Source organism: Mesorhizobium zhangyense, assembly GCF_011045115.1.
Taxonomy (GTDB): domain Bacteria; phylum Pseudomonadota; class Alphaproteobacteria; order Rhizobiales; family Rhizobiaceae; genus Mesorhizobium_M; species Mesorhizobium_M zhangyense.
Genome location: NZ_JAAKZG010000004.1, coordinates 115,344 through 346,029 on the forward strand (window position 1 = coordinate 115,344; position 230,686 = coordinate 346,029).

General features: G+C 61.2%; 193 protein-coding genes and 3 pseudogenes (1 of these 196 running past the window's edge). 93 read left to right on the forward strand and 103 right to left on the reverse strand.

Annotated elements, in window-relative coordinates:
• Window positions 1-288, reverse strand: partial view of an aspartate/glutamate racemase family protein gene (locus G6N74_RS10495; RefSeq protein WP_165117026.1) — the 5' portion only. Its footprint begins 468 nt before the window's first position; only the first 288 of its 756 coding nucleotides appear in the window; the start codon lies at window positions 286-288; its stop codon lies beyond the left edge, outside the window.
• Between the two features lie 124 nt (window positions 289-412).
• On the opposite strand from G6N74_RS10495, the gene G6N74_RS10500 reads away from it, so the two are divergent.
• Both G6N74_RS10500 and G6N74_RS10505 read left to right on the forward strand, forming a co-directional pair.
• A complete protein-coding gene (locus G6N74_RS10500) occupies window positions 413-1,216 on the forward strand; it encodes an IclR family transcriptional regulator (RefSeq protein WP_165117028.1) in 804 nt (267 codons plus the stop codon).
• A gap of 252 nt (window positions 1,217-1,468) precedes the next feature.
• Window positions 1,469-3,196, forward strand: a complete 1,728-nt coding sequence (locus G6N74_RS10505; protein ID WP_165117030.1) for a M28 family peptidase — start codon at window positions 1,469-1,471, stop codon at window positions 3,194-3,196.
• Window positions 3,197-3,257: 61 nt separating this feature from the next.
• Here G6N74_RS10505 and paaG read toward each other — a convergent pair whose 3' ends face one another.
• The 10 genes from paaG to G6N74_RS10555 all read right to left on the reverse strand — a co-directional run bounded on the left by paaG (window position 3,258) and on the right by G6N74_RS10555 (window position 13,829).
• Window positions 3,258-4,055 (reverse strand): 2-(1,2-epoxy-1,2-dihydrophenyl)acetyl-CoA isomerase PaaG, encoded by a 798-nt coding sequence (gene paaG, locus G6N74_RS10510; RefSeq protein WP_165117032.1) that lies wholly within the window; start codon window positions 4,053-4,055, stop codon window positions 3,258-3,260.
• A 37-nt stretch (window positions 4,056-4,092) separates the two neighbouring features.
• Window positions 4,093-4,392: a hypothetical protein gene (locus G6N74_RS10515; RefSeq protein ID WP_165117034.1), complete on the reverse strand. Its 300-nt coding sequence runs from the start codon at window positions 4,390-4,392 to the stop codon at window positions 4,093-4,095.
• Window positions 4,389-5,993 carry an SDR family oxidoreductase gene (locus tag G6N74_RS10520; protein WP_165117036.1) on the reverse strand — a complete coding sequence of 535 codons (1,605 nt, stop codon included), beginning with the start codon at window positions 5,991-5,993 and terminating at the stop codon, window positions 4,389-4,391. The genes G6N74_RS10515 and G6N74_RS10520 overlap by 4 nt, the downstream gene beginning before the upstream one ends.
• Before the next feature lie 59 nt (window positions 5,994-6,052).
• Window positions 6,053-6,649 carry a flavin reductase family protein gene (locus tag G6N74_RS10525; RefSeq protein WP_205826625.1) on the reverse strand — a complete coding sequence of 199 codons (597 nt, stop codon included), beginning with the start codon at window positions 6,647-6,649 and terminating at the stop codon, window positions 6,053-6,055.
• Between the two features lie 113 nt (window positions 6,650-6,762).
• Complete coding sequence (locus G6N74_RS10530; protein ID WP_165117038.1) at window positions 6,763-7,302, reverse strand: nuclear transport factor 2 family protein; 540 nt, start codon at window positions 7,300-7,302, stop codon at window positions 6,763-6,765.
• A 9-nt stretch (window positions 7,303-7,311) separates the two neighbouring features.
• Window positions 7,312-9,423 (reverse strand): acetate--CoA ligase family protein, encoded by a 2,112-nt coding sequence (locus tag G6N74_RS10535; RefSeq protein WP_205826626.1) that lies wholly within the window; start codon window positions 9,421-9,423, stop codon window positions 7,312-7,314.
• Entirely contained in the window at window positions 9,420-10,325 is a 906-nt protein-coding gene (locus tag G6N74_RS10540; RefSeq protein ID WP_165117040.1) for an SMP-30/gluconolactonase/LRE family protein, read from the reverse strand. Before G6N74_RS10540 ends, G6N74_RS10535 begins: the two co-directional genes overlap by 4 nt.
• 85 nt (window positions 10,326-10,410) lie before the next feature.
• Window positions 10,411-11,643 (reverse strand): ABC transporter substrate-binding protein, encoded by a 1,233-nt coding sequence (locus G6N74_RS10545; protein ID WP_246245712.1) that lies wholly within the window; start codon window positions 11,641-11,643, stop codon window positions 10,411-10,413.
• Between the two features lie 92 nt (window positions 11,644-11,735).
• Window positions 11,736-12,491: an SDR family NAD(P)-dependent oxidoreductase gene (locus tag G6N74_RS10550; protein ID WP_165117042.1), complete on the reverse strand. Its 756-nt coding sequence runs from the start codon at window positions 12,489-12,491 to the stop codon at window positions 11,736-11,738.
• Window positions 12,492-12,515: 24 nt separating this feature from the next.
• The gene (locus G6N74_RS10555) at window positions 12,516-13,829 is read right to left on the reverse strand and encodes an LLM class flavin-dependent oxidoreductase (RefSeq protein WP_165117044.1); all 1,314 of its coding nucleotides are present in this window, start codon (window positions 13,827-13,829) and stop codon (window positions 12,516-12,518) included.
• A 184-nt stretch (window positions 13,830-14,013) separates the two neighbouring features.
• On the opposite strand from G6N74_RS10555, the gene G6N74_RS10560 reads away from it, so the two are divergent.
• Window positions 14,014-14,793: an IclR family transcriptional regulator gene (locus G6N74_RS10560; protein WP_165117046.1), complete on the forward strand. Its 780-nt coding sequence runs from the start codon at window positions 14,014-14,016 to the stop codon at window positions 14,791-14,793.
• A gap of 132 nt (window positions 14,794-14,925) precedes the next feature.
• Here G6N74_RS10560 and G6N74_RS10565 read toward each other — a convergent pair whose 3' ends face one another.
• The 9 genes from G6N74_RS10565 to G6N74_RS10605 all read right to left on the reverse strand — a co-directional run bounded on the left by G6N74_RS10565 (window position 14,926) and on the right by G6N74_RS10605 (window position 24,413).
• On the reverse strand, window positions 14,926-15,909 hold the full coding sequence (locus tag G6N74_RS10565; protein WP_165117048.1) for a branched-chain amino acid ABC transporter permease: 984 nt from the start codon (window positions 15,907-15,909) through the stop codon (window positions 14,926-14,928).
• Window positions 15,906-16,793 (reverse strand): branched-chain amino acid ABC transporter permease, encoded by an 888-nt coding sequence (locus G6N74_RS10570; RefSeq protein WP_165117050.1) that lies wholly within the window; start codon window positions 16,791-16,793, stop codon window positions 15,906-15,908. The genes G6N74_RS10565 and G6N74_RS10570 overlap by 4 nt, the downstream gene beginning before the upstream one ends.
• 6 nt (window positions 16,794-16,799) lie before the next feature.
• Window positions 16,800-17,540 (reverse strand): ABC transporter ATP-binding protein, encoded by a 741-nt coding sequence (locus G6N74_RS10575; protein ID WP_165117052.1) that lies wholly within the window; start codon window positions 17,538-17,540, stop codon window positions 16,800-16,802.
• Complete coding sequence (locus G6N74_RS10580; protein WP_165117054.1) at window positions 17,533-18,336, reverse strand: ABC transporter ATP-binding protein; 804 nt, start codon at window positions 18,334-18,336, stop codon at window positions 17,533-17,535. Before G6N74_RS10580 ends, G6N74_RS10575 begins: the two co-directional genes overlap by 8 nt.
• Before the next feature lie 66 nt (window positions 18,337-18,402).
• On the reverse strand, window positions 18,403-19,557 hold the full coding sequence (locus tag G6N74_RS10585; protein WP_165117056.1) for an acyl-CoA dehydrogenase family protein: 1,155 nt from the start codon (window positions 19,555-19,557) through the stop codon (window positions 18,403-18,405).
• Entirely contained in the window at window positions 19,557-20,333 is a 777-nt protein-coding gene (locus G6N74_RS10590; protein WP_165117058.1) for an enoyl-CoA hydratase/isomerase family protein, read from the reverse strand. The genes G6N74_RS10585 and G6N74_RS10590 overlap by 1 nt, the downstream gene beginning before the upstream one ends.
• 17 nt (window positions 20,334-20,350) lie before the next feature.
• Entirely contained in the window at window positions 20,351-21,481 is a 1,131-nt protein-coding gene (locus G6N74_RS10595) for an acyl-CoA dehydrogenase family protein (RefSeq protein ID WP_165117060.1), read from the reverse strand.
• A 101-nt stretch (window positions 21,482-21,582) separates the two neighbouring features.
• Entirely contained in the window at window positions 21,583-23,214 is a 1,632-nt protein-coding gene (locus G6N74_RS10600; protein ID WP_165117062.1) for a 3-(methylthio)propionyl-CoA ligase, read from the reverse strand.
• Between the two features lie 170 nt (window positions 23,215-23,384).
• Window positions 23,385-24,413, reverse strand: a complete 1,029-nt coding sequence (locus G6N74_RS10605) for an NADP-dependent oxidoreductase (RefSeq protein WP_205826627.1) — start codon at window positions 24,411-24,413, stop codon at window positions 23,385-23,387.
• Window positions 24,414-24,679: 266 nt separating this feature from the next.
• On the opposite strand from G6N74_RS10605, the gene G6N74_RS10610 reads away from it, so the two are divergent.
• On the forward strand, window positions 24,680-25,864 hold the full coding sequence (locus G6N74_RS10610; protein ID WP_165117064.1) for an NADH:flavin oxidoreductase/NADH oxidase: 1,185 nt from the start codon (window positions 24,680-24,682) through the stop codon (window positions 25,862-25,864).
• Window positions 25,865-25,934: 70 nt separating this feature from the next.
• On the opposite strand, the gene G6N74_RS10615 is transcribed toward G6N74_RS10610, so the two are convergent.
• Complete coding sequence (locus G6N74_RS10615; RefSeq protein WP_165117066.1) at window positions 25,935-28,952, reverse strand: calcium-binding protein; 3,018 nt, start codon at window positions 28,950-28,952, stop codon at window positions 25,935-25,937.
• A 761-nt stretch (window positions 28,953-29,713) separates the two neighbouring features.
• Between G6N74_RS10615 and G6N74_RS10620 the strand changes: the two genes are divergently transcribed.
• Window positions 29,714-30,691, forward strand: coding sequence for a LysR family transcriptional regulator (locus tag G6N74_RS10620; RefSeq protein WP_165117068.1), 978 nt, complete (start codon window positions 29,714-29,716; stop codon window positions 30,689-30,691).
• A gap of 38 nt (window positions 30,692-30,729) precedes the next feature.
• Here G6N74_RS10620 and G6N74_RS10625 read toward each other — a convergent pair whose 3' ends face one another.
• The 7 genes from G6N74_RS10625 to G6N74_RS10655 form a co-directional block, all read right to left on the reverse strand.
• On the reverse strand, window positions 30,730-31,032 hold the full coding sequence (locus G6N74_RS10625) for a DUF982 domain-containing protein (RefSeq protein ID WP_165117070.1): 303 nt from the start codon (window positions 31,030-31,032) through the stop codon (window positions 30,730-30,732).
• A 21-nt stretch (window positions 31,033-31,053) separates the two neighbouring features.
• Window positions 31,054-31,287 (reverse strand): hypothetical protein, encoded by a 234-nt coding sequence (locus G6N74_RS10630; protein WP_165117072.1) that lies wholly within the window; start codon window positions 31,285-31,287, stop codon window positions 31,054-31,056.
• 144 nt (window positions 31,288-31,431) lie between these two features.
• Window positions 31,432-31,695: a hypothetical protein gene (locus tag G6N74_RS10635; protein ID WP_119921184.1), complete on the reverse strand. Its 264-nt coding sequence runs from the start codon at window positions 31,693-31,695 to the stop codon at window positions 31,432-31,434.
• 66 nt (window positions 31,696-31,761) lie between these two features.
• Window positions 31,762-32,100 (reverse strand): hypothetical protein, encoded by a 339-nt coding sequence (locus G6N74_RS10640; RefSeq protein WP_165117074.1) that lies wholly within the window; start codon window positions 32,098-32,100, stop codon window positions 31,762-31,764.
• A complete protein-coding gene (locus tag G6N74_RS10645; protein WP_165117076.1) occupies window positions 32,097-33,980 on the reverse strand; it encodes a TRAP transporter large permease in 1,884 nt (627 codons plus the stop codon). The genes G6N74_RS10640 and G6N74_RS10645 overlap by 4 nt, the downstream gene beginning before the upstream one ends.
• A gap of 26 nt (window positions 33,981-34,006) precedes the next feature.
• Window positions 34,007-35,044, reverse strand: coding sequence for a TRAP transporter substrate-binding protein (locus tag G6N74_RS10650; protein WP_165117078.1), 1,038 nt, complete (start codon window positions 35,042-35,044; stop codon window positions 34,007-34,009).
• A gap of 44 nt (window positions 35,045-35,088) precedes the next feature.
• A complete protein-coding gene (locus tag G6N74_RS10655; protein WP_165117080.1) occupies window positions 35,089-36,525 on the reverse strand; it encodes an FAD-binding oxidoreductase in 1,437 nt (478 codons plus the stop codon).
• Window positions 36,526-36,767: 242 nt separating this feature from the next.
• On the opposite strand from G6N74_RS10655, the gene G6N74_RS10660 reads away from it, so the two are divergent.
• Window positions 36,768-37,451 (forward strand): GntR family transcriptional regulator, encoded by a 684-nt coding sequence (locus G6N74_RS10660; protein WP_165117081.1) that lies wholly within the window; start codon window positions 36,768-36,770, stop codon window positions 37,449-37,451.
• 21 nt (window positions 37,452-37,472) lie between these two features.
• On the opposite strand, the gene G6N74_RS10665 is transcribed toward G6N74_RS10660, so the two are convergent.
• Both G6N74_RS10665 and G6N74_RS10670 read right to left on the reverse strand, forming a co-directional pair.
• A complete protein-coding gene (locus G6N74_RS10665) occupies window positions 37,473-38,198 on the reverse strand; it encodes a GntR family transcriptional regulator (RefSeq protein ID WP_165117082.1) in 726 nt (241 codons plus the stop codon).
• 74 nt (window positions 38,199-38,272) lie between these two features.
• Window positions 38,273-39,583, reverse strand: coding sequence for an MFS transporter (locus G6N74_RS10670; protein ID WP_165117083.1), 1,311 nt, complete (start codon window positions 39,581-39,583; stop codon window positions 38,273-38,275).
• A 184-nt stretch (window positions 39,584-39,767) separates the two neighbouring features.
• Between G6N74_RS10670 and G6N74_RS10675 the strand changes: the two genes are divergently transcribed.
• Both G6N74_RS10675 and G6N74_RS10680 read left to right on the forward strand, forming a co-directional pair.
• Entirely contained in the window at window positions 39,768-40,535 is a 768-nt protein-coding gene (locus tag G6N74_RS10675; RefSeq protein WP_165117084.1) for an SDR family NAD(P)-dependent oxidoreductase, read from the forward strand.
• A gap of 26 nt (window positions 40,536-40,561) precedes the next feature.
• On the forward strand, window positions 40,562-41,437 hold the full coding sequence (locus G6N74_RS10680; RefSeq protein WP_165117085.1) for an isocitrate lyase/PEP mutase family protein: 876 nt from the start codon (window positions 40,562-40,564) through the stop codon (window positions 41,435-41,437).
• Between the two features lie 66 nt (window positions 41,438-41,503).
• Here G6N74_RS10680 and G6N74_RS10685 read toward each other — a convergent pair whose 3' ends face one another.
• From G6N74_RS10685 to G6N74_RS10700, 4 genes are all read right to left on the reverse strand, one after another.
• Window positions 41,504-42,259 (reverse strand): IclR family transcriptional regulator, encoded by a 756-nt coding sequence (locus tag G6N74_RS10685; protein WP_165117086.1) that lies wholly within the window; start codon window positions 42,257-42,259, stop codon window positions 41,504-41,506.
• A 109-nt stretch (window positions 42,260-42,368) separates the two neighbouring features.
• On the reverse strand, window positions 42,369-43,460 hold the full coding sequence (locus tag G6N74_RS10690; RefSeq protein ID WP_165117087.1) for an extracellular solute-binding protein: 1,092 nt from the start codon (window positions 43,458-43,460) through the stop codon (window positions 42,369-42,371).
• 32 nt (window positions 43,461-43,492) lie between these two features.
• Window positions 43,493-45,286 (reverse strand): ABC transporter permease subunit, encoded by a 1,794-nt coding sequence (locus G6N74_RS10695; RefSeq protein ID WP_246245714.1) that lies wholly within the window; start codon window positions 45,284-45,286, stop codon window positions 43,493-43,495.
• Window positions 45,283-46,434, reverse strand: a complete 1,152-nt coding sequence (locus tag G6N74_RS10700) for an ABC transporter ATP-binding protein (RefSeq protein WP_165117089.1) — start codon at window positions 46,432-46,434, stop codon at window positions 45,283-45,285. Before G6N74_RS10700 ends, G6N74_RS10695 begins: the two co-directional genes overlap by 4 nt.
• 298 nt (window positions 46,435-46,732) lie before the next feature.
• Here G6N74_RS10700 and G6N74_RS10705 point away from each other — a divergent pair, with 298 nt between their 5' ends.
• Genes G6N74_RS10705 through G6N74_RS10755 form a run of 11 tightly spaced genes read left to right on the forward strand, consistent with a single transcriptional unit; the run spans window position 46,733 to window position 59,149 of the window.
• Window positions 46,733-47,542, forward strand: coding sequence for a CoA transferase subunit A (locus tag G6N74_RS10705; protein WP_165117091.1), 810 nt, complete (start codon window positions 46,733-46,735; stop codon window positions 47,540-47,542).
• On the forward strand, window positions 47,539-48,306 hold the full coding sequence (locus tag G6N74_RS10710; RefSeq protein ID WP_165117093.1) for a CoA transferase: 768 nt from the start codon (window positions 47,539-47,541) through the stop codon (window positions 48,304-48,306). Before G6N74_RS10705 ends, G6N74_RS10710 begins: the two co-directional genes overlap by 4 nt.
• A gap of 18 nt (window positions 48,307-48,324) precedes the next feature.
• A complete protein-coding gene (locus G6N74_RS10715) occupies window positions 48,325-49,530 on the forward strand; it encodes a CaiB/BaiF CoA transferase family protein (protein ID WP_165117095.1) in 1,206 nt (401 codons plus the stop codon).
• 9 nt (window positions 49,531-49,539) lie between these two features.
• A complete protein-coding gene (locus tag G6N74_RS10720; protein ID WP_165117097.1) occupies window positions 49,540-50,589 on the forward strand; it encodes a 2-hydroxyacid dehydrogenase in 1,050 nt (349 codons plus the stop codon).
• 8 nt (window positions 50,590-50,597) lie between these two features.
• On the forward strand, window positions 50,598-51,272 hold the full coding sequence (locus G6N74_RS10725; RefSeq protein ID WP_091910685.1) for an L-fuculose-phosphate aldolase: 675 nt from the start codon (window positions 50,598-50,600) through the stop codon (window positions 51,270-51,272).
• Between the two features lie 33 nt (window positions 51,273-51,305).
• Window positions 51,306-52,811, forward strand: a complete 1,506-nt coding sequence (locus G6N74_RS10730; RefSeq protein ID WP_312857859.1) for an FGGY family carbohydrate kinase — start codon at window positions 51,306-51,308, stop codon at window positions 52,809-52,811.
• Window positions 52,811-54,364, forward strand: a complete 1,554-nt coding sequence (locus G6N74_RS10735; RefSeq protein ID WP_165117099.1) for an acetolactate synthase large subunit — start codon at window positions 52,811-52,813, stop codon at window positions 54,362-54,364. Before G6N74_RS10730 ends, G6N74_RS10735 begins: the two co-directional genes overlap by 1 nt.
• Before the next feature lie 28 nt (window positions 54,365-54,392).
• The gene (locus tag G6N74_RS10740; RefSeq protein ID WP_165117101.1) at window positions 54,393-56,702 is read left to right on the forward strand and encodes a molybdopterin-dependent oxidoreductase; all 2,310 of its coding nucleotides are present in this window, start codon (window positions 54,393-54,395) and stop codon (window positions 56,700-56,702) included.
• A 20-nt stretch (window positions 56,703-56,722) separates the two neighbouring features.
• The gene (locus G6N74_RS10745) at window positions 56,723-57,292 is read left to right on the forward strand and encodes a peroxidase-related enzyme (RefSeq protein ID WP_165117103.1); all 570 of its coding nucleotides are present in this window, start codon (window positions 56,723-56,725) and stop codon (window positions 57,290-57,292) included.
• Window positions 57,293-57,296: 4 nt separating this feature from the next.
• On the forward strand, window positions 57,297-57,698 hold the full coding sequence (locus G6N74_RS10750; protein ID WP_165117105.1) for a rhodanese-like domain-containing protein: 402 nt from the start codon (window positions 57,297-57,299) through the stop codon (window positions 57,696-57,698).
• A gap of 29 nt (window positions 57,699-57,727) precedes the next feature.
• Window positions 57,728-59,149: an FAD-binding oxidoreductase gene (locus G6N74_RS10755; RefSeq protein WP_165117107.1), complete on the forward strand. Its 1,422-nt coding sequence runs from the start codon at window positions 57,728-57,730 to the stop codon at window positions 59,147-59,149.
• Window positions 59,150-59,211: 62 nt separating this feature from the next.
• Here G6N74_RS10755 and araD read toward each other — a convergent pair whose 3' ends face one another.
• The 10 genes from araD to G6N74_RS10800 all read right to left on the reverse strand — a co-directional run bounded on the left by araD (window position 59,212) and on the right by G6N74_RS10800 (window position 69,975).
• A complete protein-coding gene (gene araD, locus G6N74_RS10760; protein WP_165117109.1) occupies window positions 59,212-60,954 on the reverse strand; it encodes an L-arabinonate dehydratase in 1,743 nt (580 codons plus the stop codon).
• A 75-nt stretch (window positions 60,955-61,029) separates the two neighbouring features.
• Window positions 61,030-61,773, reverse strand: a complete 744-nt coding sequence (locus G6N74_RS10765) for a FadR/GntR family transcriptional regulator (protein ID WP_246245715.1) — start codon at window positions 61,771-61,773, stop codon at window positions 61,030-61,032.
• 30 nt (window positions 61,774-61,803) lie between these two features.
• Window positions 61,804-62,778 (reverse strand): galactofuranose ABC transporter, permease protein YjfF, encoded by a 975-nt coding sequence (yjfF, locus tag G6N74_RS10770; protein ID WP_165117113.1) that lies wholly within the window; start codon window positions 62,776-62,778, stop codon window positions 61,804-61,806.
• A complete protein-coding gene (locus G6N74_RS10775) occupies window positions 62,775-63,794 on the reverse strand; it encodes an ABC transporter permease (RefSeq protein ID WP_165117115.1) in 1,020 nt (339 codons plus the stop codon). Before G6N74_RS10775 ends, yjfF begins: the two co-directional genes overlap by 4 nt.
• Complete coding sequence (locus G6N74_RS10780; RefSeq protein ID WP_165117117.1) at window positions 63,791-65,305, reverse strand: sugar ABC transporter ATP-binding protein; 1,515 nt, start codon at window positions 65,303-65,305, stop codon at window positions 63,791-63,793. The genes G6N74_RS10775 and G6N74_RS10780 overlap by 4 nt, the downstream gene beginning before the upstream one ends.
• A gap of 118 nt (window positions 65,306-65,423) precedes the next feature.
• Window positions 65,424-66,386, reverse strand: a complete 963-nt coding sequence (gene ytfQ, locus G6N74_RS10785) for a galactofuranose ABC transporter, galactofuranose-binding protein YtfQ (RefSeq protein ID WP_165117119.1) — start codon at window positions 66,384-66,386, stop codon at window positions 65,424-65,426.
• Window positions 66,387-66,558: 172 nt separating this feature from the next.
• A complete protein-coding gene (locus tag G6N74_RS30715; protein WP_246245716.1) occupies window positions 66,559-66,891 on the reverse strand; it encodes a hypothetical protein in 333 nt (110 codons plus the stop codon).
• Window positions 66,885-68,204: a hydantoinase/carbamoylase family amidase gene (locus tag G6N74_RS10790; protein WP_246245717.1), complete on the reverse strand. Its 1,320-nt coding sequence runs from the start codon at window positions 68,202-68,204 to the stop codon at window positions 66,885-66,887. Before G6N74_RS10790 ends, G6N74_RS30715 begins: the two co-directional genes overlap by 7 nt.
• Window positions 68,201-69,139, reverse strand: a complete 939-nt coding sequence (locus tag G6N74_RS10795; RefSeq protein WP_165117121.1) for a dihydroorotate dehydrogenase — start codon at window positions 69,137-69,139, stop codon at window positions 68,201-68,203. The genes G6N74_RS10790 and G6N74_RS10795 overlap by 4 nt, the downstream gene beginning before the upstream one ends.
• Entirely contained in the window at window positions 69,139-69,975 is an 837-nt protein-coding gene (locus G6N74_RS10800; RefSeq protein WP_165117123.1) for a dihydroorotate dehydrogenase electron transfer subunit, read from the reverse strand. The genes G6N74_RS10795 and G6N74_RS10800 overlap by 1 nt, the downstream gene beginning before the upstream one ends.
• A 350-nt stretch (window positions 69,976-70,325) precedes the next feature.
• Between G6N74_RS10800 and G6N74_RS10805 the strand changes: the two genes are divergently transcribed.
• The 17 genes from G6N74_RS10805 to G6N74_RS10885 all read left to right on the forward strand — a co-directional run bounded on the left by G6N74_RS10805 (window position 70,326) and on the right by G6N74_RS10885 (window position 88,711).
• The gene (locus tag G6N74_RS10805) at window positions 70,326-71,213 is read left to right on the forward strand and encodes a helix-turn-helix domain-containing protein (protein WP_246245718.1); all 888 of its coding nucleotides are present in this window, start codon (window positions 70,326-70,328) and stop codon (window positions 71,211-71,213) included.
• A gap of 187 nt (window positions 71,214-71,400) precedes the next feature.
• Complete coding sequence (locus tag G6N74_RS10810) at window positions 71,401-72,174, forward strand: ABC transporter ATP-binding protein (RefSeq protein ID WP_312857860.1); 774 nt, start codon at window positions 71,401-71,403, stop codon at window positions 72,172-72,174.
• Window positions 72,174-72,941: an ABC transporter permease gene (locus tag G6N74_RS10815; protein WP_165117129.1), complete on the forward strand. Its 768-nt coding sequence runs from the start codon at window positions 72,174-72,176 to the stop codon at window positions 72,939-72,941. Before G6N74_RS10810 ends, G6N74_RS10815 begins: the two co-directional genes overlap by 1 nt.
• Window positions 72,934-73,731: a nucleoside phosphorylase gene (locus G6N74_RS10820; protein WP_165117131.1), complete on the forward strand. Its 798-nt coding sequence runs from the start codon at window positions 72,934-72,936 to the stop codon at window positions 73,729-73,731. Before G6N74_RS10815 ends, G6N74_RS10820 begins: the two co-directional genes overlap by 8 nt.
• The gene (locus G6N74_RS10825; protein ID WP_165117133.1) at window positions 73,728-74,732 is read left to right on the forward strand and encodes an ABC transporter substrate-binding protein; all 1,005 of its coding nucleotides are present in this window, start codon (window positions 73,728-73,730) and stop codon (window positions 74,730-74,732) included. The genes G6N74_RS10820 and G6N74_RS10825 overlap by 4 nt, the downstream gene beginning before the upstream one ends.
• A 3-nt stretch (window positions 74,733-74,735) precedes the next feature.
• The gene (locus G6N74_RS10830) at window positions 74,736-75,479 is read left to right on the forward strand and encodes an ABC transporter permease (RefSeq protein ID WP_165117135.1); all 744 of its coding nucleotides are present in this window, start codon (window positions 74,736-74,738) and stop codon (window positions 75,477-75,479) included.
• Window positions 75,480-75,489: 10 nt separating this feature from the next.
• Window positions 75,490-76,671, forward strand: coding sequence for a phosphopentomutase (locus G6N74_RS10835; protein WP_165117137.1), 1,182 nt, complete (start codon window positions 75,490-75,492; stop codon window positions 76,669-76,671).
• 120 nt (window positions 76,672-76,791) lie between these two features.
• The gene (locus G6N74_RS10840) at window positions 76,792-77,055 is read left to right on the forward strand and encodes a WGR domain-containing protein (RefSeq protein WP_165117139.1); all 264 of its coding nucleotides are present in this window, start codon (window positions 76,792-76,794) and stop codon (window positions 77,053-77,055) included.
• Window positions 77,056-77,328: 273 nt separating this feature from the next.
• Window positions 77,329-78,360 (forward strand): substrate-binding domain-containing protein, encoded by a 1,032-nt coding sequence (locus tag G6N74_RS10845; protein WP_165117141.1) that lies wholly within the window; start codon window positions 77,329-77,331, stop codon window positions 78,358-78,360.
• Between the two features lie 89 nt (window positions 78,361-78,449).
• The gene (locus G6N74_RS10850) at window positions 78,450-79,988 is read left to right on the forward strand and encodes a sugar ABC transporter ATP-binding protein (RefSeq protein ID WP_165117143.1); all 1,539 of its coding nucleotides are present in this window, start codon (window positions 78,450-78,452) and stop codon (window positions 79,986-79,988) included.
• A gap of 19 nt (window positions 79,989-80,007) precedes the next feature.
• On the forward strand, window positions 80,008-80,994 hold the full coding sequence (locus G6N74_RS10855) for an ABC transporter permease (protein WP_165117145.1): 987 nt from the start codon (window positions 80,008-80,010) through the stop codon (window positions 80,992-80,994).
• Window positions 80,995-81,021: 27 nt separating this feature from the next.
• A complete protein-coding gene (locus G6N74_RS10860; protein WP_165117147.1) occupies window positions 81,022-82,002 on the forward strand; it encodes a sugar-binding transcriptional regulator in 981 nt (326 codons plus the stop codon).
• On the forward strand, window positions 81,999-82,994 hold the full coding sequence (locus G6N74_RS10865; protein ID WP_165117149.1) for an aldo/keto reductase: 996 nt from the start codon (window positions 81,999-82,001) through the stop codon (window positions 82,992-82,994). Before G6N74_RS10860 ends, G6N74_RS10865 begins: the two co-directional genes overlap by 4 nt.
• A gap of 18 nt (window positions 82,995-83,012) precedes the next feature.
• Window positions 83,013-84,725 carry a glycerol-3-phosphate dehydrogenase/oxidase gene (locus G6N74_RS10870; protein WP_165117151.1) on the forward strand — a complete coding sequence of 571 codons (1,713 nt, stop codon included), beginning with the start codon at window positions 83,013-83,015 and terminating at the stop codon, window positions 84,723-84,725.
• The gene (locus tag G6N74_RS10875; protein WP_165117153.1) at window positions 84,716-85,558 is read left to right on the forward strand and encodes a class I fructose-bisphosphate aldolase; all 843 of its coding nucleotides are present in this window, start codon (window positions 84,716-84,718) and stop codon (window positions 85,556-85,558) included. Before G6N74_RS10870 ends, G6N74_RS10875 begins: the two co-directional genes overlap by 10 nt.
• A gap of 22 nt (window positions 85,559-85,580) precedes the next feature.
• Window positions 85,581-87,095: an FGGY-family carbohydrate kinase gene (locus G6N74_RS10880; RefSeq protein ID WP_165117155.1), complete on the forward strand. Its 1,515-nt coding sequence runs from the start codon at window positions 85,581-85,583 to the stop codon at window positions 87,093-87,095.
• On the forward strand, window positions 87,092-88,711 hold the full coding sequence (locus tag G6N74_RS10885; RefSeq protein ID WP_165117157.1) for a GMC family oxidoreductase: 1,620 nt from the start codon (window positions 87,092-87,094) through the stop codon (window positions 88,709-88,711). The genes G6N74_RS10880 and G6N74_RS10885 overlap by 4 nt, the downstream gene beginning before the upstream one ends.
• 20 nt (window positions 88,712-88,731) lie before the next feature.
• On the opposite strand, the gene G6N74_RS10890 is transcribed toward G6N74_RS10885, so the two are convergent.
• Window positions 88,732-89,283: a Pycsar system effector family protein gene (locus tag G6N74_RS10890; RefSeq protein WP_246245719.1), complete on the reverse strand. Its 552-nt coding sequence runs from the start codon at window positions 89,281-89,283 to the stop codon at window positions 88,732-88,734.
• Between the two features lie 169 nt (window positions 89,284-89,452).
• Here G6N74_RS10890 and G6N74_RS10895 point away from each other — a divergent pair, with 169 nt between their 5' ends.
• From G6N74_RS10895 to G6N74_RS10910, 4 genes are all read left to right on the forward strand, one after another.
• A complete protein-coding gene (locus tag G6N74_RS10895; protein ID WP_165117159.1) occupies window positions 89,453-93,127 on the forward strand; it encodes a tetratricopeptide repeat protein in 3,675 nt (1,224 codons plus the stop codon).
• The gene (locus G6N74_RS10900) at window positions 93,127-95,097 is read left to right on the forward strand and encodes a CHASE2 domain-containing protein (protein ID WP_165117162.1); all 1,971 of its coding nucleotides are present in this window, start codon (window positions 93,127-93,129) and stop codon (window positions 95,095-95,097) included. Before G6N74_RS10895 ends, G6N74_RS10900 begins: the two co-directional genes overlap by 1 nt.
• Window positions 95,098-95,303: 206 nt before the next feature.
• The gene (gene amaB, locus G6N74_RS10905) at window positions 95,304-96,839 is read left to right on the forward strand and encodes an L-piperidine-6-carboxylate dehydrogenase (RefSeq protein WP_165117164.1); all 1,536 of its coding nucleotides are present in this window, start codon (window positions 95,304-95,306) and stop codon (window positions 96,837-96,839) included.
• A 264-nt stretch (window positions 96,840-97,103) separates the two neighbouring features.
• Window positions 97,104-97,589, forward strand: a complete 486-nt coding sequence (locus G6N74_RS10910; RefSeq protein WP_165117166.1) for a transposase — start codon at window positions 97,104-97,106, stop codon at window positions 97,587-97,589.
• Window positions 97,590-97,760: 171 nt separating this feature from the next.
• Here G6N74_RS10910 and G6N74_RS10915 read toward each other — a convergent pair whose 3' ends face one another.
• Window positions 97,761-98,918: a fumarylacetoacetate hydrolase family protein gene (locus tag G6N74_RS10915; RefSeq protein WP_165117168.1), complete on the reverse strand. Its 1,158-nt coding sequence runs from the start codon at window positions 98,916-98,918 to the stop codon at window positions 97,761-97,763.
• A 398-nt stretch (window positions 98,919-99,316) separates the two neighbouring features.
• Here G6N74_RS10915 and G6N74_RS10920 point away from each other — a divergent pair, with 398 nt between their 5' ends.
• The 17 genes from G6N74_RS10920 (at window position 99,317) to urtE (ending at window position 115,416) form a co-directional block, all read left to right on the forward strand.
• Window positions 99,317-100,642 (forward strand): ABC transporter substrate-binding protein, encoded by a 1,326-nt coding sequence (locus G6N74_RS10920; RefSeq protein ID WP_165117170.1) that lies wholly within the window; start codon window positions 99,317-99,319, stop codon window positions 100,640-100,642.
• Between the two features lie 124 nt (window positions 100,643-100,766).
• Window positions 100,767-101,714 (forward strand): carbohydrate ABC transporter permease, encoded by a 948-nt coding sequence (locus G6N74_RS10925; protein WP_165117824.1) that lies wholly within the window; start codon window positions 100,767-100,769, stop codon window positions 101,712-101,714.
• On the forward strand, window positions 101,711-102,661 hold the full coding sequence (locus tag G6N74_RS10930; RefSeq protein WP_165117172.1) for a carbohydrate ABC transporter permease: 951 nt from the start codon (window positions 101,711-101,713) through the stop codon (window positions 102,659-102,661). The genes G6N74_RS10925 and G6N74_RS10930 overlap by 4 nt, the downstream gene beginning before the upstream one ends.
• Window positions 102,658-102,864: a hypothetical protein gene (locus G6N74_RS10935; RefSeq protein ID WP_205826629.1), complete on the forward strand. Its 207-nt coding sequence runs from the start codon at window positions 102,658-102,660 to the stop codon at window positions 102,862-102,864. The genes G6N74_RS10930 and G6N74_RS10935 overlap by 4 nt, the downstream gene beginning before the upstream one ends.
• A gap of 5 nt (window positions 102,865-102,869) precedes the next feature.
• On the forward strand, window positions 102,870-103,982 hold the full coding sequence (locus tag G6N74_RS10940; protein WP_165117174.1) for an ABC transporter ATP-binding protein: 1,113 nt from the start codon (window positions 102,870-102,872) through the stop codon (window positions 103,980-103,982).
• Window positions 103,975-104,994: an ABC transporter ATP-binding protein gene (locus tag G6N74_RS10945; RefSeq protein WP_165117176.1), complete on the forward strand. Its 1,020-nt coding sequence runs from the start codon at window positions 103,975-103,977 to the stop codon at window positions 104,992-104,994. Before G6N74_RS10940 ends, G6N74_RS10945 begins: the two co-directional genes overlap by 8 nt.
• An 11-nt stretch (window positions 104,995-105,005) precedes the next feature.
• Window positions 105,006-105,608 (forward strand): dihydroxyacetone kinase subunit DhaL, encoded by a 603-nt coding sequence (gene dhaL / locus G6N74_RS10950; protein ID WP_165117178.1) that lies wholly within the window; start codon window positions 105,006-105,008, stop codon window positions 105,606-105,608.
• Window positions 105,605-105,994, forward strand: coding sequence for a dihydroxyacetone kinase phosphoryl donor subunit DhaM (gene dhaM, locus G6N74_RS10955; protein WP_165117180.1), 390 nt, complete (start codon window positions 105,605-105,607; stop codon window positions 105,992-105,994). The genes dhaL and dhaM overlap by 4 nt, the downstream gene beginning before the upstream one ends.
• A gap of 17 nt (window positions 105,995-106,011) precedes the next feature.
• The gene (locus tag G6N74_RS10960; RefSeq protein WP_165117182.1) at window positions 106,012-106,314 is read left to right on the forward strand and encodes an HPr family phosphocarrier protein; all 303 of its coding nucleotides are present in this window, start codon (window positions 106,012-106,014) and stop codon (window positions 106,312-106,314) included.
• Complete coding sequence (ptsP, locus tag G6N74_RS10965; protein ID WP_165117184.1) at window positions 106,298-107,890, forward strand: phosphoenolpyruvate--protein phosphotransferase; 1,593 nt, start codon at window positions 106,298-106,300, stop codon at window positions 107,888-107,890. The genes G6N74_RS10960 and ptsP overlap by 17 nt, the downstream gene beginning before the upstream one ends.
• A 10-nt stretch (window positions 107,891-107,900) precedes the next feature.
• Complete coding sequence (locus G6N74_RS10970) at window positions 107,901-108,332, forward strand: hypothetical protein (protein WP_205826630.1); 432 nt, start codon at window positions 107,901-107,903, stop codon at window positions 108,330-108,332.
• A 37-nt stretch (window positions 108,333-108,369) separates the two neighbouring features.
• The gene (gene dhaK / locus G6N74_RS10975) at window positions 108,370-109,356 is read left to right on the forward strand and encodes a dihydroxyacetone kinase subunit DhaK (protein WP_165117186.1); all 987 of its coding nucleotides are present in this window, start codon (window positions 108,370-108,372) and stop codon (window positions 109,354-109,356) included.
• Between the two features lie 283 nt (window positions 109,357-109,639).
• Window positions 109,640-110,950 carry an urea ABC transporter substrate-binding protein gene (urtA, locus tag G6N74_RS10980; RefSeq protein WP_165117188.1) on the forward strand — a complete coding sequence of 437 codons (1,311 nt, stop codon included), beginning with the start codon at window positions 109,640-109,642 and terminating at the stop codon, window positions 110,948-110,950.
• A gap of 103 nt (window positions 110,951-111,053) precedes the next feature.
• Window positions 111,054-112,670, forward strand: coding sequence for an urea ABC transporter permease subunit UrtB (urtB, locus tag G6N74_RS10985; RefSeq protein ID WP_165117190.1), 1,617 nt, complete (start codon window positions 111,054-111,056; stop codon window positions 112,668-112,670).
• The gene (urtC, locus tag G6N74_RS10990; protein ID WP_165117192.1) at window positions 112,667-113,896 is read left to right on the forward strand and encodes an urea ABC transporter permease subunit UrtC; all 1,230 of its coding nucleotides are present in this window, start codon (window positions 112,667-112,669) and stop codon (window positions 113,894-113,896) included. Before urtB ends, urtC begins: the two co-directional genes overlap by 4 nt.
• Window positions 113,897-113,903: 7 nt before the next feature.
• Window positions 113,904-114,650: an urea ABC transporter ATP-binding protein UrtD gene (urtD, locus tag G6N74_RS10995; protein ID WP_165117194.1), complete on the forward strand. Its 747-nt coding sequence runs from the start codon at window positions 113,904-113,906 to the stop codon at window positions 114,648-114,650.
• A 70-nt stretch (window positions 114,651-114,720) separates the two neighbouring features.
• Window positions 114,721-115,416, forward strand: coding sequence for an urea ABC transporter ATP-binding subunit UrtE (gene urtE / locus G6N74_RS11000; protein ID WP_165117827.1), 696 nt, complete (start codon window positions 114,721-114,723; stop codon window positions 115,414-115,416).
• 57 nt (window positions 115,417-115,473) lie between these two features.
• On the opposite strand, the gene G6N74_RS11005 is transcribed toward urtE, so the two are convergent.
• Entirely contained in the window at window positions 115,474-117,684 is a 2,211-nt protein-coding gene (locus G6N74_RS11005) for a TonB-dependent siderophore receptor (protein WP_165117196.1), read from the reverse strand.
• Window positions 117,685-117,884: 200 nt separating this feature from the next.
• Between G6N74_RS11005 and G6N74_RS11010 the strand changes: the two genes are divergently transcribed.
• The 4 genes from G6N74_RS11010 to G6N74_RS11025 are packed head-to-tail and all read left to right on the forward strand — an operon-like array spanning window position 117,885 to window position 122,548.
• A complete protein-coding gene (locus G6N74_RS11010) occupies window positions 117,885-118,676 on the forward strand; it encodes an ATP-binding cassette domain-containing protein (protein WP_312857861.1) in 792 nt (263 codons plus the stop codon).
• Between the two features lie 44 nt (window positions 118,677-118,720).
• On the forward strand, window positions 118,721-119,596 hold the full coding sequence (locus G6N74_RS11015; protein WP_165117828.1) for an ABC transporter substrate-binding protein: 876 nt from the start codon (window positions 118,721-118,723) through the stop codon (window positions 119,594-119,596).
• The gene (fhuB, locus tag G6N74_RS11020; RefSeq protein ID WP_165117200.1) at window positions 119,589-121,625 is read left to right on the forward strand and encodes a Fe(3+)-hydroxamate ABC transporter permease FhuB; all 2,037 of its coding nucleotides are present in this window, start codon (window positions 119,589-119,591) and stop codon (window positions 121,623-121,625) included. The genes G6N74_RS11015 and fhuB (G6N74_RS11020) overlap by 8 nt, the downstream gene beginning before the upstream one ends.
• A 29-nt stretch (window positions 121,626-121,654) precedes the next feature.
• Window positions 121,655-122,548 carry an alpha/beta hydrolase gene (locus G6N74_RS11025; RefSeq protein WP_165117202.1) on the forward strand — a complete coding sequence of 298 codons (894 nt, stop codon included), beginning with the start codon at window positions 121,655-121,657 and terminating at the stop codon, window positions 122,546-122,548.
• Window positions 122,549-122,568: 20 nt separating this feature from the next.
• Here the strand turns inward: G6N74_RS11025 and G6N74_RS11030 are convergent, their stop codons facing one another.
• The 3 genes from G6N74_RS11030 to G6N74_RS11040 all read right to left on the reverse strand — a co-directional run bounded on the left by G6N74_RS11030 (window position 122,569) and on the right by G6N74_RS11040 (window position 125,981).
• Complete coding sequence (locus G6N74_RS11030; RefSeq protein WP_205826632.1) at window positions 122,569-123,645, reverse strand: M24 family metallopeptidase; 1,077 nt, start codon at window positions 123,643-123,645, stop codon at window positions 122,569-122,571.
• A gap of 84 nt (window positions 123,646-123,729) precedes the next feature.
• Entirely contained in the window at window positions 123,730-125,322 is a 1,593-nt protein-coding gene (locus tag G6N74_RS11035) for an ABC transporter substrate-binding protein (RefSeq protein ID WP_165117829.1), read from the reverse strand.
• On the reverse strand, window positions 125,322-125,981 hold the full coding sequence (locus tag G6N74_RS11040; RefSeq protein WP_165117206.1) for a helix-turn-helix domain-containing protein: 660 nt from the start codon (window positions 125,979-125,981) through the stop codon (window positions 125,322-125,324). The genes G6N74_RS11035 and G6N74_RS11040 overlap by 1 nt, the downstream gene beginning before the upstream one ends.
• 277 nt (window positions 125,982-126,258) lie before the next feature.
• Here G6N74_RS11040 and G6N74_RS11045 point away from each other — a divergent pair, with 277 nt between their 5' ends.
• From G6N74_RS11045 to G6N74_RS11090, 10 genes are all read left to right on the forward strand, one after another.
• Window positions 126,259-127,263: an ABC transporter permease gene (locus G6N74_RS11045; RefSeq protein ID WP_246245744.1), complete on the forward strand. Its 1,005-nt coding sequence runs from the start codon at window positions 126,259-126,261 to the stop codon at window positions 127,261-127,263.
• 11 nt (window positions 127,264-127,274) lie between these two features.
• A complete protein-coding gene (locus G6N74_RS11050) occupies window positions 127,275-128,183 on the forward strand; it encodes an ABC transporter permease (protein WP_165117210.1) in 909 nt (302 codons plus the stop codon).
• Window positions 128,180-129,016, forward strand: coding sequence for an ABC transporter ATP-binding protein (locus G6N74_RS11055; protein WP_165117212.1), 837 nt, complete (start codon window positions 128,180-128,182; stop codon window positions 129,014-129,016). Before G6N74_RS11050 ends, G6N74_RS11055 begins: the two co-directional genes overlap by 4 nt.
• Window positions 129,013-129,753, forward strand: a complete 741-nt coding sequence (locus G6N74_RS11060) for an ABC transporter ATP-binding protein (RefSeq protein WP_165117214.1) — start codon at window positions 129,013-129,015, stop codon at window positions 129,751-129,753. Before G6N74_RS11055 ends, G6N74_RS11060 begins: the two co-directional genes overlap by 4 nt.
• 27 nt (window positions 129,754-129,780) lie before the next feature.
• Window positions 129,781-130,287 carry a GAF domain-containing protein gene (locus G6N74_RS11065; RefSeq protein WP_165117216.1) on the forward strand — a complete coding sequence of 169 codons (507 nt, stop codon included), beginning with the start codon at window positions 129,781-129,783 and terminating at the stop codon, window positions 130,285-130,287.
• Window positions 130,288-130,510: 223 nt separating this feature from the next.
• Window positions 130,511-131,464 (forward strand): aliphatic sulfonate ABC transporter substrate-binding protein, encoded by a 954-nt coding sequence (locus G6N74_RS11070; RefSeq protein ID WP_165117218.1) that lies wholly within the window; start codon window positions 130,511-130,513, stop codon window positions 131,462-131,464.
• Between the two features lie 53 nt (window positions 131,465-131,517).
• On the forward strand, window positions 131,518-132,480 hold the full coding sequence (locus G6N74_RS11075; RefSeq protein ID WP_165117220.1) for an aliphatic sulfonate ABC transporter substrate-binding protein: 963 nt from the start codon (window positions 131,518-131,520) through the stop codon (window positions 132,478-132,480).
• 30 nt (window positions 132,481-132,510) lie between these two features.
• Entirely contained in the window at window positions 132,511-133,680 is a 1,170-nt protein-coding gene (gene ssuD, locus G6N74_RS11080; RefSeq protein ID WP_165117222.1) for an FMNH2-dependent alkanesulfonate monooxygenase, read from the forward strand.
• Entirely contained in the window at window positions 133,677-134,456 is a 780-nt protein-coding gene (locus G6N74_RS11085; RefSeq protein ID WP_165117224.1) for an ABC transporter permease subunit, read from the forward strand. Before ssuD ends, G6N74_RS11085 begins: the two co-directional genes overlap by 4 nt.
• A 9-nt stretch (window positions 134,457-134,465) precedes the next feature.
• The gene (locus tag G6N74_RS11090) at window positions 134,466-135,272 is read left to right on the forward strand and encodes an ATP-binding cassette domain-containing protein (RefSeq protein WP_165117226.1); all 807 of its coding nucleotides are present in this window, start codon (window positions 134,466-134,468) and stop codon (window positions 135,270-135,272) included.
• Between the two features lie 14 nt (window positions 135,273-135,286).
• On the opposite strand, the gene G6N74_RS11095 is transcribed toward G6N74_RS11090, so the two are convergent.
• The 7 genes from G6N74_RS11095 to G6N74_RS11125 are packed head-to-tail and all read right to left on the reverse strand — an operon-like array spanning window position 135,287 to window position 143,437.
• Window positions 135,287-137,092, reverse strand: coding sequence for an ABC transporter ATP-binding protein (locus G6N74_RS11095; protein ID WP_165117228.1), 1,806 nt, complete (start codon window positions 137,090-137,092; stop codon window positions 135,287-135,289).
• 3 nt (window positions 137,093-137,095) lie between these two features.
• On the reverse strand, window positions 137,096-138,034 hold the full coding sequence (locus tag G6N74_RS11100) for an ABC transporter permease (protein ID WP_165117230.1): 939 nt from the start codon (window positions 138,032-138,034) through the stop codon (window positions 137,096-137,098).
• Window positions 138,034-139,008: an ABC transporter permease gene (locus G6N74_RS11105; protein ID WP_165117232.1), complete on the reverse strand. Its 975-nt coding sequence runs from the start codon at window positions 139,006-139,008 to the stop codon at window positions 138,034-138,036. Before G6N74_RS11105 ends, G6N74_RS11100 begins: the two co-directional genes overlap by 1 nt.
• A gap of 13 nt (window positions 139,009-139,021) precedes the next feature.
• Complete coding sequence (locus G6N74_RS11110; protein WP_165117234.1) at window positions 139,022-139,972, reverse strand: nucleoside hydrolase; 951 nt, start codon at window positions 139,970-139,972, stop codon at window positions 139,022-139,024.
• Entirely contained in the window at window positions 139,969-140,928 is a 960-nt protein-coding gene (locus G6N74_RS11115; RefSeq protein WP_165117236.1) for a nucleoside hydrolase, read from the reverse strand. The genes G6N74_RS11110 and G6N74_RS11115 overlap by 4 nt, the downstream gene beginning before the upstream one ends.
• A 38-nt stretch (window positions 140,929-140,966) precedes the next feature.
• Complete coding sequence (locus tag G6N74_RS11120; protein WP_165117830.1) at window positions 140,967-141,848, reverse strand: dihydrodipicolinate synthase family protein; 882 nt, start codon at window positions 141,846-141,848, stop codon at window positions 140,967-140,969.
• A 38-nt stretch (window positions 141,849-141,886) separates the two neighbouring features.
• Entirely contained in the window at window positions 141,887-143,437 is a 1,551-nt protein-coding gene (locus G6N74_RS11125) for an ABC transporter substrate-binding protein (RefSeq protein WP_165117238.1), read from the reverse strand.
• 158 nt (window positions 143,438-143,595) lie between these two features.
• Between G6N74_RS11125 and G6N74_RS11130 the strand changes: the two genes are divergently transcribed.
• Complete coding sequence (locus G6N74_RS11130) at window positions 143,596-144,534, forward strand: LysR substrate-binding domain-containing protein (protein ID WP_165117240.1); 939 nt, start codon at window positions 143,596-143,598, stop codon at window positions 144,532-144,534.
• A gap of 83 nt (window positions 144,535-144,617) precedes the next feature.
• On the opposite strand, the gene G6N74_RS11135 is transcribed toward G6N74_RS11130, so the two are convergent.
• The 3 genes from G6N74_RS11135 to G6N74_RS11145 form a co-directional block, all read right to left on the reverse strand.
• Window positions 144,618-146,060 (reverse strand): NAD-dependent succinate-semialdehyde dehydrogenase, encoded by a 1,443-nt coding sequence (locus G6N74_RS11135; RefSeq protein WP_165117831.1) that lies wholly within the window; start codon window positions 146,058-146,060, stop codon window positions 144,618-144,620.
• 171 nt (window positions 146,061-146,231) lie between these two features.
• Complete coding sequence (locus G6N74_RS11140) at window positions 146,232-147,152, reverse strand: PfkB family carbohydrate kinase (RefSeq protein WP_165117242.1); 921 nt, start codon at window positions 147,150-147,152, stop codon at window positions 146,232-146,234.
• The gene (locus G6N74_RS11145) at window positions 147,145-148,242 is read right to left on the reverse strand and encodes an ABC transporter ATP-binding protein (protein WP_165117244.1); all 1,098 of its coding nucleotides are present in this window, start codon (window positions 148,240-148,242) and stop codon (window positions 147,145-147,147) included. Before G6N74_RS11145 ends, G6N74_RS11140 begins: the two co-directional genes overlap by 8 nt.
• A 77-nt stretch (window positions 148,243-148,319) precedes the next feature.
• Here G6N74_RS11145 and G6N74_RS11150 point away from each other — a divergent pair, with 77 nt between their 5' ends.
• The 8 genes from G6N74_RS11150 to G6N74_RS11185 are packed head-to-tail and all read left to right on the forward strand — an operon-like array spanning window position 148,320 to window position 158,315.
• Window positions 148,320-149,513 carry an ROK family protein gene (locus tag G6N74_RS11150; protein ID WP_165117246.1) on the forward strand — a complete coding sequence of 398 codons (1,194 nt, stop codon included), beginning with the start codon at window positions 148,320-148,322 and terminating at the stop codon, window positions 149,511-149,513.
• Window positions 149,513-150,871: a hypothetical protein gene (locus G6N74_RS11155; protein WP_165117248.1), complete on the forward strand. Its 1,359-nt coding sequence runs from the start codon at window positions 149,513-149,515 to the stop codon at window positions 150,869-150,871. The genes G6N74_RS11150 and G6N74_RS11155 overlap by 1 nt, the downstream gene beginning before the upstream one ends.
• Window positions 150,864-152,918 (forward strand): TIM-barrel domain-containing protein, encoded by a 2,055-nt coding sequence (locus tag G6N74_RS11160; protein WP_165117250.1) that lies wholly within the window; start codon window positions 150,864-150,866, stop codon window positions 152,916-152,918. The genes G6N74_RS11155 and G6N74_RS11160 overlap by 8 nt, the downstream gene beginning before the upstream one ends.
• 22 nt (window positions 152,919-152,940) lie before the next feature.
• Window positions 152,941-154,176 carry an ABC transporter substrate-binding protein gene (locus G6N74_RS11165; protein ID WP_165117252.1) on the forward strand — a complete coding sequence of 412 codons (1,236 nt, stop codon included), beginning with the start codon at window positions 152,941-152,943 and terminating at the stop codon, window positions 154,174-154,176.
• 6 nt (window positions 154,177-154,182) lie between these two features.
• Window positions 154,183-155,127, forward strand: coding sequence for a carbohydrate ABC transporter permease (locus G6N74_RS11170; protein WP_165117254.1), 945 nt, complete (start codon window positions 154,183-154,185; stop codon window positions 155,125-155,127).
• Between the two features lie 47 nt (window positions 155,128-155,174).
• Window positions 155,175-156,029, forward strand: coding sequence for a carbohydrate ABC transporter permease (locus G6N74_RS11175; RefSeq protein ID WP_165117256.1), 855 nt, complete (start codon window positions 155,175-155,177; stop codon window positions 156,027-156,029).
• 25 nt (window positions 156,030-156,054) lie between these two features.
• On the forward strand, window positions 156,055-156,888 hold the full coding sequence (locus G6N74_RS11180) for a creatininase family protein (protein WP_165117258.1): 834 nt from the start codon (window positions 156,055-156,057) through the stop codon (window positions 156,886-156,888).
• On the forward strand, window positions 156,885-158,315 hold the full coding sequence (locus G6N74_RS11185) for an FAD-binding oxidoreductase (protein ID WP_246245721.1): 1,431 nt from the start codon (window positions 156,885-156,887) through the stop codon (window positions 158,313-158,315). Before G6N74_RS11180 ends, G6N74_RS11185 begins: the two co-directional genes overlap by 4 nt.
• Window positions 158,316-158,338: 23 nt before the next feature.
• On the opposite strand, the gene G6N74_RS11190 is transcribed toward G6N74_RS11185, so the two are convergent.
• The 9 genes from G6N74_RS11190 to G6N74_RS11230 all read right to left on the reverse strand — a co-directional run bounded on the left by G6N74_RS11190 (window position 158,339) and on the right by G6N74_RS11230 (window position 170,722).
• Window positions 158,339-159,193 carry a sugar phosphate isomerase/epimerase family protein gene (locus tag G6N74_RS11190; RefSeq protein ID WP_165117260.1) on the reverse strand — a complete coding sequence of 285 codons (855 nt, stop codon included), beginning with the start codon at window positions 159,191-159,193 and terminating at the stop codon, window positions 158,339-158,341.
• A gap of 491 nt (window positions 159,194-159,684) precedes the next feature.
• Window positions 159,685-161,478: an AMP-binding protein gene (locus tag G6N74_RS11195; protein ID WP_165117262.1), complete on the reverse strand. Its 1,794-nt coding sequence runs from the start codon at window positions 161,476-161,478 to the stop codon at window positions 159,685-159,687.
• Between the two features lie 24 nt (window positions 161,479-161,502).
• Window positions 161,503-163,857 carry an amidase gene (locus G6N74_RS30720; RefSeq protein WP_165117264.1) on the reverse strand — a complete coding sequence of 785 codons (2,355 nt, stop codon included), beginning with the start codon at window positions 163,855-163,857 and terminating at the stop codon, window positions 161,503-161,505.
• Entirely contained in the window at window positions 163,854-164,567 is a 714-nt protein-coding gene (locus tag G6N74_RS11205) for an ABC transporter ATP-binding protein (RefSeq protein WP_165117266.1), read from the reverse strand. Before G6N74_RS11205 ends, G6N74_RS30720 begins: the two co-directional genes overlap by 4 nt.
• Window positions 164,557-165,597, reverse strand: a complete 1,041-nt coding sequence (locus G6N74_RS11210) for a branched-chain amino acid ABC transporter permease (RefSeq protein ID WP_165117268.1) — start codon at window positions 165,595-165,597, stop codon at window positions 164,557-164,559. Before G6N74_RS11210 ends, G6N74_RS11205 begins: the two co-directional genes overlap by 11 nt.
• Window positions 165,597-166,463, reverse strand: a complete 867-nt coding sequence (locus tag G6N74_RS11215) for an ABC transporter permease subunit (RefSeq protein WP_165117270.1) — start codon at window positions 166,461-166,463, stop codon at window positions 165,597-165,599. The genes G6N74_RS11210 and G6N74_RS11215 overlap by 1 nt, the downstream gene beginning before the upstream one ends.
• 12 nt (window positions 166,464-166,475) lie before the next feature.
• Entirely contained in the window at window positions 166,476-167,699 is a 1,224-nt protein-coding gene (locus G6N74_RS11220) for an ABC transporter substrate-binding protein (RefSeq protein WP_165117272.1), read from the reverse strand.
• Entirely contained in the window at window positions 167,696-169,312 is a 1,617-nt protein-coding gene (locus tag G6N74_RS11225) for a flotillin family protein (RefSeq protein ID WP_165117274.1), read from the reverse strand. The genes G6N74_RS11220 and G6N74_RS11225 overlap by 4 nt, the downstream gene beginning before the upstream one ends.
• 321 nt (window positions 169,313-169,633) lie before the next feature.
• Window positions 169,634-170,722, reverse strand: a complete 1,089-nt coding sequence (locus G6N74_RS11230; RefSeq protein ID WP_165117276.1) for a substrate-binding domain-containing protein — start codon at window positions 170,720-170,722, stop codon at window positions 169,634-169,636.
• A 200-nt stretch (window positions 170,723-170,922) separates the two neighbouring features.
• Here G6N74_RS11230 and G6N74_RS11235 point away from each other — a divergent pair, with 200 nt between their 5' ends.
• The 4 genes from G6N74_RS11235 to G6N74_RS11250 all read left to right on the forward strand — a co-directional run bounded on the left by G6N74_RS11235 (window position 170,923) and on the right by G6N74_RS11250 (window position 176,485).
• Entirely contained in the window at window positions 170,923-171,357 is a 435-nt protein-coding gene (locus G6N74_RS11235) for a MarR family winged helix-turn-helix transcriptional regulator (protein WP_165117278.1), read from the forward strand.
• A 319-nt stretch (window positions 171,358-171,676) separates the two neighbouring features.
• Window positions 171,677-173,635 (forward strand): flavin monoamine oxidase family protein, encoded by a 1,959-nt coding sequence (locus tag G6N74_RS11240; protein WP_165117280.1) that lies wholly within the window; start codon window positions 171,677-171,679, stop codon window positions 173,633-173,635.
• 34 nt (window positions 173,636-173,669) lie between these two features.
• The gene (locus G6N74_RS11245; protein ID WP_165117282.1) at window positions 173,670-175,409 is read left to right on the forward strand and encodes a glycosyltransferase family 4 protein; all 1,740 of its coding nucleotides are present in this window, start codon (window positions 173,670-173,672) and stop codon (window positions 175,407-175,409) included.
• Window positions 175,406-176,485: a glycosyltransferase family protein gene (locus G6N74_RS11250; RefSeq protein WP_165117284.1), complete on the forward strand. Its 1,080-nt coding sequence runs from the start codon at window positions 175,406-175,408 to the stop codon at window positions 176,483-176,485. Before G6N74_RS11245 ends, G6N74_RS11250 begins: the two co-directional genes overlap by 4 nt.
• Window positions 176,486-176,659: 174 nt before the next feature.
• On the opposite strand, the gene G6N74_RS11255 is transcribed toward G6N74_RS11250, so the two are convergent.
• From G6N74_RS11255 to G6N74_RS11280, 6 genes are all read right to left on the reverse strand, one after another.
• Entirely contained in the window at window positions 176,660-177,154 is a 495-nt protein-coding gene (locus G6N74_RS11255; protein WP_165117286.1) for an aminoacyl-tRNA deacylase, read from the reverse strand.
• Entirely contained in the window at window positions 177,151-178,578 is a 1,428-nt protein-coding gene (locus tag G6N74_RS11260) for a tryptophanase (protein WP_165117288.1), read from the reverse strand. Before G6N74_RS11260 ends, G6N74_RS11255 begins: the two co-directional genes overlap by 4 nt.
• A gap of 94 nt (window positions 178,579-178,672) precedes the next feature.
• Entirely contained in the window at window positions 178,673-179,500 is an 828-nt protein-coding gene (locus G6N74_RS11265; protein ID WP_165117290.1) for an AraC family transcriptional regulator, read from the reverse strand.
• A 135-nt stretch (window positions 179,501-179,635) separates the two neighbouring features.
• Window positions 179,636-181,639, reverse strand: a complete 2,004-nt coding sequence (gene fhuB / locus G6N74_RS11270; protein ID WP_246245722.1) for a Fe(3+)-hydroxamate ABC transporter permease FhuB — start codon at window positions 181,637-181,639, stop codon at window positions 179,636-179,638.
• The gene (locus G6N74_RS11275) at window positions 181,636-182,526 is read right to left on the reverse strand and encodes an ABC transporter substrate-binding protein (RefSeq protein WP_312857863.1); all 891 of its coding nucleotides are present in this window, start codon (window positions 182,524-182,526) and stop codon (window positions 181,636-181,638) included. Before G6N74_RS11275 ends, fhuB (G6N74_RS11270) begins: the two co-directional genes overlap by 4 nt.
• The gene (locus G6N74_RS11280; RefSeq protein WP_165117292.1) at window positions 182,523-184,712 is read right to left on the reverse strand and encodes a TonB-dependent siderophore receptor; all 2,190 of its coding nucleotides are present in this window, start codon (window positions 184,710-184,712) and stop codon (window positions 182,523-182,525) included. Before G6N74_RS11280 ends, G6N74_RS11275 begins: the two co-directional genes overlap by 4 nt.
• A gap of 359 nt (window positions 184,713-185,071) precedes the next feature.
• On the opposite strand from G6N74_RS11280, the gene G6N74_RS11285 reads away from it, so the two are divergent.
• Window positions 185,072-185,827: a PIG-L deacetylase family protein gene (locus G6N74_RS11285; protein WP_165117294.1), complete on the forward strand. Its 756-nt coding sequence runs from the start codon at window positions 185,072-185,074 to the stop codon at window positions 185,825-185,827.
• Window positions 185,828-185,887: 60 nt separating this feature from the next.
• Here G6N74_RS11285 and G6N74_RS11290 read toward each other — a convergent pair whose 3' ends face one another.
• Window positions 185,888-186,133 (reverse strand): hypothetical protein, encoded by a 246-nt coding sequence (locus G6N74_RS11290; RefSeq protein ID WP_165117296.1) that lies wholly within the window; start codon window positions 186,131-186,133, stop codon window positions 185,888-185,890.
• Between the two features lie 219 nt (window positions 186,134-186,352).
• Here G6N74_RS11290 and G6N74_RS11295 point away from each other — a divergent pair, with 219 nt between their 5' ends.
• Window positions 186,353-187,006, forward strand: a complete 654-nt coding sequence (locus G6N74_RS11295) for a TerC family protein (protein WP_165117298.1) — start codon at window positions 186,353-186,355, stop codon at window positions 187,004-187,006.
• 124 nt (window positions 187,007-187,130) lie between these two features.
• Here the strand turns inward: G6N74_RS11295 and bhcD are convergent, their stop codons facing one another.
• Genes bhcD through bhcA form a run of 4 tightly spaced genes read right to left on the reverse strand, consistent with a single transcriptional unit; the run spans window position 187,131 to window position 191,446 of the window.
• The gene (bhcD, locus tag G6N74_RS11300; protein WP_165117300.1) at window positions 187,131-188,096 is read right to left on the reverse strand and encodes an iminosuccinate reductase BhcD; all 966 of its coding nucleotides are present in this window, start codon (window positions 188,094-188,096) and stop codon (window positions 187,131-187,133) included.
• On the reverse strand, window positions 188,096-189,259 hold the full coding sequence (gene bhcC, locus G6N74_RS11305; RefSeq protein ID WP_165117302.1) for a 3-hydroxy-D-aspartate aldolase BhcC: 1,164 nt from the start codon (window positions 189,257-189,259) through the stop codon (window positions 188,096-188,098). Before bhcC ends, bhcD begins: the two co-directional genes overlap by 1 nt.
• A 13-nt stretch (window positions 189,260-189,272) precedes the next feature.
• On the reverse strand, window positions 189,273-190,238 hold the full coding sequence (gene bhcB, locus G6N74_RS11310; protein ID WP_205826661.1) for a beta-hydroxyaspartate dehydratase BhcB: 966 nt from the start codon (window positions 190,236-190,238) through the stop codon (window positions 189,273-189,275).
• Window positions 190,239-190,255: 17 nt separating this feature from the next.
• Window positions 190,256-191,446: an L-aspartate--glyoxylate aminotransferase BhcA gene (bhcA, locus tag G6N74_RS11315; RefSeq protein WP_165117305.1), complete on the reverse strand. Its 1,191-nt coding sequence runs from the start codon at window positions 191,444-191,446 to the stop codon at window positions 190,256-190,258.
• On the opposite strand from bhcA, the gene G6N74_RS11320 reads away from it, so the two are divergent.
• A complete protein-coding gene (locus G6N74_RS11320; protein WP_165117306.1) occupies window positions 191,445-191,780 on the forward strand; it encodes a hypothetical protein in 336 nt (111 codons plus the stop codon). The genes bhcA and G6N74_RS11320 overlap by 2 nt on opposite strands.
• Here G6N74_RS11320 and G6N74_RS11325 read toward each other — a convergent pair.
• Complete coding sequence (locus G6N74_RS11325; RefSeq protein WP_165117307.1) at window positions 191,744-194,560, reverse strand: autotransporter domain-containing protein; 2,817 nt, start codon at window positions 194,558-194,560, stop codon at window positions 191,744-191,746. The genes G6N74_RS11320 and G6N74_RS11325 overlap by 37 nt on opposite strands.
• A gap of 177 nt (window positions 194,561-194,737) precedes the next feature.
• Window positions 194,738-195,310 (reverse strand): MurR/RpiR family transcriptional regulator, encoded by a 573-nt coding sequence (locus G6N74_RS11330; RefSeq protein WP_205826634.1) that lies wholly within the window; start codon window positions 195,308-195,310, stop codon window positions 194,738-194,740.
• 119 nt (window positions 195,311-195,429) lie between these two features.
• Here G6N74_RS11330 and G6N74_RS11335 point away from each other — a divergent pair, with 119 nt between their 5' ends.
• The 3 genes and pseudogenes from G6N74_RS11335 to G6N74_RS30725 form a co-directional block, all read left to right on the forward strand.
• A complete protein-coding gene (locus tag G6N74_RS11335; RefSeq protein WP_165117308.1) occupies window positions 195,430-195,636 on the forward strand; it encodes a type II toxin-antitoxin system VapB family antitoxin in 207 nt (68 codons plus the stop codon).
• Window positions 195,636-196,699 (forward strand): annotated as a pseudogene (locus G6N74_RS11340) (site-specific integrase). The gene G6N74_RS11335 and the pseudogene G6N74_RS11340 overlap by 1 nt, the downstream one beginning before the upstream one ends.
• A pseudogene (locus tag G6N74_RS30725) lies at window positions 196,672-196,857 on the forward strand (hypothetical protein); the annotation flags it as partial. The pseudogenes G6N74_RS11340 and G6N74_RS30725, both read left to right, overlap by 28 nt.
• Here G6N74_RS30725 and G6N74_RS11345 read toward each other — a convergent pair.
• The 11 genes and pseudogenes from G6N74_RS11345 to G6N74_RS11395 form a co-directional block, all read right to left on the reverse strand.
• Window positions 196,854-197,855, reverse strand: a pseudogene (locus G6N74_RS11345) (mechanosensitive ion channel family protein); the annotation flags it as partial. The pseudogenes G6N74_RS30725 and G6N74_RS11345 overlap by 4 nt on opposite strands.
• Window positions 197,856-197,899: 44 nt before the next feature.
• Window positions 197,900-198,298 (reverse strand): RidA family protein, encoded by a 399-nt coding sequence (locus tag G6N74_RS11350; RefSeq protein WP_165117309.1) that lies wholly within the window; start codon window positions 198,296-198,298, stop codon window positions 197,900-197,902.
• A 16-nt stretch (window positions 198,299-198,314) separates the two neighbouring features.
• Window positions 198,315-199,298, reverse strand: coding sequence for an ABC transporter ATP-binding protein (locus G6N74_RS11355; RefSeq protein ID WP_165117311.1), 984 nt, complete (start codon window positions 199,296-199,298; stop codon window positions 198,315-198,317).
• Window positions 199,295-200,269, reverse strand: coding sequence for an ABC transporter ATP-binding protein (locus G6N74_RS11360; protein WP_165117313.1), 975 nt, complete (start codon window positions 200,267-200,269; stop codon window positions 199,295-199,297). The genes G6N74_RS11355 and G6N74_RS11360 overlap by 4 nt, the downstream gene beginning before the upstream one ends.
• On the reverse strand, window positions 200,266-201,807 hold the full coding sequence (locus G6N74_RS11365) for a gamma-glutamyltransferase family protein (RefSeq protein ID WP_165117315.1): 1,542 nt from the start codon (window positions 201,805-201,807) through the stop codon (window positions 200,266-200,268). The genes G6N74_RS11360 and G6N74_RS11365 overlap by 4 nt, the downstream gene beginning before the upstream one ends.
• Complete coding sequence (locus tag G6N74_RS11370) at window positions 201,800-202,702, reverse strand: polysaccharide deacetylase family protein (RefSeq protein WP_165117317.1); 903 nt, start codon at window positions 202,700-202,702, stop codon at window positions 201,800-201,802. The genes G6N74_RS11365 and G6N74_RS11370 overlap by 8 nt, the downstream gene beginning before the upstream one ends.
• 10 nt (window positions 202,703-202,712) lie before the next feature.
• Window positions 202,713-203,501, reverse strand: coding sequence for an SDR family NAD(P)-dependent oxidoreductase (locus G6N74_RS11375; protein WP_312857864.1), 789 nt, complete (start codon window positions 203,499-203,501; stop codon window positions 202,713-202,715).
• 10 nt (window positions 203,502-203,511) lie between these two features.
• A complete protein-coding gene (locus G6N74_RS11380; protein ID WP_165117321.1) occupies window positions 203,512-204,375 on the reverse strand; it encodes an ABC transporter permease in 864 nt (287 codons plus the stop codon).
• Window positions 204,375-205,301, reverse strand: coding sequence for an ABC transporter permease (locus G6N74_RS11385; protein ID WP_165117323.1), 927 nt, complete (start codon window positions 205,299-205,301; stop codon window positions 204,375-204,377). The genes G6N74_RS11380 and G6N74_RS11385 overlap by 1 nt, the downstream gene beginning before the upstream one ends.
• Before the next feature lie 158 nt (window positions 205,302-205,459).
• The gene (locus G6N74_RS11390) at window positions 205,460-206,968 is read right to left on the reverse strand and encodes an ABC transporter substrate-binding protein (protein WP_165117325.1); all 1,509 of its coding nucleotides are present in this window, start codon (window positions 206,966-206,968) and stop codon (window positions 205,460-205,462) included.
• Window positions 206,965-207,747: a GntR family transcriptional regulator gene (locus tag G6N74_RS11395; RefSeq protein ID WP_165117326.1), complete on the reverse strand. Its 783-nt coding sequence runs from the start codon at window positions 207,745-207,747 to the stop codon at window positions 206,965-206,967. The genes G6N74_RS11390 and G6N74_RS11395 overlap by 4 nt, the downstream gene beginning before the upstream one ends.
• A gap of 392 nt (window positions 207,748-208,139) precedes the next feature.
• Here G6N74_RS11395 and G6N74_RS11400 point away from each other — a divergent pair, with 392 nt between their 5' ends.
• On the forward strand, window positions 208,140-209,645 hold the full coding sequence (locus G6N74_RS11400; RefSeq protein ID WP_165117327.1) for an ABC transporter substrate-binding protein: 1,506 nt from the start codon (window positions 208,140-208,142) through the stop codon (window positions 209,643-209,645).
• Between the two features lie 70 nt (window positions 209,646-209,715).
• On the forward strand, window positions 209,716-210,945 hold the full coding sequence (locus tag G6N74_RS11405; protein WP_165117328.1) for a metal-dependent hydrolase family protein: 1,230 nt from the start codon (window positions 209,716-209,718) through the stop codon (window positions 210,943-210,945).
• Window positions 210,946-210,957: 12 nt separating this feature from the next.
• Here the strand turns inward: G6N74_RS11405 and G6N74_RS11410 are convergent, their stop codons facing one another.
• From G6N74_RS11410 to G6N74_RS11430, 5 genes are read right to left on the reverse strand one after another with little or no spacing between them, the layout of a single operon-like run.
• Window positions 210,958-212,478: a M81 family metallopeptidase gene (locus G6N74_RS11410; RefSeq protein ID WP_165117329.1), complete on the reverse strand. Its 1,521-nt coding sequence runs from the start codon at window positions 212,476-212,478 to the stop codon at window positions 210,958-210,960.
• Between the two features lie 24 nt (window positions 212,479-212,502).
• A complete protein-coding gene (locus tag G6N74_RS11415) occupies window positions 212,503-213,780 on the reverse strand; it encodes an NAD(P)/FAD-dependent oxidoreductase (RefSeq protein ID WP_165117330.1) in 1,278 nt (425 codons plus the stop codon).
• The gene (locus G6N74_RS11420) at window positions 213,777-214,445 is read right to left on the reverse strand and encodes a VOC family protein (protein ID WP_165117331.1); all 669 of its coding nucleotides are present in this window, start codon (window positions 214,443-214,445) and stop codon (window positions 213,777-213,779) included. Before G6N74_RS11420 ends, G6N74_RS11415 begins: the two co-directional genes overlap by 4 nt.
• A 6-nt stretch (window positions 214,446-214,451) precedes the next feature.
• On the reverse strand, window positions 214,452-216,437 hold the full coding sequence (locus G6N74_RS11425; RefSeq protein WP_165117332.1) for a hydantoinase B/oxoprolinase family protein: 1,986 nt from the start codon (window positions 216,435-216,437) through the stop codon (window positions 214,452-214,454).
• Complete coding sequence (locus G6N74_RS11430; RefSeq protein WP_246245724.1) at window positions 216,437-218,524, reverse strand: hydantoinase/oxoprolinase family protein; 2,088 nt, start codon at window positions 218,522-218,524, stop codon at window positions 216,437-216,439. Before G6N74_RS11430 ends, G6N74_RS11425 begins: the two co-directional genes overlap by 1 nt.
• Window positions 218,525-218,709: 185 nt before the next feature.
• On the opposite strand from G6N74_RS11430, the gene G6N74_RS11435 reads away from it, so the two are divergent.
• On the forward strand, window positions 218,710-219,720 hold the full coding sequence (locus G6N74_RS11435; RefSeq protein WP_165117334.1) for a LacI family DNA-binding transcriptional regulator: 1,011 nt from the start codon (window positions 218,710-218,712) through the stop codon (window positions 219,718-219,720).
• Window positions 219,721-219,782: 62 nt separating this feature from the next.
• On the opposite strand, the gene G6N74_RS11440 is transcribed toward G6N74_RS11435, so the two are convergent.
• The 5 genes from G6N74_RS11440 to G6N74_RS11460 all read right to left on the reverse strand — a co-directional run bounded on the left by G6N74_RS11440 (window position 219,783) and on the right by G6N74_RS11460 (window position 230,572).
• Window positions 219,783-226,091, reverse strand: coding sequence for an autotransporter-associated beta strand repeat-containing protein (locus G6N74_RS11440; RefSeq protein WP_165117336.1), 6,309 nt, complete (start codon window positions 226,089-226,091; stop codon window positions 219,783-219,785).
• Window positions 226,092-226,655: 564 nt separating this feature from the next.
• Entirely contained in the window at window positions 226,656-227,519 is an 864-nt protein-coding gene (locus tag G6N74_RS11445; protein ID WP_165117338.1) for an HpcH/HpaI aldolase/citrate lyase family protein, read from the reverse strand.
• 24 nt (window positions 227,520-227,543) lie between these two features.
• Complete coding sequence (locus G6N74_RS11450; protein ID WP_165117340.1) at window positions 227,544-228,581, reverse strand: MBL fold metallo-hydrolase; 1,038 nt, start codon at window positions 228,579-228,581, stop codon at window positions 227,544-227,546.
• Window positions 228,578-229,636: a MaoC family dehydratase gene (locus G6N74_RS11455; RefSeq protein ID WP_165117342.1), complete on the reverse strand. Its 1,059-nt coding sequence runs from the start codon at window positions 229,634-229,636 to the stop codon at window positions 228,578-228,580. Before G6N74_RS11455 ends, G6N74_RS11450 begins: the two co-directional genes overlap by 4 nt.
• Window positions 229,637-229,642: 6 nt before the next feature.
• Window positions 229,643-230,572, reverse strand: a complete 930-nt coding sequence (locus G6N74_RS11460) for an HpcH/HpaI aldolase/citrate lyase family protein (RefSeq protein WP_165117344.1) — start codon at window positions 230,570-230,572, stop codon at window positions 229,643-229,645.
• Between the last annotated feature and the right edge of the window lie 114 nt (window positions 230,573-230,686).

Sequence of the window (230,686 nt, forward strand, 5' to 3'; positions counted from 1 at the left end):
CGTCACGAGTTCGCGCGCCGCCTCAAGGCCCGGATCGCCGAAGCAACCGATGATGGCGGCGTCGAAGCCTTCCCGTTCGCACTTCATGATGAGGTCGATGGTTGCCGGAACGCAGAGCGCTTCCTCGTAGGCCGACTCGATCGATGCAGGTCCGTTTGGCACATCGACGACAGAGACCTCGGTTCCAGTGAAAGCCCAGGAGTTCAGCAGCGCCTCGCGCCTTCGCATCTCCTTGAGGCCCATCGGACCTTTCGACATCGGACCAGGAACCACATAAGCGATGCGCATTGACGACCCCTCATTGTTTTATTAGATGAAACACTGTTTCCGTTTCTAAATTGAGTAAATCACAAATCTGCAATATTGCAACAGCCGAACAGACAACGATAATCAACCAGGAGGATCGCCATCGATGAATGACACCAGTACCAACGACTACAAGATCGCGGCAGTCGACCGGGCGCTGCTCGTTCTGGAAGCGCTGGCCGACAAGCCGGGCCAGGGGGTCACCTCCTTGTCGAAGTCGCTGGGATTGACCAAATCGATCGTTTTTCGCCTCCTGCAGACGCTGGAAGACCGCGGCTTCGTCTTTCGTGACCCCGAACATGCCGTCTATTCTCTCGGCTATCGCATAGGTGTTCTCGGCGAGCGGGTAGGCCGCGATGGCAGCCTGCTCTTTGCCGCACGCCCGGTTATGGACACGCTGCGGGACCGCACATCCGAGAACGTCAACCTGGTCGTGCGCGAGGGGCTGCGCTCGCTTGTCCTGGCCACACGCGCCGGCCATCATTCGATAAGGCTCTTCGCCCAGGCCGGTCGGAACGGGCCTCTGCATGCCGGGGGCGGATCGCTCTGCCTGCTCGCCTATTGTGACGAATCCGTTATCAACGCGGTGCTTGCCAATCCGCTCGAAGCCTTCACACCCTATACGATCACCGACCCCGAAAAACTGCTCCAGACCCTGAACCGCATTCGCGCCAATGGCCACAACATTGCAACGAACGATCTCGACGACGGTGCCTTTTCGGTGGCAGCACCAATCGTCGGCGCGAATGGCGAAGTGATCGCGGCGATCTCAGTGGCCGGCGCGATGGTGCGCTTTGATGAGGAACGACGCGGGACCTATATCCGGGCGGCCATGGATGCAGCCGCTGAAATATCTTCCAAGCTGTCGCTGCATCGCACTGAAACAGCGGCACTGCCCGCCGCTTCCTGAAGGCAGCATCGAAGCTACCCCTCGCCTTCATTTTCGGCTGAAAAATCCGCGCAATCGATGGGTCACGGCTCTGCCGTACCCAGCGGCGTCGCGCACCTGCGAGCACGATCTCTGATCATGCCTCCAGAGCCTTGACGGCTGCCTCTGCTGCTTCGATGCGATGGCGGCTTGCGAGGCGCAATCTCCTCTGTTAGCTTTCAATTTCGTTATGAAACAGTGTTTCATTCAGTAAAACACAATGGGAGCCAGCCGATGAACAAACTCGAAACCGAAATTCTCGCAGCCGTCTCGCTCGACGAGCCCTGGGCTCTCGTCGAAAGCTTCTCGACCTTCAAGCGCGAACACCCGACTGATGTGAACCGCGGCATGGACGAGGTGGTGTCGCGTCTCAGGAAGCACGGCGTCGAAGTTACGGTTCACGAGCCGAGCCTTTATCTCAGCCTGCCCGGACTGGCCCGCGTCGAAGCGGGCGGCAAGACGTTCCGCGCCAAGCCGCCGGCATACAGCCTCGATGCCCGCAACGGCCTAGAGGGCCAGATCGTCTATGTCGGCGCGCGTCACAACGCGATGATCACCGACATGTTCGAGCAGAAGGTGGAGTCGACCCAGGAGCTGGCCGACCTCGTTCGCGGCAAGATCGTGATGTCCGAAGGCTTCGCCAGCCCCGGCCTGATCTCGCAATATGAAGAACTCGGCGCCATCGGCGTCATCGGCATCAATCCCGGCATCGACGTTCACTGGGGCATCTGCACCACGGTCTGGGGCACGCCCGATCTGGACGATCTGCCACGCAAGCCCAATATCCCGGCGGTGGCCGTCAACAAGCCCACAGGCGAAGCGCTGATCGAGATCGCCAATGCCGGCGGCAAGGTCACGATCTTCACCGAGATGGAAGAAGGCTGGTTCACCTCCAAGCTGCCGGAAGTCTTCATCAAGGGCACGGAAGAGCCAGAAAAATACGTCTTCCTGCACGGGCATCTGGACAGCTGGGATGTCGGCGTCGGCGACAACGCGACAGGTGACGCGACGATGCTGGAGATCGCGCGCGTGCTCTGGGAAAACCGCGGCAGCCTGAAGCGCTCCGTGCGCATCTGCTGGTGGCCGGGCCACTCGACGGGCCGCTATGCCGGCTCGACCTGGTTCTCGGACGCCTTTGCGCTCGATCTGGAAGAAAACGCGGTCTCGCAGGTCAATTGCGACAGCCCCGGCTGCCGCTGGGCAAGCGAGTTCATCAATCTGTGCCGGATGAGCGAAACCGAGGATTTCCTCGCCGACGTCATTCAGGAAGTGGCTGGCAAGGTTATCGAAGGCGAACGCCCGCACCGCGCCGGTGACTATTCCTTCAACAACATCGGCATCTCGAGCTACCTGATGCTGTCGTCGACCATGCCGGACGTCCTGCGCGAAGAGAAGGGCTACTACACAGTCGGCGGTTGCGGCGGCAACATCGCCTGGCACACGGAGAACGACATCCTCGAAATCGCCGACAAGGATATTCTTCTGCGCGATATCAAGGTCTATCTTCTGGCCGTGCTGCGCAACGCCAACGCGGAGTATCTGCCCTTCGACTGGCGGGCGACAGCGCGTGAATTCGCAGCCACCGTTGCCGGGTATCAGGCCAAGGCCGGCGACCGGTTCGACCTGTCGGCGTCCCGCAAGGCTGTTGCCGAACTGTCCGAGGCACTCGAAGCCTTCTACGCCCGCGTCGCAGACAAGAGCATCGAACCGAAAGCGGCCAATACCGTCATTCAGGACCTTGCGCGCATCCTCGTGCCGATCAACTTCACGCGTGTAAACCGCTTCCGCCACGACCCGGCACTGACGATCCCGCCGCTGCCTTCCATCGCAGCCGCTGCCGATCTCGACAGCCATGACGAGGTGACGCTCGGCTTCGCCAAGACCCAGCTGGTGCGCGGCCAGAACCGCCTGATATCGGCCTTGCGACAGGCACGCCGCCACATCGAACTCGTGGCAGGTTGATATGCCAGTGGCCCGCCCGAATTGCCGGGCGGGCCACTGATCTCTTCAGAATGATTTCTATCTATCGCCCTTTAAAAACGGGCGACTGCTTAGCCCGAAACGACGAGACGCCTGTTCGATAATCTTCAGTCTGGCCCGCCTCGCCTTGAAGCTGCGCTTCCAGATCGAGCTGCTGGTCAAATGTTTGAACCGCCGACTGCAGGAAGGCCTTCTTCATCAACGCGAAGCTGCGGGTCGGCTGGCTGGCCAGATGCGCGCTGAGTTTTCTTGCTTCCACATGCAGAAGATCGTCATCGACCGCTTTCCAGATCATGCCCCATTCGGCGGCAAGCTCGGCATAGATCGGCTCGGCCAGGAAAGCCAGCGCCCGCGCCCGCGCGTCGCCAATCAGTCGCGGCAAGGTCCAGGTTCCGCCCGAATCGGGAACAAGGCCGATCTTCGAGAACGACTGAATGAAGCGAGCAGACCGCGCAGCGATAACGATATCGCAGGCAAGCGCGATGTTCGCTCCAGCTCCGGCGGCCACGCCGTTAACTGCCGCCAGCACCGGCTTTTCAAGCTCCCGGATTATCCGCACCAGCGGATTGTAGTTTTTCTTGAGACTTTCGGAGAGATCGGGCGCGACGCCTTCCTCGAAGACACGCTCGGAAAGATCCTGCCCTGCCGAGAAGGCGCGCCCTGCCCCGGTCAGCATGACCGCGCGGCATTCCGGATCCTCGCCTGCCTTCGTCAGTGCAGCAAGCAGTCGCCGATGCATCTCGCCATTGAACGAATTGAGCTTGTCTGGCCGATTGAGCGTAATGACGACAACGCCCGCGTCCTGCTCAACCAGAATCGGATCCCGTTCTGTCGTTGCCATCACCGCTCCTCATTTCCGGCGAACGCCAAGATGACAATCAGTCCTGCCGCTCGACATGGGCGCGTATGGCGTTGCTGTCCGCGTCGAGCCAGCCGTGTTTTGCGGCGGCGGCCACCATCTCGTTAAATCGGGTACGCCATTGCTCATTCGCCATGGTGCCGGCCAGCGCCGGAACCATGCCCATCCCAACCAAGGCATTGTCGTCATCGACAAAGGTCAAGCCGTCGATGTAGGGCCGCGTTGTGCCGAAAGCGCCTTTCAGCAGAACCTTGAACTTGCGGAAATCTTCCGCTTCCGTCAGGCGCAATCCGCCCCCACTGGAATATTCGACGATCATTCAGCTGCCCCCTGAAGTTCCTCTTCCGCGATTTCGCTAGCGTCTCCGGCATTGCCGAAAGACGTCCAGCCACCGTCGACATAGAGGATCGAGCCATTGATGTAGGACGCTTCGTCCGAGGCCAGGAAATAGGCGGCCTCGGCGATATCTTCCGGCCGGCCCATATCGCCGAGAGGAATGCGCCGGCGGATTGCTTTCGTGTCGATCTTGCCGGCGGCTTCGAGTGCCGCAACCCCGGGCGTGCGAATATAGCCCGGCGCGATCGTCGCGGTGCGAATGCCGGCAGGGCCAAGCTCGGCTGCCATGCACCGTGTCAGTATGTCGATTGCCGCCTTCGACGCGCCATAGGCGTGGCGTGGCGCAAAGGGCAGGAAGGTGTTGATCGAACCGAGATTGAGGATGACGCCGCCGGCATCTCCCATCAGCCGCACCGCCTCGCGCGCGCACAAAAAGGCGCCCGTGACGTTCACATCCAGCACCTTTTCGAGATCAGCCGACATCTGGTCGAGGGCAGGCAGAAAGCCATCGGCAATTGCGGCATTGTTGACCAGTATGTCGAGCCTGCCGAACCGCTGCTTTATTGTAGCGAACAGGTCCAGAACCGCCTCTTCGGAGGCGATGTCGAGAGCATGGGAAAGATGCTTCGGCCCAAGAGAACGAGCAACAAGTGCTGCACCTTCGGCATCCTTGTCGGCAATGACAATGGTGTCGCCCGAGACCGCGAACCTTCGCGCCAATGCCTCGCCTATGCCCTTGGCACCGCCCGTCACCAGCACGACGCGCTCACGCCGTTCAACCGCGGGCTTCGCAAGTTCGGTCTCGGGCGTGCCGCTGACGGGAGGATGCGCGTCGCCAGGCTGATTGAAGGATAGCCAGCCGCCGTCGACCGACAGGATCGAGCCGGTCACATAGCGCGCAGCCGGTGATGCAAGAAAACGAGCGGCGGAAGCAATCTCGTCCGGGCGCGCCATGCGCCCCATCGGCACGCGGCGACGAACGAGATCCAGGTTGGTCTTGCCGGTTCGCTCCAGTTCAGCAGCCATCGGCGTACGCACATAGCCCGGCGCCACCGCTGAGACCCGGATGCCGCGCCCGGCCCATTCGCAGGCCAGCGACCGTGTCACCGAAATCAGGCCCGCCTTGGAGGCTGCATAGGCGTTGCGCTTGGGATTGCCGAGCACGCCGGCAAGCGAAGCTATGTTGACGATAACCCCACCGCCGGTCATACGCCTTGCGGCCTCTCGCGCCAGCACGAAGGGTCCGAGAAGATTGATGCGCAGCGCCTTGCGGAATGATGTCACATCGGTGTCCACAGTCGCGGCCATGGTCGGCCCGAGTGCTGCATTGTTGACCAATGCGTCTATTCTGCCGAAGCGGGCTTCGATCTCCGCGAAAAGCGCGATGATCTCCGCTTCCGACGAGACGTCGCAGTGAAAGCCGGCATGCCTTGCATCAAGCGCGTTTGCGAGATCGGCTACATTCGTTCCAGCAAGATCGACCGCCGCGATCGTGTCGCCGTCACGGTGAAATGCGTCGAGCAGCGCCTTGCCGATACCGCCGGCAGCACCTGTGATGACTACGACGCGCCCTGAATTCTCCATCGATTTACTCCTTCCGGAAATCTGCTTGGCCTTGGCTTCAGGACGTCAAGTGAGCCGGCTCAACCAACTGTTGCGAGGCGGCGGAACGAACCGTCACGGTAGAGAAGTGCATCCTGGTCCAACGACGTTACCGCCAGCACGCGGCCGATATAGATATGGTGCGTACCGGACAGGATACGGTCCTCCACGCGGCAATCGAAGCTCGCAACGGCACCGTCGAGTACCGGCGCGCCGGTAATCATGCTCAACCATTTTCCCTCGCGAAAGCGCTCTTCCGAGCCCAGCTTTGAAGTCGAGAACAGCCGGGCAATGCCATGCTGCTCCTCGGTAAGGAAATTGATGGCAAAGCTGCCGCTGTCGGCAATGATCTTTTCAGCTGTGGCGCTGCGGTTGACACAAACCAACATCGTCGGCGGCTCGGCCGACACAGAACAGACGGCGGTCGCCGTCAGGCCGTTGCGCAGCTTGCCCGAACGCGCCGTGATAACCGCAACAGACGAGACGACCTGCCGCATGACGGTCTTGAATTCCGCATCGCTGACAATCCCGTTCTCTCTCATGTCGGCCACCTCCGCGGATGCCTCAATCGTGTGGGGCATGGCGCTGGACATCCGTGACTGCGAAAGTTCCGGCGCGTGAGCGTTGTGAGCGGCCATGATTTTCGGTCTCCATATCGGCGCTGTCGTTTTGTGCACCGGTTGTGGAGATCATTGTGATGCAACGCTTTCCTCGTTCAACCCCTTCACTTGTGTGAAGGAGAGTTTCACATTCATGAAGCATTGGAACGACCGAGAAGCTCGTAGATCGGGTCGGCGGGGAACTTCGCACCGACAGGCTGCCGGACTCCGAAACGGGCCTCCTCGGAGCCTTCCGGCACCGGCTGCTCTTCGACCCAATCATAGGCGACGACACGTTGCTTGACGCGCCACTCCCCATCACGCTTCTCGAACAGATCGGCGTAACGGCCAGCAAGCAGGAACTGGCGTGTGACGCCATCTCGCCCCGCACCACGCTGAAGTGCATTGAAGTAAGTCTCCACCACGGCGGATGCTTCGTCCTTGAACTCGATCAGGATGTTACTGACCTGATGGATGTTGCGCGGATTGGTCTTGAAGGCTTCCAGCACCCATTGGAAGAAGCCCTCCACAGGCCCCGAATAGGCGCCGTGCCGATCGGTCGCATCCGGCCAGTAGGAACTGCGCAGCGACGCCTCGTCGGCACGATCGATGCCGCGGCAATAGCGATAGATACAGTCGCGGATGGCCTCGCGGTCGAGGAGTTCGGTCAGCCTTTTGTCTTCGTTCGCCATCGTCTTTCCCTAATCTTTCCGCAACACCAGAAGCGCATCGAGCAGCGCCACGCCCTTGCCTTCCGGCAGCACCAGTACCGGATTGAGATCGATGCTTTCAATCATGTCGGCATTCGCCGCTGCGAAACGCGACAGCGTGGAAAGCATCTCGGCCAGCGCATCAATATCGGCGGGCGGCGCACCGCGCACGCCTTCCAGCATGGCAAAACCGCGGATCTCTCGGATCATGCGGTGTGCCTCGGTCCTGTCGAACGGCGCGACGCGGAAGGTAACGTCCTTCAGCACTTCGACGAAGACACCGCCGAGCCCGAACATCACCATAGGGCCGAAGACGGGATCGCGGACAACGCCGGCAATGGTCTCGACGCCGCCGGTGATCATCGGTGACACGATCAATCCTTCGATCAATGCGTCCGGGCGTTTTTCACGAACCCGGTCGAGAATCGTCCGGGCCGCGTGCCGTGCCTCGTCCTCATCCTTCACGCCGACGATGACGCCGCCAATCTCTGTCTTGTGGGCGATGTCGGGCGAGGAAATTTTCAGCACAACCGGAAAACCGATCGTAGCGGCGGCGGCACCGGCATCCTCATCCGGCCGTACCAGCGCCTCCCTGGGAAAGGCGATGCCCGCCTTCGCCAACACCGACTTTGCGCCATATTCGCTAAAGGTATCACCATCCAGCGAAAGGCGCGGTGCCTCTTCAAGGGTTTCGGTTGCACGCTTCACCGCATCGAAGCTTTTGCGGAAATGGGCCAGCGCACCGAGCGCGTTGACCAGCGCGGAACCATCCTCGAAGACCAGAAACCCTTTTTCCTCGTAGGAGCGGACGATCTCGGACGACGCCGACATGGTGAGCGAGAGGATGCGGCCTCCCTGCCCGGCCGTTGCGCCCTCCAGGGCCTGGCGCAGGGAAACGGCGAAGGTCGGGCTAGCCGGTCCGCTGCCGAAAATACCGGCGAACATGTCGTAGCCGCCCTTTTCCAGCATGGCGCGGATATAGCTCGTCATCAGCGGCAGGTCGGTCAGCGCCTGCGCGGTCGCATCGACCGGATTGCGCGGCGAGGCATAAGGCAGCATCGCCTTCAGCTCTTCCTGCGCCGCATCGGGCATGGGCGAGACGTCAAGCCCTGCAAGTGCGGCATCGTCCGCCATCTGGATGCCGAAGCCGCCGGAAAGCGTGAAGATGCCGAGCCTGTCTCCAGCCGGATAGATGCCGCGCGAACAGGCGTAAGCCACGTCAAGCTGCTCGGCCGTCGTGCGCGCACGATAGACGCCATATTGGCGGAAGACGGCATCGAAGACGGCATCGGAGCCGGCAAGGGCAGCCGTATGCGAACTCACCGCATGCGCGCCGACCTCAGAGCGACCGACCTTCATGAAGACGATCGCCTTTTCCTTCGCCCGCGCGGTGTCCAGCGCTTCGAGGAAGACGTCGCGGTTGCGAATGCCCTCGGCATAGGCGATCACGACATTGGTATCGGGTTGGCCGACCACCCATTGCAGCGCTTCGGCAACGTCGATGTCGCACTCATTGCCGGTGGTGATCCAGTGGCTAATGCCAAGACCGCGCTGGCGCGCAAGATGAGCGATGTGGGAGCCATAGGCGCCGCTCTGCGAGATGATGGCAACCGGGCCCGGCTTGACGAATTCGGTGTCGAGGATCGCAGAGAACGTACCGTAATAGCCGGTAGCCGCATTGAACACGCCAAGACAATTTGGACCGAGCACGCGCATGCCGCTTTCGCGCGCGATGCCGGCAATCTCGTCCTGCATGGCGCGGCCTTCGTCGCCGGTTTCGGCAAAGCCCGCCGAAAAGATGATTGCCGCCTTCACGTGACGCTCGGCGCATTCTCTGAGCGCCTGGATTGTGCCACTGGACGGAACGGCAAGGATCGCCACATCCGGCGTTTCCGGCAGAACTCCGACGGAGGCGTAGGACTTGAAACCCTGCACCGTCTCACGGTTGGGGTTGACCGGATAGACCGCGCCCTTGAACCCTGCTTCGCGCAGATAGCGCAACGGTCGCCCGCCGATGCGCGCGACGTTTTCGGAGGCGCCGATGAGCGCGATGGAGCGCGGCGCAAGAAGCGGGGAAAGAGAGCTGTTACGATGAAGCATCATTGTACTTTCGTGTCCGGTCGAGCAGCGGCTTCGCCGAAGCGCGCTTCGGGAAGACCCGAAACGCCAAGGCCTTCGATGGCGAAAAGATATCCCCCGTCCGGATGGCGCGAGATGGCACGGCCGGAACCGGAATCCTTGATCGATGTCACATAGAGCGTCGACATGTCGGCACCTCCGAACGCCACGGATGAAGGCATGTCGGTCGGCGCATCGATCAAGCGGTCAAGCTCGCCTTGCGGCGTGAAACGGGCGATCTTGCCGACCTGTACGAGCGCCACCCACAGGCAGCCGTCGGCATCGACTGTGGCGCCGTCCGGGCCGGAATTGTAGGGTTCGGTATCAACGAGGATACGCGCCTCGCTGACGGCGTCATCGCCGGCGTCGTAGCGATAGGCGCGGATGGCGCGATCCAGGCTGTCGGCGAAATACATCGTTTCGCCGTCTGGGCTAAAGCAGAGCGTGTTTGAAATGCGGATGCCATTGGCAAGAATGGCATTGGAGCCATCGGCCCCGACACGGAAAAGCTGCCCCAGCGGGTCGGCATGAACGCCCATGCTGCCGCATAGAAATCGGCCTTGACGATCTGTCTTGCCGTCATTGAAGCGGATACGCGGATCGGCCGGTTCCGGCTTGAATACCGGCACCACTTCACCGGTGGTCAGGTCGAGCAAATAGATGCCGTCAGTGAGCCCCGCGACCAATGTGTCCCCTTTGCCCAACGCAATGGAGCCCACCATGGATGGGAGGGTCCATTCGTCAAAGGCGCCTGTCGACGGATCGTAGCTGCGGACAAGCCGCGAAACACCGTCCACCCAATAGAGGCGCTGGCGCTGCCAATCCCAGACCGGGCTTTCGCCAAGCTGATCGGGCCTTGTCGATATTCGGCTCACACGCAGCGACATCGATTGTCCTTGAGGGCGGCTTTAGGTTGGCGTGACGCCAAGTGGTGCGGCGGAATGGATATCTCCGCCGCATCCTTGGGATGGGTTACTGCGACTTCAGGAGATCACAGGAGCTTTCCGAAACCGGCCGCCACGCATCTTCGGCGGCAACGGTCTCGGTGATCTCATAGTAGTCATAAGGATATTTCGACTCGTCCGGCGACTTGATGCGGACGGCATAGAGCGGCCGCATTACCTGCCCGTCGGCCCGGATCTTCACATCCTTCATCTCGAAATCATTGACCGGGATTTCCTTCATCTTGGCCATCACGGCGACGCCCTCGTCGGTGCCTGCCGCTGCAATCGCCTTGAGGTAGTGGTTGACCGCACTGTAGGTTGCAGCCTGCGCCTCATTTGGGATGCGGTCGTTGTAGACTGCCTGAAAACGCTTGGCGAAACCGCGGGTCTCGTCAGTACGATCCCAGTAGAATGGTGTCGTCAGCCGCACGTTCTGCAGGATCTGCAATCCGATGCCGTGGGTCTGGTTGATGAACAGGCCGAGCGGCGCAAGCTTCTGGCCGCCTTCCGACAGGCCGAACTCCTGCGCCTGCTTCATGGCATTGGCAAAGTCGGCACCCGAGTTGGCGAAAGCGACGACCTTCGCGCCGCTCGCCTGCGCCTGCAACAGATAGGACGAGAAGTCGGTCGAGTTCAGCGGATGCAGGACAGAGCCGAGAACCTTGCCGCCGCCCTGCTCGATGAACTTCGTCGTATCAGCCTGCCAGGCTTTGCCGAAGGTGTAATCGACGGTCAGGAAATACCAGGTGTCGAGGCCTTGCCCGAGAAGCGACTTCACAGTCGCCTTGGGAAGCGCATAAGTATCCTGGACCCATTGCGTTGCCATTGGTGAGCAGGCGCTGTCGGTCAAAGCCGATGCGGCGGTAGCGACGAGCATATAGGGTTTCTTGCGTTCCTTCATGATGTCCTGGATGGCGAGCGCGATGGACGAGGCAGAGCCGCCAAAGATGGCGTCGACACCCTCTTCATCGACCCATTTAAGTGCCGCAGCGACACCGACATCGGGCTTGTTCTGGTCGTCGGCAACGACGATCTCGATCTTCTTGCCGTTGACCGTACCGCCGGCATCCTCGATCGCCAGGCGCGCGGCAGCCACGGCACCCGGACCGGCATTGTCGGCATACGGCCCCGACTGGTCGTTCATGATGCCGATTTTGATGACGTCGCCGGAAATGCCGTCCGCATGCGCTGTCACTGCGGCGAACATCGTCGTTGCCGCAAGAAACGCTGCATAGGCTGTACGCTTTGTCGATATGACCATGTCTATTCTCCTCCCATTTTTAGCTCCGATGATCCTCCGCGGACCCTCTTCACGGAGCCATTCCTCCCGAATGGCATTCGCGCCGGCTGCAGTTACGAAAATGCGTAGGTGATGCCTCCATCGACGAAGAGCATGTCGCCGGTGACGAAGCTGGACTCCTCGCTGGCGAGGAACACGGCGGCGTTGGCTATGTCCTTGGGCTGGCCGAGCCGGCCGATCGGGACGCGGGCACGCCGACGCTCCCAGGCTTCTTCGCTAACGACCAAATTAGCGCCATCCGTTGGCGTCGGGCCAGGCGCGATGGCGTTGACGCGAATGTTGCGCGGCCCGAATTCCGCAGCCCCCGACCGGGTGACGCCGAGCACGCCGGCCTTGACGCCGCTGTACATGATGCCGTGGTTCATCGCGAGGACCGCGGAGGGCGAAGCAATGTTGACGATCGCACCACCCCCGGCCTCGGTCATGCCGTCTAGCACGGCCTGATAACCCCAGATCACGCCCTTGAAACCGACGTCAATCATGCGGCCGATCATCTCTTCCGTCTGATCTTGAAGAGGGCCGTAGCGATTCCACATCGCATTGTTAACAAGGATCGTCACCGGGCCGAAATGATCCCGCAGTTTGGCGACTGCATCGAAAACCTCGGCGCGCTTGGCGGCATTGCCGACGAGGCCGACGGCTCGTCCGCCGGTCTCGTTGATGGCATTTGCGGCCTCTTCGGCGATTTCCGCCTTCAGGTCGAATATGCCGACAGATGCGCCCTCCCGGGCAAAAGCCTCGGAGATGGCGCGGCCAATGCCGCGCCCTCCACCGGTCACGAGCGCGACGCGCCCTTCAAGTCTTCGCATTGTAATCCTCCCGACAACAATCGCTCAGCCGACCTTCGCCGCCTTGGCGAAGGTGGCACGCGACGCCATGGGGATGGCACCGCCACGGGTCGGGTCGGCGTAGACGCCGCCGGCCGTCGCGTAGTCCTTGCCGGCGCGACGCTCCAGCACGATGCCGATCGATTCGACGTTGGGGATCTCTTCTTCGGTGAGTTCGGCCATGCGCGGCTTGCGGGCAAGGGCTGCCTCGACGAAGGGAGCCAGTTCCTCTTCCTTCTTCTTGACGCGCTCGTCCTCGCGCTCCTTCAACTCAGGCATCACTTCGCTGGCGAAAAGCTCCATCGCCTCGCAGATATGCTCGTGCTTGTTCATGCCGGATTGCTGAATGAATATCATCTGGTCGACACCGACGTCCGCGTAGGTTTTCAGATGCTCGCGCACGCTTTTCGGCGTGCCGATGCTGCCGGAACCCGGCGTCTCCTTCATGTCATCCTTGATCGTCTGGAACCGCCTCCAGAGATCGGTGCGACCCGGACGATGCTCGCCGTAAACGGCGTAGTGGGCGATCGAATAGCCAAAGAAACGGAACCCATCGAGGCCGCGTCGCACTGCTTCGTCATGGTTTTCATGAACCATCATGCCGTTCAGCGTGGCGAAATTGGCGTTCACCGTATGGCCGATCGGCACGCATTCGTCGGACTTGATGATGGCGTAATATTCGTCGCGCCATGCCTTGGCCTGCGAGGCTTCGACGAAGCCGAACACCAGCGCGCCGACGCCATTGCGGGCGGCACGCAGGATGCTCTCGCGGCGCGAGCAGGCCATCCAGATCGGTGGATGCAGCTTCTGAACCGGCTTCGGCACGATGTTGCGGACCGGCATGGAGAAGAACTGCCCCTCGTAACCGGGATAGGGGTTCATCGTCATCATGTTGGCCGTCTGCTCGACGCCTTCGCGCCACATCGCGGTCTTCTGTTCGGGCTCGATGCCAAAGCCGTGCATCTCGATCAGCGAACCGGATTCGCCCGTGCCCCATTCGAGGCGGCCACCCGACAGGATATCGAGCGTCGCCAGACGCTCGGCGACCCGTGCGGGATGATTGTAGTTCGGCGAGGACAGACAAATGCCGTGGCCAATGCGTATGTTCTTGGTCCGCTGCGTCACCGCGCCGAGGAAAACCTCCGGCGCCGATGAGTGCGAGTATTCCTCGAGGAAATGGTGCTCGACTTCCCACATATGGTCAAAGCCGAGACGGTCGGCCAGTTCGATCTGATCGAGCGCATCGTTGAACAACTTCTGCTCGCTGCCCTCTTTCCAGGGACGCGGCAACTGATGTTCGTAAAAGACTCCAAGCTTCATGAATTTCCTCCTGCAACGCCGGTAGCCGACTAAAGCTCCGCGTCTTCTTTGCCGTGCTTGAGAACCACATCGGCCTTGACTGGAGGCACCATGTCATGCGCAGTTGGAGCGCGCCAAATACATTTCGTACGTGCTGTACAGTTTCACATCCGTGAATAATGGCGATGCTCTGGGAGGAGCTTAGATGCAGTTGTCACAGGTCAAGTCGGCGACGCGCGCCGTCGAAATTCTTGAATTTTTCAAAAGGGTTAGGCAGCCGCGTGCGATGTCCGAGATTGCGCTGTCGCTAGGCTATCCGCAGTCAAGCACGACCGTTCTTCTCAAGACACTGATCGCACTCGGCTACCTGAATTTCGACCGCCGCGAACGGCTCTACTTTCCGACACCGAAAGTGACTTCCCTAGGCGACTGGATCCCCCGCGCACTGTTCGGCACGAGCCGCATTCTGGAGACCATGCACGATGTTCATGCCGCGACCGGCGAGACGGTTTCGATCGGCACCAAGAACGACGTCTATCTGCAATATGTCCAGATCATCCAGTCGGTCCACGCACTGCGTTTTCATGTCGACGAGGGCACGCTGCGTCCCCTCACCCAATCGGCGCTCGGCTGGCTTCTGATGTCGACCATGCCCGACGACAAGATCGACAACATTGTCCGGCGCGCCAATATCGCGACCGAAAAGAACTCGGAACGCGTCAAGATTCCCGAAATGATGGAACACATCCGCCAGATCCGCGGCAAAGGTTATTGTTCGGCCGAGGGCGTTCCCTTCCTGGGCGGTGGAACCATCTGCATTCTGTTGCCCGTCACTATTCAGAACCAACCGGTTGTGCTGGGACTTGGAGGTGCCGCCGAGCGCATCCGCCAAAACCATGATCGCTACCTAACCGTCCTCCAGCGAGCCGTGAAAGCGGTGAAACCTGATAATCCATTCGACCAGCCGATCGACATCGAGTTCTGAGATAAAGCTTGTCGCCCAAAAGTGCGTAGCGGTTTTGGGATAACGACATGCGGTAGAACAAGACTAAAGCTGCCGCACGGCGTGACAGCTTTAGTCGGTTTCGCCCTCATCCTGCCGGCTGAGGGCGAACTTCTAGCGCGACTGCTCGACTACCGGCTTTGCGGTGACCAGTGCTGCCGACGGTTTTTTCCCGCGCCGCGCAAGATATTTCATGAGAGCGCCAATCTCGCCGACAAAGCCACGCCTGAAGAGGACGATGACTACCAGCAGGATGACGCCCTGTCCGATCAATGCCCATTCGCCAAACCCGGCCAGATGATCGTTCATCAGGATGATGATTGCAGCGCCGAACATCGGACCTGTGAGTGTTCCCAACCCGCCGAGCAGCGTCATGAGAATGACCTCGCCGGAAACCGGCCACGACAGGTCGGTCAAGGTCGCGAACTGGAAAACCGTCGCCTTCATCGCCCCGGCGAGACCAGCCATGGTGGCCGACAGGGTGAAGGCGACGAGCTTGAATTTTTCCGGATCGAAGCCGAGCGATTCCACACGCGCCTCGTTGTCGCGGATAGCCTTCAGTACCTCGCCGAAGGGCGAGTGCACGATCCTGTAGAAGGCAAAGACCGCGACTGCTGAAAGTGCCAGGATAACATAGTAGAAGCTGAAGCTGTCGCGCACTTCGACGAGTCCGAAAAGCGGATTGCGCGGAATGCCCTGCATGCCGTTTTCGCCGCCGGTGAACTCCATCTGCAGCAGGACGAAATAGACGAGCTGCGAGAAGGCGAGCGTGATCATCGCAAACTGGATGCCCTGCCGGCGGATCGAAAGCTGGCCGATGACCAGACCGAGCAGGCCGGCTGCCAGCGCGCCACACAGTATGGCGACCTCCACCGAGATACTGGTTGTCTTGAGTATCTGCCCGGTGATGTAGGCCGCCCCGCCGAAGAACATGGCATGACCGAAACAGAGCAGCCCCGTATAACCAAGGAGCAGGTTGAACGAACAGGCGAAGATGACGAAACAAAGGATCGTCATCAAAAGAACCGGATAGACGAAGAATGGTGCAGCGATCGCAAGCGCCGCCGCAACAAGAATGATGATCAGCTTCGGGTTCATCGCGCGCCCTCACTGCGGCCGGAGAAGATGCCTGAGGGCCGCATGAACAGCGCGACGATCATGAACAGAAAGATCACCACGCTGGCAGCCTCGGGATAGAGAACCTTGGTCAGCCCTTCGACGATGCCCAGCATGTAGCCGGTGGCCATGGCGCCGACGATCGAGCCCATGCCGCCGATGACGACGACGGCGAAGACGACGATCATCACATTCGATCCCATCGAAGGCGACACCTGGTAGATCGGCGCAGCAAGTACGCCGCTAAGTGCCGCAAGGCCAACGCCGAAGCCGTAGGTCAGCGTCACCATCTTGGGGACGTTGATGCCGAAAGCCTCGACGATGTTCGGGTTTTCGTTGGCCGCCCGCAGATAGGCGCCGAGCTTGGTGTGTTCGATCAGCAACCAGGTTCCGATGCAGGTGACGAGTGAGAACACCACCACCCAAACGCGGTAGTAAGGCAGGAACATGAAACCGAGATTCATGCCGCCAGGCATGGGATTGTCATAGGGAATACCTGTAGAGCCATAGCGCTGGCGTATCAGGCCTTCAACGATCAGCGATACGGCATAGGTGGCAAGCAGGCCGTAGAGATGATCGAGGTTCTGCAACCTCCTGAGCAGCAGCCGTTCCATCAGCATGCCGAGAAGCGCCACTGCGATCGGCGCGATGACCAGCGCGCCCCAATAGGGCACGCCGAGAAAGGTCAGCAGCAGCCAGGCGACGAAGGCACCAAGCATGTATTGCGCGCCATGGGCGAAGTTCACGACATTCATCAGCCCGAAGATGATCGCCAGGCCCATGCTGAGCATGGCGTAGAAGGAACCGTTGATGAGCCCGAGCAGTATCTGGCCAAAGAGAAGCTGCGATGTGATGTTCTCGAACATAATGCCTCACACGCCCAGATAGGATTGAACACGGTCCATGCCGCTTTCGAGATCGGCGGCGGTCAGCACGTCGGCCACCTTGCCGTTCTCGACGACGACGTGACGATCCGCGACTTTTTTGGCGAAGCGCAGATTCTGTTCGACAAGCACGATGGTGAAACCCTGCTGCTTGAGACGCAGGATGAGTTCGCCGATCTCTTTCACGACCACTGGCGCCAGCCCCTCGCTCGGTTCGTCGAGCAGCAGCAGGCGCGAGCCCGTGCGAAGGATGCGCGCGATCGCAAGCATCTGCTGCTCGCCGCCGGAAAGTTTCGTGCCCTGGCTTGCCGCTCGCGCCTGGAGATTGGGGAACGCCTTGAAGAGCCCTTCGTTCGACATACCGCCCGATCGCAGCACCGGCGGCAGCAGAAGGTTCTCGCGCACCGAGAGCGAGGCGAAGATAGCCCTCTCCTCCGGACAATAGGCGATGCCCTTGCGCGCGATTTCATAGGTTCGCTTGCCGATTAATTCCTCTGCGCCAAGCCGAATGGACCCGGTGCGCTTGCGCACCACGCCCATGATGGAGCGCAGCGTGGTGGTCTTGCCGGCGCCGTTGCGGCCGATCAAGGTCAGTACCTCGCCCTCACGGACATCGAACGACATGCCGTGCAGAACGCGGGACTCGGCATACCAGGCACTGAGGTTCTCGATGGACAGCATCGCCGACGCCAGCCGGCTGTCTTCCGCCGCGACGACACGACTATTCATCGATGCCTCCCATATAGGCCGAGATCACCGCCGGATTGCCCGACACCTCGGCGTAAGAGCCCTCGGCGAGAGTCTGGCCGTGCTGCAACACGGTGATGCGATCGCAAAGGTTGGAGACGACCGAGAGATTATGCTCGACCAACAGCACCGTGCGCCCCACGGCTGCGGCTTTGATCAGCCTGGTGATAGGCTCGATGTCCTCATGGCCCATGCCGGCCGTCGGCTCGTCCAGCAGCAACACGATCGGTTCGAGCGCCAGCGTGGTGGCGATCTCCAGCGCGCGCTTCTTGCCGTAGGAAAGTTCCGCAGCAGCGACGTTGCGGCTGTCGGCCAATCCGACCTGTTCGAGCAGTTCTTGAGCACGTTTGTTCAACGGCGCAACGGCGGTGAGCGACCGCCAGAAGTGATAGGCCGCACCAAAGCGCGACTGCAACGCGACACGCACATTTTCCAGCGCGGTCAGGTTCGGAAAAGTCGCCGAAATCTGAAAGGACCGCACCAGCCCGCGCCGCGCCACCTGCGAGGAACGCAGCGCAGAAATGTCATCGCCATCGAACAGGATGCGCCCGCTGCTCGGCGACAGCGTCTTGGTCAGAAGATTGAAGCACGTCGTCTTGCCTGCGCCGTTCGGCCCGATCAGCGCGTGGATGGAGCCCCGCCGCACCGACAGGTTCACATCCTTCACCGCGGCAAAACCGGCAAAGAACTTCGTCAACCCCTCGGCAACCAGGACGTTGTCCGACTGCTCAAAGTTTGCAACGTCGGGCGCTCTTATCGCCTCGGCGTGTATGGACATCCAACTCCTCCCCTTCGGACGCAACCCCTCACTCCCGGTGATTGCGTCTTGCGACCTTTGCCCTTGTCAGCCCGGCAATTCCAGCACCGCTTTCGCCAGAATATTCTTCTGGATCTCGTTCGATCCGCCGAAGATGGCCGGCGCGCGCGAATCCAGGAACAGGTTCATGGCATCGACCTGACCGTTTCCGGCATCGAGATCGTCGGCGAAACGCGCTTCCTCTCCCGCCACCAGAAGCATCTCCTCGGTGATGCGCTGATAGAGCTCCGTGGTGAAGATCTTCAGCATGGAGACGTCAGCCCCAAGTTCGCCGCCGGAACGCAGCACCTTGGCGAAGCGCTCGAAGCTCGAACCGAGATCGTAGAGGTCCAACCGAAGCTTCGCATAGCGCGAGACGAATGCCGGATCGTCGAAGGCGCCGCGCGCTTCCGCCAGTCGCTCCAGCCGCCCCAGCGCATATTCCGGGCGGGTTGGCGCACCGAGAAAGATGCGCTCGTGGCCGAGCACGGATTTGGCAACCGTCCAGCCTTCATTGACCTTGCCGACAAGGTTCTTCACCGGCACCCGGACATTGTCGAAAAACACTTCGCAGAAATCCGCCTCGCCGCGCAGATTGGTTATCGGCCGCACGCGCACGCCGGGCGACGCCAAGTCGGCCAGCAGAACGGTGATGCCTCTCTGCGGCTTGGCTTCCTTGTCGGTGCGCACCAGGACGAAAATCCAGTTGGCGCAATGGGCAAGCGTCGTCCAGATTTTCTGACCGTTGATGACGAATTCGTCGCCGTCGAGCACGGCTTGCGTCCGCAGGCTTGCCAGATCCGAGCCGGCGTTTGGTTCCGAATAGCCCTGGCACCAGACATGCTCACCCGAGAGGATGCGCGGCAGGTAATGGGCCTTCTGCTCCTGCGTGCCGTATTGAATGAGCAGCGGGCCGACGAGACCGATGCCGTGATCCGGAATGCGCGGACAGCCGAGCCGACCCCATTCCTCGACATAGATCATGTGCTTGGCCGGGCTGAGCCCCATGCCGCCATGCTCCTGCGGCCATGTCGGCGCCAGCCAGCCCTTGGCCGCCAGCGCGTGATACCACTCTGCCACCTCGTCGAAGAGCGGACGCTGCTTGCGCATGTAGCGCAGATGCGGCGGGCAGTTCTCGTCGACCCAGCTGCGGAAGACTTTTCGGAATTCCTCGTCGGGTAGCTCGTTCCAGTCAGCCGCCATCACAGGCTATCCTTGAAGACCGGCTCGCGCTTCTCGAGGAAGGCGCGCATGGCTTCCTTGGAATCTTCGTGCTGGGTCATCTCGACAGTCAGGTTCTGCTCGAAACGATAGCCGTCCTTCAGGCTCATCGTCTCGACAGTGTTGATGGCGCGCTTGGCGAGCCTGAGTGCCGCCGGGCTCTTCCTGGCGATCTCATTGGCGATCTTCATCGCCTCGTCCATCAGCTGCTCGAGTGGCACGCAGACCTCGATGATGCCGCGCCGATAAAGTTCAGCCGCCGGCACGCGGTAGCCGGAAAGCACCATGCGCCGCGTAAGCGAATGCGGGATGAGCCGCATCGTGTGGCGCACGCCGCCCATCAGGCCGATATCGATTTCCGGCAGGCCGAAGACGGCGTTGTCGGAAGCAAGAATGATATCCGAGCAGATAGCGAGCCCCATACCTGCGCCAAGCGCGGGCCCGTTGACCGCAGCAATCACCGGCTTGTTCGATTCCATGATGCAGAAGCCGACTTCGCGGGTACGGCGCAGATGCCGGTAGGTGTCGCCGGGGACCGCGCCGACCTTGCCGCGCGACTTGATGTCGGCGCCGGCCGAAAATATCTTGCCGCGGCCGGTGAGCACGATGACGCGGACGGTCGGTGTCTCGTTCAGTTCGTCAAAGACCGAGATAAATTCCTCGACGAACTCCCGCGACTGGGCATTCACCGGCGGCGCATCCATCGTCACGACGGCGACGTGATCCTTGATTTCCGTCTTGATCAGATTGTTGTCCATGTGTTCCTCCCAGTCGCTCAGGCTGCGCGCTCAAGGTCGACGAATTGCAGCCGCAGCGCTTCCGACTGGCCAAGCGTGGCATTGAGATTGATGGCGCGCTTGAGGTAGAGGCCGATGTCGCACTCGTCGGTGAAACCCATCGCACCATGAAGATGCAAAGCGCGGCGGCATATCGAAAAGGCGGCATCCCCGGTACGCGCCTTCGCTGCGAGCACGGCAAGTTGCGCGGCTCGAACATCGCCGGCATCGAGTGTTTCCACCGCGTTGACGACGGCAGCGCAGGCAAATTCCGCATCAGACCACATGTCGACCAGCCGGTGCTGGATCGCCTGGAAACTGGCGATCGGCTTGCCGAACTGCACGCGGTCCTTGGTGTAGCCGATGGTGATTTCCAGCGCGCGCGAGGCGATGCCCGCAAGTTCGGCTGCCAGTGCAAGGCGCGCGTGAAGGATGGGAGATTCGAGCAATGCATCGGCACTTTCGGCGCGTGCAAGCACCAGGCTTTCCGGCACCTCGCATCCAGCAAAAGTCAGGCTCGCAATCATCGCGCCGTCGATACCCGGCCGCTCGTTAATGGTCACGCCGGCGCTTGCCGCCGGCACGCTGAGCAACAGACAGCCTTCGGAACAATCCGCCACGACCAGAAAATCCGTCGCCGAACGCGCGGCATCGACGAAATGCTTTTCGCCGGTCAGCGCAAAACCGCCCGCTGTCGCCGTGGCGACAACCGGCCTCGCATGGCTTGATTTCGATGGGTTCTGCCATGCAGGCACTGCGATGACGCTGCTGTCGGCAATGCCGGCGCAAAGCCGTGTGCGCTCTTCGGATACGGAAACATTGGCGAGGAGAGCGCCTGAGAACACCGCCGCCATAGCTACGGGTTCGGCAATCAGCGCCCGGCCGAGCGCTTCGCTGAGCACAGCCTGCTCGCGCATGCCGAGCCCTGCCCCACCGAGACCCTCGGGCAATAGCAACCCGGTCCAGCCGGCCTCGGCCATCGCCTTCCACGCTTGCTTGTCGAGATCGCCAGCACTTGCCCGCTTGTCACGGAGCGACTTGGTGCCGGAATGCTGTGCAGCGAAACCTGCAGCACTTTCGCGCAGCATCGCCAGCATGCCGTCCGGATCGTCAAACATTGCCTGCGGCATCATTCCTCCCTTGATGCAGAGCCGTGACGCTAGGCGATCCCGCCAAGGCACACAATCTCTGCATAACCGTGCTGTTGATATTCACAGATGTGAAGTCTGCTTCACGCTGGCAGCGCGTGATCCCTGAACTGCTCGCGCAGTTTCGTCTTCTGCAGCTTGCCGGTGGCGGTATGCGGCAGTTCCTCGACAAAGGTCACATCGTCCGGCAGCCACCATTTGGCGACCCGCGTGGACAGGAAGTCCAGCAGCTCCTGCCGCGACGGATCGGTGCCCGGCTTCTTCACCACGATCAGCAGCGGCCGCTCCTGCCATTTGGGGTGCGGCAGGCCAATGACCGCCGCTTCCTGAACGGAGGGATGCGCGACCGCGACATTTTCGAGATCGATCGAGCTGATCCACTCGCCGCCCGATTTGATGACATCTTTGGAGCGGTCGGTGATCTGGATGTAACCGTCGGCGTCGATCATCGCCACATCGCCTGTCGCGAACCAGCCATCCGCATCGAGAACATCGCCGCCTTCGCCCCTGAAGTAGCCGGAACTGACCCACGGTCCGCGCACCATCAGGTCGCCGGCGATAGATCCGTCATGGAGCAGCGATTTTCCATCCTCGCCGGCGATCCTGAGTTCGACACCATAGATCGCCCTGCCCTGCTTGGCCTGGATCGTCACCTGCTCGTCAAGCGGCAGGTTGCGATGCTTGGGCAGGAGATTACCGATGGAGCCAAGCGGGCTTGTCTCGCTCATGCCCCAAGCATGGATGACGAAAGCACCGAATTTTTCGTGGAATTTTTCGATGATGGCGCGTGGTGCCGCCGACCCGCCGACGACCACGCGCTCCAGCTTGATCTGCGAAAGATCGAGATCAGGATTCTCGTCAATATGCTTGAAGAAGCCCAGCCAGACCGTCGGTACGCCGAGTGAAAAATTGCACTCTTCGCGCACGGCAAGCTCATAGATGCTTTTGCCATCGAGCCATGGCCCCGGCAGCACCAGCTTGGCGCCGCACATCGCCGCCGCATAAGGAATGCCCCAGGCATTTACATGAAAGAGCGGCACCACCAGAAGCACGCTATCGGCACTCGACAGCTTCAGCCCGTCACTGGAACAGGCGGTGAAGGAGTGCAGCACCGTGGAGCGATGGCTATAGAGGACGCCTTTCGGATTGCCGGTGGTGCCGGATGTGTAGCACAGCGACGAAGCGGTTCTCTCGTCGAACAGCGGCCATTCGAAATCGTCATCTTCCGCCTCGACCAGCGTCTCGTAGCAAAGGCAGTCGGCAACATTGCCCGGCACATGCTCCGTATCGGTCATCGCCACGAATTTTTCGACCGTCGCCAGCTTCGGCTGCAACTTCGCCACCAGATCGGCGAAGGTGATGTCGAAGAACAGCACGCTGCCTTCGGCGTGATTGACGATGTAGTCGATCTGCTCGGGGAAAAGCCTGGGGTTCACCGTATGCAGCACGGCGCCGAGACCGGAGACGGCGAAGTAAAGCTCCATATGGCGATGCGTGTTCCACGCCAGCGTCGCGACGCGGTCGCCCGGCTTCACGCCAAGCCGCACCAGCGCCTTGGCAAGCTTGGCAGCGCGCGACCTGATACCGGCATAGTTGGTGCGGTGTTCCGGCCCCTCGCAGGTCTTGCTGACGATTTCGACACCTGCGTGATAGCGCGCCGCATGCTCGACAAGGGTCGAGATCAGCAGTGGGCGGTCCTGCATCAAACCGAGCATAGGCATCTCCTCCAGCGCAACCGCGCTTGCCCGGTCTCCTCCGGCAGCGGTGCTCTGTAGAGTTCTCGACCGCCGGGCCTCCTGTCAAACAAAACGCAATTGCGAAGGGAAGTTTCACATCCATGAAACTGGCAGGCATTACCTAAGCTCTTGAAAGCTTCCCACGACCCTCAGAGGAGCGATGATGGTTCGGCAATCCTCACGATCGATTTGCCGGTGTTCTCTCCACCGAGCAGACCCAGAAATGCCGGAACGATATTGTCGAAACCTTCGGACAGATGTTCGCGGCTGACGACCAGGCCTTCATCTAGCCATTTCGTCATTTCGCCTTCGAAGTCGGGGAAGTTGGGTGCGATGTCATAGACGATGAACCCGCGGATCGTTATCCGGCGAACCAGTATCCAGCGCATCAGTTCGGCCAATGCGCGAGGGTCTCCAGCCTGCTGGCCATCATATTGCGAGATCAGCCCGCACAAGGGCATGCGCGCGAATGTGTTGACCAGCGGCAGGACCGTTTCCGTCACCGGTCCGCCGACATTGTCGAAATAGATGTCGACGCCGTTCGGGCATGCCTTCTTCAGCGCGCGCGCGAAATCCGGCGTGCGATAATTCACGCAGGCGTCGAATTTCAGCTCTTCGGTCACGAAGCGGCACTTTTCCTGCGAACCAGCGATACCGACCACGCGGCAACCTTTTACCTTTCCGATCTGGCCGACAAGCCCGCCGACCGCACCGGCGGCGGCAGACACGACCAGCGTCTCGCCCGGCTTCGGCTTGCCGATTTGCAGCAGGCCGGCATAGGCGGTCTCTCCGGTCATGCCGAGCGGTCCGAGATAGGCGGTCGGGTGAGGTGTGCGAAGCGGGATCAGCTTGGCCGCCTTCGCCGGCACGGCGGCGAAATCCTGCCAGCCGCCGGAAACCGCAACCAGATCGCCTTTTGAGAACCCGTGTGCGCGGGCCTCAATCACCTCGGCCACGCTTCGGCCCGGGATCGTCTCGCCGATCTGCAGAGGCGGCGTATAGCTCTCTCGATCATGCATCTTCAGCCGCAGATAAGGATCCACCGAGAGCCATAGATTGCGGCACAGGATTTCGCCCGCTTCGGGCACGGGCATCGGCGCTTCGCGCATGATGAATGTCTCGGCCGCCGGTCGTCCTTCCGGCCTCGCCGCAAAGGCGATTTGTCGGTTCGCTATCAATGCATCCTCCCGCTAAGCGACATAAACGCAATCTGCAGTCGCCATCTTCGGACAATTTGATCGAGCTGCAGAGAACGGTCAAAGCGATAAGCTGTCGTCGGCCCTGTTTCACGCTTGTGAAACTCTTCGGAACCTCTGGGCATGATCTTCGGCAATTCACATCCGTGAAACTGATGCTGCCTCCCTTCAGGAGGATTGCGGGGTGGCCTCGTTCACCCATTATGCCGAACTCTGAAAGTTGCCGAAAAAGGGCCGGGAAACGCATCATGAGCCAATTGTTCGGCGAGGGCAGAATTGGCGGTCTTCAGGTTGAAAACCGCATCGTCGTCTCACCGATGTGCCAATACAGTGCCGTCGAAGGCACGGCGCAACCGTGGCATCTGATCCACATCGGCAATCTCATGATGTCGGGGGCAGGCCTGGTCATCATGGAGGCGACAGCAGTCGAGGATATCGGCCGCGGCACGCTCGGCTGCCTGGGAATCTACAGCGACGAGAACGAGAGGGCCCTGGCAGAACTCGTCGTGACGGCAAAGAAACTGTCGACCGCCAAGCTGGGCCTTCAGCTAACCCATGCCGGCCGCAAGGCGGCAACAAGAACGATCCCGGATCGCTGGCGCGGCGAACCGCTTCCGCTGGACGAAGGCGCCTGGAAGCCGGTTGCCCCATCGGCCATCTGCTTTGACAAGCACTGGCAAGTGCCCGAAGAACTCGATGAAGAGGGAATCCTGCGCATCATCGACGCCTTTGCCTGCTCCGCGCAACGCGCCGATCGCGCCGGCTTCGATCTTATCGAGATCCACGGCGCACATGGATATCTGATCCACAACTTCCTTTCGCCACTCTCCAACAGACGTTCCGACAAATGGGGCGGCTCGCTTGAAAACCGCATGCGCTTTGCGCTGGAAATCGTCGGCGCTGTGCGCAGCGTCTGGCCAAAGGAGAAGGCATTCGGCTTCCGCGTCAACAGCACCGACTGGCATCCCGAGGGCTTCAGTCTCGATGATGCAGTCATCTTTGCGCAAGCGCTGGAGCAGGCCGGTCTGGACTATGTCGTCATGTCTGCCGGCAATATCGCACCCGGCATATCCATCCCTCCCGCGACGCCCGGCCATCAGGTACCGTTCGCCACTTCGATCAAGGAGAATACCGGCCTGACAGCAATGGCTGTCGGCATGATCGGGCGCTTTGAACAGGCCGAAGCCATCATCGCCAATGACGAGGCCGATTTTGTCGCCCTGGCCCGGCCGATGCTGGACAATCCGCGATGGGGCATCCATGCCGCCGCCGCACTCGGCGCCGACATAGCCTATCCGCCGCAATATATGCGCGCACGGCCCAACAACTGGCTTGGTTTCACCTATGTCCATCCGGAAGCCAAGCCGCCGGCATCCACGTTACAACTCGACCGGCCACCCAGTGTCGCCTGGGACAGGCCGAGGGACGCTTAGATAGGCGATTGAAATCTGACGGGCACGCTATATGGCGCGCCCGTCGACAAGATTTTGAGTTTTCGATGCCTCAAACAAACAGGAAGTCGCTAAGCGAAAGCGTAGAGACGTGTGTGGTGTCGCTGGCCAGGGTCACGATAAGCTCGGCGTCATAATTGTTGCCCGTCCCATCGCGATCAAACCAGAGCCGCCCATTGTCCGTTTCGAACAGGAACTGCGGACCGGTTCCCGAAGCCTGCGGGTCGGCACCTACCACGAACCCGGGATTGCCGCTGGCAGCCATCCCGAAGTCCGAGCGGTCAATGACGAGCTTGTCCTGGCCGCGCGTAAAATCGACGATCTGGTCACCTGTTCCGAAACCATCGGTGTGGAAGACAAACTGATCCTTGCCGGCGCCGCCCTGAAGCAGGTCACCGCCCGCTCCACCTTCCAGAACATCGTCGCCCGCACCGCCGAAAAGGAAATCGTCGCTGTCGCCGCCGAAGAACTTCTCATTGGCGGACGTCCCGCGAATGTCGTCGTCCAGCGCGCTGCCATAGACGATCTCAATTCCCGTGACCGTCAGGCCTTTGGCCATGCCGGCATTGTTGGCGTTGTTGGCCAGATCCAGGATGACCGACTTCTCCGACGAGAAACCGAACTTCAGCGTGTCCGAACCCGAGCCGCCGTCAAAGACGTCGACACCGTTGCCGTTGGTGCGGATAAGGATGTCATTGCCCGCATCGCCGTAGAGCTTGTCGTTGCCCGCGCCATCCTCGAGGCTGTCGTTACCGGCTCCACCGCGCAGCGTATCATTGCCATTGTTGCCCACGAGCACGTCGTTGAGTGCGCTGGCCGTAACCGTGTCATTGCCGCTGGTTCCGTAGAATTCGAGGCTTTCAGCGGCCCTGAACTTGGTTACCGAATTGACCGCGACGGTCCCGTTCGAGAAGGTGAAGCTTACACCGGTGGCCTGATTGGAAAGATCGACGTAAACGCGGTCGCTGCCCGTGCCACCGTCGGCGAAATCGCCATGGTTGATGCGCAGCTTGTCGTCTCCGGCGCCGCCGTAAAGCTTGTCTGCCCCCGTGTCGAACTGAGTGTTGTAGGTCGCATGGAGTACGTCGTTTCCGTCACCGCCCTCGAGCCGGTCGGCACCTGATCCGCCATATAGACTGTCGTTACCGGCAAGTCCCTTCAGCGTATCGTTGCCCGCCCCACCATGGAACGTGTCATTGAGCGCTCCGCCGGTGAGATTGTCGGCACCTGAGCCGGACCACATCTGGACCGCCTCTATGTTCTTCAACGTCACGTCGCCGTTTGTCAGCGTCGCATTGGGCGAAAGGACGAAGGTCAGGTTTTTGGTCGCTTGCGATCGGCTGACCGAAGCGATGTCCGTACCCGTACCACCATCGACAGTGAACTTTCCAGCGGTGCTGCCGCCGGCATAGTTGATCCTGACGGCATCATTGCCCGTGCCCAACAGGATCGTGTTAGCGCCGGTGCCTGCGCTTATGTCGATCGAGACACTGTCGTTGCCGTTGCCGGTATTGATAGAGTTGGCGCCACCGCTGTCATAGACCACATCGTTGCCGTCCCCACCGTTGATGGTATCGTTGCCGGCACCGCCATCAAGGGTATCATTGCCAGCACCGCCGATCAGCTTGTCGTTGCCGCCATAGCCATAGAATTTGACCGAAAGGGCAGATCCGGCAGTCAGGGTGTCGCTGCCCGATCCGGCGTGGATCGTGTAGTGCTCGGCATCCGTGACGACGGTGCCATCGCTGAGTTTTCCTGTGTTCCCGGTGATCGAGAAGGTCAACGCGCCTGCAACGTCCTTGCGGAGGATCGTGACCGAATCGATGCCCGCGCCGGCGCGGACGGTGTCCTTGCCCCCATTGCCCACTGAGATCGTGTCGTTACCGTCGCCACCGCTTACAGTGTCGATGCCGGTGCCGGCGTCGAGAGTGTCGTTGCCTTTGCCGCCCGAGAGCGTGTCGTTGCCGCCCCAACTCGTCATCGTGTCGTTGCCGTCCCAGCCTGTCCACCTGTCGGCGCTGGTGGAACCCGCGCCACTGTCCAGCTGGTAGGATTCGATGCCAATGAAGGTGGACCCGTCCGAGAGCGTGTTGGTGACGGTAGGGGCCTTGGCGGTGAAGGCGCCGGCCAGCTTGTTGATCACCAGCACGTCCGCGCCGGTGCCGCCATCGATCGTATCCTTGCCCTCGCCGATCACGATACTGATGATATCGTTTCCAGCACCAGCCTTGATGGTGTCGATGCCTGCATTGCCGGCGAGGATGTCATTGCCGTTGCCGCCATCGATTGTATCGTTTCCAGCGTCGCCCTGTATGATGTCGTTGCCTTCTCCGCCGGTCAGAGCGTCGTTGCCGTCGCCACCCATCAGGAGATCGTCACCATAATCGCCGTAGATCTTATCGTTGCCGGCGTCGCCCATGAGTATGTCGCCGCCGTAACCGCCCTTGAGCGTGTCCTGACCTAGACCGCCCATGATGTAGTCAACACCATTGCCGCCATTGACGATATCGTCGCCATCACCGCCGGTGAGGAAGTCGTTGCCGATGCCGCCATTGAGGGTATCGTTGCCGGCACCACCATCGAGGGTGTCGTTCCAGCGACCACCGGTGAGAGTGTCGCCGAAATCGCTGCCCGTTATCTGGTATTGCTCGACATTGATGACGCTGATGCCTCCCAACAAGGTCGACTGCGCGATCGGATCTTTCGCAGTGAAGGTGACCCCCGCTGCCTGGCTTGCGTAGTTGATCATCAACGTATCGAAGCCGAGACCGCCATTGACTATGTCACCGTTGCCATTCGCCAGGTCGAAGACCATGATCCTGTCGTCACCGGTACCGGCATTGATCCTGTCGGCTCCCGCGCCACCATCGATCATGTCGCTCCCGGAATTGCCGTTGAGCACGTCGGCGCCGTCATCCCCGGAGATGTAGTCGTCCTGGAACCCGCCCGACACTGTGTCATTTCCCGAGGACGCCAGAATGGTGTCATCGCTCAAGCCGCCGGTGATAACATCCGCATCGCCGGTCCCGAATAGTGTATCGGCCGCATCTGTTCCTGGTATATTTGCCATCGTCAGTTACCTCCTTGATGACGCAGAAGTGCGTAGCCGCCTCGCATATGCGAGGCAGTCTGGTTCAACTCGTTTTCGTGCCAGCTAAACCGCCGTCCTGATCTGGACGCGGTTGCGGCCCCCTCGATCAAAGGACACCCAGCCCTGCCGCAGCCTGGAACATCCCTCGAAAGGCTGAATGGCTCTTAGCCCTCAGCCTGATAATTTCTTTCGGCTTGCACCGCGCCATTCGGTGCCTGTGGCGCGACATGACCCGATTGAAAGCCATCACGAAATCACATCGTAGCTTTCGCGATATTTCGTATTTCTTCGATTCTCCGCCTGAATCCGCAACAGGAATGCCATTTAGTGACTGATACGAAGCTTGTGAAATTCAATAATCGTATGGTTTCCATCCACGGAACAAATACAGTTCTCTCAACGCAAATACAGTTCGCCCTGCACAAATACAGTGCGTCGACAGACCCTTCCTCCGCGGTTCAGCCTTGCGAACCAATTAGCCAAGCATCTCCTATGCTTCCGACGAAGGACGGGTTTGTCTTCTGGCCTACTCAAATACCACTGGGATTGTCGCGCAATTGCCACAATTGTTCGTAGCTTCGATAAACGACTGCCCTTCAGGCAGTTTGCATTAGGGCGGGCGCCAATGCAGCAGTGATCCTGTTACTTCTTCTTCTGCGCATCATTTCTTTCGCCGTTTTGGCAGTTTTTTCCTTCACCATTCGAGGAAAAACGATCATTTGTCTTGAGGGGGCACGTGAATGAACTTCAATGGATTCGACCTGAATCTGCTCAGGGTTTTCGACGCGCTGATGCGCGAACGCAGTGTCACGCGTGCCGGCGACCAGATCGGATTGAGCCAGCCGGCGGTGAGCGCTGCACTCAAGCGGCTGCGCGAGATTCTCGACGATCAGCTCTTCATTCGCCGCGGCAATGATATGATACCCACACCGCGCGCGCTGGAACTGGGTTCATCCGTTCGCGAAGCGCTGGGCACGATCGAGTTCGCCTTGCGCAAGCGAAAGCAGTTCGATCCGGCGACCATCCAGCGGCGTTTCACGCTTCTGGGTTCGGACGTATTCTCCTTGATGATGATGCCCGCGCTTTCCAGCCGCTTCGCGGATGAAGCGCCGGGCGTTTCGCTCCAGCTTGTCGATAATGCCTGGGGCGGCATCGAGCGGCTGCTTCAGGAAGATGCGGTCGACATTGCGATCGATGCTGAATTCGAGGCCCCGGACTGGACATCCAGTGCACACTTGCTGCACGCGCCCTACGTCGTCGTGGCCTCATCTCACCATCCGCGGATTGCAGGTGCTGGGATCGCGCCGCGCGAAATGCTCCCCCTCGATCTGTTTTGCCAGCTTCATCATGCGGTGAGATCGCTCGACGGCAAGGTGAAATGCATAGTGGACCCCGCACTCGCCAAGGTCGGGCGCAGGCGGCATGTGGCGCTTGTTTTGCCGCATACGCTAGGGGTTGCGCTGGCGACCGCCCGTTCGCACCACGTGGCCACTGTTCCACTCCAGTTCGCGGAGCTGGTGGCTGCCAATCTCGGATTGCAGATTTACGAATCGCCTGTGCAGCTTCCGGCTAGCGACATCAAGATGTTCTGGCATGCGCGACACGACGGCGACACCGGCCACCAATGGTTGCGCCAGCAGATCGTGCAGGTCCGTGACGAATTTGAACAAAAAATGCGTTATAAATTCGATACGGTCAGGCAGCGGCGCATCGCCTGATTCAGACCGTGGCCCGACTAAGAACTCCTGCCGCGCTGCTACTTCGGAACGGGCTTCAATCCATTCTCGCCTTCGGGAACAGTCGAAGGGGCATCGTCCTTCGCCAGGATTCCGGCGACTTGCGCGAAATTCAGAAAATCGTTTCGGGCTTGTTCAGCCGTCACCTCATTGACCTTGGCCGCGAAGCACGAGCTCATGGCGGTCTGGTAGACTGGACCAAGGCGACCGGTCTCCCAATTCTGAAGAAATGTCAGGGCATCGTCGACATCGTAGATTTCCGAAACATGCGCGGTGGGGTCGGCCTTGATCCGTACCGGAACTGTGAACTGCAGCTTATCCATCTGCATTCTCCCTTGGTCCGACTAGTGTTTCACTGCCGGCTCCAGGAATATCTGCTCCGGCGTACGGCCCATTTCAAGAAGATCGAGCTGGCGATTGTCGACATCGTAATATTCCCCGTCGACCAAAACGCGCGTCGTCACCTGCCCGCCAGCGAACTTCTTGGCGACAATAACAACTTTATGGCGATCAAGGACACGCTTGACGGCGTGTCGGGACGCCAGATGCCTGCCAGTATCAAACCGCTGCTTCGGCATGGTCTCAGCCCGGATGTTATCCTCGTTCGTCGTAAACGCAGAACACGAGAGGAGGTTGCCTGCGACTACAAAAAACGAGCACTGCGCAGAGCGCCCGCTTGTTCGATAAATGTGCAGGGCCGTCGCCCAAATGATCGAGCAGCGTCAGTTCAACCCGAACGATTGTTCGCCGGAGAATTCCATGCGCTCAGTCGGCGGAAGCTGGAGAGCATTCAGGATGGCTGTGCGGCTCTCGCGGACCAGCACCTCACCGTGGGTATGCACCAATAAGGTGTAGTCGCCGTGATCCTTGAGCGAAACGAGATGTTTGGCTTCGAAGGCAATCTTTTCGCCGTCGCCGCCGGTGAGTTGTATCCACATGATGAGCTCCGATCGGCGGCCAATGTGCGCCCTCAGTTCCAGCGCCACAACTACCTCTTTCGACGGAGCCCACGGCTGCTGGGCAGGAGCGGGATCTTCGCGAAAAGTTCCAGATCAGCCTGCTTTGGCGAGAAGATCGTCTCCATTGAAGGTGATATGGAAAACCCGCCCGTCGAACAGGCTCTTGAGAACGTTCGACGGCTCGCGGGTCGCCTCGCGGATATCCGAGGACAGAGCCTTATCCATCGTCGCAAGGTCCGGATAACGGGTCGCCAGCACGAGCGCATAGGCTGGCGCTCCGTCATCAGCAGCTGCCGGCCGCAGAACGCTGACGTCCTCGGCACCCGGAAACTGTCGCCATAGAGGGATCAGCGTATCTTCGAGAAGACTTTCGAACGCGGCTTCGCTGCCGGGACGAACCACCCCCTCGAAGAAAGCCGTGCGGACGATCAATTGATCATCCCCATCTGCCGCGGCAGCCAGAGGGAGATTTCCGGGACCAGCGACAGCACGATCAGAGACACAGCCAGTACCGCCATGTATTTCATCATCGGACGTGCAACGTTGTGCATCTTGGTTCCGGTCATGGCGTTGGTGACGAACAGGCCTACACCGATCGGCGGCGCGAACAGGCCGAAGCCCATGGCCACGACCATGACGACGCCGAACTGCAGCGGATCGATGCCGAACTGCACGGCGATGGGTGTGAGCAGCGGCCCGAACAGGATCATCGCCGGCGCACCTTCCAGCACCATGCCAAAGAAGATCATGATGCCGACACAGATGAGCATCAGGCTGATCGCCCCATAGTTATGGCCGAAGTCGATCATCACATTGGAAATCTGGTCGGGAATGCGCTCGATCGTCAGCGCGTAAGAGAGGCTCGACGCCGCAGCCACGATGAAGAGGATGCTGCCGGTCATGGCGGCTGCCCGCATGAACAGGCTGATGACCGCCCGCCACGACAATTCGCGGAAGAAAACCGCACCGATGACGAAAGCGTAGACCACGGCGAAAGCCGAAATCTCCGTCGATGTCGCGATGCCCGTGGCAACGCCACGCCCGATCATGATGATCATGGCCAGCGTCAGGCCGGCGCCGGCGATCAGCGGCAAGAGTGGCCGGCGCGGGGTGTCGACGAACACCTTCTCAAGATCGACCTTCTTGCCATAGATGATCGCCATGACGACAAGCGCCGCCGCCATCAGGATCGACGGCACGATGCCGGCCATGAACAGGCCTGCGATCGATATGTTCGAGACGAAGCCGAAGATGATCAGGTTGACGCATGGCGGGATGGCTTCGGCCATCACCGCTGTGCAGGCGAGCAGCCCTGCGGTTTCATTCTCGTCGCTCTCGGTCTTGCGCACCGCCGGCATGATGACGCCGCCGACAGCCGCTATGTCCGCGAATTTCGAACCGGAGACGCCTGAAAACAGCGCTGTCGCCATGATGACTATAACATTCAGGCCGCCGCGAAGATGCCCGAAACAGCGCAGCAGTAGTTCGATCAGCCGGGAGGACATGCCGTTGATCTCCATAGCAAGGCCAGCGAGCACGAAGAACGGAATGGCCAGAAGCACGAAATGGTCGGCCCCGGACGTGACCTGCTGGGCCCAGACATAGACGGGCAGCGACGGGTCGAGCATGAAGTAGATCAGCGCTCCAAATGCCAGCGCAAATGCGATAGGCGTTCCGAGCACGATGCCGAAAACCGCACCGACCGAAAGCATCGCCAAGGGCGACAGGCCGTCCTCCAGATTCTCGTTGAGATAGTAGGCAAGCACAACCACCGCCAGGCAGGTTGCCAGCGCAGAGAATGCCAATGGCGCCGGAGAACGAAGCGCATGCAGGATCGACAGCAGTGCCATGCAGAAGGTGCCGATGAAGACCGGCGCCAGAAACCACCAGCGCGGCAGGCCGGTGGACGTCGTCTGACCATGGGTGTCCAGCAGCAGCGTGTAGACGCCATAGCAGAGTGCTACCGATATCAGCACGGTCAGCCACGAACCGATCGATTCGAGGAAAGGCTGCCACCGCTTCGGGAACAGCGCCACGATGATATCGATTCCGATATGGTTGGAGCGGCCGATGGCCGAGGCCGCGCCAAGGAAGATCATGGTCGACATCAGGCCGCTAGCCACTTCCTCCGCCCAGTCGAACGGCTCGTGGAAGAAGTAGCGCGCGACGACCGATGCGAAGACGATGGCGACGTCAATCGCCAGGATTGCACCGCCCGCATACTCGATCAGAGCAAGCAGTCTCTCGGTGAATTTTTCCGACGAGAAGGCCGGATTCTCCGAAACCGGTATGGCGGAAGACACAAGTTTCATGACGTCACCTCAGGTCCTGCGTCCACTCAGAGCGACGTCGAAAGCTGCATGATCTGCTTGAACATGGGCTCCGTCGACGGATACTGCTTGAGGAACGACGGATAGAGTTCCGTCTCCATGCGCTTGTGCAGGTCGGCCATTTCGGCAACCGGCACTTCCGTATATTCGAGCCCCTCGCCCTTCAGCCTGTCCATGGCCTCGGCCTCTACCTTCGGAACCTCGGCGCGGATTGCCTGGGTTGCAAAGGCCGCAGCTTCCAGGAAGTCCTGCTTCAGGTCGTCGGGGATCTTGGACATGCCGAGCTTGCCGATATAGGCCAGAAGCGGCGTATAGATGTGGCGCGTCAGGAAGCCGTATTTCACCACCTCGTCCCACTTGTAGGCGAGAACCGTGCCCGGATCATGCTCCATGCCGTCGACCACGCCGGTCTGGGCTGCCGTGTAGCACTCGTTGATCGGGATCGGGGTCGGGGTGGCGCCGATGATGTTGAAGGTCTCGATGAAGGTCTTGGTCGGCAACACGCGCAACTTCACGCCGTGCAGTTCCTCGATCGAGGTGATCTTCTTCTTGGTGTAGATGCTGCGCGAACCGGCCTGGAAGCCCCAGCCCAGAATGCTCACGCCGGTTCGCTCCTGAAGGAGCTTGTCGTAGGCGTCACCGACGCCGGAATCGAGCGCCTTGGCGCAATGATCATAGCTGCGGAAAAGGAAGCCGAGATCGAGCATGCCGAATTCCGGCACCAGATTGGCCCATATCGACGTGCCGGTGATGATCATGTCGACCGAACCGGCACGAACCTGGTTCACCACATCGGCTTCCTTGCCGAGCTGGGCGTTGGGGAAATATTCGAGCACGATCTTGTCGCCAACCCGGCGCGCAAGCTCATCCTGGAACGGCTTGAACCAGAGATAATGCGAGCCGAAACGCTCCGGCGGGGCTGAAGACGAAACGCGAAGCTTGATCGCGCGCGCTGCAATTGCCGGTGTGGACAGAGCACCTGCGGCCAACGCCGCGGCCGTGCCCTTCACGAAGTTGCGGCGTGAAATAGATTGGATGGCAGACATGTTTCCTCCCGTTCGTCTGAATGTGTTTGCAGTTCGGTGAATTCTCAATTTTCCGGGTTTCCGCCCGATCGGAGTTCCGGAATGATCTTGCCCGGATTCATAATGTCCTTTGGATCAAGCGCCTTCTTGATCGCGCGCATCACCTCGACGCCGTGTCCGTGCTCGAGCTCCATGAATTTCATCTTGCCGGTGCCCACCCCGTGCTCGCCGGTGCAGGTGCCGCCAAGCGCGATGGCACGCTTCACCAGGCGGCTGTTCAGCGCCTCGGCCTCGGCCAGCTCATCGGGGTTGTTCGGGTCGATCACCAGACCGAGATGAAAGTTTCCGTCGCCGACATGCCCCACGGTTGAGATGAAAAACGATGCAGAGGCGATATCCTCTTGGGTCTCGGCAATACAGGGGCCAAGGCTAGAAATCGGAACGCACACATCCGTGCTCCACACCTTTGCCTGCGGGCGCATCGCCTGAACCGCATAGTGGACATTGTGCCGAGCATTCCAGAGAACAGCGCGCGTATCCGGATCGTCTGCGCTCTCGAAATCGAACGCGCCGTTCTGTTCGGCAAGCTCCCTTGTGAGCGCGACCTGCTCAGCCACTCCGGCGGTCGAGCCATGAAATTCCATAAACAGTGTCGGCGTCTCTTTGTAGCTGAGCCCCGAGTAACGGTTCGTCGCCTGGATGGTCCGCGCGTCCATCAACTCGACACGCGCGATCGGAATGCCGCACTGGATGATGCCGACGACCGTGGCGATCGCTTCGTCAACGGTGATAAACGGGCAGATCGCCGCCGAGACCTTTTCCGGGATGCCATAAAGACGCAGCGTCAGTTCCGTGATGATGCCGAGTGTGCCTTCGGAGCCGACGATAAGACGGGTAAGATCATAGCCCGCCGATGATTTGCGCGCACGCCCACCGGTGACCACCACGCTTCCGTCCGCCATCACAGCAGTCAGCGAGACGACATTCTCGCGCATGGTGCCATAGCGCACGGCGTTGGTGCCGGAAGCACGCGTAGCGGCCATGCCGCCAAGTGTGCTCTCGCCACCCGGATCGACGGGAAAGAACAATCCCGTATCCCGCAGATAATTGTTCAGCTGATGCCGGGTAACGCCCGCCTCGATCGTCACATCGAGATCTTCCGGACGGACGGCGATAATACGGGTCATGCGGCTCAGATCCAGACTGACGCCGCCCCGAAGCGCGCTGACATGACCTTCCAGCGAAGTCCCCGCTCCAAAGGGAATCACCGCGACTCCATGATCGGCGCATATGCGCACGATCCTGGAAACCTCTTCCGTCGTCTCGGCATAGCATACGGCGTCGGGTGCCTGCACGGCATGATAGGATTCGCCGCGGCCATGATGTTCGCGATCCGACAGGCTGATCGAGAATCTCGGGCCGAGGAATGCGGCCAGCAAATCGGCAACTGCCTGCGGCAGGCCGACCGACCCGCTGTCATTGCTCGACGCGTGAAAACCCATGAACTGTCCTCCCATACGGCATCGATAACGATCGATCACCGCAAGCTGCGGGTCCACTAGCATCAAATCTGATACGACGCAATACACTGTACCTTGGATACCGTGTACGGGATGCGCTGACATAATTTGTCTTGGTCAAAGCACCGATTTTCTTGTAGGTGGGAGTGGATGATGGGCATTCGCTTCGCGATCGAATCGCGAGGGGAACACATCTCCGCCGAATACAACCAGGTTGCCACAGCATGCTCCCCGATCTTCAGATCGATCTCCCGAAATCGCTGTCCTCCATAGTCGAGGACCGCATCCGCAACGCCATCATCAATGCCGAACTCGCTTTCGGACAGGCTCTGCCGGAAGACAGCATGGGCCTGTCGATGGGGGTCAGCCGAACGCCGATGCGCGAGGCGCTGACACGCCTGCAGACGCAGGGGCTGGTGGTTATCGTGCCGAAGAAAGGTACCTTCGTCTTCAAGCCTACGCTTGCGGACGCCGAACAGCTGGCCTCATTCCGCCTGACGCTGGAGATGGAAGCCGTACGCCGCTGCCACACGCATGCTCCTGAAGCCACTGTGCAATCCATGAAGGCGACAGTGGAGGCGATGCGCGCCGCGCGAGCGGCAGGAGACGGAAAGGCCTATGCGCGCGCCGATACCGAGTTTCACGAGAGCTTTTTCGCCAACTGCAACAACGCTTACCTGGCGAACGCCTATCATACGGTTTCGGGCCGGATCGCCGCCCTGCGCGCGCATCTCTCGGCTTCCCATGCCAATGAGCAGGCGACCTCATTTGACGAGCACCTGCAGATGGTCGCGGCCTTCTCGGAGGGGAAGCTCGCCCAGATGAACAAGACGCTCAGGCAGCACATATTGCGTGCTGCATCGGCTTATGAAAATGCCCTGCGCGAGATGGGCGTCGACGAAGCCTGACCCCGCTTCAGGTCTGTGGCGTCAGCTGGCGATTGCCAGCCGCCGCCGGAGCCGTGCGGTGCGGCCATTGCCTCGATCAGCAGCAAACTGCTCGAAGGCATTGATGTAATTGTCCTTTGTCCGCAGGATGTGAGCCTGCAGCATCGTGGCCAGTTCATCGCGCTTTTCGTCCGCCAGCAGTTCGATCATGGTCGCATGATCCTTGAACGAGCGGTCAGGTTCACCTTCCGCCTTCATGGCCAGATGCGTCCGAAGCGCTGCGACGCGCCCGAGGATCATATTGTAAGCCTGTTGCAGATAGCGGTTGCCGCAGCTGTGAAAGAAAGCGAGGTGGAATTCGGTATCGGCGCGCCCGTATGCCTGCATGTCCTCCGCGGCCACCGCATCGGTCATCATCGCCAGCTGCTTTTGCAAATGGACGATCGTCTCCGCGATGTCCGCCGCCGGCGTCAGGGCGATGGCCTGCTGCTCCAGCCCGGTACGGTAGTCGCAAAGCTCGGCGATATCATCCAGCGTCGGCGTGAAAACGTAAGTTCCGGATTTCGGAACGATATTTACCAGGCCTTCTATCTGCAGCAGATTGAGCGCTTCGCGAACCGGTGTGCGGCTCACCTCGAAGGCAGTAGCCAGCGTATCCTCTGAAAGGTTCTCGCCAAACTCGAATTCCGCGTCGACGATGGCAACGCGGATTTTGTCGGCAATCGTGACCGCCAGGCCCGGTTCGGATTTCGCAGTCGGTCTTCGCATTCCGCTCCCGCTCGATCGCTTGTTCAAAAAAGTTGTGCCAGCGGCCTGTCGTAGCCGCTGGCACCAATGATCGTCTAGTCCCGCCGCGCTTTCAGGCTCATGCAAACGAAGAAGCCGATGATCGGGAATACCGACAGCGTCAGCAGAGCCAGCGAGAAGCTGTCGGTGGACGTCTTCACCCAGCCGACGATGTACGGGCCTGTGAAACCGCCGATCTGCGCGAAACCGTTGATCGCAGCCAGTCCGCCTGCTGCCGCAGCACCGCTCAGGAACTGTGTCGGCAGCGTCCAGAAGACCCCGAGATAGGACCACAGGAAGAACGCGCAGGCACAGAGCAGAAGCAGGCCAATATAGGCATTAGGCGCCAGCGCAGAGGCCGCCAGGAACAGGCCGCCGAAAAGACCCGCAATGGCGGTATGGATCTTGCGCTCGCCGGTGCGGTCGGAATTCCGCGAAATGAAGACAAGGCCAAGTGCTGCGAACACAAACGGGATCGCCGAGACGAAACCAGCCTGCATCGTGGTCAGATCACCAATGCTCTTGACGATCTGCGGCAGCCACATGATCACGCCATACACGGCGATACCGTTGAACATATAGACGATGGTCAACATCCAGACACGGTAGTCTCTGAAAATCTCACGCAGGCTGTGACGCGTGTCTGCCGGCGCATTCTTTTGATCAGCCGCGAGTTCGCGCAGCAGCCAGGCCTTCTCGTCTTCAGCCAGCCACTTTCTGTCCTTTTGCGGAGAATCGACCAGATAGAAGAAGGTGACGATGCCAAGCAGCACCGCAGGCAGGCCTTCAAGGATGAACATCGCCTGCCAGCCGTGAAGACCGAAAAGCCCCTCGCCGGCCTCGATCAGCCAACCAGAAATCGGCGCGCCGATAACGATGGAGAGCACTGTGGCCGCCATGAAAAGCGCTGTTGCACGCCCCCTCTCCTTCGCCGGATACCAGTAGGTCAGGTACAGCAGCACGCCAGGTGCAAAACCCGCTTCCGCGACACCGAGCAGAAAGCGCAGGATGTAGAAGGAGGTCGGGCCCTGGACGAAGGCCATGGCGCAGGAAACGATGCCCCATGTCACCATGATGCGGGCAATCCAGATGCGAGGCCCGACCTTGTGCAGGATCATGTTGCTCGGAATTTCAAAGGCCATATAGCCGATGAAGAAAATGCCGGCGCCAAGACCGAACATATAGGGCATCAGCCCGATATCCGCGTTCATGTGAAGGGCGGCGAAGCCGATATTCACGCGATCGAGATAGTTGATGATGAAGCATATGAAACAGAACAGCACGATCCGAAGGTTCAACTTCTTGATGGTGCGATCGCGAAGACTGGTATCGATGGACGCGCTTGCGGCGTGAATGGCATCGGCCATTGGCAACCTCCCTTGAAAAAACAAACGGGCCTGCCTCGGCAGACCTCTCCCGACGCACGCTATATGTCCAAAAATTGAAACGCACAAGTGGGGTACATAAACTAGAACCCTAGTTGACATTTGACAGGCGCTGACGTTTGGTGCGGCGAAATTTCGTCAAACCACTAGGCATAGGGAGAAGCCAATGCAGCATTTGCAGCCGCATGCAGTGCAATCTGCATTCTTCAGGGATCGCGTAGCGTTGGTGACCGGCGGTGCGTCCGGCATAGGGTATGCGGTTGCCGGCAAGCTTGTCGGCCTGGGCGCCAAAGTTGCCATCTGGGATATCCAGAAAGAGCGCCTCGATGAATGCCAGGAACGCTATGGCGACCGTGTCTTGACGCGATCGGTCAATGTTTCCGACAAGGCCGCCGTCTCGAAAGCCATGGACGAACTCACCCGTGCCTGGGGCGGCGTCGATCATCTGCTGAACAATGCCGGCATCATCGGTCAGCGCATGACTGTCCAGGATTTCGACGGCGACGAGCTGGATCGTGTTCTTGCGGTCAATCTAAAGAGCATGTTCTACGTTTCCAGCGCCTTCATCCGCGCATCGGGCGCAGAGTCCAGCCGCTCGATCGTCAACCTGTCCTCGATCGCCGCCCGCACGGGCGGCATGGTCGGAAACATAGCCTATGCCACGACAAAGGGAGCAGCGGCGTCCTTTACCTACGCACTGGCAAAGGAACTCGCCCCCCATGTCCGCGTCAACGCGCTGGCGCCGGGCGTCATCAACACGGAAATCCAGAAGGATGTGTTCGCCGATCCGGCCAGCATCGAGGCCATGGCCAATCTCATTCCGCTGAAGCGGCTGGGAACGGCCGAGGAAGTCGCCGATGCCGCCGTCTGGCTGCTTTCTGATGGAGCCGCCTACATCACCGGCGTAGTGCTGGACGTTTCAGGCGGCCGATAAAAACACGTAAGGGAAAGAACCTGATCATGAGCAAGGCCCTCGAACTCAAAGCACTCATCGACAGCGGCACCATCATTCAGGCTCCGGGCGCGCCCGACCCGCTCGTTGCCCGGATGGTGCAGCGCGCCGGTTTCCCCGCCGTCTACATGACCGGCTTCGGCGCCACCGCTTCACGGCTCGGATTGCCGGACATCGGCCTGCTCAGCCAGACGGAAATGACCACCCATGCGCGCGATATGGCCCGGGCGGTCGACATTCCGATCATCGCCGATGCCGATACCGGCTATGGCGGCCCGGCAAACATCATGCGCACGGTTGAAGAATACATCCAGGCCGGTGTCGCCGCGATCCATCTCGAAGACCAGCAGCTTCCCAAGCGCTGCGGCCAGCGCGCCGGCGTTCGCGTCATTTCGGCCGAGGAGAATGTCCGCCGGCTTCAGTGCGCGGTCGAATCGCGAAAGCAGAACCCGCTTCTGATCATCGCCCGTACCGACGCGATCCAGAGCGAAGGCATCGACGAGGCCATTCGCCGCGCCAAGCTCTACCAGGATGCCGGCGCTGACCTCGTCTTTGTCGACGGCATCAAGAAGATTGCCGACGTCGAAGCCGTCGCAAAGCATGTTTCCGGCCCGAAGGTCGTCAGCATCGTCGACGGCAACGAAACCATCGCGCTCACCGCTGCCGATCTGCAGGAAATGGGCTTCAACGTGGTCTTTTATGCACTGTCGGCCCTGTTCAGTGCCGTCAAGGCGGTGGAAGACACGCTTACGGCCATGAAGCGGGACGGCACGCCCAAGAACCGTCAAAGCGACATGGTCACTTATGCGCAGTTCAGCGAACTGACCGGACTTTCGGCCTATGACGCGCTTGATGATCGCTACGGCTGGTCGACACAACGATAAGCTCGCGAACGGCAACAACTTTGAAGAGTCTATCGTCGCCTGTTCCCTGGCTCGGCGGTAGAATGTTCAACGATGGTCGCTGTAGCCGAGAGCAATGCCGATGGTACGGGCAGCCTCCATCACGTCGACGGAGAACTGCTTGAGCTGTTTGCGCTTGATGCGTGAATCGGGGCCGGACATGCCGATCGCCCCGACGAGTTCGCCCGAGCGGCCGAGGACAGCGCATGCAACGGCTGCGATGCCATCGCGCCATTCGCCATGCAGAACGGCCGCATAGCCTTGCTGGCGCACAAGCTCGATATCCTGCTTCAACTCTTCTACAGTCGTGCGGGTCGTGTCCGTATAGTGCTTCAGATGCGGCTGGAAGCGCTCAAGATAACTGTCGGGCATCTGGGCAAGCATTGCCTTGCCCGTGGCGACGGTGAAGGCCGGGGCGCGCGATCCGACGCTGGTGTGGGCGCGGATATGATGGGCGCTCTCGATCTTGTCGAGGTAGATCACGTCGGTATCATCCAGCACCGACAGATGCACGGTCTCGCCGGTGATCTCGGCGAGCTTGGTCATTGCCGGGCGCGCGACCTTGGTCAGGTCCATGCGGCGAACCACATGATTGCCCAGTTCCCACATCTTCGTGGTCAGCTCGTAGGTGCTGTAGGGCGGGAGCTGGCGCACGTAACCTTGCTCCTGCAGCGTCACGAGCAGGCGGTGGACGTTGCTCTTGGTGAATTTGAGTTCGGTGGCAAGGTCGGTCACGCCTCGAGGCACTTCGCTGGTCGCGAGCGTCTCGAGGAGGCGTAGTCCCTTGATGAAGGCTTTGTCCATTCCGCAACCGTTGAGTAACTCTTCCCGCTTCGCTCTAACACGGTGGTCGAATGGTTCCAACCGCAACGGCCGCAGCAATGTTCCTGCTGCGGCCACTGGTTTTCAGGTCTTATTGAGCAAGAAGTTCGTTCAGCTTTTCCTGGCCGTATTCCTCATTGGTCGATTTGCCGTCGGGTGAAGGGGCGCCCCAATAGTCCGGGCTCCACTCGATAGCCTTGGCGACGTTCTCCGGATTATTGGCCCAGTAAAGACTGACTTTCGGATCCGCGGCTGCGAAAACGAGCGGCGAAGGAACGGCCACGGGATAGAGCGTGGTGAGTTCGGCCGCGCGTTCGGCATCAAGGCGGTAGGACAGCAGCTTCAGCGCGTTATCGTAGTGCGGCGAACCCTTCGGGATCGAGAAGAAGTCGTAATAGACGAAGCCCTCGTTCCAGGTCATGTTGACCGGAGCGCCCTCGACAACGATGAGGTTGTTGATGCGGCCGGCGTAGGCCATGCACATGTCGGCTTCACCATCGAGCAGCAGCTGCGGTGCCTGGGCGGCGGTCGTCCACCACTTCGAGACATGCGGCTTGATCTCGGCGATCTTCTTCAGCGCGCGTTCCATGTCGATCGGATAGAGCTTTTCCTTCTCGACGCCATCGGCCATCAAGGCCGCCTCGAACACGAATCGCGGCCATGCCGGCAGGCAGCGCTTGCCGGGAAACTTTTCGACATTCCAGAAGTCGGCCCAGTTCTGCGGCGTTTCGGCAGTGTATTTTTCGGTCTGGTAAGCTAACGTGACGCCAATGACCTGGAGCGCGATGCCCTTCGGGCGCTTCAGATTGTCAGGCATGGAAGCGAGCGTCTTTTGTGCGCCCTCGGAAAGCTTGGAATAGTCGATGTCGGCGAGGCAGCAATCGCCGAGCAGCTTCGTCTCCTGGTCGAAGATGAAGGTCAGGTCCCACTCGGTCTTGCCTGCTTCCACCTGCGCCTTGATGCGCGGCCCGCTGCGGGCTTCCTGCACGGTGACGACCTTGATGCCGGTCTCTTTCTCGAACGGGTCATACATGACCTGGCGCAGAGCTTCGCCATAAGCGCCGCCCGGGTCCTGCATGATGACGACATTGTCCTGCGCAAAGGCAGCACCGGCTGCCATGGTCAAAAGTGCAGTGCCGGCGATGCCGGATGCGAGGCGCTTCCATCTGCTTGTAAAAGTCATGCTTCATTTCCCTCCGATTGAAATCTGTTCTCTCAAATCGCCCCGCGAGATCGTGCAAGCACGGGTCGCGCCAGGGCGATTCCACCCACCACCAGCAACACCTCGAGCGTCGAGACGACGGCCAGAACGGGGTTGAGCTGATAATTCACATCCGCCCACAGCCTGAGCGGCAGCGTTTTGAGCTGCGCGCTCGACAGGAAGAGCGAGAGCACGAGCTCGTCAAACGAATGCAGGAACGCAAAGAAGGCGGCGGCGGCCACGCCCGGCGCGATCGCCGGCAAGGTTACGGTGCGAAACACCCGCAACGGCGAAGCGCCGTGAACCGCGGCAGCCTGCTCAAGCCTTGGGTCGACGCCCTGCAGAGACGCGGCGATGACCACCACCACGAGCGGAATGCCTCCAATTGCATGGGCAGCGGCCAGGCCCCAGGTGGTGCCGACCATGTCGAAGCGCAGGAACAGGCTGTAGAGCGACAGGCCGAGCACCACCGGTGGTACGATCACCGGGCTGACCAGAAGCAGCATGACGGCCGTCTTGCCCTTGAAGGTGCCGCGAACGACGCCCATCGCCGCCGCGGTTCCAAGCGTCACGGCAAGTGCGGAAGACATCAGCGCGATCGTCAGGGAGTTGAAGAACGCGGCCATCCACTCGGGATCGGAGAAGAATTTTTCGTACCAGCGCAGGGAGAAACCGGGCGGCGGGAAGGTGAGAAAACTCGCCTTGCTGAAGGAAATGATCATGACCACGATGATCGGCACCATCAGCGCCAGGACGACGAAGCCGCCCATAAGACGCACGGTCCACGTGCCGAAGCTTGCCGGAAGCCGCCCAACGAGGCGCAACAGCGGCCAGCCTATCGCGTCGGCGAAGAATGTGCCGATGGAGCGCTGGCGGGCGCTCTTGTCACGCCCGCGGGTTTCGGATGGTGTGGGCGTCGCCTCAACGAGCTTGCCGCCTCCCCAGATGAACTCGTAGCCGAGGAATTTTCCGGCAACCGCCACTACGCCGAGCGTGATCGTGAGAAGCACGACGGCTAGTGCCTGCAGAAAGCCTTCGCTCGTCGCGAAGTCGGCCTGCTGCGTGATGTGCATTGCAAACATCTGGTCGGCTGGGCCGCCGAGAAGGGTCGGCGTGATGAAGAACCCGAGTGCGGTAACGAATACGATAAGCACCCCTGCGCCGATGCCCGGAAGCGTGAGCGGCAGCAGCACGCGCCAGAACACGGCCAGCGGGCCGGCGCCGCTTGCAAGGGCTGCGCGCTTGAGGCTCGGATCGAGCCGCGAGACGCTCGAATAGATGCTCAGGACCATCAAGGGCAGCAGGACCGCGGTCATGCCGAGAAGAACGCTTCCTCGGTTGAACAACAGCTGCGCAGGCTCATCGAGAATGCCGAGCCAGATCGCCAGCTTGTTGATCGGTCCGTTGCGGCCGAGCAGCACCATCCAGGCATAGGTGCGAATGAGGATGGCGATGAAATAGGGAAGCACGATCGCCGTTGCTATCAGCACCTGTACGATGCCCTTGCTACGATGGATCAGCAGGGCCGTGGGATATCCGAAGAGAAGGCACAGGAAGGCGACCGTCGCCGATATCTTGATCGTGCGGACGAGAGAGTCCCAATAAAGCGAGACGGCGAAGACGCGCTCGAAATGCGTCGCCCAGCTCGGTCCGCTGAGGCTGATCCGGACGAGATCGAACAGCGGAAGCAGGTAAATGAAGGCAAGAAAACATGCAGCCGGCACAAGCAGCCACACCGGCTTCCTTAGCTGTTCCGAAAAGGACGCCGCGCGCGCGCCGCGCAACGAACCCGCGACCGCCATACTCATGCGAGCACCCAGCAGTCTTCCGCACCCCAGCTGACATGAATGGTGTCGCCCGGCGAAGGCATGGCGCGGCCGGCGATGTCCGAGCAACGGATGAGCAGCGTCTCGCCGCTTTCCATCTTCGCTTCGATACGAAGGATTTCGCCCAGGAAAATGGCCGATGTAACGGTCGCTTGCGTGGTGTTGGACGCAGGCTCGTTTGAGATGGCGATCCGTTCCGGCCGGACCAGAACCGTGGCGCGGCCGACGTCGATCGCATTGCGGCTTTCGGCATTGAAGACGTAGCCGGCCTTGTTCTTCAAGGTCATGGTCGAGCCGCGCTTCTGGACGATCTCGGCTTCGATCAGGTTCGATTCGCCGACGAAAGACGCAACGAAGCGCGTTTCCGGGTGGCGATAGAGTTCCACTGGAGTTGCGACCTGAACGATCTTTCCGGCGTCGAGCACAGCGATGCGGTCGCTCATGGTCAGCGCCTCGCCCTGATCGTGGGTGACGAAGAGAATGGTGCTGCCGATCGTCTGGTGGAGTTCGCGGATTTCGATCTGGATGGATTCGCGCAGACGGCGATCGAGTGCGCTGAGCGGTTCGTCCATGAGCACCACTTTGGGGCGCATGACGATCGCTCTTGCAATAGCGACACGCTGCTGCTGGCCGCCACTCATCTGCGAGGGCGTCTTCAGGGCATGTTCGGAAAGGCGCATGATCTCGAGCGTCTCGGCGACGCGACGCTCCGTCGTCTCACGGTCCATGCCGGCCATACGGAGCGGGAAGCCAACATTCTGCGACACCGTCATGTTGGGAAAGAGAGCATAGCTCTGGAAGACCATTCCGAATCCACGCCTGTGGGTCGGAACGTGATGGATCGGCTTGCCGTCGACCAGAATCTCGCCGCTGTCGAGCTTCTGAAAACCGGCAATCAGGTTCAGCAGCGTGGTCTTGCCGCTGCCGCTGGGGCCCAGAAGGGTGATGAATTCACCGGGTTGTATCGTCAGGCTGATGTCGTCGGCGGCACAGAAAGGTCCGTAACGCTTGGTGACGTTCGCAACTTCGATGCTACTGCCTATTGCCTGGAAGACACGTCCAGAAGAGTTGCCAGCCTGTTCGGCAATATGTTGCCGGCGCTCTGCGCGCCCCGCCAATCCGTCCGTCATCTTTTCTCCTCCCAGCGTTCTATAATATAGAACACAGTTCCGCATTTATCTTCGGGGCGGACGATCAGCTTGTCAAGCACGGTCTGCAATCCAGCGAATTCGAGGGAATTATTCAATCGAAACAACGGCATTCGTTGCGGCTCCATCGAAGACCGTGTTTACGGCCCCGATTGCCCGATTGACAGAAAGCAAATGCTACGGCTATGCTATTTTTCAGAATAACGTTCTATATTGTAGAACAAATTTGCTGATAGGTTCGGATGAACCGTGGTGAGCCTTCAAGGCTCGGGAGGAAATCGTGCACACTGACCTGGAGGCTTTGGCCAGGCAGATCGAGCCTGGAATGCGCATCGCACTGCCGGTGGACTATGCCGGTGTCTCGATGGCGATGACCCGGCCGATCATAGATCATGGCGCGAGCGATCTCGATCTCGTCTGCGTGCCGACCGGCGGCCTGCAGGTCGATATGCTGGTCGGCGCCGGCTTGGTGCGTTCGGTGGAGACAAGTGCGGTGTCGCTTGGCGAAGCCGGAGGCGCGCCGCGTTTCAATCAAGCCGTGAGGGACGGCTCCATCGGCCTGCGCGATGCGACCTGCCCGGCCATCCATGCCGGCCTGATGGCGGCGCAGAAAGGCAGCCCGTTTACGGCCATGCGTGGATTGATCGGTACGGACATTCTCAAGAACCGCGACGACTGGCGCGTCATCGACAATCCTTTCGCGCAAAGCGGCGACCCGATCGTGCTGATCCCGGCGATCCATCCTGACATCGCCATCTTTCATGCGCCGATGGCCGATCGCTTCGGAAATGTCTGGATCGGCCGGAGGCGTGAACTCGCTGCGATGGCCTATGCGTCGAAAATGACCTTCGTGACCGTGGAGCGCATCGTCGACGAAAGCCTGCTCGCCAGCGAAACGTTGGCGGCGGGTACCCTTCCTGCGCTCTATGTGAGCGAGATCGCCGTCGCGCCGCGCGGCGCCTGGCCTTACGGCCTGTGGGGCGAATACCAGACCGACACGGCCGAACTCCTGCGCTACGCCAAGGCCGCGCGCACTGCCGAGGGGTTTGCTGCCTATATGAGCGGCGCCGTTACGGAGCCTGCCCAATGACGGCGCCCGTTTCTGCCCGCGAAATCCTGATCTGCTCGATCGCCAAATTGCTGGACGGCAGCCGGCACGTCGCGGTCGGCGCATCCTCCCCCATACCGGCCGCGGGCGCGATGTTGCTGCGCGCACTCAAGGACGAGATGCGCGCCGAAAAGGTGCGTGTCTCGATCCTGGGCTCGGTCGAACACAATTTCTTCACCAACGGTTCGGCCGAACTGTTCGACTGTGCCGGACAAGGGCGTATCGACGCCTTTTTCCTTGGTGGCGGGCAGATCGACGGGGTGGGCAACATCAACCTCGTCGGCGTCGGCGATTACCCCCGGTCGAGCGTGCGCTGGCCGGGTTCCTTTGGTTCTGCCTATCTCTACTTCGTCGTGCCGCGCGTGATCCTGTTTCGCGAGGAGCACACGCCCCGTGTTTTCGTCGACCGCGTCGATTTCATCAGCGCGCCCGGTGTCAGTGAGCCTGGCGTCTACCGCACCGGCGGGCCCTACGCGCTTTTGACGGGCAAGGGGCTGTTCAGTTTCGATCGCACACGTCCCGGATTTCGGCTGGAGAGTGTCCACCCCGGCCACTCGCTCAAAGAAATCAAGGAAGCGACCGGGTTTGAGTTTGACCATAACGACGATCTCTCGATCACCCCTACCCCGGATGCAGCCACGCTAAAACTGTTGCGCGGCCGGGTGCTGGACGAGCTTCATGAAACCTATCCGGATTTCGCCGCACAGATGCGCCGGGAAATCTCGGCTGGGGCCACCTCCGCCTGATGACTGGAATGCATGCATATGACGCCTAACCACGGTTCACTAGCCAATCTCAAGGTGATCGATGCCAGCCGCGTGCTGGGCGGTCCCTATGCCGGTCAGGTCCTGGCCGACCATGGCGCCGACGTCATCAAGATCGAACCGCCGGCAGGCGACGAGACGCGCGGCTGGGGGCCACCCTTTCTCGACGAGACAGCAAGCTATTTTCTTGGCCTGAACCGCAACAAACGCGGCATGGCGCTCGACATGTCGCAGCCGGCGGGCCTCGAACTGCTCGCACGCATGCTCGAAGGTGCGGATGTCTTCATCGAGAACTTCAAGACCGGAACGCTTGAGCGCTGGGGGCTCGGCCGCGAGGAGATCGAGCGTCGTTTTCCGCGCCTCGTTCACTGCCGTGTCTCAGGTTTCGGTGCCGACGGTCCTCTAGGTGGCCTACCCGGTTATGATGCGGCCATCCAGGCCTCCTGCGGCATCATGAGCGTCAATGGCGAACTGGGCGGCGCTCCACTCCGCGTCGGCCTGCCTGTGGTGGACATGGTGACGGGCCTCAACGCCGTCATCGGCATCATGATGGCGCTCAACGAGCGCGCAACCAGCGGCAAGGGCCAGTTCGTCGAAACGACGCTCTATGATTGCGGCGTGTCGCTGCTGCATCCCCATCTGCCGAATTTTTATCTCTCGGGCAAAGTCGCTGCCCCCTCTGGCAATGCACATCCCAACATCTGTCCCTACGACACTTTCGCCACGGGCACAGACCCGATCTTCCTGGCCGTCGGCAACAACCGGCAGTTCTCGACCTTGTGCCGCACCATCGGGCGTGAGGATCTGCCGGAGGATCCCCGGTTTGCCTCGAACGGCGAGCGCAATGTCAACCGCGATGCACTCAAGATCGAACTGGAAAAGGCTCTTGCGGCGCATGAGTGCAACCCGCTTGCAGACACGCTGATCAAGGCCGGCGTACCCTGCGGCGCGGTGCGCAGCATCGACCAGGTCGTCGCCGACCCGCACACCAAGCATCGCGAAATGGTGGTGGATATCGGCGCCTATCGCGGCACCGGCAGCCCGATCAAGCTGTCGCGCACCCCGGCAAGTTACCGCATGGCGCCGCCACGCTTTGCAGAGCATACCGGTGAGATTCTCGATGCACTCGCCATCGACCACGACCGCTACAGCGAGGTTCTGCCCGGTCATGACCCGGTCAAGCCAACCCGCGCCAAGACTGCCTGAGGAAGAGAGATGGCGAGCGAAACACTGACCATCGGCACCATCGGCGACGGCTTCATGCAGCCGCGCTTTTTCGAGGAAGCACTGCAGAAACGCCTCGGCGAACGGCCCGTCACCTACAAGAACATGATCCTCGACTGGCCGCTCAAGGTGCAGTCGACCAAGCGTGACCCTGTGCTGCCGGTGGCCGAGTTCGTCGGACGACCGGAGCACTATTTCGAGTTCCTCTCCGATGTCGATATTCTCGTCACGCATCTGGCACCGGTTACGTCGGATAGCCTGTCCCATGCGCCAAAGCTGAAGATAATCGCGGTGTCGCGCGGTGGGCCGGTGAACATCGAGATGCCGGCAGCGCGCGAGCGCGGCGTCACCGTCATCAACACGCCCGGCCGCAACGCCTCGGCGGTTGCCGAATTCACCGTCGCGTCGCTGCTTGCCGAAACCCGCAATCTCATTCGCGGCCATCTGTCGGTGGCGAGCGGCGAGTTCAAGCGCGACTTCTATCATTTCGACCATACCGGCCCGGAGCTTTGCGAGCTGACCGTCGGAATCGTCGGCTATGGCGATATCGGCACCCGCGTCGCGCGCCTGCTTCGCCCGTTCGGCTGCAGGATACTGGTGTCCGATCCATTCAAGCAGCTCACCGACGAAGACCGCGCCGCTGGCATTGAGAAGGTAGAACTCGACGATCTGTTGCGCAGCGCCGACGTCGTCACGCTTCACCCGCGCGTCACGCCCGAGACGAAGGGCATGATCGGCAGGGCACGGATCGAGATGATGAAGCCCGGCTCCTACATCGTGAACACGACGCGCGGGCAGGTGCTGGATTACGCAGCCCTTTATGATGCCCTCGTCTCCGGCCACCTCAAGGGCGCGGCGCTCGACACGTTCGATCCAGAGCCGCCGCCCGCTGATTTGCCTCTGCTGAAGTTGCCGAATGTGACGCTGTCGCCACACATCGCCGGAGCGTCACGCTACTCCATCATCAAGGCCGCCGACATGATCGCCGAAGATATCGGGCGTATCCTCGACGGCCAACCTCCCCTCTACCCGACCAAGTGAGCAAAGCCATGAGTGAAGAACTTTCCCTGCGCACGGAGTTGATCGAAGCCTGCCGCAGCATGAACCGTCTGGGCATCAACAAGGGCACGGCGGGTAATATCAGCGTGCGCCATGGCAATGGCTTCCTGATCTCGCCGACCGGCATCCCCTATGAGAAGCTGACGCCGGATCATGTCGTCGCCATGAACTGGGATGCGACCTATGAGGGCGATGTCCTACCTTCCAGCGAATGGCGGTTCCACCGCGATATCCTCAAGGCACGACCGGACCTGAATGCGGTGGTTCACACGCATTCCGTCTATGCGACCAGCGTTTCTATCCTGCGCAAGGACATCCCGGCCATCCACTATTCCATTGCGGCTGCCGGCGGTCCGACGATCCGCTGCGCCCCTTATGAAATCTTCGGATCGCAGGAACTGGCCGATCAGGTCGTGAAGGCGCTCGAAGGCCGCAGGGCCTGCCTGATGGCGCATCATGGGGTGATCACCGCACATGTCTCCATCGCCCGCGCCCTTGCGCTGGCGGTAACCGTCGAGCAGCTGGCGCAGGAATATCTGCTCTGCTTGCCTCTCGGCGAGCCGCCGGTCCTGTCCGACGCTGAGATCGCGGACGTGCTGGAGAAGTTCAAGACCTACGGCCAGCAAAGCACGAAAGCGCTTGAGGGACTGCGTCAGGCCTCCTAAGCGAGGGTAAGTCAAGCGATTCGAGGGCCATCCGTGCTGATCTGTCTCGATTCCGGAACGACCGCGGTCAAGGCTGGCGCCTTCGATCGAGGGGGCCGTCTTGTCGCGACGGCGCAGCGCGACAACTCCGCCCTTCGCCGCGACGGCAGCCGCGTCGAGCAGGATATGCTTACGACGCGGGGGGATGTTTTTGCCGCGATTGAAGAATGCGCCGCAAAGGCTGGCGGCAAGATAGAGGCCCTGATTCTCACCGGACAGGGCGACGGCCTCTGGCCGATCGACACAGACGGTCTACCGGTTGGAAACGCCATCACCTGGCTCGACGGCCGCGCCCGTTCGCTGGCGTCCGAGTACCGTCGCGACGGCAGCTTTGAGGCGATCGAAGCTGTCACCTTTTCGCAGCCGACCGCAGCCTCGCAAAGCCTGCATCTTCTATGGCTGCAGCAGAACGATCCCGAGAGGTTGCGCCGCATCAGCCATGCGCTGCGCCTGAAGGAATGGCTCTTTCTTTGTCTCACAGGTGCCCTCAAGGCCGAGCCGAGTGCGGTCCTCCCGGTCTGGGGCGACTGGCGTACGGGCAAACTCACGCGCATTGCACAAGAGACACTGGGGCTTGAGCGCGGCATCGAGCTTCTTCCGGAATTGGAAGAGGTCGGTCAATGCTCTGCCGGCCTTACAAATGATGTCGCCGCTGCATTGGGGCTGCCCGCCGGCCTGCCTGTGCTGCTCGGCCCCGGCGACGTGCAGGCAACGCTGATCGGCCTTGGCCTCGGCACACGCCCGGGCGTTGCGCGTGCTTCGATCTTCGGCACGAGCGCGATTCACGCGCGCCACCTTCTGGACCCGCTGCAGATGCCGGAAAAGCCGGCCGGCGCGATGGTTCAGAAATTCGTTCTCGGCGAAGGCTTTCTCTGCTTCCATCCGAGCTTCAACGGCGCGACACTCTTTCGTCATATCGCCGGTCTTCTCGGTCAGGATGGCGCTGGCAGCTGCAAGCCCACCTATTCTAATGTGGTTCTTCACCCGTTTTTCGAGCCTGGCGGCGAACGTGCGCCATACACCTCGCCGCATGCAAGCGGTGCTGCCTTCGGCCTCTCCGCCGCCACGCGCCCGGAGGAACTCGCCTGGGCGGCGCGGGAAGCGCTCGCCTTCGTTGCGCGCAAGAGCCACGACATGATGGGCCATGCCGACGGCGAAATGGCACTCGGCGGCGGGCTTGCCGCGGACCCGGACTTCGGCAAATTCCTGGCTACAACCATGAACGCTCCGGTGCAATCGATGGCCGGCGCCCATGCCGGCCTGCGCGGTCTCGGCGCAATTGCGGCGGTAACACTCGGTTGGGCGACTTCCAGCGAGCTCGCATCGCACTGGATCGGTGCGCCGGATGCGCGGATCGAGCCGGACACCGGTCAGGTCGCGGACTACGCCGCACAAAAATTCGACATCTTCTCGCGTCTTGTCGACGCTGTGTCTCCTCTGTGGGAAGAGCTTGGCGTTCTCGGCGACCGGGCAACGGAACTTCGAAAGGAATGCGCCTGATGAACGGTGCCGATCTTCTGTGCGAGACGCTGCTCGCCAACGACATCGATGTCTGCTTCGCCAATCCGGGCACCTCGGAAATGCATTTCGTAGCGGCCCTCGACAGGCAGCCACTGATGAGATGCGTGCTCGGCCTTTTCGAAGGCGTGGTGACCGGGGCAGCCGACGGCTATGCACGCATGGCGGATAAGCCCGCGGCGACGCTACTGCATCTCGGGCCGGGCCTCGCCAACGGCCTTGCCAATCTGCACAATGCCAGGCGCGCGCGCACGCCGATGGTCAATGTGGTCGGCGAGCATGCCACCTATCACCTGAAATACGATGCACCGCTCACCTCCGACATCGAGTCGCTGGCGCGGCCGATGTCGCACTGGGTCGGGCGCGCTACGGACGCCGACTCCGTTGGCAAGGTGACCGAGGACGCTATCCGCGCGGCCCGCAAGCTTCCCGGCGGCATCGCAACGATGATCCTGCCTGCCGACGCTGCCTGGACCGACACGACCTCTTCGGACTTGCCGAGCGTGATCGTGCCGGAAGGCTCACAGCCTCTCGATCAGGCGCAAATTCGGGCCGCGGCGGAAGCTTTGCGCAATGCGCGCAACCCGACCATCCTGGTAACCGGGGCCGCCTTGCGGGACGCGCCGCTGCGCACGCTTGACAGGATTGCGCAGATAACGAATGCCCGCCTGATGGCGCAGCAGTCCAACGGACGTATGGAGCGTGGCGCCGGACGGGTTCAGCTCGACCGCGTACCCTATGTGGTCGAGCACGCTGTCGCTGCATTCGCAGACACCGATCTCGTCGTGCTGGTCGGGGCCAAGGCACCGGTCGGCTTCTTCGCCTATCCGGGAAAGCCAAGCAGCATGCTGACGGACAACTGCCAGGTCATGGATCTCGCCGAGCCGGGCGCGGACATCATCGCCGCAATCGATGCGCTTGCCGACGAAACTGGGCCCGGCGCAACCATCGAGGCGCGGCTGGCGAAACGCTGGCAGCCGGAGCCCGTTCGCGGCAAGCTCACGCCCGAGGCCATCGCCGTTGCGCTGGCGCACCACATGCCCGCGAATGCCATCATCTGCGATGAATCCGTTTCTTCTGGTCGCGACTTTTTCCGCAGCACCTATGGCGCGGAGCCGCATGATTTCTTGCAACTCACCGGCGGCGCGATCGGCATCGGCCTTCCGCTTGCCACGGGCGCGGCAATCGCCTGCCCCGACCGCAAGGTGATCACCCTCCAGGCGGATGGCAGCGGCATGTATACGGTCCAGGCCCTGTGGACACAGGCACGGGAGCGGCTTGATACGCTGACGATCGTTTTTGCCAACCGCCGCTATGCGATCCTGCACGGCGAACTGCGCCAGGTCGGCGCCGGCACGCCAGGCCGAAACGCCAGCCGCATGCTGGATCTCGACGACCCGCATCTCGACTGGGTAAAGATGGCGGGAAGCATGGGCGTTGAAGCGGCACGCGCCGAGACTGCCGAGGCCTTCGCCGACCTCCTGAAGACGGCCTGCGCAAAGCGCGGACCATTCCTGATCGAGGCTGTCCTTTGAACCGCGGCTCACCATCAACGAGGGTGAAATGACCACAATTCGACGCGTCCCGCATTGCAGCCATTGGGGTGCCTATACGATCCTCGTCGACGGAGACCGGATCGTTGGCGTGGAGCCCTTCGAACACGACCCGGCGCCATCCCCGATCATTCAGTCGATTACCGAATGGGCAAACCCCGAACGCCGCGTGCTGCAGCCGATGGTACGCTCCGGCTGGCTGGAAAAGCGCGAGGCCAGCGACGGCCGTGGGCGCGGGAATGAAAAATTCGTGCCGGTCAGCTGGGACGAGGCATTTTCGCTCGTCGCCGGCGAAATCAGCCGGGTGAGCCAGGCCTACGGCAATGCATCGATCTTCGCGGGTTCCTATGGCTGGACGAGCTGCGGCCGGTTTCACCATGCGTCGTCGCTGCTCAAGCGGACCCTCAATCTCGTCGGCGGCTTCACCGGCCATGTCGACACCTACAGCATCGCCGCTGGACCCGTCATTCTCAGGCATACGCTCGGCAGCGAAGCGGCTTGCGGCGGGCAGGCGAACACGCTCGATTCCATCGCCGAACACACCGAAACGCTGGTCGTCTTCGGCGCGCTTTCGCCAAGGACAGCGCAGACAGAAGCGGGTGGCATAGGCTCTCATTCACTCGAAACGCATCTACGCCGCATCGTCGAACGCAAGGTGCGGGTCATCCTCGTATCGCCGCTGAAGGACGATCTGCCGGAATGGGTCGGCGCCGAATGGTGGCCGATACGCCCAAACACCGACACGGCACTCATGCTTGGCCTCGCCGGCGAGATCGTCAAAGCCGGCAGGCACGATGCCGATTTTCTGGCGCGGTGCTGCAGCGGGTCCGACGAGTTTCTCGCCTATCTAAAGGGCGAGAATGACGGCGCGCCAAAAGACGCTGCATGGTCGGCAAAGATTTCGGGTCTGGACGCATACAAGATTGCTGAACTCTCAAGGATACTCGTCGCAACGCGGAGCATGATCACCGTGAGCTGGAGCCTGCAGCGGGCGCATCATGGCGAACAGCCGTTTTGGGCTGCGCTCGGCCTCGCCGCAGTCACCGGCCAGATCGGCCTGCCGGGCGGCGGCGTCGGTTACGGCTACGGTTCGCTTGGCGGCGTCGGTGCACCCTACAATATCGGGAAATCACCGGCGATCTCGCAGCTCGCGAAACCGATCGACAGCTTCATCCCCGTCGCCCGCATCACCGACATGCTGCTCAATCCGGGCAAGCCCTTCACCTATCAGGGCGAGACCCGAACCTACCCGGATGCCCGTCTCGTCTACTGGGCCGGCGGCAACCCCTATCACCATCATCAGGACATCAACCGCCTGTCGGAAGCCTGGACGCGGCCTGAAACGATCATCGTGCAGGACCCTATGTGGACGGCGACGGCGCAGCGCGCCGACATCGTCCTGCCGGCGAGCACTTCGATCGAGCGCAACGACCTTGCCGGAAACCGCCGCTCGGATTTCATCCTGGCCATGCACAAGGCAATCGAGCCGCTGGGCGAGGCGCGCTCCGACTTCGACATTTTCCACGGCATTGCGCAGGAACTGGGCGTCGGCGACGCGTTCAGTGAAGGGCGCGACGAGATGGGCTGGCTGCGCTATCTCTATGACGCAAGCCGCGAAGACGCGGCTGAACGCTTCGGCTTCGAGATGCCGGATTTCGAGTCCTTCTGGGAAACCGGCTATGCGCGCGTTCCCGTAAAGACGCATCACACCTATCTCGCCGAATATCGCGAGGACCCGGCCGCAAACGCGCTGGCGACCGAAAGCGGCCGCATCGTGCTTGGCAGCGAGACGCTGGCGCGGCTTGGCTATCAGGATTGCCTCAGCCATCCCGCCTGGATCGAGCCGGCCGAGTGGCTTGGGAACTGTTCACCCGATGAGCTGCATCTCGTCTCGCACCAGCCGGAGGGCCGACTGCACAGTCAGCTCGAGACCGCCGTTGCGAGCCGCGCGCATAAGCGCAACGGACGCGAGCAGGCAAAGCTGAATTCGCGCGATGCCGGCCGGCTCGGTATAGCGGACGGCGACACGATTCGCCTGTGGAACGAGCGGGGAGCCTGCCTGGCAACGGCAACGCTGACCGACGCAGTCAGGACTGGCGTCATCGTCCTTCCAACCGGCGCATGGCTCACGCCCGTCGGCAATAGCGGCCTCGACATTGCTGGCAACCCGAACGTGCTGACGCTCGACGTTCCAACATCGAGCTTCGGTCAGGGCTGCTCGGCCCACACCTGTCTGGTTCACGTCGAACCCTATGGCGGCGACGTCGAAGACGCGCACCGCACCTATCAGAACGCGCTCGAAGCGCTTGATGCAGTTTGATACGATATTTGGAGGACACCATGAACGCACCCGCCATAAGCCGCTTCCCCATCCCGGAGATCAAGGATCTTCCCGAGGATATCCGCGACCGCATTCTGGCGGTTCAGGAGAAGTCGGGCTTCGTCCCGAATGTCTTTCTGACGCTTGCCCACCGGCCGGAGGAATTCCGGGCATTCTTCGCCTATCACGATGCGCTCATGGACAAGCCCGGTCCGATCACCAAGGCCGAGCGCGAGATGATCGTGGTGGCGACGAGCAACGCCAACCAATGCCAGTATTGCGTCGTAGCCCACGGGGCCATCCTGCGTATCCGGGCCAAGAACCCGCTCATCGCAGATCAGATCGCAGTCAACTACCGCAAGGCAGACATCACGCCGCGCCAGATGGCAATGCTCGATTTCGCTATGAAGGTTTCGACACGCGCCTATGAGGTCGGCGACGCCGATGTCGAACTGCTGAAGGAACACGGCTTCACCGCAGAAGACGCCTGGGACATCACGGCGATCTCCGCCTTCTTCGGCATGTCGAACCGGCTTGCCAATGTGACGAGCATGCGCCCCAACGACGAATTTTATTCGATGGGACGCTGAGCTTATGGCCAGAGGTTACAAGGACATGCTGGCGGAAGCGGATGCCGTTGTTCAATCCGTCAGCACCGGGGATATGGCTCCACTTGTCAGCGATGGCCAATACACGCTGGTCGATATCCGCGACGTGCGCGAGCTGGAGCGTGACGGCACGATCCCCGGAGCGATGCACGCGCCGCGCGGGATGCTGGAGTTCTGGATTGATCCGGAAAGCCCATATCACAAGCCCGCTTTCGCTGAGGACAAGACCTTCGTGTTCTTCTGCGCCTCGGGCTGGAGATCGCTTCTGGCGGCCAAGGTCGCGCAGGAGATGGGCCTGAAGAGCATGAGCATGCGCGGCGGCTTTTCCGAATGGAAGAAGGCTGGTCTTCCTGTCGCCGAGCGCGAAAAGCGCGAGGCGAAAGGCTGAAGCCGGCGCCACTGCATGCAGGAGAAAAAATGCTGGAGCGTCCTTCAGAGGCCGTGCTTGACGCTTTCGCGGCGATCGTCGGGCCGGCCTATGCCCTGCGCGAGACGGATACAGTCGCGCCTTATGTGACCGACCCGCGCGGCCTGTTTTCGGGACGCACGCCACTCGTGCTCCGGCCCGGCAGCGTCGAGGAGGTCTCCCGCATACTGCGCCTCGCTACCGAGATGAAAATCGCCGTCGTGCCGCAGGGCGGCAATACGGGTCTCGTCGGCGGGCAGCATCCCGATGCCGGCGGGACAGAAATTGTCCTCTCGCTGGGTCGGCTTGACCGCATCCGCGAGCTCGACTTGCGTTCGGGCGTCGTCGTTGCCGAGGCCGGCATTATCCTGCAGCGGTTGCGTGATATCGCTGACGCGCAGGACAAGCTGTTTCCGCTGTCGCTCGGCTCGCAGGGCTCCTGCCAGATCGGCGGTAACCTGTCCTCTAACGCCGGCGGCACCTCTGTCCTCGCTTACGGAAACGCCCGCGATCTCTGCCTCGGTCTTGAAGTCGTGCTGCCGACCGGCGAAGTGTTCGACGACCTGCGCAAACTGCGCAAGGACAATACCGGATACGACCTCAAGAACCTCTTCATCGGCGCCGAAGGAACGCTCGGCGTCATCACCGCCGCAGTTCTCAAACTCTTTCCCAAGCCCCGCGGACGTGAAACGATCTGGCTTGGCGTCGCCTCGCCGGGGGACGCGCTCGCGCTGTTCGAGATTGCGTCCGCGACCGCCGCCGGCGCGCTCACCGGTTTCGAGCTCATGCAGGAATGCGTCGTGGATTTCGTCATCAAGCATATGCATGGCCATCGTCCGCCGCTTGCGTCGGCTGCTCCATGGCACATCCTTGTCGAGATATCCTCCGGCCGGTCGGCCGACGATGCGCGCGGACTTGCCGAGGAAATCGTCGCTGCCGGTTTCGAGCGCGGCCTCATCCTCGACGGCACGATCGCGGAAAGCCTTGCCCAGACCGCCGAATTCTGGCGCATGCGGGAAAGCATGACCGAAGCGCAGCGGCCGGAAGGCGCCTCGATCAAGCATGACATCTCCGTGCCTGTCGCAGATATTCCGCGCTTCATCGAGGAAGCCGCCCGCGCGGTCGCCTCGGTCTGTCCGGATGCGCGCGTGGTTTGTTTCGGGCACATGGGCGACGGCAATCTGCACTACAACGCGACCCAGCCTGCCGGCGCGTTCGATGCTTCATTCCTCGATCTGTATCCGGTCATGAACAAGGCGGTGCACGATGTCGTCCGCTCCCTTTCAGGATCGATCTCGGCCGAGCATGGCATCGGCCGCATGAAGCGTCAGGAGTTGCTCGAGACCGCACCACCAGTGGCGATCAATCTCATGCGGCGATTGAAGGACGCGGTAGATCCGGCGGGCATCATGAATCCCGGCAAGGTCGTTTGATCATGCACATCGGCCGGAACCGATGTGAACCAAAGCCCCGTCAACCTCAAGCCCTCCTTTCGTCAGTGCGAGTCGCGCTCAACATGCGATCCACGATTTCCTCGCAGGAAGTCGAAGTCAGCGCCGGTATCTGCCTGCATCACCCGATCGACATAAAGCATGGCGTAGCCGGACTTCGGCTTGTCGAACGGCGGATTCCATGCGGCCAGGCGCTCGGCGATTTCTGCATCCGAAACGTCGAGATGCAATGTCCGCGCCGGAACATCCACCTCGATCATGTCGCCGTTGCGCACGATGGCGAGCGGTCCGCCGGCAGCGGCCTCGGGTGCGGTGTGCAGGATGACGGTGCCATAGGCTGTCCCTGACATGCGCGCGTCGGAAATGCGGATCATGTCGGTCACGCCTTTCTTCAGCACCTTCGCCGGAAGGCCCATATTTCCGACCTCGGCCATGCCGGGATAGCCCTTGGGGCCACAGTATTTGAGAACCATTACGCAGTTCTCGTCTATGTCGAGCGCATCATCGTTGATGCGGGCATGGTAGTCCTCTATGCTCTCGAAGACGACCGCACGGCCGCGATGGCGCATGAGATGCTCGGAGGCGGCTGACGGCTTCAGGACTGCGCCGCCAGGGGCAAGATTGCCTCGCAACACCGCGATGCCGCCGGAGCGCGTTAGTGCCTTGTCAACTGGCAGGATGACATCGTGATCGTAATTCTCGACGGCCTTCACGCCATCCCAGATTGTCTCGCCTGTCACCGCAAGAGCATGTTTGTGAAGCAGCCCGAGTTCGCCGACGGCGCGCATCACCGCAGGCAGGCCGCCGGCATAATAGAACTCTTCCATCAGGAACTTGCCGGAAGGTTGCAGGTTGACGATGGTCGGCACGTCGCGGCCGAGCCGGTCCCAGTCGTCGAGCGAAAGATCTATACCGATGCGCCCGGCCAGCGCCAGAAGATGCAGCACGGCATTGGTGGAACCGCCAATGGCACCATTCACACGAATGGCATTCTCGAAGGCTTCGCGCGTCAGTACGTCCGAAGGCTTGAGGTCGTCCTTGACCATGTCGACGATACGCCGGCCCGACATCTGCGCCAGCACGCGCCGGCGGGCGTCCACGGCTGGAATGGCAGCATTGCCCGGCAACGTCATGCCGAGAGCTTCGGCCATCGAGGCCATCGTCGAAGCCGTTCCCATGGTCATGCAACTGCCGGCGGAGCGCGCCATGCCCTGCTCGGCATCCATGAATTCCTCCAGCGTCATCTCGCCGGATTTCACCATTTCCGAGAATTGCCAGATGGCGGTGCCCGAGCCGACATCCTTGCCACGCCACTTGCCGTTCAGCATCGGGCCGCCAGAAACGACAATCGCCGGAATGTCGACGCTGGCGGCACCCATCATCAGCGAAGGCGTGGTCTTGTCGCAACCGGCGAGAAGCACCACGCCGTCGATCGGATTGCCGCGTATCGCCTCTTCGGCGTCCATCGCGCCGAGATTGCGGAACATCATGGCAGTCGGGCGCAGTGTGCTCTCACCGCAGGAGAAAACCGGGAACTCGACCGGAAAGCCGCCGGCCTCAAAGACGCCACGCTTCACGCGCTCGGCGATATCGCGCAGATGCGCATTGCAAGGCGTCAGTTCGGACCAGGTGTTGCAGATACCAATGATCGGCCGGCCGTCGAACGTGTCAGCCGGCAGGCCCTGATTCTTCATCCAGGAGCGATGCATGATCGCGTTCTTGCCGGTTCCACCGAACCATTCCTGGGAGCGCAGCTTGCGTGGCCATTCGGCCTTTTTGAATGTCATTACCGTCTCATTTCCAACAACCAAAGATGACGAAATTCCGCCCCCGCACCTGCTGTCCGGCCGGCACGGTAACGCTTAATCAACCCGTTCCACGCCGTCGCGCGGACGCTTCTCTTTGCCGATAACAATGCGAATGCGCTCGATGCCTTCATTGATGACCGCGCGCATGGCCGCGCTGGCAGCTTCTTCCTGCGAATTCTCAATGGCGAGTGCGATGTGGCGATGCTTTTCAACGGTCAGGGCGTGACGTTCGGAGTTCGGGATCGGCGAGCTGATGGTGAATGTCGTCGCCAGCGCAACCTCCACCAGCGTGCTGATCGAGCGCATGAACGGATTTGCCGACGCCTCGGCGACCGTTATGTGAAACTGAAGATCGCTCTCGACGAATGAGGCAGCGACAGTATCCGCCATCTGGTCCACCCAGTGGTGCAGCCTGGCGATCTGACCCTTGGTCCGGCGCTGGGCGGCCAGCCGCGCGGCTTCGGGCTCCAGCGCCAGCCGCATCTCCTGCAGCGACATCAGGAATGCGCTGTCGACGCCTGTCTCGACATACCAATGAAGGATGTCCGGGTCGAACATGTTCCAGTTACGCCGTTCCAGAACGCGCGTCCCGATCTTCGCCTTGGGTTGCACCACACCCTTTGCGGCCAAGGTTTTGAAAGCTTCTCTCAACACGGTACGCGACACGCCGTATTGCTGCTGCAACTCGGCATCGCCCGGCATGATCGTGTTTTCGGCATAGCGGCCACTGACGATGCCCATGCCGAGATCCCGGATGACATGGCCGTGTTGGGTCCTGGGCCTCGGGGTGCTCATCATCGGTGGGATGGTTTTCCTGTTCGGCGGCATTCAATGCTCCCCTGCCAAAGCCTTGCGACTCGACAAGTACACAAGAAGTCGCTGCAGGGCGATAAAGGCGAAGAGCAGAAAGCCGACGACGATTTTGGTCCACCACGAAGACAAGGTGCCATCGAAGACGATGTATGTCTGGATGATCCCCTGGATTATGACGCCGACGAAGGTACCGGCGACAAGGCCGACGCCGCCTGTCAGCAGCGTCCCGCCGATCACCACCGCAGCGATTGTGTCCAGTTCGACACCCACCGCAGACAGCGAATAGCCAGCCGAGGTGTAGAGCGAAAACACGATACCGGAGAGGCCGGAGAGGAACCCCGACAGGGCATAGATGGCTATGGTCGTGCGGCCGACGGGAACGCCCATCAGTTCCGCCGATGTGCGGTTTCCGCCAATGGCATAGACATACGAGCCGAACTTGGTGAAATGCGCCACGACGATGCCGGCGAGAAAGACCAGCACCATGACCCCGCCGACGAAATTCAACCGCCCACCGCCGGGCATGCGATAATAGAGGCCCTGCAGCGCGGTATAGAACTCGTGGTTGATGGGTATCGATTCCGTGGTGATGACGAACGACATGCCCCGCGCCAGGAACATTCCCGCCAGCGTGACGATGAAGGCCGGCACGTCGAGATAATGGATGATCGCGCCCATGCCGGCGCCGAACGCCGTGGCGATCGTCAATGCGATGACGAAGGCGGTCAGGGGGTGAACGCCGTACCAGCCGACCAGAACGGCGATAAGTACACCGGTGAAGGCGATTACCGAGCCGACCGACAGGTCGATGCCGCCTGACAGGATGACGAAGGTCATGCCCACCGCTGCAATGCCAAGAAAGGCATTGTCGGTAAGCAGATTGCCGAGCACGCGCGTCGAGAACATGTTCGGGAACTGAAACACGCAGATGGCATAAGCCAGCACGCAGATAATCAGGGTCGCATAGAATGGCAGCAGGCGGTTGCTCATGATGCGTCCGCCTTCTTGGCCGCAGAGGGGGCGCGAACGAACAGGCCGCCGATGCCGGCGAAAGACGCCGACTGGGCAAGCAGGATCATGATGATGACCGCGGCCTTGACGATAAGGTTGTATTCCGGTGGAAAGCCCGAGATCAGGATTCCGGTATTCATCGCCTGGATGATGATTGCGCCGAGCACCGACATCAGGATGGAAAAGCGGCCACCCAGCAGCGATGTGCCGCCAATGACAACAGCGAGAATAGCGTCGAGTTCCAGCCACAGGCCCGCATTGTTGGCATCTGCGCCGCGAATGTCTGCGGCGGCGATAATGCCTGCAAGTGCTGCACAAAATCCCGATAGCGTATAGACGAAAATCAACAGCAGCTTGCTGTTGATGCCGGCGTAGCTGCTGGCACTGCGATTGACGCCGACGGCCTCGATCAGCAGCCCGAGCGCCGTCCGCCGCATCAGCAATATGACTGCAATGGCGAGTAATGCTGCGATGATGATCGGCATCGGCAGGCCGAGGAACGAGCCCGTCCCGAAGAAGATGAGACCAGGATCGTTGAAGGTGACGATGACACCTTCCGTAATGAGCTGCGCAATACCGCGCCCGGCCACCATGAGGATAAGCGTGGCGACGATCGGCTGCAGATCGAGAACCGCGACCAGAAACCCGTTGAGCAAGCCGCAGGCAATGCCGACCGCAAGTGCAGTCAGTATCACAGCCATCAGCGGATAGCCTTCCACCGTCATAGTCGCCGCCACCGCGCCCGCCATCGCCATGACGGCACCTACAGAAAGATCGACGCCCTTGCTGGCTATGACGGCCGTCATACCGATGGCCAGGATCATGACCGGCGCGCCACGATTAAGCACGTCGATCAGGCTGCCGAACAGACGGCCGTCCTGAATGCGAAGGTCAAAGAAGCCCGGAAATGCCAGCCAGTTCAGGAACAGGATGACAGCCAGCGAGATCAGCTGCGGCGTCGCACGGCGAAGACCGCTTGCAAGGCTGTTGTTCATGCGGTGGCTCCCGTCTGAGCAGCGATAGCGCGCATGATCCCGTCGGCGGAAATTTCATCTCCAGTCAGGTCCTGGCAATGCACGCGGTCGCGCAAAACCCGCACGCGGGTCGAGTAGGCCACGATTTCCTCAAGCTCGGATGAAATGACCAGCAGCGCCATCCCCTCATGGCAGAGCCGCTTGATCAACTCGATGATCTCGGCATGAGCGCCGACATCGATGCCGCGGGTGGGTTCATCAAGGATAAGGAACCGCGGGCCGGTTGCCAGCCATCGCGCGAGGATCACCTTCTGCTGGTTACCGCCGGAGAGAAGCTTCACCGGCTTTTCGATATCGGTGGTACGAATATCGAGCGCCTTGACGAACCGGTCCGCCAGTTCAGCCTGCTCGCGGCTCGACATGCGCCGCAGCCAACCGCGCCGGGCCTGCAGCGCGAGCGCGATGTTTTCCCGCACGGACAGATCACCGATGATGCCGTCGATCTTGCGATCCTCCGGGCAGAGGCCAAAACCAAGCCTGATCGCGTCGCGAGGCGATGCAATCCGAATGGTCTTTCCGTCCATGGTTGCACTACCCTTTTCCGGAAGATCGACCCCGAACAGGAGGCGCGCCGTCTCGGTACGGCCGGACCCCAGCAGGCCGGCTACGCCGACCACCTCGCCGGCTGCGATATCTAGATCGAACGGTGAGATCGAGCGGCTGCGGCCATAATTGGAGAAGGACACGAGCGGCTCGCGCCGTTCAGTCTCCGGCTGCTTTTCGCGTTCCGTCGAAGCCGCCAGAGTTCGCCCCAGCATCATGGAAACGAGATCAACCTTGCTTAAGGCTGCGGTTGGCGATATCCCCATCAGCCGTCCGTTGCGCAACACCGTGATGCGGTCGCTGACCTCGTAAACCTGGTCGAGAAAATGCGTGATGAAGACGATGCCGAGACCGCGGTCGCGCAGCTTGCGCATGACACTGAAGAGTAGCTCCACTTCATGGCGGTCCAGGCTCGCCGTAGGCTCATCCAGGATGAGCACCGATCCGGAGAGGTCAACGGCGCGCGCGATCGCCACGAGTTGCTGGATGGCCACCGAATAACGCGCCAGATCTGCGGACACATCGATATGGATGTCATACTGCGCAAGCAGCACCTTCGCGCGCTCGCTCATCGTCTTTCGGTCCACGAGGCCGAATCGTCTTGGCTGGCGGCCGATGAACAGGTTTTCCGCCACGGTCAGGTTGGGCAGCAAATTGACTTCCTGGTAGACCGTGCCGATGCCAAGCTGCTGGGCATGAAGCGTATCGCGCACGACCACGGCCTCGCCGCCAACGCGAACAGTGCCCGAATCCGGACGATGAACGCCCGTCAAGATCTTGATCAAGGTCGATTTTCCGGCGCCATTCTCGCCGAGCAGGGCATGAATCTCACCCGACCGAACGGAGAAATCCACCCCGTCCAGAACCTTGTAACCGAGAAACGCTTTTCTGATATCGCGCGCGCTGACCAACTCATCAGTGGTATTCATGCGCTGCCTCCGCCTTCGCCATCGGACCGCGCGTCGAAGCGCGCGGTTCGATACTGTAAATCATCCGGCGGGACTTGCAGCGCACATCGTGCGAAGCAGCCCCGTCGGCTTGGGAGGATCAGTAGCCGAGGCCCTTCTTTTCTTCGTAGACCTTCATCGGTTCATCGGCTGGCGTATAGAGCTTCGATTCCGTGATGATCTGCTTTGGCGGAACGGTGCCGTCCTTCTTGAAGGCTTCAAGCGCGTCGAATGCCGGTCCGGCCATATTAGGCGTCAGTTCGACAGTCGCATTCGCCTCACCGTCGGCCATGGCCTTGAAGATATCCGGAACGGCGTCGATCGACACGACCTTGATGTCCGTGCCCGGCTTCAGGCCGGCTTCCTTGATGGCCTGGATCGCACCGACGGCCATGTCGTCATTGTGGGCGTAAAGCGCGCAGATGTTCTTGCCGCCACCTTCCGCCTTCAGGAACCCTTCCATGACTTCCTTGCCCTTGGCGCGGGTGAAGTCACCGGTCTGGCTGCGGGTGATCTTGATGTTGGAAGTGCCGGCAATGGCTTCTTCAAAACCCTTCTTGCGATTGATGGCAGGCGAAGAACCTGTGGTTCCCTGGAGCTCAACCACATTGCAATCCTTGCCTGCGGCGTCCTTTACAAGCCATTCGCCGGCGACCTTGCCTTCCAGAACCTGATCAGAAGCGACCATGGTCATGTAAAGGTCGGGCGAACCGTCGATGCCACGATCGAGCAGGATGACCGGAATGTCGGCATCCTTGGCTTCGCCGAGCACAGTTTCCCAGCCGGTGGCCACAACCGGCGCTACGAGGATTGCATCGACGCCCTGCGCGATGAACCCGCGGATCGCCTTGATCTGGTTCTCCTGCTTCTGCTGTGCATCGGCGAATTTGAGGTCGATGCCGCGCTTTTCAGCCTGCTGCTTCGTCACGCTGGTTTCAGCCGCGCGCCAGCCCGATTCCGAGCCGATCTGAGAAAAGCCAACCGTAAGTCCGGCCGCACTTGCGGAACCGGCGAGAACCACTCCGAACGCGGTTCCGATGAGCAAACGTGTCACGAATTTCATGTCAATTCCTCCCTTGGGAACAGTCGCGGGCTCCTCCCGGCGACGGTCAAAAGTGTTACTATCATATAGTATTACTTTTGAGCAAGAGACGAACTTTGCTTCGAATGACGACAAGAAAGGACATGCCGGTGACAAGCGCTCGGGTCGTCCGAACGGCTGGCTATTCGGGTTGTCAGGTTGTGGTTGTCGCGCAGTCCCCGCTCATCGCCCGCGCTACATAGGAAAGCGCTTCCAGACGCCGTTGAAGGTCCGGAGTTTCAAAAGCTTCATCGAGTACGGAGGCAAAGCCCTCCAGCCTGGCGAGTTGCTGCTCGGCGGTGTCCGCATGCAAGGGTTCTTCACAATATGCATCGGCAAATTCCTGGGCTGCCTTGCCGAGCAGGAAATAACCGACTGACCGCTCCCTATCTTCCGTCGCCTGTTGACGGGCGGTCCTGGCCGCCTCGCGATAGCCTGGAATTGCATTGCCCTTGTCGCGGATGATGTTGGTGATCGCTGCTAACATGGGACCGGTTTCCTTTGCTTATTGGACCCGCTCTTCTGCGGAGTGATGAGGAATTCGTAGAGTATGGAGGTGGCGATCTCGAAGTCGCCGATCTCCATCGCCTCGTGCGGGTTATGCGAGCCGTTGCGGTTGCGGATGAAGATCATCCCGGTGGGAATCCCGGCCTCCGAGAAGACCGCTGCATCGTGTCCGCCGCCGGAAGGGACCACAGCCGACTCAAGGCCGAGCGCCTCCGCTGAGCGGGTCAGCCCGGCAATGATTTGCCCGCTGCAAAGCGCAGGCTTGGTCCAGAGCACGTCTCCGAAATCGAACCGCACATTGCGTTCACGCTCGATGCGCTCTGCATGCCGGCGCACAAGGTCATGCATGGTCTGCAACATCCCGGCATCCTGGCTGCGGATATCGAGGCTGAATTCGACACTTTCGGGAATTCGGGAGAGCGCGTGCTTTTCCCGGTCGGTGGAGACCATGCCGCTGGTGACAACCAGATCCTCGCCCTGCGCGACATGGTCGTGCCAGGCGACATCGAGACCATTCAGGAGTTCCGCCATGGCGAGCACCGGATCGTGACGATAGGCGAGCGGCACGGCGCCCGAATGGCCGGCCTCGCCGAAGCAGGAGATTTTCTTGTAGCGGAAGTTGCCGCGAATGCCCGAAACGACGGCAGCGGGCAGGTTCCGTTCGATCAGCACCGGTCCTTGTTCAATATGCACCTCGAGATAGGCCGTGACGGCTTCTCGATCCAGAAGCGGCTCGGAGGCCCGGACACTGGTCATGTCGATGCCGACAGCTTCCATATGCGTGTCGAGGGTTCGGCCGTCTCCCTTGTGCCGGGCCACCAGTTCCTTTTCGGAAAGAACGCCGAGCAGAGCCTTCGACCCGATATAACAAGGCCCGAACCAGGCGCTCTCTTCGCCGCGCATGGCGATGACCTTCACGGGTTGCGCGAAACGCACGCCTCCTCGCCTTGCCCTGACGAGGCACATCAGCCCCGCCAGAACACCTGCAAGACCATCGAAATTGCCGCCGCGCGGCACGCTGTCCACATGGGAACCGACAAGGATGTAGCGTTCAGCGCGCTCATGCTCCGGTAACGAAAATACGACGTTGCGCCCGGCATCCCAATGCGCGGCAAGCCCTTCCGAACGAGCGAAATCGAGCAGAAACTGAAGAGTCTCGGTCTCGACCGCCGAAAAGGCCGGACGGCTGACGCCTTCGACATCGGCGCTTCGCTCGGCAACCTCGTTGAAAAGCCGTGCCGCAAGCGCACCGAGATCGGAAGATGTGGGCCTTTCAAGAAGCGCTGCACTCATCGCACACACTCCGCGACCACAACGGCCTCGTCGGTGACGTCGACCGTACCGATCAGCGCGTCGACGGATCGGAGACCACGCGCGTCGAGCACCTCATCGAGTTCCCGGATAAGACGCGGCATCGTGGACGGGCTGATGAAGGTGGCAGTGCCGACCTGGATTGCACGGGCGCCTGCAACCAGATATTCGATCACATCGTCCACGGTCGAAATGCCGCCGCAGCCGATCACCGGAATGGAGACGGCACGGGCGCACTGATAGGTCATGCGCAGCGTGATCGGCTTGAGCGCCGGGCCGGAAAGCCCACCCATGATGTTGCCGAGCCTGGCACGGCCGGTGCGGCTGTCGATCGCCATGGCGAGCATGGTGTTTGCGGTGATGAGCGCGTCTGCCCCGGCTTCCTCAGCTGCCTGCGCCACCTCCACCACTTCGCCGGTATTGGGCGATAGCTTGGCCCAGAGCGGAAGGTGCGTGGCCGAGCGCATGCGGCGAATGACGTCACCCGTTGCGCCGGGCCTCATCGCGAAGGCCTTTCCATCATCCTCGATGTTCGGGCAGGAGATATTCACCTCGATCGCCGCCACGCCCGGCACGCTGACTTCCTCGGCGAAGCGCGCGAATTCATCAGCCGTATTGGCGGAAATGCTGATGACCAGCGGCGCCTCGTAATCCCTGTAGAGCGGCAGGGTGTTCTGGAGGAACCATGAGACGCCCTTGCTGGGAATACCGATCGAATTCAGCATGGCGCCGTTGACCTCGCAGACGCGCGGCACGGGATTGCCGGAGCGTTTTCCCCTCGTGATGGTCTTGGTGACAAGCGCGCCGAGACAGTCGAGGTCGAAGACTTCCGTGAGTTCCTCCGAAAAAGTACCGGAAGCCGGCATGATCGGGTTCTTGAGCGTGAGGCCGCCAATGGTCGTCCTGAGGTCCGCCATCACAGCACCTCGTGGAGATCGAAGACCGGGCCTTCGCGGCAGACCCGCAGATTGACCGCGCCACCATCGCGCAGGAAGGGCCGCACGCAGGCCTGGCACATGCCGATGCCACAGGCCATGTGCTGCTCAACCGCCACCTGCCCGCCGATGCCGTGACGCGAGCCGATCACCTGCAGCATGCGCATGAGACGCGTTGAGCCGCAGGTGAAGAACGCATCGATGCCCCGCGTGCGGATCAGTCCCTCGATCAGTGGCGTCAGGCTCCCGACATCCGAATTACCCTCGGCATCCGCGACGGTGATGACTTCGGCGCCAAAGGAGCGGAAGAGATCGGTCGACATCACCAGATCGGGCGAGCGCGCGCTGCAGATTGCCGTCAGTGGCCGGCCGAGACGGGCGCATTCGCTTGCAAGGGGTGCCAGTGTGGCAAGCCCGACACCGCGGGCAACGAGAAGCGGTCGCCGCCATTCGCGCCTGATTTCGAAGCCCCGTCCGAGCGGGCCGACGATGTTGAGATGTTCGCCCGGCTGAAGGCTTGCCAGAGCTCCGGTGCCCGTGCCCGCGACCTTGTAGAGGAAGGAGAGTTCCCCCCGGATACGATCATAGGAGTAGATGCTCATCGGCCGGCGCAGATAAGGCTGAAAGCCCTCCGTCTGAGGGCAGAGGAGATGGAAGAATTGTCCCGGCTCGCAATCGAGAACGGAACGCGGGGCCGACAGCACGAGACGCCGGTATTCGCCATTCACCCGGTCGTGGGTTTTGACCCGGCATTCAACCTCATGGATGGAATACGGGTGAGGAATGGAATCGGGAACGACGCAAGGGCTTGCTGGCATGACGGTTTCCGGAATCAGGAAAAAGTGGGTCCGTCGGCAGATTTGACTGCCGAGCAGATGAGAATGTCGGTGGGATGGCGACTTCGGGCTTCAGCACATCGCCCAGGCCGTCGCGCAGCGCCCTTCGCTTGAGATCAGCGTCGGAGAGTGTGGCGGTCGGACGTCATAGGGTGCTCCCTGTATTCGGGGTCCAAAAACAGAGCCTATTGTGGAAACGTCAAAGGTGTCAAGACGATTCTCAAAAATGAGAATTATCGCATATAAATTATCTTCATTGCGATTTTTCCAGTTTTTGTTTATTGAGTCGAAGATTTAGCAACAGAATGACGGGAGGAATCGCCTTGGACTTGATGAGTTCCACAGCGGATGTCGGGCGCCGCCTTCGCGCATTCCGCATGGGCGCAGGGCTTACTCCGGAGGAGCTTGCCGCCAAGGCCGGTGTGTCGCGCGCCGCCATCTATCGCTACGAATCAGGCAAGCCGCCAAAGGTCGATACGCTGGGCAAGATCGCCGATCTGCTCGGTGTTTCGCTGCCCACGCTGCTCGGCGTCGGCATCGAATATGTCGCTTCGGCCGTGAGCTTCTTCGAACGCATGCGCCAGCTCGAGGAGGATGTCGACCAGATCACCGTGATGTTCGGGCCGATCTCCTATCTGCTCACCACGGACCGCTATGACGATCTGCTGCCGAAGGTTCTGGACGAGAGCATTCCCGAGGATGTCGGCGACCGGAAGAATGCCATCCGCGAGATCGGAGCGCTGATGGATATCCTCAAAACCCGCAAGGAAACCTTCCGGCGGCGCACGCCCAGCATCGTCAGCCTGGTTTCGGCCGCGGAGCTGGACGAGTTCGGCCGCGTCGGGTTTGTCGGCGCGCACAACCATCCCTCGGTCAATCTGGCGGAACGCCAGAAGGCCGCGCGCGACGAGATCGAAAACATTGTGCATATGCTGCGCGAACAGCCAATCGGCGTGCAGATCGGCGTGGTGATCGATTCCATGCCGGGCGCGAGCTTCCAGATCTTCAAACGGGCCGACAAGGCACAAGTTGCCGTCAGCCCCTTCCGCCTCGGATCGTTTGCCAATATCCGCGTCGGCGTCGCGACCATCACGGCGGCGGCAGAAGCCGTGCAGCTTTACGGCGGCATGACCGACAGGCTCTGGCGGAAAAGCCTCAAGGGTGACCAGGCCGCCGACTTCATCGAAAAGACCGTGCTCAAGAAGCGGGTCGCGGCCTGACGGCAATCAGTGCGGGAAACCGAAGCGCAGAAACAATTTTGATACAAATCTCATCTTTGAGATTTTGGTTGCTTCCGTGAAAGTTTTGTGAAAGCTTGGCTCCTTTCCGGGGTTGGACGGGTAGTCGAAGAGGATATTGTCCTCTCGATGACCAATTGCTCCCCGCTGGTAAGGCATGGAGTTTTTGGTGTCGCAATCGGAGCGGATGATCGATATCGCGGGTGTCCACAAGACATTCGTGGCTGACCATGGAACGGTAACCGCGCTGGAGCCGGTCAGCATCACCATCAAAGAAGGCGAGTTCATCTCGATCGTCGGGCCTTCCGGCTGCGGAAAGTCCACGCTTCTCAGGCTGATTTCCGGTCTCGATCAGGCGAGCGGCGGTTCGATCAAGCTCGATGTTTCCGGCCGCAAACGCCCTGTCGGTTTCGTCTTCCAGGAGCCGGTGCTCCTGCCCTGGAAAACCATTATCGACAACGTCCGCTTCCCGCTCGACACCTCGGGCGTCAGCCGCGCCCAGGGCGACAAGACCGCGCTCGACCTCATCAAGATGGTCGGCCTGGCCGGTTTCGAGAAGGCGTTGCCCCGCCAGCTTTCCGGCGGCATGCGCCAGCGTGCGGCGATTGCCCGCGCCCTGTCCGACGACCCGCCGATCCTGCTGATGGACGAGCCGTTTTCGGCCGTCGACCTACTCACTCGCGACAATCTCAACGACGAACTGCTACGCATCTGGCAGTCGACCGGCAAGACGATCCTGCTCGTCACGCACAGCGTTGAAGAGGCCGCCTATCTCGCCGACCGCGTGATGGTCATGACGGCGCGTCCCGGCAAGCTGAAATGCATCCATAATGTCGAACTTCCCCGTCCGCGCGGCGAGGAGACCAAGCTCGATCCCGCCTATCACGCTCTTGTCGCTCAACTTCGCCGTGACCTCCGGACGCCTGCCGGTGAGGCGCATTGATGAGCGGGCGTTTTTCCGCGGCGGTCGATTATACGCTGGCGCTCGCCGTACTCTTGTTTGCCTGGTGGTTCGCGACCGGGCCTATGGGGTTGCCGACCTACCTCCTGCCCTCGCCGCTTCGCACATGGAATGCGCTGGTGACGATTGCGCTCACCGGCGAGCTCTGGCGGCATCTCGGCTTCACGCTGCAGAACATCGTGCTCGGCCTCATCCTCGGCTGCATCGCCGGCATTGCGATCGCCTATGTCATGACGCGGTTTCCCAAGCTTGCGGTCTGGCTCGACGGCCCGCTTGTGATCCTGCAGACGGCCCCGAAGATCGCGCTCGCGCCGCTCTTCATCGTCTGGTTCGGCTTCGGCGTCTTGTCGAAAATCGTCCTGATCTTCTCGCTCGTCTTCTTCCCGGTCTTTGTCGGCGCAGTCGCCGGCTTCCGGGCGCTCGACCCGAAGATGAAGGATCTTTCCAAGCTTCTCGGTCTCAGCTCCATCCAGCGGTTCCGGCAGATCGAGCTGCCAGCGGCCATGCCGGAAATCTTCGTCGGCCTGAAGATCGGCGCGGTGCAGGCGCTGGTTGGCGCTGTGCTCGCAGAATGGATGTCCGGCAAGGTCGGTCTTGGTTACCTGATGACCTTCGCATCGGCCACCTACAAGACGCCGCTTCTGTTTGCCGCCGTCCTATTGACCGTGGTTCTCGGCCTTCTCCTGCATGTTGCGCTGACCATCCTCGAACGCCGGCTGCTGTCCTGGAAGGGAGCAGCCCGTGGCTAAAACCAGCGCAGCATTCCCGTGGAAGAACGGCCGCCCGCCGCATCTGCCATGCGGCCCCGGCGACATTGCCGAAAACGTCCTGACGCCGGGAGACCCGGACCGTGTGCGGCTGCTGGCTGACATGATGGAAGACGTGACCGATTTCGGCCGCAAGCGCGAGTTCGCCGTCATCACCGGCACCTATGAGGGCCAGCGGCTGACCATCTGCTCGACCGGCATCGGCGGACCGTCGACGGAAATCGCCCTCGTGGAACTCGCCATGCTCGGCGCAAAGCGTGTCGTGCGCATCGGCGGCATGTCATCGCTCGTCGCGGACTATGCGGTCGGCACCTTCATCGCCGTCGACAGTGCGATCGGCGATACGGGAACCGCCCTGACCTACCGCGCCGCCGGCGGCAAGGCGCAGGCCTCGCCGCAAATAAGCCAGGGCCTCGTGAATGCAGCGACCGAACTTGGCCTCGCCTGCCGTCCGGGCATGGTCGCCTCGACCGACAGCTATTATTTCGGCCAGGACCGCCGCTTTCGTTCGATCGAAGGCAGTAGCGATCCTTATGGCAATTTCATCGACCGCTTCCAGGCTCAGGGCGCCATCGGCGTCGAGATGGAGAGCGAGATCATCTTGACCGTCGGCGGGGCGATCGGCCTTCAGACCGGCTGCCTACTTGGTGTCCATGGAAATCGCGCCACCGATGAATGGCTCGACGACTATGAGACGACCCAGCGAAACCTTCTGCGCATTGCAGGAAGGGCATTTTCCTCCACAGATTGGGAACTCAGGAGCCAACCATGATCCAGTTTCGCGTGACAACCGCGGCAAGCCTGCTCGCCTTGCTCGCCTCACCCCTTTTCGCATCCTTCGCCGACGCGGCCGACAAGGTTGTGATGCAGATCGACGGCGCGGCCGCACCCTTCTACGCGCCGCTGTATGCCGGCGTCGAAAACGGCATCTTTGAGAAGAACGGCATCGAGGTCGAATTCATCTATGCCGCCGCAGCGGACATCCTGACCAACATCGCAGCCGGCAATGTCGATTTCGGCTTCCCGAACGGTGACGCCGTAGTCGCCGCTGCCGCCAACGGCCTGCCGGTCAAGGTCGTCCACACGACCTATCAGCGCGGCATCGGTGCACTGCTTGCCAAGGCCGACAGCGGCATTACCGGCTACAAGGACCTGAAGGGCAAGAAGATCGCCGTCACCAGCCTTGCCAGCCCGAACTATCTCCAGCTGCAGGTCGGCCTGAAGCTAGCCGGTCTCTCGCTTGACGACGTCAGCGTCGAGGTCGTCCAGACAGGCGCCATCGTCCAGTCGCTGCAGGCGGGCCAGGTCGATGCGATCGTTTTCTCCGAGCTTCGCAAGTACAATCTCGAGGCCGACGGCACCAAGATCACGATGGTTCTTTCCAACGACTTCCTGCCGTCCTTCGGCAACGTCGTCGTCACCAACGCCGCCAAGCTCTCCGAGAACCCGGATCTGGTAAAGCGCTTCACCACTGCCGTCACGCAGTCCTACGAATGGGTCATCGACGGCCATGTCAACGAAGCGCTGGATATCGCACTCGACAAATATGCACCGACCTGGCCGAAGGATCAAAAGGGCATTCTGACGACGGCCTTCGAACAGACCTTCGTACCAACCGTCTGGCAGAGCCCGCTCACCAAGGAGAAAGGTCTCGGCGCGGCAGACTTCGCCGGCTGGCAGAAGAACGCCGACATCCTGGCCGAATACAAGGTCATCGACGAAGCACCCAAGGCGGAGGACTTCGTCGTCGACCCGTCCACGATTGGTCAGTAAAACATGTTGTTGCGTGGCATAGCGGGTCTGATCGCGACCCTCGTCCTGTGGACGGCGATTGTTTTCATTTTCCAGGTCCCTAGCTTTCTGTTGCCGGGACCGATGGAAGTGCTGAACCGTCTCGTCTTCCTCTTCGAGAACGCCAAGCTGCTTCGGCATATTGGCGTGACGCTCACGGAGATCGTCGCTGGCTTCGTGCTCGGAACGGTGATCGGCATCCTTGCCGGCGTCGTTTTCGCACGCTTGCCGCGCGTCGAACGCTTTGCCACGCCGCTGATCCTGCTGCTGCAGACCGCACCGAAGATCGCGATCGCGCCCCTGCTGCTTTTGTGGCTGGGGATCGGGCCGACGCCCAAGATCGTGCTGATCGCGATCGTCACCTTCTTCCCCGTAATGTCCGGCATGGTCACCGGCCTGCGTTACGGGGAAGGCAGTTTCCGCGATCTTGCAGCCGTGCTGAAGCTCAGCCCCTGGCAGAGCTTCTGGCATATAGAACTGCCTTCGGCACTGCCGGCGGTGCTCGCCGGCATGGCGGTCGCCACCACGCTTGCCATGACCGCTGCGGTTATCGGCGAACTCATGGGAGCCAATGAGGGCATCGGCTATCTCCTGTCTTCCGGCCAGGAAAACAGCGATACTTCCGTCGTCATCGGCATGGTCCTGTTGCTTTCTTTGATCGGCTGGGCCTTTTATGAGATCATCGAATTGATCCGCCGCCGATCGCTCGGCCGCTTCCAACTCTCTTGAGCCGGTGACAATGGCGCGTGTTTTCCTCTGTGTCCTCGATTCCGTCGGATGCGGCGGCGCGCCGGATGCGGCACGCTACGGCGACGAGGGGTCGAACACCTTGCTCCATATCGCCGAAGCCTGCGCTGCCGGCAATGCCGAGGACGGCCGAAGCGGGCCGCTGAGGGTTGCCAATCTTGACGCCTTGGGTCTTGGTGCTGCGATCCGGCTTGCATCCGGCAAGGCGGCTCCGGGTCTCGGCGCCGTGCCGACCGGCAGTTGGGGAGCAGCCGAGGAAATCTCCGCAGGCAAGGATACGCAATCCGGACATTGGGAACTGGCAGGCGTGCCGGTGACCCGAGACTGGCACTATTTTCCGCGCACCATTCCGGCTTTCCCTGATCATCTGATGGCCGAATTGGTCGCTCGCTCCGGCATTCCGGGCACGCTTGCCAATTGCCATGCTTCGGGCACGGAGGTGCTAGACCAGTTCGGTGCCGAGCACATCGCGACCGGCAAGCCGATTATCTACACCTCCGCCGACAGTGTGGTGCAGATCGCTGCGCATGAGGAGCATTTCGGGCTGGAGCGGCTGCTCGACGTCTGCCGGATCGCTGCAGAAATCTTTCATCCCTTGAATGTCGGGCGGATCATTGCGCGTCCATTCGTCAGCGAAGCGCCGGGGGCCTTTGTCCGCACCGCAAACCGCAAGGACTACGCGATCGCTCCGCCCGACGGCACGATCTGCGACCGGGTCGTCGCGGCCGGCGGCGCAGTCCATGCCGTGGGCAAGATCGGGGATATTTTTGCGTACAAGAGCATCACCGATGTCTCCAAGGGCAAGGACGACATGGCGCTCTTCGACCAGATGCTTTCCTGGTGCGACCGTGCCGCTTCAGGCGATCTGGTTTTTGCAAACTTCGTCGAATTCGACAGCCTCTGGGGTCACCGGCGCAATGTTTCGGGTTATGCCCGCGCGCTCGAAACCTTCGATGCACGGTTGCCGGAACTGACGAGCCGTCTGCGTGACGGTGATCTGCTCATCATCACCGCAGACCACGGTAACGATCCAACCTGGCACGGCACCGACCATACGCGCGAGCGCGTTCCAGTGCTGGTCACTGGACCTGGTGCCGAAGGAAAGCCGCTTGGTATTATACCATTCGCCAAAGTTGCCGAACTGGTGGCCTCGCATCTAAAGATCGGACAATAACCTAGCGCCGCCGGCTTCTGTTGACCGGAGACGTGAAGCATCAGCAGCATGAATCGATCCGACCGGATCGATTCATGGAACTCGTTGGACGCCGCTTTCGCGAAACGCGAAAATCCGTCCATGCCGAAAGAACAAGCCGGACCGCTTCATCTACGCCGCGTCGACCCGACCCGGAATATGCGCCGCTTCTATACGCTCACCATCCAGCCGACACTGTTCGGCGGCTCATCGCTCATACGCCACTGGGGCCGCATCGGCACCAATGGCCAATCGATGATGGAGACCTTTGACGCACCGGAAGAAGCGGATGGTGCGCTCGCCCGTCTTGAACGGACAAAGCGGCGAAAGGGCTATCTTGATGCAAGGTCTAGTGGAACCGGCTGACTTCGGTAACGCCCTGAGACGAGTGATGAGATACCTGTGCTACACGACGAGGTTCCCCGCGCAAAGCTACGGCACCAGCAAGCAAAGCCCTCCGCAGTCCTCTTATCGTGAAATATATTTCAGTATATGAATTTTATTGACATATTCTGGAGAGGCTGCAATGTAGCCGAAGTCGGGCTTCGGGAGGAAGTTCGACATTAATCAATCCATACGGCGGCGCTTCTGGAGCGCTAGCGGCGGTCATTGAGAATGGCTTCGGCCAAGGGAGGAAACTTGCGCAAATTTCTGAGCACGCTCGCAATCGCAGCGACTGTATCGACCTGCTTGGGTTCGATTCAGGCACTCGCCGAAACCCCCAACCCGTTCAAATGCGAGCCGGGTGAAAAATACGTCATGAACGTAATGGTTTCGGGCGTCGAATACTGGTTCCCGGTCTACGAAATGTTCAAGCAGGCCGGCCAGCAGTTCGGCTGCGAGACCGCCTATACCGGCACGCCCGAATACGACGTCAACAAGCAGATCGCCACCTTCGACCAGGCTCTGGCGCAGAAGCCGGCCGGCATATTGGTGCACCCGATGAACTCCGATCCGTTCATCGAGCCGATCAATCGCGCCATCGAGCAGGGCACCGCGGTGGTCACCTTCGCGGCGGACTCGCCCAATTCCAAGCGCGTCTCCTACATCACCTCTGATAACAATGCCGAAGGCACTTATGCCGCCGACGCCGTTGCCAAGGCGATGGACGGCAAGGGCGAATATGCCGTGCTGGAAAACCCCGGCCAGGACAACCACGACAAGCGCGTCAACGCCTTCGTCGCCCGCATGGAAGCGAAATGGCCCGACATGAAGCTCGTCGGCCGCGCCGCTTCGAACCAGGATCCGACCAAGGCCTATCAGGCGGTTCTCAGCCTGGCGCAGGCGCATCCCGATCTCGGTGCGGTGTTCATGCCGGAAGCCAACTCGGCGATTGGTGCCGCCCAGGCAGCCAAGGAAGGCGGCGGCAAGATCAAGGTCATGCTCGCCGACGTCAATGCCAAGATCCTCGACATGATCAAGGCCGGCGAGATCTTCGGCTCGGTTAACCCGAACCAGGGCATGCAGGGCTATATGGGCTTCATGCTTCTGTGGATGGCCAAGCACCCCGACCTGATCGACCCGATGAACGACGCAAGGCGTTCGGGCTCCAATGCCATGAGCGTGCCTTTCGTCGACAACGGTTTCTCGATCGTCACTGCGGACAATGCCGACGATTTCTACTGGGATACCTACCTCAAGCGTCGCGGCACCAAGGGCATCGAGGAATAATCTCGACACCCCAAGATTGTCAGGACAAACCAAGTCGGAAGGGGGCTGTAGCCCCCTTCCCCTCACAGCGCCCATCGCAGGAGCATGGCGTGACCCAGGCGCCCATTCTTGAAATCCACGGCCTGTCCAAGGCGTTCGGCCCGGTCAAGGCGCTGAGCGACGTGCAGTTCGAGCTCAAGCGCGGTGAAATCCACGCGCTGTGCGGCGAAAATGGTGCGGGCAAGTCGACGCTGATGAACATGATCGCCGGCGTGCTGCAGCCTGACCAGGGCGACATACTGATCGATGGAACGCGTGTTTCGATCCCCTCGCCCGCGGCAGCGCAGCGTCTCGGCATAGCGCTTGTCCATCAGGAGATCGCGCTCTGCCAGGACGCGACGGTGGCCGAAAATATCTACATGGCCGCGATCAACGCCCGTCGCATGCCGCTGATGAATTTCCAGAAGCTCTATGCCGACGCGCAGAAGGTGATGGACCTCCTCGCACCCATTCCAGTGCGCACCAAGGTCGCCGACCTTTCCATTTCCAACCAGCAGCTCGTCGAGATCGCCAAGGCGCTGACGCTCGACTGCAAGGTGCTGATGCTCGACGAGCCGACCGCGGCACTGACTGAAAGCGAGGCGCAACGCCTGTTTTCGATCGTGCGCGGGCTGCAGGAACGCGGCATTTCGGTCATCTATATCAGCCATCGCATGGCCGAGATTTTTTCGCTGTGCGACCGCGTCACCGTCTTCCGCGACGGCCACTACGTTGCGACCGATCCCATAAAAGCCGTGTCGCCCGACGACGTAGTCCGCAAGATGGTTGGCCGAGAGATCACCCAGCTCTACCCCGACAAGCTGGCGCCCAAGGAACCCGGACGCCTGCTGCTGTCCGTCAATGGCCTTTCCGACGGCAGCCGTTTCACTGACGTGAACCTGCAGCTTCGCGCCGGCGAAATCCTCGGCATCGGCGGCCTCATCGGCGCCGGCCGCAGCGAGATCGCGCAGACCATTTGCGGCCTGAGACCGGCGACTGCGGGAACCGTTGCACTCGACGGCCAAGGCTTGCGTATCCGCAACTATAGCGATGCGGTCAAGGCAGGTCTTGTCTACCTCTCCGAGGATCGCAAGGGCTCCGGCGTGTTTCTCGATATGCCGATCGCGGCCAACATCTCGGCTCTCGATCTTAGCAAGCTGACCGGGACACTCGGGCTACTCGACCGCAAGGCGGAGGATCGCCAGGCAGCCGAGATGACCAAGCGGCTCGGCGTGCGCATGGCCGGTATCGGGGCAGCCGTATCGACGCTCAGCGGCGGCAACCAGCAGAAGGTAGCCATCGCCAAGCAGCTGTCGGTCGAGCCCAGGGTCATCATCATGGACGAGCCGACGCGCGGCATCGACGTCGGCGCCAAGGTCGAGATCCACCAGTTGCTGCGCCAGCTGGCAGGCAAGGGCGTCGGCATCGTCGTCATCTCGTCGGAGCTGCCGGAACTCATCGGCCTGTGCGACCGCGTGATGGTCGTGCGCGAAGGCAGGATCGCCGGCGAACTCGCTGCCGACGAGCTCGGCGAAGAAGCCATCATCATGCTCGCCTCGGGCGTCCAGAACAGTTCAAATCAACAAAAGCAGGCCCAGAATGTCGCCTAGGGAAGCGGGAGAAACCCTTATGCACGCCGATATCAAGGCACCCAGCGAAGCGCGGCGCATCAACTTTGCCCGCCTCGCATCGATGCGCGAGGCCGGGCTGATCGTCATTATCCTGGCGCTGTGCATTGCCATGAGTTTTGCCTCCCCTCACTTCCTGACATGGGGCAACTTCCGCGCCATGCTGATGAGCTTCTCCATCGAAGGCATCGTCGTGGTCGGCATGACCATCCTGCTCATCGTCGGCGGCATCGACCTGTCGGTCGGCTCGGTCGTCTGTTTCTCGATGGTCGTTTCGGGTGCGCTGTTCCTGGCTGGTCTCGACCCTTGGACGGCGAGCCTGATCGGCATCGGTGTCAGCGCGCTGATCGGCGCGGCAATGGGATTCTTCGTCACCGTGGTCGGGTTGAACCACTTCATCACCTCCCTTGCGGCGATGGTCATCGTGCGCGGCATGTGCCTGGTCATCACCAAGGGCACGCCGCTGTCGCTGTTCACGCTGCCGCCGGCGTTCAAGGCGATCGGCCAGGGCAGCTTCAACAACATCCCCTACGTGATCATGATCTTCGTCGTGGTCGTCGCGATCTTCGATTTCCTGCTGCGCCGCGCCACCGCCTTCCGCAAGGTTTTCTACACCGGCTCCAACGAGAAGGCCGCGCAGTTCTCGGGCATCAAGACAAGGCAGGTGAAGTTCTGGGTCACGGTGTTGTGCTCGACCCTCGCTGGCCTCGCAGGTGTCATCTACATGGCCCGCTTCGGTGCTGCGACGCCGACCTTCGGCGCCGGCATGGAGCTCAACATCATCGCCGCAGCCGTGATTGGCGGGGCGTCGCTGAATGGCGGCTCGGGCACCATATTCGGCGCGATCCTCGGCATGGCTCTTCTCTCCGTCGTGACGAGTTCGCTGATCCTGCTCGACGTGTCCGTCTATTGGCAGGACATGATCAAGGGGTGCATCCTGCTTGCAGCAGTGTCGATCGACCATTTCCTGCATCGCAAGAAGTCCTGAACTCAAGAAGCGCATCGAAACAAGATCATGGCTCCCACCAACACACGCGACGACATCTCGACAGTCCGCCAGATGCACCAGGCGCTTGTCCTGCACTATGTCGAAGGCAAGACCCAGGCAGAGATCGCCAGGGAACTCGGCATCTCGCACGCCACGGTCAATCGGCTGATCAAGCGCGGCCATCAACTTGGCCTTGTCGAGATCAAGATCAAATCGCCGATCGACCATCTGATCGACATCGAGGCACAGCTTGTGGCGCTGGGCGGCATCGAACGCGCCGTCGTCGTGCCGTCGGTTTCCGAAAACCCGCAGACCGCCCTGCAGCGTGTCGGCGAGGCGGCGGCACGGCTGCTGCTCGACACCATCAAGGACGGCGACACCATATCCATCACCGGCGGCAAGGGCGTCAGCGCGCTGGTCGCCGGCCTTCAGCCCGGCCGTCGCTATGATGTCGAGGTCATTCCCGCGACGGGGCTCGTCCAGGGCAAGCACTATACCGACGTCAATCACGTCGCTTCGCTGATGGCCGACAAGCTCGGCGGCCGCGCCTATCAGGTCCATGCGCCATTGTTTGCCGACTCGCCGGAGCAGCGCGGAATGCTGATGGGCGTGCGTTCCGTCGCCGATGTGTTCCGCAAGGCGCGCGAGGCCGACGTTGCTGTCATCGGCATCGGTTCAATCCTGAGCGACGATTCGAGTTATTACGACCTTCATCCGTCATCGAGCGCCGACCGCCAAGCCATTGAGCAGTCGGGTGCCGCGGGCGAACTGCTTGCCCACCTCATCGACCGCGACGGCAGGCTTTGCGATTATACGCTCAACCGGTCTCTGGTGTCGCTGACACTCGACGAGTTCGCAACGATCCCGCGATCGATCGGCATAGCCAGCGGCGCAAGCAAGGTCTCGCCTATCCTCAGCGCCATGCGCGGCAACCATCTCGACACCATCGTCACCGACGAGGCCACTGGCCTTCAGATTCTCGACCTTGCCAAGCAGGAGGCAGCATGAGCTCCCGACAAATCCAACGCCGTATCGGCAGGTCCGACGTCTCAGCTTCTGCCGTAGGCCTCGGCACCTGGGCAATAGGCGGCTGGATGTGGGGCGGCACCGACGAGCAGGCGTCGATCCGCGCCATAGACGCCTCGATAGACGCTGGCATCAGCCTCATCGACACCGCGCCTGCCTATGGGCTCGGCCGCAGCGAGGAGATCGTCGGCAAGGCCATCAAAGGCAAGCGCGACAAGGTCGTCATCGCCACCAAATGCGGACTGAACTGGCATTCCGGCAAGGGCAACCATTTCTTCGACCAGGACGGCAAGCCGGTCCATCGCTATCTCGGCACCGACGGGATTGCCTATGAGCTTGAGCAGAGCCTGCGCCGTCTCGGGACCGATCATATCGACCTTTACATCACCCATTGGCAGGACCCGACCACGCCGATCGCCGAGACGGTTGCCGTGCTCGAAAAGCTCAAGGCGCAGGGCAAGATCCGCGCCATTGGCGCCTCGAACGTCAGTTCCCAGGATCTCCAGCACTATGTCGATGCCGGGCAGTTGGATGCGATCCAGGAGCGCTATTCGATGATCGACCGGGAGATCGAAGACAGCCTGCTGCCGATCACCCGCCGAAACGATATCGCCACGCTAAGTTACTCGTCGCTTGCGCTCGGCCTGCTCACCGGCGCGATCGACCCGACGCGCGAATTCACCGGCGACGACCAGCGCAAGGACAATCCCCGCTTCTCGGCCGCCAACCGGCAGAAAGTGGCACGGCTTAAGCAAGCCATCGCTCCGATTGCCGAACAACACAGCGCCTCGATGGCACAGATCGTCATCGCCTGGACGCTGGCGCAGCGCGGCATCACCTTCGCGCTGTGCGGCGCGCGCAACGCCGAACAGGCGCTTGAAAATGCGCGGGCCGGCGAGATCGCGCTCGAAGCCGGCGAGCTTGCCGCCATCGATGCCGCCATCGCGGCGCACCTCGTGGCCATGGATGCCTGAGCGAAAGGCATAGTCCAGATGAACCGCAACGAAACACTCGCCGCTCTGCGCGAGCGGCCCGATATTGCCGTGCTCGTGATTGGCGGCGGCATCAACGGCATCAGCGTCTTTCGCGAGCTTGCCTTGCAGCGCGTCGATGTCGCGCTGGCGGACAAGGGCGACTATTGCAGCGGTGCAAGTGCGGCGCTGTCGCGCATGGTGCATGGCGGCCTGCGCTATCTGGAAAACGGCGAGTTCAAGCTGGTGCGCGAGTCGCTGGTCGAGCGCGACCGGCTGCTGAAGAACGCCCCGCACTACGTGGCGCCGCTGCCTACGACGGTACCGATTTTCGACACTTTCTCGGGCATCGCAAATGGCGCGGTGCGCTTTCTAGGCCTGACGCGCCGGCCGAGCCGGCGTGGCGCGCTGGTGATAAAGGCCGGGCTCACCATGTACGATCTGTTCACAGCAGCCCGGCGATTGATGCCGACGCACCAATTCCGGGCGCGCACAGAGACCCTGAAAACCTGGCCCGCAATCAACCCCGCAATTCGCAGCTCCGCCACCTATTACGACGCCTGGGTCAGTCGGCCCGAGCGCCTTGGACTTGAAATGCTGTTCGATACAATCGCGGCAGCATCGTCGGCGCGCGCCTTGAACTACGCGGCAGTGACTTCAAACGATGCGGGCCTCGCGCTCGTCGACACCTTGACCGGCGAGACGCTAACGATCCGCCCCAGGCTGATCGTAAACGCCACCGGCGGCTGGATCGACCTGACCAACAATGCCATCGGCGCCACGGCCCAAAAGATGATGGGCGGCACCAAAGGCTCGCACCTCATCGTCGACAACGCCGAGCTCTACGACGCACTAGGCGGCCACATGGTCTACTACGAGAACGAGGACGGGCGCATCTGCATCCTGTTTCCCTATCTCGGCAAGGTGCTGATCGGCTCGACCGACATTCGTGTCGACAACCCGGACGACGTGCGTTGCGAGGACGACGAGCGGAGCTACATCCTCCAGTCGCTCGCATTCGTGTTTCCCTCGATCGCGATCGCCGACGATGAGATCGTCTTTCGTTTCTCCGGTGTGCGCCCCCTACCCGCCAGCGAAGACAGCTTCACCGGGCGTATCCCGCGCGACCATTTCTGCGAATTCATCGAGCCGAGCGGACATCTGCCGGCAACGCTTTGCATGATCGGCGGCAAGTGGACGACGTTCCGTTCCTTCGGCGAAATGGCTGCCGACATGGCGCTGGAACGGCTCGGCCTCAAGCGTAGCAAAGGTACCGAAGACCTCGCCATCGGCGGTGGCCGGAATTTCCCGGCCGACCCGGAAAAATGGTGCGCCTCATTGGCCGAGCAGCACAGCCTATCCTTCGAACGCGCGCATATACTCCTGGAGCGTTATGGCACCTCGGCAGAGGATTTCGCCGCACAACTCGCGGCGGACCAGATGCTGCCACGGTCGGATTATTCGGTTGGTGAGGTCCGGCTTATCATCGAGCGCGAGCAAGTCGAATGCCTGGCCGACATATTTCTGCGCCGCACCACGATCGCCGTCTCAGGCGGCCTCAGTCTCGCTCTCGTTGACGCAGTGCTCGACATTCTGGCCACACACAAAGGGTGGGATGTCGACCAGGCAACAGCCGAGCGGACCGCCTTCCTCGCCTTGCTGGCCCACCAGCACGGCGTCGACCTATCAGACCTCTCTCAGACGAACGACAAAAGGAGCGCCCTATGCGCGTGAACAAGAAAGTCCGCATGAACCGGCTGTTCGGCGGTGGACGCTGTCTCGATGTCGCCATCGACCACGGCGTCTGCAACGAGCCGAGCTTTCTGGCCGGACTGGAGGACATGGCCAATGTAGTAGGCCAGCTGGTCAAGGCCGGCCCTGATGCCATCCAGATGAATTACGGCCAGGCCGACCTGCTGCAGGCGGTGCCGGGCAAGGACAAACCGGCGCTTGTCATGCGTATCGACATGGGCAATCCCTACAACAAGATACGCCACCGCGCGATGTGGGCGGTTCTGCAGAACGAAGCAGAGCCGCTGCTTGGCGCGATCGAGATGGATGCGGCCTGCGTCGTCGTCAATTTGTTCATGCTGCCCGACGAGCCGGACCTTTTCCGCCAATGCGTCCAGAACATCGCCCGCGTGCGTGCCGACTGCGAGAAATACGGGCTGCCGCTGATGATCGAACCGCTGGCCATGTTGCCGGTTTCCGAACATGGCGGTTACATGGTCGACGGAGATGCCGAAAAGATCGTCACGCTGACGCGCCTCGCCCGCGAAATGGGCGCCGACATCATCAAGGCCGATCCGACGAGCGACGCTAACGACTTCCACCGCGTTGTCGAGGCAGCGCGGTGCCCGGTTCTGGTGCGCGGCGGCGGCAAGGAGGATTTGCGCGCCGTGTTCGACAAGTCGGCTGCCCTTGTGGCGCAGGGAGCGCTGGGCATGGTCTATGGCCGCAACATCTACCAACACGCCAATCCCAGCGCGGTCGTGCGCGGATTGATGGCGATCATTCATGACGACGCGGATGGCGCTGCCGCCTGGGACCTGTACAAGCAGGCATAGGTTGCGGCATCGGGAGGAGCCAATGGGAAATTACATTCTTGGCCTCGATGCGGGTAACACCGTCATCAAGGCAATCATTTTCGACATGTCCGGGCGCGAACTCGCGCTCGCTGCCTGCGACGGCCGCTCATCCATGCCCAAGCCAGGTCATGTCGAGCGCGACCTCAATGAGCTTTGGCGCAACGCGGTCTCGGTCATAGGGCAATGCATCGAACAGGCAGGCATCGATCCGGGCGAGATCGTCGCAATCGGCTGTGCCGGTCACGGCAACGGTCTTTATGCGCTCGACCGTGACGGCGCACCGCTGATCGGCATCCAGTCGCTCGACACAAGAGCCGTCGGCATCGTTGCCGAATGGGCTGAACAGAACGTCGGCGACCGCACCTATGCGCATTGCCTGCAAAAGCCATGGGCTGCGCAGACGCCGACGCTTCTTGCCTGGCTCAAGCGCTTTTCGCCCGAATTGTTCGCCAGGATCGGCACCGTGTTCCTGTGCAAGGATTTTGTCGTCAACCGACTGACCGGCGCGCGTTCGACCGACACTTCGGACATGTCGGGCTGCGGCCTGCTGCAAATTCCCGACCGCCGCTACGATGAGGATTTGCTTGCAGCATACGGGCTGGCAGATTGCATGGCATTGCTGCCGCCAGTGCTGGAATCGGCCGACATCGCCGGCCACATCACCGCCGAGGTGGCGGCGATGACCGGCCTTCGTGCCGGCACCCCCGTCGTCGCCGGGCTGTTCGACGTGGTCGCAAGTGCTGTCGGCTCGGGCGTCACCCGCACCAGTGCCGCCTCGATCATCGCCGGCACCTGGAGCATCAATCAGGTCATCACCGACGAGCCGATCCACGACCCCTCGATATTCATGGTCTCGACCTTCGATCGCAAACGCTATCTGGCCATCGAATCGAGCGCCACGTCAGCGGCCAATCTCGAATGGATCGTCCGCGAATTCATCGAACACGGCCACGAGCCGGGGAAGTCGCCATTCGAACTGTGCAGCGAACTCGTCGCTTCGGTCGATCCCGACAGCGACATCCCGATCTACCATCCCTTCCTCTATGGCTCGCAGCAGAACGGCCGCGCACGCGCCGGCTTCTACGGCATAGCCGGCTGGCACACCCGCGCCCACATGCTGCGCGCACTGTTCGAGGGCATTGCCTTCGAACACAGGCGTCACGTCGAGACGTTGCACAAGGCCGGAGCCATCTTCGACGAGGCAGTATTGTCAGGCGGTGGCTCGCGCAGTGAAATATGGCCGCAAATCTTTGCCGATGTACTCGGCGTTCCCGTCACCGTGGCACGCAGCCGCGAGACAGGTGCGCTTGGCGCGGCAATCGCAGCGGGCACCGGCGTCGGTATCTTCGACGACTACAGCGCAGGTGCGGCAGCGATGACATCCGCCGCCCGGCACTACACGCCCAACAATGCGATTGCGCCTGCTTACGCGCAGCGCTATCGCCTTTATGGCGAGATCAATCAGGCGATGAACCCTATGTGGGAGCGCATCGCCATCCAGCAGGCGCGCACGTGACTGAAAATTCATCCTCCTCGTTTGGCGAATACGACTATGTCATCGTCGGTGCCGGTTCGGCTGGCTGCGTGCTCGCCAACCGGCTTTCCGCCGATCCGCGCAACCGGGTGCTGCTGCTCGAGGCCGGCGGCAGCGACCGTTATCACTGGGTCGATATCCCGATCGGCTATCTCTTCTGCATGGGCAATCCGCGCACCGACTGGCTGATGAAGACCGAGCCCGAAGCCGGGCTCAACGGGCGCAGCCTGAATTATCCGCGCGGCAAGGTGCTGGGCGGATGCTCGTCGATCAACGGCATGATCTATATGCGCGGCCAGGCCGCCGACTATGATGGCTGGCGACAGTCCGGCAATGTGGGCTGGGGCTGGGACGACGTCCTGCCCTATTTCCGCAAGTCGGAAGATTATTACGGCGGCAAAAGCGCCATGCATGGTGCCGGCGGCGAATGGCGCATCGAAAGACAGCGCCTGTCGTGGCCGATCCTCGACGCCTTCCGCGATGCCGCCGAAGAACTCGGCATCCCGCGCACGGACGACTTCAATGCCGGCACCAATGAGGGCTCCGGCTATTTCGAGGTCAACCAGAAAAAGGGTGTGCGCTGGAACACCTCAAAGGCGTTCCTGCGTGGCATAAAGGACCGCAAGAACCTGCGTGTCGTCACCGGGGCCGAGACCGAACGGCTCGAATTCGACGGCCGCCGTGTCACCGGGCTCGTCTTCCGGAAGGACGGCCGCCTGCATCACGTCAAGGCGGGACAGACTATACTCGCAGCCGGCGCCATCAACTCACCGAAGATCCTCGAACTCTCGGGCATCGGCCAGCCCGACCTGCTCTCACGCCTCGGCATCGAAGTGCGTCATGCCTTGCCCGGCGTAGGCGAGAACCTGCAGGACCATTTGCAAATCCGCACCGTCTTCAAGGTGACCGGCGCAGCGACGCTCAACCAGCGCTATCACAATCTGATCAGCCGCGCCGCAATGGGTCTCGAATATGCAGCCCGCCGCAGCGGCCCACTGTCGATGGCGCCGAGCCAGCTCGGTATTTTCGCCAAGAGCGATCCACGTCTTGAAACGCCCGATCTCGAATACCACGTGCAGCCGCTGAGCACCGACCGGCTCGGCGAGCCGCTGCATCGTTTTCCGGCGGTGACGGTGTCGATATGCAATCTTCGCCCCGAAAGCCGGGGAACCGTGCATATGGGATCGGCCGACCCGCGCGAGGCGGCGAAGATCAGGCCGAACTACCTTTCAACCGAAGGCGACCGCAGCGTTGCCGTTGCCTCGCTGCGCCATGCCCGCCGTCTGATGAAGGCCAAGGCCGTGGCCCGCTTTGCACCCGAAGAGATGCTGCCCGGCAACCAATACGACAGCGACGAAGACCTGCTCCGCAAGGCCGGCGACATCGGCACGACGATCTTCCATCCGGTCGGCACCTGCAAGATGGGCTCGGACACGATGGCGGTGGTTGACGACCGCCTGCGCGTCCATGGGCTCGACGGATTGCGTGTGGTAGACGCCTCCATCATGCCGACCATCGTCTCCGGCAACACCAACTCGCCGGTCATCATGATCGCCGAGAAGGCGGCCGAGATGATCCTGCAGGATTCTCGCCAATAGCGTTCACGTCATCGCGGGGGTCAACGACTGCCGGCCGCAATCAGCAACAGTACATAGGCGATTACCATGACGATCAGCCCGCGAAATGCCAGGTTGACGAAGTGGTATTTCGCCTTCGCGATGATCGACAGCGTATCGATATTGCCGAGATATTCCTGGTAGAGAAAACCCGGATCGTTGCGCTCGCCGGCGGCGAGCAACGCGGTGCGGTTTGCATCCCATCCGCCCCAGAACAGCGACGTTGAGCGCAACCCGCGCCGAGGCAGGACGACGAGAATTGCCGCGACAAGTGAGAAGGTGGCAGCCACTGCCATGCAGGCAGAGAAAATCACCAGCGGAAACTGCGCCTCGATGTAGCGTTGCCACTGGAAGGCGCTGCGTCCTTCCGCCGATGTGATCATGAAGGCCAGCATGAAAGTGAAGATGTAGGCGGCCTTCTGGTCGGCGATCTTTATCTGGTCGTAGAAGACGTCGTTTATCTTCTTCAGATGTTCCAGATAGTCCTTCCCGGGAAGGGTAGATGAAATTTCGGTATTTCCCTTGGAAGAATCGAATTTGAGCGAACTTGCCATTTCCCCCAGCCTTCATGCGATTCACTGTAAAGCCCGAGTAACGAATGCAGCATTTCATATGTTAGTGCAAAGGGATTATTGACAGTTCTATCCTGCTCCGGTCATAACGCCCCTTCGGCTTGAGGGGGCATCAATAAAAACAATGCGGCGCTATCTGGCGGTTTCTTTGATGCTGTCGGCTATCATCGGCACGCAGCAGGTTGCGGCCGAGCCGGTCACGCGCGCGCAGCCCGCGGCCGGTTCCGTGATCGCGCGCAAGTCCGGCGAGGAAGTTCGCTTCGTCGATGTGTCGGACTGGCGCTTCGTCGACCTGCGCCAGGATGTCGTGGCCGGTGATTATCTTCGCACCAATGCGACAGGCAATCTGGCCGTGCTGTTTTCTGACCGCACGCAAATGCGCCTTGGCCGCAACACCACGCTTCTGGTCAAGAATGTTGGACCATCGACAGATGCGGCCTTTGCGCTGGAAAGCGGCACGATCTGGGCGCGCGCGGAACGCGGCGGGTTGGGGCTGACCGTCGAGACACCGGCTGCGGCAGCCGCCATTCGTGGCACCGACTGGACGATGACGGTCGAGGGCAATGGCCGCACCTCGCTGACCGTGCTGGAGGGTAAGGTCGAACTCGCCAACCAGTTCGGCTCGGTAACAGTCTCGCAAGGCGAAGGCGCGGTCGCCAACATCGGCTCGGCGCCGACCAAGATCGTCAACGTCAATCCCGACGATCGCGAGCAGATGCTGTTCTTCCTGTCGCTGCGCAACTCCTTCAACATGCTGCCGGCATCGCCGCTTTCCAGCCCGGATATGCGCAGGGCTCGAGGCGAGATTACCGCGAAGGCCCCGTCGGCGCGCTCGGGGGAAGATTGGCTGACGCTGGCCGAAGTGAATCTCACTTATGAAGGCCGTGGTGCCGCGCGAGAAGCCGCTGCTCAGGCACGTCAATTCAGGCTTTCACGCGCACAGACGGCCCGTCTCGACCTCATCGACGCGATGGTTGCCGGTGCCGAGAAACGTTACGCCGAATCGGCCCGCCTTTTCGAAAAAGCGGGGCGGCATCTCGACCCACGCCGCCGCGCCATGGCGACCTATGGTGGCTATTATGCGCGCGCGCTGGCTGATCCGAACCGCACTGAGGCACCGCCCAAACCCAAAGCGGACGGCCCCTACGCGGCGATGGCCGAGGCACTGACGGTTGCCTTCCTGGTTGATTTCAAGGCGTCGATTGCAGTCCTGAAGAAGGCGGAAGAACGCTATCCCAACGATCCGAGCTTGCCAGCAATGCGCGCACAACTGGCGATGGTGCTGGACGATCGCAACCAGATGGAGGAAGCGATCAATCGGTCGTTGTCGCTCGATCCGGATGATCCGAACGCGCTGGAAGCACGCGCCAATTTCCGCGCCGGCTTCAAGAGCGATCTGGAGGGCGCCTATGCCGATCTAACCCGTGCGCTGGAAATCGCACCCGGGTCGACGACCATCTGGAATGGACTCGGTCTCGTGCAGAATGCCCGTGGCGCATCTCGGGAATCGGAGGCCGCGCTGAAGCAGGCGATCGCCCTCGATCCACAAGACCCTGTTTCGCATATCAATCTTGCGGTGCTTTACCTGGACCAGGATCGCTTCGTGGAAGCGCGCACCGAGATCGACAAGGCGCTGGAGGTCGATCCTTCATTCGACATGGCATTGCTCATTCGCGGCCGCTATTACATGCAGACGGGCGAACTGGACAAGGCGCGCGACGACCTTCTCGCAGGCACGACGGCAAATCCCGCCGACGCCCAGGGCCTGCTGCTGCTCGGCGCTTCCTACTATGAAAGTGGCGAGCGCGAACCGGCGGTCCAGGCCATCGAGAATGCCGACAGGCTCGATGCCAATGATCCGGTCGTGTCGTCATTCAAGACCGCGATTGCCATCGACGAATATGAATCCGACGAGGCGATCAGGAACGCACAGGAAGCCTTGAGGCGCACCCGGGCTCGTGGCGGCGACTATGCGCCGCTCAGCGCCAGCCGTGATCAGGGCTCGACCCTGAATGATGCCTATCGCCTGCAAGGGCTGGATGCCTGGGGACGGTATTATGGCGCTGCCGTGTTCGACCCGTTCGGCGCGGCAGGCTATGTCGACCAGACGGTTTCGGGCAGCCCAAATCCGTTCGTCAATGATCTCAATTATGGGGGAACGGTTGTCGATCCCGGCACGAACGGGGCAGGCTTTTCGTCGTTCTTTCAAGGCTTGATGCTTGACCCGGCCATGATCTCAGGCCGTTCCACGAGCGCCAATCTCTTCAGGCGGCCATTTCTGGAAATGAGCCTTGGGGGTGGCTTCACCAGCACCAGCGACAACACCGGCTGGACAAGCGAAGCCGAGGTTCAGGGCTTCGTGAACAATCCCATACCGTGGAGTTTCTACGGTAAGCTTGATATGCAGCGCTCCGGGGATCACAGGGAAAGCACTGCGCCTGGATTCCCGATACCGAACATCAGTTTTGATCTGCAGGACAAGCTTGTGAGTGGGACGGGCTTCGTGACAGCTCGTCCAACACCCAACGATCGCTTGGTCGCATATGCGGATTTGCGCAGTAACAAGGATGATCTTCACAACGCCTTGATAATCCCGATTCCTTCAATACCACCATTCATCGGTGGAACCTATGATAGAACCCTCAACGACCAAACTGGCTCGATGGGCGTAGGTTGGAGCCACACATTCGGCTATCGCAACGTCATGAATGTGGCCGTGTTTGCTTCAGGTTTGGACCGAAAGAGCGATGAAAGCGGCCTTGTCTTGTTCGATTTTGGCGCTGGTGCGGTGGGGGGCATCCAGCGGTTCGAGGGTTCTACCAAGACGCAATCCTACATCGCCGCGGTAAACCACGTTTATGGATATGACGACATCACCTTCCGATACGGTGTGGAAGGTGGCGTTGTCGATCAAAAGACATCGCAGATATCTACGACAGTGATTCTGGGTGGAGCGACTACGGTCGACATCACGGAGGAAGACTTTGGTCTGAGTCTTGGACGAGCTTACGTAGACGCGGTCTATGAAATCACGCCGGAATTAAAGGCGGAAGCAGGTCTTTTCGGGACTTATCTTACCGGCGATTCGACCGGCGTGCCATTCGAGCTAGGCAAGCTGGAGCCGCGGGTTGGCGCCGCCTGGGCACCTGTCGAAGGCCACTGGCTCCGCACAGCCTTCATGCGCGAGACGGCCGCAGTCAATGCCTCGACACTGGCGCCGATCGGCATCCTCGGCCTGCAATCCAATCAGGCGCCGATTGGCTTGGGGGGATATTCAGACACGTTTGCGGCGCGGTGGGACGCGGAATGGAACAGCCGCCTTTTCACGACGCTCGACTACCAGCATCAGGAACTCTCCGGCCTTTCCATAGACATCCCGGGAGCCTTTGATTCAACCGACCTGACTGAAGGCCGCATCGATCGCCTTGCGGCAACGACCAATGTCTGGCTAGGCGGAGGCTTTGGCGCGTTTGCGACCTATGCCTACACCGACTCCGAAAACAAGGACCCGACCAGTTTCGGCTTTGGCGAGGCGCTGCCATATGTGCCCGAACACTCGGCGCGGCTTGGCGTCACTTGGGTCAACCCGGCCAATTTCAAGGTGACGCTGGCCGCCACTTACGTTGGTGAACGAGCCGGTGATGTGTCGGGCGATCCGATCGATCCATACTGGACGGCGGATGCCTTCGCCACATGGGAACCGTTCGACAAGCGTTTCGAATTAGAACTCGCCGCCTACAATTTGTTCGACGAGAAATTCAACGTGGCTACGAGCACGCCGGGTTGGGGCCGGAGCTTCGTCGGGTCGCTCAAGGTTCGTTTCTGATGCTTCTGACCGGGCCGTGGTGGAAGGGTCTTGGCGCTTCGGCCTCAGTGATCGCCAGAAGGCGCAACCGCGTTGTGATGGTGACAGTGCTCGCCGCGCTACTTGCGGCAATGCTGTCTTTGCTGACGCCGTGGAAACTGCTTGAAGCACGGGCCTTTGACTATTTTTCGACGACCGGCGCCCCAGTCCGACCAGCCAACGGGCCGGTAATCGTCGCCATAGACGAGCCCTCTCTTGCAGAGGTCGGCCTACAATGGCCATGGCCGCGCGACCTGCACGCAAAACTGATCGAGGCATTGCGCAAGGCCGGCGCGAAGGCGATCGGCCTCGACATCATCTTTGCCGAGCCATCAAATCCGGCCGCCGACGAGGCGCTTGTCAAAAGCCTTGGGCCGGACGTCGTACTGGCAGGCGACGAGACCTTCATCGAGACGCCACAGGCTGCCCAGCATATTCGGGTCGAGCCTCTGGCGATCTTCACGGATGCAGGAGCCCGATCCGGCATTGCATCGATTGCCTTCGACGGCGACGGCATATTGCGCCGCGTGCCGGGCTATGGCGACGGCTTTGCCGCGCGATTGCTGGAGGCTGCGGGCCAAATGGCGGAGGTGCCGCGCAACGCCCTGCTACAAACCTTCGGGCCGTCGCGGACCTATGAAACCGTATCCTACTATCAGGCGCTCGATGCCGATCAGTTTTTGCCCGAGGGTTTTTTCCGCGATCGCGTCGTCATGGTGGGACTGAGCGTCCAGAACGCGCCGACGATCGCTGAGGGCGGTGCCGATGTTCATGCCACGCCCTTCACCGTTCGTACGGGCAGGCTGGTTGCCGGCGTCGAAATTCACGCGACGATTCTCGACAATCTTGCCGCCAGCCTCTCCATCAATCGTGCGCCGGCATTGATCTCGCTGCTGTCGATCGTGATTGGCGCGGGGCTTGCTGCCCTGCTTATCCGCCGCCGCACCGGCTGGAAAACGGTGGCGGGCGGTGCGGTCGCAGTGCTGGCCATGCTCGCCGGCAGCTATTTCTGCCTGCGCTTCGGTCGTATCTTTGTGCCGCCGTTTGCGCCGTCGCTGGCCTTCGTGCTGGCGGCAAGCGCACAGGGCGCGCTGGATTTCGCCTCCGAACGGCGGCTGCGGCGAGGCATCACCCGCGCCTTCTCGCAATATCTCTCGCCGCCGCTGGTCGAGCGGCTGGCACGCGACCCCTCGCAGCTTCGGCTCGGCGGTGAAGTGCGGACGCTGACCATACTTTTCTGCGACATTCGCGGCTTCACCACCATTTCCGAGACCATGAAGGATAATCCGGAAGGCCTGACGCGCCTGATCAACCGGTTGCTGACGCCGCTTTCGGAGGTGGTGCTGGCCACTGGCGGAACGATCGACAAATATATCGGCGATTGCATCATGGCGTTCTGGAACGCGCCGCTGGACGACCCGGACCATGCCGCTCACGCAGTGCGCGCCGCGCTCGGCATGTTCGATGCGCTGAATGCACTCAATGCGGAGTTCGTCGCGGAAGCCGAAGGGACCGGCAGGCCCGCGCTGAAGCTCGGTATCGGCATAGGCGTGAACACCGGCGAATGCGTCGTCGGCAATATGGGCTCGACCAGTCGCTTCGATTATTCGGCGCTGGGAGATTCGGTCAATCTTGCCGCGCGGCTCGAAAGCGCATCCAAGGATGTCGGCGCACCACTTCTCATCGGCGAAACGACTGCCGCCTTGGTGCGAGACAGCTTTCCTGTGTTCGAACTGGACCGGCTGACGGTGAAGGGCAAGACGACCGCGGTCGTTGTTTCTACGGTGTTGCCGAATGCCACCGCCGAACAGGTGACGTTGCATGCGAAGGCTGTCGATGCACACAATGCTGGAGATACATGGTCAGGCGAGGACATTGAGAAACTAACAGCGGCACTGCCGGTTCTGGCGCCTTTCTATTCGCGTATGTCAAAAGGGTATTCGCGAGATTAAGCCCCAGCCGTCTGTTGATCTCGCCCAAGAAGCGTGCCTTTTCCAAGCAGCCTCAAACCTGATAGATAGCGACATCGAAGGCCTTCTGGCCTTGCCATCGCCAAGGAAATCATCGACCGCTATTGTAGCAATATGACGCTGAAGAACGGCGACATGGCAAAATATCTCAGCGCTACTGACATTGATTGAACAAAGGGAATAGTCAGATGGACAACGCGAAGACGACCGTCGACGTGAAAAAGGAAACCGCCGCGCTTCTTGAAAAGCTCGGTGTTGCGCGCGCGGCCTGGAGCGACGGCGACATGCCCTCCTATTCCCCCGTCAGCGGTGAGGAAATCGCAAAACTCATTTCCATCACGCCGGACAAGGCAACTGCAGTCATCGATGCCGCTCATGAAGCCTTCAAGGAATGGCGTGTGGTACCGGCGCCTCGTCGTGGCGAACTGGTCCGCCTGTTGGGCGAGGAATTGCGCGCACACAAGACCGATCTTGGTCGGCTGGTCTCCATCGAGGCCGGAAAGATCACGTCCGAGGGTCTGGGTGAGGTCCAGGAAATGATCGACATTTGCGATTTCGCCGTCGGTCTGTCGCGTCAGCTCTATGGGCTCACCATAGCAACCGAGCGTCCCGGTCACCGGATGATGGAAACCTGGCATCCTCTGGGTGTTGTCGGCATTATCTCGGCCTTCAACTTCCCAGTTGCTGTCTGGTCCTGGAATGCGGCTCTCGCCCTCGTCTGCGGCAACTCCGTCGTCTGGAAGCCTTCCGAAAAAACTCCGCTCACCGCTCTTGCCTGCCAGGCAATCCTTGAGCGTGCCATCGCCCGTTTCGGCGGCGCGCCGGATAATCTCAGCCAGGTTCTCATAGGCGACCGTGCGATTGGCGAGGTGCTGGTAGATCACCCGAAGGTACCACTCGTCTCGGCAACCGGATCGACACGCATGGGCAAGGACGTCGGTCCGCGTCTGGCCAAGCGCTTCGCCCGAGCAATACTGGAGCTCGGCGGAAACAACGCCGGCATCGTCTGCCCGTCGGCCGATCTCGACATGGCACTGCGTGCGATTGCCTTTGGCGCGATGGGTACCGCCGGTCAGCGCTGTACGACATTGCGACGTCTGTTTGTCCATGAGAGCGTTTACGATCAACTCGTCCCCCGCCTCAAGAAAGCGTATCAGAGCGTTTCCGTCGGCAACCCACTCGAGACCACCGCTCTTGTCGGCCCACTGATCGACAAGGCGGCCTTCGACGGCATGGAGAAGGCGATCGCAGCAGCCAGGAAAGAAGGTGGCGTCGTCACAGGCGGCGAGCGCATCACCGAGGCTGGCAAGGAGAGCGCCTACTACGTGAAGCCTGCCCTGGTAGAGATGCCCGAGCAGGCAGGCCCGGTTCTTGAGGAGACATTCGCTCCGATCCTTTATGTGATGAAGTACAGCGATTTTTCAGCTGCCCTCAAAGATCACAACGCGGTCGGCGCAGGACTTTCATCCTCTATCTTCACACTCGATATGCAGGAGTCCGAACTCTTCCTGTCAGCAGAGGGCTCCGACTGTGGTATTGCCAACGTCAATATCGGCACTTCAGGTGCAGAGATCGGCGGCGCGTTCGGCGGCGAGAAAGAAACGGGCGGCGGCCGTGAATCCGGCTCGGATGCATGGCGCGCTTATATGCGGCGCGCAACCAACACCATCAACTACTCCAAGGCGCTGCCACTAGCGCAGGGCGTTTCGTTCGACATCGCGTAGGCGACACGGCAAAAATGGATGAAGGTGTCTGTAGCGGCTGTCGTTCAATGAAGCCAACATGATGCTCGAGTGACAGCACTACAGCTCCTTGTTGAGCCGTGCAGGATGGATGGAAACGCTGACTATTCTTCATGGAAAGCGTCCAGCTAAGGAAAACGCTGTTTACTTAAACTTCAAAGGCTTATGTTACCCGATTGACTCAAATGCGCATCTTCTTAAAGTTGAGCATTAGAACGGGCACTAAAGTATCAAGGAGAAAATAAAATGCCGGACGTCAAGGAAGCAGTTGCCAAAGAGGGTGGAGATTCTGCCCCTGCTGGGCAGGAGAAGCCAAAGACTGCGGAAAAATCTCCGAAGGCCACCAAGCCGAAGACTCGCGCGCCAAATGCCGCCCGGGCAAAAGCTGCCAAGCCGGCAAAGGCGTCAGCTACTGCGGCGGCGGCAGTCGCCACACCGGTAATCTCCGCATCGACCCGCAAAAGATACTCCGAAAAGGAAAGGGGCCAAAAGCTTGGCGAGATTCAGAATCTCATCAAGGCAGGGGAAAGCGTTCGGGGCGCCACCAAGAAAGCCGGCATCTCCGAGCAGACCTACTATCAGTGGAAGAAGCCGACAGCGAAGGCATCGCAGTCGGACGAACTTAAGGATCTCGTGAAGCTCGAGTCTGAGAATGCCCGGCTGAAGAAGCTTCTGGCAGAAAGGCTTCGAAAGGAAAACGCAGACCTCAAGAAAAAGCTTGGAATCTCCTGATCCCAGGTCACGGTGCCGGTCGATCTCTGCTGGCGCCTGAGGCAAGGTAGCTGCGCGCTCATATAGAGTCGACGCAGCTCTCTCCGGTCGCTGTCATTGATCACAGGTGATGTCTTACTCATGCCAGGGCCGAACAGCGCTCGGTCCTGGCATGGAGCGTGAAAGTTGGATTTAGATGAGACTAGCCTTGGCCAGATCCCGCATGAGATGGCTTGCGCCATAGATCCACGGCGCGCACTCAGTCGAAAGCCTGACGCGATTTGTCAGTGCGCCGATCTCGTCGGTCGAGATCGCCACGATGTCCCCTGCCCGATGGGTGAAACCCTTGCCCTTCTCACCCCGGTCCTTTGACGGCACGAACATAGTGCCGAGATAGAGTGCCATGCCATCGGGGTATTGATGATGCGGTCCCATGGCGGCAGCAACCAGTTCTTCCGGTGAACGGCTGATCTCGGCCATGGAACTAGAACCTTCCAGCGAGAAGCCGTCCTCGCCTTCGACCGTAAGGTTCACCTTCGCCCGCTTCACGGCATCGAGTGTAAAATCCTCATCGAACAGCCTTATGAATGGCCCGAGTGCAGCCGAGGCGTTGTTGTCCTTGGCCTTGCCGAGCAGCAGTGCCGAACGGCCCTCGACATCACGCAAATTGACGTCGTTGCCCAAGGTGGCGCCAACGATGCGGCCCTTGCTCGAGGCAATGACGGCGATTTCCGGCTCCGGATTGTTCCAGGTCGATATCGGATGCAGGCCGACATCAGCGCCGAAGCCGACCGACGCCATGGGCTGGCATTTGCTGAAGATCTCGGCGTCCGGTCCGATGCCGACTTCCAGATATTGCGACCATACCCCGCGCTCTATCAGTTTCTGCTTGCACGCCATCGCCTCGGGCGAACCCGGCTTCAACTTCGAAAGATCATCGCCGATCAGGGATGCGATGTCCGCACGAATGGCGTCAGCTTTTTCCGGAGCGCCGCGCGCCTGTTCCTCGATGACGCGTTCCAGAAGGCTGACGACGAAGGTGACCCCCGAAGCCTTCACAGCCTGAAGGTCCACAGGAGAGAGGAGGAATGGTTTACCCGGATCGCGCGTTGCCTCAAGGCTGTTTTCGGCGATCTCACTGAGACTGCCGATCGCCCTGCCCTCTGCCGAACGGATATAGGCGGACGGGTTGTCCATCTCGCAAATGTCGCGCGATGTCGGCGCCGTCTTTGAGGTTATGTCCACGACACTTCCATCGCGCACTGTGACCATCAGCGGATGTGCGATGCCCGGCGCGCCTGCACGGCCGAGAAAAACGCCCTTGCCTGGCAGGCGCATAGAATTCGTCATAGTTTTTCCATCCCTTTGCGGCGTCGCGCATAAGGAAATTGTTTGAGCGATCTCGCTCGCTGGCGCAAGCGGGTTTTCCAGTCTCGTCAGGCGGCCGACAAAACGCCAACGAATTCAATCAGCCGTGCCGTTGAAAATGTTTAGTAATTGTCTCGTAGCCACCGCATGACAGGGATCGCCGACGCTTCGACGACAACCTTGAATGCTCTAAGAGGGATACGTTCCATGCTGCAACGCAGCAACGAATCCATTTGCATTGTTTAGTAATATCTGCATCACTAAACAAATTACTAAACATCCGATCTGCCCGAAGAGCAGCCGATGTTTAGACCCCGGAGGAGGGGTTAGAGGGTTCTTGGGAGCGCCATCCGGGCGCATCCCTCATATGGGAGGAAGGCATGAAACCGTTATCGAAGATGACGCTTGGACTGGCCTCGGCGCTGTTGGCCTCGACCGCCATTTCCAACGTCGCACAGGCAGAAGATCTGACGCTTTGCTGGGCAGCCTGGGACCCGGCCAATGCGCTTGTGGAGCTGTCCAAGGACTTCACCAAGGAGAGCGGCATCGGCATGAAATTCGAGTTCGTGCCATGGACGAACTATGCCGACCGCTTTCTCAACGAGCTGAATTCGAAAGGCAAGCTTTGCGACTTGATCATCGGCGACAGCCAGTGGATCGGCGGTTCGGCCGAGAACGGCCACTATGTCAAGCTGAACGACTTCTTCGACAAGGAGAAGATCAGCATGGACGATTTCGTGCCGGCAACCGTCGTCGGCTATTCCGAGTGGCCGAAGAATACGCCGAATTACTGGGCGCTGCCGGCGATGGGCGATGTCGTTGGCTGGACCTACCGCAAGGACTGGTTCGAGAAGCCTGAACTGCAGAAGGAGTTCAAGGAGAAATACGGCTGGGATCTCGCGCCGCCGACCACCTTCGACCAGTTGAAGCAGATCGCGGAGTTCTTCCAGAAACGTGAGATCGACGGCAAGACGGTCTACGGCGCCTCGATCTACACCGAGCGTGGTTCCGAAGGCGTCACGATGGGCGTCATGGACGTTCTCTACAGCTTCGGCTTCAAATACGAGAACCCGGACAAGCCTTACGAAATGGAAGGCTTCGTCAATTCCGAAGGTGCGGTGAAGGGGCTCGAATTCTACAAGGCGCTTTACGACTGCTGCACCCCGCCCGGCTCGTCCAACAGCTATATGGGCGAAGGTGTCGACGCCTTCAAATCCGGTCAGGTCGCGATGCACATGAACTTCGCCTTCACCTGGCCCGGCCTCTACAAGGACGAGGCTGTCGGTGGCGATAAGATCGGCTTCTTCGTCAATCCGAAAGAGACCGCGCAGTTCGCCCAGCTTGGCGGCCAGGGCATCTCGGTCGTCTCCTATTCGGAGCATCAGGAAGCGGCGCTCAAATACATCAAATGGTTCGCCAACAAGGATGTCCAGGCCAAATGGTGGTCGCTTGGGGGATATTCCTGTCTCAAGGCGGTCGTTGAAGATCCGGGTTTCCCGGCCAGCCAGCCCTATGCGCAGACCTTCCTCGACTCCATGGCCATCGTGAAGGATTTCTGGGCCGAGCCGAGCTATGCGTCCCTGCTTCAGGCGTCCCAAAAGCGTTTCCATGACTATGTCGTTGCCGGCAATGGCACTGCCAAGGACGCCCTCGACGGCCTCGTCAAGGACTGGACCGAAGTATTCCAGGACGACGGCAAGATGTGATCCCTCCCGGGGCTCGGTCGTGATTTGACGACCTCAAAAACTGTCCCGTGCCGCCCTTGGCACGGGACAGGGTTCAGCTAAATTCAACCGGCAGGGATAAGCAGTGACCGAGACGGGACTGACCATGCTCAATCGGACGGCGGATGGCGTTGCCCGGGCGACCCCGGAGCCACTGGCCCGCAGGGTTCGCGGCATGAGCGATAAGGGCCTCGCCTGGCTCTTCATTTCACCGACGATATTGCTGCTGCTCGCCATCAACATCTTCCCGCTGATCTGGGCGATCCAGCTCTCCTTTACCAACTATCGCGCCAATCGCCCCAATGAACTCGTCAAGAATGTCGGCCTTTCCAACTATCAGCGTATCCTCAACGACCCTGACATCTGGATCGCCATGCAGACGACCGCGCATTTCGTCTTCTGGACCATCGTTCTGCAGACCCTGATCGGTTTCTCTCTCGCCTACCTCATCGACCGAAAGTTTCGCGGCCATGCCTTCTGGACGACGATCATCCTGGTTCCGATGATGCTGTCGCCGGCGGTGGTCGGCAATTTCTGGCGCTTCCTCTATCAGCCGCAGATCGGGTTGTTCGCCTATGCCGTCTCGTTCGTCACCGGCATTCCGCCGACGCAGATCGAAATGCTTTCCAACGTTTCGCTGGCGCCATGGTCGATCATCATCGTCGATACCTGGATGTGGACGCCTTACGTGATGCTGATCTGCCTGGCCGGACTGCGTTCCATTCCCGAATATATCTATGAAGCTGCCGAGGTCGACCGCGCTTCGAACTGGCGTCAGTTCTGGTCGATCACGCTGCCGATGGCCCTGCCCTTCATCATGCTGGCGGTGCTGTTTCGCGGCATCGAGAATTTCAAGATGTTCGACATGGTCAATCTGCTCACCGGCGGAGGGCCGGGCTCGACCACGGAAGTCGCCTCGATCACGCTGAAGCGACAGGCCTTCGAAAGCTGGCGCACAGGCTATTCCTCGGCCTTCGCCATCATACTCTTTGTCGCGGTGTTCGGGCTGGCCAACATCTACGTCAAGGCGCTCAACAAGGTGAAGCAGAGATGAGCCTTACCACCGCCCATTCGGTCGTCGCGCCTACCGCCACGTCGAAACGCATCGCCGGTACGATCGTTGTCGTCTATGCCTTGATCTCGATGGTGCCGCTTCTGTGGATATTCGCCACCAGCTTCAAGACGCCGCCGGATTCCATCGCATATCCGCCGAAAATCCTGTTCCAGCCGAGCGTCGAGGGCTATTGCAACCTCTTCACGACACGGACGCGGCAGACGCCGGACTACATCAATTCACTGGGGCCGGCGACGACCTTCTGCGATGAGACCACGCGCAAGCGCAACATGGTCATCGCGGGGCCGTCCAACTTCCTGCCGCGCTTCGTCAATTCGCTGATCATTGCCTTCGGCTCCACCTTCTGCGCCGTATTTCTAGGCACTCTCGCAGCCTATGGCTTCTCACGCTTCAAGGTGCCGCTGGCCGACGATCTTTTGTTTTTCATCCTGTCGACGCGGATGATGCCGCCGATCGCCGTCGCTATCCCCATCTACCTGATGTACCGCGAGCTCGGCCTCTCCGACACCGCGCTTGGCATGATCCTGCTCTACACGGCGGTCAACGTGTCGCTCGCAGTCTGGCTGCTGAAGGGATTCATCGACGAAATCCCGCGCGAATACGAGGAGGCTGCGATGATAGACGGCTATACGCGGCTTCAGGCATTCTGGAAAACCGTGCTTCCGCAGGCGACCACCGGCATTGCCGCGACCGCGATCTTCTGCCTGATCTTCGCGTGGAACGAATATGCATTCGCCGCACTCCTGACCTCCGGCACTGCACAGACTGCACCGCCCTTCATCCCAGCCATCATCGGCGAAGGCGGGCAGGATTGGCCGGCAGTCGCCGCCGGAACCACGATCTTCCTGGTTCCGATACTGGTGTTCACCATACTGCTCAGGAAACAACTCCTGCGCGGCATCACCTTCGGCGCGGTGCGCAAATGAGCATGACCCAGCCCGGCAAACACAAATCCAGATGGCCCGTATGGCTGAGGCGCGGCCTTTTGGAAAACGTCGCCACGATCATCATCGGTCTCGGTTTCCTGATGCTGTTCCAGCCTTTCGCGCTGTCGCTCTATACTTGGTCGTTCATCACCATGCTTTTCGGAACCGTCATGTTCATCGTCGTTTCGAAGTTTCCGGAGTAAGGGCCATGGCGGAAATCCGGGTCGAGAATCTCAGGAAAGAATTCGGCGCCTTCACCGCGGTCGAGGACTCGAACTTCGTCGTCGAGGACGGCGAGTTCTTCGTCATGCTCGGACCGTCCGGCTGCGGCAAGACGACGACGCTGCGCATGATCGCCGGCCTCGAATTGCCCACGAGCGGACAAATTCTGCTCGGCGGCGAGAACGTGACCATGCGGCGCGCCCGCGAACGCGACATAGCTTTCGTATTCCAGCTCTTCGCACTCTACCCGCATATGAACGTGCGTAAGAACATCGGTTTCCCGCTGCTTGCCCAGGGAATGCCTGCTTCCGAAATAAGGCAACGCGTGGAGGAGACGGCGAAACTGCTGCGCATCGATCATCTGCTCAACAAATCCGTCTCGGGTCTTGCCGGCGGCGACCGCCAGCGCGTCGCGCTCGGCCGCGCCATCGTGCGCCGGCCGAAATGCTTTCTCATGGACGAGCCACTCGGCACGCTCGACACGGAGTTCCGCGACCTGATGGTTCATGAGTTGCGCGAACTTCACAACCGCATCCACGCAACCACCGTCTATGTCACGCATGACCAGATGGAGGCCATGTCGATGGCCGACAAGATCGCTGTCATGAACCACGGCATAATCGAGCAGTTCGGCACGCCGCGCGAAATCTATGATCGCCCGGCGACCATGTTCGTCGCCGACTTCATCGGCTCACCGCCGATGAACTTTCTCGGCTTTGGCGGTGGGCTTGCCAGAGGCGCCAGGGAAATCATGGTGCAGGGCGCCAAGGTTACCGTGCCGGAGGTTCGTGAGGATGTTGCGCCGGCCGATATGGCGCTAGGTATCAGGCCGGAACATATCCGCTTCGATGACAAGTCCGGCCTGCGCGGCGCCATCTACGGCACAGAGTATCTCGGCACCACGCAGATCGCGGCGGTGGAGACGGCGGACGGCATCATCAAGGCACGGGTGCCTGCCGAGATCAGGCTCAATCCCGGCGATCAGGTCGGTCTTTCGTTCAACAGCGCAAGGCTGTCGCTGTTCGACAAGAAGTCCGGACGCGCAGTCCGCACCTCCATCCATGATCTGGCCTCCCAAGGGAGAGTGCATCATGGCTGAGGTGCACATCAACGGCGTAACTAAGTCGTTTGGCGAGCGGGCAGCCGTCAGCAATCTCGATCTGCATATTGCAGATGGTGAATTCGTTGTCCTGCTCGGCCCGACCGGAGCAGGCAAGACCACAACGCTTCGGCTGATCGCAGGACTGGAGAAACCGGAGACCGGAAAGATCCACATCGGCGGCCGCGATGCCACCGATCTCGAACCGGCAGCGCGCGATACCGCCTTCGTCTTCCAGCAATATTCGCTCTATCCGCATCTCTCTGTCTTCGACAATCTCGCCTTTCCGCTGCGCTCGCCGGCGCGACGGTTTAGCGAGGATGCGGTGCGCCGCCGCGTCGGGGATGTGGCGAAAATGGTGCGCATCGACCACAAGCTTTCTAGCCGCGCAACGAAACTCTCCGGCGGCGAGATGCAGCGCGTCGCTATCGGCCGGGCGCTTGTGCGCAAGCCGGCGATCTATCTGATGGACGAGCCGCTGTCCTCGCTCGACGCCAAACTGCGCGCCGATCTCAGGTTGGAACTGAAGCGCATCCAGGCTGAGCTCGGCGCCACGATGCTCTATGTCACGCACGATCAGATCGAGGCGATGACCATGGCCGACCGTATCGGCATCCTCACAGACGGCGTCCTGGTGCAGATCGGCACACCGAAAACGATCTACACCGAACCGGCAAACCTGCACGTTGCCGCGCGGCTCGGCCAGCCTGCCATCAACCTTTTACCGACCGGACTTCTGCCAGACGCAGACGCGCCAACGGGAACGAAAACGATCGGCGCACGCACCGAGCATCTCACCATCGAGAAAGCGGTGAACGGGCATGCCGACGGCACTGTCGACTGGGTCGAGCATCTCGGCGACCAGAACCATCTGCACGTGACGGTAGGGTCCAAAAAGCTGGTGACGCTGACCGATCCCGACACGGACCTGGCGAAGGGCGACAGGATCATGATCCGCTATCGCGCACCGCTTTTCTTCGACGCGGCAGGAGACAGGATCGCAAACCGATGAGCGCGGAGACGATGACGAAACTTGACCTGAAGGCGCTGATAACAGCCGTTGCCGACAAGGTGGCAGCGCATGCGGAAGAACTCACTGCTCTCGATCAGGCCATCGGCGACGGCGATCATGGCCTCAACATGAAGCGCGGCTTCGAGGCCGTGCGAGCGGACGCAGATCAAATCGCCGCGAAGCCATTGCCCGAGGCGCTGAAGGCAATCGGCACCAAGCTGGTGATGACAGTGGGCGGCGCGTCCGGTCCACTGTTCGGCACTATGTTCTTGGCACTCGGCAAGGAGCTTCCAGCGGAGTTGGATCGCGCCGGATTCGCGACTGCCTTTGGTAAGGCGATAGAAGCAGTCGCCGCACGTGGCAAATCGGAGGTGGGCCAGAAAACCATGCTCGACGTGCTCTATCCCGTACAGGCAACGATGGCTGCCGGTGCATCCGGCGTCGAGATCGTCGCGGCGGCCGATGCAGCCGCCGAAAAAACCGTTCCAATGAAAGCCAGTCGCGGCCGTGCCTCGTTCCTGGGAGATCGCTCGATCGACCATATGGACCCCGGCGCACGCTCGGTCGCGTTGCTGGTTCGCGCCGTCGTGGAGACTGCTGGAGAAGACGCATGAGCAATGTCGGGATCGTTATCGTTTCGCATTCCCCGCTGGTGGCGGAAGGCACAGCCGACATGGTGCGCCAGATGGTGGGCGATGAGGTGCCGCTTGCATGGTGCGGCGGAAACGGCCATGGCGGTCTCGGCACCAATGTCGAGGCGATCATGGGCGCAATCGACAAGGCATGGTCGGAAGCGGGCGTTGCAATTCTCGTTGATCTCGGCGGCGCCGAAACCAACAGCGAAATGGCCGTTGAAATGATCGGCGAACCACGCGCGGCCAAGATCGTTATCTGCAATGCGCCGATCGTCGAGGGCGCCGTGATGGCGGCGACCGAGGCTTCGGGCGGCGCTTCGCTGAGGGAAGTGGTGGCGACGGCGCATGAGCTGTCGCCAGCGTGAATGAACAGGAATTGAGAATGTCCGCAACTGCCGAGGCCACTGTTCTGATAACCCACGAGGTGGGGCTTCACGCCCGGCCCTCGGTCAAGTTCACCAAGCTCGCGAAGAGCTTTTCCGCACAGGTGGAAATAGCGCTTGCCGCGAGCGGCCCCTGGTTCGACGCCAAGAGCATCGTCAAGGTCATGGCCGCGAAGGCGCCGAAAGGCACGTTGCTGCATCTCAGGGCAACGGGAGACGAAGCGAAAGAGGCTGTGGGCGCTTTGGTGGATCTGGTGCAGCGGGATTTTGACGAAGGCGCGGACCATGCCCGCTCCGCTTAGGCTCAAGGGTATACCCGCTTCGGCCGGTTACGCCGAAGGACCGCTCCACAGCCTGGAACAGGTCTGCGCGGGCTATTCCCCCAGCGGCTTGCCGGATCTGGAAAAAGCAACTCTGGAAGCCGCGGTAGGCGCGGCCATCGAAAGCCTCGCCGCCCTGATAGAGACAAGCGAAGGCGACGCGGCGGAAATCCTCGAGTTCCAGATCGCAATGCTCGAAGACGACGCCCTGACGGGCCCTGCCTTTGCCGCCATTGCGCAAGGCTCGGCTGCTGACGAGGCATGGCAGCAGGCACTGAACGTCGAGATTTCCGGCTACGAAAATTCCGATCAGGATTATTTTCGGGCGCGTGCCGCAGACATAAGAGACATTCGGGACCGGGTATTGCGCGCGCTTTCTCTGGAAAGCGGTTTCACCGCCCCCGTCGGTGCGATCCTTTACGGCGACGATATCGCGCCAACACGCTTTCTCGAAACCGATTGGAGCAAAGGCGGCGGCATCGCGCTCAGGCGCGGCAGCACGGCCAGCCATGTCGCCATGCTCGCCCGCGCGCGTGGCGTTCCCATGGTAGTGGGCTTGTGCTCCGGAGACGCAGCAATAACAGGTCTTGCCCTCCTTGATGCCGAGCATGGTGGTATCGTGCTCGCGCCTTCGGCGGTCGAGATCGAGGAATTTCGAAAATTCTCTTCATCCTTCGCCGCGCGGCAAGACAAGGCCCGAGCCTATCTCGCCGGCCCGGCGCTCACGAAACTTGGCACGCCGGTGCGCGTTCAGATCAACATCGCCGATCCATCCGATGTCGATGCTGTCGATGTCGCTAACTGCGACGGTGTCGGCCTGATGCGGACGGAATTCCTGTTCGGCCACGCCTCAGGCCTTCCTGACGAGGAAACGCAGTACCGTGCCTACGCACATGTGCTCGAATGGGCTGGCGAAAAACCTGTGACGATCCGCACCGTCGATGCCGGCGGCGACAAGCCGGTTCCCGGCTTCACGGTCGAGGAAAGCAATCCGTTTCTCGGCCTGCGCGGCATTCGCTTGTCTCTGGCGCACCCGGAAATTTTTCGCGTTCAGATAAGAGCGCTGCTGCGCGCCGGTGTTCACGGCAATCTCAAGGTCATGTTCCCGATGATCGCGGTGCCGGAAGAATATGAACGCGCTTGTGTATTGTTCGCTGAGGAGCGTGCAAAGCTGGAGGCCGTTGGCTTGCCGCACAAGTTGCCGCCGCTCGGCATCATGGTCGAAGTGCCGTCCGTGGCGATTGCACCCGAAGCTTTCGCAGATGTTGCGTTCTTTTCGATCGGTTCCAACGACCTGACGCAATATGTCATGGCGGCTGCCCGTGACAATGGCGCGGTGGCCGCCCTCAACGCGGTCCGCAACCCGGCGGTGTTGCGTTTGATTTCGCAAGTAGCGGCATACGGTGCGGCAAACGGCATTCTCGTCAGCCTCTGCGGCGACGCCGGGGGCGACCCGGCGACGATCCCTGCCCTGCTAGAAGCCGGCCTGCGCGATCTTTCCGTCGTTCCAGCACAACTCGCAATGGCCAAGGCAGCCATTGCCGAAGTTTCGGTGTAGGTACCGACACATGGCCGATATGAAAAAACTGAACGATACCGGATCGGAAGAAGCGATCCGCGCCTACAAGACGATCCTGTCGAATGTCATCGATCAGCGCCCTTCCGGAATGCGCCAGCGCCTCGCCGACGCTCTCGGCAAGCACCGCAGCTTCGTAACGCAGATATCAAGCCCGGCCTATTCGACCCCGATCCCGTCGAGGCATCTTACGGCGATCGTTTCGGTCTGCCACTTCAGCCCCGCCGAGCGCGAACAGTTCCTCGAAGCCTATCGCAAGGCGCATCCGGGCAAGATTTCGCCGGCCGCAGGCGTTAAGAAAACGCGGCACATCTCGCTGACGGTACCCGATCTCGGCGACCACAAGCAGAATGCAGCGCTCGACCGCGCCATCAATGAATTCATCCAGCGCATCACCAGCATTACGGGCAAAGGCGGAACCTGAACTTTCTCGCTTGCCCGGCCAATTCGGGAGGACGGCCGTGAAGAAGTTTCTCAATTCGATAGATACCGTGCTGACCGAGAGCCTCGACGGCTTCGTCGCGGCTCACTCCGACATATTGGCGCTGGGCGACGAGCACAAATTCGTCCGCCGCAAGATCCTGAAACCCGGCAAGGTAGCGCTCATTTCTGGCGGCGGTTCGGGCCATGAACCGTTGCATGGCGGGCTGGTCGGCCACGGCATGCTGGATGCGGCCTGCCCCGGCCAGGTCTTCACGTCGCCGACGCCCGACCAGATGATGGCGGCTGCCGAAGACGTCAACACCGGCGCAGGCTGTCTCTTCATCGTCAAGAACTACGAAGGCGATGTGATGAACTTCGACATGGCGGCAGAAATGTCTGAAGGCGTCATGCAGGTCGTCACCAATGACGATGTGGCTGTCGAGGATTCGCTTTACACCACCGGTCGGCGCGGCGTCGCTGGAACGCTAGTTGTCGAAAAGATTGTCGGCGCGGCTGCCGAGCAGGGCATGGGCTTGAAGGAACTGAAGACGCTGGGCAGCCGCGTCAACGCTGCAACGCGTTCCATGGGCGTGGCGCTGACCAGTTGCACCGTTCCGGCGGCCGGCAAACCGACATTCGACATCGGCGACAGGGAGATGGAGTTCGGAGTCGGCATCCATGGCGAGCCCGGCCGCCGCCGGGAACGCCTGAAAAGCGCTGACGAAATCGCCGAGGAGATATGTTCAACGATTGTCACTGATCTGGGCGACGCAGCGAGAGGCCCTGGCCTGCTCTTCGTCAACGGTTTCGGCGGCACGCCGCTGATGGAACTCTATTTGATGTACAACAGCGCCAGACAGATCTTCGAGAAGCATGGCGTTTCGATAGCGCGCTCGCTTGTCGGCTCCTACGTCACCTCGCTCGACATGGCGGGCTGTTCGATCACGCTGAGCCGGCTCGACGACGAGTTGGTCGGATATTGGGACGCGCCAGTTCATACGGCAGCGCTCCGATGGGGCATGTGACCGGCGAATTAGCCGCCTCTGGGCGCTCGGCAAAAATTCCTAACATATGATGCAAATATATGCATGAAATAATATTGCCTATTTTGTAATCAATTTTTGCTGCAGTGCGCATAAAACCTGCAACACCTCACGGGTCCGCATCGCTCGCCACCGCCAACCGAGCGGGCAGAGCCGGATAAGTAATTGAAAAGACTTCCCTCGAACGAATCCCAGACCATCGCTTCCTGACTGGCACGGTGGTTGCTTCTGTTATTGCGGTGCAACAACCAGTTGGAGTGTCATAATGAGGGGAAGTTTTTCGGTCATTGGTAAAATAGTTGCGGCGGGTGTCATTGCTGCGAGCCTGATCTCGTCCTTGCCAGCGCGTGCGCAGGAAGAAACCATCAAAGTCGGCGTTCTTCATTCCCTGTCCGGCACGATGGCGATTTCGGAGACCACGCTTAAAGACACCATGCTCTTCCTCATCGACGAGCAGAACAAGAAGGGGGGCCTTCTTGGCAAGAAGCTCGAGGCAGTGGTCGTGGACCCCGCTTCCGATTGGCCACTGTTCGCGGAAAAGGCGCGCGAGCTGATCGAAAAGGACAAGGTGGCGGCGGTGTTCGGCTGCTGGACCTCGGTATCGCGCAAATCCGTGCTGCCAGTGTTCGAGGAACTCAACAATCTGCTCTTCTACCCGGTTCAGTATGAAGGCGAGGAAAGCCAGCGCAACGTGTTCTACACGGGTGCTGCCCCGAACCAGCAGGCCATTCCGGCCGTCGACTATTTGATGAGCGAAGAAGGCGGTTCGGTGAAGCGCTGGGTGCTTGCCGGCACCGACTACGTCTATCCGCGCACGACCAACAAGATCCTCGAAGCCTATCTCCAGGCCAAGGGCGTTGCGCCCGAGGATATCATGATCAACTACACGCCGTTCGGTCATTCCGACTGGCAGACGATCGTCTCGGACATCAAGAAATTCGGCTCGGCCGGCAAGAAGACCGCCGTCGTCTCCACCATCAATGGCGACGCCAATGTCCCCTTCTACAAGGAACTCGGCAACCAGGGCATCAAGGCCGAAGACATTCCGGTCGTGGCCTTCTCGGTCGGCGAGGAAGAACTCGCGGGCCTCGACACCGCGCCGCTGGTCGGCCACCTCACCGCCTGGAACTACTTCCAGTCGGTTGATACGCCCGAGAACGCCGACTTCATCGCCAAGTGGAAGGAGTACACCAAGAACCCGAAGCGGGTGACCAACGACCCGATGGAAGCCCATGTCATCGGCTTCAATATGTGGGTCAAGGCGGTCGAAAAAGCCGGCAGCACCGATCCCGACGCCGTCATCGACGCAATCGTCGGCGTGTCCGTGCCGAACCTGTCGGGCGGCTTCTCCACGATGATGCCGAACCACCACATCACCAAGCCGGTGCTGATCGGCGAAATCCAGGCCGACGGCCAGATGGAGACGGTGTGGCAGACCTCTGGCCTTGTGGTCGGCGACGAGTGGTCCGACTACCTGCCGGATTCCAAGGATCTGATCGCCGATTGGCGCAAGCCCATGTCGTGCGGCAATTTCAACGTTGCTACCGGCAAGTGCGGCGGCAAGGGCACGAACTGACGCTCTTGGGGTGCGCGGCCCACGGCCGCGCATACTCCGGGCGGGTTGTCTCTCCACCCGCCCGGAGTTCGGTTTCAAAATTCCTCCGGATGATTGCTTGCCGATGAAAATTCTGCGCGCTCTTGGCCTGACATTCCTGCTGACGCTGATGTTCGCCGCTGCGTCTTCAGCCGATGAAGCAGCACTTCGTCAGACCGTCACCAAATTCGCCACCGCCAAGGGTTTTCCGGCAATCGAGGCCGTGGTGCGCGAACTGGGCGCTACAGGCGACCCGGCAGTGGAAAAAGTGCTCAACGCACTTTCCGAAGGAAATCTCTATGTCCGCAAATCCGACGATGGCGTCTTCATCGGCAAGGAAGGCGGCGCGACCGCCAGTCTTCTGGACCCGCTGAGCGGCGAACCCGCCGGTGAGGCACTGAAGGCCGAGATCACCAAGATCAGGGTCAATAACAGCCTGCGTGGCACAATCCGCGATGTGCTGGGAACACTCACTCTGGGCTCCGATGATCCGAAAGTACGCCTGGCGGCCGCAACCACGATGTTCAAGAGCCCCGATGCGGATGCAATCCCAGCATTGGACGCAGCAATCGCCAAGGAAACCGAAGCGAGCGTGAAGGCGCGAATGCAGGATGCACGCGCTTCCGCCGTGCTGGTTTCGGATTTGCCCGAGGCCGAAAAGCTCGCAGCCATAGAACTGCTCGGCAAACGCGGCGACCGAGATACGCTATCGCTGCTCACTGGCTTCCAGGCCAACGCTCAAGGCGCGCTGAAAAATGCTGCAGGTGCAGCTGTAGAACACATCAATTCCACGCTCGCTCTCTGGCAGACAGGCCAGAACGTCTGGTACGGCATCTCGCTCGGCTCGGTGCTGCTGCTGGCGGCAATCGGCCTCGCCATCACCTTCGGCGTCATGGGCGTCATCAACATGGCCCATGGCGAGATGGTCATGCTCGGTGCCTACACGACCTTCGTCGTGCAGGAGGTCATCCGCACCCACGCGCCCGCACTGTTCGACTGGTCGCTGGCAATCGCACTACCGCTCGCCTTTCTCGTTGCCGGCGGCGTCGGGCTTGCCATCGAGCGCGGCATCATCCGCTTTCTCTATGGCCGTCCGCTGGAAACGCTGCTTGCCACATGGGGCGTTTCGCTGATCCTGCAGCAGGCCGTGCGCACCATATTCGGCCCGACCAATCGCGAAGTCGGGAACCCCTCATGGATGTCGGGCGCCTTCGATCTCGGCCAGCTTGCGATCACGTGGAACCGGCTATGGATCCTCGTCTTCGCGCTCTGCGTCTTTGCGGTGCTGCTCTATGTCATGAAGCGCACGTCCTGGGGCCTGCAGATGCGCGCGGTGACGGCCAACAGGCGCATGGCCGCCTCGATGGGCATCCGCACGCCATGGGTCGATGCGCTCACCTTCGCGCTGGGCTCGGGCATTGCCGGCATTGCCGGCGTGGCACTCAGCCAGATCGACAATGTCTCGCCCAATCTCGGCCAAGGTTACATCATTGACAGCTTCATGGTCGTGGTCTTCGGCGGCGTCGGCAATCTGTGGGGCACGCTGGTTGGCGCCATGTCGCTCGGCATCCTCAACAAATTTCTCGAACCCTATGCCGGTGCAGTGCTCGGCAAGATCCTCGTACTCGTCCTCATCATCCTGTTCATCCAGAAGCGCCCGCGCGGCCTGTTCGCGCTCAAGGGCCGGGCGGTGGAAGCATGATGACGGGACGCTTCTTCGCAGCCGGCGCGGATCGCCGCATCGCCATCACCATCGCGATCCTGCTTGCGGTGGCGATCGTTGTGCCGATCCTCAATATCGCAGTGCCGCCGGCCAGCGCCTTCCATGTACCGGCCTACATCGTGGCGCTGGTCGGCAAATACCTCTGCTATGCGCTGCTGGCGCTCGCGCTTGACCTTGTGTGGGGCTATTGCGGCATTCTCTCGCTCGGCCATGGCGCATTCTTCGCGCTCGGCGGCTACGCGATGGGCATGTATCTGATGCGCCAGATCGGCGAGCGTGGCGTCTACGGCAACCCGCTGCTGCCCGACTTCATGGTCTTCCTCAACTGGAAGGAACTGCCCTGGTTCTGGCATGGCTTCGACCACTTCTGGTTCGCCGCCCTTATGGTGATGCTGGTGCCCGGCCTGCTCGCCTTCATCTTTGGCTGGTTCGCCTTCCGCTCGCGCGTCACCGGAGTCTATCTCTCGATCATCACCCAGGCGATGACCTACGCGCTGCTGCTCGCTTTCTTCCGCAATGACATGGGCTTTGGCGGCAACAACGGCCTGACCGATTTCAAGGATATCCTTGGCTTCAATGTCCAGGCCAACACGACCCGCTCGGCGCTGTTTGCCGCCAGCGCCATCGCACTCGCGCTCGGCGTCTTCATCACATGGCGCATCATCGGCTCGAAATATGGCAAGCTGCTGATGGCAGTGCGCGATGCTGAAAGCCGCACGCGCTTTCTTGGCTGGAGAGCGGAGAACGTGAAGCTCTTTGCCTTTACCGTTTCCGCCGTCATGGCGGGCGTCGCCGGCGCGCTCTATGTGCCGCAGGTCGGCATCATCAACCCCGGCGAATTCGATCCCGCGAACTCCATCGAGGTCGTCGTCTGGACGGCGGTCGGCGGGCGCGGCACGCTGGTCGGCCCGATCATCGGCGCATTGCTGGTCAATGGCGGCAAAAGCTGGTTCACCGGCGCATTCCCCGAATTCTGGCTGTTTGCGCTCGGCGGACTGTTCGTTGCCGTCACCCTGTTTCTGCCGAAGGGCATCGTCGGCATGTGGGACCAATGGCAAAATTCCCGTCGCGAACGCCGCGCTGCCGCTACGCCGGAACAAGGTATTCCGCCAATCGTTGAGGTCGCCATGCCGGTCAAGCAGAAGCCGGCCGCCAAATCCAGCCCGACGCCGCTCGACGGCGGCGAACCGCAACCGGCGGAGTAGCGAGGCCATGTCGAAGAGCAACACCATCCTCTATCTCGACGGCGTCTCGGTTTCCTTCGACGGTTTCCGCGCCATCAATAATCTCTCGCTGGTGCTCGACAAGGGCGAGATGCGGGCCATCATAGGCCCCAACGGCGCCGGCAAGACGACCATGATGGATATCGTCACCGGCAAGACGCGACCGGATAGCGGCGAGGTCTTCTTCGATGGCGAGATCGACCTGACGCGCCACGACGAGGCGGAGATCGCCATGATGGGCATCGGCCGGAAATTCCAGAAGCCGACCGTCTTCGAAAGCCATTCGATCGAGGATAATCTTGTTCTTTCCCTGAAAGGGCCGCGCTCGATCTTCCCGGCCTTGTTTCATCGTCGCTCATTCGAAGAGACAAGGCGTATCGACGAAATCCTCGCCACCACCAGGCTCGAGGCGAAACGCCATGACCTCGCAGCCAACCTGTCGCACGGCCAGAAGCAGTGGCTCGAAATCGGTATGCTTTTGGCGCAGGACCCGAAGCTTCTTCTGGTCGATGAGCCCGTCGCCGGCATGACGGACGCCGAAACCGAAGAGACGGCGCGCCTGCTCAAGGAAATCGCCAAGACCCGCTCCGTAGTCGTGGTCGAGCACGACATGCATTTCGTGCGCGAACTTGGCGTCAAGGTGACCTGCCTGCACGAGGGCTCCGTGCTGTCCGAAGGCTCGCTCGACTTCGTCAGCGCCGATGAGCGCGTAGTCGAAGTCTATCTCGGGAGATGACGATGTATTGGCGCGTTCCGTTCACCCGTTTCGACATGACGTTCTGGCGACGTTGGAAGGTGTGGAGATAATGCTGACCGTCAAGGATGCCGTCCTTCACTACGGCGCTGCAGAGGCGCTGCGCGGCGTGTCGATGACGGCGGGCGCGGGCAAGATCACCTGCGTGCTCGGCCGCAACGGCGTCGGCAAGACGAGCCTGATGCGCGCCATAGTCGGCCACCACAAATTGACAAGCGGCGCGATCGGGTTCGAGGGTGCAGCTCTCGACGGGCGCGCGCCTTATGACCGCGCGCGCTCTGGCATCGCCTTCGTACCGCAGGGGCGCGAAATCTTCCCGCTACTGACGGTTCAGGAAAATCTCGAATCCGGCTTCGCGCCGCTCAAGCGCGCGGAGCGCGAAATCCCAGGACATGTGTTCGAGCTGTTCCCGGTGCTGAAGCAGATGCTCGGCCGCCGCGGTGGCGATCTGTCCGGCGGCCAGCAGCAGCAACTCGCCATCGGCCGCGCCCTCGTCATGCGGCCGAAACTGCTCGTGCTGGACGAGCCGACTGAAGGCATCCAGCCGTCGATCATCAAGGATATAGGCCGCGCCATCCGCTATCTGCGCGACCAGGCCGGCATCGCCATTCTCCTGGTCGAGCAGTATCTCGACTTCTGCCGGGAACTTGCCGACGAGGTCAACATCATGGACCGGGGACGCATTGTTCACAGCGGTCCGGCGGAAGACCTCGATAAGCCCGAGGTGCGGAAGTACCTCACCGTGTGATGACCATCGCCTGTCACGCCAGAACCTGACGATCAAGTGCCGCCTTAGATATGAGGCTCACCAGCGGTACTTCAGCGATGCGGTAATGTTCCGGCCCTGTCCGAGATAGCAATAGCCATCGTTGCATACCGTTGCGCGGTCGTCGGCAATGTTGCGGACTGCGAACGCGGCAGTGACACCTTCATATTTCTTGTCGATGGCGCCGAAGTCATAGGACGCTGAGGCATCGAGATAGACCGCCGCGTCGTTCTTGCTGGTATTGGCCGTGCTCGTGTAGGTTTCGCTGAGAAAGCGCACGCCTGCACCCAAAGACAGGCCTGAAACAGCCGTGCTCTCGTCGAATTTGTAGTTCGCCCAGAGGGTTGCCACGTGTTCGGGCGTGACGACCGGAACCTTTCCTATTTCCGTCGGGGCACCGGCTGTGATTTCAGCATGGTTGTACGTATAGGCCGCGATCACATCCAGCCCGTCCATAAGGGAGGCTCGTGCCTCCAGCTCCAAGCCTTTGCTCGTCACTTCCCCAAGCGAACGGTAAGTCCCTAGGTCGGGATTGACGACGGTGGGTCTATTCTTTTCGACGAGATGATAAGCGACCGCCGACAGCAGGATATCGGTTCCCGGTGGCTGATACTTCACACCCAGTTCGAACTGTTCACCCTCGGTTGGATCAAGAATGCTATCCGAGGTCGACCGGTTCGTAATAGGCTCGAACGAGGTCGCGTAGCTTGCGAAGGGTGCGATGCCATTATCGAAAAGGTAGAGAGCGCCAGCCTGAACGCTGAAAGCATCCTTTTTCACGTTTTCCTTTGGATTATCACCGGAAAGCAGAAGCTCTGTATCGCGGTTCTGCTCGACCCAGGTCTGGCGGCCTCCGAGCGTGAAGCGCCACTTGTCCAGTTCGATCTGGTCCAGCGCGTAAATGCCTGTCTGGCGCAAGTCCGCTTCAGCAGCCATGTAATTGTAATCCGGCGTTGGACCGGAAACGCCATAGGTCGGGTTGCTGATATCGAAGTCATAGGCAGGGTTTGGAACGAAATCAAATCCGTAGGCGAACGACGAGTTCACCTTGGTATAATCGAGGCCGAAGAGCATCGTATGAGCGAGCGGGCCGGTGTCGAACTTGGCCTCGAGTTGGTTGTCGACCTGGAAAACGTTCATCTCGTCGCGGATAGCGGTCGCGCCCCGATGGGCGACAGTCTCGGTCTCGTCCCAGCCGTAAATGCCTAGGTAACGCGATCTCAGATCCAGATGGGAATATCGAAGATTCTGACGGGCAGTAAGGCCGTTACCAAAATCGTGCTCGAACTTGTAGCCGATCTGTTGCTGCCGGACTTTCTGGTAATCATAATCCGGGTCACTGGCACGCAGATGAAGAACTTTTCCTGAACCCGGGTCGGTGATTGCGCCGACATTGGCGTCCGTCTCCTCGGATTGCACCAGGCCATACACGGTGAATGACGTTGCGGCATCCGGATTCCAGGTAAAGGACGGCTGCAAGAAATAGCGATCGTCGCCAATGTCGAAATTCGTTTCGCCGTTTCGCGCAAGACCGACAACCCTGTAGAGGAATTCGTCGCTGCCTTCGGTAACCGGACCGCTGAAATCGAACGCAGCCTGCGCCCGGTTCTGCGTGCCATACAGCAGTTCGACTTCCCGGATTTTTTCTTCCGTCGGGAGCTTTGATACCTTGTTGATGATCCCGGCCGGGGTGCCCGCACCGTAAAGGACCGATACCGGACCCTTGATGATCTCTACGCGCTCGAGCGAGTAAGGGTCGGTACGGAAGGTGCCATAGTTCATGTAAGGCTGGCGAAGACCGTCCTTGTAGTCGCCAATCGTTGTCGCGCTGAAGCCGCGAATGTAGATCTGATCGAAGCGCGGGTCGAAGCCATACCCGCCGGTCGTCACACCCGCGGAGTACCGAACTGCCTCGATAATGTCCTGCGCGCCGCGCTGCTCGAGTTCCTTGCGCGTTACCACCGAGACGGAGCGTGGCGTCTCGACCAGTGGCGTATCCGTCTTCGTCGCGCCGGAGCTGCGCTTTGCAGCCACCGTCTTGTTGTCTTCCTGGGAATTGTCCCGACCTGCTCCTGCGCTGACCGTGATCTGCTGGAGTACTGTTGTTTCTTCTGAAGTCTGCGCGCTGTTTTCCTGCGCAAGTGCATAGCCTGTGCATAAAATCGTCGACAGGAACGTCGTCGCTATCAGCCTGCCCCGATACGATACCTCGTCACGAGCGGTTACGCTGCGACCAATAAAAACCGCCATTTGGTATGCCCACTGCTCTAAAATTCGCTATGCACCGCAATCCCCTTGCGGTAGCACCTGGATTGTTGACTTCATAAGTCATGTTCAATGTTGACTATGAGAGTCATGTTTCATAGTCAACCGCATATCGCATGTGCGAAGGGGATTCATTGTTCCTTTTGCACCAGCGTCCCACGAGCCGTCGCGCAAAGGTCAAAACCGTGTCCCAGATCGAAGTCTCAACCGCCTTCAAGATCGATGATGTCAGCTTCGCGGTCGGAGATCGCAGGCTGCTTGGCCCGGTATCGCTGGAACTAGAGCGCTCGCGCGTCTACGGCCTGATCGGTCATAACGGCTCGGGAAAAACGACGCTCATCAAGCTCCTGGCGCGCCAGCAGGCGGTCACCTCGGGCGCCATCACATTTGCCGAGCGCCCGCTCGAACGCTGGGGTTCACGGGAATTGGCGCGTGCGCTGGCCTATTTGCCCCAGACGACGCCCGCAGCAACGGGCCTGACGGTACGCGAACTCGCGGCCCTCGGCCGGTACCCGTGGCACGGTGCGCTCGGCCGTTTCGGCGCGGAAGACCGCCAGCATGTCGAGGAAGCGTTGAAGCTGACCGACATGGAAGGCTTCGCCGACCGGCTGGTCGACGAGCTTTCCGGTGGCGAGAGGCAGCGCGCATGGCTTGCCATGCTGGTTGCGCAGAACGCCGGCGTGATGCTGCTCGATGAGCCGATCTCGGCGCTCGACATCGCCCACCAGGTCGAAGTGCTCGGGCTGGTGCAAGAGCTAAGCCGCAAGCGCGATCTCTGCGTCATCATTGTCCTGCACGATCCGAACATGGCGGCGCGCTATTGCGACGAACTGATTGCGCTCAAGGATGGCCGCCTGCTGACGCGCGGCACGCCCGCCGAGATGATGAAGAGCGATGTGCTGAAGGGTATTTTCGGCGTCGAAATGGGTGTGTTTCCTCATCCCGTTACCGGCCAGCCCATCGGCTACGTTCAGTGACCCAGTTCCAGCCTTCGCATCTTGAGGGCCCACCCCGTCGAGGATTGAGCCGGCGCGCAGCGCTTGGGCTTTTGGCGATTCCGTTCATCGCTACATTGCCGGCGCACGCGGAGCAGCCACCGCAACGCATCGTCTGCCTGGATCATGGCTTGACGGAAACGCTTCTCATGCTCGGCGTCAGGCCGATCGCCGTGCCCAATCGTGAATCCTGGGAGGCTTGGGTGGTGGAGCCACCACTGCCGCCGGAAATAGCCGATATCGGCACGCTTCTGGAACCGAATCTCGAATTTCTCCAGCAGCTCCGGCCGGATATCATCCTGAGCATTCCATTTCTCGACGGCATCAAGCCGCTGCTGGAACGCATTGCGCCGGTCACGTCGATCAGCATCTACGCCGAAGACGGTCAGCCCTACGAGCGTTCCGTCGCAGCCACCCGGCAGCTTGCCCAACTGGTCGGCAAGGTCGAGGAAGGCGAAGCGCTGATCCGTGAGACAGAAGAGAAATTCGCCGAGATCCGGCTGCGCCTGGAACCGCTTTCCGAACGGCCAATCTACGTCGTCAGTTTCCTCGATCCACGCAACGTTCGCGTCTATGGCCGCAAGAGCCTGTTCCAGGAAGTTTTCGACCGTATCGGCATCCGCAATGCCTGGACGGCAGAGACCAACTACTGGGGCTTTTCGACGGTCGGCATCGATGGACTTGCGGGATCGAGCAATGCGCGCCTTGCCTATCTGGATCCATTGCCGACGGGAGCAACCGGAACGCTGACCGAAAGCCCGGTCTGGAACGCGATGCCCTTCGTTCGCAGCCGCTCCATGTTGCATCTGCCGCCGGTTCTCATGTTCGGTACGCTTCCCTCCGCGACCCGCTTTGCACAGGTTCTTGCCGATGCACTGACGGCGGAGAGCGCCAATGGCTGATCAGGCAGCAACGATGGTGCCGGCGGGCAGTACGTCACACCGGCTTTCATTCCTCGGCAACCTGCCGCTTGGCGCGCTGCTGCTTTGTGCCGTGCTGATCGCGGCGGCCACAGCCGCGACCATCTCCAATCTCACCGTGCAGCTTCCTTCCGCACTTTGGGTCGACGCGCTCACCGCGCCCGACATCGACGACATGCGGCAGGTGCTGGTCCACTACGCCTATCTGCCGCGGCTTGCAGTCAGCCTGCTTTGTGGTGCGGCTCTCGGCCTTGCTGGAACGGTGTTGCAGCAGGTCCTGCGCAATCCGCTCGCCGCCCCCGAAACCGTCGGCGTCTCCGCCGGAGCGTATCTGGCGCTGGCCCTGGCGACACTTCTTGCGCCGTCCCTGCTTGCCTACGGCCGCGAATGGGTGGCACTTGCGGGTGCGCTCGTGGCAATCGCCGCCGTTTTCGGCCTGTCGTGGCACAAGGGTCTGTCGCCGCTTTCGGTGGTGCTGGCAGGCCTCGTCGTCAGCCTCTATGCCGGCTCCATCGGCGCCGCACTGATTGTGCTGAAGCATGAATGGCTGGCCGGCCTCTTCATCTGGGGCGCCGGAACGCTCGGCCAGCAGGACTGGACGACGACGCTTTGGCTTATTCCGCGTCTTGGCATAGCGGCCCTGGCGATCGGCCTCATGGTGCGGCCGCTGACCTTGCTTGGCCTCGATGACGAAGGCGCGCGCAGCCTCGGCGTTCCGCTCGGTGTCTACCGCTTCGCCGCCCTGGGCGCTGCGGTGGCTCTGATTTCGTTTGTCGTAGCAGCAGTCGGCGTCATCGGCTTCATCGGCCTGGCTGCGGCAGCGCTCGCGCGCATCGGCGGCGCGCGCCGCTTTGGCCAGAGGCTCATCATGGCGCCGCTGATAGGCGCTGCCCTTTTGTGGGCTGCGGATCAGGGCGTGCAGCTATTGACCGGCTCACAAGGCGATCTGCTGCCGACCGGCGCAATCACCGCGCTGCTCGGCGCGCCACTGCTTCTATGGCTGCTGCCACGCCTCAAGCTCGGCTCGGAAACTCCGGCGCTGACCGCCGATCGACTGCCGCGGGCATTGCACCCCGGCCTGCTTCTGATCGGGATCGCCATCCTCCTGACAGCAGTGCTTTTCTTCGCATTGTTCTATGGCCCCGGACCGGCGGGCTGGAATTTCGCCTTCGGCGATCAGCTGCAGTCGATCCTGTCATGGCGGCTGCCGCGCGTCCTTGCTGCCCTTTCGGCGGGTGCTATGCTGGCGCTTGCCGGATTGATGATACAAAGGCTGACCGGCAATCCCATGGCCAGCCCCGAAGTGCTCGGTGTCAGCGCAGGTGCAGCGCTGGGCATGATCGTGGCGCTGTTCGTGTTCGTCGACGCAAGCCGTCCCACCCAGACGATTGCCGCGACCGTCGGCGCCTTTGCCGCGCTGTCGGTAATGCTCGCGCTTGGACGGCGCGCCGCCTTCGCGCCGGAGCGGCTTCTGCTTGCCGGCATAGCGCTGACGGCGCTGTTCGACGCCTTGATCCTCATACTGACCGCAACCGGCGATCCGCGCGCGATGCTGCTCCTGAACTGGTTCACAGGATCGACTTATGGCGTTGATATCAATGCGGCAATACTCACCGCGGGGCTCGCCGCGTTTCTGGTTGTGTTGACGCCTTTGTTCCTGCGCTGGCTCGACATATTACCGCTCGGGCCAACGGCCGCACATGGGCTTGGCCTCAATCTCACCACGACTCGCCTTCTCATCCTGCTGATGACCGCAGCGCTGACGGCAGCATCAACGCTGATTGTCGGGCCACTCACCTTCATCGGCTTGATGGCACCGCATCTTGCCCGCCGTCTCGGCCTTGCGCGTGCCATGCCGCAGGCAGTGGGTGCGGTGCTTGCCGGTGCGCTGATCATGGTTGCCGCCGACTGGATCGGCCGCACGGCGATCTTCCCACGCCAGATTCCGGCAGGTCTCGTTGCCACCCTTATCGGCGGGCCGATCCTGATGTGGCTGCTGCGCCGTCGCTAACTTTACCAAGCTTTGCCGAGAGACAATTCATGCCAGAGCGCGCCACCCCGAGACCTGCCCTTGTCGCCAACACGACCGTCCAGGATTTCGTTCCTGCCAATGGCGGCGAACCCTACCGCATCTTCACCTACATACCGGCAGCACCCGAGCCTGAAACCGGCTGGCCGGTGCTCTATATGACCGATGGCAACGCCGTGATCGCGACGGCGGTGGATGCAGTTCGGGCGCAGGCGAACTACCCGCTCGGCACGGGTATCCAAGAAGGCGTGATCGTGGCGATCGGCTATCCCGTCGAAGGCGCCTATGATCCGCTCCGGCGCTCTTGGGATCTCGGGCCACCGCCAGGGAAAACCTATCCGCCCTTCTACGAAAACACGCCCGACGTGCGCACAGGGGGTGCCGGGGAGTTTCTTGCCTTCATCGAAGACGAACTCAAGCCATGGATCGAGGGCCGCGTAAAAATCGACCGCAGCCGGCAGGCGTTTTATGGGCACTCTTTCGGCGGGCTCTTCGCGCTCTATGCGCTCTTCAACCGCCCCTTTGCCTTTCGGACATGGATTTCTGCGAGCCCAGCGATCTATTGGGAGGATCGCCTGATCGACCGCTCTCTCGAAGCCTTCGAAGCCAGTTTGCCTGAAGGTCTTGTGGCCGACGTGATCCTGTCGGCTGGCGAATACGAAACCGAAAAACTGGCTCCGTTCCAGATCGGAGCAGAGGATGAAGCCAAGCGGCTGGAACAAAAGAAGGTCACCCGCACCGACGAATTCGCAAAAGACATGGCGGAGCGTCTGAACCGTCTTTCACCGGACAAGCTGAAAGCCAGCTTCGAGCTGCATCCGGGCGAGAACCACATGTCAATGCTGCCGGTCACGGTCAATCGGGCGGTTCAGGCCGCTTTTGCCGTCAAGCGCGGCGGTTCCTGACCGCTGCGCAACCTGCTCGACTATTTCACGACGAAGGCGCTCCGCGGCAGTTCGGAAAGCACCTCTGCACGATTGCCGCGCACGATGACGATCTCTTCCAGCCGCAGGCCGAATTTGCCCTGCAGATAGATGCCCGGCTCGATCGAGAAGACGTTGCCCTCTTCAAGGATCGTCTCGGATGTACCCGTGATGTAGGGCGGCTCGTGAATATCGATGCCGAGGCCGTGACCGGTGCGATGCAGGAAGAACTCGCCGTAGCCGGCAGCGGTGATGACATCGCGAGCAGCCTTGTCGACTTCCTTGGCGGCAACGCCGGGCTTGGCCGCATCGACCGCCGCCTGCACGGCGCGCTCCAGCACACCATGGACTTCGTCGAAGCCTGCCGGCGTCTCGCCGAAAATACCGACGCGCGTCATGTCGCTGGGATAGCCATCCTTGCGACCACCGATGTCGATCAGCACGGCTTCGTTGCGCTTCAGCTTGCGGTCGCCGGTGTGGTGATGCGGGAAGGCTCCATTCTCGCCAAAGCAGACGCTGACGAATTCCGGCTTCGCACCATTGGCGATATAATAATCGCGGATGGCCTGCCCAACTTCCAGTTCGGTGATGCCTTCCTTGAGTGCGGCAAAGCCCGCCCGCATGGCGCCATCATTGAGCACGGCATTCATCTTGAGCAACGCGTATTCGGCATCGTCCTTGCGGGCGCGCAGATAGCCGACCGTATCGTTCAGGAAGCCGCGCTTCGCGCCCGGCAGCGCGTCGATCACCAGCAGCGTGAAATCGGCGCGCATGGTCTCGTCCAGCGCAATCTTCAGGCCGGGCCGGTCTGCACCGCTGTCGGTCAGTAGTTTTGCCAGTGCTGCATCGGGCCCGTCAGCGTCGGCCCATGTGTAGAAGGGCAGCTTGGTGAATGGCCGCTGGCTATCCGCATTGAGCGACGGCATCAGGAAGCCGGCATGATCTTTCGACACGATCAGCAACACCGGCCGCTCGTCGCCATGCGGCGACATGCCTGCCAGCCATACGAGATGCGAGGAAGGACCGACTACGACGAGATCGGTCCCGGTTGCCGTCATGCGCTCGCGCAGGCGAGCCATCCGCTGTTCATGCATATCTTTAAGTTCTTCTGTTGTTGAATGAGGAGGAGCCGCCAAGCGGCGGCTCCGAGGGATAAAAGCCAGCTATTTCTTGGTGACGAGACGGTAGTAGACGAAGTCGGATGTCGCGCCGTTGACATAGCCCTCGACATTCTTGGCCAGCGCGACCTGTGTCGCCGCCTGAAACATGATGACGATCGGCGAATTGGCCTGCACCTTCTTCTGCAGATCGACATACATTTCATTGCGCTTTGCAGGGTCGGCTTCGGCGCGTGCTGCTTTGGTCTCGGCGTTCAGCTCGGCCGGCACAGCCCAGCCGTTACGCCAGGTCGTGGTCGACTGGTAGTTGCCGTCCGAATTGTCCTCGTTATAGGCGAAGGCCTTGGCGTTGGAATCCGGGTCCATGAAGTCCGGGCCCCAGTAAAGCAGCATAGCCTCATGTGTGCGGGCGCGGTACTTGGTGATGACCTGCGAGCCCGTGCCGGGGATGATGTCGAAGTTGATGCCGGCCTCGGCAAAGCCTGCCTGCAACGACTGCGCCATGTCGGTGAACGGCGTCGAGTTGATGACGTCCAGCGTCACCTTCAGCGGCGTCTTCACGCCGGCATCGGCCAATATCTTCTTGGCCTTTTCGGGATCGTGGCTGTAGGGCGTTTCGTCCAGCGAACCCGGGAAGCCCGACGGCCAGAACGCCTGATGGATTTGCATCTGGCCCTTGAGGAAGCTGTCGGTCATGCCCTTGTAGTCGACGAGATAGCGCGCAGCTTCCCAGATCGCGGGGTTCGTGAGAGCTTCGTCCTTCTGGTTGAAGGAGAGAAAGTGCACGGCTGCCTGCGGATAGGTTTCGACCTTGACGGTATCCTTGCCGGCAAGCGTAGCGATCTGGTCCGGGGTCAGGTTCTTGGCCATATCGACGTCGCCGGACTCAAGCAGCAACTGCTGGGTGGCGGCCTCCGCAACGTGGCGAATGATGACCGTCTTCATCGCCGGCGCACCGCCAAAATAATCCGGATTAGCCGTGAGATTGATGATCTCTGCCGGGCGGAAAGCCTTCAGCACGAAGGGACCGGTCCCGGCCGAATTCGCCTTCAGCCAGGCATTGCCCATGTCGCCATTGGTCTCGTTGGCTTGCACGGTTACGGCATCGACCACTGAGCCCGGACGGGCGGCCAGCACGTTGAGCACGAAGGCGGAAGAGAAATCGCCATCATATTTGACGACAACCTTGTTGCCGTCGGCCTTGACCATTGTATCGATGTTTTCCGGCGTCCAGCCGAGCTGGCTCAGGATGAAGGCCGGCGCCTTGTTGAGCACAACGACACGCTTGAAGGAATAGACCACGTCTTCGGCGCGCAGCGGATTGCCTGAGGTGAACTTGACGCCGTCGCGCAAGGTGAAGGTAATGGTCTTGCTGGCGTCGTCGGCGGTCCATTCGGTGGCGAGACCCGGCGCCAGCGTCTTCACGTCCGGCGCATCATACTGCACCAGGCGATCATAGGTCTGGGTGACATATTCACCCGACGAGAATTCGTAGGCCTCGGCCGGATCGATGCTGACGATATCGTCGATATTCTGCGCCACCACCAGCGCGGTTTCCGGCGTCGCCGCGTAGGTTGCGCCCGCCGTGATCGGCAGCGCCAGCGCGGCCGCGAGCAACGCGGCCTTGAACAGCTTCATCATGGTCTCTCCTTAGTGAGCTTGGTTCCCGTTATTTTCTCGTCGGCCCTTGAACTGCGCAGGGCCGGGCGCTCGGCGCGCGATCTGAACATCGGCAAGGTGCCGGTCCAGAGCAGGCGCGCAGTTTCCTTCGTGTCATTCGACCAGGAATGCGGACGATTGCCGCGGAAATGCAGGCTGTCCCCAGCAGACAGGGCCATTTCCTCGCCATCGAGGCGCTGGGTGATCGAGCCTTCGAGAAGGTAGAGGATTTCCTCACCCTCATGGCTTACCGTCTCGGATTTATAGCCCGGCGGCACATGAAGGATGAAGGACGAAAGCACATTGCCGGTGAAATCGGCGGCGATGCGCTCATAGACGATCGAGGAGCCGTCGACGGAAAACCTGTTGCGTTCCCCGGCGCGGGTCAGTCCATCCTCCATGCTGGGCGTAGCAATGAAATAATCGACCCCGACATCGAGGCTGCGCGCGATCTGCGCGAGCGTGCCGAGAGACGGCGTGGCGTGGTCCCGCTCGACCTGGCTGAGATAGCCGACGGAGATGCCGGCGGCATCGCAAAGTTCCTGCAAGGTCATCTGCAATTGCCGTCGCCGGGCGCGGATGAGCGCGCCGACTTTCGGTTGTGCGGACGCCGCAGACTTGCCGGGTGCAGATGACACCGCGATTTTTCTCCCACCAAAATTTTTTTGATCTAAGCAAAATTCTCTGTATAGTCCAAGCGGAATTTTCGAGAACCCGCAGGCAAAGTAAATACCACTCTGCCGGATCGCGGGCACTTTGGTTTGCAATCGGGACAGTAGCGCGGATCAACTCGATCCGGCGCAATCAGTCGACAGCAATGGGATAACGCAGAGCGTGGCATTCGAACCGGATACCGCATCAATCGCCACAGCTTCCGGCAAGCCGAAAGCGTTCGGCAAAAATCCGGGCGTCCGCTTGCTGCTGGGGCTTGCAGGCTTCATCGTCACCGTCGCATTTACGTTTCTCGGCCTCCTTGCCATCACCTTCTTCATCGGCCGCGTGGTCCCGATCGATCCGGTTCTAGCTGTTGTCGGCGATCGCGCGCCGCGCGCTGTCTACGAGGCCGCACGCCTGCAGATGGGGCTCGACCAGCCGCTGGTGGTGCAGTTCTTCCACTACGTCGCCAATGTGCTGACCGGCGATCTCGGCACATCGGTTTCAACCGGCAAGCTTGTCGCCGACGATTTGAAGCGCGTCTTTCCCGCGACGCTGGAGATGGCGACGCTCGGCATCATCATCGGCGTGCTGCTCGGCGTGCCGATGGGTGTCTATGCCGCGAGCCGGCAAGGAAGTGCCGTCGACCAGATCATCCGCGTCGTCGGCCTGCTAGGCTATGCTATCCCCGCCTTCTGGCTCGGGCTGGTCGGCCTGGCGCTGTTCTATGCGCGGCTGAAATGGGTCGGCGGCCCCGGCCGGCTCGACATTTTCTATGACGGGCTGGTGCCGCCGGTGACCGGCCTGCTGCTCATCGACAGCCTGATCGCGGGTGAGACCGAAATCTTCTTCAACGCTATCTGGCATCTTGCCCTTCCGGCCTCAGTGCTCGGCTTCTTCAGCCTCGCCTATATCGCGCGCATGACCCGCTCCTTTATGCTCGACCAGCTGGCGCAGGAATATGTGACGACGGCGCGGGTGAAGGGCGTATCGGAACGGCTCGTCATCTGGCGTCATGCTTTTCGACCGATCCTCGTGCCGCTGATTACGGTGATTGGCCTGTCCTATGCCGGACTGCTCGAAGGTTCGGTGATGATCGAGACGATCTTCTCATGGCCGGGTATCGGCAACTATCTCACCACCGCCCTGCTCAACGCCGACATGAATGCGGTCCTCGGTGCCACCTTGGTCATCGGCGCGGTTTTCATCGGCATCAACAAGATTTCGGACGTGCTCTACCGCGTCCTCGATCCCCGCGCGCGCTAGAAGGCCCGGCAATGACCACTACCGTTCGCGCCTGGCTGATCGACGACAGCCCCTCGTCGCGCCTGCAGGCCCGGCTCGGCCGCGCCTGGCGCATCACCGGTGCCCTGTCCCGCAATCCGCTCGCGGTGGTGGGGGCTGCGATCATCCTCGTGCTGATTCTGACCGCGATCTTTGCGCCTTTCATCGCCACGCATGGCCCGCTCAAGCAGGATCTGACGCAGCGCCTGCTCGCACCGGGTGCAGCCAACTGGATGGGCACCGACGAACTCGGCCGCGATATCTGGTCGCGCGTCGTCTACGGTGCGCGCATCACGCTCGTCATCGTCGCCATGGTCGCCATACTCGCGGCTCCTGCCGGACTGATCATCGGGGCAGTAGCCGGCTATTTCGGTGGCTGGACAGACCGCATCCTGATGGGCATCACCGATGTCTTCCTGTCCATGCCCAAGCTCATCCTCGCGCTGGCGCTCGTTGCAGCGCTTGGGCCCGGCATCGAAAACGCCATCATCGCCATCGCCATCACTTCGTGGCCCGGCTACGCCCGCATCGCGCGTGCCGAGACGCTGACCTTCAAGAACTCCGAATTCATCGCAGCCATAAGATTGCAGGGCGCGTCGGCCATGAGGGTCATCCTCGGCCATGTGCTGCCGCTCTGCACCTCCTCGATGATCGTGCGCGTCACGCTCGACATGGCCGGCATCATCCTGACAGCCGCCGGCCTCGGCTTCATCGGCCTCGGCGCGCAGCCGCCTTTGCCCGAATGGGGCGCGATGATCGCGCGCGGGCGCTCCTTCATTCTCGACCAGTGGTGGGTCGCCACCATGCCGGGTTTTGCCATCATCATCGTCAGCCTCGGCTTCTGTTTCCTCGGCGACGGGTTGCGCGATGTTCTCGACCCCAAGAGCGGAGAGCAGCATTGAATACGCCGCTTCTTGAAGTTGACAACCTGCGCGTCACCTTCCCAACGCCGCGCGGAGACATCGACGTCGTGCGCAGCGTTTCCTTCACGCTCGGCCGCGAGCGGCTGGGCATCGTCGGGGAAAGCGGTTCCGGCAAGTCGATGACCGGCCGTTCGATCCTGAAGCTCATCCGCGCGCCCGGGACCGTCAGCGCCGACAGGCTCGCATTCGACGGCATCGATCTGCTTGCCCAATCGGAAAAGCAGATGCGCGCTATTCGTGGCGCGCGCATTTCCATGGTTATGCAGGACCCGAAATTCTCGCTCAACCCGGTCATGACCATCGGCGAACAGATCGCCGAGGCGCTACTGACCCACCAGCGACTGCCGCGCCGCGAGGTCGGCCAGCGCGTGAAAGCCATGCTGGAATCGGTGCGCATCGACGATCCCGAACGCGTTGCGAAGCTCTATCCGCACGAGGTTTCCGGCGGCATGGGCCAGCGCGTCATGATTGCCATGATGCTGATCCCCGAGCCCGATCTGCTGATCGCCGACGAGCCGACCTCGGCGCTCGACGTTTCCGTGCAGGCGCAGGTGCTCGACATCATCGACGAACTGGTGAAGCGCAAGGGCATGGGGCTGATCTTCATCAGCCACGACCTCAACCTCGTCTCCAGCTATTGCGACCGCATCCTGGTAATGAACACCGGCCGCGTGGTCGAGGAATGCGAGGCCGGCGAATTGCGCAACGCCACGCATCCCTATACGCGCGGACTGCTCGCCGCTATCCCCCGCCTTGACGAAACACGCGACGAGCTGCCCGTGCTCGACCGCAGCGCATGGGCCAATTCATGACCGCGCTTTCCCTGAACAACCTCGACATCTCCTATGGTGAGACGCCCATCACACATGGCGTCAGCCTCGACATTGCGGAAGGCGAGAGCTTTGCGCTGGTCGGCGAAAGCGGCTCGGGCAAGTCGACGATCTTGAAAGCAATTGCTGGACTTGCACCCGAATGGACAGGCTCGATCACCGCTTTCGGCAAGTCGCGCAGCCATGGCATCGACCGGCATTTCGCGCGTCTCTGCCAGATGGTGTTCCAGGATCCCTATGGCTCGCTGCATCCGCGCAAGACGATCGATGCGACGCTGAGCGAACCGCTTACCATCCACGGCATCGGCAGCCAGAACGAACGCGTCGAAGCGGTCATGGCCTCGGTCGGGCTCGACCGGAAATTCCGTTTCCGCTTTCCGCACCAGCTTTCCGGTGGCCAGCGCCAGCGCGTGGCGATCGCACGCGCCCTCATGCTGGAACCGAAGATCCTGCTGCTCGACGAGCCCACTTCGGCGCTCGACGTTTCGGTGCAGGCCGAAATCCTGAACCTGCTCAAGCGCCTGCGCCGCGAGCAGAACCTCACCTTCCTGATGGTGACCCACAATCTACCTGTGGTCTCGTTCCTCTGCGACCGGCTGGCCGTGATGCGCCAGGGCCGGATCGTCGAGATCGCCGATGTCGCCGACCTCAAGCAGGGCGCACTTAGGGAAGCCTATTCGCGTGAGCTGATGGAAATCAGTGCCACCCACGCCGCCTGACCCCTCCCCAACTGCAAGGACTTTGACATGACGAACGAAGAAATCATGGCGGCGCTCGCCGAATTCGACGCGGCTATCGCCGGCGGTAAGGGAGCGAATGCGCCATGGCTGGCGCTTCAGGCATTGTCGCGGAAGATCGTCGGCGCCAAGCTCTTCACCGTCATGACTGTGGACATGAAGAACGAGTTGGCGCGCCGCGCCTACACGTCGGACCCGAAGAGCTATCCCGCCTCGGGCACCAAGCCAGTCCAGTACAATCGCTGGTTCAATGTCGTCCACAAGGCGCGCGAAACCTTCGTCGCCAACACCATCGCCGACATCGCGACGGTTTTTCCCGATCACGAGACCATCTGGTCGCTGGGCTGCGGATCGGTCATCAACATGCCGGTGGTGATTGCCGGCGAACTGCTCGGCACGGTCAATTGTCTCGATGTCGAACACCACTACACGCCCGAGCGCCTCGAACGCTCCAGGCTCCTGGCCACTCCCGCCAAGCTTGCGTTCTTGGCAGCAGCCCGCGCCAGCGCGGCCTGATCGCTGTCGCGAGGTCGGAAAACTATCCTTCCGGGAGCCTCTTTCCGGAAGGTTTCTACCAGATTGCGCGCGTTTGAAGCCCTTTTCGGAAAGGGGTTTCGCATTCCGCTTCATTTTTGAAATAATTTAACTCTATAGATTTTCTAGAATACTTAGCATGACCTCTCCTCCTGCGTGACGGGAGCCGGAACGCGCCTGGAAAAGGCGATATCGAGAGGGGTTCATGATGGCCATCACAAGACGTCTATTCGGCGCGGCACTCCTTGCCGCAAGTGCGTTCGCCGCATTCGGCGCATCGGCTGCCGAGCTGAAAGAACTCAAGATCGGCTATCAGAAGACCGGCCTGCCGGTGATCGCGCGGCAGCAAGGCCTCATCGAAAAGGCGCTGGAGTCCAAGGGCATCAGCGTTTCGTGGGTCGAATTCACCGCTGGGCCGCCGCTTGTCGAAGCGCTCAATGTCGGCTCAATCAATGTCGGCTGGGTTGGCGACGCGCCGCCGATCTTCGGCCAATCGGCAGGCTCTGCGATCGTCTACGCCGCCGCTTTGCCCTCCAATGGCAAGGGTGAGGCGATTTTCGTCAAACCGGATTCGCCGGTCCAGTCGATCGCCGACCTGAAAGGCAAGAAAGTCGGTGTCGGCAAAGGCACCAGCGCGCATAATCTGCTTGTTGCGGCCCTTGAAAAGGCCGGCGTCGCCTTTTCCGATATTCAGCCGGTCTATCTGAGCCCAGCCGATGCGGCGGCAGCCTTCGCCAGCGACAAGATCGACGCATGGTCCGTCTGGGATCCATTCTTCGCCATCGCCGAAACCCGCTACCAGCCTCGCATCCTGGCGCGGTCGAGCGACGTGCTCAACGTGAACACCTATTTCATCGCCAACAAGACTTTCGCCGACGAGCATCCTGATGTCGTCACGTCGACGATCAGCGCGCTCGAAGTGGCCGCCAAATGGGCCGCCGGCAATCGCGACAAGGTGGCAGCCGCACTCCATGAAGTGACCGGTGTGCCGCTGGATGCCCAGACGCTTGCTGCAAACCGAAGCGAATTTGGCATCTTTCCGCTGAGCGACCAGATCATCGCCAATCAGCAGGCGACGGCCGATCGCTTCTTCAAACTCGGCCTCATACCGAATGCGATCAAGATCAGCGACGCGGTCTGGACGCCGCCGGCGAACTGAGGCGTCGAGCAGCAGCTTCGTCAATCAATTTGGACCTTCAAGAGGACAGTCAGATGCTCAAACGACGTCATTTCCTGTCAGGCCTGATGGGTGCTGCCTTGCTCACCGGAGCGCTCTCGCTCGGCAATGCTCGCGCCGAAGACGCCCCCGGCGAATTCAGGATCGGTTACCAGAAAAGCAGCAGCCTGCTCGTGGTCGCGCGCCAGAAACAGGTGTTCGAACAGCGGCTGAAGTCGCTTGGCGTCGATAGTGTGCGCTGGGTGGAGTTCCAGTTCGGGCCGCCGCTGCTGGAAGCACTTGGCGCCGGAGCCATTGATTTCGGTGTAACCGGCGATACGCCGCCAATTCTGGCCCAATCGGCCGGAGCCGGACTCGTCTATGCGGCAAGCTCGCCCGCCGTTCAAAATGCGATCCTTGTCCCGAAGGACTCGCCAATAAAATCGGTGGCAGATCTCAAGGGCAAGAAGGTTGCCTTCGGCAAGGGATCGAGCTCGCATAATTTCACCGTTCAGGCGCTGAAGAAAGGCGGGCTCGCCTATTCCGACATCGTACCCGCATTCCTGAGCCCTGCCGACGCGGTCGCAGCGTTCACGACCGGCAGCGTCGATGCGTGGGCGGTGTGGGATCCATATTTCGCCATCGCCGAGATCAAGCACAATGCGCACGCGCTCGTCACGACTGCGGACGGACTGGACAGCAACTCTTTCTATCTCGCCAACAAGGATTTTGCCGAGCGCCATCCCAATGTGCTGAAGGCAGCAGTCGAGGAATTGTCAGGCGTCGCCAAATGGGCGTCCGAAAATCGCCACGAGTTGGCGAAAATATCGGCTGAAGCGACAGGCATAGAGCTTGCCGCCCAGAAAGCTGCCACCGATCGCTACAAGATAGAGGTTCGTGCCCTGTCCGATGAAGTGATTGCCCAACAGCAATCGATCGCCGACACGTTCTACGACCTCAAGCTGATCCCGAACGCGATCAAGGTTCGGGATATCGTTTGGTCCGCCCCGTCAAACTGACTGCGATGCCTATAGCGAGGAGATCAACCGATGACCGTCAATCCGATCATTTCCGAAAAGCCGTTTGATTTCTTCTGGTTCATTCCAACGCATGGCGACGGAAGTTACCTCGGTTCCGAGCAGCAGCAGCGGCCGCCGGAATTCGGGTATTTCAAGGAGATCGCGCAAGCGGTGGACCGCCTCGGCTTCCCCGGCGTGTTGCTGCCCACAGGCCAGAGCTGCGAGGATTCCTGGATAACCGCGACTGGCCTCGCCGCCCATACCGAGCGGCTGAAATATCTGGTCGCGCTGCGTCCGGGCGTGGTCTCGCCCGTCTTCGCCGCGCGCCAGACGGCAGCGCTGGACCGTCTCAGCAATGGGCGTTTGCTCCTCAACGTCGTGGTCGGCGGCAATCCGACCGAACTGGCCGGCGACGGCGTCTTCCTGCCGCATGACGAGCGCTATGCGCAGGCGGATGAATTCCTGAAGATATGGCGTGCTCTGGTCTCCGGCGAGCAGGTCAATTTCGATGGCAAATATTATCGCGTCGAGAACGGCCGCCTCGACCTCCTGCCGGTTCAAGAGCGGCCGCCGCTCTATTTCGGCGGCTCTTCCGACGCCGGTCAGGATCTGGCAGCCGAACAGGTCGATATGTATCTGACCTGGGGCGAACCGCCGGCGCTTGTCGCGGAAAAGATCGCAAGCGCGCGTCGCAAGGCAGCGCTGAAAGGGCGCAAGCTTCGTTTCGGCATCCGTCTGCATTTCATTGTCCGTGAAACCGAGGAAGAGGCGTGGGCGGCGGCCGATCGCCTGATCAGCCGCATTACCGATGCTCAGATCGAGAACGCGCAGGCGAGGTTCCTGAAGGAAATGGACTCCGTCGGGCAGCGGCGCATGGCCGAACTGCATGGTGGCAGGCGCGACCGCCTGCTTGTCGGCCCAAATCTCTGGGCAGGCGTCGGGCTCGTGCGCGGTGGCGCCGGCACGGCACTCGTCGGTACGCCCGATCAGGTTGCCGACCGCATCCGCGAATACCAGGATATCGGTATCGATACGGTCATCGGCTCCGGCTATCCGCATCTCGAGGAGGCCTATCGCGTCGCCGAACTGCTGTTCCCGAAATTCGGCATCGGTTCTCGCCGCATCAAGCCACGGGAAGACATCGCCAACGAGTTTTCGGTCGGCTTCCACGGCGCGGAACGCCTGCAGGCCTCCTCATGAGAAAGACACTCGCCAATATCGGCCACGAAAGCGCCGGCTGGATTCTGCCCGCAGTCATTCTGGTGGTCTGGGAACTGGCTTCGCGGGCGGGGCTCATCGCAACCAATGTCCTGCCAGCACCCAGCGCGGTAGCAGAAGCCTTCTGGCGGTTGCTCAAATCGGGAGAGCTTCTCGAAAATATCTGGGTTAGCACTGCTCGAGCCCTGAGTGGCTTTGTCGTCGGCGGTGCGATCGGCTTTGCGCTCGGGCTTGCCAACGGTCTTTCAGCACTCAGCCGCGGGCTGACCGACACGACGCTGCAGATGATCCGCAACATACCGCATCTGGCGCTGATCCCGCTGGTAATCCTGTGGTTCGGCATCGACGAGGAGGCAAAGCTGTTTCTCGTCGCCCTCGGCGTCTTCTTCCCAATCTATGTAAACACGCTGCTCGGCATCCAGACCGTCGATCCGCAGCTTGTCGAAATGGGCCGCATCTATGGCATGTCGCGCACGCAGCTTTTCCTGCGTGTCATCCTGCCGGGAGCGCTACCGGCGATCTTTGTCGGATTGCGCTATGCGCTCGGCATCATGTGGCTGACGCTGATCGTGGCGGAAACGATCTCGGCCTCGTCCGGTCTTGGCTACATGGCCATGCAGGCGCGTGAATTCCTGCTGATCGATGTCGTCGTGCTTTCGATCCTGATCTACGCCCTTCTCGGCAAGCTCGCGGACAGTCTTGCACGCTTGCTGGAACGGCTTTCACTGCAATGGCATCCCGCCTTCCAGAGAGCGTGAGGTGAGACAATGACCGCAGCAACGATCACGGCCCGCCGCGCTTTCAAAAGTGTCCCGCTGGAACGCGCGCCACGCCGACCGCAAACACCGGTCGCCTTCTCGTTCAGGAATGTCGGCAAGAAGTTTGGCGACAAGACGGTTCTCGAAGGCATCGATCTCGAGGTTCGCGAGGGTCAGTTTCTGGCCGTCATCGGCAAGAGTGGCTGCGGCAAGAGCACGTTGCTCCGGCTGCTCGCCGGGCTGGATCGTCCGACCTCCGGCCAGTTGGCCCACGATGCAGGCAAGACCGATCACAGCCGTACGCGCATCATGTTCCAGGAACCGAGGCTGTTGCCCTGGGCGCGCGTAGTGGACAATGTCGCGGTCGGCTTGACCGGTATTGCCAAGGGCAGGCAGGCACGCGATCGCTCGCTGGAGATTCTAAGGGAGGTTGGCCTCGCCGATCGCGCCGGCGAATGGCCATCGGTTCTGTCAGGCGGCCAGAAGCAGCGCGTGGCGCTGGCTCGGGCTCTCGTCGGGCAGCCACTCATCCTGGCGCTCGACGAGCCACTGGGTGCGCTCGATGCTCTCACCCGCATCGAGATGCAGCAACTGCTGGAACGCATCTGGCTCAGCCAGAAATTTACCGCCGTTCTGGTCACGCATGATGTCGCCGAGGCAGTGGCGCTGGCTGATCGTGTGGTGGTCATAGACGAGGGCAGAATCGTGCTTGATCTCGACATCCCTCTGCCAAGGCCGCGTCGCCACGGCACCTCCGAACTCGCCCGCCTCGAAGGTCTGATCCTCGACCGCCTGTTCAACGGCGAAGCCAGGTAGGACTACGCCTAGCCCTACTGCACCTGCACGAAATGACCCGCTGAAACCTCGTCGTATTTGCGTACCGGCGCTACGAAATCCGGCGCGCGCACCGGGCTCCTGATTTCATCGTTGGAAATGCGCCGGATCTGCCGCCGCGCGGGATCGGGCACCGGAACAGCTTCCATCAGCTTTTTCGTATAGGGATGCTGCGGATTCTCGAACACCGAGGCACGCGAGCCGATCTCCACGATCTCGCCCAGATACATCACCGCGACGCGATGGCTGATGCGCTCCACCACGGCCATGTCATGCGAGATGAAGAGATAGGCAAGCTTGAAGCGCTCCTGAAGATCGAGCATCAGGTTGATGACCTGCGCCTTCACCGAAACGTCGAGCGCGGAGACGGATTCGTCGGCGACGATGAATCTCGGCTCCAGGGCGAGCGCCCGCGCGATGCAGACCCGCTGGCGCTGGCCGCCCGAAAACTCGTGCGGAAAGCGATCGGCCATGCTCGGTGACAGGCCAACGCGGGTGAGAAGATCGGCCACGCGCTTGCGGACTTCGCCTCGCGCGGCAAGGCCGTGGGTGACGATCGGCTCGGCAATCGCCTCGCCCACACGCATGCGCGGATTGAGGCTTTCGAACGGGTCCTGAAAGATCATCTGCATATGCTTGCGGATGTCCAGCAGCGATGATTTTCCGGCGTGGCGCACATCCTTGCCGCCGACGGTGATGGAACCGCTTTTGGCTTCCGTCAGGCGCATGATGGACCGGCCGGTCGTAGACTTGCCGCAACCGGATTCGCCGACCAATGACAGCGTCTCGCCTTCGCGCAGATCGAAGGAGACGTTCTCCACCGCATGCACCCGGCCCGACACCCGGCCGAAGAAACCGGACTTGATGTCGAAACGGGTGACGAGGTTCTTCACCTCCAGGATCGGGGTCTTATCATGTTCGACCGTATCGGCGGTGTCTGCCACGGATGCAGCCTCGCCCGTCTTCATGTCGACGATCGGAAAACGCTTTGGCTGGACCGTGCCGGCCATCGAACCGAGCTTCGGCACGGCCGAAAGAAGTGCCCGCGTATAAGGATGCTTGGCGTGCTGGAAGATCTCCTGCGTCGTGCCGGTCTCGACCGCTTCGCCGCGATACATGACCACGGTGCGGTCCGAAATTTCAGCCACGACGCCCATGTCATGGGTGATGAAGAGGACCGACATGCCCTCCTCTTCCTGCAGCACCTTGATCAGTTCGAGGATCTGCGCCTGGATCGTCACATCGAGCGCGGTCGTCGGCTCGTCGGCGATCAGAAGCTGCGGGCTGCATGCCAGCGCGATGGCGATGACGACGCGCTGGCGCATGCCGCCGGAGAAACTCAGCGGATATTCGTCCAGGCGCGATCTGGCGGCCGGAATACGCACCTTGTCGAGAAGCCGGATCGCCTCGGCCCTGGCGGTGGCTTGCGTCATGCCGCGATGGCGCACCAGCACTTCCGTTATCTGCTTGCCGATTTTCAGAACCGGGTTGAGGCTCGTCATCGGCTCCTGAAAGATCATGCCGATGCGGTTGCCGCGGACTTTCTGCATGTCCTGCTGGGAAATATCCAGCAGGTTCTGCCCTCCGAAATTGATCTCTCCCTTGAGACGGGCATTGTTTTCCGACAGGAGCCGCATGATCGACAGCGCGGTCACGCTCTTGCCCGAACCGGATTCGCCGACGACGGCAACCGTTTCCTTCGCACCGATGTCGAAGGACACGTCGCGCACGACATCCATCCATTTGCCGTCGACGAGGAAGGACGTGTTGAGGTTGGAAACAGAAAGAACCGGAGATGTCATGGCTCAGCCCTCCCGCCTGGGGTTGAGGATATCGCGCAGCGCGTCGCCGATCAGGTTGATGCCGACGATGAGCAGAAGCAGCGCTAGGCCGGGAAAGAAGCTGATCCAGTAATCGCCCGACAGAAGGTATTCGAAGCCGTTGGAGATCAGCAGGCCCAGCGAGGGCTCGGTGACCGGCAGCCCGATGCCGAGGAAGGACAGCGTCGCCTCCAGCATGATCGCATAGGCGACGCGCATGGTGGCCACCACGATCAGCGGCGGCAGGCAGTTGGGCAGAATATGCCTGAACAGGATGCTCCGGTCCGGCAGCGCCATCGAGCGTGCCGCATCGACATAGCTGCGCCGCCGCTCGACCAGCGCCGAGCCGCGAATGGTGCGGGCATAATAGGCCCACTGCGTGATCACCAGCGCCAGGATGATCTTGTCGACCCCCTGCCCCAGAATGGCGAGGAAGATCAGCGCGATCAGGATCGCCGGGAAGCTCAGCTGGATATCGACGATGCGCATCAGGATCGCGTCGGTCTTGCCGCCGGCGTAAGCGCTGAGCAGGCCGAGCGAGGCGCCGATCACCAGTGCGATGGCCGCACTCGATATGCCGACGATGATGGAGGTGCGCAGGCCGTAGAGGATGGCGCTGAACAGGTCGCGGCCCTGGTCATCGGTGCCGATCAGGTAGTACAGGCCGCTCATGCTTTCCGAGCCCGGCGGCAGGCGGTTGTCCATGATATCGAGCTGCGCCAGATCATAAGGGTTCTGCGGCGCGATCAGCGGCGCAAACAGCGCGGCCAGCACCAGCAGCGTCACGATGATGATGCCGGTCAGCGCTAGCCTGTCGCGCAACAGAGCGCCCAGTGTGGCGCGGAACGGAGAGCGGGATGCCCGTTCCGCGTCAGCGCCGTCTCGCGAATGGACGGAGTTGCCGGGATTCGCGTCGTTGCTCATCAGGAATCTCCCTCAAGGCGAACACGCGGATCGACGATCGAATAGAGGATGTCGACGGCGAGGTTGATGATGCTGAACATGACGACGGTGATCATCAGATAGGCGAGGATGACCGGGCGATCGAGAACGCTGATGGCATCGATGATAAGCTTGCCCATGCCGGGCCATGCAAAGATGGTTTCGGTAACGACGGCAAACGCGATCAGCGATCCAAGCTCCAGACCAATGACCGTGATGAGCGGGATCAGTGTGTTCTTCAAAACGTGAACCAGTACGATGCGCGTTTCGGAAAGGCCTTTGGCGCGGGCGAAGCGCACGAAATCGAGCTGAAGGCATTCCATGACGCCGGCGCGGGTGAGCCTGATGATCAGCGATATCTTGAACAAGGCGAGATTGAACGCCGGCAACGCAAGATGCGAAAGCCCATCAAGTGTCAGGAAACTCACCGGGACGCCGAAGAGATCGACGGTCTCACCGCGTCCGGACGCCGGCAGCCAACCGAGCTTGACGGAAAACACCAGGATCATCACCAGGCCGATCCAGAAGGTCGGCAGGCTGAAGCCGAGGATCGAGAAGGTCATGATCGACTTCGACACCAACGCCTTCGGCTTGAGCCCGGCATAGACGCCGAGCGGAATGCCGATGACCAGCGCCATTAACAGCGCGACGAAGGCCAGTTCGAGCGTCGCCGGCATCCTTTGCAGGATCAGCGTCAGCGCCGGCTGGTTGAAGACGAAAGAATTGCCGAGATCGCCGGAAAGAGCGTGGGTGAGGAAGGTCCAGTACTGCTCCCACACCGGTTGATCGAGACCGAAGGACTGGATGACTTGCAGCCGCTCGGCCGGGGTAGCCGTCGTGCTGAGCAGAAGATCGACCGGGTTGCCGACCATATAGACGCCGACGAACACCAGCACCGACATCACGAGCAATGTCAGGACCGTCTGGAGTGTGCGGCTGAGAAGATAGGACGTCATCCGCTCACCTCTTTCAACGCCCGCGCCCATAGATGCTGAGGCGCTCCTCCAGCATTTCGAGGAAACGGGCCTCGTCGACACCGTTCATGACCGTGGCATTCATCGGCAGTCCGGTCTTGCCGTAAAAATCGGCATAGGTATAGCCGGCAGTTTTTCCCGACACCTGCGCGCCGACACTTGCCGCCCTGCCCTCGAATATTTCCGGTTCAAGCAGCCAGGCTATCGTCGTCGCATCGTGAACGGGTCCGCCCGGCCTGCCGAACCGCTGCATGTCGCTGCGGTCGAAGGTGCGCAGGAGACCGGCAATAGCCGCGCCGGCGGCTCCGGCGTTTTCCCCAATAGCGGCTATGTTTTTCTCGGTGATCAGCGCCTGAAACGTCATGTCGAGCGGCATCACCACGACGGGAACGCCGGACGCGTAAACAATCTGCGCGGCGTGCGGATCGGCATAGATGTTGTATTCGGCCCATGGCGTCCTGTGGCCAAGGGCTGTGAATGCGCCACCCATCGACACGACCTGCCGAATGCCGCGCGCGACATCGGGATGCTGCACAAGCGCCAGCGCAAGATTGGTCATCGGGCCGATGGCGCAGATGACGATGGGATCGTTGTCGGCGGCGGCCTGCCGTGTCATGCGGACGAGAAAATCGACCGCATGCTCTTCCTGCGGGCGGACACTGGCCGGTGGCACTAGCGTATCGCTGAAAGCACCTATGTGAGCGTACTTGCCATACACCTGTTCGCGAACCAGCGGCCCGGGCGCGCCGGCGTAGATCGGCACGTCAACACATCCCGACAAGGATATGATCTTGCAGGCGTTTGAGACCGTAGCTTCAAGCGGTACATTACCTGCAACGACCGAAATGCCCAAAAGTTCGATCTCGGGAGAGGCCAGCGCAAGCAAGATCGCGATGGCGTCGTCTACGCCCGGATCGGTGTCGATGATGATGCGATGCGGGCTCAACGCACTTCCTCCAATGCGTAACGCGACAAGCGGTCGAGGAAGAGGTCGTAGACACCCTTAGCATCGACCTTGGTGACAATCTCGACATTGGGATTCTTGCCGGACTTGCCATACCAGTCGGCGATGGTCTGGCCCATGCAGAGCTCGCTTTCATGCTCCACGAAAACCCGCGCCGTCTGCGTTTCGAAGAGCTGCGGCGCCAGCACATAGGCGATGACCAGAGGGTCGTGCAGCGGACCGCCACGCGAGCCGTAGCGGCGCACGTCGTTGCGATCCCAGAAAGCCATCATCTCACTGAGCGGCTTGGCGAGGCGGCCGGCGGAGCCGCTGAATTTTTCTGCATGCTCCGGTGTCAGGATGACCTGATGCGTCGCATCGAGCGACAGTGCAACGATGGGAATATCGGTCGAGAACACGATATGGGCGGCGTGAGGGTCGGCGAGGATGTTGAATTCCGAAGTGATCGTCCGGTTTCCGGCTTCGCGAAAGGCACCGCCCATCATCACGATACGTTCGATGCCTTCGGCGATGGCCGGCTTCATCCTGAGCGCGACGGCGACATTCGTCAGCGGCCCGAGCGTGCACAGCGTGATCTTCCTGCCGCTTTTCGCCGCCGCTTCGCAGCTCTCGATCAGGAAATCAACCGCACTCTTTTCCTCGATCTTCTTGGCTGGCCCGGGCAGAACCGTGTTGCCGAGGCCGCTCTCGCCGTGAAACTGGCCGTAGATAGGATCGCGAAACAGCGGGCGGAAACAGCCGGCAAAAATGGGCACGTCCGCTCTGTGGCCGAGTTCGCAAATCTGGAGCGCATTCCTGACCGTACGCTCAAGCGGCTGGTTGCCGCAAACCGGCGTGATGCCGAGTATTTCAAGCTCCGGCGAAACGAATGCCGTCAGGATCGCGATCGCGTCGTCGATACCGGGGTCGCAATCAATGATGATCGGAGTCGCCGTCATTTTGTCTGTACTTACCTTCGATTGGAGCGAAACGGGCTTTAGAGAGCGCCGACGCTTCGCAGCACCTCGGCCACTTCGGCACGGGCGCTTTCATTCAATGGGGCTTGCGGCGGGAGAGGATCACCCACGTCGAACCCCTGCAATTCCAGGGCAGCCTTGATGCAGGCGGCGATGGAGTATTTCGCGAAAATCTCGTTGACCCGCCACAGCGGGCGCTGCAACTCCATCGCCTTGGTCCAGTCGCCGGCGCGCGCCGCCCCGTAGAGCGCCAGACTCTGCTTCGGCACGATGCAGGCAGGCCCCGCCATCCAGCCGACGCCACCGATCATCATCACGGCTGCCGGGATGTGGGCGGAAGCGGCAAACACCTCCATCCGGCCGCGCGTGCGCTCGATGATCGACAGGAGCCGTCCGGTATTGGTCGAGGCGTCCTTGATATAACCGATGTTGTCGACCATGCTCAGCCGTTCGATCACCGGCAGGCTGAGGTCCGAGCGCTGGAACTGCGGATTGGTGTAGAGCACCACCGGCCTGCCCTTGGCGGCTGAAGCGATCGACCGGAAATAATGCTCGACGCCCTCATCCGAAATCGGGAAATAGGCTTCCAGTATCGCAAGGATGCCATCGACGCCGAGATCGACCATTTTCTCGGTCTGCTCCACGGCATCGCGAACCGTCGTCGAGGCAACGCCTGCCACCACCGGAACCCGGCGGCGATTGGCGGCGACCACCGTCTCCACAACTTCGAGGCGCTGATCGCGCGACAGATAGGCGAATTCTCCCGTGCTGCCGAGCGGCGTCAGGCCGTGGACGCCACTCCCTACGAGGTGCTCCACGAGGTCGGACAGCACTTTCACCTTGATCTCGCCGGCCTGATCGACAGGCGAGACGAGATAGGGAAATACACCGCTGAAAGACATCATGGAGCCCTCGCGCTTGCCTTGGGAGGACAACCGGTTCAGTTCGCCTGCTTCACGTAGTAAGGCAGCGTGTAGCCATCCGAGCGGCCCTGATAGGTGAACTCTTTCTTCGTCGCCCACGTATTGGCCAGGAAGAAAATCGGAATGACGCCATCGTCCTTCATGGCGATATCCATCGCCGTCTGGAGCAGCTTTTCACGCTTTTCATTGTCCAGCGTCGAGCGAGCCTCGATCAGCGCCTTGTCGAATTCCGGGTTCGAATAACGCCCGCGATTGCCTTGCCCGGCCTTCTCGCCATAGGTCTCGAGCAGCGGCCCGAGTACGCCCGAAGCTTCGCCGGTCTCGACAGCTGCGCCACCCATGATCAGGCTGAACTCCAGCGCCGAGGCGCGGGTGAAGTAGACGCTGCCCGGCAAAGTCGCGACCTCGGTCTTGATGCCGATGCGACTGAACATCTGGCCGATAGCCTGCGCGATCTTGGAATCGTTTGGATAGCGGTCGTTGGTTGCATGGAAGGTCAGCTTGAAGCCGTCCGGGTAACCGGCATCGGCAAGCATCTGCTTGGCCTTCGGCGCATCATAGGGATCGACGCTCAGATCGGGCGAATGGCCAAAATAGCCCTCAGGCACCAATTGCCCGGCCGGCAGGCCCTGCCCGTCCATGATGCGATCGACAAGCGCCTCGCGGTTGATGGCGAGCGACATCGCCTTGCGGACCTCGACCTTCTGCAGCGGGTTCTTGCCGTCGGCACCGACCGCGAAGGGCGACACGTCACGGCCCTGGTCCATATGCAGATACATGATGCGGTTGCCGGGAACCGAAATCACGCTCAACTTCTCGGACTTTTCGAGATTGCGGGTATCGGCCGTCGGGATGCTTTCGATCAGGTCGACATCGCCCGACAGGATGGCTGCAACGCGGGCGCTGCTGTTCTTGAACACGCGGAAGGTGACCTTGTCCCAGGCAGCCGTTTCGCCCCAATAGCCATCGAAGCGCTCGAGCGTGACATGGTCGTCCGGCGCCCACGAGACGAATTTGAACGGGCCAGTACCGATGACGCCCTTTCCGGAATTCAAATCCTGCGACGGCGTCTTTTCCAGTTCGGCCGGCAGCATGGCGATGCGGCTGAGATTGTTGGGCAGAAGCGGCGTCGGCGCTTTGGTGGCGATACGCACGGTCATGGGATCGACCGCCGTCACATCGGCGATATCCTTGACATAGGCTTCGAACGAACTCGGGCTGTTCTGCGAAGCGAGCGCGACGCGCTTGATAGAGGCGATGACATCGTCAGCCGTAAAATCACTGCCGTCGTGGAATTTCACATTCGGCCGCAGCTTGAATTCCCATGTCGTGTCGTCGATGACCTTCCAAGATTCGGCCAGCGCCGGCTGCACCTGCTGCTTGTCGTCCTGATTGACCAGCCCGTCGAAGATGTTGCGCGCCATCGCGCTGTTGGGACCGTTGACGTAGAACTGCGGGTCCATGGATGTCGTGGATGCTGCAAGCCCGACCTTGAGCTCGGCGGCATGGGCGACGGGCACCATAGCCATCGTCGCTGCGACAAAAGTCGCGAAAGTGGAAATCTTCATATCGAACGCTTCTCCCGAATTCCTCCGAGGCAGTCAGCCGGCGCTCATCCAAGCGGCAGGCCTTGCCTATTTTTTGAGCCTAGCGACTCCCTGGATTGAAAGAAAATCGCATCTGATGTTAGTTGCATCACAAAATGTTATGCCTTGGAGTATCCGAAATGCGTATCAATCCCCGGCAGGTCGAGGCCTTTCGCAATGTGATGCTAGCGGGCGGGATAACGTCGGCCGCAGAGCTCATGAACATCACGCAGCCGGCCGTCAGCCGGCTGATCCGCGATTTCGAATATGCCGTAAAGCTGAAGCTTTTCGAGCGCGAGGGCAGTCGCTTCGCGCCGCGCGACGAGGCGGTAAAGCTCTATCGTGAGGTAGAGCGCCTCTATCTCGGGCTCGACCAGATCGGACGCGCCGCCGACGACATCAAGACCGCCAAGGGCAGCTTCCTGCGCATCGGCTCGGTGCCGGCCCTGTCGCCGCTATGCGCCAATGAAATTCTTCCCGATTTGACCAGCGAGATGCCGGATATCTCGATCGTGTTCGACACCGAAAGCACCAATCACATCACCGATATGATCGCCAGCCACCAATATGATGTGGGTTTCGTGTTCGGGGGTGCCGAGCGCAAGGGACCCCCTGGCGAACTGCTCGCGAAGACGACAGCCGTGGCCGTTCTTTCCCCCGATCACAGGCTGGCGCGAAACGAAGCCATCAGCGTGAAAGACATGGCGGATTGCCGGGCGATCATTCCGGGCCGCAAGACACCGTTGCGCATCAGCTTCGAGCAGATAGCCGGAAGGAACGCAGTCACTTTCAAATCCCCGATCGAGACGTCAATCGCCAATTGCTGCGCTTTGGCCGCGAAGGGCATGGGCGTCGGCATCGTCGACGAGATCAGTGCTTTGAGCTTCGGCGGCGAACTCACCATCCTGCCCTTCAAGCCGGACATAGTTGTTTCGTACCTGGCGATACGCCCGCCGCAGGCACCCAAAAGCCGCGTGGTGGAAATGTTTACGGAGCGTCTGAAGGAAGCCGTTTTGAAGACCCTCGGCGCGACGAACGCCGGCCGTCGAGACTCGAGCCCCGCTGCTGCAAAGCAATGAGTTGACAGCAAAACACCCCGGCATCTTTCTCGATGATGCCGGGGTGCTCAGTTACATTACTGGATATTGGTCGCTGCTAACGATCAAGCCGCGAAATGCGAGACGAATTTCGTCGTCAGATAGGCTTCGATCGCTTCCGAGCCGCCTTCAGTGCCGTAGCCTGAGTCCTTCGTGCCGCCGAAAGGCACTTCCGGCAGGGCGAGCCCGTTATGGTTGATCGTGGTCATGCCGGCTTCGACCTTCATGCCCAGCGCCTGGCTTGTCGCAGCCGATGTGGTGAAGGCGTAGGACGCCAGACCAAAAGGCAGCCGGTTGGCTTCGTCGATCGCTTCATCAAGCGTGGAGAAGCGGTTGACGATCGCGACCGGGCCGAAGGGTTCCTCGTTCATGATCCGCGCGCTCTTCGGAGCGTTGGCGATGACGGTCGGCTCGAAGAAATTGCCCTTGTTGCCGATGCGCCGTCCGCCGGTTTTCACTTCAGCGCCTTGCGCGACCGCGTCTGCAATCAAAGCTTCCAGCGCGGGAATACGGCGCTCATTCGCCAGCGGTCCCATCTGGGTGCCTTCTTCGAGGCCGTTGCCGACACGAATTGCCTTCGCAGCCTGCGTGATGCCTTCCAGGAACCCGTCATAGACGCCGTCCTGCACGAGGAAGCGCGTCGGAGACACGCAGACCTGGCCGGCATTGCGGAACTTCGACGTTGACAAGACCTTTACCGCTGCGCCGAGATCGGCATCTTCGAAGATGATCGCCGGTGCATGGCCGCCGAGTTCCATCGTCGCGCGCTTCATGTGCTGCCCGGCCAGTGCCGCCAGATGCTTGCCGATCGGCGTCGAGCCGGTGAACGAGATTTTGCGGATGACCGGATGGGGAATGAGGTATTCCGAGATTTCGGCTGGAACGCCGTAGACGAGATTGATGACGCCCTTCGGCACGCCTGCATCGGCGAAAGCGCGGATCAGCTCTGCCGGCGATGCAGGGGTTTCTTCCGGCGCCTTGACGATAATGGAGCAGCCGGCAGCGAGCGCACCAGAAAGCTTGCGCACGATCTGGTTGATCGGGAAGTTCCACGGCGTGAAGGCGGCGACAGGGCCGACCGGCAGCTTGATCGCCATCTGCGACACGCCAATGGTGCGCGCCGGAATGATCTGGCCATAGGTGCGGCGAGCTTCTTCCGCGAACCAGTCGATGGTGTCGGCGCCAGCAAGCACTTCGCCTTTGGCTTCGGCCAGCGGCTTTCCCTGCTCGCGCGTCATGATGCGGGCGATCTTGTCGGCCCGCTCGCGCAAAAGATCGGCCGCCTTGCGCATGATCTTGGAACGCTCGAATGCCGAAGTCGCGCTCCAAACTTTGAAACCGCGATCGACTGCAGCAAGGGCCGCGTCCAGATCGGCCTTCGTGGCATGCGCGATCTTCCCGATAACCTCGCCCGTAGCCGGGTCCAGGACGGGGATGGTCTTGCCTTCAACTCCGGATCGCCATTCGCCATCGATGAAAAGCTGCGTATCGGGATAACTGACGTCTATATTGGCCACGGATGAGATTCCTGTTCAATTTGACATGAGGACAGGATCGCTCACGAGGCGGTCCTATGCGAGTGGACGTAGTGCCGCAACACCCCGTTTGGCAAGCCCGCCGGGATAAAGAAAGGTGCCCTTTCCAGATCGGCCGGCTGCTAACCCGCGTCGAATGACACTTCAAGGTAGATCGAACGAAGGGTCGAAACGCACGATGTCGGCCCGGGTCGGCAATCCGGCCCGCCCTCCGGGCATCGCACATTTGAGTGCGGCAACGGTATTCGAGAAAGCAATAGCCTTCTCGATCGGCCAGCGATGTGACAACGCCAGCGCCAAGGCGCCATGAAACGCGTCTCCCGCCCCGACCGTATCGACCACATGCACCGATGGCGGCCGCGTGTTTGCCAGTTTGCCCTCGCAAAGCCAATAGAGACCACCTGCGCCATCGGTAACGCCTGTCAGCTTGTGCTGTGGTCCGGCAACGAGCCTCAACCCGGCTTCGATGTCGTCCGTCCCGGAAAACTGCGCAAGACCCGGCCTCGAGAAGACGACATATTCTGCAATATCGACAAGCGGCGCGATTGCATCGCGATCGTGCCGCGAGATATCCGCGTCGAGCACTGTCGGAATGCCCTGCGACCGCGCTGCCTTATATGTCTTGAGCGCACCTTTGGGCCACGACAGGTCGCAAAGGACGGCGCCGCCGAGGTTCTCTGGTTCCAGCCATTCGGCATCGTCCGGCAGATCGGGATCGGCATAGGCGACGATCAGCCGTTCCCCCGAGCCATCGACCAGAATGACCGATCCCGGCGACCGGTGCCCGGCAAAATGCCTGAGCCAGCGTGTGTCGACAGCCTCGCTGTTCAGTTCCCGGTGAAGCGCGACGCCAGTGGCGTCCTCGCCCAGACGGCCGGCGAAGTTCGCCTTTCCGCCAAGCCGCGCGATGGCGACGCTGGCATTGGCTGCCGGTCCACCGCCGACTTCGCGGCGCGACTTTGCGTAGATCTTCACCGGCTGCGCCGGTATCTCGGCGACGCTCATGATAATGTCCTGGATCGCCAGTCCAAGACAGAACACTTCGCCCGGCCTGTGCTCAGACAAGAGCCGCACCTGTGGTGGGATGAAACAGATGAATGCGATCGACGTCAAGTTGGAACCGACACTCCTTGTCGCCGACATGCACCGCGCCGGGCTTGACCCTCGCCATGATCTCGCGACCGCCGAGCAGGACGACTGCGATCGAATCCGCGCCGTGATCCTCGACGAGAACAATGTCGGATGAGAAGTCGAAAGCGCTTCCAGCGCCGCGCCTCTGTGACACAAGGGAGACGTGCTCCGAGCGCAACCCGACCTCGACGCGATCGACGGACTCCAAAGCCTTCATGCGGGCTGCCGGCAGCTTGACTTCCTGTCCTTTGCCGAAGACCAGCCAGGCCTCATCGCCTTCCCGGCGCAGTTCGGCAGGCAGCAGGCTCATCGGCGGCGAACCGATGAAAGTCCCGACGAAGCTGTTGGCCGGCCTTTCATAGATATCCATCGGCGTGCCGATCTGCTGCACTTCGCCGAGCTTCAGGACCACGATGCGATCGGCCATGGTCATGGCTTCGATCTGGTCGTGCGTGACGTAGATGCTGGTGGTGCGCAGCGCCATCTGCAGCTTGCGGATTTCCATGCGCATGCCGACACGCAGCTTCGCGTCGAGGTTCGACAAGGGTTCGTCGAACAGGAACACTTCCGGCTCCCGGATGAGGGCGCGGCCGAGCGCGACGCGCTGGCGCTGCCCGCCTGAAAGCGCCTTAGGCTTGCGTTCCAGAAGCGCATCCAGTTCGAGCATTTTGGCGACATCCGCAACGCTTTGCGCGATGTCGCCAGCGGGCAGGTCGCGCATTTTCAGGGCAAAGCCAAGGTTCTCGGCGACCGTCATATGCGGGTAGAGCGCATAATCCTGAAACACCATCGCCATGTCGCGGTCGCGTGGCGCAACGGCGCTGATGTCGCGTCCGTCGAGCAGGATTTCACCGCCGGAGATTTCCTCCAGGCCGGCGATCATGCGCAACAATGTGCTTTTACCGCAGCCTGACGGCCCGACCAGAACGATGAACTCGCCGTCGGCCACTTCGAGGTCCACGGCTTTCACGGCCTCGACCGTTCCGAACCGCTTCTGCACGGAGCGCAGTGTCAACCCTGCCACTTTCTTCTCACTCCCGTGTTGACATTCGCTGTTTCTAAAGCACAATAATTACACAGTGTAAATATCATGGAAACTCGATGTCTGGACGCTTTGCACCAAGGAGCAGAAGGGAGACCAGAGCGGTCGTCCTCGAAAGCCTTTTGCGCAGCGGAGGAGCCTTCAGGCCGCTGATTGCAAGGGATGCGCAGCTTACGGAAGCAAGCATTTCCCGCATTCTGACGGAATTGCGGGGTGAAGACATCATTGAGGAGATTCGCCGTCCGGCGCCTTATGTCGGCGGTCCGACCGCTCTTGTTACACTAAGCAAGAATATAGCGATCGCCGGCATTGAACTGTCGAATGACAGGCTTTCCTTCGGTATCGGCGATCTCGCCGGTACCATCGATTATGTCGAACGCATGCCAGCCTCGCCGCAACTGAAACAGTCGGAATTCGAGCGGCTGTTCGGCAATTGCCTTGCCACGATGACGCAATGGACCGGCAAGCGGGGCATTTCCATCCGGCAGGCGGCACTGTCCATTCCGGGTTACAGCAGCGCAAATACCAATCCGATTTTTACCTGGGACATGAAACGCCTGCGCGCCTTTCTGGCCGAGGTTCTGGAAGGCGTCCCGCTGTCGATCACCAACTCGGTCATCGCGCAAGCCGCCTTCCATCGATATTCCAGCACTGCCGCCTACCCGATCGAAGGCGATCACCTGTTCCTGTTCGTCGGCCATGGCGTGGCCGGCGTGGTCGTCAATGAAACGGCTCCTATCGACACTTTCTCGCCGTTCGAACTCGGGCACATGGTCATCGAGCGCAACGGGCATGCGTGCCGGTGCGGCCATAAGGGCTGTCTTGAAGCTTACACCTCCTTGAAAGCCGTCTCGAAGATCATTGGTATCGCCGAGAGCGAGGTGCTGCATCAAGGCGACGGGTTCATCGAAGCGCTTGATCTCGGAGACGACATCCGAACAAGCCTTCGCGAACGTCTCTTCCTGCTGGGTCTTGGTCTCGGCAACGCACTGAATTTGCATCCCGTCTCATCTGTTGTGATCAGTGGCTGGCCGTCGCTGATGCCGGTCGGAGACCGCGATGCAATCCTGGAAGGCCTCGACGAAAGCCTTCTTGGCGGCTTCGATCAGGATCGGCTCAAACTTTCTTTCATCGCACCGTCGATCGGCAACGACCCGCAGGCGGCGCTCTACTACGCAGCCTATTGTTTCGTGCGTGGCGGCGGGCTTGAGGCAAAAGCCGAGCCCCAGGCGGCGCTGGGGGAGAATGCCTGATGACGATCTTGCACCGGACCGGAAGCATCGTGGCCGGCAGCCGAAAAATAGGCGTCCTCTTCGTTGCTTCGGCTCTGTTTTCCGAAACTGCGGCCAAGGCGCTGATCAATCGCACGCAGGAACTTGCTGTCGACGAACGGCTGACGGGCCGGCTTCAGGTTGCGGAAAAACTTGCAAGGGATCGTGAGAGCTGCGCCGAGTCTCTGAAGACGCTCGATCTCGATCAACTCGACGGCCTCGTCATCCAGCTTTCGACGTTTTGTACGGCCGAGCTTCTGCACGAGGTTCTCGACAAGATCGGAAACCGCCAGCTGCCCTTAGCACTTTGGGCACTGGAAGAATCCAATGAGATCGTGACGAACTCATTGTGTGGGGCGCAGCTCTGGGCATCGACGCTCAACCGCTTCGGCCGCCGTTTCACCCTGCTGCTTGGCAATCCCGGCGATGCCGCGATCGTCGATGAGCTTGCGGCTTTCAGTGCGGCCGCGCGTGCGAGAGCAAGCATTACCGGAGCACGCATTGCCCTGCTCGGTGCGCATGCCGACTGGTTCACAAATCTGGCGGCCGACCCCTGGGGGCTGAAGCAAGCGCTCGACGTAACCATCGAGCAGACGACCCTGGTCCGTTTCCTCCAAGACTGCAAAGCCGACGAGGCCTCAGAAAAGGTCGCGGCCAAACGCTGGTCCGACGCCCATTTCGAAGACGGCAACGCCGAGAACGGGCGGCTCACGCTCGGCCGCACCTATGCCCGCCTGGAGGCGGGTCTTGACCGGGTAAAGGCCGATGCCATCGCCATTCGCGATTGGCCCGAAATTCTCTATGCGGAAAATTTCCGCGGCACCTGGGCCGCACTCGGCGAATTGTCCGACCGTGCTGTGCCAATCGCCCCGGAAGGCGATGTGATGGGCGCGCTGACCGCCCTCGCCATCCGCGCTTTCGATCCCTCGTCGCTGCCGTTCCTGACCGATATTTCCGGCATCGACCGCGCCAACAACAGGCTGGTGCTCTGGCACTATGGCGTCAGCCCGCGCCTTTCGGACGGCCCCCGCTCGCTCGACCCGGTACTGAAACAGGAGAGCTTTCCGCTGCGCGCCGGCGCGATGACCTTGGTGCGCCTTTCCCTGCGAAATGACGGCGCGATCCGGATTTTCGTGGCTGAAGGCGAGATCGAGGCGGAACGCTCCAAGGCCAACCGCGCCGCCGGCTATTTCCGTCCCGCGACGATGGAAGCGGAAGCATTCATCCGGAATTTCATCGAAGGAGGCTACGAGCATCACGTCACCGCCGTTTACGGCCATTGGGGCAATGCAGTGCGCCACCTCGGGCGCCAGCTTGGGCTGAAGGTCGACCATGCTTGACACCGGCCGCACGCCGTTTGCCGATCTGCTGCCTCGTGGCGTGGTCCATCGTCCCGTCTCGGTTGGCTGGCGCGCGGATGGGGGCTCTTGGACGACTGTGCCCTTCGGCGAAATGCCTGACGGAAAAGTCGACGTAAGCGCCAGTGACGACGGTCGAAGCATCTGCATCATCGCCTCAAAAGCGGACGCCTCGGCAATCGAGATTGCCTTCGCTGTTCCGAAAATCTTCCAGGCCTTCGGCGGCGGCGAAAGGTTCGAAACGCTTGATCTGCGCGGCCAGTCGGTGCGCTATTACCTCGAGAATTTCGGCCTCGGCAACGGCACCTATCTGCCAAGTCCATGGATCGCGACGACGCTCGGCTATGCGGTGTTCCTGCCCGAAGAAGCGCCGGCGGTCTTTCACGTCGCCCCCTCCTTCGATCCAAATGTGTTTCGTATTCAGGTCGAGGGCGATCGTCTCGATCTAGAGATTCATCTGGGCGAGCTGTCCGAACTCTACGCCCTGCTGATAGACCGTATCGGCCCGCCATTGATGCCGGAGGATAGCTTCTTCAGCCTGTGGAAGGCGGGCGACTGGCGGATCGAAAACGCAAAAACGGTTGCCGCTGACGTGGCAGGCCATGCCGGCCTGGGCTTGCCGATGGGCGTCAAGCTGATCGATGCCTATTGGTCGAGCGAGGTTCATTCCTTCGCCTTCGACACGCAGAAATATCCGGACGCCGATGGCATGATTGCCGACCTCGCTAGGGATGGCACCGACATCTATCTTTGGCTGTGCCCCTGGGTGGTGGTCGGTACGCGCTCTTTCGAATATGCCAAGGCACAAGGCTACGTGATCGTCGATGCCGCGGGCGAACTGATCACGCGGCGCCCCGGAGCCAACCCCAACATCATCGCTGCGCTCATCGACTTCTCCAACCCGAAAGCCCGCGCATGGTGGTCGAACAGCCTGCGCGGCCTACTGAAACAAGGCATAAAGGGCTTCAAGGCCGATTTCGGCGAGCAACTGCCCGAACATGCGGTTCTCATGTCGGGAGAAACCGGCGGCAGAGCGCACAACGCCTTCGTTCGCTACTATCTGGAAGCCACCATCGACGCCTTCGACGGCGGCACGCCCGCCATTATCAGCCGCTCAGGTTCCCCGCGCATTCGCGCGCCGATCTGGACCGGCGACCAGACCTCCGATTTTTGCCCCAAGACCGGCCTGCCGTCGGCGATCCGTGCCGTCCAGAGCGCCAGTCTTTCAGGCTGGTCCTTCATCGGCAGTGACCTCGGCGGCTACTTCGGCACGCCGACCCCACAGGTCTTTGCACGCTGGGCGCAATTCGCCTGCTTCACGCCCCTGATGATGCTTCACGGTCTCGGCTGCCGGGAGCCGTGGGACATGGATGACAGCTCGGCGCGAACATATAAGCGTTTTGCAGCACTTCATCTCGCACTGCTTCCCGTCTTCCAGCATTTTGGCCGCCAGGCGACCGATGGCGGACTACCGCTGCTGCGCATGATGCCGCTGGCATTCCCGGAGATCAACTGGCGCGAAATCAACGACTGGGATCAGCAATTCATGCTGGGCGATGACATTCTGGTCGCGCCTGTTGCCTTCTATGGCAACACGCGTGCGATCTATCTGCCTGCCGGCGACTGGTACGACGTATTGGCAGGAGAATGGGTCAATGGCCCTGCCTGGCGGGTTCATGACGTTCCGCTTGAGAACATGCCGATCTTCATTCGCTCAGGCGCAAGGCTGCCGCTTGCAACGGACGCCGCGTCACGCGGTGCTTCCATGCTGGTTTTCGTCAATCCCGACAGTGCCGATCGCCTTTCGATCGACCATGTGGAGCCTGGCTGGAATGTAGACCGTGTCGGGATAGTCGGGTCGAGCGGTCGCGGGCGCATCGTGGGGGGAGCAGAGCGGCAGCCGAACAGCCAGGATGCGGCGATCGAAGATTGGTTCGGCCCGGACATCATCTGGGCGACGCCGCTTCACGGCAAACCTATGGAAATCGTCCTGGATAGAACGACGGAGAAGTCGACACGACAGGATTGACGTCAACAGTGGAGGAGACGACATGACCGTACATAAATTTCTCAGAAAGAGCGCAGTATCCGCTGCCATCGCCATTGGCCTCGGCCTTTCGCCGGCCATGGCCGACAACATCGTATTCTGGGTCAATTCACCGCTTGCCTCAGGGCCTGACGCGCCGATCTACGCCGAGATCAAGGCCTTCGAGAAGGAAACCGGGCATACGGTCGAAGTCCAGCCGGTAGCGCATATGGAAATGGAGCGGAACCTCTTCGTTGCTCTGTCGGGCGGTGCAGGACCGGATGTGATGGCGCTCGACATCGCCTGGGTCGCGGGCCTGGCTGATGCAGGCCTGATTGCCGATCTCTCCGAAAAATCCAAACCGTTCGCGGCCGAATATCAGGCCGGACCGCTTGCCAGCGGACGCTTCGACCAGCGCCAATATGCGATGCCGCTCTACACCAACAATGTCGCGCTTTTCGTCAACGACCGGATGCTGAAGGAAGCGGGCATAGACAAGGCGCCAGCCAATTGGGACGAGTTCCACAAGGCCGCCGTTGCCATGACGAACAAGGATAAGGATACCTATGGTCTGACCTTCGGCGGCAGCCGCATGGGCGCGTTCCAGCTCTACAGCTTCATCTGGGAGAATGGCGGCGACATCATCGACGAAACCGGCAAGGTTCGCGTCGGTGAGCCGGGCGCCGTAGACGCGGTGGATTTTCTCGCCAAACTTTACACCGAAAATCACGCCATGCCGGAATCCGTGCTTACCGCAGGGTCCTGGGACGAGGTCAACGCGCCCTTCATCCAGGAGCGTGCCGGCATGCTGATCAGCGGTGACTGGGCGCTGTCGGCGCTTGAGAAGGGTAATCCCAAGCTCGAATTCTCCGTCCATCCTTTGCCAACCGGAAAGCAGGCTGCCACCGTTATCGGCGGCTACAATCTGGCGATCAACGCGAACTCCTCGGTTCAGGATGCAAGCTGGCAGCTGGCACGCTGGCTGACGGGTCCGCGCAGCGTGGAACTCATGCATAAATACAACCGGCTTTCAGCGACTGTTGCGGCAACCACGCCTGAAGCGATCGCTGCGCTGCCGGAAAAGCAGCGGCCATTCATGCAGCAGGCCGACGCAGGAAAGGCACGCCCGGTCGTCGCGGCGTGGAGTCAGATTCACAACGAGATCATCGCGAATGTGTGGGACTCCGTGCTTCGCGGCAAGCCGGCAAAGGACGCCATGGCCGAAGCCGCAACAGCCATCCAGGGCCTGCTGGGACAGTAGCGGCAAATGATGAAGCGCACCTCGCCCCGTCAGGAACTCAAGAAGACCTGGTCGTCCATGTTCGAGACCGGACGGGGTGCGCGCATCTATCCTTATCTTATGGTACTGCCGGCAGTGCTTGTCGTTGTTGGCGTCGTGGTTTACCCGCTGGTCTACGGCATCCTTTCTGCGTTCTACGACGTAACGCTGAGGACGCTCGGCAGCGGCAAGATGAACTTTGTCGGCCTGCGCAATTTCGAGCGCGTCTTCGCCGATCCCGTCTTTCTTCAGGCATCGTGGAACACACTGGTCTGGGTTGTCCTGAATGTCGTCGCCCAGCTGGGTCTCGGCCTGGCGCTGGCACTACTGCTGCATCGGGCCATACCCGGCATCGGCTTCTTCCGCTCCGGCATTCTCGTGCCATGGGTCGTGCCGAGTGTCGTTGCGGTGCTGACCTGGCGCTGGATGTATGATCCGAGCGTCGGCATCGCCAACGAATTGCTGCTGCGGCTGGGTATCATCGACGATTACCATCCCTGGCTTGGCGATACGGCGACGTCGCTTTACGCAGTGACGATAGAGAGCATCTGGAAGGGTACGCCGTTCGTCATGCTGCTGCTTCTCGCAGCGCTGCAACTCGTCCCGCGCTCCATCCTTGAAGCCGCATCCATGGACGGCGCCTCCGGCTGGCGCAAGCTGTGGCATGTGATCCTGCCGCAGATACGCGTTTCCTTCGCCATTGCCGCAGTGTTGACCTTCATCCTCACGGTCAACAACTTCAATGCGATCTGGCTGATGACGGAAGGTGGGCCGCTGAACTCGTCCGAGATCCTGTTCACGCTGGCCTATAAATACGGCTTCAAGCGCTTCGATCTCGGCATGGCATCGGCGGTCGCGACCATGCTTTTCGTCGGTCTCGTCATCGCGACGACTATCTATCTCAAACTCATCCAGGCACGTGAGGGCGACTGACCATGCAGATCGCCTCCATTCACGAACGCCCGACGAAAAGAGTCGCAATGCCGCGCATTCGATCTGGCTTGAGCCTGCCCAAGCCACTGGGCAAGTTTCTCACCTATGCCACCTTGTGGGTAGCCTTCGTCTGGTCGGTGTTTCCGTTCTACTGGATGATCGCAACCTCGATACGCGGCAAGGACGAGATATTCCAGCGGCCGCCAAACCTCGTGCCGCATGCCATTACGTTCCAGAACTACATCGATCTTCTGGTCGGTGCGCAGTTCTGGCGCTTCGCCCTGAACAGCCTCATCCTGACGATCAGCGTCACGATCATCAGCGTCCTCATATCGGTGACGGCGGGATATGCCATGGCACGCCACCGCTTCAAGGGCTCGGTGATGCTGCCGTTGTTCATGCTCTATGGGCAGATGTTCCCGCCGGTGCTGCTGCTCATCCCCTTCTACGTCCAGCTTCGTTATCTCGGCTGGCTCGACAGTCTCTACGGCCTCATTCCGGTCTACCTCAGCTACATGCTGCCGCTCTGTGTCTGGTTGATGCGCGGGTTCTTCTCGCAGGTGCCGTTCTCTCTGGAAGACGCTGCCCGCATGGACGGCTGCACCCGCTGGCAGGCATTCTGGAAGGTCATCCTGCCGATGGCGCGCCCAGGCATCGTCGCGGTCGCCACCTGGGTGATGATCCACACCTGGAACGAGTTCCTCTATGCCAGCACCTTCATCCTCAGCGAGAAGAAACGCACCCTGCCCCTCGGGCTCAGCGGGTTGATCGGCCAGTACACCACGGACTGGGGCGTGCTGATGGCCGGCGGCGTCATCACAGCCGCGCCCATACTCATCGTCTTCTTCTTCCTGCAGAGACACCTCGTCTCGGGTGTCGGCGGTGGCGCGGTGAAGGGATGACCGAGGCACGACACGGAGCAAATGCATGAGCGGTCGCAGCGCCCGCTGGGCGGATCTGACACGTCATGACTTCGCGTCGCTCGACAGCGACCGGACGATCGCCGTCCTGCCAATCGGTGCGATCGAGCAGCATGGTCCGCATCTGCCGGTTTCTGTCGATGCGGATCTTGTCGATGCGGTCGTCGAGCGCGCGTTGCCGCTAATTCAGTCCAACCTGACGGTTCTGTTCCTGCCGACCATGGTCTACGGCAAGAGCAACGAGCATGCGGCAATCGCCGGAACGCTCACGCTTTCTGCCGAAACGCTGATCCGGGTTCTCATGGAGATCGGCGAAAGCGTCGCATGCGCAGGCGTCCGCCGGCTCGTCTTTCTGAACGGGCACGGCGGCAATAGCCCGGTTCTCGACATCGTTGCCCGCGATCTCAAGGTCAAGTTCGGCCTGCAGACCGCAACCTGCCACTGGTACAATTTCAACGAGGCCGAAACGCTGAGGGACAAGACCGAGCAGGCATACGGCATCCATGCCGGACTGGTCGAAACCAGCGCCATGCTGGCGATCAAGCCCGAGCGCGTCGTCATGGAACGAGCGGCGGATTTCGGCAACGCCGCGCAGGGCTGGCAGGAGAGCTATCGACATATCGGGCTTTCGGCAGGCCGTGCGAGACCAGCCTGGGAAATCGACGATCTCAACAAGGATGGAGCCTGCGGCAATGCCGCTGCCGCAACGGTCGAGATGGGCGAAAAGCTGCTTTCCACCACCGCCAGAAACTTCGCGGCATTCGTCTCCGAATTCGATCGCTTCTGCCGGGAAATGGATGTGGTCGGGCGGTCAGACGGGCAGGAAAAACGAGAGTCATGATGTCCATTTCAGGCAAATCGACGATCGATTGGCAGGCCTTCCGTCATGCGCTGGGCGCTGTCGACTCCTTCGACACGCCATCCATCGTCAAGAAGCGCTCCCGCGACTTCTTCTGGTACAGCCCGATCCTCAATCGCGAACTTGCCGGAAGTTTCGGCGATCTGGTTGTCGCACCAAAGAATATTTCCGAACTGGAAACCTGCATAGCCACAGCCGTCGAATGGAACGTGCCGACCGTCCTGCGCGGCGGCGGCACCGGCAATTACGGCCAGGCCGTGCCGATGGACGGCGGCCTCATCATAGACATGACTAGCATCAACCGTATCCTCGATATCGCCGAGACGACCGTGCACGTAGAGGCAGGCTGCAAGATCGGCGCGATCAATGAAGCTCTGCACGAGCAAGGCCGGGAACTGCCCATATTCCCTTCGACCGAAGCCATCGCCACGATCGGCGGCTTCATCGCCGGCGGTTCGGGCGGCATCGGATCGATCACCCACGGAATGCTGCGCGATGGCGGAAACATCGATTCGATCGAGGTTCTGTCGATGGAGAACCCGCCTCACCGGCATGTCTTCAAGGGCGACGATATCCGAGCGATCCATCACGCATGGGGGCTGAACGGTGTCATCACCGATCTGGTGTTGCGCACCGTTCCGGCGCGCAACTGGATCAACGTCATCGCTTCCTTCCCGACCTACTGCGAGGCCTTCGAGGCCGGCATCGCAGTGGGCAAGAGCCGGGGTTTCGAACTCAAGCTGCTGACGACGATCGATGCGCGAATAGCAGGCTCCATACGTCGCCTGGACGGGATCGGCGGCAAAGGTCGCGCACTGCTGCTGGCGCTGGTGGACGACGCCGGCCAGGGGGAGCTGGCGAAGCTGGCAGAGGCGCAAGGCGGCACGATTGAACTCGCACTGGACCGGGATGCGATGGAAAAGGCTGGCCTGCCAGGCATGTCCGAGTTTTCCTATAACCACACGACCTTGCAGATTCTGAAAAACGATCGCAGCGTGACCTATCTGCAGGTGACCTTCAAAGCCCCGCTCGACAGTTCAAAGATCGATACGCTGCAGGCGATATTCGGCGATGAGGTCCTGATGCATCACGAGTTTGCCCTGCTCAACGGCGAGCTTGTTGCCTTCGATCTGCCGGTCGTTCGCTACTCCAGCGACGAGCGTCTTTTCGAGCTGATGCGGATCTACGATGAACACGGTTGCCCGCCATCCAATCCGCATGTGCCCTATGTCGAAGGTGGATCGATGAAGCCGGATTTCCGCCACTTGGCCTGGAAGAAAAGGCTCGATCCGCACGGACTGCTCAACTCGGCCAAGTCACGTTACTGGAACGATGTGAAACACCTTTCGCCGGAAGAGATCGAGAAGCTGCCAGCCCGTCCGGCAATCGCGAAGGCAAGCGCGCGCTGAACGTCTGGTGGCTGACATCCTGCTCAACCAAGCGTAAGTCCAGCCTTACGCGCCGCATCTCGCAGGAACGGCAGCCCAACCTCGATGACATCGTCCGGGTTCTCGTCGACCGAGCCCCACACGTCTGATTTGCCCGCAACATCGGCGTCGACACGGTTCATGCTTTCGAGCGTGATCGGACCTTCATAGCCGACATCCGCCATGGCCTTGAACGCCGCGTCCCAATTCAGCATCCCTCTACCGGGCACACCCCGGTTGGCTTCCGAAACCTGGACATAGCCGAGATATGGGGCAGCGGTCTCCAAGACTGCGGCAAAGCTCTCTTCCTCGATATGCATGTGATAGGTGTCGAGATGGATGAAGATGTTTTCCGCACCGATCCGCTCGATGATCCGAGCGGCATCAATGCCGCGATTGATCAGATGCGTTTCATAGCGATTGCACGGCTCGATGCCGATTTTCACCCCATATGCTTTTGCAGTTTTTGCGGCCCGTTCCAGAAAACGACAGATGCTATCGATCTCCTTTTTCGTGCGTGCACGGCCGGTCGTCTTGCCGATGGCTCCATAAGTCATGCCGCCCAACCCGAAGCTGCCGACTTCCGCACAAACACGAAATGCCGACTCCAGGTATTCAAGCCCCTCTTCCGGCCGTTCGACAACATCCAGCGACGCGGGCAGTCCGAGCGAGGCAAACAACTCCACCTTGTAATGGGTAGCGAAGGACCGCGTTCGTTTGGTGTCGATTTCTTGGGGCCGAAACATTGGGATTTCGAGCAAGCCGACGCCGTGCTCCTTTAACCTGTCCATCTGCGGATCGATACGGGCGATATCCCATACCGGTGCAATGGCAAAAGTGTGGAGTCCGAAAGTGCTCATGCGTCAGCCTCTTTGTTCGTGCGCCGCGGCAGCACTTGTGTCACCGCCAACCGACGATGACTTGGTTCATATGTTGGCAGTCTTCAGATTGGCCTCCGCGCGGCCGATGGCATAGGAGGCCAAAACCCCAGTTGGACCGCCGACAAACGCGGTGAAAGCAATGCCGCAGCAGCCATACCGCCAAGCAATGCGGTAGGCAAACTCCAAAAATCGGGATGGCGATCCTGATGCCCATCGTCTCATAGGGGTCGGCACACCGACCACCCGCCGCAAGCTCAGCGGCGGCCTCAACGGTTTAGAGCCGCGTTCATATCGCCGTTTACGCTCAGCAGGGAATCGGCGCGACGATAGAGCGGAGCGGATCAATGAATAATCTGGTCAAGGAAATACGGGGCACGCTCGGGCTGCGGCGCCGTGAAGAATTGCTCCGGTTCCGCCTGCTCGATGGATGCCATTTGAACGGCTGGTTGGACATGCCGGCGGGCGCAGGCTTAAGCGGTCTTGGCTTGCTGCAGGCCGAGCTCGGCGATCATCGTCTCCCGCATCTTGAACTTCTGCGCCTTGCCGGTGACGGTCATCGGCAGTTCCGCGACGAAGCGCACATAGCGAGGCACCTTGTAGTGGGCGATCTGGCCGCGGCAGAAGGCACGCAGCTCTTCCTCCGTCGCGGTCTGGCCAGAGCGCAACACGACCCAGGCGCAGATTTCCTCGCCGTATTTTTCGTCGGGCACACCGAACACCTGAACCTGCTCGACCTTGGGATGGCGGTACAGATACTCCTCGACTTCGCGGGGATAAACATTCTCGCCGCCGCGGATGAGCATGTCCTTTACCCGACCGACGATGTTGCAAAACCCGTCGGCGTCGATGGTGGCAAGGTCGCCGGTATGCATCCAGCCGGCTGGATCGATCGATTGCTTGGTAAGTTCCTCGTCGTTCCAGTAGCCGCGCATGACCGAATAGCCACGTGTGCAGAGTTCGCCGGGGACGCCGACCGCAACGGTCGAGCCGGTTTCGTCGACCAGCTTGACCTCGACATGGGGATGGACGCGGCCAACGGTCGAGACGCGGCGGTCGAGCGGATCGTCGACATTGCTCTGGAACGACACCGGGCTGGTCTCGGTCATGCCGTAGGCAATCGTCACCTCGCTCATATGCATGTCGGAGACGACACGCTTCATCACTTCGATGGGACAAGGAGAACCGGCCATGATGCCGGTGCGCAAGCTGGACAGGTCGAATTCGAAGAAACGCGGATGCTCCAGCTGAGCGACGAACATCGTCGGCACGCCGTAAAGCGCGGTGCAGCGCTCGCTGCTGACGGCTTCGAGCACGCTGACAGGCTCAAAACCTTCCCCCGGGAAAATCATGGTCGCGCCGTAGCTCACCGCGCCCATCACGCCCATCACCATGCCGAAGCAGTGATAAAGCGGGACGGGAATGGCAAGGCGGTCCTGCTCGGTGAGGCGCATCGTGCCGGTGACGAAGCGGGCGTTGTTGACGATGTTGCGGTGGGTCAGCGTCGCGCCCTTCGGCGCGCCGGTGGTGCCGCTGGTGAACTGGATGTTGATCGGGTCGTTGACAGAGAGACTGGCGGTTATGCCGTCGAGCTTCAGCCGGTCGCGGGCGCTCCCCTTCTCCGACACCTCGTCGAAACCCAGCATGCCGGGCATCGGCTCGGAACCCATGGCAATGACGATGCGCAGGCTGGGCAGCCGCGCGGCATGCAGCTTGCCCGGGGCCGCATCGTCGAGTTCGGGCGCCAGTTGACGCAGCATGCCGACATAGTCGCTCGACTTGAATGTGGGAGCGAGGACCAGGGCGACGCAGCCGACCTTGTTCAGCGCATATTCGAGCTCGGTGACGCGGTAGGCCGGATTGATGTTGACGAGGATCGCGCCGATGCGGGCAGTGGCGAACTGCGTCAGAATCCATTCGGCGCGGTTCGGCGCCCAGATGCCGACGCGGTCGCCGGCCCTGATGCCGAGCGCCAAAAGCCCTGCCGCAAATGCGTCGACGCGCCGGTCCAGTTCCTGATAGGTCCAGCGCAGGCCCTGCTCGCGAAACACGGCTGCCTCTCGCTGGCCATGACGGGCGACCGTCTGCTTGAGAAGCTGCGGAATGGTCAGGTCCCAGAGCGGCGCTTCGGTGTCTCCGCTGACATGGGCTTGCCCGGCGGCAGGCTTGCGTCCGCTTTTTCTGCCTATACCAGCCGCGCCAGCGTCGTCGGCCAGGGCCCGCAGTGCCGAAATCGGCTGCTTAAGGTCGTTGATGGTGCGAGCCATGGTTTCCTCCCCAAAAGGCGATCGCTACATACTACGCCAATCGCCCGACTGTTCGAAAGCGTGAGCGGCGCGATAGATTGTGCTTTCCTCGTAGAAACGGCCAATCAACATCATGCCGACCGGCAAGCCGTCGATCATGCCGCACGGCACGCTCATTGCCGGATGGCCAGACGCATCGAAAGCAGACGTGTTGGGGATCATCTCGAAGGCGCGCTGTATCTGCAACGCCAGCGGCGCGTCCGCAGGCGGCAGAGGCGGCGCTTTCATCGGCACGGTCGGCATCAGCAGCAGATCGTAGGATTTGAGCGCCTCGTCATAGGTCGCCCGCAGCAGGCGGCTGAGATTCTGCGCCTTGGCGTAGAAGCGGCCACGGTAATAGCTCTGCATGTATTCGCCGACGAACATCGAGATCTTCAGCGTCTTCGACAATTCGTCGGCGCGGGCGCGCCAGTTGGAATGGGCGTCGAGCAGGCTGGTGACGTAGAGCCCTTCCCAGTTCGTGCCGAAACCGTTGCCATGCATCATCAGATCGGTCAGGCCCTCGAGCGCGATCGGCGTCCAGATGACCTGACCGTCGCGATGCATGGGGATCGACGTTTCCTCGACCTGCGCGCCGAGGCTGCGCAGCCTGTCAGCGGCAACCCGCACCTTGCGGTCGACCTCGGCCTCGCTCGATGGCCAGCCGAAACCCTCGCGGACGATACCGATGCGCAGGCCCGAAACGCCGCGGCCGAGCGCCTGCGTGTATTTGTCGACGCGCGGCGCGTATTGACGGGGGTCGAGCCCGTCGGCCCCGGCGATGACTTCAAGCAACAGCGCATTGTCGGCGACATTGGCTGTGATCGGCCCGGCATGGTCGATGGTGATTTCGATCGGCATGATGCCGGAATAAGGCACGAGCCCGTGCGTTGCCTTCATGCCATAGGCACCGCAGAAGGCGGCAGGCATGCGGATCGAACCGCCCTGGTCGCAGCCGATCGCCATTTCGACCTCGCCCGCCCCGACAAGCGCGCCTGAGCCGGAAGACGAGCCGCCTGAGGTATGACCCATCCTGTGCGGATTGTGGACCGGCCCGGTCGCATTGGTATGGCTGCCCCCGGACAGGCAGAAATACTCGCAATGCGACTTGCCGACGATGGTACCGCCAGCGTCGAGGATGCGGGTTACGATGGTGGCGTCCAGATCGGGCGTATAGCCCTCCAGCGTCGAGGCACCGTTCATCATCGGCACGCCGGCAAGGCAGATATTATCCTTGAGCACGATCTTGCGGCCTTCGAGCGGACCGCTGACGGCGCCGCGCACCTCGCATTTGTAGTACCACGCGTTCATTGGGTTTTCGGCCGCCGAAGGGCGATAGCCGGGCGTGCGCGGATATTTCACCTTGGGCAGGTAATCGGGAAGCTGATCGATCCGGTCATAGGCCAGGAACGAACCTTCCATGAGCTGCATGTAGGCGACGATCTCCTCGTCGGAGAGATGCATATGCAATCCGCGAACGACATCCTTCATCTGGTCGAGGGTTGGGCGGCGGACGGTCATGTAGCTCTCCCTGTGAGCGGGCGACGCCATCTGTGCTGCGGCAGCGGATGGCGTATGCGATTTGATCTGGGCCGAGACAGGCTGCACGCCTGACGCCGGCAAGCCGGGTTTTGGCGACGATGCGCGGCCGCGGCCAAAGCCCATGAAGCTTTCAATTTCCGCGCTACTGGCGTCGTGGCCCGTCGGGTCGGGGATCTCGCCACGCTCCATGACGACCAGCCGGTCGCAGACATCGGTCAGGAATTCGAGGTTCTGCTCCACAACCAGGATGGTCAGCCCGGTCTCCTTGCGGATGCGGTTCAGGGTTTCGGCCATCTCCTGGATGATCGACGGCTGGATGCCCTCGGTCGGCTCGTCGAGCAGGACGACAGAGGGTTCCGCCGCCAGGCAGCGTGCGAGCGCCAGAAGCTGCTGCTCGCCGCCGGACAAGGCGCCTCCCGGCCGGTCCAGAAGCCGTTCGAGGCGCGGGAAATCGGCAACGGCATTGGCGACCGCCTCCTCCGCATCGCTTGAAGCGCAATCCCGGTTCCAGGCGATCCTGATGTTGTCGCGAACCGACAAATGCGGGAAGATGCCCCTGCCCTGCGGGACGTAGCCAATGCCGAGACGGCCACGCTCGAAGGGTGCAAGCCGCGTGATGTCGTCGCCGTCGAATCTGACATGCCCGGCCGTCGCAGGCAGATAGCCCATGAGGGTCTTCAAAAGCGTCGATTTGCCCATGCCGTTTTGGCCGAGCACGCCGACGGATTCGCCTTCACTGATCATCAGCGAGACGCCGCGCAGGATCTGGATATCGCCATAGCCTCCGGTCAGGCCATCGACCGCCAAAAGCGCGCTCATAGGCTTCTCCCGAGATAGACATCGCGCACCAGAGGGTCCTCCAGCACATCCTCCACCGGGGCCTGCGCGATAACGCGGCCCTGGTGAAAAACAGTGACGGTCTCCGCAATCTGGCGGATGAAATGCATGTCGTGCTCGACGACGATCAGCGTGGCGTGCTCGACAAGGCCGCGCAGGATGCCGACCATGCGCTCGACCTCCTCGCCGGAGAGGCCAGCGGCCGGCTCGTCGAGCAGGATCAGCCACGGCTTGGCAGCAAGCACGATGGCAAGTTCCACCAGCTGGCGCTGGCCGTGCGACAATTGTCCGACCAACTCGCGCCGAAGATCGGCGATGCCGACGGCCTCCAGTGCCTGGAGCGTCCCGGCGTTTGCATCGCCGCTCCTGCGCCGCGCCGCTAGCCAGACATTCTCATGCACGGAAAGCCCGTTCATGACGCTCGGCACCTGCGTCTTGATGCCGACGCCGAGACGTGCGAGCCGATGCGGCCCAAGCCCTGAAACGGGCTCACCGCGCAAATAGACCTGGCCGTCGCTTGGTTGCAGCATGCCGGTGAGGCATTTGAAGAAGGTGCTTTTCCCCGCGCCGTTCGGCCCGATCAGGCAACGCAGTTCGCGCTCGCGCAAGGCGAAGTCGACGCGATCGACGGCGGTGACGCCGCCGAAGCGGACCGTCAGCCCGTTGGTTTCAAGCACGACCTCACCCGGCATTGGACACTGCACGCTTGCGCCGTCTTTGGCGGCGGGATTTCTTCGACGATGGCCGGCGCAAGCCAGCCTTCATGAAGCGCGCGACCGTCGGGACAAGTCCCTCCTGAAGGAACAGCACGACGACGATGAGCAGGACCCCCATGATGAAGGAATTGTCGACCGCCGACTGATGGCCAAGCACGAATTTGAGATAGCCGAGAAGGGCAGCGCCGATCATCGGGCCGATCAGCGTGCCGAGCCCACCGACGATAACCCAGATGATGATCTCGGCGGACTGGCCGAGGCTGAACAGGCCGGGCGTGACGATCTCGGCCCAATTGGCGAACAGGCAGCCGGCAAGGCCGGCGAGACCACCGCTGAGCGCAAAGGCTGCGGATTTGTAGAAGCGCACGTCATAGCCGAGAAGCTCGGTACGTTCCTCGTTTTCGCGCAACGACACAATGATCCGGCCGAAGGGCGAGAGCAGCGTCAGGCGAAGGCCGAGATAGACCAGCGCAAGCAGGGCAATCGTGAAATAGAAAAGGCCGGCGCCATAGATATAGGTGCCCGGATCACCGGGCACGGTCAGCGTGGGGAAGCCGGGTATGCCGTTGAAGCCGCCAAGCCGGGCCTCGCCGATGCGATAGGTTGGCCCGGCGGTCGAATTGAAGAATTTGAACAGGATCAGCGTCACCACCAGCGTGACGACAGCGAGATAGACATCGCTCAGCCGGCCATAAAACATCAACGCACCGAGCAGTCCGGCGAACACTGCCGGCACCAGGATGGCGAGCGCGAAAGCAGCCCAGGCGCCATTAAAATTGATTGCCGCCAATGCATAAGTGTAGGCGCCGAGGCCATAGAATGCCGCCTGACCGAAGCACAATATGCCGCCGAACCCCCAGATGAAACCGAGGCTGAGCGCCAGCATCGCATAGATGGTGAGCAAGGTGGCGGTGTGGACGTCGACGATGAATGGCAGGACAAGCGCACAGACCAGCGTGCCGACCAGGACCCGCCCTGCCTCCATCATGAGGATGCGGGAATTCATCAGGTCCAGCCCTTGAAAAAACGGCCGGTGATGCCGACCGGCATGAGCCGAAGCAGCACCACCGCGGCGACGAGTAGGGCTATCTCGCCGCCTACCGAACTCGTGACAAGGGTGAATATCTGAGAGATCGAACCGAACAGCCCCGCGCTGGCGATCGTTCCGGTGACGACCGAGGCGCCGCCGGAAATGACGGTGATGAAGGCCTTGGCGATGTAGTTCGCGCCGCTGCCGGGGCTCAGCCCGACGAGCGGAGCAAGGAGCGCGCCAGCAAGTCCGCTAAGCGCCGCACCGGCAGCGAATGTCGTCATATAGACATGCGAGATGTTCAGCCCGAAGGCCTGTGCCATGTCGGGCCGCTGCATGGCCCCGCGCGCTATCAGCCCGGCGCGCGTGGCTTTCAGCACGATGTATATGACGAGCATGACAAGTGCCGCCGCGGCAATGAGGAACAGGCTATAGCCGCCGATCTGGTAATTGCCGACCGTCAGCCCACTGAGCGGGTTCGGGATGCCGGTCATGGTATTGCCGAAGATCATCGAGAACGCCCCGGTCATTGCCAGGCTGAGGCCCCAGGTCGCCAGCATGGTGTTGATGAGCCGGCCATAGAGCCAGCGCACCACCAGCCGCTCGACGATCAGACCCCAGAGCCCGACCACCACAGGGGCCAGAACCAGCATGCAGAAATAAAGGTTCAGTCCGCTGCGATGGCCGAGAATGGCGACATAGCCGCCAAGCGTCAGGAACTCGCCATGCGCCAGGTTGATGACGCGCATCATGCCGAAAATGACGGCGAGGCCGGAGCTGATCAGCACCAGCACCGCGATGGAATGCAATATCTCGACGGTGACGACGACGGCGAAATCCATGTGATGCGCTGCTCAGATGTCGATTTCGTATTGCTTGTTGTCGTCGGGATTGGCCTTCAGGTCGCAGAATTTCTGGGTGTCGATCGGCTGACGCTGGCTGAAGCTTTTTATGACGGAAAGCGACTGGTCGCGGATTTCCATCAGCTGCATGTCGAGCACGGCGTGGTGGGTCTGCGGGTCGATTGCGATCTTTCCCGACGGGCCATCGATGCCGATGCCGCTTTCGAGCGCCTCGATGACCGGGTCATGATCGACGGTGTTGGCCTTCTTGACCGCCTCGGCCCACAAATGGATGCCCTGATAATTGTTGACGGCGAATTCGTTGATCGTCGCGACATCGCCGAAACGCGTCTTCCACTTGTCGAGAAAAGCCTTGTTGGCCGGGATGTCGATGCTGGGCGACCAGCTGTAGGCGACCATGATGCCGTTGCCCTCCTGCGGGGTCAGCACCAGATGCTCGTTACCGGATCCGAGCGTGGACGAGGCAAGCGGAATGCGGTCCTTCATGCCGGACGCGGCCCACTGGCGGTAGAAGGACAGATGCGCGCCGCCGACGAGTGCGGACAGAACGAGATCGGGTTTTGCTTCCTGGATCTTGGCAATCGTCGCGCCGAAGTCGGACACGTCGAGCGGGAAGAATTCGGTGGCGAGCACCTCGCCGCCATTCTCGCCGACATAATGGCTCATCCATTTCGCGGTGATCTGGCCGTAATTGTAGTCGGCGGCCAGCACGTAGACTTTCTTGCCAAACTTCTCGATCGCTGCCGGTATCAGCACTTCGATCTGCTGGGCGGGCGTGATGCCGGTGCAGACGATGTTGCGGTCGCAGACGCCGCCTTCGTAGAGCACGTTGTAGAAATAGGGAACGTTGGCCTTGCGCAGCGTCGGCCGGATCGCCTCTCGCGATGCCGAAAGAATGCCGCCATGGACGACATGCACCTTGTCGGAGCGGACAAGCTGCTGGGCGAACTGGGTATAGAGCGCCATGTCGGACTGGGTGTCGTAGGAAACCTTTTCGATCTGACGGCCGAGCAGGCCGCCGGCAGCGTTCAGCTCTTCGACGGCAAGCGTCGCGGCCATGTCCATCGGCTTGCCATAGGCGTCGAAGATGCCTGACACGTCGAGGATCGATCCCAGCTTGATCGGATCGCCGCTCTGCGCGCGCAAAATGGACGGTAGCGAAAGTGCGCCGGCCATAGCGGCGGTCGTAGCGAGAAAATGTCTGCGGTTGATCATGACGCCTGTTCCCTCTTGTTTGATTTCTGTCGGCGTGGACGCGCGGAGGCATCTCCCCCATCGCCGTTGCCCTGGTCGAGGTCGAGATTGAGGCCGATCGACTGGCCGAGCTTCTGCATAGCGGGAAGCTGCAAGGCGAGGTTGAGCACGCCATCGACGGCGCCGCCGATCGGCGATTGCGAACCGCCGGCGCCGTCGTGGCCGCCCCCACCCAGGCCGAGACCCGAAATATGGTTGATACGAATCGAGTCGATCTTCTCCAGCGGTTTCGCCATACGTTCGGCGAGGTCGGGAAGCCGGTCGATCTTGTGCATATCGAGCTTCATGCGCATCAGCGCCTCGCTCTGCTGGTTCTCTGCCGCAAACAGCGCGCGCTGCGCTTCAGTCTCCGCAGCACTTTCATGACGGCGCCCAGTGGCGCGCAGTTCGGCAGCTTCCGCTTCGCCGCGGGCCGTCTCGACCAGCGAGGCCGCGGTGCCTCGGGCCCGCTCTCCGGAGGCCTCGGTCGCGTGCCTGGCGCGGATCAAGGCCGCCGCCCCTTCGCGCTCCGCCACCAGCCGGTCGCGCTCGGCCTGCAGGCCTTCCTGCGCCTCGATCACCGCAACGCGCCCGCGTTCGGCTTCGGCCTGGACTGCGACTTCCTCGATGCGCTTGCGGGCAAGCGCGATCTCGCCGTCGATCTTGGCGGTCTCTGCGGCGAGCAGCGCCTCGACTTCGGACTGCCTTAGCTGCAGGTCACTGCCGATCTCGGCAAGGCGCAGATCGCGCGTGCGTTCGATACGGGCCTGCTCGGCGGCGCGTTGCGCGCCCTGGCGCACAGTTTCCGTCTGCGACTCCGTATCGGCCCGCAGCCGGTCGAGCGTCAGCCGCTGCGCGATCTCGGCCTCCTGCTGCTCACGCTCAATATCGAGCCGGCGCTTGACGGCGGCAAGGTCGGTCTGGCGCACGGCAAGGTCGGCCTCAGCCTCGATCTCGGCGCGCCGCTTGCGGTTCTCCGTGATCACCTCGGCCAGCCTGCGCATGCCGACGGCGTTGAAGGCGTTGTTCTGGTCGAGCGCGGCGAAGGCCGCTTGATCGAGGCGGATCAGCGAGACGGATTCCAGGTGGAGGCCGTTCTGCTTGAGGTTTTCGGCCAGGGCATCCCGCACCGCCTTTACGAATGCGCCGCGCCGCTCGTGCAGCGCCTCCATCGTATAGGCTGCGACGATCGCCTGGACGGCATCGATGAAGCGGCCTTCGAAGAGATTGCCGATTTCGTCAGGCCGCAACGCACGGGCACCAAGCGCCTGCGCGGCGGTCGCGACACCATCCACGGTTGGCTCGACGCGGAGGTAAAATGCCATTTCGACATCGACGCGCAGCCGATCCTCGGTCATCAGCGACTTTTCGCCGGCCCGCTTGATCTCGATGCGCATGGTGCGCATCGGAATTTCTTCCATGCGGTGCAGGAAGGGCAGCGCGATGAAGCCGCCATCCATCACCACCTTCTGTCCACCAAGGCCGGTTCGCAGCAACGCTTTCTCGCGGGTTGCCTTGCGATAATAACGCTGCAGGAAAGCCACGACGATGATGATGGCGACGATGATGGCTATCAAGGAGAGCAAAAGCGTCATGCGGCATGTTTTCCTGCGCGGCGGCGGATGGCAGGAAACTAGGCTCGAATTATTTTCCTTGTCAAATATTTATTTTCCTAGGATACTAAATTGATGGTCGCCGGCGACCATGGCTCGACTTTCCGGTTGCCTAGCCGCGAGGACGGGTCAAATGCGTAGAGTGTATCAAGAGTAAGTGTTCATCGCGTTGCATGGAGTGATTCATGCGGCAAGGACGTAGCCGACTTGCCGCATGACCCACGCAGGCAGAAGGAGCGCCTGATCTGCCGTGCGCAACAATGTGCACCTCCTGCGCATCCAAGCGGGGGGCAGTCTGCGATCCTAGGAAAAGCTCTCGATGATCCGGAAGTTGTAGCCGTGGGCCTCCGCCAGATAGGTCGGAGCGCGGCTTTCCTGGGCGAGATCGTAATAGCCGCCACGCACGCCTTCGCCGCCGATGGCGCGCGCCGGCCGACGCCAGCCGCCGCCTTCGGACGACCGCGACAGCGTGTCGAGAAAGCGCATGCCTTCATACAGGCCCTGGCCGATCGTGTTCAGCGTCGGCCCGCTCTCGCCGTAACGGCTGTAATAGCGCTCGCGGAAGGAATCGTTGCCACGATTTTCGAGCGCGCCGAAATAGCCCGAAGCAACAAAAAGCCTTTCGAGATTGGCATTGCCGATGGCCAACAGCATGTTTTCCTCGATGGCGCAGGAAAACCTTGCGATCGACGCGGAGAGTCCCGAAGCGCCAAAGGCGCGGTTGAAATGGACCGCATCCTCGCCCACCACGGACAGCAGCACAGCGTCTGGCTTCAGCGATTTCACACGTTCGAGAATGTTGCCGAAGCGGCTGGTGCCAAAGGGCACGTAGATTTCGTCCAGAATTTCATGGCCACGACGGCGAAAATGATGACGCACGATGCGGTGCGTGGTGCGCGGCCAGACATAGTCGTTGCCGATCAGCACCCAGCGCCGTGCGTTCAAGTGCTCAGCCAGCCAGTCGATGCCCGGCAGCAACTGGCGTGCCGGGGTCTCGCCTATGCAATAGACACCACGCCCCACTTCGCCGCCTTCATAGAGCGGAGTGTAGACATAGGGAACACGCCCGGCGATGCGATTTGCAACCGCGGTGCGCACATCGGACGTATGCATGCCGACCAGCGCATCCAGCTGGCCGTTTTCGAGCATTTCCTGCGCTGCCTCGGCGACCTCCTCGCCGGAGCGCCCGGCATCGACGATCCTGAGCACGATCTCCCTGCCCTGCAGACCGCCAAAAGCATTGATCTCCGCTGCCGCCAGTTCGGCACAGGATCGGCATGACGGTCCCCAGATGCCAGCCGCGCCGCTGACCGGGATGAAAAGTCCGACGTCTATCTGATTGCGTCGGCGCGAATTTATGACGCGATCGCCCTGCTTCCAGGAGCGGCTCATGCGCGTCGACTCCTCTCGAGGCGATGCTTCGTGGCATTGCCCTCTTCGGTTCCAGCCTGCGTTCCCTACAAACCGGATACCTTGCCAATTCCCCGCCTAAGAATGACGCGGTTCCGCGACCAGCGCAATATGGATGATTGCCGAGGAAACAAAAAAGTTCTATTCTGGTTAGACATTCATCAAAGCGCATACGTAAAGTCATGTCCAACGCTGCCAATACCCTTAAGTTGCCTGATCTTCTCGCTCGTGTTCATCGGGAGATTTATATCGATCTCAGCCGGATACTGTCCGAGGATGACGGGCTGCCGGTCGAGCAGTGGCGGGTTCTCTCGATCCTTGCCGCGGAAGACGGCCTGTCGATGAGCGATCTTTCCGAGCGGGCGTTCATGACAATTTCGGCCCTGTCGAAGAATATCGACCGCATGGTGTTTCGCGCCCTGGTGCATCGCCGGCAGGACAGCGGCGACCAGCGCCGCGTCCTGACCCACATCACGTCTTTCGGCCGCGAGATGCTGCGCAACCGCACACCTGCCGTCGAACGCTTCTGCAATGACCTTTCCGAAGCGCTGGGGCCGCGGGATTCGCAGCAACTTGAGACGCTGCTGCGCGCCGTTCTTGCCGTTCGCGGAAACTGAAAAGCCTAGCCAACCATTCTCCGTGCTGACAGCGCTGACCCGGTAATTTCATGGGCGCAAGCGATCTCAGGAATCGCGTGCTGATGACGCTGCGTCAGTAGTAACTCCTTAAGCATATCCTTATGAAACAACCGCCGCCAAAATGGCGGCCATTAAGACGATAGCCCGGCAAGGCATTGTTTTCCCTTAGAGTTATCGGGCGGCTTTGTTCGACCAAGCAATCATTGACAGGAATCGGGTTCTGGGCAATTATTTGCCTAGGAAAATGTTTTTGTTTTCCCAGCTTCTCTGCAAATTCATCACTCCTTAGGAGGAAGGCATGCGACCGGGTTTCGAAAAGGAAGTCCCTTATGTTCGCAATGTTTCGGCCAACCCATGGCTGCCCGACTATCCCAATCCGCCGGATCTGCGCTTCAACTATTACAAGCTGCTGAACGACTCCTGGACCAACCGCAAGGCGATCGGCACGGCGCCCGCAAACAAGACGGTCGCGATCATCGGCGGCGGCGCAGCGGGCATGACCACGGCGCGGGAGCTATGGCGTTCGGGCTATACGGTGCGGATGTTCGAGGCGAGCCCGCGGGTCGGCGGCCGGCTCTACACACAACGCAAATCCTTTGGCATGACGGCGTTCGAATTCGGCGCCATGCGCATGCCGTTCTTCAACGACCAGACGAGCGGCGAGGCACCCCAGCAATCGACCAACTGCCTCCTGTCCTACTATCTGAACCAGGATCAGAAATGGAGCGGCAATCCCAGCCCGACCTACGGCATCCTGAGTGACTTTCCCAATCCCGGCCAGACGAAGGGCGGAACCGGCATCTACATGAACAACGGCTACGGGCCGAACGACTGCTATTCCAGCCCGACGATGATCGACTGGCCTTATCAGGGTCAGCCCGACAATCCGGACCTGCAAACGGTCGCTGCCAAAGTCAACGCGCTGATCGAGCTGTTCACGGCCAATATCGCGCCAGTCTACACGCAAGACAGCAGCGCCTGGGACGTGATGTGGCAGCAGATCGCGCAGAACTACGACAAAATGTCGTTTGGCGATCTCGTCTTCACCGAACCGGTGACAACCTATAACAATGACGGCTGGTTCGGCGGCTTCGGCATGACCTCCTACGAGTCCGATCTGTTCTACACGATCGGCACCGGCGACGGCAGTTGGGGCGCCTTCTATGGCATCAGCGCGATGTGGTTCATCCGCTGCGTGATGTTCGGCTACAATTCCGATCTCCAGACGGTCAGCGGTCTGAACAACGCCAGCTACCTGCCGCAGTACAATTCAATGCCTTATGACAGTGGCGGCCAGCCGATGGAGCCGCCCTTCTATCGCGGCATCCAGTCACTGGTCGAATTGCTGTTCTATCTTCGCGCGCCTGGTACTGCGAAGTCGCTTTATTCCGCCTGCCGCGACGGCAACGACACGAGTGCGGCACTTTACGTCAATTCGGCGGTGAGCAAGCTGCAGCGCAATTCCGACGGCTCGATCAATGTTTTCGTTAACGGCGGCAGCTCCGTCATCAAGGCCGACTATGTCGTCATCACATCCCCGATCTGGTCGACGCAGCTGTCGATCGATTTCGAGGGCTTCGACAACCAGTCAATGCTGCCGTGGCGGGTTCCGGCCGCGTTGCAGCAACAGCATCTGATCGCCAGTGCCAAGGTGTTTTTCCCGCTCTACAAGGCTTATTGGAACGCGCCTGACTCCATTCCGCAGCTCATCGTCACCGATACGTTCGTTCAGGACGCCTATGGCGTGCAGTGGAGCCAGGACAACAACGATGCCGCGCTGCTTGCCAGCTACACCTGGGAAGACGATGCGGTGAAGCTGTTGGCCGTCGACAACAGCACGCTGCAGAAAATGGTGGCAACCGAGCTGGAGCGCATCACCACGACGACGCTGGGAAAGAGCATCCTGCCCTATATCAACACCAGCGCGGGCGCTGTTTTCCAGTGGACGCTGCAGCCGACCTATCATGGCTGCGCCAAGCTCTACCGCCAACGCGCCTGGGAGCAGTGCTACGATCTCCTGGCCTACAACCAGGTCTATTCGGGAACGTCCCGCCTCTATTTCGCCGGCGAATCCTACGGCGTCGAGGGAGGGTGGACCGAGCCCGCGCTGCGCACGGCGCTCGATGCGGTGATCCATCTCATCAACAATTCGAACGGCACCTTCAACAACGGCTTCCAGTTCTACAACTACCCTCTCTACGACACGACGTTCCAGCCGAACGAAGTCTATCCGCAAACCTCGGCGGCAGCAGAATGAACCGCGGTAGCAAATCCGGCGCGGGGGCGATGGCATGAACGCCGCTCCTGCACTCCGCTTGCGCGAGGCCGTGTCTCCGCGACCCAATTGCGCCATCCATTTCATCCCGGAGGCTTATGAAGGTGACAAGAGGCTGGTGGTCGGACGCCAGTCGGCCGGCGCGGGCTTTCTCGATGCTCTGGTCGAGCATGGCGGGGTCGACAAGCTTTACTGCCTGACCGACAGGCCGCAGATCTACGACGCGTTTCGTGAACGCGTAGCCCTCGGCGAGCGCACCCTGCCCTCCGAGTGGATCACGCCGTTCGATGGCGATCTCCTGGAAGAAGCCGGCTGCGTGTTCATGCCGGGGCCAGTCATATCCGAAGGCGCGTGGATGCGCCGTTATATCGGCGAGCGGCGCTACAGCGTTTGCGGCATCACGCATTCGGTGGCGACCGAGCGCGTCATCCGCAGCATCCGCGATTTCATGGTATCGCCGACACAACCGTGGGATGCTCTGATATGCACCTCGCTCTCGGCGCGGCAGGCGATCGAGCATATATTCGAAACCTGGGGAGAGTATCTGGCCTCGCGCGGCTTCACCGTCGGCAAGACGCCGGTGCAGTTTCCGATCATTCCGCTCGGTGTCCATCTCGACCGCTTCACGCGTACTGAAGCCAGAATCGCGGCAGGCAAGGAACTCCGCGCCAAACTCATGCTTGAGCCGGACGACATCCTGGTGCTGAATTTCGGGCGGCTCGACTACCGCTCAAAGTCGCACCCGGTACCGCTTTTCCGGGCGCTGGAGATCGCATCGCGCCACATGCGCAAGGGCCGCATGCATCTCGCCATGGTCGGACAGTTCAACGACCCGCTGAACGAGCATGAGTTCCGGGCCGCGCGCCAGCTGTTCTGCCCTTCGGTGCCGGTGCACTGGATCGACGGCGCCGACCCGCAGACCGCGCGTGATTCATGGTTTGCGGCCGATATGTTCGTCTCGCTGCCCGACAACGTCCAGGAAAGCTTCGGATTGACGCCGGTCGAGGCGATGGCAGCGTCCCTGCCTTGCATCGTAAGCGACTGGAACGGCTACAAGGAAACGGTGGTCGACGGGGAAACGGGCTTTCGGATTCCGACGATCATGGCGCCATCCGGCGCCGGCATCGAGCTTGCAGATGATCACGCGCGATCGGTCTTCGATCATTTCACGCTGATCTCCTTCACCGCGCAGTGCACGGCAGTCGACATAGACGCCTGCGCGGAAGCGATCGCACGGCTGGCAACGGATGGAGAGTTGCGCCAGCGCATGGGCCAGACCGGGCGCAAGCGCACTGAGGCACTTTATGACTGGCGCAGCATCATCGCCCAATATCAGGACCTGTGGGCAGATCTTGGCGCGCTTCGCCGTAGCGCCCGCACAGTGGGTGGACGCGATCCTTCCAGGCAGACCGTTCATCCCGACTATCCCGATCTTTTCACCATGTTTGGCGGGCATTCGTCGCAACCGCTGGAACTGGCGATGATCGCAACCGTCGTGGACCCGGACCCGGAATACACGCTCCGCCAGATGAGGACCTTGCGGATGAACACCGTGGCGCGACCGATCATGCTCGATGATTTCGAGATCGACCGGATCGTCAAACGGCTGGGCGAAGCGCCCGAGAGCGTGGCCACGCTGCTTTCCGGGCTGCCCGAGGCCAACCGGGCCAGGGGAATGCGCAGCCTGATGTGGCTGTGCAAGTTCGGCATCATTTCACTGTCGACACTGCAGCACGACGAAAGCCCGCCTGCATGAGGGGCGCCGTCTGCTATCTGCTGTCCGGCTACAAAAGCCACAAGCGCGCCGGCCTCGACTACCGGCGCGCGCTGGAGGGGGCGGGCGTAGAGATTACCGACAGCCCGGCAGAGGCAGATATAGTTGTTCTCCACAATGAACCTTGGAGTTATCCCGGCTATTTCCGCGCCTATCCCGAACTCAAGCAGCGCCATGTCATCGCCTACGCCGTGTGGGAACCGGATCGGCTTTCGCCCAACGTGACACGCTGGCTTGGACTCGTCGATGAGATCTGGACCAGTTCAAGTTATTGCCGCGATATCATGCTGGCGAGCGGCAAGCCGGTGACCATCGTGCCGCATATCGTGACGCCGCCCTCGCCTGACCTGGCCGAGCAAGGCACGTTGCGCGCGCGGTTCGGCCTGACGGACACGACATTCGCCTTCTATACGATCGCCAGGCTCGAAGAGCGCAAGAACATCGAAGCTGGCATTCGCGCTTTTGCCAAGGCATTTCCGGACGGCGGACCGGTCTTTATCGTCAAGACGCCTGAGCAATTGCCTCTCTCGATGCGCGCCAAGGGTGTCATTGCCTGGGGCGGCGATGCCACGGATGACGAAATCGCAGCGCTGCATGGCATCGGGCAGTGCTGCGTCAGTTCCCATTGCGCGGAAGGCTGGGGCCTTTGCATCTCCGATGCTATGGCGCACGGCAATATCGTCGCGGCGACCGGGTTCAGTGGCAACATGGACTACATGACCCCGCAGAATTCAATGCCGGTGGCTTTTTCGGTCGAACCAATCTGCAAGGCCGACACGCGCATGAGCTTCGGCTTCGAGAGCTCGAACGCCGCAGCTGCCTGGGCCTATGTCGATGAAGATGATCTAAGCGCGAAACTGCGCACCGTGCACGATGAGTGGACAGGTCTTGCCGGTATGCGCACTGCGGCACAAACCGCGATGGCTTCCTATGGCATCGACGCCGTCGCTCCCACGATGCTGTCGAGAATTGACGCTCTTCATCCGAGGCCGCGATTGTCAAGCCAAGCCGGACCGCATCGCTTGCGGCCAAAGCTAACCCATTTGATTAAAGCTTAGACCTGCAACTGTCTGATTTCTGCCTGTCCGGCACGGACCACTCCAATCACCCAAGCAAGTTGAGCAACGCCCTGACCACGCCGAACACGCCAAGTCCAATCAAGGCAATACCGGCAACTCTGGTCGTCAACTGCCAACTGTAGAGCTTGTTGTCTGGCAGTCGCATTGCCTTTCTCAACTCGCAGCAAGGCTGTTTTGGTTTGCAGCACCCTTTGACAGATCCCCCACCACGGCCTGAGCAATCCGCAACAACTCGGGAAGAGCGATCACAAGGGTCGCCGTGTTGCGACCCGTGCCGCAAACGACCTCTTCCAACTCAAGGACGTTGCGGTCGATAAACACACGGGCGCCGTTGATCGGCAGCGGAACGACGCCGCCGATCTCCATGTCGAGCCTGTCCCGGACGTATTCCTCCTCGGCCATGCGAAGGTCTGCCCGCCGCTCTCCTAACGCGTCTGCGATCCTCTTGTAGTCGGCGCGTTCGGCTGCCCGGATGGCGATGATCGCAAGACTGTTGTCCGCGCAACGAAACACCAGGCCCTTGACCATGTTTCGAGGATCGTGCGGCAGTATCTCCTTTGCATCGTCGAACGAGATCAACGGCCTATGCGTCACCACGGAGAACACCGTGCCCCGCTCTTCGAGGTATCGTTTGACCAGCGGGCTCATGCGCTGACCAGTTCCTTGTTCGATGCTGCCGGCGCCGTATCTGCCCACCGAAACCGCGCCGTGAAATGCCGCAAGATCGGTGGCTCATATTCGAAGTCGAGCCCTTTGATGCTCTCCGCGCGAGCGGCAACGGCGATCAGCGCATCGGCGATATAGTCCATATGATCATTGGTGTAGACGCGGCGCGGGATCGTCAGGCGCAGCAATTCAAGCGGTGACACTTCCTGCTCGCCGGTTTTCGGATCGCGCCCCAGCATGAGCGAACCAATCTCCACCGCACGCACGCCGGACTCGATGTAGAGTTCGCACGCGAGAGCATGCGCTGGAAACTGCTCGGGGCGAACATGCGGCAGGATAGCGGCAGCGTCCACGAACACGGCATGTCCACCCGTCGGATACTGGATCGGAACGCCGGCGTTTCTCAGTCTTTCGCCAAGATAGGCCACCTGCCCGATGCGATAGGCGAGATAGTCGCTTTCGACCGCCTCTTCGAGCCCGATCGCGACCGCCTCCATGTCGCGCCCCGCCAACCCGCCATAGGTGATGAAGCCCTCCATGGGTACGCATCTGGTCTGGACGGCGCGAAACAGATCCTCGTCCTGACGGAACGCGCAAAAGCCGCCAATGTTCACCAGGCCATCCTTCTTCGCGGACAAGGTCAGCATGTCGCCGTAGCACATCATCTCCCGCACGATGTCGCGGATCGAGCGCTCGGCGTAACCCACTTCCCGCTGTTTGATGAACCAGGCGTTTTCGGCAAAACGCGTCGCGTCGATAATCATCGGGATGCCCATCTCCCGGGCATATCCGGAAACGGTTCGCAGGTTGGCCATCGACATCGGCTGGCCGCCGGCACTGTTGCAGGTGATGGTTGCGATGATGCCGGCGACGTTTTGGCGACCGTGAATTTCTATCGCATGAAGCAGTTCCGCCAGGTCGAAGTTTCCCTTCCAGTCGTCGTGCTTGGCGGTATCGAGAGCGGACTTGGTCAGGACGTTGATCGCCTTTGCGCCGGCGATTTCGACATGAGCCTTCGTCGTGTCGAAATGGTAGTTGGACAGGAAGACCGGCGTGGCCGATCCACGCCTCTTGACCATTTCCGGGAACAGGATTTGTTCGGCGCCCCGGCCCTGATGAGTCGGGATTGTATAGGGGTACCCGAAAAGCCGCTCGATGGTATCGGCCAGCCGATAATAGTTGCGGCTGCCCGCATAGGCTTCATCGCCGAGCATCATGCCAGCCCATTGGCGATCGCTCATCGCGCCGGTGCCGCTGTCGGTCAGGAGATCGATATAGACATCCTCGCTTCGCAGAAGGAATGGATTAAACCCAGCTTCCCTCAATGCGACTTCACGGTACGGCTGTTCGGTCATGCGAATTGGCTCGACCATCTTGATCCTGAATGGCTCAGGGATACGTTTCATTTTGGCATGCTCCTGCATTGCGGCGCGTTTCGGCGCCGACTGGTTGAGTTTCTGAACGTTGAGGAAAACGAGGCGGGCGAACCCGGCAAAGCCGCTACATGGCGAATGCGGCCTGATAGGCTCCCGGGGTCACGCCGATGCGTGCCTTGAAGGTGCGAATGAGGTGAGCCTGGTCGGCAAAACCGGATGCAGCCGCGACGTCAACCGGATCATGGCCGCGTCGCAACATTGCCTTTGCAGCATCCACACGCCGGTTGATCAGATAGGCATGCGGCGTGAAGCCGGTGTCCCGGTGGAATGCTTCGATCAGGCGCTGCCGCGGCAACCTGGCTTCCTTGACCAGTTCGGCAAGGGTCAGTTTTTCATCGAACCGCTCGCACATAACCGCAGCCGCTCGTGCGACCGGCCCTTCTTCCGCGCCAGTCGGCTTTAGAGCAACCCGGGCGTGTCTGGACAGGCAATGGCGGTAGCTGCGCAGCATCAGCTCTTCGGCTTCCAACGGGCACTGATTGTCTTCCCAGGCGCGATGAGCCTCGAAAAAGAGCGCGCAGCCTCGCACATCCCTGACGACCGGCTCCGGAAACGACGGAGTTCCGAGAATTCCACTCCCCGACATTTCCGATGCGATTTCGACTATGAGATCCGCGTCGGGGTAACTCACCCGGTAGCTGTAACCGTCCATCATCGGGATGCCGTCATGAACGTCATGCGGATTGTAGAGGGTCAGGTCGCCTGCCCCTGCGAAAAGCTGGACGCCGCGGATGAAGACGCTGGCCTTGCCGCTCATCAGCGCCCCGATCACATAGGTCTCATGCGCATGAGGGGCGTAGTGATGTTGGCTGAACGATGCCGTCAGGCACTCGACGCCGGTGGTCGGCGCCGTGAAATACCGGGCATGCTCTTTTGCGTTTCTAACGCCCACCGCTTCGCTCCATGAACGAAATTACTCAGGCCAAATTAGCACATGCAGGGGCAGCCGGATTGAAGAAAAGTATTTGTACGTCAACTCCCGGTGCGACGCCAATTATCAGCCCAACTGCGGCACAAGCCGTGAGCGCTACCGCCGTTTCGCCATCAGAAACATGAAATATGGTCCGCCCACCAGGGCAGCGATAAGTCCGGCCGGGATCTGCCATGGGAAGATCAGCATGCGGCCGGCCCAGTCCGCGCAAACGAGTATCAAGCCGCCGAGAATCGCAGAGGCGAAAAGCTGCGGCAGGGCGCGCTGAAAGCCGAGCATGCGCGCAAGATGCGGCGCCATCAGTCCGACGAAGCTCAACGGGCCGATGACGAGGGTTGCTACCGCCGTCGGTATCGACACCAGAACCAGAAGAATGACGCGGACGCGGTCAAGCCGGAGACCCAGCCCGCATGCAGCGGCATCGCCGAGGGGCAGAATCTCCAGCCAGCGTGCGAGGAACGGCACGATCATCAGCGGGACGATAGCCGTCGTTGCCGCGACAAGGGCGTCGGCGGTGGTGGCACGATACGTAGAGCCCGACAGCCACGCCAGCAGCGTGTCGAGGCGCGGGTCGCCGCTGGCAAGCACTACCGCTGAGAAGGCGGAAGCCATCGTCGCCATCGCGACACCGGCGAGCAACAACCTGTCGGGCGCGAGCGCCCGGCGGTTGCCGATCGGCGCCACTATCGCCAGGCTTGCCAAGGCACCCGCAAAAGCAGCCGCGAGCATGGCCGAGCGGTCAAGGCTCGAACTCAGGACGAAAAAAACCAGCACGCCGAGTGAAGCACCGCCGGAAATGCCCAGCACCTCCGGTGCCGCCATCGGATTGCCGGTCATGCGCTGCATCAACGTGCCCGCAATCGCCAGCATAACACCGGCGGCAAGCGAAACCGCGACGCGTGGAGCCCGCAGCGGCAATAATTCGGACAGTCCCGCTCCTGAAGCCCAGCGCCATCCGCTGCCGTCATATCCCACGGCCAGCACGGCCCAGACGAGCACAGCCATTGCCGTCAATGCCGGCAGCAGAAACAGCCATGCGTTTCGCCTGTGCAGGGATGGCATCACCTCTTGCCGCTCCGGCATGGTTCGCAATTTCGGCAGCAGCAGAAGGAGCAGCGGCGCTCCGAGAAACGCGGTGGCCGTACCGGCGGGAATTTCCGACGCGAACGGCAGGACCTGTACTGCCCTGTCGGTCAGCCACAGCATCGATGCGCCGGCAAGCGGCGCCCATATCATGCGCTGCCGAAACGTACGCGCGCCGGCGAGCTTGACCAGTGCCGGCGCTGCCAGCGCCACGAAACTGATGACCCCGACAGCTGCGACGACAGCCGCGCTCAGCGCCACGGCAACGCCGGTTCCCGCAAGCCGCATCGTGACCGGGCTGGCCCCAAGGCTCGTCGTGCTCTCGTCGCTCAGATCGAGCAGCCGCAACGGGCGGATCAGAAACAAAGCGGCGATGCCGGCCACAATGAGCCAGGGAAGCAGCCTGAACGTTGCGGTATCGCCATTCTGGATGAGCGAGCCGGTCTGCCAGATGAACAGTTCCTGCGTATATTCGCGGTTGATCGCCATCAACAGCGCGCCCGCCGAATTGCATGTAAGACTGATCACCAGCCCCGCAATGATAATGGCGATCGGTGAAAAGCGACGGCCTCTCGACAGTTCGAAGACGGCGAGCGTGGCAACGGCTCCTCCCGCCAGCGCCACCCATTCCCGGCCGTGTTCCAGCGTCCAGGGCGCATAGAGGGTGGCGACGGTCAGGGCGATGCTGGCGCCGGCATTCGTGCCTATGGTCGTCGGTTCGGCGAGCGGATTGCGCAATACCTGTTGCAGAAGCGTGCCCGCCAAGCCGAGCGCGGCACCCGCGAGCAGGCTGATTGCTATACGCGGCAGGGCCGCGTGGCGATAGAGCAACTGGCGCGGATCGGTGAGATCGGGAGCGCCGATGGCATGCCACCAGAGTTCTGCGGGCAGAAGGCGCAGTAGGCCGGTAAGAGTGAGGCATGCGGCCAGCAGCGCTGGCACGCAAACCAGCAGAAGAAGGGGCCAGTCCCTCCTGCCGGGCATCGTCGTCTTGCCTGCGGCCTGCATGACGGTCATGCCTGAGCAAGCAACGTGGCGAAGCGAGCGGCCGACGCCAATCCGCCGAACGGCCAGACGGGCGGGATCGTCGTCACATTGCCTGCCTTGACGCAGGGAAGGTTCGCCCACAGCGTGCTTTGCTCGATCCGGATGCGAATATGCGGCGGGATCGGATCGAGCGAAACCAGCCGCGCTTCGCCAATCGCCACCAGTTCTTCGATGCCCATCGTCGAAAAGCCCCAGCTATCGGTTTTTCCCGTCCAGGCATTGGTAATCCCGACCCTGTCGAATACGTCCTGCAGCAAGCTGCCACGGCCATAGACGCGGACATGGCGATCGTCGAACATGCTGACCACGGCGAGCGGTCGCCCTTCCTTGCCGGCAAGCCTCACCCTGGCCTCGGAAATAGCGGTCGCAGTCTGACGGATCAGCTCTTCCGCCTCGGCTTCGCGTCCAAGTTTCTCGCCGAGTTTCCGTGTCTCGGTCTCGGCCTGCCGGTAAGGCGTGTCGGTGCCGTCATAGAAGGGAACGGTATGGAGCGGCGCTATTCGTGCAAACGGACCCTGATCGAGCCCGTAGCCGTAAGCGCCGATGATCAGATCGGGCTTGAGTTCCAGGAGCAATTCAAGATTGGGCTCACCGCGCGAGCCGAGGTCCAGGCATCCTGCCGAGAGGCCGGGGCCAACCACCCAGTCGCGATATCCCTTTGTATCGGCGACCGCGAGCGGCTCGATGCCGAGCGAAATGATCATCTCGGCCGCGGTCCATTCGAGACAGGCCACCCGCGGCTGAGATGCGCCGCGGGCCGGTAAGGTCGCGGCGCCGAGCCAGGCCCCGGCGAGGCCGGCAACACACTGCCGCCTAGTGAGCAGGCCAAAAGGCGCGCGCGATTCCGTATTTCTCACCAACGATACTTTACCGAGCCGGTGATCTTGCGGCCCTCTCCGTAAAAGCAGCCCGAACTGCGGCTGTAACAGGAGGTGACATACTGCTTGTCGAACAGGTTGCTGGCGTTGAGCTGGAACTTCATGTTCTTCCAGTCGTAGTGGACAGCCGCGTCGACCAGCGTCGCCGCGGGCACCTCGAAGGAGTTGGCGTCATCGCCAAAGCTCGAACCGATATAGCGCAGGCCGGCACCACCGCCGAAGCCCTCCAACATTCCGCTCCGGAATGTGTAGTCACCCCAAAGCGACAGTCGATGTTGCGGCACGCCATAAGGCGTGTTGCCGCCGGTGCCATCGCCGTCATCGACTATCTTCATGTCGATATAGGCGTAGGCAAGCTTGATGTCCCAGCCTGAATCGAGGCTCGCAACGCCCTCCAGCTCGATGCCGCGCGAGCGGATCTTGCCGGTCTGGAAAGTGTCGTTGCCGTAACTGCGCGTGACATTCTCCCGCGTCAGGTCGAAGGCCGAGACGGTGACGAAACTGTTCCAGCCTACCGGCTGGTATTTCACGCCGATCTCATACTGCTCGCCGGTTTCCGGCTTGAACGCTTCGCCTTCATTGTTGGTACCGATCTCCGGCATAAATGACGTCGAATAGCTGACATACGGCGCCAGCCCGATGTCGGAGAGGTAGACCAGACCGACACGACCGGTGAAGGCGCTGTCCGACTGCTCGCTCTCGCCACCCTCAAGCTTGTCGAATGACTTGCTTTGGGTCCAATCCTGGCGGCCGCCGAAACTCAGCACCCAGTTTTCGTATTTGATCTGGTCCTGTGCGTAGAGACCGACCTGCCACTGCCGGGCGTCGACATCCATGTAGGGCGTCAGCTCGCCTATCGGCGCGCCGTAGACCGGATTGAAGATATCGTCCAGCGGAGCAATGTCGCCGCCCGCACCCCAGTCGCTGTAGTCGGTATACTGGTAATCGAGGCCCATCAGCAGCGTATGGGCAAGCGGTCCCGTATCGAATGTCGCCTGGGCCTGGTTGTCGATCGCGAAATTGCCGAACTTCGAGCGGCCGGCATCGACATAACGATGATAGGTATGGCCATCAGGATCGAGGCCAGGTTCCAGATCGGGATTGGGATTGGCGCCGCCACCGAACACGCCGAACTGTTCACCGTTATAGAGGTAGGAATAACGGGCGTTCTGCCGCACCTGCCAGGTCTCGTTGACCCGGTGCTCAAACTCGTAGCCGAGCATTGCGAATGTCGGATTGAACTCGTCGAATGCCGGCTCGCCAACGAAAATGTTGTTCGGCAGGCGTTTCCCGCCCAGGCCGGGGAACACGGTTCCCTCAGCCGGCAGAAACTGGATGCCCCAGCCGCCCTTGTTGCGCTGATAAGTTCCCAAGACCGTCAGGCTCGTGTCCTCATCGGGCTGCCATTTGAGCGATGGCGCGATGAAAATGCGGTCATCATTGACGAAGTCGACATCGATGTTGCCGTCGCGCAAAAGGCCTGTCAGCCGGTAGCTGAGCACGCCGGCCTCATCGATCTTGCCGCCCATGTCGAACTGTGTCTGATAGCGGTCAAAGCTGCCCGCGCTGACTTCAATCTCGCGGAACGTCTCGCCAGTCGGGCGCTTGCTGACATAGTTGATGATGCCGCCGGGGCTGTTCTGGCCATAGAGCACCGATGCAGGCCCGTGCAGGATTTCGATCCGCTCGGCGCCATAAGGTTCGAGCGACAGGAAGCTCACAAACGCCGAGCCCTTGAGGCGCAGACCATCCTTGAAGAAGATCTCGTCCCACGCATCGAAGCCGCGGACCTGCAGGCCGGAACCGCGGGTGTCGTTACCCCACATTTCGCCCGATACGCCGGGAGTATAACGCAAGGCGTTGCCGAGGCTTTCCACACGCTGAGCTTCCATCTGGTCGGCGGTGACGACCGAGATCGATTGTGGCGTCTCGATCAAAGGCGTGTCGGTCTTGGAACCGGTGGCGCTGCGGCTGGCGACATAGCCGTCGACCGGTCCCCAGGCGTTTTCGACCCGCGACTCAATGGTGACCTGATCGAGGACGATCGCACCGCCTGATGCGGCACCATTGCCGGAATTCTGATCGCCGTTTGCCGAGGATGCTTGCTGAGCGAATGCTGCCGGGCTTGTCAGAACTCCCAATCCCAGCACGGTGGAAACCAACAAGCGATGAAACCGCCGCTTCAAAAGCCCATATTGCCTCGGAACCGAACGGTCCCTAGTATCTTGCCCATATCCATTGAAATCCGCGAAACCACTCACACAACGCCCCAATTCCGATTTGTATCATGGTATCATGCCGTCCCAAGCCGATAATGCTGACTACCGGAGTCATGTTTTTCAGTCAAGCCAGCCAAGACGCTTGATTCAACCAGGGCGCTAATGACAACGAGCACAATCTCGAGCCCGTCCGCGGCGGAGCCAGGCCCATTTTTGCAGACGCGCTATCCGCAAAGGTCGGATGCGCAAGTGCCGCGCCGAACCGAGGGCTATCCCAAGCATATAGGAATTTAGGAGCTGCCAACTTGGTTCGCATTCTCGCAGTCCATGCGCATCCGGACGACATCGAGTTTCTGGCTGCCGGCACTTTGGCGCTTTTGGCCGATACCGGACAGCATCACATTATCTTCTCGACGCTGACCAGTGGCGACAAGGGATCTCGCGATCTGTCAGCCTCGGAGATTTCCGAATTACGTCGCAAGGAAGCAGCCTCTGCGGCCGCGATCATCGGCGCGGACTATGTGCCCGGGGATTTTCTGGACCAGGAAATCTTCTCGGATAACGCGTCGCGGCACGCGGTGGTGGAACTGCTGCGCAAGACGCGCCCCGATGTCGTCCTGACGGCATCGCCCGTGGACTATTCCCCGGACCATGAGGCAACGAGCCTGCTCGTGCGCGACGCCTGCTTTGCGGCCGGGTTGCCCAACTACAAAACTCACTCGCCTTCTATCGGCGAAATCCCCGAGCTCTATCTGATGGATCCTCTAGGAGGCACCGACCGCAACGGCGATACGATCGACCCGGATTTTATCGTCGACATTACCGACAAGATCGCAGTCAAACGCGCCATGCTGGAGAAACATCAATCGCAGCGCGCTTGGCTGAAAGCCCACCATCATATGGAAAACTACGTGGAGCAGATGGAAATCTGGTCCGGCGAGCGCGGTAAGTGCATCGGCGTTCCGTTTGGCGAAGGATTCCGACGTTATCGCGGGCACCCCTTTCCTCAGAACCGCTGCCTTGAGCTGCTCCTTCAGGAGCATATTACCAAGCGGACCTAACTTGCCAAACAGGCAGTTATGTCGGCTTGGCGGCAAGTCGACGGCCGAGGCGCTGCCTTGTCAGCCAAAGGCATAGCCACGCCGAACTTTTCTACGGGCGCGTATAATTTTCTGTGTGTTGGCTACCATAGCTTCTCTCACAGGCTTCAACTCAAAAGATGTCGCAATGTCTTTAAGGTGCCAAGCTCGAGAAAACGCAATCCTTCCCATGAGCGCGACGCAGTGACTTTGGCCAAGTTGAAGAGCAGGCAGATAACCGGATAGAGAAACTTTAAGGCCAATTTGCTCCTTGAGTTTTTCTGCCATGTGATTACACGTAGCGCACCAGGCCGGGCCCCTCTGGCAGTTCCAATGAACTGTGATGTCGGACTGGAAGTCCAATTGGGTGGCCTGGTGTTCGTGGAAATCAATCGACCGTAGTAGTCCGACAGCAAGCGCGTTCGGCACGGCAGTGCCGTTTGCGTTACACTTTGCGATAAACAGGTCCCACGGCATGCGGGTGCCCACACACAACATGGGTGCCATATGAGCGAATTCTTAACCCCTGAAGCCCTTTCTGCCTTGCTTCAGGTTATCATGATCGACCTGGTTCTGGCGGGCGACAACGCGATCGTCATCGGCCTTGCTGCCGCCGGCCTGCCAAAAGACCAGCGAGCCAAAGCCATTCTCATCGGAATCATCGCTGCGACGGTGCTGCGCATCGGCTTTGCCGCAGCAACGACCCAGCTTTTGCAGATCGTCGGGCTTCTGCTTGCCGGCGGTGTTCTGCTGCTATGGGTGTGCTGGAAAATGTGGCGCGAGTTGCGTGCCAACCATGCCGAGGAAACCGAGGCGAACGAGGCACTGCAGGACCGCGATATCAACCTTGACGGCAAAATTGCCGGCAAGGCCCCCCGCAAGACGTTTGCGCAGGCAGCATGGCAGATCGTCATCGCCGACGTATCCATGTCGCTCGACAATGTGCTCGCTGTGGCAGGTGCAGCCCGCGAACATCCGGGTGTGCTGGTGTTCGGCCTGATCCTGTCCATCGCGCTCATGGGCCTGGCTGCGAGCTTCATCGCCCGCCTGCTCCAGCGCCATCGCTGGATCGCTTACGTCGGCCTGGCAGTCATCCTGTATGTTTCGGTGGAGATGATCTACCGCGGGATCAATGAAGTCCTGCCTTATCTGAATCCCTGAAATCCTCTTTCGGCTGGCGCAACGATGTTTGGTTGCGCCAGTTCTGTTGCGAGAACTCACAATTGTCTCGCGCATTCATTCTAGATGCCCAGTCGAATCTTATTCGACTGGGCAGACGCTTGCGTCAAAAATCAACGTCGATGGCGACGCCATTTTCAATGGCGAGTTTCACGACCGAGGACGCGACGGCAAGATCCTGAAGACCGACGCCGGTGCCGTCGAACAGAGTGATGTAATCATTCGAAACGCGTCCGGCATCCGTACCGTTCACGACTGCGCCAAGTTCGCGGATGTCTGCTTCGGCAACGGTCCCTGCTGCAATGGCGTGCTGGCACTCGCCGATGCTTATCGACTGCGCGACCTCGTCCGTAAACAGCCGCGCGCGTGCGACCAGCGCCACGTCGACTTCCTGCTTGCCCTTGGTGTCGGTGCCCATGCAGGCAATGTGCGTTCCCGGCCTCACCCCATCGGACATCAGCAATGGCTTGAAGCTCGAGGTGATCGTCACGATGACGTCGGACCGAGCGGCGAGATCGTCCAGCGAAACGCTCTCGAACGGCAGGCCGAGTTCTTCAGCCACCTTTGCCAGGCTGTCGAGTTTCTCGGCAGAGCGGTTCCAGGCCACGACACGCTCGAACTTGCGCTGCCTTGCTACCGCACGCAGTTGAAACGCCGCCTGGTGACCCGCGCCGACGATGCCCAGAACCTTTGCGTCCTGCCGCGCGAGATGGGCAACCGAAACCGCGGCTGCAGCGGCCGTGCGCAATGCAGTCAACAAATTCCCGCCAACGATCGCCCGGCACTTTCCGGTGTCGGCTTCGAACAGAAAGATCGTCGATTGATGGTTGGTCAAGCCTTTTGCGGCGTTGCCCGGCCAGTAGCCGCCGGACTTCAGGCCGAGATCGAGCGTGGCCTTGTCGAAACCGGACTTGAACCCGTAAAGCGCCTCGGCATGTCCGATCGCTTCGCGCACGACCGGAAAGTTTTTTGCTTTCCCCGCCGCCATCGACGCAAAGACCTTTTCCACCGCTTCGAAAGCGGCCTCGCGCGTCATGAGGTTCGCGATTTCACGCTCGGGAACGATCAGCATCAGTAGGCCTTGCCGCGGGCGGACACAGGCCAGAGCGTCTCGACCTTGCCGTTACGGACACCGACATACCAGTCGTGGACATTGCAGGTCGGGTCACAGTGTCCCGGAACAAGCTTCAGTTTGTCGTTGATCTTCAAAACGCCGTTCGGATCGGAAATGACACCATGCTCGTCCGAGCATTTGACGTATTCCACATCCTTACGGCCATAGACGAACGGCAGCCCGCTATCGACCGACTGGGCCTTGAGGCCGGCATCGCAGATCGCCTTGTCGGCTTTTGCGTGAGACATGACAGAGGTCAGGATGAACAGCGCATTCTCCCACTCGCCATCATCGATGCGCTTACCGTCCTTGTCGTGAATGCGTCCGTAGTCGGCGTCCATGAATGCGTAGGAGCCGCATTGCAGTTCGTTATAAACTCCGGACGTTCCTTCGAAATAATAGGACCCCGTGCCACCGCCGCCGACGATGTCGCATGCAAGGCCCTCTTTCTTCAGCGCTTCGACCGCATCGCTGACCTGCGCCACGGCGATATCGATCTTTGCCTTGCGATCCTCGAATTTGTCGAGATGCTGCATGGCGCCCTGATAAGCCTGGATGCCTGAGAATTTCAGGCCCTTTGCAGCGTGGACGGCCCTGGCGATTTCCACCACCGCTTCCGTCGTCACGACACCGCAACGGCCGGCGCCACAATCGATCTCGACCAGGCATTCGATCTCGGTGCCGTGTTTATGGGCAGCCCTGGAGAGATCGGCGACATTGGCCAGATCGTCGACGCAGACGATCGTGCGCGCGCCGAGTTTCGGCAACCGGGCCAGGCGGTCTATCTTGGCTGCGTCCCGCACCTGGTTGGACACCAATACGTCCTTGATGCCGCCGCGCGCGAAAACCTCGGCCTCCGAAACCTTCTGGCAGCACACGCCGCATGATCCGCCAAGCTTTTCCTGAAGTTTGGCAACATCGACCGATTTATGCATCTTGCCGTGGACGCGGTGCCTGACACCCATCTTCTTTGCAATGTCGCCCATCTTCCTGATGTTGCGCTCGAGCGCATCGAGGTCGAGCACAAGGCAGGGCGTCTGGATATCGGCCTCGTTCATGCCGGGGATGGCGGGAACGTCGAAGCCGACATCGAGGTTTTCGATCCTGGTCATATCGTTCATCAGATTTGCTCCTTCAGGCCTGCATCCAGGGCAGCTTGGCCAGATCGACATTGCCACCGGTGACGATGACACCAACGCGTTTGCCGCGGAAGGTGTCGGGGTTCTTCAAAATGGTTGCCAGCGGCACGGCGGAGCTCGGCTCCATGACGATCTTCATGCGCTGCCATATCAGCTTCATCGCATCGACGATCTCGGTCTCGCTGGCCGTCAGGACATCGGCGACGTAGGTTGAGACGAAATGCCAGGTAAGTTCCTTCAACGGCACCTTCAGCCCATCCGCTATCGTTTCCGGCGCGTCGTCTGCGATAATGCGGCCGGCGCGGAAGCTGCGTGCCGCATCGTCTGCCTGTTCAGGTTCGGCCGCAATGACCTTCACATCAGGGGCAATCGTCGCAAGCGTCAGGCATGTGCCGGAAATCATGCCGCCGCCGCCGATCGGCGCCACGACCATGTCCAGCCCGCCGCCGAAATCCTTCATCTGCTCCATCAGCTCCAGGCTGCATGTACCCTGCCCGGCGATCACCCTCGGATCGTTGTAGGGATGAACGAAGTCGGCGCCGGTTTCTGCATGCACCCGCGCGAAATACTCTTCGCGGCTCGAAGTGGATGGCTCGCATTCGGTGATGATGCCGCCATATCCACGCACCGCGTCCTTCTTCGCCTGTGGTGCGGTACGCGGCATGACGACATGGCATGGAATTCCCCGCCGCCCGGCCGCATAGCTGAGCGACAATGCGTGATTGCCCGAGGAATGCGTGGCGACACCTTTGCGCGCTTCTCCGTCGCTCAGGCCGAAGACGGCATTGGAGGCGCCGCGAACCTTGAAGGCGCCCGCCTTCTGGAAATTCTCGCATTTGAAGAAGAGTTCCGCGCCGGTAAGGCCATCGAGATAGCTCGACCGCAGGACCGGTGTGCGATGAATGTGCGGTTTGACCCGCTCATAAGCCGCCCTGACATCATCGAAAGTGGGGATGTACATCTCAGCCGCGTCCTTCATCAAGCTGCCGCCTTCGCGCGAACCTTGCCGCCCAGCCGGTAGACCTCCTGTGCCGCTGCAACCCCCGAGCCGAGCCTGATCGGCAGGCCGAGATCTACCATGACCATCTCGACGGTCGCCAACCCCGAAAGCATCATAGCATCCGTCAGACTGCCGAGGTGGCCAATGCGGAAGACCTTTCCCGCAACGTCGCCAAGCCCCACGCCAAAGGCCATGTCGTATTGGCTGGCGGCACGCGTGACGATCTCCGTCGCATTGAAGCCTTCCGGCGTCCGGATGGCGCTGACGGTATCTGAATAGAGGTCCGGCGACACGGCACAAAGCGGCATGTTCCAGGCGCGGGCCGCGGCACGGACACCTTCTGCTATTCGCGCATGACGGGCGAAGACATTCTCCAGCCCCTCGTCGAGCAGCATGGAAATCGACAGCCGCAGACCGTTCATCAGCCCGAACGGCGGGGTGTAGGGAAATGCGTTGCTGGCGTAGCTTTTGGCCATGTCGCGAACGTCAAAAAAGGCGCGCGGCAAGCCGGCGGTTTCGACAGCCTTCATCGCTTTCTTGGAAAAGCCGACGATCGCAAGCCCGGGCGGCAGCATGAAACCTTTCTGGGAACCGGTGACCGCCACGTCGACACCCCATTCGTCGAACCTGAAATCCATCGAGGCGATGGAACTGACCCCATCTACGAAGAGCATTGCGGGGTGGCCCGCTGCATCGATGGCACGGCGCACGGCTGCGATGTCGGATTTGACGCCGGTTGCCGTTTCGTTGTGGGTGGCGAGAACCACCTTGATGCGATGGTCGCGATCCGCCCTCAGCAACTCCTCGTAACGTTCCGTCGGTATGCCCTCGCCCCAAGGCGCCTGAACAACTTCCACGTCGAGGCCATGGCGCTGGCACATATCGATCCAGCGATGCGAGAACATGCCGTTACGGGCGGCGAGAACCTTGTCGCCGCCCGAAAGCGTATTCGTAATCGCCGTCTCCCAGCCGCCGGTTCCCGTGGACGGGAAGATGAAGATTTGCGCATCGCGCGACTTCAGGACCGTTCGCACGCCCTCGAGGCAAGGTGCGAGAATGCTTCCGAATACCGGCGAGCGGTGATCGATGGTTGGCATGGAGCAGGCGTTGCGGATGGCCTCCGGCATGTTGGTCGGGCCAGGGATGAAAACCGGATTCTGAAAGCTCATGGGACGCTCCATCGGACATATTTCGCCTACCTTAGGCATTTGCGATGGAATTATCTATTTTTTTGGAAAAGTTTTTCTTTTTGACTTGAAAAACTATTTATCCATGAATTTCAAAATGTTGACTTTTTCAAAAAGGATTGCGTTCTCGGTGAGGATAAAAAATTACGGCCTCTATGTTTCGGATTTGCTCTGTCTAAAGCAGCAACCGCGATCCCGTTCGCACCAACTTTCGTTCTTGCAACAGGATCCCGAAACCAGCTTTGATCCGGATCTGAACGTTCTTCAGGCCGATAGTGGTCAGAACCTCACGGCAAGGTCGAGCTTGAAGCTGTGATCCTGTGCCTGGCTGGCGACTTGGCCGGCATAGACGAAGCCGAGTGTGGCAGCCTTCGCAATCTGCAGGTCCAGTCCGGCTTCGATCGCGAGCGCGTCCTTGGCGATCGGCAGACCTTCGATCGCGAAAGGCGTGCCGCCGGCAAAGCTGAAGGTGGAGGTCGGCACGGTGTCGCCGAAGGCATGACGCCAGCCCAGCATGCCGCGGGCGGTTGCGGCGAGGCTGCCGATGTCGAAGTCGGTAGCGGCGTGTGCGCCGAGTGTTGTGAAGGTTACATCGGTGGTGGACGCTGCGGAAAAGAGACCCATCCCGCTGCCTTTTTCGGCAAAGCCGTCCGCCCTGACGCTTGCATATGCCAGTCCGGCAAAAGGTTCCAGGCGGAGATTGCCAGCCGTCATGCGATAGCCGAGTTCGCCGAAGACCTGTGCGGTGCCTGCGTCATAGTCTGCTGCCGGCTTGCCGTCGAAATCATAGAAATAGCTGCTGAACCGAGGCGCGCGCCGGGTTTCAATATCGTGCCATGTGTAGGCAGCACCCGTCCGCAGGGCGACCGCACCCCACTCGGTGCCGGCATAAAGGCCGAGGTGTATATTCTTGGAGGAGCCTGACGAGGATGTACGCGGGCTCTCGAATGTGGTCTGGCTGTAGCCGCCGAGCACGCCGACCCGCCAGGCGTCGCCCACAGCCGCGTCGCCGCCGAACAGCACGCCGCCGATGGAGTGGTCAAGGCCCGCCGCATTGTCCGTCCCATCGCGTTTTCCCCAAGCGCCGAGCGCCTGGCTCCAGACCGCGAAACGATCGGTCGTGGCGGGAGCGAGTTCCGGCCCGTCCGGGCCATAGGCCATGACCGGCAACGCCGGGGTGCCGACATCTGCAAAGGCAGTGCGAAGGCGTGATGAAGCCGCATCGCTGATGAGACTGGTTTGCGTGACCAGCGTGCCGGCAAGCGAGGGATGGATCTCGCCGGTAAGCTGGTTGAAGGCGACGGCTGCCCCATCCGCGTTCAGGGTCGTGACGATGCCGTAGAGCTGGTTGTCCAGGCCGAGGCTTTCGATGCCTCCCGCGACCCCTGCACCGTTGCGTGTGGTGGCGACGTCGGCGAAGGCGACGCTGTTGCGCGAGACGTCGAGATAGACATTCGTCGGATCATAGATGAGATCGAAATCGAGGAAGGCATAGCAGTTGCAGACATCCGCGAACTGTCCAGTGACGTCGCCATCTGCAGACAGGATCGTGTGGCGCGCATCGCCACCATAGGCGCCGGGCTCGAACGCGACATCGACCGACCCGCCCTCGATCGTGGCCGTGCCTGTGACGTCGAGACGGCTCGTGCCGTCTGGCGCGCCGAGTTCCACGACCAGCCAGGTGTTCTCGCGCTGGCGATAATTGCCGTCGATGGTCAGCGTGCCGCCGTCGCGATTCCAGCCGGCGTAGACCGCACCATTGTTGTCCACGTCGCCGAAGATCGTGCCGGTGCCGGCGAGCGTGCCGGCCGGATCAATGAGCGTATCGGATGTTATGCTGCCGTTAACGGCAAGCACGCCGCCGGCGATGCGGGTGTCGCCGAGATAGGCGCTGTCACCAGTCAGGACAAGCACGCCATTGCCCGACTTCATCAGCCCGCCATCGCCGGTGATGTCGTTTTCCCATACGCTTTTGCCTTCGTCGATCACGGCGTGGAAGTCGCTCCAGTCGAACTTGCCAGGTCCGAGCACTGCCTTGCCGGCATCGAGCAGGCCGTAACCGAAGATCTCGTCCACGCCCGGAGCGCCGACATCCCGGGCCGTCCCGAGCAGAACCTGGCGCACTTGCTCCATGGTCATGTAAGGAAACATTTGCGCAACCAGCGCGGCAGTGCCGGCTACAAACGGTGCAGCCAATGAGGTGCCCCATTCCTTGCTGTATCCGCCGCCTGCATTGGCAACCAAAATGTCGTCCCGGTCTCCTATCCAGACCCATTGTTTGCCGCCGTCGTCCCACTCCCAGACGTCGCCGCCGCCAGGTGCTGCCAGGCACCAGTTCATGGCGACGCCGCAACGATTCGACCATATCGGCATATCGCCGGGCGCAACCGCGGCGACCGCCAGCCAACCGGACTCCAGTTCCGGAAAATAGAAGGGAAGGCCCGCGTTTATGGCGGGTTGGCTCCATCCTTCATTTCCCGTGGCCCAGATCAGAAGAGCTCCTTCGGCGACAGCGCGACGATAAACCGGAAGCTCCCGTTCAAAGCCGCTCTCCGCTTCTTCGAAGGTAATATCCGTAGTCGGGCGTAAAAACCCATAGCTGTTGTTCAAGATGCGCACTCCACGCTCGACGAGCATCGAGATGCCATAAAGATCGCCGTATTCATCTCCGCCGTACCTGTTGGCAGAAACGATCATTGCTCCGGGAGCCACGCCATGCATGCCGACTCCATCGCGATTGGCGGCAATAATGGATGCAACTGAAGTGCCGTGGTTCTCCGCGTCCACGTTCCAGGGATACGATGGATCGAAAGTGACACCTTCGATATAGCGCCCCACAAATTCAGGATGATTTATGTCAAGACCACCATCGATCAGTCCCACCATGACCCCGCTGCCATCGAGCCCCTTCGCATAGGCATCGGCAGCATTGATGAAATCGAGCCCCCATTGCGCGCGGTATTCCGGGGTGCGCCAGCTTTCCGGATCAGTCGGGTCGCCGGAGGTCTGTGCACTGGCGGAGCCAGAGAAGCTACCGCAAAGCGCGGTCGACAAGAGAAGCGCTGCGACACGGCTTATAAACAATCTACCCGACATTTCAAAAAAGCCCCAAGCCATTACCCGCAGCAATAATGGAAAATAGCCCGAGCGGATCAATACGGCAGATGTCGTATTTCGATTGTAGGCGTAACGGGAGACCAGGTGCGCGGCACCTCACCGCGGACAGACATTGTGAAAATTCGAACCGCGTTTCATCTCCATTCCCGGAAACCTTTATTCCAGGTCGCCCAGCTCCTCATGGACACCGGAGATGATGTCGGCGCGCTGTGTGGCCGAGCGGCCGGCATGCGCGGCGTAGGTCAAGGCCAGGAACCGGATCGCGCTGACGATCGTGGTATGCGAGGGCCCGAGACCAAAGCTGGAGACATGGCAAGGCAACACGACCTTCGAATAACGCTGAGCCTGCGCAGCATAAATGCGGTCTGTGATCGTGACGACGCTCATCGGTGTCGCTTGTGCATAACTCAGCATCGAGGTAAGCAGCTTCGGCGCCGGCGGCAGCGTGATCAACAGCAACGCATCGCGCGGCCCGGTCATGGCGAGGTCTTCCGCCCATGATGCCTGATTGACCCCGAGGATCATGACGCTGTGGCGCAGCCGGGCGAACATCAGCCTTGCGTAGCGCGCCAATCCCTCCTCCATGCCTAGCCCGAGAACCCAGAGCCGCGGCGCCTCGTGGATATGCTCGGCGGCTTCTCGTACACGGTCTGAGCGCAATTCCTCGAAGGTCTTGGTAAGGTTCTTGAGCTCCAGTTCGAGATGCGTGCCAACGGTCTTGCCGAGCACGATCTACTCGCATCCTCTCTCTGCTCGATGATAGGGAAAGTCTGCGAGTATCGTGGAATTTGTCGCGTCGCATGCTATCTAGGTAGAATGCGGATTTTTAGGAATCTGGGAACCTTCACGTGGCATTGAGCGTCAAAGACAAAGAGACCGAGCAACTGGCGAGCGCGCTGGAAGAGCGCCTACGTCGCGGCAGCTCCGACGCCCGCAAGGCCGCGTTGCTGGAAGACCTGGTTGCGAGCCGCCGGCACTGGGCGGCCTTGCCCGTGCTCGACGCGCGCAGCGTCGATGAGATCCTCGGCTACGACGAGAATGGACTGCCGAACTGATGGTCATCGACACCTCGGCGATCGTCGCTATCGCCCTTGATGAAACACTCGCCGATCACGCCCGCGACTACGTCGAGGCGGCGAGTTCAGCCAACACGCGCCGCGCCTACGCTGCCGACTGGAAGCATTTTACCACCTGGTGCCGGCGTCAGCACCTGGATGCCCTGCCACCGGACCCGCAGGTGGTTAGGCTTTACATCACTGCCTGTGCGTCCGGCAGTACAGTCGGTACGGCCAGCCGGGGCAAAAAGCCGAACTCAGTGTCGACGATCGAGCGCCGCCTTTCCTCTCTGTCTTGGAATTATGCCCAGCGCGGCCAATCATTTGACCGCAAGGACCGGCATATTGCCACTGTAATGGCTGGAATTCGTAATTCACACGCCACTCCACCCCGCCAGAAGGAAGCCATCCTGCCCGAGGATCTTACCGCCATGCTGGAAACGCTTGATCGTGGCACTTTGCGCGGCCTAAGAGATAGAGCCATGCTTTTGCTCGGCTTCGCCGGCGGCTTGCGCCGCTCGGAAATTGTCGGTCTCGACGTTGGTCGGGACCAGACCGAAGACGGCCGTGGCTGGATCGAGGTTCTCGACAAGGGCGTTCTTGTCAGACTGCGGGGAAAAACCGGCTGGCGCGAGGCTGAAATCAGCCGCGGCTCCTCCGATGCAACCTGCCCCGTTGTCGCGCTGCAGACCTGGCTGAAACTGGCAAAGATTGTTCATGGGCCGCTATTCCGGCGAGTCACAGGCCAGGGCAAGCAAGTCGGCGCCAACCGGCTGAACGATCAGGAAGTGGCGCGACTCGTCAAGAAAGCAATTCTTGCTGCCGGATTGCGTGGTGATTTGTCCAAAGACGAGCGCGTTCAAAAGTTTTCCGGCCATTCGCTGCGTGCCGGCCTCACCTCCTCGGCCAAGGTCGCCGAACGCCAGTCTACAAGCAGTTCGGTCATGTCTCGGCCGAAATGACTCGCCGTGACCGCTTCCGCGTCAATTTCACCAAGGCGTCCGGATCGTCGGAAGTGACCAAACCAAACCCTGACGCGGCCTGTCGTCAATGGACGGCTTGATCGCTGCCATCGCGATTGCACAGAATCTAGTCCTGGCGACGCCCAACACCAAGGATTTTGAGGGTTTTGGCATCGAGCTCTTCAACCTTTGGGACCGACGACAGCGCTCGTCTATTGAATCTCAAAGCCATGACGCCACAGATGTCGGTTGCTCCTAGCCCCCCGCAGCCTGAGCGGCTGTCTTGCGGGCTCGTGCTGTCGTGGAAGCTGCAGCAGCGGCGGCAGACTTCTCGTCGTTGCCCACTTGCACGGTGGGTTGGGCAAACTCGATCCCGTTGGCAAAGAACGTATCGCGGATCATGGTGTAGGCTCGCCGCCTCACGCCCGTTTGGTAGCCGGGTTTCGTCGTGATGGAGAAGCTCAGCTCCATGCCGAAATCCCCGAACTGCTCGACACCCTTCATCTTCACGGTTTCTATGATTTGAGGCGCTATTTCCGGATCTTCGAGCAACTCGGCGCCAACCACCTTCACCAGTTTCTTGACCTTCCTGATGTCGGTATCGAAGGGAACGCGGATCAGGAATTTGTCGATCGCCCAGTCCCGGCTCATATTTTCGACCGCGCTCAGTTCGCCGAAAGGAACGGTGAATACCGGACCACGATGGTGCCGCAACCTGACAGATCGCAGGCTGAAGGACTCCACGGTGCCCTTGTAGCTGCGGCTCTGAATGTATTCCCCGACGCGGAACGCGTCGTCCAGCATGTAGAAGACACCGCTGATCACGTCCTTGACCAGCGTCTGCGACCCAAACCCGATGGCGACGCCAAATATGCCGGCGCCCGCAATCAACGGAGCGATCTGCACGCCAAGCTCGGACAGCACCATGAGAACAGCCACCGCGGCAATCAAAACGGCCAGCATGTTGCGGAAGATCGGCAGCAGCGTGCGCAGACGCCCCCTGCGCGCTGCTTCAGCCGCATCGAGCGGGTCGGCGGATGAAGCGATCTCCAGTTTTCTGGCGATATAGGCTTTCGACAGCTGCCAGAGCAGATCGGCAACAAGCAGGGTTATGACGCCGCGCAACACCCCGCGCATAAGCTGGGTCGTGACGGCGTCGTTTTGCATGAGCGTGCCGGGGCTCAGTCGCAGGATCGCGCTAAGCCACAATACGGCAAGCAGAATGACCAGCGCCCGCGCGCCGCGAACGATCAGCACGGCACCATGCGTGACCCGTCTGCCGTTCTGTCGGCCTAATGCAGTCAGGCAGCGGCGATCGCTTCGATTTCGATCAACCAGGCGGGATCGTAGGGGCCGGCGATGACGGTCGAAAGCGCGACCATCCGGTCGCCCATGATCTCGAAGCGGACCGCGGCGTTTTCATCGCGATACTCGTAGCCCGCCAGGAACACCGTCACCTTGACGAGATCGTCGAGGCTCATCCCAGCCGCTGCGAGCTGCCGTTCGACGTTTCTCCAGGCAAGCCGCGCCTGCGCCTTGAAGCCGCTCGGGCGGGCACCGTCCGCCTCCACAGGAATCTGCCCGCTGATATAAAGTGTATGGCTGACATTTCTGATCTCAATGCCCTGCGCATAGCGCCGATGCACCGTCTGCGGTGCATCGGGGGCGTTGATCTCGTGTCTGGAAAATTCCTGTTTCATCGGTCCTCGACGTCTCTCATGTAGCAGGCGCCCGGATGTGGCAGGCAGCCAGTCTCTCCGCGCCCACCGACATCAGCGGCGGCTGCGTCTCGTGGCATATGCTCTCGGCCAATGGGCAGCGGGTCACGAACTTGCAGCCCTTTGGCGGGTTGGCCGGGCTCGGCAGATCGCCTTTCAGCACGATGCGGCGGCGCTGGCGCTGCAGGACCGGGTCTGGTAGCGGCACCGCCGAAAGCAAAGCCTCCGTATAGGGATGTACCGGATTGGCGAAGACCGTGGTCGTCGGTCCGGTCTCCACCAGATGGCCGAGATACATCACAGCCACCTTGTCCGCGAAATGCCGCACGACCGACAGGTCATGGCTGATGAAGAGATAGGACAGCCCGAGCCTCTGTTGCAGTTCGAGCAGCAGGTTGAGTATCTGCGAGCGGATCGACACATCGAGCGCAGAGACCGGCTCGTCCAGTATGAGCAGCTTCGGGTTGAGCGCGAGCGCGCGGGCAATCACGATGCGCTGGCGCTGGCCGCCGGAAAAGGCATTGGGCTTGCGATCCGCATGCTGCGGATGCAGCCCCACCATCTTCAACAGTTCCGCCACACGCTCCTTCCGCTCGGCTGCTGAACCGACGTGCTGGATATGCAGTGGCTCTGCGATGCTCTCGCCGATGGTGAGCTTGGGGTTGAGAGCGGAAACGGGGTCCTGGAAAACGATCTGCACGTCGCGCGACAGCGAACGCCGCGTTGCCGCCAGCCCATGCACGATTGGCTTTCCTTCAAAGGTGATACTGCCGGCAGACGGCGTGATCATGCCGAGCACGGCCGCGCCCAGGGTGGACTTGCCGCAACCGGATTCGCCCACCAGCGCAACGCTTTCGCCGCGGCGGATGTCCAGATCGACGCCGTCGACTGCCTTGACCCAGCCCGCAGGCCGGCCAAGCAACCCGCCCCGGATGGGAAAATGGACCTTGAGATCCCTGACGGAAAGCAGGATGTCGCTCATGCGATCTCTCCCACACGGTCAGCGTGCCAGCAGGCGGCATTGCCCTGGTCGCTCCGTGCCGCAAGCGGCGGCTGGCTTTCCAGGCAGGGCTTGTCGGCCAGCGGGCAACGCGGATTGAAGCGGCAGCCTACAGGCCATTGGCCTATGTCGGGGACCAGTCCCTCGATGGTCGGCAGGATGCTTTTGGGTTCGTCGTCGAGCCGCGGGATGGTCGACAGGAGAAGCCGGGTATAGGGATGCTCCTGCCTGGCAAACAGCGCGTCCACCGGCGCCTCCTCGACAACGCGGCCGGCATACATCACCGCGACGCGGTCGGCCATGTCGGCAACCACGCCCATGTCGTGGGTAATCAGCAGGATCGCCGTGCCGGTCTCGTCACGCAGGCGCTTCATCAACTCCAGTATCTGCGCCTGGATGGTGACGTCGAGTGCGGTTGTCGGTTCGTCTGCGATGAGCAGTCTCGGCTGGCAGATCAGGGCCATGGCGATCATCGCACGCTGGCACATCCCGCCCGAAAGTTCGAAGGGATATTGTCCGAAGCGGATTTCCGGTTCCGGAATGCCAACTTCCTCCAGCATCGCGATTGCCGCCTTTCGGGCCGACTTGCCGTTCAGGCCGCGATGAACCACGAGGCTCTCCTCGATCTGATGCCCGATCTTCATCAGCGGATTGAGCGAGGCGACCGGCTCCTGAAAGATCATGGCGAACTCGTTGCCACGCATCCGCCGCCGCTCTCTTTCAGGGAGCGTCAGCATGTTCTTGCCGCCGAGATTGATCGAGCCACCCGCGACACGCGCCACCTTCGGCAAGAGCCCCATGACCGAAAATGCCGTCATGGACTTGCCACAACCGGACTCGCCGACGAGCGACAGGATTTCACCCTGGCTGACATGGAAACTGACGCCGTCGACCACCGGATTTCCGCCAATGGTCACCCGCAGGTCGTTCACCTGGAGAAGAGGTGCCGTCATGCGCCCTCCGCCCTCACCGCGGCCCAGGGATGGTTTGGATGGGCCATGCCGATATTCTCCGCTCCATCACGCAGCACTGCCGACGGCACGGCGAACTTCACCGGGTAGAGCGTGTCGGCCACTATTTCCACCGGGAACTCCTCACCGAGCCGGGCGGCTACATCGGGACGTGCATTGTCATTCACCTTGATCTGAACGCCGCTGGCGTCGATGCGCGGGGCGTGCATGGCTTCCTCCAGCGACATGCCGAAGGCCGCGACATAGGAGAGGATTTGCGTCACTGCCGGCATGATCTGCCGTCCGCCGGCCGCCCCCAGAGCGAGTTTCGGCCGCCCGTCCTTGAGGACGACGATTGGGCACATATTGGCAAGCGGCTTCACGCCCGGCGCGATCGAGTTCGGCTGGCCCGGCCTTGGATCGAACCACATCATCCCGTTGTTCATCAGAAGGTCGAGCGACGGCAGCACTACTTTCGAGCCGAAGCGCGACAAAAGCGTGTTCGTCAGCGAAACCATGGTCCCGTTGCGATCGACCACGCTGACATGGGTGGTGCAGCTCTCGCCGCTGGCATGGCCAAGTGTCTTCAGTCTGCGTTCGGAAGCACGGCGGATGGCACGCGCAAAGGCAAGTGCGGTGCGACCCGACAGCGGCCCTTCGGCTGGGAGTGTCGCATCCAGTTCGCCCAGCGCCTCGACCATGGTCGGCCCGCCCGAAAGTCCTGGCATGGCGTTGACTTCCAGCCCGCGATACTCGGCCTTGAGTGGCGCGCACCATTCCGGTGCGTAAGCGGCGAGTTCCTTGCCGTCGATCGGGCAACCGCCGGCATGGAGTTCTGCGACCAATGTGCGAGCGACTTCGCCCTCGTATAAATCCCGCGCACCAGCCGCAGCCAGACGTTCCAGCATCGCTGCCTTGCGTGGCATGGGAATGGTCCGCACCGCGCCCAGTTCCTGCACGCGCGGTGCTCGACCGTCCTTGAGGAAAAGTGCTGCGGATCCTGGAAAACGCCCCAACCCCTCGGCGTCCATGGCCAGGCACAGAACTGTGTACCAGTCGAGCACAAGGCCATTTCGTGCATGTTCGATGGCCGGTTGAAGAGCATCAGCGAAGCTGATCGTGCCGAACCGCTGCAACGCTTCGGCGAGGCCGGCAACCGCACCGGGAATGCAGATCGAACCATAGCCAAAAAGGTTGCGATCCTCCCGCACCTGCGGCCAGTCGAACCAGTCGCCGTCGCGTCCCGGAACGATCGGATAGTCGGCGGAATTTAGGTTACGGGAGGCGCGCACATTGAAATCGAGCGTGTCGACAGCGCCGGTAGCTCCGTCCGCATGCAACAGGAAGCCGCCGCCGCCGATGCCCGACAGCCATGGTTCCACCACGCTGAGGGTCAGCGCGGTGGTTACGGCAGCGTCCATCGCGTTACCGCCGCGAGCAAGCACAGCTGCGCCGGCCTCAGCCGCCAGCCAGTTCTGGCAGGCGACCAGCCCCGAAGCGGTGCGCAATTCGCGCTTGCGGACGTTCCAATGCTCACCCATGATCTTGTCCGAACCTCCGCTTTCCGATCGCTTGCGGAATGGCGCTTTCCACGGCGAAACGTCCCTGATTTGCTGAAGTGGCGTGGTGCTTCGCTATCTCCGCTGCGGTCGCCACCCAGGCTGACTGTTCAGCGACTATCGCCTCCAGCAGTTCTTCCAGAAGCGCGATGCGCTGTGCCCGGCCCGAAATCCAGTCATGCACGGTCAGCGTGAACAGTCCGCCGAAGCGATGCAGCATACGCCATTCACTGAGCCAGTCCTGCAGCACCGCCCGGCCCGACTGATATGGCCACTTGTCACGGCCACCGCCTTCGAACTTGAAGAAGATGGCATCGTCGATCGCCCATTGCACCGGAATCTCCAGCACGCCGTCGATCTCGTAAGGATGGTCGAAACCGGACAGCGAGGAATCATAGGCCAACCCGAGCCGCTTCACCTCGCGCAGCATATGCGGCGTCATCTCCCAGGCGGGCGAGCGGAAGCCTACCGGCCTGGCGCCCGTCTGCCGCACGAACAGCTCCATGCTTGCCTCAAGCGCGCCGGTGAACTCGTCGTCGGAGACTTCTGAAACGATCTCGTGAAAATAACCGTGCAGGCCTATCTCGTGGCCACCCTCGAGAATGGCCGGCAGGATTTCCGGATTTGCCTCGACGGCAAACGCGGGCACGTAGAAGCTGGCCTTCACGCGATAGCGGGCGAACAGATCGAGCAGCCGGTAGAGCCCGGTGCGTGGGCCGAAGCGACGGATTTCCAGTGTTCCGAGCCGGTCGGGAACACCGTCGCGCTGCGCCCACATATAGGGCACCTGCGCATCGACATCGACCGACAGCAGCGTTGCCGAGGTCTTTCCACTCGGCCATTCATAAGCGGGCAATGGAGTTCGGGTTTGCGTCATTGTCGTCTCCTCACAAGGCCTTCTTCTTGGCCTGAAAGACGGCCTGCGATCCGATGGAGTTGCCGCCATCCACCGTCAGCGTGGCGCCGGTGACATATCCGGCCGCCTCCGAACTGACGTAGAGGACCGCCGACGCCACGTCTTGCCTGGAGGACGGGCGTCCAAGCGGGATCGAGCCCAGGACCGCATCGACATGCTCATCCGGCAGGCTGCTGACTTCGCTGCCGGCAATGAAGCCCGGTTCAACTGCATTGACGCGAATGCCGTATTCGGCGAGTTCGAGGGCAAAGCCCTTGGTCAGCCGGTCGAGCGCTGTCTTCGAGGTGCAATAGGGCACGACCGTTGTGCGCATCTTGCGGGCGGCACCCGATGAGATGTTGACGATGGAGCCGCCCTTGCCGGCATCGATCATCTGCCTTGCAAAGAGCTTGGAAAGCAGGAACGGCGCGCGCAGGTTCACGCCCATGATGGCATCCCAGTCTTCGATCGAAATGTCGAGCAGGAAGCCGGACGGATAGATGCCGGCATTGTTGACGAGAATGTCCGGTGCACCCCATTCATCGGCCACACGGCCGGCGAAGGCTGTCATCGAGGCCGCATCTGTCAAATCCGCAGCAAAAGCGAGATGTCCCGTGCCTGGCAGCTCATCGCGTATCGCCTTGATGCGGTTCTCATTGCGGTCGGTCAGGCAGAGCGTGGCGCCCTCGGCTGCGAAAGCCGCCGCGATCCAGCCGCCGATGATACCTGCAGCGCCCGTGACCACGACCTTCTTGCCGTTGAATTCAGTACCGAAATTCACGAAATGTCTCCTAACGCGAGCGCGGATCGAGGCGGTCACGCATGTGATCGCCGATGAGGTTGATGGCCAGAACGAGCAGGAACAGGGCAACGCCGGGGAATGTGGCGATCCACCAGGCCGTGCCGACATAATTGCGGCCGGTCGAAAGCATAGCGCCCCAGCTCGATGTCGGTGGCTGTACGCCCAGCCCGAGGAAGGACAGGCCCGCCTCGAACAGCACCATCAGCCCGAACTCCAGCGTGGCCACCACGATCAGCCCTCCCGCGATGTTGGGCAGGATGTGCCGCGAGAGCAGCCTGAACCAGCCCGCACCCATGAAACGGGAAAGCCTGACATAGGGCATGTTGGCAACGGAAAGCGTTTGGCCATAGGCCACGCGCGCATAACGCGGCCAGCGCGTCAGCGCGAGCACGATGACCACGTTGGTCAGGCTCGGGCCCAATACCGCAACTGTGATGATGGCGAGCAGGATCGCCGGCACCGAAAGCACGATGTCGACGAGCCGCATCAGCACGGTCTCGACCCAGCCGCGATAGAAGGCGGCGACCATGCCGAGCGTGCTTCCGAAGATGCCCGACAGCGCGACGGAGGCGAAGGCCACCAGCAGCGACACGCGCGCGCCATAGATGATGCGGCTCAGCACGTCGCGGCCAAGCTCGTCGGTGCCGAGATAATAGACGATGCCGCGGCTGGAAAAGCCGGGCGCCTTGAGCCGCGCGAGCAGGTTCTGAGCGTTGGGATCGACCGGCGAAACGAGCGGCGCGAAGATCGCCATAAGGACCAACCCGGCAAGGATCGCCAGGAAAGGCACCACGGTCCATGGAAGGCGTCTCGTCTTTGCGGGCCGCGCCACGGCAGCGGATGAGGACACCATCAGGCGTTTCCTTCCAGCCGAATGCGCGGGTCGATGATGCTGTAGAGCAGGTCGGCGACCAGGTTGAGCACGATCGCGGTGACGGCGCCGAGCAGAACGACGCCCTGCACAAGCATGAAGTCGCGCGCGTTGATCGCCTGAACGGTCAATTGGCCAAGCCCCGGCCACGCGAAAACGGTCTCGACGATGACCGCCCCCGCCAGCAGATTGGCAATCTCCAGGGCAGCGACCGTTACGACAGGTATCGCTGCATTGCGCAGCAGGTGGCGCGCGACGATGCGGTGCATCGGCAAGCCCTTGGCATGGCCGGTGCGGACATAATCCTTCTCAAGCTCGTCAAGCACGGCCGTACGTGCAACCCGGGCGAAAGTCGCCATCGACAACAGGCCCAGCGCTATCGACGGCATGATCAGGCTCGACCAGCTTCTTGCCCCTGATGGCGGCAGCCAGCCAAGCCAGACCGCGAAGACAATGATCATGAGAATCGCGCTCCAGAAGGTCGGCATCGACTGGCCGGCAAGCACGAAGCCCATCATGGCCTTGGCTTCCGGCTTACCGCGCCGGACAGCCATGGCCACACCAAGCGGAATGCCGATGCCGAAGGCGACGAGCAGCGCTCCTCCGGCGAGCATCAACGTGTAGGGAAGCCTGCTCAGGATCAGCGTCCAGACCGGCACGTTCTGGACATAGGAGCGACCGAAGTCGAACATAATCAGGCCGGAGAGATAATCGAAATACTGAACCGCCAGCGGCCTGTCGAAGCCCAGCGAGGTACGCATCGCTTCAATGTCGGCCTGGGTGGCGTTTTGCGGAACGAGCAGCAGCACGGGGTCGCCCGCCAGCCGCTGCAGAAAGAAGATCAGTGTGATCACGCCCAGCACGGCAACGAAGGCCTGCAGGGCGCGCTTGAGAAAGAATGCCGACAACGCTTGTTGTTCCCCTTGTTATCGTTGAGGCCGGCCGGCCGCCCTAAAGCGCGTCGCGATCTTTCAGATTCGCTTCCCGCGCTTTAAGTCTTTGTTTTTACGCATGTCGTTATCGCAAAACCGCTGCACACTTTTACGCGACATGCTCTAGGTTGCCGTCAGTCCTGCCACTTCATGCGATTCAGGAAGAGGCTCTCGTTGGCAGTGGGCTGCCACTCAAGGCTCTTGGCTGCGCCATAGATGATCGCAGCCTGGTAGAGGGGCACCAGCGGCACTTCTTCGGCAACATGGGTGCTAACCTTGCGATAGGCTTCCAGCCGCCCCTTCTCGTCCAGTGTATTGCGCGCCTCGTCCAACAGCTTGTCGATCTCCGGGCTGGAACCCGAAGCCCAGGAACTTGACGAATGCAGCAGTGGAAAGAGCACGCCATCGACGTCCTGGCAGGCGCAGGACCAGCGGCCGAAGGAGATGGCGGCCTGGCTCGCCGGTGCACTCTGTGCACGCTTGAGATAGGTGGCCATATCCGTCATCTCGATATCGACCTTGAGCCCGGCGTCGGTGAGCATCTGGGCCACCGCCTGCACGATGCGCTGATCGAAAGCCGGTGCGGTGGCGAAGCCAACCTGCTTGCCGGTGGCGCCGGCTTCGGCGATCAGTTTCTTGGCGTCTTCAAGATTGTAGTCGTAGTTCTTGATGCCTTCGACGTAGCCGAAATGCGCGGGCATCGCCATTTGCGTTGCCGGCTTGTCGACGCCGCCGAGCAGACCGTCCACGATCGTCTGCTTGTCGATCGCTTCCGCCACGGCCTGTCGCACGCGCTTGTCGTCGAATGGCGGCAGGTTGGGGTTGAGCTTCACATAGCCGATCCGTTCGGTCAGGACCGACAGCGTCTTTGCACTGGCGGAACTTTCAAGCTGGGCGGCAAGATCGGTATCAAGCCCCACAGCGAGATCGGTGGTGCCGGCCTGAAGGTTGGCAACGCGCGTGGCGGCATCGGGGACAGCCCGGAATTCCACCGTCGGGAACACGCCCTTATCCCCCCAATAGTCGTCATTGCGCTCAAGCGCGACGGCAACACCCTTCTGCCAACTCACGAACTTGTAGGGGCCCGAACCGATAGGAGCGGCGTTGAAGGCATCGTCGCCCTTCGCCTCCACCACATGCTGCGGCACGATCGAAAGCTTCACGAGTTGCGCAAGGAGGACCGGGTAAGCGCCATCCGTCTTGATCGTCACCTCGTGATCGCCGGTAGCCTCGGCCGAGACGATCTTGTTGAACTGGCCGAGTTGCGGGCTGGCAAAGGCCGGGTTGATGATGCGGTTGACGCTGAAGGCGACATCCTTGGCAGTCAGTGGCGTGCCGTCGTGGAATTTCACATCGTCGCGGATATTGAACACCACCTCGGTGTCGGAGCGGTAGCTCCATTCGGTGGCAATCTGCGGCACGATCTTGCCCGCGTCGTCGCGCGTCAAAAGATTGTCGAAGATGTTGCGATAGACGTAGTAGCTGTCCGGGTTCCACTGCTTCTGGGGATCGAGCGAGGAAGGCTCGTTGGTCAGGTCGACCACGAACTGGTCCTTCGCCTGCGCCGGCTGAAGCGCCAGCGGAGAGCAGGCCAGGACCAGGCCTGCCAGAAGCGAGCGGAACGGACGGCTGACTGTTTTCATCCTCGCAAGGTCCTTGTCTTGTCGGTTGCGGATTTATGTTGAGAGCCGCTGGCCTTGCTCTTGCCGGCGGAGCGGCGAGCAGACTTACCGCCCACCATGGCTTCCGACTCCAGGAAGCGGTCGAGCAGGTAGGTTTCCAGGGCGGTGTTGGCAGTGGCGAGATGCTCAAGTGCATCGGCCTTGCGCCCGTCGATGATCGCCTCCACCAGCCGCGACCGGTTGGCAGGGATAAGCCTGACGCGCCCGCTGACCTCGAAGAAATTGACGAGACGGACTGCACGATCCCACAGATCGGAAAGCCAGCCGTGGACAATCGGCATTGCGAGCCGGCCCGCGAGCAGTTCAAGAATATCCCTCTCGCAGCGACGGATCGTCGGGACGATGTCGGTATCCAGCGCCTGGCGCTGGGTAAGCGCGATATGCATCTCGGCAAACCCCTTCAGCCGTTGCCGATCGGTGTCATCGAGCATCGCGGAGGAGATAAGCGGCTCCAGCTGGCGCCGTGCGGCACTGAGCTCACGGATTTCACCGGCCGAGACTGGCGTGACCGACCACCCGCTGCGCGCGCTGGAGGAAACAAGGCCGCTCGCCTTGAGTTTCGCCAGCGCCGAGCGTACCGCGCCACGCCCCAATGCGAATTCCTCGGCAAGCGCTGCCTCCGAAAGGCGTTCGCCAGGCGCCAGCACACAGGTCACGATTGCATTGCGCAATGCGGCTTCCGCAATCTCCGCTTTTCCGGCGGCGGGCAATGGAGATGCGTATGTGTCGTTATCCAGCATGCGAAACTAACCTCTTAGTTTTTTATTTTGATATCTCTATACGAAAAAGGAAGGGTTCATTTTCTCTCTTTCCTTCCACCAGGAGAAATTTATCTCACCATCCGACGCCCAGCATAATGAACAGCAAAGCATATGCCGGAATTGCGGCGATCCTGGCATTTCTTTCGCGGGACGGAAAGGTCGGAATGGCTTTTCAATGTGGCTGCAAGTTTTAGAAAAACGGGCTGTTGCGCTGTCATGTAGCGCATGTCAGGATCATGACTTGATATTGCAATACAAGCATCTGAGATGTCAGATTGCAATATCAAATTTGAGCGGCATGCTCGCTCCGGAAGGTGATCAACTTTTAAAGTCGGGGGAACCGACGCGTCTGTTGAAAGAAAGATGAACCGATGCGCCTGAAGAATCTCATACTCGCCGCGATGCTCGCGGCATCATCGCTCACAGCATCACCATCCCTGGCCGCGGCCAAGGATCTGCTGGTGGTGGATTTCATTGCCGAGCCGAGTTCGCTCGACCCGCACGTGCAGTGGAACACCGATAGTTTCAATGTCTACCGCAATATCTTCGACAATCTGCTGACGCGCGACGATCAGGGTCAGATCGCGCCGCAGATCGCAACCGAGTGGAAATACCTCTCCGACACCGAGGTCGAGTTCAAGATCCGCGATGGTGTGAAATTCCACGACGGCAAGCCGCTTACGGCCGAGGACGTCGCGTTCAGCATCAAGCGTATTACCGACCCGGCCTTCGCAAGTCCCCAGCTCGGCCAGTTCAACCAGATCGCCGACGCGGTTGCGAAGGATCCCACCACGGTGGTGGTGACGACCAAGGGGCCTTACCCCGTTCTACTCGCACAGCTGACCAAGCTGTCGATCGTGCCCAAGCACGTGGTAGAGTCCGTCAGCAAGGACGAGTTCAATCTCAAGCCGGTTGGCAGCGGTCCTTACAAGTTCGAAAGCTGGAACCGCGGCGTCGAAGTGGTGGTAGCCCGCAATGACGACTACTGGGGTCAGAAAGGCGCATTCCCGAAGGTGGCCTTCCGCGCAGTGCCCGACGGCTCGACCCGTATCGCCAACCTGCAGTCCGGCACCACCGACCTTGCCAGCAACTTCAACAATGACCTCGCTGCACAGCTGGAATCGTCCGGCCAGGGCAAGGTGTTGCCGGTCAAGGGCGAACGCATCGCCTATTTCTCGCTCAACGTGAACAAGCCGCCGCTCAACGACAAGCGGGTCCGCCTTGCCATCGCACATGCCATCGACAAGCAGGGTATCACCGAAGGCATTCTCGGCGGTTTCGACACACCGCTGGACGAACTGACTTCGCCGGTTTCTTTCGGTTTCGTCGAAGGCATCAAGGCGCCTGAATACAACCCCGAAAAGGCCAAGGAAATCCTGGCCGAGGTCGGCGACGCGGCCAAGGCCGAGATCACGCTCCTGACCACCCCGGTCTATGACCAGCGCGTGGTTCAGGCGATCCAGCAGATGCTGACGGATGTCGGCCTCAATGTGAAGATCGAGTCTACGGACATGGGCAACTGGATGCAGCGCATGCAATCCGGCCCCGACACCATCCCCTCTTCCTCATTCGGCCGTTGGAGCTGCGGCTGCCAGGATGCCGACGGAATTCTCTATCCGCTTCTGCATTCGTCCAGCAACTGGGCAAGCATCAAGGACGAGCGGATCGACAAGGCGTTGGATGAGGCGCGTTCCACGATCGATCAAGCCAAGCGATTGGAACTCTACAAGACGGTCCACCAGATTGTCGCCGACGAGAACTATGTCATCCCGCTCTACCAGGCGTCAGTGATCTACGGCGCGGCAAAGGAAGTCGAGTTCTCACCCTTGCCGAACGAAAACCTGTTCCTGAACCGTATCGGCTGGTCGGGCAACTGAGGCATTCACAACACTTTCGAACCGGGCGCTCCAGCGCCCGGTTTTGCCGTTTGAGGAGGAGCGCAGATTTATGAAGGGCCAGTCCGTGATTACCGTCATTGAAAATGCCAACGTCGTCGATGTCAGCTCAGCTACCATTCTTCCCGACCGTCATGTCGTTGTGGAAGACGGGCTGATAAAGGCGATCGAGGAGGGCAAGGTGCCCGCCATCCCGGAGGCTCAACGCATTGCGGCCAATGGCGGCTTCGTCATTCCTGGTCTTATCGACGCCCATGTTCACGTGACCGCCTACACGGCCAATCTCGGCGAGTTACCGCAGCAGTCGCCGATGTACGTTGCTGCGCGCTCCGCGCAGGTGCTTCGCGGCATGCTGAAACGCGGCTTCACCACCGTGCGCGATGTCGGCGGGGCGGAATTCGGCATTGCTCGGGCTGTCGAGGAAGGATTGTTCGCGGGACCGCGCATCCTCTATGGCGGCAAGGCACTGTCCCCTAGCGGCGGCCATGGCGACCATCGCGCGATGGGCGTCGACCGCTTGGACGAGACCTATGCGCAGGTGAGCCTTGGCCGCCGCTGCGACGGCCTGGACGAAGTGCGCCGCGCTGCTCGCGACGAGATCCGCCGCGGCGCCCATCACATCAAGATCATGGCGAATGGCGGCATTTCCTCGCCCACGGATCGCATCACCTCCGATCAGTTCTCGGAAGACGAAATCGCAGCCATAGTCAACGAAGCGGCCATGGCTGACCTCTACGTCGTCTCGCACACCTACACAGCCCGTTCCGTGGCACGCGCGGTGCGCAACGGCGTGCGCTCTATCGAACACGGCAACCTGCTCGATGAAGAGACTGTCGCACTGATGAAAAAAGCCGGCAGCTTTCTGACGCCGACACTGTCCTGCTTTCGCGCCCTTGCGGAGGTCGGGGCCGAAAGCGGCTTCCCGAAGGACCGAATGGACAAGATCAGGCTCGTGCTGGACTCAGGCATTCGCGCGGTGGAACTCGCCTACCGCGCTGGCGTGCCGATGGCCTATGGCACGGACCTGATCGGTCCGATGCACGACCGCCAGCTTCACGAATTCCAACTGCGCTCGGATGTCGTGCCTCCGGCCAACCTGCTCCGGTCTGCAACAAGCACGGCGGCAGAGTTGGTCCGGCTGGAAAACGAGATCGGCCATGTACGGCCGGGCTATCGCGCCGACCTCAACCTTCTTGCGGCCAATCCACTCGACAAGGGCGTTCTGGAGAACTTCGCCTCGCATCTGCGCCATACCATCAAGGGTGGCGTGGTCCAGGATTGATACGGCCGAACGTCAGCTCCAGCGGAAGGCGATCTCGCATTCCGCCGCCACCTGCCGGTCCCATTCCGCCTTGTCGAGCTCTGCGAGTGGCAGGATCGTTTTGGCGCGCCGCGTAAAGGGAAAACGCCGCGCGTCCGTCGAGGCATAACCGCCGCTATCCACCACGAACACGCCCTGTTCAGCGAGCGGGGTGAACGACGTGCGGAAATGGTTGCTGGACTTCACATGGATGATCGCCTTGCTTTCCAGGTTGATGCCCTGGCTGCGGAAGGCCTGCGTATCGTAGGCCTGGATGCGTTCCGTGACGATCGCGATATGCCCCGCCTCGCCCACACGCAGCACAGCGCCCAGGCCGCCTTCAAGCAGTTCGCCATGGAGATTCGCGCCTTCGTTGCGGTAGCGAACGTCCTCGACGCGTTCCACCATGGCGTCGGCAACGAAAGGCCTGCCGTCTCGCATCGCACCCATCGGCACGCGGCCGCGATTGCCGACGCCAATTGCCCTGGCTGCCAATACGGCCTCGCCGTCGACCATGAAGCCAGCGGCAAACGGCAGCGCCTGCGCGGCGAGCGCGGCAAACACATCGGCGACATTGGCGACCCCGCCCGAGCCGGGATTATCGCCGGCATCACCGATGACGACGCGTCCCTGGGCAGCGCGGGCAAAAATCTCTACCGCCGCTTCTTCGAAGGAGGGCGCCGGCTTGGTTACGGCCTCTCGCCGCTGCCAGACCGCCTCTGCCATATCCCGATAAGCCTGTCGCATGGCGTCCTCGTCCGTCCCGGTCACCAGAACCGAACTGCCGACCTCGTCTGAATCGACATATGGAAAACCACCCATGACGACGACGTCGGCAAGGCCTGGACGCTGCTCGACATCATTCGACAACGCCACCAATTCGGAAAAGGGAAAGGCATCGCTGGTCTGGGCGCTCATCGGGGCCGCGACCGGCAACCGGAAACGCCGCGTGTGCCAGGGCGTGAGATCGAGCGTGAGCTGCATGAGCTTCTTGCCGCGCGCATGGGTGTCTGCGTGCGGATAAAGCTTCCCACCGATCACGACATCGACCACGTGAGGCAATTCCGGCTCGACATTGGCGTGGAAATCCAGCGGCACGGCAATGCGGACATGTGGCCCCACCACCGCCAGCACCTTCCGGGCCAGGTCGGTTTCCGGCGCAGCAACGCCCTCGACCACCAGCGCACCATGCAGAAGCAACGCCACCACGTCGACCGGACCGCTGGCCGCAATCTCCTCAAGCGAGGCTATGATTTCCTTCACCAGCCGATGGTAGCCCGCATTGTCTAGCGTCCCGCCCGGCAGGCAACCGGTGCAGACACCGTAGGCAATATCGTAGCCCGCCTCGTCGAGCGCTTGCGTGACGCCGCCGAGCCAATTGCCGGTGGAGCCGAATTCACGGCGCACATCCTCGCCACGGAAATACTGCGCCGACAGGAAGCCTTCATACGATGCCTTGACCGGCGTGAATGCGTTGGCTTCATGGAAAAGCTGGATGACGGCAGCGCGGGGCATGGGTGATTTCCTTCCTTGCGATACTCAGATTTCGCGGCTGTCCTGCCAGCGCAGATAGGGCAGGATAAGGCGTGCCGTGCGGCTGACAAAGGGATGGTACGGCACAGGCTTGAGCGGTGTCGGGCGTAATGCCAGCTGTTCATCGGGAACGTCGCAGACCGCATCCGCAAGCACTTCTGCCATGGCACAGGCAAGCGCAAGCCCTCGCCCATTGCAACCGATCCATGTAGCAAGGCCGTCCGGCGTGCGGTGCAGGCGCGGCAGGCGATCCACCGTCATGGCGATGCGACCGCCCCAGAAGTCCGTCATGGTTGCTGCGGCAAGATCGGGCCTGAATGCGATCAACCTACGATGGATGAGACGCGGCAGGCGTGTGCCGGCAGCAAACTGCAGGGCGAGCGCTCCACCGGAAACGATACGGCCATCGCGGTCCTTGCGCATGTAGCGCAAATCCTGCCGCGTGTCGGAAAAAGCCTCGTCCCCCGGAAGCACCGTCTCGGCCAGCCTGCCCAGCGGCGCGGTCGCAGCCTGATAGGAGGTGACCGGCACGATGGTCTGCGCCAGGCCGGGCCAAAGGTTGCCGGTATGTGCCGCGGTGGCGAGCGCTACGCGCGGCGCGCGCACCCGTCCGTTGGGTGTGGTGATGCTCCAGACCCCGCCCTCGCGGGAAAGGGCAAGAGCAGGGCTGCGTTCGTAAACCGCAACGCCTTCCCCGGCAGCGGCGCGCGCAAGGCCAAGCGTGAAGGCATAGGGATTGATGTGTCCGCCGCCGCGATGTTCCCAGCCACCGAAATAGGCTTGCGAGCCAATGCGCGCAGCCATAGCGTCCTTGTTAAGCGGACCCGCAAGGGCACCGACCACCGCCCATTGCTCGGCCATTTTGCGTGCGCGCAGCTCGCGCCCTGGCGAATGCGCCGGCTGCAGCCAGCCGGTTCGGCGCGCGTCGCATTCGATGCCATGCTTTTCGATCAGCCCGAAGGGGCGATCGGCCGCTCCCGCCAGCAGATCCAGGAATGGCTGCCCCAGCGTCTTGCGGATCGCGTCAGGTCCATGACGTGTCAGTGCAGCAATCACCTGTCCGTTGGCACGACCGGATGCGCCGGCGCCAATCGTGGCGGCCTCGAGCACCACGACCTTGCGGCCACGCCGCCTGAGCTCCAGCGCGGTCGTGAGCCCGGCAATGCCGCCGCCGATGACGACGACGTCGGCATCCCGCACACCTTCGAGCTTCGGCGCAGAAAAGCGCTCGGCCGAAAGACGCTGCCAGAGCGGTGATACCGGGTCTCGCGGCCAGGAATTCATGATGCCTGCGCTTCCTCGATCAGAACGCCCGTCACGTGATGGATAGCGGCCAGTGCGTCCCCCGGAACCGGGCGGTCGAAAGCAATCGTGATCCGGCCCGTTGGACCATCGGACACCGGCAAGGCAGGCCAGTTCCCGCCCGCGAACGGCTCAAGCGCGGTACCTTGCGGAACCATGGCAGCCGTGACGCGCCGTGCGCCATTTTCATGCTGCAAGGCATCCGGCAACCACAGCAGTTCCGGCGTATGGTGCTGGCAGTACAGACACTGGAGACCCGGTGTCTGATCAGGCGAGAGACGAATTACCGAGAAGCCGAGTTCTCCTTCCGTAACGGGACGGGAAAAGCGCCGCACCGGATCAGCCGCAAGACCGCGCTCAAAGAGTTGCGCAGCCGTTTGCTCGATGTCGCTCGTGCCGAGGGCGATACCTTTGAGCCCCGGACCCGACTTGAGAAGTCTGCCCCACGCATCGCTGGCCGGCGTCTCCGCAACGATGCCCATCAGCTCGATATAGACTTGCGGCAGAACAATGCAGGTGTTGGCCGTGCCGGACGCCGCGCTGTGGCGGGCAATCGGCGTTGCCGTAAAACCCGCATCAAGGCAGGCCTTGTGCGCCGCTCCCAGCTCCGGGACGAGCACGACAAAATGATCGACGCCAAGCAGCATGCGTCCTTAACCCTTCAGGCTCGCGACGGTGCGAACGAAATCATCTCGCGCGTCAGCCTTCGCCTGCTCGTCCGCCGCTGCACGCGGGAACCCTTCCGGCAGTTGGCCGAGCGTTTTTGCGAAAATATCGCGGCGGTATCTTTGGCGGCGCGCAAGCGGAAGCGTCAGGAGATGTGCGTTGAGCGTATCCATCGCTCCGGCATCAAAGACTTCATCCCACGCTGCCCTCTCCGGGCCAAAATCAACCACCCGCTCTTCGCTTGTACATTTTGCACGCAAAACCAGTGTTGCCGCTTCATCGACGGCATCCGAGACGATCACCACGCCATAGCTCTGCCGCGCGCCTTCGATCGTCACGAAGCCGTTGAGCACGTCCGACAGGACCGAGGCGGGATCGCGCTCACGCGGATCGCCCCAGCCGCCCGCGCCCGGCGTGCGGAAAGTGACGATGTCACCTGCGCCGACGTCCAACACATCGATCTTGCCAAGCCAGCGTTCACCGGGTTTTCCTTCGTTGACCACAAGGCTGCCGGGCAGCCCCGGCCGTCCACCATTCCGACCCCATGGACGGAAAAGCAGACGCTCCATGCCGCGGCCGAGAACATTGGTCCCATCCTTCAGGATGCGAAACGACAGTTCCATTCCGCAGCCGCCACGCCACCTGCCGGCACCGCCTGAATCCGGACGCAGGCCATAGCGCAGGATCTCTATGGCGAGTTCGGCTTCCACGGTCTCGACCGGATTGTTGGCAAGATTGGAAATGCCGGAGTCGCGACCGTCAATTCCGTCCACGCCCTGCCGTGCACCGGTTCCGCCAATCATCGGCTCAACCACCTGGACGTTGCGCCCACCCCTGTCGTTCGGCTCGGCAACGACCACCGGAATGACCGTGCCGGAAGACGCAGCCGGCATCACCGCGGGCAAAGCCAGACCCAGGGCGCCATTGAGCACATCATTGACTCGAATGGCAGCAGCATGCCGCACGCCGGTCGCGGCCGGCTCGTCCGGATTTACGATCGTTCCGGCCGGTGCGGTGATGCTGACGGGACGCAGAAGTCCGGCATTGAGTGGCGCAGTGGGGTCCAGCGTATGGATCATCGCGAGAATCCGCAGCGTCAGCCAGGCATGCGGGCGCCCGCGCGAGGGGATGTTCATCGCAGCGGCCACCTGCGGGTCCGATCCCGTGAAATCGAGATGGATCGTTCCATCCCCTATCGTCAAAGCGAGCGAGAGCCGCACCGGCAAGGCACTGACGGCATCGTCGTCGAGGTAGTCCACGAAGCGGTATGTTCCGGCAGGTATCCGGCCCAACACGGCGCGCGCCTTCTTCTCGGCATAGGTGGTCAATTCCGCCTGGGCGTCCAGCAACGTCTCCGTGCCATGCTGTGCGATTATCTGCCTGATGCGGCGGCTGCCCGTATCGAGCGCGGCAAGCATCGCACGTATGTCGCCCATATTCGCGTCGGCGGTCCGGCTGTTGGCGTTCAGAAAGAGGGCGACATCGCCATTCAACTCGCCTCGACGCATGAGCTTGACCGGAGGGATGCGCAGCCCTTCCTGATAAATCTCATGGTTGGTGGGCGAGATCGACGACGGTACGCGGCCGCCGATATCGGAGCAGTGAACGAAGCACCAGCCATAGGCGACGATGCGGTCTTCGTGAAAATAGGGCGCGATCACCTGCAGATCGGGAAGGTGGGTAGCGAGGCCATGCGAATAATAGGGGTCGTTTGTCAGTATGACGTCGCCCGGTTCGAGATCGCCAACGACCTCGATGGTCGGTGCACATTCCAAACCGACAAAACCGGAAACGCCTATGGAACGCGGATAGGCGAAGAACCGACCATCCAACCCGGCAAGGGCGCAAGCGAAATCGGCAGTCTCCTTGACATAGAGCGTGCGACCGGTGCGTTGCAAGGTAACGCACATCTCCTCGGTGACGGCGGCAACCTTGTTGTTCAGTATCTCGAGTGTGACCGGATCGAGCGTCATCAACGCACCTTCTCAAGATGCAGGTTGCCGAGAGCATCCACGCGGCCCGACCATCCGGGCAGAACGACCACTGTGGTATCCTCTTGCTCCACCACGGCCGGACCCGAAAAACGCAGATCTGCCCGAAGCGCGGCACGGTCGAGAACCGACGCCTCGATCCACGCACCCTTGTGAAAAATAGAACGAGCGCCCTTCACGGCAGTGGACGAGGTTGGCACGGCAATGGGCCGCTCGGGCAACGGTGGTGTGATGCCAATCGCTGCAAGCCTCACGGTGCCGAGTTCGATCGCAGCAGCGGCATCGCGAAAGCCGTATATACGCTCATGCTCTTCGTGGAATGCATCTGCAAGCCGGGTGGCATCAAGATCGGCACCGGGCAAACTGACCCGGAGCTCGTAAGCCTGTCCGGCGTAGCGCATGTCGGCTGAATGCTCGAAGTTGCGGGCTTGGCCTGCTCCTTCCGCGTCGAGCCAATCCATTCCGTCACGGGTCAGGGATTGAAATGTCTCCGCCAAGCGTAGCGATGCGATCCCTTCGAGCGGCAGCCGCAGGCTGCGGACGAAATCCCGCCTGAGATCCGCGGCTGCAGCCCCCTGCGCGCAGAATGTTCCTGCGGCCATGGGAATGACGATGTGGGAGAGGCCGATCTCTTCCGCCAGCAGGCTTGCATGCGTGGGGCCGGCGCCGCCGAACGGCATAAGAACGAAGTCGCGTGGATCCAGGCCTCGTTGCGCCAGGACCTTGTAGATAGAACTTGCCATTCCGGTCGTCGCCAGAGCGAGCGCGCCTTCCGCGGTCCTGGACGCGATCTCGGAAGGCGAGCCGTCAAAGCCGAGCCTACGTCCCGTCTCGGCAAGTGCCGCCCGTGCCGCTTCGGCATCGAGAGACATCCGGCCACCGAGAAAGCCGGCAGGATTGATATAACCGAGTGCGACATAGCAGTCCGTCACCGTCGGTTCGGTACCGCCGAGCCCATAGGAAACCGGGCCGGGCTTTGCTCCGGCACTGCGCGGGCCGACCTTGATGATGCCGTGCGGATCGACCCAGATGACCGATCCTCCGCCAGCGCCGATGGCGCTGACATCCACGACGGGAAGCACCAGCGGCAATCCCCCGACATATGTCTGGGTGGCGAGGGCCGGCGAGCCGGCCTTGGCAACCGCGATGTCGGACGACGTGCCACCCATGTCGAAGGTGATGATATCGGTCAAACCGGCTGCCTGCGCGAGCCGGACAGCCGCCATCACCCCCGAGGCTGGACCCGAAAGGATCGTCTCGACCGGACGCTCCATTGCCGAGGCAACGTTGAGCGAGCCGCCATTGGAAGCCGTTACGACGATCGGCGCCGTTATGCCCTCGGTGGCGAGACCCTCGCGCAGATTTTCGAGATAGCGCTTGATGAGCGGCTGGACATAGGCATTCAGGCAGGCGACCAGCGTGCGTTCATACTCGCGGATTTCCGGCCAGATCGCTGCAGCAGAAGAGACCGGCACGCCGGCTGCGAGGGAAAGCCGTGCTGCGATATCCTCCTCGGCTTGCGGCGCGGTGTAGCCGTTGATCACGACAAGGGCTGCCGCCTCGACGTCGAGTGCCGAAAGCTGCGCCGCCACCTGTTCGATTTCCGCTTCGCTCGGCTCAAGCGTCATCTGCCCCTTCGAGGAGAACCGCGCCGCGATTTCGATTACCCGCGACCGCGGCACAAGCGGAACTTCCTTCGATGCGTGGAGATCGAAGGATGAAGGCATGCGTGAGCGCGCAATCTCCAGCACGTCGCGATAGCCTTGCGTGACAACAAGACCGATACGCGCGCCCTTGCGCTGTATGATCGCGTTCAGGCCGATCGTGGTGCCGTGCATCAGGACGGAAATGTCCTGGGGTTCCAAACCAGCCTGGTCGAGAAGTGCCTTCAGCCCGACGATGAATGCCCGTGACGGATCATCCGGCGTCGATGGTTCCTTGTAGAAGACAAGCCGTCCGTCCCGCGGATCCGACAGCACGAAATCGGTGAACGTGCCGCCGACGTCGATCCCTATCCGCACACCTGCCGACGATACCGGCGCGGCCAATGGATCACGCGTCGAATTCAACGGAGAGCTCCGACCGGACAACTGGCTTGCATTGTGAATCTTGCCTGCGAAGGGTTTTGCGGTGATTGTAGCGCTACAATAGTTCTGGCTTTCTAGAAGTCAACGCGCGGGAAAGATAGCCTCGCCTTTGCGAAAGACGGCCTGATTCTGGAAGAAACGCTCGCAATTGGAGGAGAAAAGAGAACATGACTTCCAGCGACGGCTTCCGGCGGATGACGACGATGCGCGAGGTGGCAGAGGCCGCGGATGTATCGCCGATGACGGTATCCAATACCTTCCGCTATCCGGACCGTGTGCAGGAGGACACCCGGCAGCGCGTTGAAGACGTAGCGAGACAGCTTGGCTATGTGCCCAACATGTCAGCCGGGCATCTGGCGGCGGGAAAGAGCCGCCTGATCGGCAGCACCATCCCTTCAGTAAAGAACTCCAGTTTCTATCAATATATCAGCGGCCTGGAGGAAGCGGCTGATGCCGCAGGCAAGAAGCTCGTCTTCATGCTGGCGGAATCGCCGGAGCAGGAATTCGAAGCGGTGCAAGCTTTCATCGGACTGCGCGTATCCGGCCTGATCCTGATCGGCAATGAACACACGCCGGCCACGGTCGATTTGCTGCGGCGGTCGGGCATCCCGCTGGTCGAGACCTGGCTGCTGCATGATCCGATCGACAAGGCAATCGGCTACGATATCGCGGCTGCGGTGCGAGCGGCTTGTCGGCATCATATCAAGGCCGGGCGACGGCGGATCGGTCTCGTCAGCCATGGCGATCCGGCCTCACGGCGGTTTCGCGAACGCCCGCCTGTCTTTCGCGCGGAAATGCGTGCTGCGGGATTGCGCGAGGACCTTATCGTGGACGTGGCCGAGCCGCATGGATTTGAGGCTGGAAGCGAAGCACTGGACAACCTTCTGAGCCTCGACCGCGAACTGGACGCGGTGATCTGTCCGACCGATATCGTCGCCGCCGGCATCATATTCGAATGCAACCGCCGCAATATCGCAGTACCTCAGAAAATCGGGGTAATCGGTTGGGGTGATTACGAAATTGCCTCGGCGATCGCACCGAAACTGACGACGGTGAAGCCCAATCCAAAGGAAATCGGCTCCGGTGCCGTCAAGTTGCTTTTCCAGCAAGATAATCAGTTGCCAGGATTGAGCGTAGACACAGGTTTTGACCTGATCGAGCGTGAAACCGCGTCTTAGGAACTCACCGCGATATCGAGATCAACGCCAACTCAGCGTCGTTGGCGTTGACCCCTGACACTTCAAAACGCGACGCCGAGCCTTGCCTTGAAGCCGTGCTCTTGTGCGCCTGAGCCATATTGCCCGGTGTAGGAGGCACTGATGCTGGCGGTGTCGGAAAGCTTGAGGTCGAGGCCGGCTTCGACGAGGGCTGCATTGCGCGCGATCGGGGTGCCGGCCACGGTGAAGGCATTGCTGCCGGCAAAGGCTGCCGTGGACAGCGGCGTGACATCGCCGAAGGCATGCCGCCAACCGAGCATGCCCTTTGCCGTCACCTCGACCGTGCCGAGGGTGAAGGCCGATGCAGCACGCAGGCCCAGCGTGGTGAAGGTAACGTCGGTGGTCTGGCTGGCACTGGCAAGCGCTGCGGCCCCGCCCTGTTCGGCAAAGCCACCTGTGCGTAGACTGACATAGGCGAGGTTAGCGAAGGGTTCGAAGCTGAACGCTCCCGCCTCGATGCCATAACCGAACTCGCCGAAGAGCTGCGTGGTGCCGGCGCGGTAATCGCCCTTGAGCTGGTCGCTGAAGCCCGGGAAGGCAACGTCGCGGCGGGTCTCGATGTCGTGCCAGCTATAGGCAAGGCCGGTGCGGAAGGCGAGCGCGCCCCACTGCGTGCCGCCATAAAGGCCGACATGGTAATTGTCGCTGTCGCCGGAAGAGGCGCGACCCTTCACGTCGAAGCTGGAGCGGCTGTAGCCGGCAAGCAGGCCGAGCCGCCAGTCGCCCAGCATAGCATCGCCGCCGACGAGCAGGCCGCCGGTCGAGTGGTCCAGCCGCGCGGCATTGCCGTCGCTGCCGACATGACCCCAGGAACCGAAGGCATTGCCCCAGACGGCAAGGCCATGGTCGGACGAGGCGGGTGCCAAGTGCTGACCGTCCGGCCCGTAGGCCAGAATCGGGACGGGTGCTGCACCCACACCCTCAAAGGCAGCGCGGATGCGGTCGTTGGCTGCATTGCGGATATGGGCGGTATCCTCGATCAGCGCGGTCTTGGCCGAAGCATGAACCTCGCCCGAGAGCCCGTCGAAAGCGGCACGGGCCTGCGCTGCGTCGAGCACCAGCAAGGTGTTGTAAAGCGCCAGCGACGCACCACTCTGTTCCAGCGTGTCGAGCGCCCCGGCGGTTGCGAGCTGGTTGCGGGTTTCGGCAACCGTCCCGAACAGTGGCGGCGTTTCCGGCTCTTCCGGTTCTTCAGGCTCTTCCGGATCAGGGCCCTTGATCTTGATGGTCAGATCGACCGACTTGGCCTTGTGATCGAGCGTCAGGTCGAGGAAGGCCGACTGGGTGAGCGGCGCGGCGAATGTTCCGCTGACACCGCCATCGGCATTCAGGATCCGATATGTCTGGCCGTTCTGGTAGCTGACCTTCGGGTCGAGCGCCATCACGGAGACATTGCTGCCCGACACTGTCGCCTTGCCGGTGACGTCGATGCGGTCGGAAGTGCCGGTGCCGGCGATCTCGACCCGATAAATGGAGCCCGCAGCCAAGGTTAGATCGCCATTGACCTTTAGCGTGCCGATCGAATTGCCCGGTGCGATGATGCCGCCGGATGCTACCGATGTCGTGCCGATCGTGCCCGAGCCGCCGAGAAAGCCGCCCGATGCAACCACCAGCGTGCCGCCAAGCGAGCCGAACCCGCCCACACCGACGCTGAGCCGCCCGCCCGAGACCGTGGTCAGGCCCTCAAATGCCGAACTGTCGCCGGTCAGGCGAAGATCGCCCGCGCCTGCCTTGATGAAGTCGCCCGCGCCCGAGATCACGCCGGCATAAGTGGCATTGGCCGCATCATCAAGGGTGAAGCGGGCTCCGATGCCGATAGCGGCATCGCCACCAAACCGCGACGCCGAGCTGACCAGCCCGCCCGTCTCGACCGACCAGTCGAGGCTCGATGCGCCCGCGAGCGTCAACGTGCCTGCTCCCCGCTTGATCATCGCACCATTGGTGCCGCCTAGACCGGCAATAGTGCCGGCAAAGGTGTTGTCCGCGCCCTGATCGAAGACCACGATCGCGGCATTGCCGATATTGCCCGAGATCGATGCCGTGTTGCCGGCCAGCGTTCCCTGCGCGACCAGCGTGTTGCCATAGGCATTGGCCCCGGTGAGCACCAGCGTGCCGGCGCCCGTCTTGTAAAGATCGCCCGCGCCGGTGATTGCGCCGCCGAGCCCGAGTTGGGTTGCGGCGGCAACATCGAAGCGGCCTGTCGTGTCGAGCGCAACAGCGCGCGCGCTGTCGAAGCTCGAAATTGTCGCCAGCGTGCCGCCGGTGAAGGCAAGCCCGCCCGCCACATTGCCGAGATTGGCATCCGAGGCGACCGACAGCGTGCCGCCGCGCAACTCGGTGCCGCCCGCATAGGTGTTGGCGCCTTCCAGCACCAGCGTGCCGAGATCGTCCTTGATCAGGCGTGCAGTGCCGGTCAGCGAGGAGGCGATGGTCGCTGTCGTCGCAGCACCGGCTGCAGTGCCGTCGCCAACCCGGATGATGCTCTCCCCGCCGATGCCTGCGAGCGCGATGCCATCGCCCTCGATCCGGTATCCGTCGGTGACAAACTGCATGCCCGTGGCAGCGACAGTACCGGACCCGTCATCCACTGTCACCGTTCCCGCCACGCCCTGGAACACGGCGAAAGCGGGGTCCGGCAGCATCGGCCCGTTGAGCGCGCCGTCGTCGCCGGTCCAGGTCGCGCCCTCAGCACTCCACACGCCGTCGCCGCCATTGATGATGCCGTCATTGATGCCGGCCGGATCGCCGCCATCCCAGAACCGGAGCTGCTGGCCTGCCGTATTGACCAGATTGACCTGTTGGGCGGCCGCGGTCTGGACGAACATTGTGGCCGCATCGACGCCGGTCGGTACCATGCCGATATCAAGCCCGTTATCGGTCAACGCGCCACCATAGTCGAACAGGCGATAAACGCCGGCGCCGAACCCGCCCTGGTCGGTGATGTTGAGTGTGCCGTCGAGCGTCAGGTCGCCGTGGACGTCGAACAGCGCTGCCGTCGGCGCGCCGCCGAGCGCGACGTCTATCGACGAGGCCGCATCCAGCGCCAGGTCGCCGCCGATGGTCAGGGTCTGGCCCTGGGCCCCGGCAAGGACGCCGCCCGCCGAAAACCGCACATCGCCCGCGATGCTGCCCGTTCCCGACACGGTGCCGCTGCCCGAGACGTCGACATCGCCGGCAATGCTGCCACCCGCCCCGCCATCGCCGATCCGCAGCGTGCCGTTCGAGACGGTCGTGCCGCCGGTGTAGGTGCTGGCGCCGGTGAGCGTCAGCGTGCCGGTGCCGGTCTTGACGAGGGAGCCGCCGGTCCGACCGCATCCGCACGATGGATCGTCGTCGGCGATCTCGCCGGCGAATTCGGTCGAAGCACCGTTGCCGCCGACGACGAGACGGTTTTCGCCAAGGAAGAACGTGCCGGTGCTGGTGCCGGCGATCGACCCGGCGGTGACGAGGCCGTCGCCATCCGTGCCAAGTGTGTTGCTCAGGTCGAAGACGCTGCCATTGGCGACGAGAGCCGCCTTGCCGGCCGTGGAATAATCGGTGAAGTAGACATACGCATCTTCCGTCGCGGTTATGGTCGCGTTGTCGGCGCTGCTTTCGCCGTAAAAGATGAGCACGCCGTTGTTGGTGATGGTCGCCATGCCGGCGCTGGTCATGTCAGCGAAGACAACGCCGCCATCGTTGATGATGTCTGCCTCGCCGGCACTGCTCGTGTCGTCGAAGGCGAGAAGGCCGGTGTTGGTGATCGAGGTCGATCCCGCCGACATGTTGTTGTGGAAGACGGTGAAGCTTTTATTCCGGATCATCGTAACGTCCGTAAGATCGGCCTTGACGATCTCGAGGATGCCGCCATCATTGACGATCTCGCCGAGGATCGTTGTCGTCAGGCTGCCAGCGCCGCCGGCCTCGGTGCCGAGAACGAGCGTGCCCCCCGAGACGGCGGTGCCCCCCAGATAGCTGTTTGTGCCGGTGAGGACGAGAGTTCCGTCGCCCTCGATATCGAGGCCGCCGTCGCCGTCGATATCGCCGCCGAGCGTCAGAGACGTCCCGGAAACGGGGGCGAAGCTGCCCCCCGAAGTTCCCAGCGAGATGGCCCGGGTCATTTCGATGTCGGCGAGCGACTCCAACGTGCCGCCATCGAGCTTCAGTCGGCCCGTGGCCGCGCCGAGATTGGCGTCGTCGGAAATGGCCAGCGTTCCGTCCGAGACGGTAGTGCCGCCGCCATAGGTATTGGCGCCCGTAAGGGACAGCGCACCCTCACCCTTCTTGGTGAGTGTGCCACTTGTTCCGCCATTGTCCCTGATTATGCCGCTCAGCGTCAGATCGGCAGTTGTATCGACCGTGAGACTCCCATTGGAAATACCGACGAGATCAATGTCGTTGGCCAGCGTCACTGTCTTGTTCGCACCCAGGATTGCGTTTGATCCGAAGACAGACAGTGTGCTGTCTGCAAGCGCGTTGTCATGCCCGACAATCAGCGTCGCATCGGCCAAGAACGTGCCGCCACCAGCGCCCCCGACATTGTAGGTGTTTGCGCTGTTCAGAACCAGCGTCCCGGCACTGATGCCCAGATGCCCACCGCGGATCACGCCATTCATGGTCAGGGTACCGGTGCCGTTCTTGTTCAGAGTTCCCAAACCGGTCACATCGCCGTCGAAAGCGGTGTCGGTAGTTTGGTCGACATTGAGCATGCCGCCATTCGAATTTATCGTTCCGCCGGTGCCCTGTAGGGAAGAAACGACCTGCGAGTAGTTGCCCAAGTCGAACGTGCCGCCGTTGACGGTCAGCCCACCGGTACCGGCCGCATTGAGCCGTCCCAAAGCCAGCGTCCCCTCCGAGACGGTCGTGCCGCCGGAATAGGTGTTGGCGCCCGTAAGCGTCAGCGTGCCCTCACCCTCCTTTGTAAAGGTGCCGGTTCCTGAGATCGTGTTGGCAACGGTGAAATCGTCCGAGCGGTTGTAGACAAGCGCGCTGTTGTTGACGATCGCGCCCGAGCCGAGCTGGCCCGTCGTTCCGCCATTGCCGACCTGCAGGATACCTGCCGTGATTGTCGTGGTGCCGCTGTAGGTGTTGGCGCCGGTCAGGATCTGCGTGCCAGAACCGGTCCTGGTCAGCGTGCCCGACCCTGAAATCGTATTGGCAACGGTGAAAGTGCCCGAGCGGTTGTAGACAAGCGCGCTGTTGTTGACGACCGCGCCCGAGCCGAGTTGACCCGTCGTTCCGCCATTGCCGACCTGCAGCACGCCTGCCGTGATTGTCGTGGTGCCGCTGTAGGTGTTGGCGCCCGTAAGCGTCAGTGTGCCAGCGCCGGTCTTGGTCAGCGTGCCCGACCCTGAAATCGTATTGGCAACCGTGGCACTGATAGCCTGATCGAAAGTGAGTCCGCCGGTCACGCCGATGCCGCCGTTCAGCGACCAGCCAGTGTTCAGGGTGAGAAAATTGTTGCCGCCGGTGAAGTCGATGGCGTTGGCCCGGCTGGTGCCGTCGCCACTGAACCCACCGGAAATGGCGCCGGAAAGCGACACAGTGAGCCCCGAGCCGGAGAGACCCACACCGCCTGCGCCGGCGAAGTCGAAACCGGTGGCGCTGGGCGCACCGCCATTGCCGCCGGTAATCGCGCCGCTGGCGTCAATGGTGATGGCAAGGTTGTCTCCGACGAGACCTGCGCCACCCGCACCACCTTTCGATCGGTATTGGTAGGGGACATTCACATGGGCTGCCCCGGCATTGCCGCCATTGCCACCTGTCACCCCGGCGCCGATGGTGACGGTCTTGCCGCCCGTGCCCGAAAACAGCAGGCCCACACCGCCGCTGCCGCCATTGCCGCCATAATCAATCTCTCTAGGTAGGCTGGTTGCACCACCTGCGCCACCCGCACCACCTTCCAGATTGGTCGAAAGCAAGCCCTTGTCGCCGTCTCCGATGACGACCGCGCCATAGCCGCCCGCGCCGCCGCCACCGCCATCGCCGTAGTTTCCATCGCCGCCCTTACCACCTTTGCCGCCGGTGGTTGTCGTGCCCGGAAGTGCAGTATCGACGGAGCCATGCGCGCCGCCGCCGCCACCGCCGCCACTGGCGTTGCTGCTACTGCCGCCGTCGGCACCCGCTTCGCCCGCGCTGGCCCCGCCATTGCCGCCGATGCTGTTGCCGCCGCTTGAACTGGTTGCTCCGTTTCCACCGGTCTTGCCGGCGCCGCCGCCACCGCCGGCGTAAGATGCTGCGACACCGTTCTCGCCGGTCCCTTCGGCACTGTCGACGCCGCCTCTACCGCCATAGAAACTTCCGGCACTTCCTGCGCCTCCATCGGCCCATGCCGGCTGGATCGAGACAGCCACGATCAGCGCAAGCGCCGATGTCGCAGTCAGGGCACGGCGCCAGGCGCGTGCGATAGATGGTGTGTTCAGCGGTGCAAGGTGTCGCCTGCCTGACGCATGCCCTTCGGCCGGCTGGGGACGAGGCCCCGAAAATCCCGGATTCCCTGCCATCCGCTGCCGCGGACGACTCTCCCCATCAGATACCATCGAAAAAATCCCCTACACCCGTTTCAATCCATACAGTTGAATTGGCGTTCGGCACAGAGGAAAAATGCAACCTTTCCGCGATTACTGGGTATTGCCGGGAAATTGACCCTTTTGCGCGCAGACTGATCTTGCGTTACTCGCGAAATGCGGGCAATTCCACATTGCAGCATCGCAAGCCGGCCATTGGTGGTGGGCCGCGAGCATCGCGCCGAGCAATCACGAGTTGTTTTGCCGTTTTCTCTTCTCGCAAGTCAGGCAATTATTCGCCGGCTGGCAATCAACTGGTACTGGAAAAGCCGATGCGCTCTGTGACTCACGCTTGAAGTGCTCGCAGTCGCGGATTTGCACTGGTGTTGCGATCAAGGTGGCAGTGAAAACTCACACAGACGCCGCTTTTACCAAAAGCCGTTGCGCCATCTCCAGGTGCAGGCGCTCGACCATTTTGCCCTCAAGAGAAATCACGCCCCTGCCCGCGTTGTCAGGATGATCAAACGCAGCGACGATTGCGCGGGCATTCTCGATGGCCTTCTGGCTCGGCGAAAAGACTTCGTTCGCTACATCTATCTGCGACGGGTGGATGAGCGTCTTGCCATCGAAACCGCGTTCAGCGCCCTCACGGCATTCGGCAGCAAAGCCATCGACATCTCTGAAGTCGTTGTAGACACCATCAAGAATGTCGATGAGAAATGCCTTGGCGTGGATCACCGCCGGGGCCAGCCATTCAACCATCGTCAGCCGCGCGCGCGAGCCCGCCAGCACCGTTTCCTTGGCCAGATCGTTGGTACCGGCGACAAGGCATTGCAGTCTTATGTCGCTTCGCGATCCAACCGCGCATATCTCCTTGATGTTGACGATCGCCAGGGGCGTTTCGATCATCGCCCACAGGCTGGCATCTGACGCACCGGCCTCGTCCAGCATGGCTCTGGCGGAACGCAGCTGATCGGCGGTCTCGACTTTCGGCAGAAGGACTGCATCGGGATGACAGGACGCAGCGGCTGCGAGATCGGCAGCGCCCCACCCCGTTTCCAGCGCGTTGACGCGGATCACCGTCTCCTTCTGGGAAGCAGGCGCATTTGCGAAATGCGCAACAAGCGCGTCACGCGCCTCCGCTTTTGCTTCCGGCGCGACCGAATCTTCGAGGTCGACGATCACCGTATCGCAAGCGAGCGTGCCCGCCTTGGCCAACGCCTTTGCGTTCGTGGCAGGAACATAAAGCACCGAGCGACGCGGCTTGTTCGTCATATCATCACCTGGAAAAGTCGTTGCTCAACGGCGCAATGCGAAGATGGTCCGGCCCTGATCATCGAGCCTTTCTTCGACGATGTTTCGGGCGACCAAGTAGTTGACGTGCGCCAATGTCTCGCCAAGCGCGAAGCCGATATTGTCCGGTCCCTCGATGTGCGGGAACATCTCTCGCGACAGTTCAAGCGCAGTGCTCGGATTGCTCAGGAAAGATGCAGTAGCATCGAGCCTTAGTCGATGATGATCGCGCAGTTCCGCGATGCGTTGATGAATGCCGCGATAGGGCAGGCCATGCGAGGGCAGGATGAGCGTATCTGCCGGAATTCCATCGAACTGCGGGAACGAATCCAGATAGTCGCCCAACGGGTCAGCTTTGGGCATCATTTCATAAACCGCGATCACCGGCGATATTCTGGGCAGTATATGGTCGCCTGCGATCAGGATGCCGCTTTCCTCGTTGAAGAAAGACGCATGCTCGAACGCGTGGCCGCGCGTGACGATAACACGCCATTCCCGCCCGCCCAGCCGAACGGCATCACCACTACGAATCTCGGTGATCCACCCTGGAATCTGAGACGAGAGGTCGATGAACCGCCGCCGGCTTTGCACGAGCCTGCCTGCGTCTTCATCGTCGAAACCGTGGCGGACGAGGTAGGAATGATGCGTAGCGCTTGAGCCCGGCACATCGTGCATATGGCTAAGCCTCGCCCAGACCCATTCCGCAAAAGTGCCGATGAAATCGGCATTGAAACGTTGCACGAGCCAGCCCGTCAGCCCGATATGATCGACATGCCCGTGGGTTGCGACGACCCGGCGCACCGGTTTGCTACGCATCGGGCCGGCCAGAAGACGCTCCCAAACGGTCAGTATTTCAGGCGTAGCGCAGCCTGTATCGATGACCGTCCAGCCGTCATCTTCCTCCAGAAACCAAACATTCACGTGGTCGAGCCGGAACGGCAGCGGCAGCCTGGCCCATAGCAGACCCTTTGTCACCTCCGTCACCTCACCGGCGGCCGGCGGCGCTTTCCACGGAAAATCGAGGCGCGATTTTTGCACGGTCATGCCTGGACTTCCCGCCTGGGCATCAACAGCCAATAATCGAGATCGAGCAGAACTACCGGCTCGCTTTCCGAGCCCGGTGCAGGAAATTCGCTGCAGGAAATGTCCTTCGTCGCGACGGTGCGGATGCGTAATGCCCCAATATCGCGCCGACCGTCGAACAGGTGTTTCTCCAACACTTCCGACCAGCAATAGACGGTGTCGCCGGCGGCGGCAGGATTGACGTGGCGTCCGCCATTGACCGCAGCGACGAACACGCCGTTCGCAAGACCGTTGAAAGACAGAGAACGCGCAAGGCTCATTATGTGCCCGCCGTAAACGATGCGCCTGCCGAAGCGGCTTGCCTTCTGCTGGACAGCGTCGAAGTGGCCTTTCGCCGTGTTCTGGTAAAGGCGCGTAGCGATCTGATGTTCGGCCTCTTCGATGGTCATGCCGTCGATATGATCGATCTTTTCGCCGACCTGATAATCATCGAAAAAATAAGGGCTTCCGCCCAGAATTGGATCGTATGCGCTTGCGTCGAGAGTGGGCGGCACCACGAGATCGGCGCCCTGAACGGACAAGCTCGTCTGCGGCACGTGGGTTTCAGCCGCCTTGTTCACCGGATCGCGCTTGTTGACCATCACCCAGCGCACGAATTCGAGAACCTTCACGCCATCCTGATTGATGCCGGTAGAGCGAACATAGACGATCCCCGTTTTACCGCTGGCGTTCTCGCGCAGGCCGATGACTTCGGACTTCGCGGTAAAACTGTCACCCGGCCATGCAGGTGCAAGGAACCGGCATTCGGCGTAGCCCAGATTGGCAACCGCATTGAGCGAAACATCCGGCACTGTCTTGCCGAAAATGACATGGAACAGCAGCAGATTGTCGATCGGCGCTCGCGGTAGGCCAAGGGACTGCGCAAATGCGTCCGAGGATTGCGGCGCAAAACGCATGCCGTAAAGCGCTGAGTAAAGAGCAACGTCGCCTGTGGTGATCGTGCGCGGAACGGCGTGGGCGATCTCCTGCCCGAGCCGGAAATCCTCGAAGAAATTGCCTGATGTCGATTTGGCCATGTCTGGCTAAATCCCCGCAGACGGTTTCATGCCGGCAAGTTCGGCGCGGTCGATGATGCGCTGCACCAGCCGGACGGTTGCGACGTCGACCATTTGTCCGTCGACCTGGATCGCGCCAAGCCCCTGCTCCTGCGCCTGCCTGTAAGCAGACACCGCCTTGTAGGCGCGATCGATCTCCACTTGCGACGGGCTGAAAACGTCCTGGGCGATTTCGACCTGGCTGGGATGGATTGCCCATTTGCCTGCTGCGCCCAATTGCAGCGCGCGAACGCACTCGGTCCTGAACCAGTCGCCGTCGCGGAAATTGACGAAGGGGCCATCGACGGCATCGAGACCGTAGGTTTTTGCGGCAACGATCATCTTGTATCGCGCGTAGTGCCAGATGTCGCCCGGATAGCCGCTGTCGCCGGAAATGGCGCGGGGATCGATGCCTTGCGAGGCGGAATAATCCCCCATCCCGAAGATGAGGGCTTCCAGCCGGTCGGATGCACCGGCAATTTCCTCGACGCGCATGATGGCTTCCGCTTCCTCGATCAGCACCTCGATGCCGATGCGGCGCTGAAAACCCATCTTGGTCTCGATCTGCGTAAGAAGCCGGTCGACGAAGCGCACGTCGCAGGCGGATTTGACTTTGGGAACGAGGATGGTGTCGAGATTGGCGCCCGCCCCTTCCACCACGCTGATGATGTCCTCATAGGCATAATGCGTGTCGAGGTCGTTGATGCGAACGCACCGCACCGAGCTCCCGAAGTCGAGCGTATTCAGCGCGTTGATTATCTGCGCACGCGCAGGCACCTTGGCCGCCGGTGCAACGGCATCTTCCAGATCCAGAAAGATATGGTCGACCTCCATGCCGGCCGCCTTGACCATCATCTTGTCGCTTGAACCCGGCACGGCGAGCTGGCACCGGCGAAGCCTCTTGGGCTGTCCTGTCATATTCCGCTTCTCCTCCGAGGCTCGCCAACCAAATGGCTTGCCTGATCTCCATAATCTAACTATCGTTAGAATCCTGTGACGTAAAGCCCTAACCGTTATAAGGGTGAAGGTGGC

Coding starts and splice junctions, on each gene's coding strand:
- G6N74_RS10500 (WP_165117028.1), top strand. CDS start 413: ATGAATGACACCAGTACCAACGACTACAAGATCGCGGCAGTCGACCGG.
- G6N74_RS10505 (WP_165117030.1), top strand. CDS start 1,469: ATGAACAAACTCGAAACCGAAATTCTCGCAGCCGTCTCGCTCGACGAG.
- paaG (WP_165117032.1), bottom strand. CDS start 4,055: ATGGCAACGACAGAACGGGATCCGATTCTGGTTGAGCAGGACGCGGGC.
- G6N74_RS10515 (WP_165117034.1), bottom strand. CDS start 4,392: ATGATCGTCGAATATTCCAGTGGGGGCGGATTGCGCCTGACGGAAGCG.
- G6N74_RS10520 (WP_165117036.1), bottom strand. CDS start 5,993: ATGGAGAATTCAGGGCGCGTCGTAGTCATCACAGGTGCTGCCGGCGGT.
- G6N74_RS10525 (WP_205826625.1), bottom strand. CDS start 6,649: ATGGCCGCTCACAACGCTCACGCGCCGGAACTTTCGCAGTCACGGATG.
- G6N74_RS10530 (WP_165117038.1), bottom strand. CDS start 7,302: ATGGCGAACGAAGACAAAAGGCTGACCGAACTCCTCGACCGCGAGGCC.
- G6N74_RS10535 (WP_205826626.1), bottom strand. CDS start 9,423: ATGATGCTTCATCGTAACAGCTCTCTTTCCCCGCTTCTTGCGCCGCGC.
- G6N74_RS10540 (WP_165117040.1), bottom strand. CDS start 10,325: ATGTCGCTGCGTGTGAGCCGAATATCGACAAGGCCCGATCAGCTTGGC.
- G6N74_RS10545 (WP_246245712.1), bottom strand. CDS start 11,643: ATGGTCATATCGACAAAGCGTACAGCCTATGCAGCGTTTCTTGCGGCA.
- G6N74_RS10550 (WP_165117042.1), bottom strand. CDS start 12,491: ATGCGAAGACTTGAAGGGCGCGTCGCGCTCGTGACCGGTGGAGGGCGC.
- G6N74_RS10555 (WP_165117044.1), bottom strand. CDS start 13,829: ATGAAGCTTGGAGTCTTTTACGAACATCAGTTGCCGCGTCCCTGGAAA.
- G6N74_RS10560 (WP_165117046.1), top strand. CDS start 14,014: ATGCAGTTGTCACAGGTCAAGTCGGCGACGCGCGCCGTCGAAATTCTT.
- G6N74_RS10565 (WP_165117048.1), bottom strand. CDS start 15,909: ATGAACCCGAAGCTGATCATCATTCTTGTTGCGGCGGCGCTTGCGATC.
- G6N74_RS10570 (WP_165117050.1), bottom strand. CDS start 16,793: ATGTTCGAGAACATCACATCGCAGCTTCTCTTTGGCCAGATACTGCTC.
- G6N74_RS10575 (WP_165117052.1), bottom strand. CDS start 17,540: ATGAATAGTCGTGTCGTCGCGGCGGAAGACAGCCGGCTGGCGTCGGCG.
- G6N74_RS10580 (WP_165117054.1), bottom strand. CDS start 18,336: ATGTCCATACACGCCGAGGCGATAAGAGCGCCCGACGTTGCAAACTTT.
- G6N74_RS10585 (WP_165117056.1), bottom strand. CDS start 19,557: ATGGCGGCTGACTGGAACGAGCTACCCGACGAGGAATTCCGAAAAGTC.
- G6N74_RS10590 (WP_165117058.1), bottom strand. CDS start 20,333: ATGGACAACAATCTGATCAAGACGGAAATCAAGGATCACGTCGCCGTC.
- G6N74_RS10595 (WP_165117060.1), bottom strand. CDS start 21,481: ATGCCGCAGGCAATGTTTGACGATCCGGACGGCATGCTGGCGATGCTG.
- G6N74_RS10600 (WP_165117062.1), bottom strand. CDS start 23,214: ATGCTCGGTTTGATGCAGGACCGCCCACTGCTGATCTCGACCCTTGTC.
- G6N74_RS10610 (WP_165117064.1), top strand. CDS start 24,680: ATGAGCCAATTGTTCGGCGAGGGCAGAATTGGCGGTCTTCAGGTTGAA.
- G6N74_RS10615 (WP_165117066.1), bottom strand. CDS start 28,952: ATGGCAAATATACCAGGAACAGATGCGGCCGATACACTATTCGGGACC.
- G6N74_RS10620 (WP_165117068.1), top strand. CDS start 29,714: ATGAACTTCAATGGATTCGACCTGAATCTGCTCAGGGTTTTCGACGCG.
- G6N74_RS10625 (WP_165117070.1), bottom strand. CDS start 31,032: ATGGATAAGCTGCAGTTCACAGTTCCGGTACGGATCAAGGCCGACCCC.
- G6N74_RS10630 (WP_165117072.1), bottom strand. CDS start 31,287: ATGCCGAAGCAGCGGTTTGATACTGGCAGGCATCTGGCGTCCCGACAC.
- G6N74_RS10645 (WP_165117076.1), bottom strand. CDS start 33,980: ATGAAACTTGTGTCTTCCGCCATACCGGTTTCGGAGAATCCGGCCTTC.
- G6N74_RS10650 (WP_165117078.1), bottom strand. CDS start 35,044: ATGTCTGCCATCCAATCTATTTCACGCCGCAACTTCGTGAAGGGCACG.
- G6N74_RS10655 (WP_165117080.1), bottom strand. CDS start 36,525: ATGGGTTTTCACGCGTCGAGCAATGACAGCGGGTCGGTCGGCCTGCCG.
- G6N74_RS10660 (WP_165117081.1), top strand. CDS start 36,768: ATGCTCCCCGATCTTCAGATCGATCTCCCGAAATCGCTGTCCTCCATA.
- G6N74_RS10665 (WP_165117082.1), bottom strand. CDS start 38,198: ATGCGAAGACCGACTGCGAAATCCGAACCGGGCCTGGCGGTCACGATT.
- G6N74_RS10670 (WP_165117083.1), bottom strand. CDS start 39,583: ATGGCCGATGCCATTCACGCCGCAAGCGCGTCCATCGATACCAGTCTT.
- G6N74_RS10675 (WP_165117084.1), top strand. CDS start 39,768: ATGCAGCATTTGCAGCCGCATGCAGTGCAATCTGCATTCTTCAGGGAT.
- G6N74_RS10680 (WP_165117085.1), top strand. CDS start 40,562: ATGAGCAAGGCCCTCGAACTCAAAGCACTCATCGACAGCGGCACCATC.
- G6N74_RS10685 (WP_165117086.1), bottom strand. CDS start 42,259: ATGGACAAAGCCTTCATCAAGGGACTACGCCTCCTCGAGACGCTCGCG.
- G6N74_RS10690 (WP_165117087.1), bottom strand. CDS start 43,460: ATGACTTTTACAAGCAGATGGAAGCGCCTCGCATCCGGCATCGCCGGC.
- G6N74_RS10695 (WP_246245714.1), bottom strand. CDS start 45,286: ATGAGTATGGCGGTCGCGGGTTCGTTGCGCGGCGCGCGCGCGGCGTCC.
- G6N74_RS10700 (WP_165117089.1), bottom strand. CDS start 46,434: ATGACGGACGGATTGGCGGGGCGCGCAGAGCGCCGGCAACATATTGCC.
- G6N74_RS10710 (WP_165117093.1), top strand. CDS start 47,539: ATGACGGCGCCCGTTTCTGCCCGCGAAATCCTGATCTGCTCGATCGCC.
- G6N74_RS10715 (WP_165117095.1), top strand. CDS start 48,325: ATGACGCCTAACCACGGTTCACTAGCCAATCTCAAGGTGATCGATGCC.
- G6N74_RS10720 (WP_165117097.1), top strand. CDS start 49,540: ATGGCGAGCGAAACACTGACCATCGGCACCATCGGCGACGGCTTCATG.
- G6N74_RS10725 (WP_091910685.1), top strand. CDS start 50,598: ATGAGTGAAGAACTTTCCCTGCGCACGGAGTTGATCGAAGCCTGCCGC.
- G6N74_RS10735 (WP_165117099.1), top strand. CDS start 52,811: ATGAACGGTGCCGATCTTCTGTGCGAGACGCTGCTCGCCAACGACATC.
- G6N74_RS10740 (WP_165117101.1), top strand. CDS start 54,393: ATGACCACAATTCGACGCGTCCCGCATTGCAGCCATTGGGGTGCCTAT.
- G6N74_RS10745 (WP_165117103.1), top strand. CDS start 56,723: ATGAACGCACCCGCCATAAGCCGCTTCCCCATCCCGGAGATCAAGGAT.
- G6N74_RS10750 (WP_165117105.1), top strand. CDS start 57,297: ATGGCCAGAGGTTACAAGGACATGCTGGCGGAAGCGGATGCCGTTGTT.
- G6N74_RS10755 (WP_165117107.1), top strand. CDS start 57,728: ATGCTGGAGCGTCCTTCAGAGGCCGTGCTTGACGCTTTCGCGGCGATC.
- araD (WP_165117109.1), bottom strand. CDS start 60,954: ATGACATTCAAAAAGGCCGAATGGCCACGCAAGCTGCGCTCCCAGGAA.
- G6N74_RS10765 (WP_246245715.1), bottom strand. CDS start 61,773: ATGATGAGCACCCCGAGGCCCAGGACCCAACACGGCCATGTCATCCGG.
- yjfF (WP_165117113.1), bottom strand. CDS start 62,778: ATGAGCAACCGCCTGCTGCCATTCTATGCGACCCTGATTATCTGCGTG.
- G6N74_RS10775 (WP_165117115.1), bottom strand. CDS start 63,794: ATGAACAACAGCCTTGCAAGCGGTCTTCGCCGTGCGACGCCGCAGCTG.
- G6N74_RS10780 (WP_165117117.1), bottom strand. CDS start 65,305: ATGAATACCACTGATGAGTTGGTCAGCGCGCGCGATATCAGAAAAGCG.
- ytfQ (WP_165117119.1), bottom strand. CDS start 66,386: ATGAAATTCGTGACACGTTTGCTCATCGGAACCGCGTTCGGAGTGGTT.
- G6N74_RS30715 (WP_246245716.1), bottom strand. CDS start 66,891: ATGTTAGCAGCGATCACCAACATCATCCGCGACAAGGGCAATGCAATT.
- G6N74_RS10790 (WP_246245717.1), bottom strand. CDS start 68,204: ATGAGTGCAGCGCTTCTTGAAAGGCCCACATCTTCCGATCTCGGTGCG.
- G6N74_RS10795 (WP_165117121.1), bottom strand. CDS start 69,139: ATGGCGGACCTCAGGACGACCATTGGCGGCCTCACGCTCAAGAACCCG.
- G6N74_RS10800 (WP_165117123.1), bottom strand. CDS start 69,975: ATGCCAGCAAGCCCTTGCGTCGTTCCCGATTCCATTCCTCACCCGTAT.
- G6N74_RS10805 (WP_246245718.1), top strand. CDS start 70,326: ATGAGTTCCACAGCGGATGTCGGGCGCCGCCTTCGCGCATTCCGCATG.
- G6N74_RS10815 (WP_165117129.1), top strand. CDS start 72,174: ATGAGCGGGCGTTTTTCCGCGGCGGTCGATTATACGCTGGCGCTCGCC.
- G6N74_RS10825 (WP_165117133.1), top strand. CDS start 73,728: ATGATCCAGTTTCGCGTGACAACCGCGGCAAGCCTGCTCGCCTTGCTC.
- G6N74_RS10830 (WP_165117135.1), top strand. CDS start 74,736: ATGTTGTTGCGTGGCATAGCGGGTCTGATCGCGACCCTCGTCCTGTGG.
- G6N74_RS10835 (WP_165117137.1), top strand. CDS start 75,490: ATGGCGCGTGTTTTCCTCTGTGTCCTCGATTCCGTCGGATGCGGCGGC.
- G6N74_RS10840 (WP_165117139.1), top strand. CDS start 76,792: ATGCCGAAAGAACAAGCCGGACCGCTTCATCTACGCCGCGTCGACCCG.
- G6N74_RS10855 (WP_165117145.1), top strand. CDS start 80,008: ATGCACGCCGATATCAAGGCACCCAGCGAAGCGCGGCGCATCAACTTT.
- G6N74_RS10860 (WP_165117147.1), top strand. CDS start 81,022: ATGGCTCCCACCAACACACGCGACGACATCTCGACAGTCCGCCAGATG.
- G6N74_RS10865 (WP_165117149.1), top strand. CDS start 81,999: ATGAGCTCCCGACAAATCCAACGCCGTATCGGCAGGTCCGACGTCTCA.
- G6N74_RS10870 (WP_165117151.1), top strand. CDS start 83,013: ATGAACCGCAACGAAACACTCGCCGCTCTGCGCGAGCGGCCCGATATT.
- G6N74_RS10875 (WP_165117153.1), top strand. CDS start 84,716: ATGCGCGTGAACAAGAAAGTCCGCATGAACCGGCTGTTCGGCGGTGGA.
- G6N74_RS10880 (WP_165117155.1), top strand. CDS start 85,581: ATGGGAAATTACATTCTTGGCCTCGATGCGGGTAACACCGTCATCAAG.
- G6N74_RS10890 (WP_246245719.1), bottom strand. CDS start 89,283: ATGGCAAGTTCGCTCAAATTCGATTCTTCCAAGGGAAATACCGAAATT.
- G6N74_RS10895 (WP_165117159.1), top strand. CDS start 89,453: ATGCTGTCGGCTATCATCGGCACGCAGCAGGTTGCGGCCGAGCCGGTC.
- G6N74_RS10900 (WP_165117162.1), top strand. CDS start 93,127: ATGCTTCTGACCGGGCCGTGGTGGAAGGGTCTTGGCGCTTCGGCCTCA.
- amaB (WP_165117164.1), top strand. CDS start 95,304: ATGGACAACGCGAAGACGACCGTCGACGTGAAAAAGGAAACCGCCGCG.
- G6N74_RS10910 (WP_165117166.1), top strand. CDS start 97,104: ATGCCGGACGTCAAGGAAGCAGTTGCCAAAGAGGGTGGAGATTCTGCC.
- G6N74_RS10915 (WP_165117168.1), bottom strand. CDS start 98,918: ATGACGAATTCTATGCGCCTGCCAGGCAAGGGCGTTTTTCTCGGCCGT.
- G6N74_RS10920 (WP_165117170.1), top strand. CDS start 99,317: ATGAAACCGTTATCGAAGATGACGCTTGGACTGGCCTCGGCGCTGTTG.
- G6N74_RS10925 (WP_165117824.1), top strand. CDS start 100,767: ATGCTCAATCGGACGGCGGATGGCGTTGCCCGGGCGACCCCGGAGCCA.
- G6N74_RS10930 (WP_165117172.1), top strand. CDS start 101,711: ATGAGCCTTACCACCGCCCATTCGGTCGTCGCGCCTACCGCCACGTCG.
- G6N74_RS10935 (WP_205826629.1), top strand. CDS start 102,658: ATGAGCATGACCCAGCCCGGCAAACACAAATCCAGATGGCCCGTATGG.
- G6N74_RS10940 (WP_165117174.1), top strand. CDS start 102,870: ATGGCGGAAATCCGGGTCGAGAATCTCAGGAAAGAATTCGGCGCCTTC.
- G6N74_RS10945 (WP_165117176.1), top strand. CDS start 103,975: ATGGCTGAGGTGCACATCAACGGCGTAACTAAGTCGTTTGGCGAGCGG.
- dhaL (WP_165117178.1), top strand. CDS start 105,006: ATGACGAAACTTGACCTGAAGGCGCTGATAACAGCCGTTGCCGACAAG.
- dhaM (WP_165117180.1), top strand. CDS start 105,605: ATGAGCAATGTCGGGATCGTTATCGTTTCGCATTCCCCGCTGGTGGCG.
- G6N74_RS10960 (WP_165117182.1), top strand. CDS start 106,012: ATGTCCGCAACTGCCGAGGCCACTGTTCTGATAACCCACGAGGTGGGG.
- ptsP (WP_165117184.1), top strand. CDS start 106,298: ATGCCCGCTCCGCTTAGGCTCAAGGGTATACCCGCTTCGGCCGGTTAC.
- G6N74_RS10970 (WP_205826630.1), top strand. CDS start 107,901: ATGGCCGATATGAAAAAACTGAACGATACCGGATCGGAAGAAGCGATC.
- urtA (WP_165117188.1), top strand. CDS start 109,640: ATGAGGGGAAGTTTTTCGGTCATTGGTAAAATAGTTGCGGCGGGTGTC.
- urtB (WP_165117190.1), top strand. CDS start 111,054: ATGAAAATTCTGCGCGCTCTTGGCCTGACATTCCTGCTGACGCTGATG.
- urtC (WP_165117192.1), top strand. CDS start 112,667: ATGATGACGGGACGCTTCTTCGCAGCCGGCGCGGATCGCCGCATCGCC.
- urtD (WP_165117194.1), top strand. CDS start 113,904: ATGTCGAAGAGCAACACCATCCTCTATCTCGACGGCGTCTCGGTTTCC.
- urtE (WP_165117827.1), top strand. CDS start 114,721: ATGCTGACCGTCAAGGATGCCGTCCTTCACTACGGCGCTGCAGAGGCG.
- G6N74_RS11005 (WP_165117196.1), bottom strand. CDS start 117,684: ATGGCGGTTTTTATTGGTCGCAGCGTAACCGCTCGTGACGAGGTATCG.
- fhuB (WP_165117200.1), top strand. CDS start 119,589: ATGGCTGATCAGGCAGCAACGATGGTGCCGGCGGGCAGTACGTCACAC.
- G6N74_RS11025 (WP_165117202.1), top strand. CDS start 121,655: ATGCCAGAGCGCGCCACCCCGAGACCTGCCCTTGTCGCCAACACGACC.
- G6N74_RS11030 (WP_205826632.1), bottom strand. CDS start 123,645: ATGGCTCGCCTGCGCGAGCGCATGACGGCAACCGGGACCGATCTCGTC.
- G6N74_RS11035 (WP_165117829.1), bottom strand. CDS start 125,322: ATGAAGCTGTTCAAGGCCGCGTTGCTCGCGGCCGCGCTGGCGCTGCCG.
- G6N74_RS11050 (WP_165117210.1), top strand. CDS start 127,275: ATGACCACTACCGTTCGCGCCTGGCTGATCGACGACAGCCCCTCGTCG.
- G6N74_RS11060 (WP_165117214.1), top strand. CDS start 129,013: ATGACCGCGCTTTCCCTGAACAACCTCGACATCTCCTATGGTGAGACG.
- G6N74_RS11065 (WP_165117216.1), top strand. CDS start 129,781: ATGACGAACGAAGAAATCATGGCGGCGCTCGCCGAATTCGACGCGGCT.
- G6N74_RS11070 (WP_165117218.1), top strand. CDS start 130,511: ATGATGGCCATCACAAGACGTCTATTCGGCGCGGCACTCCTTGCCGCA.
- G6N74_RS11075 (WP_165117220.1), top strand. CDS start 131,518: ATGCTCAAACGACGTCATTTCCTGTCAGGCCTGATGGGTGCTGCCTTG.
- ssuD (WP_165117222.1), top strand. CDS start 132,511: ATGACCGTCAATCCGATCATTTCCGAAAAGCCGTTTGATTTCTTCTGG.
- G6N74_RS11085 (WP_165117224.1), top strand. CDS start 133,677: ATGAGAAAGACACTCGCCAATATCGGCCACGAAAGCGCCGGCTGGATT.
- G6N74_RS11090 (WP_165117226.1), top strand. CDS start 134,466: ATGACCGCAGCAACGATCACGGCCCGCCGCGCTTTCAAAAGTGTCCCG.
- G6N74_RS11095 (WP_165117228.1), bottom strand. CDS start 137,092: ATGACATCTCCGGTTCTTTCTGTTTCCAACCTCAACACGTCCTTCCTC.
- G6N74_RS11100 (WP_165117230.1), bottom strand. CDS start 138,034: ATGAGCAACGACGCGAATCCCGGCAACTCCGTCCATTCGCGAGACGGC.
- G6N74_RS11105 (WP_165117232.1), bottom strand. CDS start 139,008: ATGACGTCCTATCTTCTCAGCCGCACACTCCAGACGGTCCTGACATTG.
- G6N74_RS11115 (WP_165117236.1), bottom strand. CDS start 140,928: ATGACGGCGACTCCGATCATCATTGATTGCGACCCCGGTATCGACGAC.
- G6N74_RS11120 (WP_165117830.1), bottom strand. CDS start 141,848: ATGTCTTTCAGCGGTGTATTTCCCTATCTCGTCTCGCCTGTCGATCAG.
- G6N74_RS11125 (WP_165117238.1), bottom strand. CDS start 143,437: ATGAAGATTTCCACTTTCGCGACTTTTGTCGCAGCGACGATGGCTATG.
- G6N74_RS11130 (WP_165117240.1), top strand. CDS start 143,596: ATGCGTATCAATCCCCGGCAGGTCGAGGCCTTTCGCAATGTGATGCTA.
- G6N74_RS11150 (WP_165117246.1), top strand. CDS start 148,320: ATGTCTGGACGCTTTGCACCAAGGAGCAGAAGGGAGACCAGAGCGGTC.
- G6N74_RS11155 (WP_165117248.1), top strand. CDS start 149,513: ATGACGATCTTGCACCGGACCGGAAGCATCGTGGCCGGCAGCCGAAAA.
- G6N74_RS11160 (WP_165117250.1), top strand. CDS start 150,864: ATGCTTGACACCGGCCGCACGCCGTTTGCCGATCTGCTGCCTCGTGGC.
- G6N74_RS11165 (WP_165117252.1), top strand. CDS start 152,941: ATGACCGTACATAAATTTCTCAGAAAGAGCGCAGTATCCGCTGCCATC.
- G6N74_RS11170 (WP_165117254.1), top strand. CDS start 154,183: ATGATGAAGCGCACCTCGCCCCGTCAGGAACTCAAGAAGACCTGGTCG.
- G6N74_RS11175 (WP_165117256.1), top strand. CDS start 155,175: ATGCCGCGCATTCGATCTGGCTTGAGCCTGCCCAAGCCACTGGGCAAG.
- G6N74_RS11180 (WP_165117258.1), top strand. CDS start 156,055: ATGAGCGGTCGCAGCGCCCGCTGGGCGGATCTGACACGTCATGACTTC.
- G6N74_RS11185 (WP_246245721.1), top strand. CDS start 156,885: ATGATGTCCATTTCAGGCAAATCGACGATCGATTGGCAGGCCTTCCGT.
- G6N74_RS11190 (WP_165117260.1), bottom strand. CDS start 159,193: ATGAGCACTTTCGGACTCCACACTTTTGCCATTGCACCGGTATGGGAT.
- G6N74_RS11195 (WP_165117262.1), bottom strand. CDS start 161,478: ATGGCTCGCACCATCAACGACCTTAAGCAGCCGATTTCGGCACTGCGG.
- G6N74_RS30720 (WP_165117264.1), bottom strand. CDS start 163,857: ATGAGCGCGCTTTTGGCGGTCGATGGCCTGACCGGAGGCTATGGCGAT.
- G6N74_RS11205 (WP_165117266.1), bottom strand. CDS start 164,567: ATGCCGGGTGAGGTCGTGCTTGAAACCAACGGGCTGACGGTCCGCTTC.
- G6N74_RS11210 (WP_165117268.1), bottom strand. CDS start 165,597: ATGAATTCCCGCATCCTCATGATGGAGGCAGGGCGGGTCCTGGTCGGC.
- G6N74_RS11215 (WP_165117270.1), bottom strand. CDS start 166,463: ATGGATTTCGCCGTCGTCGTCACCGTCGAGATATTGCATTCCATCGCG.
- G6N74_RS11220 (WP_165117272.1), bottom strand. CDS start 167,699: ATGATCAACCGCAGACATTTTCTCGCTACGACCGCCGCTATGGCCGGC.
- G6N74_RS11225 (WP_165117274.1), bottom strand. CDS start 169,312: ATGACGCTTTTGCTCTCCTTGATAGCCATCATCGTCGCCATCATCATC.
- G6N74_RS11230 (WP_165117276.1), bottom strand. CDS start 170,722: ATGAGCCGCTCCTGGAAGCAGGGCGATCGCGTCATAAATTCGCGCCGA.
- G6N74_RS11235 (WP_165117278.1), top strand. CDS start 170,923: ATGTCCAACGCTGCCAATACCCTTAAGTTGCCTGATCTTCTCGCTCGT.
- G6N74_RS11240 (WP_165117280.1), top strand. CDS start 171,677: ATGCGACCGGGTTTCGAAAAGGAAGTCCCTTATGTTCGCAATGTTTCG.
- G6N74_RS11245 (WP_165117282.1), top strand. CDS start 173,670: ATGAACGCCGCTCCTGCACTCCGCTTGCGCGAGGCCGTGTCTCCGCGA.
- G6N74_RS11250 (WP_165117284.1), top strand. CDS start 175,406: ATGAGGGGCGCCGTCTGCTATCTGCTGTCCGGCTACAAAAGCCACAAG.
- G6N74_RS11255 (WP_165117286.1), bottom strand. CDS start 177,154: ATGAGCCCGCTGGTCAAACGATACCTCGAAGAGCGGGGCACGGTGTTC.
- G6N74_RS11260 (WP_165117288.1), bottom strand. CDS start 178,578: ATGAAACGTATCCCTGAGCCATTCAGGATCAAGATGGTCGAGCCAATT.
- fhuB (WP_246245722.1), bottom strand. CDS start 181,639: ATGACCGTCATGCAGGCCGCAGGCAAGACGACGATGCCCGGCAGGAGG.
- G6N74_RS11290 (WP_165117296.1), bottom strand. CDS start 186,133: ATGGCAGAAAAACTCAAGGAGCAAATTGGCCTTAAAGTTTCTCTATCC.
- G6N74_RS11295 (WP_165117298.1), top strand. CDS start 186,353: ATGAGCGAATTCTTAACCCCTGAAGCCCTTTCTGCCTTGCTTCAGGTT.
- bhcD (WP_165117300.1), bottom strand. CDS start 188,096: ATGCTGATCGTTCCCGAGCGTGAAATCGCGAACCTCATGACGCGCGAG.
- bhcC (WP_165117302.1), bottom strand. CDS start 189,259: ATGAACGATATGACCAGGATCGAAAACCTCGATGTCGGCTTCGACGTT.
- bhcB (WP_205826661.1), bottom strand. CDS start 190,238: ATGTACATCCCCACTTTCGATGATGTCAGGGCGGCTTATGAGCGGGTC.
- G6N74_RS11320 (WP_165117306.1), top strand. CDS start 191,445: ATGGGACGCTCCATCGGACATATTTCGCCTACCTTAGGCATTTGCGAT.
- bhcA (WP_165117305.1), bottom strand. CDS start 191,446: ATGAGCTTTCAGAATCCGGTTTTCATCCCTGGCCCGACCAACATGCCG.
- G6N74_RS11325 (WP_165117307.1), bottom strand. CDS start 194,560: ATGTCGGGTAGATTGTTTATAAGCCGTGTCGCAGCGCTTCTCTTGTCG.
- G6N74_RS11350 (WP_165117309.1), bottom strand. CDS start 198,298: ATGAAACAGGAATTTTCCAGACACGAGATCAACGCCCCCGATGCACCG.
- G6N74_RS11355 (WP_165117311.1), bottom strand. CDS start 199,298: ATGAGCGACATCCTGCTTTCCGTCAGGGATCTCAAGGTCCATTTTCCC.
- G6N74_RS11360 (WP_165117313.1), bottom strand. CDS start 200,269: ATGACGGCACCTCTTCTCCAGGTGAACGACCTGCGGGTGACCATTGGC.
- G6N74_RS11365 (WP_165117315.1), bottom strand. CDS start 201,807: ATGGGTGAGCATTGGAACGTCCGCAAGCGCGAATTGCGCACCGCTTCG.
- G6N74_RS11370 (WP_165117317.1), bottom strand. CDS start 202,702: ATGACGCAAACCCGAACTCCATTGCCCGCTTATGAATGGCCGAGTGGA.
- G6N74_RS11380 (WP_165117321.1), bottom strand. CDS start 204,375: ATGGTGTCCTCATCCGCTGCCGTGGCGCGGCCCGCAAAGACGAGACGC.
- G6N74_RS11390 (WP_165117325.1), bottom strand. CDS start 206,968: ATGAAAACAGTCAGCCGTCCGTTCCGCTCGCTTCTGGCAGGCCTGGTC.
- G6N74_RS11395 (WP_165117326.1), bottom strand. CDS start 207,747: ATGCTGGATAACGACACATACGCATCTCCATTGCCCGCCGCCGGAAAA.
- G6N74_RS11400 (WP_165117327.1), top strand. CDS start 208,140: ATGCGCCTGAAGAATCTCATACTCGCCGCGATGCTCGCGGCATCATCG.
- G6N74_RS11405 (WP_165117328.1), top strand. CDS start 209,716: ATGAAGGGCCAGTCCGTGATTACCGTCATTGAAAATGCCAACGTCGTC.
- G6N74_RS11410 (WP_165117329.1), bottom strand. CDS start 212,478: ATGCCCCGCGCTGCCGTCATCCAGCTTTTCCATGAAGCCAACGCATTC.
- G6N74_RS11415 (WP_165117330.1), bottom strand. CDS start 213,780: ATGAATTCCTGGCCGCGAGACCCGGTATCACCGCTCTGGCAGCGTCTT.
- G6N74_RS11420 (WP_165117331.1), bottom strand. CDS start 214,445: ATGCTGCTTGGCGTCGATCATTTTGTCGTGCTCGTCCCGGAGCTGGGA.
- G6N74_RS11425 (WP_165117332.1), bottom strand. CDS start 216,437: ATGACGCTCGATCCGGTCACACTCGAGATACTGAACAACAAGGTTGCC.
- G6N74_RS11435 (WP_165117334.1), top strand. CDS start 218,710: ATGACTTCCAGCGACGGCTTCCGGCGGATGACGACGATGCGCGAGGTG.
- G6N74_RS11445 (WP_165117338.1), bottom strand. CDS start 227,519: ATGACGAACAAGCCGCGTCGCTCGGTGCTTTATGTTCCTGCCACGAAC.
- G6N74_RS11450 (WP_165117340.1), bottom strand. CDS start 228,581: ATGACCGTGCAAAAATCGCGCCTCGATTTTCCGTGGAAAGCGCCGCCG.
- G6N74_RS11455 (WP_165117342.1), bottom strand. CDS start 229,636: ATGGCCAAATCGACATCAGGCAATTTCTTCGAGGATTTCCGGCTCGGG.
- G6N74_RS11460 (WP_165117344.1), bottom strand. CDS start 230,572: ATGACAGGACAGCCCAAGAGGCTTCGCCGGTGCCAGCTCGCCGTGCCG.